Source organism: Pseudomonas sp. KD5, from assembly GCF_012932895.1.
In the GTDB taxonomy this organism is placed as follows: Bacteria; Pseudomonadota; Gammaproteobacteria; order Pseudomonadales; family Pseudomonadaceae; genus Aquipseudomonas.
This window is the reverse complement of sequence record NZ_JDWJ01000008.1, coordinates 1-230,686: the sequence shown is the minus strand read 5'-3', so window position 1 is coordinate 230,686 and position 230,686 is coordinate 1. Positions and strand designations below refer to the sequence as shown.

Annotated in this window: 202 protein-coding genes, 1 tRNA gene, 4 pseudogenes and 2 riboswitches (1 of these 209 cut by a window edge); of the genes and pseudogenes, 105 read left to right on the top strand and 102 right to left on the bottom strand. The window is 59.9% G+C overall.

What is annotated here, in order from left to right:
- The 3 genes in view from AF70_RS19130 to AF70_RS19120 are tightly spaced (at most 57 nt apart) and all read right to left on the bottom strand, a layout consistent with a single transcriptional unit that may run on beyond the window.
- Positions 1–332, bottom strand: partial view of an FAD-binding oxidoreductase gene (locus AF70_RS19130; protein ID WP_028940841.1) — the beginning only. It extends 961 nt beyond the left edge of the window; only the first 332 of its 1,293 coding nucleotides appear in the window; its start codon is at positions 330–332; its stop codon lies off the left edge, out of view.
- Positions 333–389: 57 nt separating this feature from the next.
- Entirely contained in the window at positions 390–812 is a 423-nt protein-coding gene (locus AF70_RS19125; protein WP_019578597.1) for a RidA family protein, read from the bottom strand.
- Positions 813–846: 34 nt separating this feature from the next.
- Positions 847–1,986 (bottom strand): tyramine oxidase subunit B, encoded by a 1,140-nt coding sequence (locus AF70_RS19120; protein WP_028940842.1) that lies wholly within the window; start codon positions 1,984–1,986, stop codon positions 847–849.
- Positions 1,987–2,171: 185 nt separating this feature from the next.
- Here AF70_RS19120 and AF70_RS19115 point away from each other — a divergent pair, with 185 nt between their 5' ends.
- Complete coding sequence (locus tag AF70_RS19115; RefSeq protein WP_019649022.1) at positions 2,172–2,999, top strand: helix-turn-helix domain-containing protein; 828 nt, start codon at positions 2,172–2,174, stop codon at positions 2,997–2,999.
- Positions 3,000–3,088: 89 nt separating this feature from the next.
- On the opposite strand, the gene AF70_RS19110 is transcribed toward AF70_RS19115, so the two are convergent.
- The 9 genes from AF70_RS19110 to AF70_RS19070 all read right to left on the bottom strand — a co-directional run bounded on the left by AF70_RS19110 (position 3,089) and on the right by AF70_RS19070 (position 12,552).
- A complete protein-coding gene (locus AF70_RS19110) occupies positions 3,089–4,030 on the bottom strand; it encodes a helix-turn-helix domain-containing protein (protein WP_018927862.1) in 942 nt (313 codons plus the stop codon).
- A 75-nt stretch (positions 4,031–4,105) separates the two neighbouring features.
- The gene (locus AF70_RS19105; RefSeq protein WP_028940843.1) at positions 4,106–4,885 is read right to left on the bottom strand and encodes a 2-keto-4-pentenoate hydratase; all 780 of its coding nucleotides are present in this window, start codon (positions 4,883–4,885) and stop codon (positions 4,106–4,108) included.
- Complete coding sequence (locus tag AF70_RS19100; RefSeq protein ID WP_028940844.1) at positions 4,882–6,489, bottom strand: bifunctional 3-(3-hydroxy-phenyl)propionate/3-hydroxycinnamic acid hydroxylase; 1,608 nt, start codon at positions 6,487–6,489, stop codon at positions 4,882–4,884. The genes AF70_RS19105 and AF70_RS19100 overlap by 4 nt, the downstream gene beginning before the upstream one ends.
- Positions 6,490–6,551: 62 nt before the next feature.
- Positions 6,552–7,154, bottom strand: coding sequence for an amino acid synthesis family protein (locus tag AF70_RS19095; protein ID WP_018927859.1), 603 nt, complete (start codon positions 7,152–7,154; stop codon positions 6,552–6,554).
- 10 nt (positions 7,155–7,164) lie between these two features.
- On the bottom strand, positions 7,165–7,623 hold the full coding sequence (locus tag AF70_RS19090; protein WP_018927858.1) for a VOC family protein: 459 nt from the start codon (positions 7,621–7,623) through the stop codon (positions 7,165–7,167).
- Positions 7,624–7,634: 11 nt separating this feature from the next.
- On the bottom strand, positions 7,635–8,675 hold the full coding sequence (locus AF70_RS19085; protein WP_019649026.1) for a YCF48-related protein: 1,041 nt from the start codon (positions 8,673–8,675) through the stop codon (positions 7,635–7,637).
- 12 nt (positions 8,676–8,687) lie between these two features.
- Positions 8,688–9,482, bottom strand: a complete 795-nt coding sequence (locus tag AF70_RS19080; RefSeq protein WP_019578593.1) for an SDR family NAD(P)-dependent oxidoreductase — start codon at positions 9,480–9,482, stop codon at positions 8,688–8,690.
- 26 nt (positions 9,483–9,508) lie between these two features.
- A complete protein-coding gene (locus AF70_RS19075) occupies positions 9,509–10,999 on the bottom strand; it encodes an aldehyde dehydrogenase family protein (protein ID WP_019578592.1) in 1,491 nt (496 codons plus the stop codon).
- An 11-nt stretch (positions 11,000–11,010) separates the two neighbouring features.
- Positions 11,011–12,552 carry an acetolactate synthase large subunit gene (locus AF70_RS19070; protein WP_019578591.1) on the bottom strand — a complete coding sequence of 514 codons (1,542 nt, stop codon included), beginning with the start codon at positions 12,550–12,552 and terminating at the stop codon, positions 11,011–11,013.
- Positions 12,553–12,800: 248 nt separating this feature from the next.
- Here AF70_RS19070 and AF70_RS19065 point away from each other — a divergent pair, with 248 nt between their 5' ends.
- Entirely contained in the window at positions 12,801–13,559 is a 759-nt protein-coding gene (locus AF70_RS19065) for an IclR family transcriptional regulator (protein ID WP_018927853.1), read from the top strand.
- Positions 13,560–13,608: 49 nt separating this feature from the next.
- On the opposite strand, the gene AF70_RS19060 is transcribed toward AF70_RS19065, so the two are convergent.
- From AF70_RS19060 to AF70_RS19050, 3 genes are all read right to left on the bottom strand, one after another.
- Positions 13,609–14,934 (bottom strand): hypothetical protein, encoded by a 1,326-nt coding sequence (locus AF70_RS19060; protein WP_028940845.1) that lies wholly within the window; start codon positions 14,932–14,934, stop codon positions 13,609–13,611.
- 3 nt (positions 14,935–14,937) lie between these two features.
- Entirely contained in the window at positions 14,938–16,371 is a 1,434-nt protein-coding gene (locus AF70_RS19055; protein ID WP_028940846.1) for an aldehyde dehydrogenase family protein, read from the bottom strand.
- Positions 16,372–16,460: 89 nt separating this feature from the next.
- Positions 16,461–17,909 carry an APC family permease gene (locus AF70_RS19050; RefSeq protein ID WP_018927850.1) on the bottom strand — a complete coding sequence of 483 codons (1,449 nt, stop codon included), beginning with the start codon at positions 17,907–17,909 and terminating at the stop codon, positions 16,461–16,463.
- A 265-nt stretch (positions 17,910–18,174) separates the two neighbouring features.
- Between AF70_RS19050 and AF70_RS30075 the strand changes: the two are divergent.
- The 3 genes and pseudogenes from AF70_RS30075 to AF70_RS19040 all read left to right on the top strand — a co-directional run.
- A pseudogene (locus tag AF70_RS30075) lies at positions 18,175–19,446 on the top strand (HAMP domain-containing protein); the annotation flags it as partial.
- Positions 19,447–19,548: 102 nt separating this feature from the next.
- Positions 19,549–20,304 (top strand): methyl-accepting chemotaxis protein, encoded by a 756-nt coding sequence (locus AF70_RS30070; RefSeq protein ID WP_371929207.1) that lies wholly within the window; start codon positions 19,549–19,551, stop codon positions 20,302–20,304.
- Positions 20,305–20,389: 85 nt separating this feature from the next.
- Positions 20,390–21,898: an MFS transporter gene (locus tag AF70_RS19040; protein ID WP_028940848.1), complete on the top strand. Its 1,509-nt coding sequence runs from the start codon at positions 20,390–20,392 to the stop codon at positions 21,896–21,898.
- A gap of 40 nt (positions 21,899–21,938) precedes the next feature.
- Here AF70_RS19040 and AF70_RS19035 read toward each other — a convergent pair whose 3' ends face one another.
- The 3 genes from AF70_RS19035 to AF70_RS19025 all read right to left on the bottom strand — a co-directional run bounded on the left by AF70_RS19035 (position 21,939) and on the right by AF70_RS19025 (position 25,352).
- Positions 21,939–23,387, bottom strand: coding sequence for an APC family permease (locus AF70_RS19035; RefSeq protein ID WP_028940849.1), 1,449 nt, complete (start codon positions 23,385–23,387; stop codon positions 21,939–21,941).
- Positions 23,388–23,576: 189 nt separating this feature from the next.
- Entirely contained in the window at positions 23,577–24,317 is a 741-nt protein-coding gene (locus tag AF70_RS19030; protein ID WP_018927846.1) for an IclR family transcriptional regulator, read from the bottom strand.
- Positions 24,318–24,377: 60 nt separating this feature from the next.
- Complete coding sequence (locus AF70_RS19025; RefSeq protein WP_026286553.1) at positions 24,378–25,352, bottom strand: helix-turn-helix domain-containing protein; 975 nt, start codon at positions 25,350–25,352, stop codon at positions 24,378–24,380.
- 214 nt (positions 25,353–25,566) lie between these two features.
- Here AF70_RS19025 and AF70_RS19020 point away from each other — a divergent pair, with 214 nt between their 5' ends.
- The 5 genes from AF70_RS19020 (at position 25,567) to AF70_RS19000 (ending at position 29,972) form a co-directional block, all read left to right on the top strand.
- Complete coding sequence (locus AF70_RS19020) at positions 25,567–26,943, top strand: aspartate aminotransferase family protein (protein ID WP_018927844.1); 1,377 nt, start codon at positions 25,567–25,569, stop codon at positions 26,941–26,943.
- Positions 26,944–26,976: 33 nt separating this feature from the next.
- Entirely contained in the window at positions 26,977–28,431 is a 1,455-nt protein-coding gene (locus AF70_RS19015; RefSeq protein ID WP_028940850.1) for an aldehyde dehydrogenase, read from the top strand.
- Positions 28,432–28,536: 105 nt separating this feature from the next.
- Positions 28,537–29,100, top strand: a complete 564-nt coding sequence (locus AF70_RS19010) for a cytochrome b (RefSeq protein WP_018927842.1) — start codon at positions 28,537–28,539, stop codon at positions 29,098–29,100.
- A gap of 154 nt (positions 29,101–29,254) precedes the next feature.
- Entirely contained in the window at positions 29,255–29,638 is a 384-nt protein-coding gene (gene crcB / locus AF70_RS19005) for a fluoride efflux transporter CrcB (protein ID WP_019578583.1), read from the top strand.
- A gap of 10 nt (positions 29,639–29,648) precedes the next feature.
- Positions 29,649–29,972 carry a DUF190 domain-containing protein gene (locus AF70_RS19000; protein WP_019578582.1) on the top strand — a complete coding sequence of 108 codons (324 nt, stop codon included), beginning with the start codon at positions 29,649–29,651 and terminating at the stop codon, positions 29,970–29,972.
- A gap of 121 nt (positions 29,973–30,093) precedes the next feature.
- On the opposite strand, the gene AF70_RS18995 is transcribed toward AF70_RS19000, so the two are convergent.
- On the bottom strand, positions 30,094–31,431 hold the full coding sequence (locus AF70_RS18995) for a hypothetical protein (protein ID WP_019578581.1): 1,338 nt from the start codon (positions 31,429–31,431) through the stop codon (positions 30,094–30,096).
- Positions 31,432–31,668: 237 nt separating this feature from the next.
- On the opposite strand from AF70_RS18995, the gene AF70_RS18990 reads away from it, so the two are divergent.
- The 15 genes from AF70_RS18990 (at position 31,669) to antC (ending at position 44,029) form a co-directional block, all read left to right on the top strand.
- On the top strand, positions 31,669–32,061 hold the full coding sequence (locus tag AF70_RS18990; protein ID WP_019578580.1) for a DUF6152 family protein: 393 nt from the start codon (positions 31,669–31,671) through the stop codon (positions 32,059–32,061).
- 62 nt (positions 32,062–32,123) lie between these two features.
- Positions 32,124–32,906: a hypothetical protein gene (locus tag AF70_RS18985; protein ID WP_028940851.1), complete on the top strand. Its 783-nt coding sequence runs from the start codon at positions 32,124–32,126 to the stop codon at positions 32,904–32,906.
- Between the two features lie 32 nt (positions 32,907–32,938).
- The gene (locus tag AF70_RS18980) at positions 32,939–34,447 is read left to right on the top strand and encodes an alpha/beta hydrolase domain-containing protein (protein ID WP_028940852.1); all 1,509 of its coding nucleotides are present in this window, start codon (positions 32,939–32,941) and stop codon (positions 34,445–34,447) included.
- A 20-nt stretch (positions 34,448–34,467) separates the two neighbouring features.
- The gene (locus AF70_RS18975) at positions 34,468–34,956 is read left to right on the top strand and encodes a DUF6644 family protein (protein ID WP_019578577.1); all 489 of its coding nucleotides are present in this window, start codon (positions 34,468–34,470) and stop codon (positions 34,954–34,956) included.
- Between the two features lie 32 nt (positions 34,957–34,988).
- Entirely contained in the window at positions 34,989–35,477 is a 489-nt protein-coding gene (locus tag AF70_RS18970; protein WP_028940853.1) for a DUF6644 family protein, read from the top strand.
- A gap of 38 nt (positions 35,478–35,515) precedes the next feature.
- The gene (locus AF70_RS18965; RefSeq protein WP_028940854.1) at positions 35,516–36,238 is read left to right on the top strand and encodes a DUF6162 family protein; all 723 of its coding nucleotides are present in this window, start codon (positions 35,516–35,518) and stop codon (positions 36,236–36,238) included.
- Positions 36,235–37,167, top strand: coding sequence for a metal ABC transporter solute-binding protein, Zn/Mn family (locus AF70_RS18960; protein ID WP_028940855.1), 933 nt, complete (start codon positions 36,235–36,237; stop codon positions 37,165–37,167). The genes AF70_RS18965 and AF70_RS18960 overlap by 4 nt, the downstream gene beginning before the upstream one ends.
- Entirely contained in the window at positions 37,164–37,871 is a 708-nt protein-coding gene (locus tag AF70_RS18955) for a metal ABC transporter ATP-binding protein (protein WP_018927831.1), read from the top strand. Before AF70_RS18960 ends, AF70_RS18955 begins: the two co-directional genes overlap by 4 nt.
- A complete protein-coding gene (locus AF70_RS18950; protein ID WP_018927830.1) occupies positions 37,868–38,773 on the top strand; it encodes a metal ABC transporter permease in 906 nt (301 codons plus the stop codon). The genes AF70_RS18955 and AF70_RS18950 overlap by 4 nt, the downstream gene beginning before the upstream one ends.
- A gap of 35 nt (positions 38,774–38,808) precedes the next feature.
- The gene (locus AF70_RS18945; RefSeq protein WP_028940856.1) at positions 38,809–39,765 is read left to right on the top strand and encodes a metal ABC transporter solute-binding protein, Zn/Mn family; all 957 of its coding nucleotides are present in this window, start codon (positions 38,809–38,811) and stop codon (positions 39,763–39,765) included.
- 12 nt (positions 39,766–39,777) lie between these two features.
- Complete coding sequence (locus tag AF70_RS18940; protein WP_050438317.1) at positions 39,778–40,119, top strand: hypothetical protein; 342 nt, start codon at positions 39,778–39,780, stop codon at positions 40,117–40,119.
- 8 nt (positions 40,120–40,127) lie between these two features.
- Positions 40,128–40,952: a DUF4198 domain-containing protein gene (locus AF70_RS18935; RefSeq protein WP_028940857.1), complete on the top strand. Its 825-nt coding sequence runs from the start codon at positions 40,128–40,130 to the stop codon at positions 40,950–40,952.
- Between the two features lie 151 nt (positions 40,953–41,103).
- Positions 41,104–42,489 carry an anthranilate 1,2-dioxygenase large subunit gene (antA, locus tag AF70_RS18930; protein WP_028940858.1) on the top strand — a complete coding sequence of 462 codons (1,386 nt, stop codon included), beginning with the start codon at positions 41,104–41,106 and terminating at the stop codon, positions 42,487–42,489.
- 1 nt (position 42,490) lies between these two features.
- Positions 42,491–42,979, top strand: coding sequence for an anthranilate 1,2-dioxygenase small subunit (gene antB / locus AF70_RS18925; RefSeq protein ID WP_018927825.1), 489 nt, complete (start codon positions 42,491–42,493; stop codon positions 42,977–42,979).
- Between the two features lie 18 nt (positions 42,980–42,997).
- Positions 42,998–44,029 (top strand): anthranilate 1,2-dioxygenase electron transfer component AntC, encoded by a 1,032-nt coding sequence (gene antC / locus AF70_RS18920; RefSeq protein ID WP_028940859.1) that lies wholly within the window; start codon positions 42,998–43,000, stop codon positions 44,027–44,029.
- Positions 44,030–44,100: 71 nt separating this feature from the next.
- Here antC and AF70_RS18915 read toward each other — a convergent pair whose 3' ends face one another.
- A complete protein-coding gene (locus tag AF70_RS18915; protein WP_028940860.1) occupies positions 44,101–44,313 on the bottom strand; it encodes a DUF3079 domain-containing protein in 213 nt (70 codons plus the stop codon).
- Between the two features lie 224 nt (positions 44,314–44,537).
- Between AF70_RS18915 and AF70_RS18910 the strand changes: the two genes are divergently transcribed.
- From AF70_RS18910 to AF70_RS18895, 4 genes are read left to right on the top strand one after another with little or no spacing between them, the layout of a single operon-like run.
- The gene (locus AF70_RS18910) at positions 44,538–45,062 is read left to right on the top strand and encodes an iron transporter (protein ID WP_018927822.1); all 525 of its coding nucleotides are present in this window, start codon (positions 44,538–44,540) and stop codon (positions 45,060–45,062) included.
- Positions 45,063–45,395 carry a cupredoxin domain-containing protein gene (locus AF70_RS18905; RefSeq protein ID WP_018927821.1) on the top strand — a complete coding sequence of 111 codons (333 nt, stop codon included), beginning with the start codon at positions 45,063–45,065 and terminating at the stop codon, positions 45,393–45,395.
- Positions 45,396–45,417: 22 nt separating this feature from the next.
- A complete protein-coding gene (locus tag AF70_RS18900; RefSeq protein ID WP_028940861.1) occupies positions 45,418–46,272 on the top strand; it encodes an FTR1 family protein in 855 nt (284 codons plus the stop codon).
- Complete coding sequence (locus AF70_RS18895) at positions 46,260–47,639, top strand: 4Fe-4S binding protein (protein WP_028940862.1); 1,380 nt, start codon at positions 46,260–46,262, stop codon at positions 47,637–47,639. Before AF70_RS18900 ends, AF70_RS18895 begins: the two co-directional genes overlap by 13 nt.
- A 14-nt stretch (positions 47,640–47,653) precedes the next feature.
- Here AF70_RS18895 and AF70_RS18890 read toward each other — a convergent pair whose 3' ends face one another.
- From AF70_RS18890 to AF70_RS18840, 11 genes are all read right to left on the bottom strand, one after another.
- Positions 47,654–48,349 (bottom strand): anaerobic ribonucleoside-triphosphate reductase activating protein, encoded by a 696-nt coding sequence (locus AF70_RS18890; RefSeq protein WP_178119833.1) that lies wholly within the window; start codon positions 48,347–48,349, stop codon positions 47,654–47,656.
- A complete protein-coding gene (gene nrdD, locus AF70_RS18885) occupies positions 48,346–48,513 on the bottom strand; it encodes an anaerobic ribonucleoside-triphosphate reductase (RefSeq protein ID WP_028940864.1) in 168 nt (55 codons plus the stop codon). Before nrdD ends, AF70_RS18890 begins: the two co-directional genes overlap by 4 nt.
- 32 nt (positions 48,514–48,545) lie before the next feature.
- Entirely contained in the window at positions 48,546–50,561 is a 2,016-nt protein-coding gene (locus AF70_RS18880) for a ribonucleoside triphosphate reductase (RefSeq protein WP_028940865.1), read from the bottom strand.
- A 209-nt stretch (positions 50,562–50,770) separates the two neighbouring features.
- Positions 50,771–51,763: a GTP 3',8-cyclase MoaA gene (moaA, locus tag AF70_RS18875; protein WP_028940866.1), complete on the bottom strand. Its 993-nt coding sequence runs from the start codon at positions 51,761–51,763 to the stop codon at positions 50,771–50,773.
- A gap of 25 nt (positions 51,764–51,788) precedes the next feature.
- Positions 51,789–52,745 carry a peptidylprolyl isomerase gene (locus tag AF70_RS18870; protein ID WP_028940867.1) on the bottom strand — a complete coding sequence of 319 codons (957 nt, stop codon included), beginning with the start codon at positions 52,743–52,745 and terminating at the stop codon, positions 51,789–51,791.
- Positions 52,746–52,755: 10 nt separating this feature from the next.
- Entirely contained in the window at positions 52,756–53,436 is a 681-nt protein-coding gene (narI, locus tag AF70_RS18865; protein ID WP_018927813.1) for a respiratory nitrate reductase subunit gamma, read from the bottom strand.
- Entirely contained in the window at positions 53,429–54,184 is a 756-nt protein-coding gene (gene narJ, locus AF70_RS18860; RefSeq protein ID WP_028940868.1) for a nitrate reductase molybdenum cofactor assembly chaperone, read from the bottom strand. The genes narI and narJ overlap by 8 nt, the downstream gene beginning before the upstream one ends.
- 2 nt (positions 54,185–54,186) lie before the next feature.
- Positions 54,187–55,725: a nitrate reductase subunit beta gene (narH, locus tag AF70_RS18855; protein WP_028940869.1), complete on the bottom strand. Its 1,539-nt coding sequence runs from the start codon at positions 55,723–55,725 to the stop codon at positions 54,187–54,189.
- A 1-nt stretch (position 55,726) separates the two neighbouring features.
- Complete coding sequence (locus AF70_RS18850) at positions 55,727–59,500, bottom strand: nitrate reductase subunit alpha (protein WP_028940870.1); 3,774 nt, start codon at positions 59,498–59,500, stop codon at positions 55,727–55,729.
- Between the two features lie 68 nt (positions 59,501–59,568).
- On the bottom strand, positions 59,569–60,966 hold the full coding sequence (locus tag AF70_RS18845; protein ID WP_028940871.1) for a NarK family nitrate/nitrite MFS transporter: 1,398 nt from the start codon (positions 60,964–60,966) through the stop codon (positions 59,569–59,571).
- On the bottom strand, positions 60,944–62,248 hold the full coding sequence (locus AF70_RS18840) for a nitrate/nitrite transporter (protein WP_028940872.1): 1,305 nt from the start codon (positions 62,246–62,248) through the stop codon (positions 60,944–60,946). The genes AF70_RS18845 and AF70_RS18840 overlap by 23 nt, the downstream gene beginning before the upstream one ends.
- A 303-nt stretch (positions 62,249–62,551) precedes the next feature.
- Between AF70_RS18840 and AF70_RS18835 the strand changes: the two genes are divergently transcribed.
- The 4 genes from AF70_RS18835 to AF70_RS18820 all read left to right on the top strand — a co-directional run bounded on the left by AF70_RS18835 (position 62,552) and on the right by AF70_RS18820 (position 66,232).
- A complete protein-coding gene (locus AF70_RS18835; RefSeq protein ID WP_028940873.1) occupies positions 62,552–64,354 on the top strand; it encodes a HAMP domain-containing protein in 1,803 nt (600 codons plus the stop codon).
- Complete coding sequence (narL, locus tag AF70_RS18830; protein WP_028940874.1) at positions 64,351–64,998, top strand: two-component system response regulator NarL; 648 nt, start codon at positions 64,351–64,353, stop codon at positions 64,996–64,998. The genes AF70_RS18835 and narL overlap by 4 nt, the downstream gene beginning before the upstream one ends.
- 86 nt (positions 64,999–65,084) lie before the next feature.
- Positions 65,085–65,759 (top strand): Crp/Fnr family transcriptional regulator, encoded by a 675-nt coding sequence (locus AF70_RS18825; RefSeq protein WP_019649064.1) that lies wholly within the window; start codon positions 65,085–65,087, stop codon positions 65,757–65,759.
- 74 nt (positions 65,760–65,833) lie between these two features.
- Positions 65,834–66,232, top strand: coding sequence for a putative zinc-binding protein (locus tag AF70_RS18820; RefSeq protein ID WP_028940875.1), 399 nt, complete (start codon positions 65,834–65,836; stop codon positions 66,230–66,232).
- A 324-nt stretch (positions 66,233–66,556) separates the two neighbouring features.
- On the opposite strand, the gene AF70_RS18815 is transcribed toward AF70_RS18820, so the two are convergent.
- The 7 genes from AF70_RS18815 to norR form a co-directional block, all read right to left on the bottom strand.
- Positions 66,557–67,027: an SCP2 domain-containing protein gene (locus AF70_RS18815; protein WP_028940876.1), complete on the bottom strand. Its 471-nt coding sequence runs from the start codon at positions 67,025–67,027 to the stop codon at positions 66,557–66,559.
- Positions 67,021–67,911 (bottom strand): U32 family peptidase, encoded by an 891-nt coding sequence (locus AF70_RS18810; protein ID WP_028940877.1) that lies wholly within the window; start codon positions 67,909–67,911, stop codon positions 67,021–67,023. Before AF70_RS18810 ends, AF70_RS18815 begins: the two co-directional genes overlap by 7 nt.
- A gap of 10 nt (positions 67,912–67,921) precedes the next feature.
- Entirely contained in the window at positions 67,922–68,917 is a 996-nt protein-coding gene (locus tag AF70_RS18805; protein WP_028940878.1) for a peptidase U32 family protein, read from the bottom strand.
- A 76-nt stretch (positions 68,918–68,993) separates the two neighbouring features.
- Entirely contained in the window at positions 68,994–70,229 is a 1,236-nt protein-coding gene (gene glp, locus AF70_RS18800; RefSeq protein WP_028940879.1) for a gephyrin-like molybdotransferase Glp, read from the bottom strand.
- Positions 70,226–70,780 carry a molybdenum cofactor biosynthesis protein B gene (gene moaB, locus AF70_RS18795; protein WP_028940880.1) on the bottom strand — a complete coding sequence of 185 codons (555 nt, stop codon included), beginning with the start codon at positions 70,778–70,780 and terminating at the stop codon, positions 70,226–70,228. Before moaB ends, glp begins: the two co-directional genes overlap by 4 nt.
- 268 nt (positions 70,781–71,048) lie before the next feature.
- Positions 71,049–71,696 carry a pyridoxamine 5'-phosphate oxidase gene (gene pdxH, locus AF70_RS18790; RefSeq protein WP_028940881.1) on the bottom strand — a complete coding sequence of 216 codons (648 nt, stop codon included), beginning with the start codon at positions 71,694–71,696 and terminating at the stop codon, positions 71,049–71,051.
- A gap of 99 nt (positions 71,697–71,795) precedes the next feature.
- The gene (gene norR / locus AF70_RS18785) at positions 71,796–73,325 is read right to left on the bottom strand and encodes a nitric oxide reductase transcriptional regulator NorR (protein WP_028940882.1); all 1,530 of its coding nucleotides are present in this window, start codon (positions 73,323–73,325) and stop codon (positions 71,796–71,798) included.
- A gap of 154 nt (positions 73,326–73,479) precedes the next feature.
- Between norR and ytfE the strand changes: the two genes are divergently transcribed.
- The gene (ytfE, locus tag AF70_RS18780) at positions 73,480–74,154 is read left to right on the top strand and encodes an iron-sulfur cluster repair protein YtfE (protein ID WP_028940883.1); all 675 of its coding nucleotides are present in this window, start codon (positions 73,480–73,482) and stop codon (positions 74,152–74,154) included.
- A gap of 75 nt (positions 74,155–74,229) precedes the next feature.
- On the opposite strand, the gene AF70_RS18775 is transcribed toward ytfE, so the two are convergent.
- Together AF70_RS18775 and AF70_RS18770 are read right to left on the bottom strand one after the other, a co-directional pair.
- Complete coding sequence (locus AF70_RS18775; RefSeq protein WP_028940884.1) at positions 74,230–74,667, bottom strand: membrane protein; 438 nt, start codon at positions 74,665–74,667, stop codon at positions 74,230–74,232.
- Positions 74,668–74,695: 28 nt separating this feature from the next.
- On the bottom strand, positions 74,696–75,886 hold the full coding sequence (locus AF70_RS18770; RefSeq protein WP_028940885.1) for an NnrS family protein: 1,191 nt from the start codon (positions 75,884–75,886) through the stop codon (positions 74,696–74,698).
- Between the two features lie 596 nt (positions 75,887–76,482).
- Here AF70_RS18770 and AF70_RS18765 point away from each other — a divergent pair.
- A complete protein-coding gene (locus AF70_RS18765; protein WP_018927791.1) occupies positions 76,483–77,166 on the top strand; it encodes a Crp/Fnr family transcriptional regulator in 684 nt (227 codons plus the stop codon).
- A complete protein-coding gene (locus AF70_RS29860; protein ID WP_028940886.1) occupies positions 77,163–77,357 on the top strand; it encodes a hypothetical protein in 195 nt (64 codons plus the stop codon). Before AF70_RS18765 ends, AF70_RS29860 begins: the two co-directional genes overlap by 4 nt.
- A 171-nt stretch (positions 77,358–77,528) precedes the next feature.
- Here the strand turns inward: AF70_RS29860 and AF70_RS18760 are convergent, their stop codons facing one another.
- The 6 genes from AF70_RS18760 to AF70_RS18735 all read right to left on the bottom strand — a co-directional run bounded on the left by AF70_RS18760 (position 77,529) and on the right by AF70_RS18735 (position 83,102).
- Positions 77,529–79,370, bottom strand: a complete 1,842-nt coding sequence (locus AF70_RS18760) for a nitric oxide reductase activation protein NorD (protein ID WP_028940887.1) — start codon at positions 79,368–79,370, stop codon at positions 77,529–77,531.
- Between the two features lie 78 nt (positions 79,371–79,448).
- The gene (locus tag AF70_RS18755) at positions 79,449–80,876 is read right to left on the bottom strand and encodes a cbb3-type cytochrome c oxidase subunit I (protein WP_028940888.1); all 1,428 of its coding nucleotides are present in this window, start codon (positions 80,874–80,876) and stop codon (positions 79,449–79,451) included.
- A gap of 3 nt (positions 80,877–80,879) precedes the next feature.
- Positions 80,880–81,320: a cytochrome c gene (locus tag AF70_RS18750; protein WP_018927787.1), complete on the bottom strand. Its 441-nt coding sequence runs from the start codon at positions 81,318–81,320 to the stop codon at positions 80,880–80,882.
- A 159-nt stretch (positions 81,321–81,479) separates the two neighbouring features.
- The gene (locus tag AF70_RS18745) at positions 81,480–81,737 is read right to left on the bottom strand and encodes a cytochrome C oxidase subunit IV family protein (RefSeq protein ID WP_028940889.1); all 258 of its coding nucleotides are present in this window, start codon (positions 81,735–81,737) and stop codon (positions 81,480–81,482) included.
- An 11-nt stretch (positions 81,738–81,748) separates the two neighbouring features.
- On the bottom strand, positions 81,749–82,336 hold the full coding sequence (locus tag AF70_RS18740; protein ID WP_028940890.1) for a cytochrome c oxidase subunit 3 family protein: 588 nt from the start codon (positions 82,334–82,336) through the stop codon (positions 81,749–81,751).
- Positions 82,320–83,102, bottom strand: a complete 783-nt coding sequence (locus AF70_RS18735; RefSeq protein ID WP_371929206.1) for a CbbQ/NirQ/NorQ/GpvN family protein — start codon at positions 83,100–83,102, stop codon at positions 82,320–82,322. The genes AF70_RS18740 and AF70_RS18735 overlap by 17 nt, the downstream gene beginning before the upstream one ends.
- Before the next feature lie 208 nt (positions 83,103–83,310).
- Between AF70_RS18735 and AF70_RS18730 the strand changes: the two genes are divergently transcribed.
- The 11 genes from AF70_RS18730 to AF70_RS18680 all read left to right on the top strand — a co-directional run bounded on the left by AF70_RS18730 (position 83,311) and on the right by AF70_RS18680 (position 92,530).
- Entirely contained in the window at positions 83,311–85,002 is a 1,692-nt protein-coding gene (locus AF70_RS18730) for a nitrite reductase (RefSeq protein ID WP_028940892.1), read from the top strand.
- Positions 85,003–85,026: 24 nt separating this feature from the next.
- Complete coding sequence (locus AF70_RS18725) at positions 85,027–85,341, top strand: c-type cytochrome (protein WP_019649087.1); 315 nt, start codon at positions 85,027–85,029, stop codon at positions 85,339–85,341.
- 15 nt (positions 85,342–85,356) lie between these two features.
- The gene (locus AF70_RS18720) at positions 85,357–85,683 is read left to right on the top strand and encodes a cytochrome c (protein WP_018927781.1); all 327 of its coding nucleotides are present in this window, start codon (positions 85,357–85,359) and stop codon (positions 85,681–85,683) included.
- A complete protein-coding gene (locus AF70_RS18715) occupies positions 85,680–86,858 on the top strand; it encodes a cytochrome D1 domain-containing protein (protein WP_028940893.1) in 1,179 nt (392 codons plus the stop codon). Before AF70_RS18720 ends, AF70_RS18715 begins: the two co-directional genes overlap by 4 nt.
- A 1-nt stretch (position 86,859) precedes the next feature.
- Positions 86,860–87,318, top strand: a complete 459-nt coding sequence (locus tag AF70_RS18710) for an Lrp/AsnC family transcriptional regulator (protein WP_028940894.1) — start codon at positions 86,860–86,862, stop codon at positions 87,316–87,318.
- The gene (locus tag AF70_RS18705; protein WP_028940895.1) at positions 87,315–87,830 is read left to right on the top strand and encodes an Lrp/AsnC family transcriptional regulator; all 516 of its coding nucleotides are present in this window, start codon (positions 87,315–87,317) and stop codon (positions 87,828–87,830) included. The genes AF70_RS18710 and AF70_RS18705 overlap by 4 nt, the downstream gene beginning before the upstream one ends.
- The gene (locus AF70_RS18700; RefSeq protein ID WP_019649090.1) at positions 87,823–88,266 is read left to right on the top strand and encodes an Lrp/AsnC family transcriptional regulator; all 444 of its coding nucleotides are present in this window, start codon (positions 87,823–87,825) and stop codon (positions 88,264–88,266) included. Before AF70_RS18705 ends, AF70_RS18700 begins: the two co-directional genes overlap by 8 nt.
- Entirely contained in the window at positions 88,241–88,756 is a 516-nt protein-coding gene (locus AF70_RS18695) for an Lrp/AsnC family transcriptional regulator (RefSeq protein ID WP_018927776.1), read from the top strand. The genes AF70_RS18700 and AF70_RS18695 overlap by 26 nt, the downstream gene beginning before the upstream one ends.
- Before the next feature lie 198 nt (positions 88,757–88,954).
- Positions 88,955–90,133, top strand: a complete 1,179-nt coding sequence (gene nirJ, locus AF70_RS18690; protein WP_019649091.1) for a heme d1 biosynthesis radical SAM protein NirJ — start codon at positions 88,955–88,957, stop codon at positions 90,131–90,133.
- Positions 90,134–90,203: 70 nt separating this feature from the next.
- Positions 90,204–91,040, top strand: coding sequence for a uroporphyrinogen-III C-methyltransferase (gene cobA / locus AF70_RS18685; RefSeq protein WP_028940896.1), 837 nt, complete (start codon positions 90,204–90,206; stop codon positions 91,038–91,040).
- Positions 91,037–92,530 carry a nitrite reductase gene (locus AF70_RS18680; RefSeq protein WP_028940897.1) on the top strand — a complete coding sequence of 498 codons (1,494 nt, stop codon included), beginning with the start codon at positions 91,037–91,039 and terminating at the stop codon, positions 92,528–92,530. The genes cobA and AF70_RS18680 overlap by 4 nt, the downstream gene beginning before the upstream one ends.
- 197 nt (positions 92,531–92,727) lie before the next feature.
- On the opposite strand, the gene AF70_RS18675 is transcribed toward AF70_RS18680, so the two are convergent.
- The 9 genes from AF70_RS18675 to AF70_RS18635 form a co-directional block, all read right to left on the bottom strand.
- Entirely contained in the window at positions 92,728–93,471 is a 744-nt protein-coding gene (locus AF70_RS18675) for an SDR family NAD(P)-dependent oxidoreductase (RefSeq protein WP_028940898.1), read from the bottom strand.
- A gap of 39 nt (positions 93,472–93,510) precedes the next feature.
- Entirely contained in the window at positions 93,511–94,899 is a 1,389-nt protein-coding gene (hemN, locus tag AF70_RS18670) for an oxygen-independent coproporphyrinogen III oxidase (protein WP_028940899.1), read from the bottom strand.
- Positions 94,883–96,268, bottom strand: a complete 1,386-nt coding sequence (locus AF70_RS18665; RefSeq protein WP_028940900.1) for a coproporphyrinogen III oxidase — start codon at positions 96,266–96,268, stop codon at positions 94,883–94,885. The genes hemN and AF70_RS18665 overlap by 17 nt, the downstream gene beginning before the upstream one ends.
- A 119-nt stretch (positions 96,269–96,387) precedes the next feature.
- Positions 96,388–96,831, bottom strand: a complete 444-nt coding sequence (locus tag AF70_RS18660; RefSeq protein WP_028940901.1) for a CopD family copper resistance protein — start codon at positions 96,829–96,831, stop codon at positions 96,388–96,390.
- Between the two features lie 54 nt (positions 96,832–96,885).
- Positions 96,886–97,332 (bottom strand): molybdopterin synthase catalytic subunit MoaE, encoded by a 447-nt coding sequence (moaE, locus tag AF70_RS18655; RefSeq protein ID WP_028940902.1) that lies wholly within the window; start codon positions 97,330–97,332, stop codon positions 96,886–96,888.
- Between the two features lie 4 nt (positions 97,333–97,336).
- Positions 97,337–97,582 carry a MoaD/ThiS family protein gene (locus AF70_RS18650; RefSeq protein WP_028940903.1) on the bottom strand — a complete coding sequence of 82 codons (246 nt, stop codon included), beginning with the start codon at positions 97,580–97,582 and terminating at the stop codon, positions 97,337–97,339.
- Positions 97,579–98,052, bottom strand: coding sequence for a cyclic pyranopterin monophosphate synthase MoaC (gene moaC, locus AF70_RS18645; protein ID WP_026286545.1), 474 nt, complete (start codon positions 98,050–98,052; stop codon positions 97,579–97,581). Before moaC ends, AF70_RS18650 begins: the two co-directional genes overlap by 4 nt.
- A 273-nt stretch (positions 98,053–98,325) precedes the next feature.
- Positions 98,326–101,346: an EAL domain-containing protein gene (locus tag AF70_RS18640; RefSeq protein ID WP_028940904.1), complete on the bottom strand. Its 3,021-nt coding sequence runs from the start codon at positions 101,344–101,346 to the stop codon at positions 98,326–98,328.
- The gene (locus AF70_RS18635) at positions 101,334–102,353 is read right to left on the bottom strand and encodes a substrate-binding domain-containing protein (protein ID WP_028940905.1); all 1,020 of its coding nucleotides are present in this window, start codon (positions 102,351–102,353) and stop codon (positions 101,334–101,336) included. The genes AF70_RS18640 and AF70_RS18635 overlap by 13 nt, the downstream gene beginning before the upstream one ends.
- 657 nt (positions 102,354–103,010) lie before the next feature.
- On the opposite strand from AF70_RS18635, the gene AF70_RS18630 reads away from it, so the two are divergent.
- The 9 genes and pseudogenes from AF70_RS18630 (at position 103,011) to AF70_RS18590 (ending at position 112,080) form a co-directional block, all read left to right on the top strand.
- Entirely contained in the window at positions 103,011–105,212 is a 2,202-nt protein-coding gene (locus AF70_RS18630) for a type VI secretion system Vgr family protein (RefSeq protein WP_028940906.1), read from the top strand.
- Between the two features lie 11 nt (positions 105,213–105,223).
- On the top strand, positions 105,224–105,670 hold the full coding sequence (locus tag AF70_RS18625; RefSeq protein WP_028940907.1) for a DUF6484 domain-containing protein: 447 nt from the start codon (positions 105,224–105,226) through the stop codon (positions 105,668–105,670).
- Between the two features lie 15 nt (positions 105,671–105,685).
- Complete coding sequence (locus AF70_RS18620; protein WP_028940908.1) at positions 105,686–106,798, top strand: DUF2169 domain-containing protein; 1,113 nt, start codon at positions 105,686–105,688, stop codon at positions 106,796–106,798.
- Positions 106,795–107,835, top strand: a complete 1,041-nt coding sequence (locus tag AF70_RS18615; RefSeq protein WP_155954666.1) for a hypothetical protein — start codon at positions 106,795–106,797, stop codon at positions 107,833–107,835. Before AF70_RS18620 ends, AF70_RS18615 begins: the two co-directional genes overlap by 4 nt.
- Positions 107,835–108,920, top strand: a complete 1,086-nt coding sequence (locus tag AF70_RS18610) for a PAAR-like domain-containing protein (RefSeq protein ID WP_028940910.1) — start codon at positions 107,835–107,837, stop codon at positions 108,918–108,920. Before AF70_RS18615 ends, AF70_RS18610 begins: the two co-directional genes overlap by 1 nt.
- Before the next feature lie 21 nt (positions 108,921–108,941).
- A complete protein-coding gene (locus AF70_RS18605; protein ID WP_050438318.1) occupies positions 108,942–109,820 on the top strand; it encodes a hypothetical protein in 879 nt (292 codons plus the stop codon).
- A gap of 19 nt (positions 109,821–109,839) precedes the next feature.
- Positions 109,840–111,105, top strand: a complete 1,266-nt coding sequence (locus AF70_RS18600) for a TIGR02270 family protein (RefSeq protein WP_028940911.1) — start codon at positions 109,840–109,842, stop codon at positions 111,103–111,105.
- A 61-nt stretch (positions 111,106–111,166) separates the two neighbouring features.
- Positions 111,167–111,418, top strand: a pseudogene (locus AF70_RS29855) (LysE family translocator); the annotation flags it as partial.
- A gap of 161 nt (positions 111,419–111,579) precedes the next feature.
- Positions 111,580–112,080 carry a helix-turn-helix transcriptional regulator gene (locus AF70_RS18590; protein ID WP_018927751.1) on the top strand — a complete coding sequence of 167 codons (501 nt, stop codon included), beginning with the start codon at positions 111,580–111,582 and terminating at the stop codon, positions 112,078–112,080.
- Positions 112,081–112,137: 57 nt separating this feature from the next.
- On the opposite strand, the gene AF70_RS18585 is transcribed toward AF70_RS18590, so the two are convergent.
- Positions 112,138–117,192, bottom strand: coding sequence for an ATP-binding sensor histidine kinase (locus tag AF70_RS18585; RefSeq protein ID WP_028940912.1), 5,055 nt, complete (start codon positions 117,190–117,192; stop codon positions 112,138–112,140).
- Between the two features lie 353 nt (positions 117,193–117,545).
- Here AF70_RS18585 and AF70_RS18580 point away from each other — a divergent pair, with 353 nt between their 5' ends.
- Together AF70_RS18580 and AF70_RS18575 are read left to right on the top strand one after the other, a co-directional pair.
- A complete protein-coding gene (locus tag AF70_RS18580) occupies positions 117,546–118,538 on the top strand; it encodes a response regulator (RefSeq protein WP_018927749.1) in 993 nt (330 codons plus the stop codon).
- A 41-nt stretch (positions 118,539–118,579) separates the two neighbouring features.
- Positions 118,580–118,945 carry a response regulator transcription factor gene (locus AF70_RS18575; RefSeq protein WP_019578533.1) on the top strand — a complete coding sequence of 122 codons (366 nt, stop codon included), beginning with the start codon at positions 118,580–118,582 and terminating at the stop codon, positions 118,943–118,945.
- A gap of 4 nt (positions 118,946–118,949) precedes the next feature.
- On the opposite strand, the gene AF70_RS18570 is transcribed toward AF70_RS18575, so the two are convergent.
- A complete protein-coding gene (locus tag AF70_RS18570; RefSeq protein WP_026286543.1) occupies positions 118,950–119,882 on the bottom strand; it encodes an AraC family transcriptional regulator in 933 nt (310 codons plus the stop codon).
- A 584-nt stretch (positions 119,883–120,466) separates the two neighbouring features.
- Between AF70_RS18570 and AF70_RS18565 the strand changes: the two genes are divergently transcribed.
- The 4 genes from AF70_RS18565 to AF70_RS18550 all read left to right on the top strand — a co-directional run bounded on the left by AF70_RS18565 (position 120,467) and on the right by AF70_RS18550 (position 124,400).
- Entirely contained in the window at positions 120,467–121,816 is a 1,350-nt protein-coding gene (locus AF70_RS18565; RefSeq protein WP_019649133.1) for an MFS transporter, read from the top strand.
- Between the two features lie 98 nt (positions 121,817–121,914).
- Positions 121,915–122,607: a fumarylacetoacetate hydrolase family protein gene (locus AF70_RS18560; RefSeq protein ID WP_028940913.1), complete on the top strand. Its 693-nt coding sequence runs from the start codon at positions 121,915–121,917 to the stop codon at positions 122,605–122,607.
- A 43-nt stretch (positions 122,608–122,650) separates the two neighbouring features.
- The gene (locus AF70_RS18555; protein WP_028940914.1) at positions 122,651–123,409 is read left to right on the top strand and encodes an SDR family oxidoreductase; all 759 of its coding nucleotides are present in this window, start codon (positions 122,651–122,653) and stop codon (positions 123,407–123,409) included.
- A 34-nt stretch (positions 123,410–123,443) separates the two neighbouring features.
- Entirely contained in the window at positions 123,444–124,400 is a 957-nt protein-coding gene (locus AF70_RS18550; protein ID WP_028940915.1) for a 2-hydroxyacid dehydrogenase, read from the top strand.
- A 98-nt stretch (positions 124,401–124,498) separates the two neighbouring features.
- On the opposite strand, the gene AF70_RS18545 is transcribed toward AF70_RS18550, so the two are convergent.
- On the bottom strand, positions 124,499–127,648 hold the full coding sequence (locus tag AF70_RS18545) for an efflux RND transporter permease subunit (RefSeq protein ID WP_028940916.1): 3,150 nt from the start codon (positions 127,646–127,648) through the stop codon (positions 124,499–124,501).
- The gene (locus AF70_RS18540; protein WP_028940917.1) at positions 127,645–128,754 is read right to left on the bottom strand and encodes an efflux RND transporter periplasmic adaptor subunit; all 1,110 of its coding nucleotides are present in this window, start codon (positions 128,752–128,754) and stop codon (positions 127,645–127,647) included. The genes AF70_RS18545 and AF70_RS18540 overlap by 4 nt, the downstream gene beginning before the upstream one ends.
- A gap of 219 nt (positions 128,755–128,973) precedes the next feature.
- Here AF70_RS18540 and AF70_RS18535 point away from each other — a divergent pair, with 219 nt between their 5' ends.
- Positions 128,974–130,434, top strand: coding sequence for an efflux transporter outer membrane subunit (locus AF70_RS18535; protein WP_028940918.1), 1,461 nt, complete (start codon positions 128,974–128,976; stop codon positions 130,432–130,434).
- Positions 130,435–130,572: 138 nt separating this feature from the next.
- Complete coding sequence (locus AF70_RS18530; protein WP_028940919.1) at positions 130,573–131,358, top strand: SDR family oxidoreductase; 786 nt, start codon at positions 130,573–130,575, stop codon at positions 131,356–131,358.
- Positions 131,359–131,469: 111 nt separating this feature from the next.
- Here AF70_RS18530 and AF70_RS18525 read toward each other — a convergent pair whose 3' ends face one another.
- Positions 131,470–132,741 (bottom strand): OmpP1/FadL family transporter, encoded by a 1,272-nt coding sequence (locus AF70_RS18525; RefSeq protein ID WP_028940920.1) that lies wholly within the window; start codon positions 132,739–132,741, stop codon positions 131,470–131,472.
- A gap of 198 nt (positions 132,742–132,939) precedes the next feature.
- Positions 132,940–133,566 carry a TetR/AcrR family transcriptional regulator gene (locus AF70_RS18520; protein WP_018927737.1) on the bottom strand — a complete coding sequence of 209 codons (627 nt, stop codon included), beginning with the start codon at positions 133,564–133,566 and terminating at the stop codon, positions 132,940–132,942.
- Between the two features lie 38 nt (positions 133,567–133,604).
- Here AF70_RS18520 and AF70_RS18515 point away from each other — a divergent pair, with 38 nt between their 5' ends.
- Positions 133,605–133,946: a hypothetical protein gene (locus AF70_RS18515; RefSeq protein ID WP_155954662.1), complete on the top strand. Its 342-nt coding sequence runs from the start codon at positions 133,605–133,607 to the stop codon at positions 133,944–133,946.
- Between the two features lie 6 nt (positions 133,947–133,952).
- A complete protein-coding gene (locus tag AF70_RS18510; RefSeq protein ID WP_028940921.1) occupies positions 133,953–135,128 on the top strand; it encodes a PAS domain-containing sensor histidine kinase in 1,176 nt (391 codons plus the stop codon).
- 482 nt (positions 135,129–135,610) lie between these two features.
- Here AF70_RS18510 and AF70_RS18505 read toward each other — a convergent pair whose 3' ends face one another.
- Complete coding sequence (locus AF70_RS18505; protein WP_028940922.1) at positions 135,611–136,537, bottom strand: AraC family transcriptional regulator; 927 nt, start codon at positions 136,535–136,537, stop codon at positions 135,611–135,613.
- Positions 136,538–136,702: 165 nt separating this feature from the next.
- Here AF70_RS18505 and AF70_RS18500 point away from each other — a divergent pair, with 165 nt between their 5' ends.
- The 3 genes from AF70_RS18500 to AF70_RS18490 all read left to right on the top strand — a co-directional run bounded on the left by AF70_RS18500 (position 136,703) and on the right by AF70_RS18490 (position 140,117).
- Positions 136,703–137,752, top strand: a complete 1,050-nt coding sequence (locus tag AF70_RS18500; RefSeq protein WP_028940923.1) for an NAD(P)-dependent alcohol dehydrogenase — start codon at positions 136,703–136,705, stop codon at positions 137,750–137,752.
- 44 nt (positions 137,753–137,796) lie between these two features.
- A complete protein-coding gene (locus tag AF70_RS18495) occupies positions 137,797–138,819 on the top strand; it encodes an alpha/beta hydrolase (RefSeq protein WP_028940924.1) in 1,023 nt (340 codons plus the stop codon).
- A gap of 89 nt (positions 138,820–138,908) precedes the next feature.
- Positions 138,909–140,117, top strand: coding sequence for an MFS transporter (locus tag AF70_RS18490; protein ID WP_028940925.1), 1,209 nt, complete (start codon positions 138,909–138,911; stop codon positions 140,115–140,117).
- A 72-nt stretch (positions 140,118–140,189) separates the two neighbouring features.
- Here the strand turns inward: AF70_RS18490 and AF70_RS18485 are convergent, their stop codons facing one another.
- On the bottom strand, positions 140,190–140,378 hold the full coding sequence (locus AF70_RS18485; RefSeq protein ID WP_081791079.1) for a short-chain dehydrogenase/reductase: 189 nt from the start codon (positions 140,376–140,378) through the stop codon (positions 140,190–140,192).
- 139 nt (positions 140,379–140,517) lie between these two features.
- Complete coding sequence (locus tag AF70_RS18480; protein WP_019578517.1) at positions 140,518–140,949, bottom strand: Lrp/AsnC family transcriptional regulator; 432 nt, start codon at positions 140,947–140,949, stop codon at positions 140,518–140,520.
- 200 nt (positions 140,950–141,149) lie between these two features.
- On the opposite strand from AF70_RS18480, the gene AF70_RS18475 reads away from it, so the two are divergent.
- The 4 genes from AF70_RS18475 (at position 141,150) to AF70_RS18460 (ending at position 145,915) form a co-directional block, all read left to right on the top strand.
- Positions 141,150–141,869: a YitT family protein gene (locus AF70_RS18475; RefSeq protein ID WP_028940926.1), complete on the top strand. Its 720-nt coding sequence runs from the start codon at positions 141,150–141,152 to the stop codon at positions 141,867–141,869.
- A 100-nt stretch (positions 141,870–141,969) separates the two neighbouring features.
- On the top strand, positions 141,970–143,454 hold the full coding sequence (gene amrS, locus AF70_RS18470) for an AmmeMemoRadiSam system radical SAM enzyme (protein WP_028940927.1): 1,485 nt from the start codon (positions 141,970–141,972) through the stop codon (positions 143,452–143,454).
- Positions 143,451–144,596 carry a PLP-dependent aspartate aminotransferase family protein gene (locus tag AF70_RS18465; protein ID WP_028940928.1) on the top strand — a complete coding sequence of 382 codons (1,146 nt, stop codon included), beginning with the start codon at positions 143,451–143,453 and terminating at the stop codon, positions 144,594–144,596. Before amrS ends, AF70_RS18465 begins: the two co-directional genes overlap by 4 nt.
- Positions 144,597–144,658: 62 nt before the next feature.
- A complete protein-coding gene (locus AF70_RS18460) occupies positions 144,659–145,915 on the top strand; it encodes a PLP-dependent aminotransferase family protein (RefSeq protein ID WP_028940929.1) in 1,257 nt (418 codons plus the stop codon).
- Positions 145,916–145,999: 84 nt separating this feature from the next.
- On the opposite strand, the gene AF70_RS18455 is transcribed toward AF70_RS18460, so the two are convergent.
- The 8 genes and pseudogenes from AF70_RS18455 to AF70_RS18420 form a co-directional block, all read right to left on the bottom strand.
- Complete coding sequence (locus AF70_RS18455) at positions 146,000–146,632, bottom strand: LysE family translocator (RefSeq protein ID WP_028940930.1); 633 nt, start codon at positions 146,630–146,632, stop codon at positions 146,000–146,002.
- A gap of 358 nt (positions 146,633–146,990) precedes the next feature.
- Positions 146,991–147,234 (bottom strand): annotated as a pseudogene (locus AF70_RS18450) (Arm DNA-binding domain-containing protein); the annotation flags it as partial.
- A gap of 253 nt (positions 147,235–147,487) precedes the next feature.
- Positions 147,488–147,563, bottom strand: a tRNA-Gly gene (locus tag AF70_RS18445).
- A 63-nt stretch (positions 147,564–147,626) separates the two neighbouring features.
- Positions 147,627–148,187 carry a CDP-diacylglycerol--glycerol-3-phosphate 3-phosphatidyltransferase gene (gene pgsA / locus AF70_RS18440; RefSeq protein ID WP_007933765.1) on the bottom strand — a complete coding sequence of 187 codons (561 nt, stop codon included), beginning with the start codon at positions 148,185–148,187 and terminating at the stop codon, positions 147,627–147,629.
- Positions 148,188–148,220: 33 nt separating this feature from the next.
- Positions 148,221–150,044, bottom strand: coding sequence for an excinuclease ABC subunit UvrC (gene uvrC / locus AF70_RS18435; RefSeq protein WP_007933764.1), 1,824 nt, complete (start codon positions 150,042–150,044; stop codon positions 148,221–148,223).
- 2 nt (positions 150,045–150,046) lie between these two features.
- A complete protein-coding gene (uvrY, locus tag AF70_RS18430) occupies positions 150,047–150,688 on the bottom strand; it encodes a UvrY/SirA/GacA family response regulator transcription factor (protein ID WP_008015884.1) in 642 nt (213 codons plus the stop codon).
- Positions 150,689–150,815: 127 nt separating this feature from the next.
- On the bottom strand, positions 150,816–151,259 hold the full coding sequence (locus AF70_RS18425; RefSeq protein WP_028940931.1) for a GNAT family N-acetyltransferase: 444 nt from the start codon (positions 151,257–151,259) through the stop codon (positions 150,816–150,818).
- Positions 151,260–152,018: a carbon-nitrogen hydrolase family protein gene (locus AF70_RS18420; RefSeq protein WP_028940932.1), complete on the bottom strand. Its 759-nt coding sequence runs from the start codon at positions 152,016–152,018 to the stop codon at positions 151,260–151,262. It abuts the gene before it with no gap.
- 645 nt (positions 152,019–152,663) lie between these two features.
- Between AF70_RS18420 and AF70_RS18415 the strand changes: the two genes are divergently transcribed.
- The 11 genes from AF70_RS18415 (at position 152,664) to AF70_RS18365 (ending at position 167,047) form a co-directional block, all read left to right on the top strand.
- Positions 152,664–153,752, top strand: a complete 1,089-nt coding sequence (locus AF70_RS18415) for a 3-deoxy-7-phosphoheptulonate synthase (protein WP_028940933.1) — start codon at positions 152,664–152,666, stop codon at positions 153,750–153,752.
- Positions 153,753–154,028: 276 nt separating this feature from the next.
- Positions 154,029–154,910: a triacylglycerol lipase gene (locus AF70_RS18410; protein WP_019578507.1), complete on the top strand. Its 882-nt coding sequence runs from the start codon at positions 154,029–154,031 to the stop codon at positions 154,908–154,910.
- A 95-nt stretch (positions 154,911–155,005) separates the two neighbouring features.
- Positions 155,006–155,287: a peptidylprolyl isomerase gene (locus AF70_RS18405; RefSeq protein ID WP_007933754.1), complete on the top strand. Its 282-nt coding sequence runs from the start codon at positions 155,006–155,008 to the stop codon at positions 155,285–155,287.
- A gap of 135 nt (positions 155,288–155,422) precedes the next feature.
- Positions 155,423–157,291 carry an extracellular solute-binding protein gene (locus AF70_RS18400; protein WP_028940934.1) on the top strand — a complete coding sequence of 623 codons (1,869 nt, stop codon included), beginning with the start codon at positions 155,423–155,425 and terminating at the stop codon, positions 157,289–157,291.
- Entirely contained in the window at positions 157,291–158,352 is a 1,062-nt protein-coding gene (locus AF70_RS18395) for a microcin C ABC transporter permease YejB (RefSeq protein WP_028940935.1), read from the top strand. The genes AF70_RS18400 and AF70_RS18395 overlap by 1 nt, the downstream gene beginning before the upstream one ends.
- Positions 158,352–159,374 carry an ABC transporter permease gene (locus tag AF70_RS18390; protein ID WP_028940936.1) on the top strand — a complete coding sequence of 341 codons (1,023 nt, stop codon included), beginning with the start codon at positions 158,352–158,354 and terminating at the stop codon, positions 159,372–159,374. Before AF70_RS18395 ends, AF70_RS18390 begins: the two co-directional genes overlap by 1 nt.
- 14 nt (positions 159,375–159,388) lie before the next feature.
- On the top strand, positions 159,389–160,969 hold the full coding sequence (locus AF70_RS18385; protein ID WP_028940937.1) for an ABC transporter ATP-binding protein: 1,581 nt from the start codon (positions 159,389–159,391) through the stop codon (positions 160,967–160,969).
- A 44-nt stretch (positions 160,970–161,013) separates the two neighbouring features.
- Positions 161,014–162,429 carry a sigma-54-dependent Fis family transcriptional regulator gene (locus AF70_RS18380; RefSeq protein ID WP_026331596.1) on the top strand — a complete coding sequence of 472 codons (1,416 nt, stop codon included), beginning with the start codon at positions 161,014–161,016 and terminating at the stop codon, positions 162,427–162,429.
- A 287-nt stretch (positions 162,430–162,716) separates the two neighbouring features.
- Positions 162,717–164,108 carry a GntP family permease gene (locus AF70_RS18375; protein WP_028940938.1) on the top strand — a complete coding sequence of 464 codons (1,392 nt, stop codon included), beginning with the start codon at positions 162,717–162,719 and terminating at the stop codon, positions 164,106–164,108.
- 7 nt (positions 164,109–164,115) lie between these two features.
- Positions 164,116–164,889, top strand: coding sequence for a 3-hydroxybutyrate dehydrogenase (hbdH, locus tag AF70_RS18370; RefSeq protein ID WP_028940939.1), 774 nt, complete (start codon positions 164,116–164,118; stop codon positions 164,887–164,889).
- Positions 164,890–165,091: 202 nt separating this feature from the next.
- Entirely contained in the window at positions 165,092–167,047 is a 1,956-nt protein-coding gene (locus AF70_RS18365) for an acetoacetate--CoA ligase (protein WP_019578500.1), read from the top strand.
- Between the two features lie 8 nt (positions 167,048–167,055).
- Here AF70_RS18365 and AF70_RS18360 read toward each other — a convergent pair whose 3' ends face one another.
- The gene (locus AF70_RS18360; protein ID WP_019578499.1) at positions 167,056–168,165 is read right to left on the bottom strand and encodes a PilT/PilU family type 4a pilus ATPase; all 1,110 of its coding nucleotides are present in this window, start codon (positions 168,163–168,165) and stop codon (positions 167,056–167,058) included.
- 118 nt (positions 168,166–168,283) lie between these two features.
- Between AF70_RS18360 and AF70_RS18355 the strand changes: the two genes are divergently transcribed.
- Positions 168,284–170,821: a PAS domain S-box protein gene (locus AF70_RS18355; protein WP_028940940.1), complete on the top strand. Its 2,538-nt coding sequence runs from the start codon at positions 168,284–168,286 to the stop codon at positions 170,819–170,821.
- 66 nt (positions 170,822–170,887) lie between these two features.
- Entirely contained in the window at positions 170,888–171,163 is a 276-nt protein-coding gene (locus tag AF70_RS18350) for a peptidylprolyl isomerase (RefSeq protein WP_007933743.1), read from the top strand.
- 195 nt (positions 171,164–171,358) lie between these two features.
- Here AF70_RS18350 and AF70_RS18345 read toward each other — a convergent pair whose 3' ends face one another.
- The 10 genes from AF70_RS18345 to AF70_RS18300 form a co-directional block, all read right to left on the bottom strand.
- Positions 171,359–172,294 (bottom strand): sugar kinase, encoded by a 936-nt coding sequence (locus tag AF70_RS18345; RefSeq protein WP_028940941.1) that lies wholly within the window; start codon positions 172,292–172,294, stop codon positions 171,359–171,361.
- A gap of 13 nt (positions 172,295–172,307) precedes the next feature.
- Positions 172,308–173,525 carry an amino acid deaminase gene (locus tag AF70_RS18340; RefSeq protein WP_028940942.1) on the bottom strand — a complete coding sequence of 406 codons (1,218 nt, stop codon included), beginning with the start codon at positions 173,523–173,525 and terminating at the stop codon, positions 172,308–172,310.
- A 37-nt stretch (positions 173,526–173,562) separates the two neighbouring features.
- Complete coding sequence (locus AF70_RS18335; protein WP_019578495.1) at positions 173,563–174,327, bottom strand: IclR family transcriptional regulator; 765 nt, start codon at positions 174,325–174,327, stop codon at positions 173,563–173,565.
- A 124-nt stretch (positions 174,328–174,451) separates the two neighbouring features.
- Entirely contained in the window at positions 174,452–174,841 is a 390-nt protein-coding gene (locus tag AF70_RS18330) for a RidA family protein (RefSeq protein ID WP_018927658.1), read from the bottom strand.
- 30 nt (positions 174,842–174,871) lie between these two features.
- The gene (locus AF70_RS18325; protein WP_028940943.1) at positions 174,872–175,663 is read right to left on the bottom strand and encodes an amino acid ABC transporter ATP-binding protein; all 792 of its coding nucleotides are present in this window, start codon (positions 175,661–175,663) and stop codon (positions 174,872–174,874) included.
- On the bottom strand, positions 175,660–176,322 hold the full coding sequence (locus tag AF70_RS18320) for an amino acid ABC transporter permease (protein ID WP_018927656.1): 663 nt from the start codon (positions 176,320–176,322) through the stop codon (positions 175,660–175,662). The genes AF70_RS18325 and AF70_RS18320 overlap by 4 nt, the downstream gene beginning before the upstream one ends.
- A gap of 8 nt (positions 176,323–176,330) precedes the next feature.
- Positions 176,331–176,993 (bottom strand): amino acid ABC transporter permease, encoded by a 663-nt coding sequence (locus tag AF70_RS18315; RefSeq protein ID WP_018927655.1) that lies wholly within the window; start codon positions 176,991–176,993, stop codon positions 176,331–176,333.
- A 52-nt stretch (positions 176,994–177,045) separates the two neighbouring features.
- Positions 177,046–177,894 (bottom strand): transporter substrate-binding domain-containing protein, encoded by an 849-nt coding sequence (locus tag AF70_RS18310; RefSeq protein WP_018927654.1) that lies wholly within the window; start codon positions 177,892–177,894, stop codon positions 177,046–177,048.
- Positions 177,895–178,233: 339 nt separating this feature from the next.
- Entirely contained in the window at positions 178,234–178,515 is a 282-nt protein-coding gene (locus AF70_RS18305; protein ID WP_028940944.1) for a type II toxin-antitoxin system RelE/ParE family toxin, read from the bottom strand.
- Positions 178,505–178,753 (bottom strand): type II toxin-antitoxin system Phd/YefM family antitoxin, encoded by a 249-nt coding sequence (locus AF70_RS18300; protein WP_019578490.1) that lies wholly within the window; start codon positions 178,751–178,753, stop codon positions 178,505–178,507. The genes AF70_RS18305 and AF70_RS18300 overlap by 11 nt, the downstream gene beginning before the upstream one ends.
- Before the next feature lie 196 nt (positions 178,754–178,949).
- On the opposite strand from AF70_RS18300, the gene AF70_RS18295 reads away from it, so the two are divergent.
- Positions 178,950–179,378, top strand: a complete 429-nt coding sequence (locus AF70_RS18295) for a co-chaperone YbbN (protein ID WP_028940945.1) — start codon at positions 178,950–178,952, stop codon at positions 179,376–179,378.
- A gap of 70 nt (positions 179,379–179,448) precedes the next feature.
- On the opposite strand, the gene AF70_RS18290 is transcribed toward AF70_RS18295, so the two are convergent.
- Complete coding sequence (locus AF70_RS18290; RefSeq protein WP_050438319.1) at positions 179,449–179,880, bottom strand: MerR family transcriptional regulator; 432 nt, start codon at positions 179,878–179,880, stop codon at positions 179,449–179,451.
- A 77-nt stretch (positions 179,881–179,957) separates the two neighbouring features.
- Between AF70_RS18290 and AF70_RS18285 the strand changes: the two genes are divergently transcribed.
- On the top strand, positions 179,958–181,181 hold the full coding sequence (locus AF70_RS18285) for an NADH:flavin oxidoreductase/NADH oxidase family protein (RefSeq protein ID WP_028940946.1): 1,224 nt from the start codon (positions 179,958–179,960) through the stop codon (positions 181,179–181,181).
- A 174-nt stretch (positions 181,182–181,355) separates the two neighbouring features.
- On the opposite strand, the gene AF70_RS18280 is transcribed toward AF70_RS18285, so the two are convergent.
- The 5 genes from AF70_RS18280 to cobW all read right to left on the bottom strand — a co-directional run bounded on the left by AF70_RS18280 (position 181,356) and on the right by cobW (position 189,934).
- A complete protein-coding gene (locus tag AF70_RS18280) occupies positions 181,356–183,002 on the bottom strand; it encodes a phospholipase D-like domain-containing protein (RefSeq protein ID WP_028940947.1) in 1,647 nt (548 codons plus the stop codon).
- Positions 183,003–183,078: 76 nt separating this feature from the next.
- Complete coding sequence (locus AF70_RS18275; protein WP_032831153.1) at positions 183,079–183,624, bottom strand: VWA domain-containing protein; 546 nt, start codon at positions 183,622–183,624, stop codon at positions 183,079–183,081.
- 119 nt (positions 183,625–183,743) lie between these two features.
- Complete coding sequence (locus AF70_RS18270; protein ID WP_028940949.1) at positions 183,744–184,751, bottom strand: ATP-binding protein; 1,008 nt, start codon at positions 184,749–184,751, stop codon at positions 183,744–183,746.
- A 203-nt stretch (positions 184,752–184,954) separates the two neighbouring features.
- Positions 184,955–188,863: a cobaltochelatase subunit CobN gene (cobN, locus tag AF70_RS18265; protein WP_028940950.1), complete on the bottom strand. Its 3,909-nt coding sequence runs from the start codon at positions 188,861–188,863 to the stop codon at positions 184,955–184,957.
- A gap of 3 nt (positions 188,864–188,866) precedes the next feature.
- The gene (cobW, locus tag AF70_RS18260; RefSeq protein WP_028940951.1) at positions 188,867–189,934 is read right to left on the bottom strand and encodes a cobalamin biosynthesis protein CobW; all 1,068 of its coding nucleotides are present in this window, start codon (positions 189,932–189,934) and stop codon (positions 188,867–188,869) included.
- Between the two features lie 101 nt (positions 189,935–190,035).
- Positions 190,036–190,251, bottom strand: a riboswitch (cobalamin riboswitch).
- Between the two features lie 118 nt (positions 190,252–190,369).
- A riboswitch (cobalamin riboswitch) is annotated at positions 190,370–190,598 on the top strand.
- Positions 190,599–190,719: 121 nt separating this feature from the next.
- On the opposite strand from cobW, the gene AF70_RS18255 reads away from it, so the two are divergent.
- From AF70_RS18255 to cobM, 4 genes are all read left to right on the top strand, one after another.
- A complete protein-coding gene (locus tag AF70_RS18255; RefSeq protein ID WP_018927647.1) occupies positions 190,720–190,923 on the top strand; it encodes a CbtB domain-containing protein in 204 nt (67 codons plus the stop codon).
- 11 nt (positions 190,924–190,934) lie between these two features.
- On the top strand, positions 190,935–191,639 hold the full coding sequence (locus AF70_RS18250) for a CbtA family protein (RefSeq protein ID WP_028940952.1): 705 nt from the start codon (positions 190,935–190,937) through the stop codon (positions 191,637–191,639).
- Positions 191,636–192,049 carry a cobalamin biosynthesis protein gene (locus tag AF70_RS18245; protein ID WP_018927645.1) on the top strand — a complete coding sequence of 138 codons (414 nt, stop codon included), beginning with the start codon at positions 191,636–191,638 and terminating at the stop codon, positions 192,047–192,049. Before AF70_RS18250 ends, AF70_RS18245 begins: the two co-directional genes overlap by 4 nt.
- 82 nt (positions 192,050–192,131) lie before the next feature.
- A complete protein-coding gene (gene cobM / locus AF70_RS18240) occupies positions 192,132–192,878 on the top strand; it encodes a precorrin-4 C(11)-methyltransferase (protein ID WP_007941756.1) in 747 nt (248 codons plus the stop codon).
- Positions 192,879–193,100: 222 nt separating this feature from the next.
- Here the strand turns inward: cobM and nfuA are convergent, their stop codons facing one another.
- A complete protein-coding gene (gene nfuA / locus AF70_RS18235) occupies positions 193,101–193,685 on the bottom strand; it encodes a Fe-S biogenesis protein NfuA (protein ID WP_007946504.1) in 585 nt (194 codons plus the stop codon).
- Between the two features lie 217 nt (positions 193,686–193,902).
- A complete protein-coding gene (locus tag AF70_RS18230; RefSeq protein ID WP_028940953.1) occupies positions 193,903–196,188 on the bottom strand; it encodes a fatty acid cis/trans isomerase in 2,286 nt (761 codons plus the stop codon).
- Between the two features lie 155 nt (positions 196,189–196,343).
- On the opposite strand from AF70_RS18230, the gene metH reads away from it, so the two are divergent.
- Both metH and AF70_RS18220 read left to right on the top strand, forming a co-directional pair.
- A complete protein-coding gene (gene metH / locus AF70_RS18225) occupies positions 196,344–200,054 on the top strand; it encodes a methionine synthase (RefSeq protein ID WP_028940954.1) in 3,711 nt (1,236 codons plus the stop codon).
- A 196-nt stretch (positions 200,055–200,250) separates the two neighbouring features.
- On the top strand, positions 200,251–200,481 hold the full coding sequence (locus tag AF70_RS18220) for a DUF2970 domain-containing protein (RefSeq protein ID WP_028940955.1): 231 nt from the start codon (positions 200,251–200,253) through the stop codon (positions 200,479–200,481).
- A gap of 6 nt (positions 200,482–200,487) precedes the next feature.
- Here the strand turns inward: AF70_RS18220 and AF70_RS18215 are convergent, their stop codons facing one another.
- The gene (locus tag AF70_RS18215) at positions 200,488–201,573 is read right to left on the bottom strand and encodes an ABC transporter substrate-binding protein (protein WP_028940956.1); all 1,086 of its coding nucleotides are present in this window, start codon (positions 201,571–201,573) and stop codon (positions 200,488–200,490) included.
- 521 nt (positions 201,574–202,094) lie between these two features.
- Here AF70_RS18215 and AF70_RS18210 point away from each other — a divergent pair.
- Together AF70_RS18210 and AF70_RS18205 are read left to right on the top strand one after the other, a co-directional pair.
- On the top strand, positions 202,095–203,753 hold the full coding sequence (locus tag AF70_RS18210; protein WP_028940957.1) for a nitrite/sulfite reductase: 1,659 nt from the start codon (positions 202,095–202,097) through the stop codon (positions 203,751–203,753).
- Entirely contained in the window at positions 203,737–204,231 is a 495-nt protein-coding gene (locus AF70_RS18205; RefSeq protein WP_018927639.1) for a DUF934 domain-containing protein, read from the top strand. Before AF70_RS18210 ends, AF70_RS18205 begins: the two co-directional genes overlap by 17 nt.
- Positions 204,232–204,273: 42 nt before the next feature.
- On the opposite strand, the gene AF70_RS18200 is transcribed toward AF70_RS18205, so the two are convergent.
- Together AF70_RS18200 and sohB are read right to left on the bottom strand one after the other, a co-directional pair.
- The gene (locus AF70_RS18200) at positions 204,274–208,104 is read right to left on the bottom strand and encodes a leucine-rich repeat domain-containing protein (protein WP_028940958.1); all 3,831 of its coding nucleotides are present in this window, start codon (positions 208,102–208,104) and stop codon (positions 204,274–204,276) included.
- A gap of 190 nt (positions 208,105–208,294) precedes the next feature.
- Entirely contained in the window at positions 208,295–209,317 is a 1,023-nt protein-coding gene (gene sohB, locus AF70_RS18195) for a protease SohB (RefSeq protein WP_019578475.1), read from the bottom strand.
- Between the two features lie 203 nt (positions 209,318–209,520).
- On the opposite strand from sohB, the gene AF70_RS18190 reads away from it, so the two are divergent.
- From AF70_RS18190 to AF70_RS18160, 7 genes are all read left to right on the top strand, one after another.
- Complete coding sequence (locus AF70_RS18190; RefSeq protein ID WP_028940959.1) at positions 209,521–210,231, top strand: histidine phosphatase family protein; 711 nt, start codon at positions 209,521–209,523, stop codon at positions 210,229–210,231.
- A 64-nt stretch (positions 210,232–210,295) separates the two neighbouring features.
- A complete protein-coding gene (locus tag AF70_RS18185) occupies positions 210,296–210,610 on the top strand; it encodes an SCP2 sterol-binding domain-containing protein (protein ID WP_028940960.1) in 315 nt (104 codons plus the stop codon).
- A gap of 305 nt (positions 210,611–210,915) precedes the next feature.
- Positions 210,916–212,763, top strand: a complete 1,848-nt coding sequence (locus tag AF70_RS18180; protein ID WP_028940961.1) for an amidohydrolase — start codon at positions 210,916–210,918, stop codon at positions 212,761–212,763.
- A 198-nt stretch (positions 212,764–212,961) separates the two neighbouring features.
- Complete coding sequence (locus tag AF70_RS18175) at positions 212,962–214,680, top strand: hydrogenase maturation protein (RefSeq protein WP_028940962.1); 1,719 nt, start codon at positions 212,962–212,964, stop codon at positions 214,678–214,680.
- 158 nt (positions 214,681–214,838) lie between these two features.
- Positions 214,839–215,702: a LysR family transcriptional regulator gene (locus AF70_RS18170; RefSeq protein WP_007941771.1), complete on the top strand. Its 864-nt coding sequence runs from the start codon at positions 214,839–214,841 to the stop codon at positions 215,700–215,702.
- Positions 215,703–215,816: 114 nt separating this feature from the next.
- Positions 215,817–216,962, top strand: a complete 1,146-nt coding sequence (locus AF70_RS18165; RefSeq protein WP_028940963.1) for an SRPBCC family protein — start codon at positions 215,817–215,819, stop codon at positions 216,960–216,962.
- Entirely contained in the window at positions 216,959–218,047 is a 1,089-nt protein-coding gene (locus tag AF70_RS18160; RefSeq protein WP_028940964.1) for an SMP-30/gluconolactonase/LRE family protein, read from the top strand. Before AF70_RS18165 ends, AF70_RS18160 begins: the two co-directional genes overlap by 4 nt.
- Positions 218,048–218,182: 135 nt before the next feature.
- Here the strand turns inward: AF70_RS18160 and AF70_RS18155 are convergent, their stop codons facing one another.
- The 7 genes from AF70_RS18155 to AF70_RS18125 form a co-directional block, all read right to left on the bottom strand.
- Positions 218,183–218,425, bottom strand: coding sequence for a DUF465 domain-containing protein (locus tag AF70_RS18155; RefSeq protein WP_018927630.1), 243 nt, complete (start codon positions 218,423–218,425; stop codon positions 218,183–218,185).
- Between the two features lie 175 nt (positions 218,426–218,600).
- On the bottom strand, positions 218,601–220,664 hold the full coding sequence (locus AF70_RS18150; RefSeq protein WP_028940965.1) for a PAS domain-containing sensor histidine kinase: 2,064 nt from the start codon (positions 220,662–220,664) through the stop codon (positions 218,601–218,603).
- A gap of 228 nt (positions 220,665–220,892) precedes the next feature.
- Positions 220,893–223,991, bottom strand: coding sequence for an error-prone DNA polymerase (locus tag AF70_RS18145; protein ID WP_197032271.1), 3,099 nt, complete (start codon positions 223,989–223,991; stop codon positions 220,893–220,895).
- Positions 223,967–225,382, bottom strand: a complete 1,416-nt coding sequence (locus tag AF70_RS18140; protein WP_028940967.1) for a DNA polymerase Y family protein — start codon at positions 225,380–225,382, stop codon at positions 223,967–223,969. The genes AF70_RS18145 and AF70_RS18140 overlap by 25 nt, the downstream gene beginning before the upstream one ends.
- Positions 225,383–225,389: 7 nt before the next feature.
- Positions 225,390–226,007 carry a translesion DNA synthesis-associated protein ImuA gene (imuA, locus tag AF70_RS18135; RefSeq protein ID WP_019578465.1) on the bottom strand — a complete coding sequence of 206 codons (618 nt, stop codon included), beginning with the start codon at positions 226,005–226,007 and terminating at the stop codon, positions 225,390–225,392.
- Positions 226,007–226,624 carry a transcriptional repressor LexA gene (gene lexA / locus AF70_RS18130; RefSeq protein WP_018927624.1) on the bottom strand — a complete coding sequence of 206 codons (618 nt, stop codon included), beginning with the start codon at positions 226,622–226,624 and terminating at the stop codon, positions 226,007–226,009. Before lexA ends, imuA begins: the two co-directional genes overlap by 1 nt.
- Positions 226,625–226,725: 101 nt before the next feature.
- Positions 226,726–227,649 carry a LysR family transcriptional regulator gene (locus AF70_RS18125; RefSeq protein WP_028940968.1) on the bottom strand — a complete coding sequence of 308 codons (924 nt, stop codon included), beginning with the start codon at positions 227,647–227,649 and terminating at the stop codon, positions 226,726–226,728.
- A 103-nt stretch (positions 227,650–227,752) separates the two neighbouring features.
- Between AF70_RS18125 and AF70_RS18120 the strand changes: the two genes are divergently transcribed.
- Positions 227,753–229,495 carry an amidohydrolase gene (locus AF70_RS18120; protein ID WP_028940969.1) on the top strand — a complete coding sequence of 581 codons (1,743 nt, stop codon included), beginning with the start codon at positions 227,753–227,755 and terminating at the stop codon, positions 229,493–229,495.
- A gap of 104 nt (positions 229,496–229,599) precedes the next feature.
- Complete coding sequence (locus tag AF70_RS18115) at positions 229,600–230,337, top strand: TorF family putative porin (protein WP_028940970.1); 738 nt, start codon at positions 229,600–229,602, stop codon at positions 230,335–230,337.
- 100 nt (positions 230,338–230,437) lie between these two features.
- On the opposite strand, the pseudogene AF70_RS18110 reads toward AF70_RS18115, so the two are convergent.
- A pseudogene (locus AF70_RS18110) lies at positions 230,438–230,686 on the bottom strand (Dyp-type peroxidase domain-containing protein); the annotation flags it as partial.

Sequence of the window (230,686 nt, the reverse complement as noted above, 5' to 3'; positions counted from 1 at the left end):
ATCTGCGATAGGTTGCGACCCACGAACATGATGCCCTCCTGGCGATACCCGACATCCGCCCCTACCCGCTCAGGCATCTTTGCCCACAGACGGTCAGCGGCGAGGGCCAGGGGGATATCGGCCGCGTGGCGGCTGGTCTTGCGTACCCAGCCCAGGTTGCGTGACGACTGCTCGCCGGCGATACGACCTTTTTCCAGCACCACCACCGCAATATTGCGTTCGGCCAATGTCAACGCTGCAGTCAGGCCGATAATCCCGCCGCCAATGATGACGACGGAGGTTGCGGAGGGAAACACGGTAGACGTTTTCACGGGCGCTATAGTGGGTGCCATGATCAAGACTCGGTAAACGAATGAGGTAGGCCACGCCTGCGCATGGCCGCGTGACAGTTACTGCGACAGTCGAATGACTTCAACGTGCGCCTTCGACGCGTTGCGATACGCCGTCACTTCCAGCTCCACCTTGTAGACCGTCGACCCCAAGGGCGGACAGGTGACGGTGCTGGCTGGATCAACGCCGCGAAACTTTTCGCCGATCAGGGCCATCACGGCAGGTACGTCCTTGGGGTCCTGGATGAACACCCGCGAACACACCACGTCCGCCAGGCTCGCATCGACCGCCGCCAGGGCCGCCTCGATGTTGGCGAATACCTGATGGGTCTGTTCGAGGATATCTTCCGGGATCAGCTTGGTTTGTGGGTTGCGGCCTGCGGTGTTGGACACGTAGATCCAGTTGTCCACGACCACCAGGCGCGAATAACTGGCCTGATCTTCAAACGGGGAACCGGTCTTGAGCTTGATGATGTTTGTCATGTGGAATGCCTCGTCAATATTAGTGATGGCTGGCTTAGCGCAGAACCGGGGTTTCCCACAGGTTCAAGGTGACGCCGATGCCTTTTTCGATGGCGTTGCGGTACACCACCGTGCCCCAGGCCACGTCTTCCACGGGCATTCCGCCCACCGACATGATGATGATTTCTTCATCGTTCCTACGGCCTTGCGCGGCCCCGGCGATGATCTTGCCAATGTCCTCGACGTCTTCGAGCCGCATCTTGCCTTCGGCAATCATGTCCATGAAGCGCACGCCAATCACCGGCACGCAGTGATGCGCAGGCTTGGGCAGTTCTTCAAACCAGGCTTGGTAGAGACCGGTGTTGTCCAGCACCTTGCGTACGTCGCGCTGTTCCATCCCGTCGTCAAGGGAGCAGGATGCAGGCATCGCGAGGAAGGCACCTGGCTTGACCCACTCGCGCTTCACAATTGGGTAGGTTGTGGGATCACCCACCTCACCGGAGCTACAATAAGTAACAAGGTCGGAGTCACGAACCACCGCTTCAAGGGTGTCGACCACTTCGATCGTGGTGACCTGCGGATAGGTTTCCTTGACCCAGGCGATAAAGTTATCGAGGCTCTTCTGGCCACGACCCTTGATCTTCAGTGTGTCGATATGCGGGCATACCGCGATGAATGCCGCCAGTGTGGTCTTGCCCATCACACCCGGGCCGAGTAGGCCGACGACTTTCGAGTCCTTGCGTGCCAGGTGGCGCGCGCCCACGCCGGGAATCGCACCGGTGCGGTACGCGGACAGCAGGTTGGCCGACATATGGGCCAGCGGTGCGCCGGTGTCGGGGTCGTTCAAGGTAAACATCAGAATCGAGCGCGGCAGGCCTTTTTCGCGGTTGGCGATATTGGAGCCGTACCACTTCACGCCTGCGGTGCAAAAGCTGCCGCCCAGGTAGGCAGGCATGGCCATCATGCGTCGGTCAGCCGTGGGCTTGGGCATGTTCGGGAAGGGTGAATCCTGCGGGAAGATCACCATCGCGCCATGGGAGTCATTGTTCGGACCGGCCATGCGATAGTCACCGGCATAGAGCAGGCCGAACATCTCCTCCATGGTGTTCACGCACGCCAGCATGTCAGTCACGCCCGCGCGGATCATGTCCTGCTCGGAGAGGTAGATGAAGTCGATTTTTGTATTTGTAGACATAGTTATTCTCGGGCTGAAGGTGATATCGCTGCGGTAGGCGCAGCTCCACGCTGTCGACCTCGAGTATCAGGGCGCGCTTTTCGGCGGTATTGTAAATTTCGGACATGCCCGATTGACCGGCGCGCAACAGTTGGCGTGATTAATGCGTGAAAACTTCCGTATCGCTGCTCATCGAAGGTGCAACCATGATCAAACAGTGCGCGCCGCCTCCCAGGCACCACACTGCGAACGAACAGCCCTGGTTCGTGCTCAACTCTTCACGGTATTCGGTCATGCCCTCCGAACACCCGGCGATCTCGCATTTCTATGCCTTCGATGTGGCTCAATCAGCCAACCTGCTGGCCGTGCCGGACGGTTGCGTGGATATTGTTTTCGACTGTGATGCAACACGCCCTACCGCCCGGATCTGTGGCACGCCGCTGGCTGCCCAAGCGGTCGAGTTACACCAGAACCATCACTACTTCGGCGTGCGCTTTTCACCGGGCGTCATTCCCGGATTTATCAATGTGCTGGCCGAGGAATTGACCGAACGGGAACTCGACCTGCTGGAGGTCTCGGGGTTCGCCCAGCGCATCTTCGAAAATATCGTTCAAGCACCACTGCTGGGCGATCAGATGCGGCTGTTCAACGACTACCTCGCCCCCCGCCTGATGGGGAGAACGTCAGCACTCACGGCCATGGTCATTCAGCAGGCGCTGCGCCACCGCGGTGATATTCGTATTCAGCAACTGGAAGAACTCAGCGGGTACACCAGTCGCACGCTGCACCGACAGTTCAGCCAGGACACTGGTATGTCACCCAAGACCTTTTGCCGAATCATCCGCTGCCAGGCAGCTCTGGACACCCTCAATACCCAACACGATGTATCGTTTTCGGAGCTGGCCCTCGACCTGGGCTTTTCCGATCAATCGCACTTCCTGCGCGACTTCAAGAAACTGGTCAGTACAACGCCTTGCGACTATCAACGCCAAATGACCCAGAACGCCTACACCGACCGGATCAACTACGCCTGACCCTCCCTTTCAAAATTTCATGAGCGCTTGAATATCAGCCTGGAAAAGGAAATCGGGTGGGAGGAAAGCGTCAGCCGCACATGAGGTCTTTAGCGCATTGCCCTGAGCGTTTCAGACGGTGACTCGCCGAACAATTGCCGGTAATGCGCGGCAAAGTGGCTAAGATGAAAAAAGCCCATCGCCATCGCGATCTCACTGATGTTGTGAGTGCAGGCAGAGGTTGTGATCAAGCGGCGTCGCACCGCGTTGAGGCGTAGATTGCGCAGGTATTCGACCGGACGCATTCCGGTCACTGCCTGAAAACTGTTCTGCAGGGTCCGGCGACTCACCCGCAGGTGCTCGCACAGGTCGAGAATGCTCAGTGGTGTATCACCACTGGCATCGATCAGCTCTTGGCAACGCTTCACCAGGTAAGCACTCACGGCGAAATTACCGCGACGACAACGTACCTCATCGGTGGCGTGGCTGAACAAATCGAGGAACGCGCCGAGCAGTTCTTCCTCCAGCATTTTCTCGGCGGTTGAGTTGATAGCGTCCGTCTGTTCCAAAAGGTGATGAAACAGCGGGTGGATACGCTGACGTATTCGCAACAGTAACGCGTCATCCACGCTGAGTTGGGACGTGGTCTTCAGGCGCTTGAGCTGATCGTCAGACAGTTCGAAGGCCGCCAGTTTGGCGAAGCGTACCGCGTCGATATTGAGCGCGAAGAAGTGCATGCCTTCAGGGGCGTGCAACACAAACTCCTCGCCGTCACGCAACAGTACCACGCTGTGAGTGCCCACCTGTTGCCCCTGCACCACCGGCGCGCAGCCTAACGACATGGCTGCGCACAGCCGACCTTTTGGCGCATAGCCGCGCTGTACCACGCGTTTGTCCAGCACTTCCTGGAAGATTTGGAAGCGGTCAGAGGACAACTGCCGCAGCTCACTGGTCAGGCAGCCACGGCCGAGTTGGTCATACACTTGCCGCCAGCCCTGGATGGAGCCAGCGTGTTGTTGAGGGTCATTGAAGGTTCGAACTTCAGCAAGCATGGTCGTCGTTCCTCGGTGGCCCCGTTTGTTTATCGGCCTGAAAGGGACTCAGTCATCCGTGACGGCAGCTATCGTTCACACCGGGGCGGCGTCCGCCGTGAAAACCAAAGCCAGTTCCATGCCAAGCATGTGCAGGCAGTACGTGGCGGGCTGGATATTCATTGGCGGCAACAACGCCCCGGACAGCACGACCTGCCCAGCCTCCACACGTTGACCGTCGGCCAACAGACGCCGAATCAGCCAGCACAGATTGGCCAGCGGGCTGTCCTCCCGATCGCGCGTATCACCGTTACCGCAGAGCGCGCCGTCGCACTCCAGGCGATACGCTACGTTGACGTGGTCTACAGGATCGAACGGGATGCGCGGTCCGAGACAATAAAGCCCCGCCGCCGCGTTATCGGCCAGAAAGGCGCCCACTCCGAAACTCCAGCCCTGCCAACGGCAGTCAGCGATCTCGAACGCAGGCGCCACGTCGCCGATGGCGGCCAGAATATCCTCGTCACGGTAGTCCCCCGGCGCCAGGGTACGCCCGAGTACAAACGCCAATTCGATCTCCAGCTTGGGCTGGATCAATCGCGAGAACGCCACCGCCGTACCCGGCTCGACAATCATGGTATCCATCAGGCCGCCATACACCGGCTCGTCAAGGCCAAAGCGTTTTTGCGCGGCGCTGCCGGCGAAGGCGACCTTCCACCCGCTCAGTCGCTCGCCTGCGGCTTGTTGGTGATCCAGCGCCTGGCGTTGCAGCGCATAACCCGCAAGCCGATCTATCGCCTCGGGGGCCAGTGGCGCAATGGCTTGCACCGTGCGCGTTGCCTGATGTAGCCGATTAAGTAGCGCGTTGCCGCTGTTCATGACAGTTGCTCCGCCAGTTTGCGCAGCACACCTTCAAGCCTCTCTGGTGTGGTAATGGCGGCGACAAACCGGTCCGGACGCACCACTACGATGCAGTCACGCACCCTGGAGAACCATTCACCCAGGCGATTATCCACGTCCTCCACGCTGATGGCGTCCGAGGCCGTCAACGGCTGGCCACGTCCGATGCCACTGCGCGAACGATTGACCTGAATAAAACGCGTGTCCCAGCGCGCCCAATAAGCGGTCATTTCCTCGCTGAGTTGCTCGCGCGGGTTCACCCGATAACCCAGCACCGCATAGGAATTGCCAAGCACTTCGTCCAGGCGACGACGCTGCCCCTGGGCGTCTTCGATATGCGGCTGTACAAACAGCTGGCCGACCAGGTCGTCCTCGCGCAACTCGGCCCGTTCGTGATAGACCAAGCCCTTGGTGATGGTGGCCTTGGGTTTGAATTTGAACTCCAGCAGGTGCGAGCGCAGATTGTCGACACTGTTCACCGCCTGGAACAGCCAGTCGCGCACGCCGGCCATCAGCGGGTTGGTCATTCCCAGTACCGCGCCCATGTTGTCGGCCAGGGCTACCAGCTCGGTGGCATGCCCACGGCGCTCCTGGTCGTAGCTGGCGAGGATCGAGTGCGAGGCACGGCCCTGGATGATCGCCGCCAGTTTCCAGGCCACGTTGGCCACGTCCCTCAGCCCGGAATTGAGGCCCTGCCCGGCCCAGGGTGGAGAAATATGCGCGGCATCGCCCACCAGCGCCACACGCCCTTCTACAAACCGCACCGCGACCCGGGAGTGGTGGGTATAGGCTCGGATGCGGATGATGTTCAACTGATCGACCGCGTTGCCGATATGCCCACGGATCAAGTCGCGAATGGTGCTTTCCTCACACATCCTCGCTTCATCTTCGCCCTCCAGGAGCATGAATTCCCAGCGGCGTTGCTGGTACGGCAGATAGATGCACACGAAGGGCCGCTCCGGGTCGGCATGCAGTGCGGTGTAGGGTGCATCGAGGGTGTCATTGGCCGTATCGACCACCACCCATTTGCGCGCATGTGTCAGCCCCGACAGCTCGATACCGAGCTTTTTACGCACAGTGGAGCGTCCGCCATCGGCGCCGATGACATAGTCAGCCCGCAGTTGATAAATCTCGCCTTGAGCATCGCGCACCTGCAATGTCACGCCCTGCCCGTCCTGCTCGAGTTCGAGCATTTCGTGGCCTTGGCGCAACACAACGCTGGCACGCTGTCCCAGGGTTTCGCGCAACGTGCCTTCCAGCAACTGCTGCATGAAGATATTACGCATTGGCCAGCCGTAATGGGCGGTACTCGGCTTGACCTCGGCGAAGCACACACCGCGTGCATTGTAATAGCGCAGCGGTACATCGCAGATCATGTCGCGTACAGCGAGATCGGCGATGCCGATCCCCTGCAGTACGCGCAGTGCTTCATCATCCATGCCCACCGCGCGTGGATAAGGCAGTACGCCGTCGGCAAGTTCAAGGACGACGCAGTCGATACCGTACATCCCCATATAGTGTGCGGCCGTGATCCCGTTAGGGCCGCCGCCGACAATGACAACTTGGGTCTTCTCCTGCTTCATCGCTATTCACCGCTTTCTTGTTGTGTTTTTAATCCGACGCCGCTAAAGCCATGCGCCTGAAATCAGTGCAGCCCATCAATACCTTTGACGTCTGCCGCCTGCAGACCGCCCAGCCGCGCATGCAAGCGCCCGCGCGTGGCGAAGGCCCAGATCACGATCACCTCATCCGGTGCGGGGCCGTCGCCAAACATCAAGGACATGCTGTCGTAATGGGAGCGTACATACAGTGCATCCTTGTGGGCCAACGGCACATCGATGGTTGAACCTGGGGCGCCCCGTTTGCCGGTGGACGGCACCCAGGATTTGCCCCCGCCCAGCGCCAGGCGCACCGGATCGGCAGCCGGGTTGGTCAGGAACGCATTGCCGTGTTCGTATTCGCCCTGGCTGCCCACCATGCAAGCTTTACCGTAGCTGACAATATCCCGCGAGCCGGCCAGCGCCTGAATGCGACGACCGAACTCTTCGCCCAGCAGCGGCGACGGTTCTACCAGCTCTGTCAGCGACTCGCTGTAGCGACCGGCATAGGGGTTGGCGATAACGGCGGCGACGGCATATTTGAACAGCGGCTCGCCATCGGCTAACTGGCCACTTTCGTTGGCCAGGGTTTCTTCGACAAAGCTGTACCACTTGCGGATGTGATACGAAGCAAAATTCGCGGTTTTCATCTGGGTGGCCTCAAAGCGGGTCTAGTGGATCTAGATTGAAATGTCGGCTTGGCGCGCCAGCGGCCTTGAACCGGGCCTTGCCGCGCGCATCGTCGTGTTCGGTCTCAAGGAAAAATTCCATGCGATTACCGTCAGGGTCGTTGAAATACACACCATGGCCGATTTCGTGATCGGTGATCTTCACCACCTCGACGCCCTTGCCCAGCAACATGCCGTAGAGCTGGCGCAAGGTGGTCATGTCCCCGGCGATTTCCAATCCATAGTGTTGCAACCCCAACCCGCCCTGATGGGCGCCGGGCTCTGCACGAAGCAAGGCGATGTCGTGATGTTTGGTGCCAAACGCCATCATGACCCAGCTTTCGCCCCGGGCACTTTCATGCATGCCCAGGATGTCGGCGTACCAGCGTGCCGACACATCAGGATCACTTACCGAGAGCGATAAGTGAGTACGAAGGATTTCGACTTTCATCGCGTGATACCTCAGCTTTTTTTGACCACGGATTGATGCCCTGCCTTGATCTGCGCCACTGCGGGGGTCCAGAGCACGTCAGCGATCTCACTGAATTCGCGCCACTGTTTCTGCCAGCCATCACCGCCATTCCCGGAGGTGAACAAGTGCCCGTACTTGGTTCCCGCAACGATCTGTCGCGGATTTTCCGGGTTGAAGGCAATGGCCCAGACGCAGGAATTGGGTTGTTGCGGCAGGGGCAGCACTTCCCAGCTGAGCGCAGCATCACGGGACACCAGGATCTTGCTGGTGGTACCGGGCGTGCCATCGGAAATACTCAGGTACAGGTCGCTTTGCGTGCCCAACGGCGCGTTCATGGCGCGCATGTAGTACAGGCCGAACGCTTCTCGACCGATAATGCCAGTCCAGGTCAGCCCCTCATCCAGGCTGCGGTAGACGGCGTTGACGCAGACCACCACGATGACTTTCTGACCATGATTGGGCAGTACCAGAATGTTGTGGACATCTGAGTTGTAGTCCCACAGCAGCCGATCATCGACGCGCGTCCAGCTGTCGCCACCGTCACGGGAGTGGAATAACCCACCCTCTTCAAGGCCGAACCATAGCTGGTTGCGGTCGGTCGGGTCATAGGCGAAAGCCAGCAGCCGTGGGCGGCTGACTCCGTCGCAGAACTCCGGAATCTCCACCGGCGCACGGTCCCAACTGAGACCACCGTCCAGAGTCCGCCACAGTACGGCGCGCGAAGGTGCACCGGTGCCGACGAAAATCCGTTGCGCGTCCTGCGGATCGACGGCGACTTTCCAGACCGTCTGCCCGTTGAACGGCGAATCGACCCGCTGCCAATGGCCGCCGGTGTCGCGGCTGACACACAAACCTACGTCCGTGCCGGCGTAGATCACCTCAGGCTCGTCGGGGTGCACGCTCAAGGATCGAGTGATCGCGTCGAACTCCAGATCCTGGCCCAGGCCCAGGCGATGCCAGGTCCGACCCTCGTCGGCGCTGCGGATCACCGCCTGCCCTACCGTGGCCACTAACAGGGTTCCGTTACTCATCGCTGGTGCTCCTCAGATGTAGATACCGCGGGTCAAACCGCCGTCGATGCCGATGGATTCTCCGGTCACCGCGCCAGCCTTTGGCGACGCCAGGAAACCAATCAGCCAGCCCATTTCAATCGGTGCCAGGGTGCGGCGAATCGGCGTCGCGTCGATGTAGGCCTGCTCAACCTGTTCCGAGGTCTTGCCTTGCTTGACCGCTTCGCGCTCGTACAACTCCTGGATGTGCGGGGTGTCAACCACGCCAGGGTGAATCAGGTTGACCGTGATGCCCGAAGGGCCCAACTGGTCGGAGAGGGTTTTGGTCATGTGGGCGATCGCCAGGTTGCGCATCCCCGAGAGGACTTTGCTGCTGCGCCCGGTGAGGCCGCCGATGTTGATGATGCGACCGAAACCGCCGGCCTTCATGTGCGGGGTCACTGCCTTGGCGCAACGGAAGTAGCCGATCACCTTGGTGTTGAGATCCGACAGCAACTCGTCGTCGCCGGCATGTTCGATGTCATTGCGCACCACTCCGGACGGCGCTGCGGCACCGTTGACCAGGATGTCGATGCGGCCGAAGTGTTTGTGCGCAGCTTCGACCATGTCAGACACGGCCGACATCTGATTGGTGTCGCAATACAGCGGCAGTACTTCGTTGCCGGTCTGAGCCGTGATCTCTTCGGCAGCCTGTTGGAGAAACTCCATGCGGCGTGCGCAGATCACCACCTTGCAGCCCTCTTCGGACAGAAAACGTGCGACTTCCTTGCCGATACCCATACCGCCGCCGGTGACGATGGCCACGCGGCCTTTCAATTCCAGATCCATAGCATTTCCTCTTGTGATTATTCGGTTCAGGCGAGATCGACGAAGACGCTCTTGGTCTCGGTGTAGGCATCGATCACGTTTTTACCCATTTCCCGGCCCCAGCCAGATTGCTTGTACCCGCCGAACGGCGAAGCCGCGTCGACCACGTTCCAGCAGTTGATCCACACCGAGCCCGCCTTGAGCTGCGCTGCCACGCGGTGCGCCGAGCGCAGGTCGCGGGTCCACAGGCCTGCTGCGAGGCCATAAGGCGAATCGTTGGCGCGCAGCACCAGGTCGTCGATTTCGGTCCAGCTCATGACGGTCAGCACCGGACCGAAGATCTCTTCGCGGGCGACACAGGCACGTTCGGCGCGATCAAGGAACACGCTGGGCGCAATGAAGTGGCCGCGCTCCAGGTGGGCGGGACGGCCGCCACCGCAGATCAGTTCGGCACCCTCCTCCTGACCACGTTGCAGGTAGCCTTTGACCGTGCTCAATTGGCGGCCCGACACGAGTGGGCCCATGCTGGTAGCCGGGTCCAAACCATTACCGAGCACGTGGGCGGTGGCATGCCGCTCAAGTTCTTCGAGCACCTGATCGAGCACACTGGCGTGTACGTATAAACGTGAGGCAGCCGTGCACACCTGGCCCTGGTTGTAGAAGATGCCGTCGGCGGCACCTTTGGCGGCGCGCACGATATCGGCGTCCGGCAAGATGATGTTCGGCGACTTGCCGCCCAGTTCCAGCGAGACTTTTTTCATGTTGCTGGTGGCCGCCTGAGCGATCAGCCGGCCGACGTGGGTCGAGCCGGTGAAGGCGATCTTGTCCACGTCGGGATGCTGCGCCAGCGGTCCGCCCGTTTCCGCGCCAAGACCGGTGATCAGGTTGACCACCCCCGCTGGAAACCCGGCGGCCTCGATCAACTGCACCAGTCGAATCGCGACCAGTGGAGTTTGCTCGGCAGGCTTGAGCACCGCGACACAGCCTGTCGCCAGCGCTGGGCCAAGCTTCCACACGCACATGTTCAACGGGAAGTTCCACGGTACGATCAGCGCGCACACACCCACCGGTTCACGCAAGGTGTAGTTGAGCATCGGCGCACCGCTGGCCGGCGATACAGGCAGCGTGCTGCCTTCGATCTTGGTCGGCCAGCCAGCGAAGTAGCGAATGATGGTCGCCGCACTGGCCGCTTCCCCTCGAGCGGCTGAGATGGGTTTGCCGTTCTCCAGCGTGATCAACTGCGCCAGCTCCTCGCGGTGCTGATCCAACAGGTCCGCCAGTCGAAACAGCAGCAGACCGCGCTGGGCGGGAGACTGCAGTGCCCAGGCGCCGTTGAACGCTGCGCGGGCTGCCGCAACGGCCGCATCTACGTCACGCGCGTCACCTTGGGCCACTTCCGTCAGGGTTTCTTCAGTTGCCGGGTTTTCCACGGCAAACCGCCGGCCAGCGGCGGCGTCCTGCCAACTGCCACCGATAAACAGGCGGCCAGGCTGGGACAGAAAGTGTTGCACAGCAGGTAGCACTTCAAACTGTTTCATCATCGACTCCTTCACAGCGCCATTTCGATCAGGCAAGGACCACCTTCGGCATTGGCGTTGGCCAGCGCCCGTTGCAGTTCGGCATTGGTGTGCACCGTGCAGGCCGGCACGCCGTAGCCCTTGGCCAGAGCCTTCCAGTCAATCCGCGGGCTATCGAGCACCGTCAGGCGCAGGGCTTCGGGCCCCATTTCAGTCATGCCGAAGCGGCGCAGTTCGTTCTGCAAAATGGCGTAGCGATGGTTGGCGGCAATCAGGATCACCACCGGCACCTGCTCACGGGCGATGCTCCACAGGGTTTGGATGGTGTACTGGGCACTGCCGTCGGACTGCAGGCAGAACACGCGATTGCCCCGCTCCGCCAAGGCGGCGCCGAACCCCACCGGAATGCCCTGGCCGATCGCGCCACCGGTATTGGTCAACACCCGGTGCCGAGCGGCGCCAGCGGAGGCGGTGAAAAACGGATAGCCGCAGGTGCCGCCTTCCACGGAGACAATGCTGTCGTCCGGCAGCGATGCGGCTAAAACCTGGCCGATGGACTGAGGTGTGAGCTCGGCATGGCCTGGCGGCAGTTCGATGCCCATCGGTGTCGGCACGTAGGCCGGTGCATTGAGGGCATCGGCCAGCGCCGTCAGCGCGCCGGCTACATCGTCACCGACATCGGCCAGCGTCAGCAGACGCTCACGCTCGGCGAGGCGCGACGGGATGCCTTCGTAGCCGAAATAACTGATGGGCTCCGGCACCCCGGCACACACGACCTGGTCGTACTGCTCAAGGATTTCAATGGCCACTTCCGGGAAGTACGGCAGGCGATCCAGATCCGGCAAACCACCACCACGGTAGCTGAGCCGTGGAAAGGTCTCGGCAAACAGGCGCACGCCAGGCAGTTGCGCCAGGCGCCCCGCTGCTTCCAGACCGGCGACCGACAACCCCTCATCCCCGACAATAAACACCAGGCGCTGCCCGTCACGCAGTGCCTGTGCCACCGTCTCGACCCGGTCACCGGCAAACCGGCGAATCGGCGCCCGCATCGGAGCGAACACACCGTTGTGCGTCACTGCGCTGGCTTGCAGGTCCATGGGCAGAATCAGGCTGGCGATCTGCCCTTTGGCCTGCCAGGCCGACCGCACCGCTTCCTGCAAATCTTCGCCGATACCCGACGCCGTGCGCGAGGTGCGTACCCAACCGGAGACAGTCCCGGCCAAGGCCTGGATGTCACTGGCCAGCGGCGGATCGTAGTTGACATGCCATGACGCGTGATCACCGATCACGTTGACGATAGGGGTATTGGCACGACGCGCGTTGTGCAGGTTGGCGATGCCATTGGCAAACCCGGGGCCCAGGTGCGTCAGGGTCATCGCCGGCTTGCCGGCAATCCGGCCATACCCATCCGCCGCCCCCGTGCACACCCCTTCGAACAACGACAACACCGGCTTCAGTGCTGGTGCGCTGGCCATGGCCGCCACCAATGGAATTTCGGTGGTTCCGGGGTTGGCGAAGCAGTATTCGATACCGCTTGCCGCTGCCGCATTCACTATCAGTTGCGCACCATTCATTTTCAGCCCTCTTGCTTGAGCATTTGCAGTGATGAGATTTATCACACACAAATACTCAATCAACAAGCATTAAATTAATGTTTGTCTCGCTTAGTGAGACTTATGCGATTTTATTTGCACCAGAAAGACTGCCGAGATTGCGTTTTTCTCTCACTGAGGTAGTGTTGCGCCAGCGCTTGGCGCTTCTGCGGGATGTCTGGTCTACGCCGGAACGAAGCACGCGCCCTCCCCCCGTCTTTAGGAACGAAATGAGTAGCCTGAGCAAATTACTGAGTGTCCTGGACCTGTTCGGTCCACAGACATTGAAGATCGACCCCGACACCATTGCCGAGCGCATGGGCCTGTCACGCGCGACCGTGTACCGCTACGTCAAGGATTTGTGCGACGCCGGCCTGCTGACCCGCGTGGACGCCGGCAGTTATGGCTTGGGGCCGCGAGTCATCGAACTGGACTGGATGATGCGTCAGTACGACCCTATCCTCGTTGCCGGGCGCGAGTTGATGCACGAGCTGTCCGCGCAAACCGGCCTGGCCGTGTTTGCGAGCGTCTTTTATGACGGTCGCATCATCAACACCTACATCGCCGAACCCACCGACACCTACCACTTTGCGTTCGGGCGCGGGCAACCGCTGCCGTTCTTTCGCGGCGCGCAATCCAAGGTGTTGATCGCCTTTCAGAAAGGTCGCCGTTTGCAACGCTTGTTCGACGAGCATATGGCCAACGACCCGGACTGCCCTTATGACTGGTCAAGCTTCTCCAAGGCCGCGAAAAAGATTCGCAAGGACGGTTACTGCCTCACCCATGATGAACTCAACCTGGGCTTGACCGGCATCGCCGCGCCGATCATCCAGACGGACATTGACGAAGTGGTTGGCAGCCTGTCCGCCGTCGGCAGCACGCAGAGCTTCAAGCTGCTGCGCCAGGAAACCGTGATCGAAATGGTCATGGATACCACTCGGCGCATCGCCGAAAACATGCGTAATCAGTCGAACACCACCACGCCCTAGCCTATGGACAAGCCGCCGGTCCCTTACCAGGGACGCGGCGGATATGCGGTCAGAACGGAACAGCCACCGTCAATTGGCTGTACAGGTTGGTGCCATTGCCGCCGACTTGATTGCCACCCGTGGTTGAGTCCTGATCGGGTTTGTAGAGGCCAATCAGCGGGGTAATGATCAAGTGCGGGTTGGCTGCCCATTCGGCGTAGATATCCAGCTCACGGGCATTGAGGTTCAGCGCGTTGTTTTTACGCACCGTGTCGAAATCGAAGTACAGCGCGCCCAAGGTCAGGTTTTCCAGCGGAGTGGCCTTCAGACCGACGTGCTGAATGCTGGTATTGCTGTTGAACGGCCCGGCGTAGTTGCCGGCGACTTCGCCCTGAAACCAGGTGCCGTAGCCCATGCTCAAGCCAGTGAACAGCGGATCCCATTTCTGTGAATAGCGGGTATAGCGATAGGTCACCTTGGGCGCCCAGGCGGTATCGGCGAAGGTGTAGCCCGCTTCGCCATACCAGGCTTTCTCAGGCCCGGCGTCCTTGTCCTGCCAGGCGTATTCGAACGCCAGGCTGACGTTCTTGATGCCCGCATCGCCTTCACCGCGAACGCTGTAGACGTTCATGCCTTTGCGCTGGCGTTGAACGTCGGTGGCCCATTGATCGCTCACGTCGATGCCGTGTACCCAGGTCAATCCGATCGTACCCGGTTGGGTGGTGTAATCCAGCGTGCCGGCGGCCAGTTCGGTTTCGGCCTGGACGCGGTTGTCGGATTTGAGCCACACCAGACTGCCGTGCAGGCCATCTTGCCCACCCAGGCGCAACAGCGCGGTTTGATCGAACGCATGCCGTGCAGCCAGGTAATAAGCGCCCCCACGGTTCATAGTGCCATTGGCCGGACCCTCGCCCAGGTTCAGTCCGTCATCGTTGATCAGGAACCCTCGGCCCAGCTTGACCACCTGGCGCCCGCCGGAAATATCAACCCCGTCCTTGCCTAACGCAGGGAACAGGTCGCCGGAGCGCCAGCCCAGGTAGGCGTCTTCGATCTTTGTTGTGCGCTCGGTTCCCAGGGAATTGCCGCCTGGGTCGCCGTCGCCCCAGGTGGCGGAGCTGACCAGGGCGAATGCCCCATATGCAGTGCCATTGCCCGCCAGGGACTGGTCACCACTCAAGCCGTATTTGATAAAGCCTTCGCGCCAGGTAGATCCACCGGGCGTGCCGTCGTAGTTCTTGCGACTGTTGAACTGGCCGAACACGGCGGTCATGTCTGCGTTGAGGTGACGGCCCTCATCACTGTACAACTCATAGGCCTGGGCCTGATTGATGGCGCATAGAACCAATGTGCACACAAGCCTGCCACCAAACACGGGATGACGTGACGGATTGCGCATGGCTCAAGCTCCTTGTGGTGCGCTTTTAAAGGGGCGGACAAACAGCAGTTGCTGGCCAGTGAACTCCAGCAGCCCCTCAAGGCCGAACTCGACGCCAAACCCGGACATCTTGCTGCCGCCAAACGGCGTATTCGGCTGAATCTGCGCGTGGCAATTGACCCAGGCAACGCCGCTTTCCAGGCGGCTGGCCAGTGCCTGGGCCTGCTCGACATCCGGCCCCCAGACCGATCCGCCCAGCCCCATGTCGCCGGCATTGGCGCGCCGCAGTACATCCTCGACATCCCGGTACGCGATCAAAGGCAACACGGGACCGAACTGTTCTTCGTCGACCAGGCGCTGGCCATCTGTCACGTCCGCGACCAGGGTCGGCGGATAAAAGAAACCGGGGCGATCCAGACGCGCGCCGCCGCACAGCACGCGTGCGCCTTGTGCCCGCGCGTCAGCGACCAGCGCGTCGACAAGCTCCAATTGCTCAAGGTTTTGCACCGGTCCAAAGGTGACGCCAGCTTCCAGGCCATCGCCCACCACTTGGCGCGTCGCAATCAGGGTCAGCGCATCAGCGAAGGCCTGGTACTGCGATTCATGGATATACAGACGCTTGAGGGCCGCGCAGGTCTGGCCCATGTTGAGAAACGCCGCCTGGAAAATCTCCTCGACCACCGCCTCAACCGGCGTACCGGGCAGAACGATTGCCGCGTCGTTACCACCCAGCTCCAGCGTCAGGCGCTTGAGGTTGTTGGCGGCGCCGCGCATGACGCTTTGTCCGGTGGCGGTCGAGCCGGTGAACACAATCTTCTGAATGCCGGTATGCGAAGTGATTGCGCTGCCGAAACCTTGCTCGCCCGTCAGGCAATTGATCACGCCGTGAGGCACATGGCGGGCGATGATCTCCACCAGGCGCAAGGTGCTCAGCGGGGTCAGGCTCGACGGTTTGCTGATCACACAGTTACCGGCTCGCAGCGCCGGCATGATGTGCCAGACGGCGATCATGAATGGCCAGTTCCACGGCGTGATCGACGCCACCACACCCAAAGGCTTGCGATGCAACTCGATCCGCTGGGTGGGGGTTTCCTCCACCAGCTCCACCGCAATCTCCTGCCCGGCCGCATAGCGGGTCCAGGCGACGGACCCCATGACTTCGGAAAACGCCAGTTCCAGTGGCTTGCCTTGTTCCAGCACAATCAGTCGGGCCAGTGACTCTGCCTCCCGCTCGATATCCGCCGCAACCGCCAACAGGCGCTCGCAACGGTCTGCGTGGGTGCTGTGCCGCCAGCTTTTGAACGCCGCCTGTGCAGCGTCGACCGCCTGGTCGAGTTGCGCCAGCGAGCCGGCGGGGCATTGGGCGAATGCAGCACCGGTGGCCGGGTTGATCACATCAAACTGGCCCTGTTCACCGGCGACCTGAACGCCATTGATGAGCATCTTGTAGTTGTGCATTTGAAACCTTCCTTTCACGCACTGACGAGCCATGCCGGGCAACGGCAGGCTGGAATTGTCTGGTTAGTCGAGCTGTAACGAGTGCGGCCTTAAAGCTTGTGGCTGCCCAAGGCGAGAAACCGTTGCGGGGAGATCTTTCGCAAGCGCGCGGCGAGCATGACGCCGATGATCAGGGCCGCGGGAATGATGGCGCAGAGTCCGTAGGACAATAGCTGGCTGGCCCCGGTCAACACGTCGAAATGCACCACCGCCAGCCCCAGCACGAGCACCAATGCCAGGGAGGAGAAAACAGGCAGGATGCGCCCGCGCCATATCCCGACGTTAAGCTCGGGATGACGCTGAAAGTAGACGCAGACCGCTACCGACGTCAGCGCCATCAGTAAAATGACGCAGAGGGTGGCGAGGTTGGAGAACCAGGCGAACAGTTGCAGGATCGGGTCCGCATCCAATGCAGCGAAAATCAGTACCACCACAGCAGCAATCAGGCTCTGCAACACCGAACCCATATGGGGGCTCTGATGCACGCGGTGAGTGGTGCCCAACAGACTGTGCAACAGGCCATCACGGCCGATCGCGTAAAAATAACGCGCGGCGGCGTTATGAAAGGCCAGGAGGCCGGCATAGATACTCACCATGAACAGCACCCGGATAATCTGAGTCAGCCAGGGGCCGACAAAGTGATCGGACATGCCGTAGATAAACGTCGTGGGATCCTGCAAGGCCTGCAGCATCGGCACGATCTTGTCCGCGCCCACGCCCACCACCATTGACCATACCGACAGCGCGTAGAACCCACCGATCAGCAACACCGAACTGTAGGTGGCAATCGGGATAGTACGCTGCGGGTTCTTGGCCTCTTCGCCGTAAATAGTCGTCGCCTCAAAGCCGATGAATGCCGCAAAACAAAACAGCAGGCCGATGGACGGGGTACCGCCGAGCACATGGGTGCGGTCGAACGCATCAAGGTTGATGCCGCTGTCGCCGCCGGATTTGAGGATGGCAAAATCCAGGATCAGGATCGCCAGGTACTCGGCGATTACCACCACCGACAGCACCCGCGCAGAAAGGTCGATCTTGCGATAGCCCAGAATCGCAATGCTCGCCATCGCCATCAGCGAGTAGGACCACCACGGCAACACCAGCCCAAATACACTTTCCATGGTGCCACTGACGACCCCACCGAACATGCCATACAACCCGACCTGAAGAATGTTATAGGCAAACATCGCCAACACCCCGGCCGCGCCGCCTGCCAGGCCACCCAAACCACGTGAGGTGAACGCATAAAAACCGCCGGCATTGGTCAGGTGCCGGGACATGGTGGTGTAACCCACCGAGAACGCGAGCAGCACCAGCAACGCCAGGATCAGCAATGCCGGAGTACCGGCACCGTTACCCAGCATGATGCCAATCGGGAAGCCGCCGGCGATCACACTTAAAGGGCTCGCCGCCGACACCACGAAGAAGATGATGAACCCGACGCCCAGGGCGCCACGCTTGAGCTCCGTGGAGCTGTTGATCGAGATAGGTACACTCATGTTGTTGACCTTATTGTATGAGGCAGTCGCTGTTGGGGTGGCCCGATTGAATTCCATCGGCACCAATTAGCGTTTTGTTTTAGTTGCGCGCTGAATTCGATCCTATGCCCGCCCCTGAACCGCTCGCTATCCCAAATCGGTAGCATCCGAGGCGCCGCCCCAAAACAGGTCGATGCGACACCCGCAATCCGCCAGTTCTTGCCGATTCGGGATAACCGGCTGGCCGTTCCCTCCCGCATGCTAGCGTCACCCGCTCTATACCCAGATGCCGGCACCGATAATAAAAGCGAGGGCCTGGTCCACAGCCCATCGCAGCCAAAGCCCTCTGCAGGAAGTCCCAGTCATGCGTTTAGCTCATCTCACTATCCAATGGCGGATCACACTCCTGAGCGGACTGTGCCTGCTGGCTGTCGTCGGCGCGCTGGTAGGCACCTCGGTGTACCAGAACCAACAAAGTGCAAAATTACTGAAGGAGCAGAGCAGTCACCTGCTCGGGCAAGCCGCCGTGGAGCGCTTGCAAGCCCAGGCCGCTGCCCATGGCCAACAGGTCGAACGCTTTTTCAACGAAACGGCGCTGTATAGCGAAGGGTTCGCGCAACAGGTTCTGCAACTGCGCGATCAAACGCTCAATGGACGCCTCACGGCTGGGCAATTGCGCGAAGCGCTGATCAGCGTGACCCGTCAGACACTGCTCAACCGCGAAAAAGTGCTCGGCCTGTACGTCATCCTTCTGCCTGACGCGTTGGCGGGCGCAGACGCTAATTTCGTCGGGCAACGTGCACTGGCGAGCAACGAAAAAGGTCGTTTTGCGCTGTATTGGTCACAGAGCCAGCCGGGACAATTGGTCCAGGATGTGCTCACCGAGGCGCAAATCTTCACCAACACAGCGCCCCCCGGCAGCGAACCGACAAACGTCTGGTACACCTGCCCTCAAGCTCAAAGGCGCACGTGCGTGGTGGAGCCCTACACCAGTGAGGTGGAAGGCCAGAAAGTCCTGATGAGCAGCATTTCTGTCCCTCTGATCGCCAACGGCAAGATCCTCGGCGTGGTCGGCATGGACATTGGCCTCGACACGCTGCAAAAGCTGGCTGCCGACCTCGGCCAGGACCTGTATCAAGGCAACAGCGAAGTGGCCATTGTGTCGGCCTCCGGCCAGGTGGCAGGACGCAGCGGCGAAGTCTCCGGGACCACCCTCGATATACGCCAGGCTCTGCAACCCGTGGCAGGCAATCCACTCTGGCAACTGGAGATCAAGGTTCCCCAAGCCCTGGTGCAGGCACCCGCCCGGCAAATGCAAAGCGAACTGGACGACAAAAGCCGCCAGGCCAACTGGCTCAACCTTTGCTTGGGGGTATTGGCCAGTTGCCTCGGCATGTTGCTGATCTGGCTGGCCGCCTACGGGGTGACACGCCCGCTGCTGAAGGTGGCAGGTCTGCTTGATGCCATCGTCGATGGCGATGGTGACCTTACCCAACGCCTGCCCGCCGGGCGACGCGACGAATTGGGCCAATTAGCCAATGGGTTCAACCGTTTTCTGGACAAGTTGCAGCCAATTATTCGCGACATTCAAACCGCCTCCCTGGATACCCGCAACAGCGCCAATACCTCGTCGGGGATCGCCCGGGAAGTCAGCGCAGGGATGCAACGCCAGTACCGCGAAGTGGAGCTGGCCGCGACCGCGCTGCACGAAATGAGTGCCAGTGCCCAGCAAGTGGCACGCCACTCCCACGGTGCCGCCGACGCAGCGACAGCCGCCGAAAGCGCGAGCCGATCAGGTCAAGCGGTGTTCTCCATCGCCGAAAGCAGCATCGAAAGCCTCGATCAGCGTCTGGACACCACCCTTAAGCAAGTGCATGCCCTCGCCGATAGCAGCACCCAGATTGGCCAAGTGCTGGATGTCATCAGCACCATCGCGCAGCAGACCAACTTGCTGGCGTTGAACGCGGCCATCGAAGCGGCCAGAGCGGGCGAACAGGGGCGCGGCTTTGCTGTGGTGGCCGATGAAGTCAGGCACCTGGCCAGCAACACCCAGAGCTCGGTCGAACAGGTCCGCACGGTGATAGAGATGCTGCAGCAGTTGAGCCAGGAGGTGGTGCACAGTACCCAACTGAGCCGCGAGCAAGCCGGCAACAGCGTGATCCAGGTGCAACAGACCCGCACGGCGCTGGAGAATATTTCCCAGGCCGTGGATGTGATCGAGCAGATGAATCAGCAGATCGCCAGCGCAGCCCTGGAGCAAAGCACGGTCGTGGAAGATATCAACCATCGGGTCAGTGGCATTCGCAGCATCAGCGAAACACTGACCAAACGGATGAGCGATGCCTCAACGGCCAGTGACTCACTCCATGAAATGGCCAACCATCAACAGCAGCTTGTCGGCCATTTTCGAGTGTAAAGGGGCACGGCAGGCTACCTGCCGGTGCTGACGTCTTGACTGAGTTACAGTTGCCGGCTTTCGACCATCGTTCATCGAGTCCCCCATGATTCCCCCACGTCGTTGGCTGATCCTGGCCATTATTTCCAGCGCATTGCTGCTGATCGTCATTGATATGACGGTGTTGTACACCGCCCTGCCGACACTGACCCGTGAGCTCGATGCCTCGGCCTCGCAAAAGCTCTGGATCATCAACATCTATGCATTGATCGCTGCCGGGCTGCTGTTGGGCATGGGCACACTCGGTGACCGCCTCGGGCACAAACGCCTGTTTATCGGCGGGCTGAGTGTGTTTGGCCTGTTCTCGCTGATCGCGGCCTTCTCGCCATCGGCCAGCGTATTGATCGGTGCCCGTGGCTTCCTGGCCGTCGGCGCAGCGATGATGATGCCGGCTACTTTGGCCATCGTGCGGATGACGTTCACCGACCCGCGCGAGCAGGCGATGGCATTCGGCATCTGGGCATCGGTTGCCTCAGGGGGCGCTGCGTTCGGCCCGGTAGTGGGCGGCCTGCTGCTGGAGCATTTCTGGTGGGGCTCGGTGTTTCTGATCAACGTGCCTATTGTGCTGGTGGCACTGGTCCTCGGCGCGGTGTTGATCCCGAATCACCCGGGGGATGCCAAAAAGCGATGGGACTGGCTGGGCTCGCTGCAGGTCATGATCGGGTTGATCAGCCTGGCGTATGCCGTCAAGGAACTCGGTAAACGGGCGCCCTCCTTCGACGGCATGCTGGTGGCGGTCGTGCTGGGTGCGCTATTCCTGACGCTGTTCATTCGACGCCAACGCCGTGCCGCACAGCCGATGCTCGATCTGGCGCTGTTCACCACGCCTGGCTTCAGAAATGCCGTCATTTCAGCAGTCGTGTCGGCCGCTGCGTTGATCGGCATGGAACTGGTGTTCAGCCAGCGCCTGCAACTGGTGCTCGGCATGTCGCCGCTGGAGGCGGCATTGTTCATCCTTCCCCTCCCACTGGGCTCCTTCGTCGCAGGGCCGCTTGCCGGTTACTACCTGCCGCGCCTGGGAAACCGGCGGATGCTGTGCTGGACGTTGCTGCTGTCGTCAGCCGCGATGCTGAGCTATCTCTTGCTGTACAACGCTGCGGTTTACCTGCAAGTCGCCAGCCTTGCCCTGTTGGGCTTGACGATTGGCGCTGCACTGACCGTTTCGTCCAGCACCATCATGCTCAGCGTGCCCGCCGATAAAGCCGGCATGGCCGCCTCCATCGAGGAAGTGTCCTTTGAACTGGGCGGTGCTGTGGGTGTGACGCTGGCGGGCAGTCTGTCATCGGCGATTTATGCGTATTCGGCGGGCCTGATGATTCCGTCATGGCTGACCCTGAACCCCGCGACATTCGAGAGTCTCGACGACGCGTTGGTCGTCGCCGAGACGTTGTCACCCGAAGGCCGCGCGATGCTGAGCGCATTCGCCCGTGCGGCGTTCGATGCAGGCTTCGTTGCCGTGCTGGCAGCGTCGGCAGTCCTGCTGTTGATCGCATCGCTGCTGGTCAAGTTGAGCAGACAGGCGCAGCCGCGTGAGGTCGCAGACCATCCTTGGTAAGCAAAACGCAGATTTGGTTGAACGGTTCTGCGTGGGGGCCTTAAAGCTTGTGGCTGCCCAATGCCTGGTACCGTTGCGGCGACGCCTTGCGAAGTCGAGCCGCCAGGAACACGCCACCCAGCAGGGCCGCGGGAATGATCGCGCAGAGACTGTATGACAAGGCCAGGCTGGCGCCCGTCAGTACATCGAAATGCACCACCGCGAGTACCAGGACCGCCAAGAGGGCAATGCAAGAGAAACCGGGGAAAATCCGCCCACGCCAGATCCCCACCTTGAGTTCGGGGTGACGCCGGAAAAAGAAGATTACCGCTACGGACGTGAGCGCCATCAACAAAATCACGCACAGCGTGGCCAAGTTGGACAGCCAGGCAAACAGCTGCAGGATCGGATCGGCATCCATGGCGGCGAAAATCAGTACCACCACCGCCGAGATAAGGCTCTGCAACGCCGACCCCATATGAGGACTCTGGTGCACGCGATGGGTAGTACCCAAGCGGTGCGGCAACAGGCCGTCACGCCCAATCGCGTAGAAGTAACGGGCCGCGGCGTTATGAAACGCCAGCAGGCCGGCATAGATACTGACCATGAACAGCACCCGGATAATCTGAGTCAGCCAGGGGCCGACAAAGTGGTCGGACATGCCGTAGATAAACGTCGTCGGGTCCTGCAAGGACTGCAGCATCGGCACGATTTTGTCCGCACCCACGCCCACCACCATCGACCATACCGACAGTGCGTAGAAACCACCGATCAGCAACACCGAGCAGTAGGTGGCAATCGGGATAGTACGCTGCGGGTTCTTGGCCTCTTCGCCGTAAATAGTCGTCGCCTCGAAGCCGATAAATGCCGCGAAGCAGAACAGCAAGCCGATTGACGGTGTGCCGCTGAACACATGACTGCGATCAAACGCATCAAGGTTGATGCCGCTGTCGCCGGCGGATTTGAGGATGGAAAAATCCAGGATCAGGATCGCCAGGTACTCGGCGATCACCATCACCGACAGTAGCCGCGCCGACAGGTCGATCTTGCGATAGCCCAGAATCGCAATGCTCGCCATCGCCATCAGCGAGTAAGACCACCACGGCAGCACCAGTGCGAACATGCTTTCCATGGTGCCACTGACCACCCCGCCGAACATGCCATACAACCCGACCTGAAGAATGTTATAGGCAAACATCGCCAACACCCCGGCCGCTCCGCCCGCCAGGCCACCCAAACCACGGGAGGTGAACGCATAAAAACCGCCGGCATTGGTCAGGTGCCGGGACATGGTGGTGTAACCCACCGAGAACGCGAGCAACACCAGCAACGCCAGGATCAGCAACGCCGGCGTGCCGGCGCCATTGCCCAGCATGATGCCAATCGGGAAGCCACCGGCGATGACACTTAACGGGCTCGCCGCCGACACCACGAAGAAGATGATGAAACCAACACCCAGGGCACCACGCTTCAACTCCGTCGAACTGTTGATCGGGATAGATACGCTCATGTTCTTGACCTTATTGTATGAGGCAGTCGCTGTAGGATCGGTGCAGCAAGCCGTTCACCGTCACCGATAGAGCTTGTCGCTTTTATCGCACGCTGGATTCGATCCTATGCCTCACCGTGAACGCCCCGGTATCCCAAATCGGTAACCTGTTACGCCATCACCTGAACAGCGCCATCCGCCAGCCTGACCTCACTGCGAAGCGAGACGCGCCGTCAGTTCCGACGCCGCGCCGGTCACCAGGTCGCACAGATAGCCTTGCTGAAACGCACCGAACCGCTCACTGCGCCCCACCAGGGTCATGCTCCCGAGGACGCGCTGCTTTTCGTCGAAGATCGGCGCCGCGACGCCACTGCGTCCTGGGTGCAGCTCGCTTTCGCTGATGCAGTAGCCCTGTTTGCGGATGGCGAGCAGGCTCTTGATGAACGGTTTCCACTCCAGCCCCAGATGCTGCAATTCGGATGGGTTCACGTGCGCGTCGTAAACACGTCGGATTTGGCGCGGTAGCAGATAAGCCAGTACGACCCGGGAGGTCGCGCTGTGGAAAAGATCGATCGACCGCCCCCTGCCGCTACCGACCGGTCCAGCATCGGAGCCACGATGGATCAGCACGTTGACCACGGAGTCGCCATGCCACTCGCTGACCAGCGCGTCCAGGCCGGTGTCGACGACCAGGTTGTCGACCAGGTCCCGGCTGCATGCCAACAACGGATCGTAGTTCGTCATCAGATGCTCCAGCGTGACGATTCGCGGGCCGAGCGCATAACCGCGCGGTAATCGCTTCAAAAAGCCCGCGTCGCCCAGTTCGCGCAGATAACGATAGGCGGTGGCGGACGTGTAGCCGAGCTCCCGGCAAATGATGTCCACATCGATGACCGGTTGTTCCGGGCGAAACAGGTCGAAGACCATGAGCAGGCGGCGCAGGCTATTCATCTTTCTCTACATCCTTGTGAAGCCAACGGTCACCCCACACTGCTTTCAGCGGGCGGGTGTTCAGGCATGAGCGCAACCGGTGATGGCAGCGCGGGGGGTATGGGATGGCAACTCTGCGAACAGCTCCTGGTACTCCGCCGCAAAATGGCTGAGGTGAAAGAAGCCCCATTGGGCAGCGGCATCGCCGATCGAGAGATGCGACGCGCGGGTGGACATCAAGGTCCGGCGTACACCGTTGAGCCTCACAGAGCGCAAGTAATTCAGCGGCGTCGTCTCGGCAACCGAGCGAAAGCTGTTCTGCACGGTACGCCGACTGACCTGGAGTCGCTGGCACAACTCGATCACGCTGGGCACGTCGATCATCTCCGCGGTCGCCAAACGGTGGCATTTCTCGACAATGAAGCTGCGCGTGGAGCTTGCGGAGCGTTGTTGCTTGTCGCAAGCCGGGTCGGTCATGAGTTGCAGCAACTCGCCGAGCATCGCCTGTTCCAGCGCCAGCTCCCGCTCCCGATCTCGCGTGCTGTCGAGTTCTTCGTACACCAGGGCCTGGGAGAACATTGCCAGCAATCGGCGACGAGCGTCTGCAAAGCGCGGCGTGGAAACCCTGATCACCGGCTGACGCAGCAACAGGCTGACCTCCTTCGCCGAAGCCGTTTGCGCCAACGCCTGCTCGAACAATTCACGTTCAAAGGTGATCGACAGCAGCTCCATGCCCATCGGCATATGGAACATGAACTCCTCGCCACCGTGAAGAAAGAACAGGCTGCTATCGTCCGCCTCCCGTCCCTGCATCCGAATCGAACCCGGGGTGGTGATCGGCACGGCAAAGCACATCTTGCCTCGGGGAGCCACGCCGTGCTGCACGACACGCTGGTTGATCTGCTCGAGAAAGACGTGGACACCCGCCGTCGACAACTGCATCAGCGAACTCTCAGTCGAGCCTGCCGTTAGCTGACTGTAGTCCTGATTCCACTCCTGGACGGTGGCCGCATGAACATGGACGTCTCTGAAATGGCTGATAGTCTGATTTTTCATGATGTCGAAAGCCTCTGCCAATATTCTTGTTTTTAGATCGCCTTCCTATGCGATATTCGCACATAGTGAGAATTTTGCACAATTCTTTATGAGATTTTAAATTCACTGGACAGTGCGCTCAGGGCGGTCCACTCATATGCCAATTCGGGCTACCGGCCATACACACACCACGGAGATGATCAGCACACTTAAATCGACATCCAGAGTGAACGTCATGAGTGAAGCCAAACTTGAATCCCTCCACTTCGCGGATGCCCCGCGAATTACCTCCAGCACACTTCCCGGCCCCAAAACCAGCGAGGCCCTGGCGTTGTCGGCGCGTACCGAGTCGATGGCGCGCGGCGGCGGACGCATGCCCGTGGCGATGGACCGTGCCTTCGGCGCTACCTTCAAAGACCCGGATGGCAACACCTACATCGATTTGTCCGCCGGCGTGGGCGTCAGCAGCGTAGGCCGCTGCCACCCGAAAGTTGTGCAGGCGATCCGCGAACAGTCCGAAGTGCTGATGCATGCCCTGGAGGTCAACAGCACCCGGCGCACCGAGCTGGCGGCCAAGCTCTCCGAGATCGCGCCCGACGGCTTGCGTGGCGACTGCATCACCTTCTTCACGCAAAGCGGCAGCGATGCGCTTGAAGCAGCCATCAAGTTCGCCAAACGCATCACCGGGCGGCACCAGATCATCGCCTTTCATGGAGGCTACCACGGCGTATGGAACGCCTCGGGTTCCCTGACGACAGGTACGGCATACCGCAAGGGTTACGGAGCCCAAATGGGCGGGGTGATTCACGCCCCCTACCCTTACGCCTACCGTTTCCCTTTCGACACCACTCACAAAAGCGCCGAGCAGATCGCCGGCGAATACGTGGACTACCTGTTGAACACCCCCTACACCGCCGCCGATGATGTGGCTGCCGTTATCGTAGAGCCGGTGCAGGGCGAAGGCGGCTACGTGCCTCCTTCACCAGAATTCCTGCAGCTGTTGCGCAAAGCATGCGACCGTAGCGGCACGCTGCTGATCGTCGATGAAGTGCAATCCGGCGCAGGGCGCACCGGCAAGATGTGGGCGGTCGAGCACTCGGGCGTGAAGCCGGACATGCTCACATTCGGCAAAGGCATCGGCAGCGACCTGCCAATGGCGGGCCTGATCATGCGTTCGGACCTGGCGGCCGCGATTCCTGACGGATCAATGCCCAATACCTTCGCCGCCAACTCGTTGTCCGCGGCAGTGGCGCTGACCAACATCAGCATCCTGCAGGACCCGGAGCTCGATCTGCTCAACCGTGCGCACACGCTGGGGTTGGAGGCGCAGGAACGTATCCGTGGCTTCAACAGCCCGTTCGTCGCTGAAGTCCGCGGCCGCGGCCTGATGATCGGTATCGAACTGGTTGAAGACCCAGCCACCAAGGCTCCCCTGGCGCCCGAAAAAATCGGCCAGCTCATGGGTTACCTGCTGAACCACGGCGTGCTGATGATTCCCTGTGGTCGCTACAGCAACGTGATGCGAGTCATGCCGTCGCTGACGATCTCACGCTCGCTGTTCTTCAAGGCACTGGACATCTTCGGCGACGCCCTGGCTTCCCTTGAGGCATGACCCGACCACTGCACATCACTTATGGACCGCAAAATGACTGAGCACTTGAATCACTTCATCGAAGGCGCGTCCTTCGAAGCCTCCGACGGCCGTCGCATAAACCTCGTCAACCCCGTGACAGAACAGGTGTACGGCAGTTCCGCACAGGGCACGACTGAGGACGTGGACCGCGCAGTGGGGGCCGCACACCGCCAACTTGAGGGTGGCGCCTGGAGCCAGCTCGACGGCGCCCAGCGCGGTCGACTGCTATCTAAACTCGCTGACCTGGTTGAACGCGACAGCGAATTGCTGGCCGATCTGGACGCCAACGCCATCGGTCGCTCACCCATCGAACCGCGCCGGATGGACTTGCCCAACGCAATCGCCAACCTGCGTGCCGCCGCCGGCTGGGCCAACCAGCTTGAGGGACGCACCATTCCCACCGGTGGCTACTTCGGCACCAAGACCCTTTCGTACACGGTACGCGAGCCCGTGGGCGTGGTCGGCGCCATCGTTCCCTGGAATTCGCCGTTGATGATCACCGTCTGGAAGCTCGCCGCGTTGCTGGCGGCAGGCTGCACCGTGGTCATCAAACCTTCGGAAGAGACGCCGCAGTCTGCCCTGCACCTGGCGGTGCTGGCTCAGGAAGCGGGCTTCCCTGACGGTGTGATCAACGTGGTCACCGGCTACGGCAATGAGGTGGGTCGCGCCTTGTGCGAACACCCGCTCGTTGCCAAGATCAGCTTCACCGGCAGCCCCGAGGCCGGACGCGAAATCCAGCGCACCGCCGGTGTACTGTTCAAGCGCGTGGCATTGGAGTTGGGCGGCAAGAGCCCCCAGATTGTCTTCGACGATGCCTCTTTCGACGACGCGCTGCGCGGGTGTGCGCTCGGCCTGTTCGCCAACCAGGGCCAGGTCTGTGCAGCCGGCTCGCGCATCCTGGTGCACCGCAGCATCGCAGATCGCTTCGGCGCAGCGCTGGCCGATGCCGCGCAGGCAGTCAACGTGGGCGACCCTCGCCAGCCCGGTGTACAGATGGGACCGGTGGCCAAGAAAGCACAATTCGATCGCGTTAACCGATACATCCAACTGGGTATAGACCAAGGCGCCTCGCTACTGGCCGGCGGTGTATCGACGCCAGAACGGGGCTGGTTTGTCCGGCCGACGATCTTCACCAACGCGAACAACGCCATGGCGATCGCCCAAGACGAAATCTTCGGGCCCGTCGGCACGCTGATCACGTTCGACAGCGAAGAGGAAGCTATCGCACTGGCCAATGACTCCTCCTACGGCCTGGCGGCCACGGTCTGGACGACCGACCTGGTGCGAGCGCACCGCGTAGCCGCTGCGGTGAAGGCCGGTGCCGTGGGTATCAACTGCTGGAGCCCGCTGGACGCCAACCTGCCCTGGGGCGGCGTAAAGACCAGCGGTATCGGCCGTGAAGGCGGGTTCGCCGGCGCGGTGGCCTACACCGAGGAGAAAGTCATCACCGTGCTGCTACCTTCCTGAGCACGATCCCTGTCCTGACCGAATAACCCTCCGGACCCTGTGCCGCGAGGGTTAGCGTTCAAAAGTGCATCCCTGATGCCGTTGATAATCAATGGAGAGACTGCGATGAACCCGATAGATCAACAAACAACCGATCGGTATCCGACGTCCCTGCGAATGTTGCACTGGGTGCGCGCCGCACTCATCGCGGGCCTCCTCTGGGCAGGCTGGCATATGACCGGTCTGAATGACGAAGTGGCGAGCAAGTACGAGCTCTATTACCCGTGGCACAAATCCTTTGGACTGTTGGTGTTTCTGGTTGTCCTGACTCAGATCGCCCTGCGTTTTCGGACCCCCGTGCTTCCGCAGCCGCTGGAAACGCTGGCAAGTTATGAAAGGTTCCTGTCAAGGCTTACGCAGCGTGTCATGTATGCGCTCGTCGTGATCGTGCCGTTGATGGGCTACTCAATGTCGAGCACTTACACGATGAGCGACGGGGTGTTCTTTTTTGGGGTCAACCTGCCTGAGCTCCTTCCGAAAAATGACAATTGGTTCGTCGTCTTCCAATGGCTGCACAAAGTGCTCGCCTACACCCTGCTCGGGCTGATCCTGTTGCATGTCGTAGGCGCCCTCAAACATCGGTTTTACGACCGGGACCCTCGAAACGACGTCCTGCGCCGCATGCTGTAACTTGATGAGGCGTGGGCGCAAGATGTCCACGCCTTCGTGGCTCTGACCTGAGGGGTCCCGGTACAGTCACTTGCGTACGGGGCTCTTGAAGTCTTCAGTTCTGTTGTGCTTACCTGCTATCAGTTTGGCCCAGGTCTGACGAGGTGAGCCCGCCATGCTGAAATCACTCGCTGTTATCGCCGTTGGTGCGTCACTTGGTGCCTGGTTGCGCTGGCTCCTGGGCGTGAAGCTGAACGCCCTGTTCCCCACGATTCCCCCGGGCACGGTGGTCGCGAACATGGTCGGGGGCTACATCATTGGCCTGGCTATCGCGTTTTTGGCCGCCTCACCCACCTTGAGTCCTGAGTGGCGCCTGCTGATCATCACGGGTTTCTGCGGTGGGCTTACCACCTTTTCTACGTTTTCCGCCGAAACAGTTGCCCTGATCCAGGAAGGCAGACTGCTCTGGGCGCTCGGCTCAATTTCATTGCACGTCGTAGGCTCGTTGGTGATGACCGCTGCCGGGCTTTTGTCCTATCAAATCATTGGCATGCGATGAGGAGATGAAAATGAAAGGTTTTCTGGTGATTTTCTTCACTCAACAGAACCGCCGTTATCAGGGAAAGATGCTTGGCGAATGGATCGTCGATGTGGCCAAGGAGATGGGGCTGCGTGGTGCGACTCTCTCTACGGCTATCGAGGGTTTTGGACACACCGGTCGACTGCACTCTTCGCATTTTTTTGAACTCGCGGATCAGCCTACGGAGATTCGCATGGCTATCACCGAGGACGAATCCGAAAGGTTGCTCAAGAGGCTGGAGGCTGAGGAAATCTCTGTGTTCTACATAAAGACCCCAATCGAGATGGGCTTCGTCGGCAAAAAAACCACCTAGCCTGGCCCCTCCTCGATCGTCTGTTGCCTGGCGACCTCCCATCGGGAATGCGCCACCGCGGGTGGCGCCCCCGATCAAGATACCGGCAACAAACCTTCGTCGTTACGGCGTGAGCGGCGACTCAGAACGTCATCCACACGATGAACTGGAAGTAAGTGTTCGTTGATGCGCTCCCGCTCTGCAGACCACCGTCCCCGAGCCACTTTTCGGGCTTGTAGAAGCCGACCAGAGGCGAGAGTGTGACGTTATCCGTCACCATCCAATCCAGAAAAAGGTCGACCTCACGTGCAGCGAAGTCCTGCTCATGCGTACGGGAGAGCTGGTGGTAGTTGAAGGCCATTGCGTTAAGGGTCAATTTATCGGTCGGCTTGACTGAGAGGAGCACGTCGTTGATCGCCATGTTCGAGGTCACTGAACCTGCGTAATTGGCGGCGACTTCACCCTGGTATCGCTTGCGAAAACCTCCCTGGAACAGAAAGTCGTAACCTTCGGAATAGCGCGAATATCGATAGCTCACCGTCGGTTGCCATTGGGTGTCGGCAAAGGTGTAGCCCGCTTCGAAGAACATCGCCCGCTGTGAGCCCGAGCGTTTTTCCTGACGTGCGACCTCGAACGCAAAGTCGGCATTCTCGATCCCGGCATTGCCCTGCCCACGAATGCTGTAGACGTTCATGCCCTTGCGCTCAAGCCGATCACCAAAGGCATATCGCTCGTCAACATCCAGGCCGTGCACGTACGTCGAACCGATCGAGCCGACGGGCGTCGTGTAGTCGAGGGTGGCGGCAGCCACTTCGGTCTTCGACTGCCCCGGGTTATCGGATTTGAGCCATATCAGGCTACCGTGCAGGCCCTCCAGACCACCCAGTTTCAAGACTGCCGTATTCCCGAACGCCAACCGCGGGCCAAGGTAAAAGGCGCCACCGCGATTGAACCGGCCATCCCTTACGCCCTCGATAGGGTTGAAGGCCTTCCCGGGGGCGAACCCGTCATCGGTGATCAGGAAGCCGTCCACCGTAACGAGCTGGCGGCCAAAAGAGAAATCAACGCCGTCCTTGCCCAGTGCTGGAATCAGATCACCTGACTTCCAGCCCAGGTAGGCGTCTTCCACAGCCGTTCTTCTTTCATCCCCGACGGTGAGTCCTCCCGCGTCCCCATCGCCAAATGATCCCGTACTGATCCAGCTGAGCCCACCATAGACGGAACCGGCATTGATCTTGTTTGTCGTGCCGTTGAGACCGTACTTGGCGAAGCCTTCTTGCCAGCGCATCCTGCCGGGCTCCCTCTCAGGGTCGCCAATGTAGTTTTTCTCGCTGCCGAACCAGCCAAACGCCGCCGACAGGTCGGCGTTCAGGACGGTTCCACCATCGTCTTCGTTGTAGAGCTGGTAGGCGTGTACCTGCGGCTCAAATGTACAGAGTGCGACCAGCGAAAGTAATGGGGCGTAACTGAGGGTGCGCATGACGTCTCTCCTGTTTTTATATTTATGAGGCGAGCCATGAGTGTTCCGGCTTGGGTCGCGCAAGCGGTAACCCAAATCAGCACTTTCAAGGGGCTGGCCGTCCATCCCTTCGCGCGATACCTCCCCCACTGCAAAACATCCTCAGCGCCTTCAATAGTTGCCGTTTTGGGCTACGGCCTCTGAGCGCACTCCCCCTATGCTGGGCCCATAAGAACCATAAGAACCGAGGCACCTGTCATGACCCCTTTGTCACCCTCCCCGCTGTTACGTCAGGGGCTTTGTCTTCTGACCCTCTTCGCCTGCAGTGCCCTGGCACCTGTTGCCAGTGCTCACCATTCGTTCGCGCTTTTCGACCAGACCCAGACCGTCTCGATCAAGGGTGTCGTCGAGCGCTTTGCCTGGACCAATCCCCACATCACGATTTACGTCGATACGCCCGGCCCGCCGGCCCAGCGATTCAAGATCGAAACGGGCAGTGTCAACGCGTTACAGCGCACGGGCTGGACCGCTGAGTCGATCAAGGCCGGCGAGACTGCCGAGGTGTCCTTCAAACCGTTGAAAAACGGTGAGCCAGGCGGGCTGCTCGTGGAAATCAAGAGCGGAGACGTCGTACTCACGGGCGGCGGATGAGAAGTCCCTCCCCGGCTTCCTGACGAACTCACCGACCAGACCAGCAGCGTGGAGACGTTTCAATGAAACCGACACGAACCTTGAACACGGCAATGATCTTCCTGGGTATCGCCCTCGTGACTGCCGCCGGGATGTGCAGCGCCGCAACACCTTCGAAACCTCTAAGCGACAAACACAGCGTCAGCGCACGCCCCGACATCAGCGGCACCTGGGAACGAACCCCGGACGACTGGTTCGGTGAGAACCCCGACAACCCGGTGCACCCGGGTGGGCCGATGGACCTGAAGGCGCCCTATGCCGACGAATACGTCGCGCTGAAGAAGAAGCAAGCCGCTGCGAACGAGGCCGGAACGCCGTTGGCCACAACAAGTTCCAGATGCCTGCCCGAGGGAATGCCAACGTTGATGGCGGCGCTCTTCCCGATCCAGATCATTCACGACGACAAGCAAGTGATTGTCCTCGGTGAGTATCTCCAGCAGGTCCGCCGGATTCTCTTGAACGAAGCGATGCCTGCAAAAGAGACCCTGGACCCTAAATATCAAGGCCATTCACGCGGCCATTGGGAAGGCGACACGCTCGTCGTGGAAACACAACGAGTGCGAACGGACGTGAGTTTCTACGACGTTCCGCACGGCAAAGACATGAAGATCATCGAACGCATCAGGCTGACGGCGCCGGATCACCTGGAGAACCAGGTCGTGATCGAGGACCCGCAGGTGCTCAAGACCCCGTATCGCTTCACGTTCGAGTACAAACGGTCCAACTACGCCATTCAAGAGTATGTCTGCGAGAACAATCAGATCGTGATCGATAAAGAGGGCAAGGCATCCCTCAGTCTCGAGTGAAGTCGCCATTAATCGCCATCGGAGCTGACCAAATGGAAAGACTGACAACCCTCAGCATCCTGCGGCCGACGCTGCAAAGCGCCCTGCTGTTGCTGATCCTCACGTCGAACACATTCGCCGAGGTGCCCCGCATGCCCACGGCCATCGCGGTGCCGCCCTCCGGCAAGCCACCGCTCTCGTCGGCGAAACGCCCGGGCACCGAATACAGCGACCTCGACAAGTACGGCTACATCGAGGAGGAGTTTTACCTGCAAGGCGTTGCCCCGGCCATTACCGCTTCGGGCAAAACCCTGTTGGAGGCGCCTTACACCACACGCATTCTGGTGCGCAAACCGGCTGACCCCGCGCGCTTCAATGGCACGGTCGTGATCGAGCCGTTCAGTTGGTTCGGCGAGCGCGCCGCGGGATGGATCCTGACCCGCGACTATTTGCTGCGTCGCGGCTACGCGTACGTCGGGTACACGCTGAATGTGAACAAGCCGCCAGTCGATCCCAAGTTCATCTCGGACACCCCGGCTGCCGAGGCCGAGCAGATCGCCCAGTACGGACGGATCGTGAACTTCGAGTTCATGCGCCGCTTCGACTTTGCACGCTACGCGCCGCTGGGCACCTATTACGACCCGGAACACTTCACCCGCGGTGAAGCTCCCGATCCGTTCGCTCCACAGTCCCAGGGCATCGGGGCGCAACTGGCGTTGCTGCTGAAAACCAATGCAGCGCAAAGCCCGTTGGCAGGTCTCGATGTTCAACGCATCTACGTCAATAGCTGGGCCGTAACCGCGCAAGTCTGGATGGACTACCTCGACCAGGGCCGGCACCAGCAATGGCGCATGCCCGACGCAAGGCCGCTGATCGATGCCTACATGACCGGCCGCATGGCCTACGGAGAAGTGGGCGGCGACGTCATCCGGGTGCCGCGCCATACGCCCGATGGCGTGCCGTTCGTGACCGTCTACAGCCAGTCCGAACTGATGCACGACGTGATCGAAGGCATCAACCTGCCGCCGGACACCGACAGCCCGCAGATTCGCTACTACGAAGTGACCGGCATGCCACACCTGCGGCTGGCCGACCTTGGTACGGAGCATACCGAACAGCTCGCTGCCGACATCGGCAAGGGCGACGACCCACGGTGCCGGACGCTGTACGACGAACCGGCGGAACTGATCGTCTCCGCGCTCCTGGATCGCATGGACCAATGGGTGCGCCAAGGCAAACCCATGCCGAATGCTCCGCGGGTCGCCCGCGATGGCAAGACCGCCGCGCGCGACCCTGTTACCGGCAACCTGCAAGGGGGCGTACGCCCACCGTGGATCCAGGTGCCCAGTGCGACCTACCTCACGGATCAGGAGACCGGCTGCGGACTGATCTACGACACCAAGGTGCCTTACTCCAGGGACGTCCTTGGCCAGCGTTATGGAAGCTTCAGCAACTACGAACAGAAATTCGAAGACGCCAAGGCCCTTTCGATCAAGGAAGGGTACCTACTGCCAGAAGATGCGGCGGGTCTGCGCTCGATCGCAAAGCCTCAAGACTTCTAACCCATTGGGAAGAACAGCAAATGTCATCATCACTCATCATTGCCTGGATCTATGCGTCACCTTTGAGCACAGCCATCCGGGACATTCTCTGGATCATACCCACCGTCCAGAGCATTCATATCCTCGCTATCACAGTGCTCTTCGGCTCTGCGGTCATCTCCGATCTTCGGCTGGCGGGTGTGTTCGCCACGGACGAGCCCTTGCGTGGCGTCGTTCGCCGGTACTACCCGTGGATGCGCAATGCGCTCCTCGTCCTGCTCTTCACGGGGTTGATCATGATCATCGCCGAGCCTGATCGCGTACTCGTCAACTCGACCTTCTGGCTGAAGATGGCGTTGGTCGTGAGTGCGTTCACGCTGACCTTGCTTCTGCGGCGCCCCCTTCTGCGCCCTGCCGACGATGCACAACGTGATGACAAGCCTCCTCTTGTCAAGGCGCTAGCCTGGCTGTCGATCGGCTTGTGGTGCGTCGTCATCATCTGTGGTCGCTGGATCGCCTACGCGATCTAAGCGTTTTCAACGAAAGCTCCCAGGTATTCGCCATGGACATTCAACCAACACTACAAGCCCTCCAGGACACCTCTGTCGCCACCTTCATCCGAGAGTCGGGCTCCGTCTTTCCAGCCCTTGAATCGGTACATGTGATCGGCATCGCTCTTGTGTTCGGGACCATCGCCGTCGTCGATTTGCGTCTGCTCGGCGTTGCCTCCCATCGCCGCAGCGCGCTACGGCTGATAAAAGATTTGCTGCCGTTCACCTGGGTCGCTTTCGTGGCTTGCGTGATCACCGGCCTGCTCATGTTCGCCGCCAATGCCACGACCTATGCCGAGAACACCGCATTCTTGTGCAAGATGGGCTTGTTACTGCTGGCGGGGCTCAACATGGGGGTATTCCATTTGGGCGTCTTTCGCCGCATTGCCGAATGGGACACAACGCTAACGCCTCCCAGCCAGGCGCGTGTCGCGGGGTTCAGTTCGTTGGCATTGTGGGCGGGCGTGGTGTTCCTCGGCCGCTGGATCGCGTTTCTCTGATGGCTCGTCTATCGCCGCGTCGCGCATCCGGTGCAGATATGCCCAGCGATCACGCAAACAGCTCAATCAAGGTGGTGCGCCCGGTATCCGGCCGATGGGAATCGCTGGCACTGTTGCTTGCGGCCCTGGCAGTCATCGCCAGCGTGGCAGGCTATATAACGCTGCGACCCCAGAAAGTCGGCCCACCGATAACCTTGAGCTGGCAGGTGCGTTCCTTCGATGGCCTGGGTGCGGTCGATCAGGCGATTCACAGCGCTCTGCTGCCGGCCGGTGAAGAAATCATCTGGTTCAACAACGATACCGGCGGCTGGATCACGCTGGAGCGTGCGCAGAAAATCTTGCTGCCGCCCTTCTACCGTGACGCCTTCTGGAAGACCAATGGCGAGGTGCAGTGGCAATTGATTCTGCCTGGCACTCACCTGCCGCATGCCGCTTCCGGCGACGTGCACGTCGATGCGCCTGTCACCCCGCCGGACCAGACCGCCAACAAGGTGTCGCAAGCCACCCAGGGCCAGGGCGCTACGGTCTATTACGGCTCCGGCGGCCGCGCGCCGGGCCAGAGCGCCTACCTGCTCGTCATCGGTCACGCGCATGCCGGTGTCATGTGGGCCAACCAAGCGACGATCTGGGTCCACCGCGACCCGAACGCGCCCTACCCTGGCATCGTCAAGCCCGAATCGCTAGTCGGCGATGGCTGGCGCCAGGTCATCCCTTACAACGGTGCCAGCGAAGTCGAACGCGTAAAAGGAACCCAGCCATGACCGTTTCTACGAAACACCGCGCACTGTGGCGCCGATGCATCGCGCTATTGCTGCTGATACCCGCCATCGCACTCGCCAGCCCGGCTCCCTCTTCGGGCAAGAAGCTCAAGATCGGCGTCACACTGCATCCCTACTACAGCTTCGTGGCAAATATCGTTGGAGATCGGGCGGAAGTCGTTGCGCTCATCCCGGCGGAAGCGAATCCGCACAACTACCAGCCGCAGCCCGATGACATCACCCGCGCGATGAATATCGATGTTCTGGTCGTCAACGGCATCGGACACGATGAATGGGCCTTCCAGATCATCAAGGCCGCTGGCCGCGGGGCGACCCTGCCGATCATCCAGGCCAATGCCTCGGTTGCGCTCATTCCAATCGGCGGCGGCCAGGACGGCGTCAAGGTGGTCAATCCGCATACCTTCGTATCCACCACGGCAGCGATACAACAGGTCTTCGAGATCACTCGCCGGCTGGGGGAGCTGGACCCGGACAACGCTGCGGCGTATCGACAAAACGCCCTGGAGTATGCCGCGCGTATCCGGGCGCTAAGGGCCGGCTTCATGACCCGTTTCGCCGCGCTGGATTTGTCTTCCTTCCGGTGCGCGACAACGCACGCTGGCTACGACTACATGATGCAAGAGTTCGGCCTGTTCGTAAGTGCGGTGATCGAGCCGCGTCACGGCGTCGCGCCGACTGCGCGCCAGTTGGCCAACACCATCGACGCGATCAAGAAGGCCAATGTGCGTGTGCTTTTTGCCGAGAAGAATTTCTCCCTCGACCTGGCCAAGCCTATCGAGGCAGCCACCGGCGTGAAGGTGTTCGCGCTGTCTCACATCACCGGCAATACCTACAGCCCGGACGAATTCGAGGTAGCAATGCGTGAAAACCTCGAGACCTTGGCCGAAGCCGTTGAGTTTACGCAGCGATGAACGCGATGAAAGAGGAACAAGCGATGCGCGGCCCCGCCATAGTGTTCGATGACGTCTCCCTGCAATTGGGAGGTACGCAAGTGCTCGACAAAGTGAGCTTCCGGGTAGAAGCCGGTGCGCTGCACTGCCTGGTAGGCCCGAACGGCGGCGGCAAGACTTCACTGGTGCGTGCGCTGCTGGGCCAGATGCCGCATTCAGGGACGGTCCGGTTCGAAGGCGAGGTCACGACACCCATGGGGTATGTCCCGCAATTGCCGGACTTCGACCGCAACGTGCCGATGACGGTCAACGACATCATGGCCCTTCTCGGTCAACGCAGGCCGGCCTTCCTGGGCTCAAGCCGATCTGCCAAGGCGGCCAATGCCCAAGCACTGGAGCGCACCGGCGTGGCCGGAATGGGCGCAAAACCTTTTGGCAGCCTGTCCGGTGGCCAGCGTCAGCGAGTGCTGCTGGCCCAGGCGATCAGCCCGGCGCCCTGGCTACTGATCCTTGACGAACCGACCGCCGGCATCGACGAACCGGGTGTGCGACTGGTGGAGGCGCTGGTGGCCGAGCTGAACGGCCGCGGCGTCACCATCCTCTGGATCAACCATGACCTGGAACAGGTCAGGCGCATCGCGCAATCGGTGACCGTTATCAACCGGCGGGTGCTGTTCCATGGTTCGCCCGACCAGGTCGCCTACCCTCTGGAGGCTACCCAATGAGTGCCTTGTACGAATTGATTCGCAACCAGCTCCAGGCGCTTGCCGCGAGTGGCATCCTGCCGCAACCGTTCGAGTACGAGTTCGTGATCAATGCGCTGCTCTGTGCAGTGCTCATCGGACCGCTACTGGGCGTGCTGGGCTCGATGGTGATGATCAAGCGCATGGCGTTCTTCAGTCAGGCCGTCGGTAATGCGGCGATGACCGGCGTTGCCATTGGCGTGCTGATCGGCGAGTCCTACACCTCCCCCTACTTCTCAATGTTCGGCTTTTGCCTGCTGTTCGCCCTGACGCTGAAGTACACGCAGCACCGCACCACGCTGGCCAATGACACGCTGATCGGCGTGTTCTTGTCCATCTCGCTGGCGGTCGGGGCCTCGTTGCTGCTGTTCGTGTCGGCGAAGATCAACACGCACGTAATGGAAAGCGTGCTGTTCGGTTCCATCCTGGCGGTCGACTACACCGACATGAACGTGCTGCTTGTGGTAACGGCGACGTGTGCTCTGCTCGGACTGCCGATGTACAACGGCATGCTGTTGGCCAGCCTCAATCCGAGCCTGGCACATGCTCGCGGCGTGCGCGTGCGAAGCGTCGAGTACCTGTTTGTCGTACTGGTCACCCTGGTGACGGTAGCCTGCCTGAAAATCATCGGCGCAGTACTCGTCGAAGCCCTTCTGCTCATACCGGCCGCGGCAGCACGCAACATCAGCCATTCGCTCCCGGGGCTGGTCGTGCGCGCCATCCTGATCGCGACTTTTTCCTGCGTGGTTGGCATCCTGGCACCCATGCAATTCCACATCCCCGTACCGACAGGCGGCGCAATCGTGATCGTCGCCGCCCTGGTGTTCGTCGTCACCACCGTCATCCGCGCTACCGGGGCCCGGTTCAGAGGTGCCAGCGTATGAAATGGCTTTGCATGTCACGTCGACCCTGGCTAGCGATGCTGGTACTGCTGCTGGGCAATCCGCTTTCTGCCTTCGCGGATACCGGCAGGCAGCAGGTGCTTGTCGCACTGCCGGCGGTGTATGCGCTCACCTCGACGCTCAGCGACGGCACAACCCTCAAGGTCGTCCGCCTTCCGGCAGACGCTGCCGTGCCCATGGAAAGCCAGGCCAACGCGCTGTCGCGCCTGGAGCCCGCCGTGTTCCAGCAGGCCACCGCCGTGGTTACCCTGGGTAACCTCTGGCGCGCGGATCCGCTTTACACCACGGCACGTCGCCACAATCTGCGAATCGTCGAGATCGATGCCTCGCACTCATGGGACACCGTCAAGCCCGGAGTGGCCGTGGCCCGCGTGCCATCGAACGACGTTCCCTGGGCAACCGAACGCGACGTCGATGGCGGACTGTCGCCGTACGCCTGGCTCGGCCCCGTCAACGCCATGCGCATGTCGGCGATTATCGCTACCGACCTGGCACGCCTGTCTCCCCCCGATGCGCCTCGGATAGAGCGCAACCTCGCCGCACTCGAAGGCCGATTGCGCCAGCTCAAGGCCAACTACGGTGCCCGGCTGCTGGCAGTGCCGGATCTGCGCGTGCTGTCGCTGGCCGATGAGTTCACCTACTTGTTCGGCGAGTTCGGGATTTTTGTCGACGGCTGGTTCATCCGACAGGACATCGACTGGAGCGACGCCGACTGCACCGCACTGACCCGATACCTGCGCGAGCGTGACATCCACGTGGTGGTCCACAAGTGGGCACCGGACGCCAGGATTGCCAAGGCCATCGAGGACGGCGGCGCACGGTTGTTGATACTGGACGCCGGCAACCCGGGAATGCTCGCCGACGCGGCCAACGGGTACGAAGCACTCCTGAGTTCGAACCTGGATTCCTTACTGACGGCCTTCGCGCCACCTGGCCCCAATACGAGCGGCGATCACAAATCGCCGCTCCAATGATCAACCTCGACCGTGGAGATCGAAGACTTTATGAAACCCCTAGGCTCAGCACATCGGATACTGATCGCCGGCGCCCTGGTGTTCTGCCAGGCAGCCTTCGCTCATGGCCCCGTCTTCGACTGCTACATCGAGAGCGATGATCTGGTGAAGTGCGAGGCGGGTTACACCGACGGCAGCTCCGCCGCTGGCAGAAAAGTCCATGTCCAGGACACCAGCAACAAGGTGTTGCTCGAAGGAAACGTCGGCACCGACAACACCTACGCATTCCAGCCCCCAGCCGGGAAATACTCCGTTGTGTTCATGGGCGGAGACAACCATCAAGCCACGATTCAGTCATCCGACATTTCAAGGTGAAATCGACCATGCCGATCAAACGACGACTGCTCCAGGCACTTGCCGCCGTTACATTAGGTTGCCTGACAGGCGCTGCACAGGCCCATTTCCAGATGCTCTACGTCGAGGAAACGGCGCTGCCGCGTGCGGATAAACTGGAGTTCGCGCTGGTGTTCACGCATCCCTTCTCCGGCGGCCCCACCATGACCATGGATGAACCCCGCGCCTTTAGCCACATCAGCTCGCACGGCGGGGAAAAAATCGATCTGCGCCAATACTTGCGCCCTGTCCAGTGGCAGAGTCGCGATAACCAAACGACTGCCTATCGTGCGTCGATTCCGCGGGAGTTGGTTCGCTCACTGGGTGACCATATCTTCGTACTCGAGCCCGAGCCCTACCTGGAAACCGAGGAAGACGTCTACATCCAACAGTTCACCAAGCTGATCGTGAATGTGGGCGGAGTACCCGGCAACTGGGCAGAACCACAAGGGTTGCCGGTTGAGATCCAGCCACTGAACAAGCCTTATGCAAACTGGACAGGCGGAGTGTTCCGCGCCTTGGTGCTGGCCGATGGCAAGCCCGTTCCGTTCGCCGAAATCGAAATCGAATACATCAACCATTCCGTCGATATCGAGAAAAACGCCTTCGGCCAGCAAGACTATGTAACGGCACCTCAAGCTTCATTCAAGTCCCTGAGCACCTACACGGACGCCCAGGGCGTCGTGACCATCGGCCTGCCCCGGGCCGGCTGGTGGGGTATTGCAGCGCTCGACATCGGTACAACGAAAACCCACAAGGGCAAGCCCTTGTCGCAAGACGCGGTGCTGTGGGTGCAGGCCAGGGATATGAAATGAAAAGCGCATAAAGCAACCGCGCCTGATAGCCCTCACGGAAAGCGCCCCCCCCCTCAGAAACGGATAGATATCGCCTCGAATCCGGATAGATGCACCACACAGAAAGGCTTTCAATCGGGTCGTGCCTAAAACTACAAAAAGGGTGTACCTGATGAACAGCTCTAGAAGCATTGCGCAGTGGCAAGATTACATTCAGGGTTGCCTGGATTTTCGGCCGGCCGAAGGTATTTACCGCGTCGCCCGTGACATGTTCACAGAGCCGGAACTGTTCGACCTGGAGATGGAGCTGATCTTCGAGAAGAACTGGATCTACGCCTGCCACGAGAGTGAAATCGCCAATCCCAATGATTTCCTGACGATGCGCGCAGGTCGTCAGCCGATGATCATCACCCGCGATGGAAGCAATCAGCTCCACGCGCTGATCAACGCTTGCCAGCACCGGGGCGCGACCCTGACTCGCGTCAGCAAAGGTAACCAATCTACCTTCACCTGTCCGTTCCACGCCTGGTGTTACAAAAGTGATGGCCGCCTGGTCAAGGTCAAGGCTCCGGGGGAATACCCGGAAGGTTTCGACAAAGCAACCCGCGGCCTGAAGAAGGCCCGGATCGAGAGCTACAAGGGCTTCGTCTTTATCAGCCTGGACGTCAATGGCAGCGACTCGCTGGAAGACTACCTCGGCGATGCCAAAGTGTTCTTCGACATGATGGTCGCGCAGTCTCCGACCGGCGAACTGGAAGTACTGCCCGGCAAGTCGACCTATAGCTATGACGGCAACTGGAAACTGCAGCACGAAAACGGCCTGGATGGTTATCACGTCAGCACCGTGCACTACAACTACGTCTCCACGGTGCAGCATCGCCAGCAAGTCAACTCGGCCAAGGGCGGCGGCTCCGACACGCTGGACTACAGCAAGTTGGGCGCCGGCGATGCCGAAACCGACGACGGCTGGTTCTCGTTCAAGAATGGCCACAGCCTCTTGTTCAGCGACATGCCCAACCCGACTGTACGCGCCGGGTATGCCAGCGTCATGCCGCGTCTGGTGAAGGAATACGGCCAGCAACAAGCCGAGTGGATGATGCATCGTCTACGCAATCTCAACATCTACCCAAGCCTGTTCTTCATGGATCAGATCAGCTCGCAGCTGCGTATCGTGCGCCCAGTGGCCTGGAACAAGACCGAGATCACCAGCCAGTGCATCGGCGTCAAGGGTGAGTCCGACGCAGATCGGGAAAACCGGATCCGCCAGTTCGAGGACTTCTTCAACGTTTCAGGCATGGGCACTCCCGACGACCTGGTGGAGTTTCGCGAAGCCCAACGTGGATTCCAGGCCCGCCTCGAGCGCTGGAACGAAGTATCCCGCGGCAGTGAAAAATGGGTCGAAGGCCCCACCCCGAACAGCGAGGTTCTGGGCATCAACCCGGTACTGACCGGCACCGAGTTCACGCATGAGGGGCTCTACATCAATCAGCACGGATCCTGGCAGCGCTTCCTTCTGCAAGGTCTTGCACAAAAAGCCCTGAAGTTGAAGGAGGTGTGAAATGAGCGCACTACAACATTCCGTCGAACAATTCCTCTACCGCAAAGCCGAGCTGTGTGATCAGCAGGATTGGGACGCCTACATCGCCCTATTTGATGAACAGAGCGAATTCCACCTGCCGCAATGGGAGTCGGAGCATGTGTACACCACCGATCCCAAGCGCGGCATGTCGCTGATTTACTACTCGAACCGCTCCGGCCTGGAAGACCGGGTATTTCGTCTGCGCACAGGCAAGTCGGCGGCTTCAAACCCGATGCCGCGCACCTTGCATCAAATCAGCAATGTGCGAATCAAGGAGATCGATAACGGCTTGCTTGAAGTCAAGGCCGCCTGGGTCACGCTCTACACCCGGCAAGGGCTGTCCGAGCAGTTCTACGGCCATGTGACCTACCACCTCAAAGCGGACGCAGACAGCTGGAAGATCACCCGCAAGCACATCGTGCTGCTCAACGACACGATCAACTCAGTACTTGATTTCTATCACCTGTGAACTGTGGGGCACGCTGTCATGAACCATAAAGTCGCTTTCAGCTTCGCAGATGGCAAGACCTCGTTCTTCGAGGTCAAGCCCAACGAACTGCTGCTCGACGCCGCGCTACGCAATGGCGTGAACATCCCGCTGGACTGTCGCGAAGGTGTCTGTGGCACTTGCCAGGGTCGCTGCGAATCAGGCCAATTCACCCAAGACTACGTCGATGAAGAGGCCCTTTCCGAACAGGATCTGGCGCAACGCAAAATGCTCTCTTGCCAGACCCGCGTGCAATCGGATGCGTCGTTCTATTTCGACTTCGATTCGAGCTTGTGCAACGCTGGCGCAACCCGGTTACTGCAAACGGTGATCACCGGTGTAGAACAGGTGTCGGCCACCACGGCGATCCTTCATCTGGACGCTTGCGCCCACCAGCAGCAACTGGACTTTCTGCCGGGGCAATACGCTCGACTGCATGTACCGGGCACCAGTGAGTGGCGCTCCTACTCATTCGCCAACCGCCCCAACCCCACCAACCAATTGCAGTTTCTCATCAGGCTCCTGCCTGATGGCGTGATGAGCAACTTCATCCGTGAGCATTGCCGCCCCGGTCAAGTACTCGAGCTCGAGGCCCCATTGGGGAGCTTCTATCTACGTCAGGTGACCAAGCCTCTCGTACTGGTGGCAGGAGGAACCGGCCTGTCGGCCTTCCTCGGGATGCTTGATAACATTGCAGAAAAAGGTGGCTGCGGGCACCCGATCCAACTGTTCTATGGCGTCACCCAGGACAATGACCTGTGCGAAACTCAACGCCTGGCTGATTATCGCGAACGAATCGCCGACTTCGACTATCACCTTGTGGTTTCAAAACCCTCCGTGGATTGGCAAGGTAAAACCGGGTGGATTCCTGACCACTTCGACCGTCAGTCGTTCGAAGCCAACCCATTCGACATCTATCTGTGCGGTCCTCCGCCCATGGTCGACGCGATTAAAACCTGGTTCAACGATCAGAAGATCGAGCAGTTCCAGATGTATTACGAGAAGTTTATCGATAGCAATTCCACACATTGAGCAACAGGGAAATATCCGGAGAGGCATCCAGATATTTCCCTGTTTTTTTAATCTGCGAGGATTGGCGTGCACTAGACGCCATCATCCGCTGTCTTGTCCGTGACGATGAGGGGCTCGATGCCCCAGTCTCCAGACAAATACCAATCGTCTCCGAACATCTCGGCCGGATGCATCGTACGGTCGGAGCCATTGCCGCATGCCAGGGACTTGGCCGGACAATACCGGTCGCATCCCCAACAGATCCGTTCGGGGTGCTTGGGGCTGATGGGGAAGTTCTTGGCCATTTCGATCTCCGATCATTGAGAGACGCTCTTGCAACCTACAGCCTTTGTGCAAAACCATCCTTGATGGATATCAAGAATCGACATCTAGCGACTGCTCTCCCTATCGCGATCCTGGAGCTAAGCTTCTAACGGTTTAATTGATCAAAACTTGATAACAATCATTATTGTTCGCAGCAAAGCTTCCTAGACTCGGGTTCCTACTCGTCAGTGCTCAGGAAGACATTATGCGTACCCACCTCTCACTCGCCCTGCTCTTGCTCGTACCGCTAGCTCACGCAAAGGAATACCCGATCGGGGAACCACAGCTGTGTCAGGGGCTGGAAGTCGGGGCGGTGTATCTGCAACCGATCGAGATGGCCCCGGCTGGCATGATGCGCGCTACTGTCGATTCTGATGTTCACCTGGAAGCCGACATTCGGGCCACCGCGGACAATCGACAGGGCTTTCAGGAAGGCAGTTTCGTGCCTTACCTCAATGTCTCGTTCAACTTGAGCAGAGCGGGTAACCCGGACGAAATCAAGGGCGACTTCCATGCCATGGTCGCCAATGACGGCCCGCACTATGGCGACAATGTGAAGCTGCTGGGGCCGGGCAAATATCGGCTGACGTTCACCGTGCTACCACCCACCGGTCACGGCTCCCTCGGGCGTCACACCGATAAGGAAACCGGTGTGGCGCCCTGGTTCGAACGCTGCGAACTGCACTACGAGTTCATCTACGCCGGCATCGGTAAAAAAGGCGGCTATTGAATGAAGCGCCTGCATCTTGCCTGGCTGATCGTGGCCGCAACAGTTGCGCCGTTGACGGCCCATGCCGAGTTGCCGAGCTTTGAGCTGACCCTGCGCGATGGCCACTTCTCCCCTGCCTTGCTTGAGGTCCCGGCCGGACAGCGCTTCAAGATCGTCCTGAAAAATAGCGGTCAGGGGCCGGCCGAGTTCGAGAGCACGCCGTTGCGGGTTGAAAAGGTACTGTCGCCGGGCGTGACAACCTTCGTCGTCATTCACCCGCTCAGGCCCGGCCACTATCCCTTTTTCGATGAGTTCAATCCGCAATTGCCCGAGGGCGGCATCCTCGCGAAATAACCTGTTAGCGCACGGAGCTTCCATGAATCAATCAATGTTCATCGTCTGGCGCGAAAGCGTCGAGGCGTTGCTGGTGATCGGCATTCTCCAGGCCTGGGCCAGCCAACAAGGCCAGCGTCATCGCTTGGTCAAATACCTGTGGGCGGGTGTGATGCTGGGGTTGATGCTCTCGGGCCTGCTGGCGGTGTTGATTCTGTTTGCCGGTGAGGCCATGAGCGGGTCGGCCAGTGAATGGTTCCAGGCCGCACTCGCACTGTTTGCCAGCCTGTTAATGGTGCAAATGGTCGGCTGGATGCACCGTCACGGGCGCACCCTCAACCACGATTTGCGACGGCACGCCGATAGCCACCTGGCCCGCCAAGGAGGCGCAGGTCTACTACTGCTGGCCATGCTCGCGATCAGCCGTGAAGGCAGCGAAACGGTGGTATTTCTCTATGGCGCCGGCGCCCGATTGCGGGGTCCGCAGCTCGGTTTGTTTGCCGTCGGCGGCGTGTTGGGGCTGGTGCTGTCCGCGCTGACCATTACGCTGCTGCACAGCAGTCGCCGCTTCATTTCATGGCAACGATTCTTTGCCATCAGCGAAGTCATCTTGCTCATGCTCGGCGCGGGGTTGCTGGTCAGCGGCACCGAGCGAATCGGCGGCCAACTGCTCGCCCTGGATGTGCCGGACGTGGTTTACAGCCTCGTAGGCGAATCGCTTTGGGACAGCAGCGCTTGGCTGAGCGACAGCCATGGATTGGGTGGCTTTCTGGCCAGTTTTGTCGGTTATCGCGCAACGCCCAGCGGCATGACCTTACTGGTGTGGGTCGGTTACTGGCTGGTCGTCAGCGCCTGGCTACGCCAACGGGCTGCGGAGAAAGTCCCATGCCTGACCTGAGCCGGCACAATCGATGGCTCCAGCGCCTGGGTGACGGGATGCGTCGCCATGCGTCCGTCATCCGTGCGCTGCAGTGGACTGTCGTAGTGTTTTACGCAGTGCTGTTGGTGACCCCGGCGCTGTTGCCGTTGCCGGACAGCCAGGCACGGATACTCGACAACCTGACCTTGCTCGCGCAGTTTTTATTCTGGGGAATCTGGTGGCCGTTCGTGTTGCTGTCGATGGTGTGCTTCGGTCGACTCTGGTGTGGCGTTCTGTGCCCGGAAGGTTCGCTCAGCGAATGGGCCAGTCATTACGGCAAAGGCCTGGGTGTGCCGCGTTGGTTGCGTTGGGGCGGTTGGCCCACATTGGCGTTCTGCCTGACGACCCTCTACGGCCAATTGATCAGCGTCTATGACTACGCCCAGGCCGCACTGTTGATTCTGGGTGGCTCGACCGTCGCAGCGGTCATCGTCGGGTTGTTGTTCGCCCGGGGCAAGCGGATCTGGTGCCGTTACCTGTGCCCGGTCAGCGGGGTTTTCGCCCTGCTCGCAAGGCTGGCCCCCGTGCACTTTCAGGTCGATGAGCAACGCTGGATAGAGAATGCCGCGCCACGCCTGCCGCCCCCCAACTGCGCTCCCCTGCTCGATATCCGTCGCCTGCAAGGCGCCAGTGATTGCCACGCCTGCGGACGCTGCAGCGGGCAACGCGGCGCCGTGCAGCTGATCGCCCGCTCCAGCAATCAGGAGATTCTTCACGCAACCGCTCAGGCGCTGTCCCCTTGGGATACACGCTTGCTGCTGTTCGGCGTGATCGGCTTGGCCATGGGCGCGTTTCAGTGGACGGTCAGCCCATGGTTTATCGCCCTCAAACAAACCCTGGCCCAGTGGCTGGTGGAACACAACCAGCTCTGGGCCTTACGGGACAACGCCCCCTGGTGGTTGCTGACCCATTACCCGCAACTCAACGACAGCTTCAGTTGGCTCGACGGTTTCAGCATCGTCGCGTACTTGGGTTTGAGTTCGCTCGTGCTCGGCACAGCGTTGATGCTGCTCCTGCGTCTGACGGCCCGACTGGCGCGAGATCGCGCACTGTATTGGCCTCTGGCGCTGACACTCACGCCTGTGGGTGGTGCCGGACTGTTCCTCGGGCTGTCGGCCACCACCGTCAAATTACTGCGTTATGAAGGTCTGCTGCTGGAGTGGGTACAACCCGCCAGGGCCTGCCTGCTATTGGCCGCAATGGGGTGGAGTCTGCTGCTGGGTTGGAAACGGCTGAAACACGAAGGTATTCCCCTGGCTCGGCGCGTGTCGGGTGGCGTTTGCCTGTTCCTCGCCAATGGCCTGATCGGGTTTGGCTGGTGGTTGCAGTTCTGGGGCTGGGCTTGAGTTCCCCAGCCCCGTTACCCCCGTAGCACGAAGGCTGGGAACAACTCGCGCATGGCCTCCCACAACTCTGGCGACAAGGCTTGCGCCGAAATGCTCGGCAATAGCGGATCGAACATCCGCTCGGTACGGACCAGTTGCACGGCGAAGCGTTTGACGCCGAGCGCACTCAAGCGTTTTGCCAGGATCAGCAGACGCGCCGGCTCGAACAGATGCCAATGCACGGTGGTGCGACATTCGTAGTCCACACCACTGGCCAGCAGATGCTCAAGGCTGCGCCAGTTAGCCGTTCCGCTGCCCTCGACCCGGGTGATAGCCAGGCAATCTTCGGGCAACGCCTTGACGTCGAAACCGACCCAATCCGCGCCAGTCAGCGCCTTGGCGAAGGCGACAGGTTTAATGCCTGCGCTGTGCAAGCCGATGCGAAATCCCATGTCCCGCACTTCATCCATGGCGCCGAGCAAACCGTCTTGCAAGGTCGGCTCACCACCGCTGAACACCACGGCATCGAGCAGGTCCTGACGACGTTGCAGAAACGCCAACACCCGCCGCCACTCCACTTCCTCACTGCCACGAGGCGGAATCAGCTGCGGGTTATGACAGTAACGACAACGCCAGGCGCAACCCTGGCAAAACAGCACGCAGGCGAGCTGTCCCGGATAGTCGATAGTGGTCAGGGGCACCATGCCCCCGACCCGAAGCATTCGACTCATTGGCGCCCGGCCAGGGCTGCGCCTTCAGTGAAGTGCACCCGCTCGCGGTGCTCCGACTGTTTACCTGGATTGAACGCTGACACAGGACGGTGATAGCCCATCACGCGGGTCCAGATTTCGCAGCGTTGGCGTTGAGCCTGGGGCAGAGTTTGCGATGCAGTCATGGTGAAGCTCCTTGCGGTTGAGTGGATCAAAATCAATGAACGGTGCCAGCCTTCTGTTCTTGCAACAGCAGGACCTCGTCACATTTGGGGCAAAACTCATGTTCGCCATCGAGGTAGCCATGCACCGGGCAGATGGAGAAGGTCGGGGTCACGGTCAGGTACGGCAGGCGGAAACGTCCAAGGGCCTTGCGCACCAGTTGCTTGCAGGCCTGGGTCGAGGAGATCCGCTCGGCCATGTACAGGTGCAAGACCGTGCCGCCGGTGTATTTGCATTGCAGTTCGTCTTGAAGTTCCAGGGCCTCGAAGGGGTCTTCGGTGTAGCCCACGGGCAGTTGCGAGGAGTTGGTGTAATACGGTGCCTGCGCACTGCCCGCCTGGAGAATGTCCGGATAGCGCTTGAGGTCTTCCTTGGCGAAGCGGTAGGTGGTGCCTTCTGCCGGTGTCGCTTCCAGGTTGTAGAGATGTCCGGTTTCTTCCTGGAACCGCAGCAAGGTGGCACGTACATGGTCCAGCAGATTCAGGGCAAACTGTCGGCCATGTTCGGTGTGCATGCCCTCCTCGTCGCCGGTGAAATTGCGCAGCATTTCATGCAGGCCGTTGAGACCGATGGTGGAAAAATGGTTACGCAAGGTGCCCAGGTAGCGCTTGGTGTAAGGGTACAAACCGGCATCCATGTGGTGCTGAATGACCTTGCGCTTGACCTCCAGGCTCTCCATCGCCAGCTCCATCAGCGTGTCCAGGCGTCGCAACAAGCCACTGGTGTTGCCCTTGAACACATAGCCCAGGCGTGCACAGTTGATGGTCACCACGCCGAGCGATCCGGTCTGTTCCGCCGAACCGAACAAGCCACCGCCGCGCTTGAGCAACTCACGCACATCGAGCTGCAACCGGCAGCACATCGAACGCACTTGATTGGGCTGCATGTCCGAATTGAGGAAGTTCTGGAAGTACGGCAATCCGTAACGCGCCGTCATCTCGAACAGACGGTCGGCGTTTTCACTGTCCCATGGAAAGTCATGGGTGATGTTGTAGGTCGGGATCGGAAAGGTGAACACTCGCCCTTTCGCATCGCCAGCCTGCATCACCTCGATGTACGCGCGGTTGAGCAGGTCCATTTCGACTTGCAGATCACCATAGGCAAACGGCATCTCCTCACCGTCGATGACGGGTATCTGCTCACGCAAATCCTGCGGGCAAACCCAGTCGAAGGTCAGGTTGGTGAACGGCGTCTGGGTGCCCCAGCGCGATGGCACATTGAGGTTGTAGATGAACTCCTGGATCGCCTGGCGCACCTCCTGATAACTCAGCTGGTCCTTGCGTACGTACGGCGCCAGGTAGGTGTCGAACGAGCTGAACGCCTGGGCGCCGGCCCATTCGTTTTGCAGGGTGCCGAGGAAATTCACCATTTGCCCCAGGGCACTGCTCAAGTGCTTTGGCGGACCGGCTTCGACACGCCCCGGCACACCGTTGAGCCCCTCATGCAACAGAGTGCGCAGCGACCAACCGGCACAGTAACCGGCGAGCATATCGAGGTCGTGCACATGCAAATCCGCGTCGCGGTGGGCCTGGCCGATGGCTTCGCTGTACACCTCGTCCAGCCAGTAGTTGGCGGTGACCTTGCCCGACACGTTCAACACCAGCCCGCCCAGGGAGTAGCCCTGATTGGCGTTGGCCTGGACCCGCCAGTCTTCACGGTCCAGGTATTCGTTCATCGAGGTTGCCACCTCGACCATGGTCCGGCGGTCGCGGCGCAAACGCCCGTGCTGTTCGCGATAGACGATATAGGCGCGCATGGCGAAGAAGAAACCGGCATCCATCAATACCCGTTCGACCCGATCCTGGATCTGCTCGACGTGCAGTCTTGGCAGACCTTCCAGCCGGGCCAGCACGGCCTGAAGCAACCCCTCAACCTCAACCTCGGTGTACTCCCCTGTCGCCTTGCCGGCGGCGATCAATGCCTGGCGGATCTTGTCCGCATCGAAGGCGACCAGACTGCCATCGCGTTTGTGCAAGCGGTTACATCCCACTGAGATCAGCGTGCTCTGCATTTGGCCTCCAGATACTACATATAGATGTTCAGACACAATCAAACACAACATGCAGTGAAGACTACGGACAAAGTGCTGTTCTGCAATTGATCGACATCAAGATTTGCCGGTGAAAAAAACCGCCCGAAGGCGGTGAAGGAAAAATCGGTGTGAACACTGTGGCTAGGGAGCAAGCTCCCTAGCCACAGTGTTGTGTTTTACAGACCTGCTCAACCGCCACTCATGTTCATGAACCGCACAATCTGCACCTCCCCTTCGGGGTTGAAGTCGTGGCGCAATGGCTTGCCGCGCAAGGCCTTTTGCACCGCATTGATCAGCGGCTGGTCGTCCAGCGGATAACGCCGCAGCAATCCGCGCAAATCCAGCGCGTCTTCCTGGCCAAGACAGAGCAACAGCTTCCCTTCAACGGTCATCCGCACCCGGTTGCAGGTGCCACAGAAATTGTGACTGTTGGGTGAGATGAAACCGATCCGAGTCTCGGGATGGCGTTCCAGGCGCACATAGCGCGCCGGTCCGCCGCTGTTTTCAGTGCTGTCGAGCAACCGGTGACCACTGGCGATCAGCGCCCGGACCTCATCGCTGGAACAAAACGATTCGCCCCGGGAACGCCCGACATCACCCAAGGGCATTTCCTCAATGAAACTGATGTCGATGCGTTGATCGATGGCGTACTGCACCAACGCCGGAACTTCATCGAAGTTGCGCCCTTTCATCACCACGCAGTTGAGTTTGATCCGCTCGAACCCCGCATCCCGCGCCGCTTCAATGCCACCCAGCACCTGATCGAGATCGCCGTTGCGGGTGATTGCGCGAAATTTCTGCCCGTCCAGACTATCGAGGCTGATGTTCATCCGCTTGACGCCTGCCTCCGCCAACGGCCGGGCCAGACGGCCCAGCTGCGAGCCGTTGCTGGTCATCACCAGCTCGCGCAAACCGGGCAATGCGGCGATGTTGCGGCACAGTTCGACAATGCCCGGACGAATCAGCGGCTCACCGCCGGTGAGGCGGATTTTGCGGACGCCCAACCCGACGAACAACGTTGCCAGGCGCTGCAATTCCTCCAGCGTCAGGACCTGCTGACGCGGCAGGAACGTCATGTTTTTCGCCATGCAATACACACAACGAAAATCACAACGGTCCGTCACCGACATCCGCAGATAATCGATCTGCCGTCCAAAACCATCCTGCATCACAGCGTTCATCACATCTCCCGGTTTGTCTCGATGCTCACTGCACCAGCGGTGAGTCGGCGCCCTGCAAGTGGATGCCACGAATATCCGCCGCTCCGATCAGGGTTTGCAGGTACTGCACCAGCGCTTTTTGCCAGACGCCTTGCTGCAACTGCGTGCGGATCGCCGTCGACACCACTTCATAGGGCAACGGCATGCCTTCGATCCGCTGATCGACACTGACCACATGCCAGCCGTAGCGACTTTCCAGCGGTTTGCTGGCCAGGCCCGGCGCCAGAGTGAACAGCTGACGTTCCAGTTCGGGCACGGTCTGGCCCTTGCTGATCTGCCCCAGAGAACCGCCTTGAGCCTTCGACGGGCAGGCCGAATATTTCACCGCCAGCTCGGCGAAACTGCCGGGAAAATCCGCCAGCCGCTGCAACAGGATTTCGGCCTGGACATGCGCCAGCGCACGGGCCTCGGCGTCGTCCGGTGCGCATTCGAGCAGGATGTGCCGCACCGCCAATAACGGTGCGCTGTGGAAGCGCCCGCGATTGTTTTCGTAGTAGCGCAGACTGGTTTCCTCGTCGCACTGCGGCACGTGCACCTCGCGTTCGAGCAACAAACGCGTGGCCGCTTCTTCTTCGTTCTCACCAGCGCCGATCTCCAGCGCCAGGCCGAGTTCGGCAATGCGCTGCTGCAACAATTCGCGGATCACCAGTGCCCTGGCGGCCAGATAGACCGCCTCTTCACGGCTTTCGGCCGGGTGATATTGCAGCTCCTGGGCCATTGCCTCAGGCGTGATCGACACCCCGTTGACGCTGATGATCGGCCACTCCTGTTCGCTGCTGGCGATCAACTGCACCGGGGCGTCCTCGGCCGCCGCCGGCTCGACCGGCAGTGCTTCAAACTGCGCGATGTCGACAACTTCCGGTACCGAAAGCTCTGCATTTTTAGAAGAACCGCAGCCACCGCTGCCGCCGTTACCGCCGCCACATCCACATCCACCTGACATGATGTTCTCCTCAGACTTTCTGCCGAACGATTTGATAACGACGCCCCAGGTACCAGATCGGTGCACTGACGATGTGTACGAGACGGGTGAAGGGGAACAACACGAACAGGGTCAAGCCTAGAAACACATGCAGCTTGTAGGTCAGCCCGACCGGCGCAATGGACGCCGCCGCTTCCATCGGCCGCAACAGCACGGTGTTCTGCGCCCAGTCGGCGAGCATCACCATCACCGAGCCGTCCATGTGCGCGGTGGACGCTGCAATCGTCAGCAAACCGAGCAGCAACTGCACCAGCAGCACCAGCAGAATCAAAATGTCCGAAGCGCTAGAGGCGGCACGTACCCGAGGATCGGTGAGCCGCCGATTGACCAGCATCAGCAAGCCGATCAGGCACAGCAGGCCGAAGAGCCCGCCGGAGACCATCGCCAGCAACTGCTTGTTCTCGGTGCTGATCACATGGTGATAAACCGATGCAGGCGTCAGCAGGCCGACGAAATGCCCGGCCAGTACAAACAGCACACCGATGTGGAAGAGGTTGCTCGCCACGCGCATGCCGCGCTGGTTGAGCATCTGGCTGGAGCCAGCCTTCCAGGTGTACTGCGACAGATCGAAACGGGCCCAACTGCCAATCAGGCAAATCGCCAAAGCGACATAGGGATAGATCCCGAACAACAACAGGTTCCATTTAGACATTGCCTACCTCCTTGGCTGGCACGGTGGCCAACCCTTCATGCTGAAAATCCACCCAGTGCAACGGCACGGCGCTTTCTTCCCGGGCCTTGCCCGGGGCGCCAGGCAACGAACTGCAACGGTCTTGCTGTTCGGCCTGGAGAAAGTCCACGGCCTCCTCTTCCCAGATCTTGTCGAGGGCTTCGAGGGAGTCGTCGCGCGGTTCCGCCGCCACCTGCGCCCGCAGGTCGGCCACCGCCTGATGCGGCTCGGCCCCGGCGATTTGCAGCAACGCCCGGAAGCAACTGGCATAGGCGCTTTCGCGCTCTTCCAGACGCGCCGCGAGCAAGGCCAGCAAGTGCGAAACATCCGCCAGGCCCTCGCGGGCCTCGAGGTCTTCGCGGGTGGACAGGAACTCCAGGTACAGCGGGATATAGTCCGGCAGCTCCTTGACGCCGATGGCAAAACCGGCGGCTTCGTATTGCGCCATCATGTCGACCATGGCCTGGCCACGATCGCGGGATTCGCCGTGCACATGCTCGAACAACAGCAACGACAGCGAACGCCCCCGGCCGAACAGCGCGCCGTAGTGCTCCTGCCCGTCCATCAGGTCATTGGCGCAGATCAACTCCAGCAATTCGAACAACGCACCGCGCTGTTTAGGGCTGATTTCCCGTGACTGGATGATCGTTTGCTCCAGTTCGTCGCGCCCGCCAATCAGCGTCTCGGTCGGATAGTCGAGCAGCAGCGAAATCACTTTGAGAATTTGCATGCTCATTCCTCCCACAACTGGACGGTTTTCAGGACGTCGCGGCGGTTGGCTTTCTTCGCACCGAACATGTTGGTGTCGGAGCTGCCGCTGCAACCGCTGCCGAAACTGAAGCCGCAACCGGAGCGCTCGGCAAAGGCGTCGCTCATGGCGTCTTCACGGTGGGCACTCGGTACCACAAAGCGGTCTTCATAGTTGGCAATCGCCAGGTAGCGATACATCTCTTCGACCTGGGCCACGCTCAAGCCGACGTCCTTCAACACTTGCAGGTCCTGAACGCCATCGACTTGCTCGGAGCGTTTGTAGGCGCGCATCGCCAGCAAGCGTTTAAGTGCGCGCTTGACCGGTTTTTCATCGCCCGCTGTCAGCATGTTCGCCAGGTACTTCAGTGGAATACGCAGGCTGTCGACATCCGGGATCACCCCGTTCATGCCCACGGTGCCAGCGGTAGCGGCGTTCTGGATCGGCGACAGCGGCGGCACGTACCAGACCATTGGCAAGGTGCGGTATTCCGGGTGCAGCGGCAGTGCGAGCTTCCAGTCCACGGCCATTTTGTAGACCGGCGAACGCTGGGCAGAATCAATCACCGACTGCGGTACGCCATCGGCCAGGGCCTGGCGAATCACTGCCGGGTCATTCGGATCGAGGAAGATCTCCAGTTGTTTCTCGTACAGGTCTTGCTCATTGGCGGTGCTCGCCACTTCGCTGATGCGGTCGGCGTCATACAGCAGCACACCGAGGTAACGGATACGCCCGACACAGGTTTCGGCGCAAACAGTCGGCATCCCGGCTTCGATACGCGGGTAGCAGAAGATGCACTTCTCGGACTTGCCGCTTTTCCAGTTGAAATAGATCTTCTTGTACGGGCAGCCGCTGATGCACATCCGCCAGCCACGGCATTTTTCCTGGTCGATCAGCACAATGCCGTCTTCTTCACGCTTGTAGATCGCCCCGCTCGGGCACGACGCTGCGCACGCCGGATTGAGGCAGTGCTCGCACAGGCGCGGCAAATACATCATGAAGGTGTTTTCGTATTCGCCGTAAATGTCCGCCTGGATCTTGTCGAAGTTCTTGTCCTTGCGGCGCTTGGCGAATTCGGTGCCGAGGATTTCTTCCCAGTTCGGGCCCCATTCGATTTTCTCCATGCGCTTGCCAGAGATCAGCGAACGCGGGCGCGCAGTGGGCTGATGCTCGCCCAGCGGCGCGGTATGCAGGTGCTGGTAATCGAAGTCGAACGGTTCGTAGTAATCGTCGAGGCTCGGCAGGTCCGGGTTGGCGAAAATATTCGCCAAGACCCGGAATTTACCGCCGATGCGCGGGTTGATCGTGCCGTTGGCATTGCGGATCCAGCCGCCCTTCCACTTGTCCTGGTTTTCCCATTCTTTCGGGTAACCGATGCCGGGTTTCGATTCGACGTTGTTGAACCAGGCGTATTCCATGCCTTCGCGGCTGGTCCAGACGTTCTTGCAGGTAATCGAACAAGTGTGGCAGCCGATGCATTTGTCCAGGTTCAGGACCATGCCGATTTGTGAGCGAATCTTCATCTCAGTTCTCCTCGATGTCGGTCGGCAGTGGACGCGGCAAGGCATCGCCGTCTGTGCCATCGAGCCAGTCAACTTTGGACATTTTGCGTACCACGACAAACTCGTCGCGGTTGCAACCGACGGTGCCGTAGTAGTTGAACCCGTAGGCCTGCTGTGCATAGCCGCCGATCATGTGGGTCGGCTTGAGCACTACCCGGGTAACCGAGTTGTGGTGGCCGCCACGGGTCTTGGTGGTTTCCGAACCAGGCACGTTCACGATCCGTTCCTGGGCGTGGTACATCATCACCATGCCGTCCTTGACCCGCTGGCTGACCACCGCTCGTGCGGTCAGCGCGCCGTTGGCGTTGAAGCATTCGATCCAGTCGTTGTCTTCAATGCCGGCGCGTTTCGCGTCGTTCTCCGAGAGCCAGACAATCGGGCCGCCACGGCTCAAGGTCAGCATCAGCAGGTTGTCGCTGTAAGTGCTGTGGATGCCCCATTTCTGGTGCGGAGTAATCCAGTTCAGGACGATTTCGGTCTCGCCGTTGCTGCGCTTGCCTTTCACCCCTGCAATGGTGCGGGTGTTGACCGGCGGGCGGTAACTCATCAGTTGCTCGCCGAATGCCTGCATCCACGGGTGATCCTGGTAGAACTGCTGGCGACCGGTGATGGTGCGCCATGGGATGGCTTCGTGAACGTTGGTGTAGCCGGCGTTGTAGCTGACGTGATCGTCTTCGAGACCCGACCAGGTAGGGCTGGAAATGATCTTGCGCGGCTGCGCCTGAATGTCGCGGAATCGGATCGCCTCGTGTTCCTTGGATAACGCCAGGTGGCTGTGATCGATGCCGGTAAATTCCGACAACGCAGCCCAGGCCTTGACGGCGACATGGCCGTTGGTTTCCGGCGCCAGGGACAGAATCACTTCAGCAGCATCGATCGCCGAGTCGATTTTCGGCCGGCCATGACTGATCCCGGCAGCCCCTTCGCGGTGATTGAGCGCACCGAGGAATTTCACTTCGGCGTCGGTGTTCCAGTTGATGCCCTTGCCACCGTTGCCGTGTTTTTCCAGCAATGGCCCCAGCGAGGAAAACTGCTTGTAAATGTTCGGGTAATCACGCTCCACCACATGCAGGTTCGGCGCGTTCTTGCCTGGCACCGGGGCCACGCCGGCGCTTTTCCAGTCGGTGCCGCCAAAAGGTTGAGCCAGTTCACCGACGCTGTCGTGCATCAGCGGGATGGTCACCAGGTCCTTCTCAACGCCCAGATGCCCTTCAGCCATGCTGGAAAAGGCCTTGGCGATGCCTTTGTAGATTTCCCAGTCGGAACGCGATTCCCACGCCGGGTCGATGGCGGCCGACAGCGGGTGAATGAACGGGTGCATGTCCGAGGTGTTCATGTCGTCCTTTTCGTACCAGGTCGCGGTCGGCAAGACGATGTCGGAATAGACGCAGGTCGAGGACATGCGGAAATCCAGCGTGGTGACCAGATCGAGCTTGCCGATGGCGCCCTCGTCCACCCATTCGGCTTCTTCGGGTTTGCAATCCCCGACCTGGCCGATGTCTTCGTTCATCACCCCATTCTTGGTGCCGAGCAGGTACTTGAGCATGTACTCGTGGCCCTTGCCCGAGGAGCCCAGCAGGTTGGAACGCCAGATAAACATGTTGCGCGGGAAGTTCACCGGGCTGTCCGGCTGTTCGCAGGAGAAGCGCAGCGAGCCGTCTTGCAGCGACTTGACCACGTAGTCTTTCGGGTCCATGCCGGCTGCCGCGGCATCGCGGCAAATGTGCAGCGGGTTGGTGTTGAGTTGCGGTGCGCTGGGCAACCAGCCGGCGCGTTCGGCACGGATGTTGTAGTCCAGGGCATGCTCGGGGAATTGCGACTTGTCGGCCAACGGCGAGAGCACATCGTGCATGCTCATTTTCTCGTGGCGCCATTGCGAACTGTGGGCGTAGAAGAAGCTGGTGCCGTTCATCTGCCGTGGTGGACGGTTCCAGTCCAGGCCGAACGCCAGGGGCAGCCAGCCGCATTGCGGACGCAGTTTTTCCTGACCGACATAGTGCGCCCAACCGCCACCGGTCTGGCCGACACACCCGCAGAGCATGAGCATGTTGATCAGCCCGCGGTAGTTCATGTCCATGTGGTACCAGTGGTTCATCGCCGCGCCGACGATGATCATCGAGCGCCCCTTGGTCTTGTCGGCGTTATCGGCGAACTCGCGGGCGATCTGGATCGCTTTCTCGCGGCTGACGCCGGTGATCTGCTCCTGCCAGGCCGGGGTGCCGGGTACGCTTGCGTCGTTGTAGTCCTTGGCGACGTTAGCGCCACCCAGGCCACGATCGATCGCCAGGTTGGCGGCCGACAGGTCGAACACAGTGGCGACTTTGGCCACACTGCCATCGGCCAGTACCACGTTGTGCACCGGCACGCGGCGGTATTGCACGGCATCGCCAGCGACGTGCTGGAAGTGTTCGTGGGACTCGCCGGCAAAATACGGGAACGCCACTTCGGCGACGTCATCGCCGATCAGGCTCAGCTTCAGATCGATCTCACGCCCTTCACCGCCTTCACGAGGCAAAATGTTCCACTTGCCCTTCTCACCCCAGCGATAACCGATGGAGCCCTGAGGGGAAACCAGTTCACCGCTGACGTCCAGGGCGATGGTTTTCCATTCCGGGTTGTTTTCCTGGCCGAGGTTGTCGGTAAGGTCCGAGGCGCGCAAGAAACGGTCCGGCTGGTAACCGGCGCCCGGCGCCTTGTCGACCATTTGTTTGAGCAGCACCAGCACCGGCAAATCGGTGAAGCGCTTGGCGTAGTCGGTGAAATACGCGCTCGGTTTGTCCAGGTGAAACTCTTTGAAGATCACATGATTGAACGCCTGGGCCAGCGCCGCATCGGTACCCTGCTTGGGGTTGAGCCACAGGTCGGTGAGCTTGGCGACTTCCGAGTAGTCGGGGGTGATGGCGACGGTCTTGGTGCCCTTGTAACGGACTTCGGTAAAAAAGTGCGCATCGGGGGTACGGGTCTGCGGGACGTTGGAGCCCCAGGCAATGATGTAGTTGGAGTTGTACCAGTCGGCCGATTCCGGCACGTCGGTTTGCTCGCCCCAGACCATCGGCGAGGCCGGTGGCAAGTCGCAGTACCAGTCATAGAAACTCAGGCACGCACCGCCGATCAGCGACAGATAACGCGAACCCGCGGCATAGCTGACCATCGACATGGCCGGAATCGGCGAGAAACCGACGATCCGGTCTGGGCCGTACTGCTTGATGGTGTAGACGTTGGACGCGGCAATGATCTCGTTGACTTCCTCCCAGTTGGAGCGAATGAAGCCACCCATGCCGCGCTTGCTTTTATACGAGTCGGCCTTGGCCTTGTTCTCGACAATGCTCGCCCAGGCTTCCACCGGTGCCATGGTCTGCCGCGCCTCTCGCCAAAGCTTGAGCAATGGCTTGCGGATTTTCGGGTACTTGAGGCGGTTGGCGCTGTAGATGTACCAGCTGTAACTGGCACCACGCGGGCAACCACGGGGCTCATGGTTTGGCAAATCGTTGCGGGTGCGCGGGTAATCGGTCTGCTGGGTTTCCCAGGTGATCAGGCCGTTCTTGACGTAGATTTTCCACGAACACGAGCCGGTGCAGTTCACCCCGTGGGTGGAACGCACGATCTTGTCGTACTGCCAGCGCGAACGGTAGACGTTCTCCCAGTCGCGAGACTCTTTGCGAGTCTCTCCATGACCATCGGAAAACTCGTTTTGCTTGCGATTGAAAAACCGCAGTTGATCCAGTAAATGACTCACGGTGTGTCCTCTCAGGCTTGCTGCGGGGTTCTGTGCCCCGCCCACGCAATGGTTGGATTCAGGTCGTCTCAGCAGGGTGTCGCGGCGCCTTTGCGCGCGTACCACCACCAGGTCACCACGATGCAGCTCAGGTAAAAAACGACGAACATGTAGAAGGCCATCTCAGGGCCGCCGGTCTGGGCCATCGAAGTGCCGAAGGATTTGGGAATGAAGAACGCACCGAAGGCGCCCATGGCCGAACTGAAGCCCAGGACGGCGGCCGATTCCTTGCCGGCATCCTTGAGCGCCTGTTCACGCACGGCTGGCGATTTCCCGGCCGAGGCTTTTTCGTGCTGCGTGCGGAAGATCACCGGGATCATCCGGAAGGTGGAGCCGTTGCCCACGCCAGTGGTGATGAACAGCAGCATGAACAAGCCGAGGAAGCCGTAGAAGCTGCCGCCCGCGCCGTTCTGCGGCAAGAAGTGCATCACGCCGAAGACCATCGCGATCATCGCCACGAAGTTCCACAGGGTCACTTTCGCGCCACCGAGCTTGTCCGCCAGCCAGCCGCCCAATGGCCGTACCAGCGCACCGACCAATGGGCCAAGGAAGGCGAATTTCAAGGCGATGACATCCGGAAAGGAGGTTTTGATCAGCAGCGGAAACGCGGCGGAAAAGCCGATGAACGAACCGAAGGTCGCCAGGTACAACCAGCACATCAGCCAGTTGTGTTTGCGCTTGAAGATCACCGCCTGCTCGCTGAACGAGGCCCGGGCGCTGGACAGGTCATTCATGCCGAACCAGGCCAACACCGTCACCAGGACAATGAACGGCACCCAGATGAACCCGGCGTTCTGCAGCCACAATTGACCGCCGTCCGGCAACGCTTGCGACGAGCCGCCCATGAAGCCGAACACACCGAAGGTAATCACCAGCGGCACACAGAACTGCATCACTGAGACGCCCAGGTTGCCCAGTCCGGCGTTGAGGCCAAGGGCCGTACCCTGCTGGGACTTGGGATAGAAGAAGCTGATGTTGGACATGCTCGAGGCGAAGTTGCCGCCACCAAAACCGCAGAGCAAGGCAATCACTACGAACACGCTGTATGAGGTGCTCGGGTCCTGCACGGCGAAGCCCATCCAGATCGATGGCAACAGCAGCGACGCGGTGCTCAGGGCAGTCCAGCGCCGGCCGCCGAAGATCGGCACCATAAAGGAATAGAAGACCCGCAAGGTCGCACCGGACAGCCCCGGCAACGCCGCCAGCCAGAACAGTTGGTCAGTGGTGAAGCTGAAGCCGATGGCGTTCAACCGCACAATCACCGTGCTCCAGACCATCCACACCGCAAAGGCCAACAACAGCGCAGGAATGGAAATCCACAAGTTGCGAGTGGCGGTCTGTTTGCCGCTACTTCCCCAGAACGCGGGGTCCTCGGGGCGCCAGTCATGAATGACCGGGCCTTTGTCAGGCGTTTGCAGAACGGACATGTTCTTCTCCTTGGGCAATGCTGGAAATCGGGGACGGAATCAGCAGCGGCTCTTTACCAAGCACCGGGCTTTTGCGTATTTCGCTGAAGTACATCCAGGTGAGGGAGACCCAGACCACGCCGTACATCAACATGAAGCAGGAAGAGCGCACGCCGGTGAGGTCCACCAGGGCGCCGAACAGGATCGGCAGCACAAAACCGCCCAGGCCACCCGCCAGGCCGACGATGCCGGACACCGCGCCCATGTTTTTCGGGTAGTCATTGGCGATGTACTTGAAGACCGAGGCCTTGCCGAATGCGAAGGCGATGCCCATGAGAAACAGCAGCACGGTGAACAGCGCGGGGCTCAGCCCAATGTGGAAATCCAGCGGACCATCGATGGTCTGCACTTGCAGTTGGGTCTGGGGATACGAGAGCAGGAACAGGCAGATCCAGCTGACCCACAACACCCACCAGGTCACGCTTTGCGCGCCCCAGCGATCCGACATCCAGCCACCGACGGCACGCAGTACGCCACCGGGCAGGGAAAAACAGGCTGCCAGCAGCGCCGCGCTTTGCAAGCTGAAACCGTATTCCTGCACGTAGTACTTGGTCATCCACAGGGCCAGGGCGACGTAGCCGCCAAAGACGATCGAGTAGTACTGGCAGTAGCGCCACACCGCAGGATCCTTCAGCGAGCGCAGTTGCTCACGCAAGCTGGCGCCCGTGGCACTGCGATGGCCCTTGTTTTCTGAGGTCAGGAACCAGAACAGCAGCGCAGTGATAAACAAGATCGCACTGAAGACCTTCGGCACCAGCTGCCAGCTGCCGGCGGCGATCAGCGCCGGGGCCAGGAACTTGGTCACCGCCGACCCGGCGTTACCGGCACCGAAGATGCCCATGGCGAAGCCCTGGTTCTCCTTGTCGAACCATTTGGCGACGTAGGCAATCCCCACGGAAAACGAGCCACCGGCCAGGCCGACGAACAAACCCAGTACCAGGAACTGCCAGTAGGCGGTGGCGTGACTGATCAAGTACAGCGGCGTGACGCAGGTCAGCATCAGCAGGAAAAACACGCTGCGCCCGCCAAAGCGGTCGGTCAGCAAACCCAGCGGCAAACGCACCAGCGAGCCGGTCAGCACCGGGGTCGCGGCCAGCAGGCCGAATTGGGTTTCGTTGAGGTGGAGCAGTTCCTTGATCGGCACCCCGAGCACGGCAAACATCATCCAGACCATGAAGCACACAGTGAAGGCCAGTGTGCTCATGCCCAGCACCAAGCCTTGTCGTACACGCGGTTGGTTCACAATGCTCTCCCGTCAATTAGCCATGGCGGCAGACTAGAGAGGCAAACCCCGCAAAAACTTGACCCAGGTCAACGATGCCCATGAGGGCCTAAGCCTATGCTTAGCCCGCCTACCTCCAAGGAGGTAGTGCAAAAAAACCTTAAAAACCTTTATTTATCAGCTTGTTAAGGGTTTTAACCCACGCTTTTGCCGACAAGGAACTGTCGACAACTCTTTAGAGGTAGCTCGCCCAGGAACGGCGGCAAAACCCCACGCTGGAACGTGCATGCTCTGTTTTCTTATCGTTTTCCCGGACCTGCGCCGATGATCCGCTGGTTGCGCAGCTCCCTGCCCGCTCGCGCCGGGCTGGCGGTGATTCTGATCGCCGTGCTGGCGCTCGCCAGTTCATTGAGCGCCGGGCTGATCGCCTGGTTCAGCCAGGGCGATGCCGCTGCCATCAACACCGCAGGCTCGGTGCGCATGGAGACCTATCACCTGAGCTGGAAACTCGCCGCTGGCGTCGCCGACGAAGAAATCGCCGCCATCATCGACAGCCTGCAAAACCGCTTGGACAGCCACTCGCTCAAAGCGGTACTGGAAGATGGCCCGAGCACCGCATTGCAACTCAGTTATGGGCAAATCCAGCAACACTGGAATGAGGATTTGCGTCCGGCACTGGAGCGCGGCGATGCGGCGGCCTTTCAGGCCCAGGCCCAGTCCTTCGTTGAGCAACTGAACCAGTTCGTCGATCTGTTGCAGCGCCAAAGCGAACAAAAGCAAGGCTGGCAACAGGCGATCCAGGGCCTGGCCCTGTTCACCACCATGATCGTCCTGCTGCTCGGGCTCTACGAACTGCAGTACGGCGTTGTCACCCCTTTGAAGGAATTGGTGGATGCAACCCAGCGCTTTCGTCGCGGCGACTTCAAGGTGCGGGTCAACCATCAGTCCGAGGATGAGCTGGGCCAGTTGGCCATGAGTTTCAACACCATGGCCGAGACGATCGAAGAGTCGCATCGCACCCTGGAAAGTCAGGTCCAGCAAAAAACCCTGAACCTGCAACAAGCCAATGCCGCCCTGGAGCTTCTGTATCAAAGCAGCCGAAGCCTGGCCACACGCCTGGCCAATGCCGAAGGTCTGGATGAGTTGATTCGGCGCTTCCAGCAACGCCTGCCCGGCTTGCGCCTGTCGCTGTGCCTGCAGGGACAGTTGCAGGCACCGGCCCAGCAGCTGCTCGCCCTGCATGGCGCGAACATCCGGGAAGTCTGCGCCAGTAGCGACTGCGCCACGTGCCAGCGACACCCTAAAACCAACCCGCAAATCTTCAGCATCAGCAACCAGGGCAGTGAACTGGGTGAGCTCAAGGCGCACTTTGTCGACGGGCACCCCATGCAAGCCTGGGAAACCCAACTGATCCAGGCCCTGGCCAATCTGATCGGCACCTCGCTCTCGCTCAAGCGTCAACGGGAACAGGATCATCGCCTGCTGCTGCTCGAAGAACGCACGATCATCGCCCGCGAGCTGCACGATTCACTGGCCCAGGCCCTGTCCTACATGAAGCTGCAAGTCAGCCGCATGCAAACCCTGATACGCCGGGGCGAACCGGTCCAGACCCTGGAAACCGTCACCAGCGAATTGCGCGAGGGACTGAACAATGCCTATCGCCAATTGCGCGAGTTGCTGACCACGTTTCGCTTGCAGATTCACGACGCGGGACTGGTACAGGAACTCAAGGACACGGCCGAGGAGTTTTCCCGTCGCGGAGAGTTTCAGGTGCACCTGCACGTCGACACGCTGGCCTTTCAGCTATCGGCCAGCGAACAAATCCACATTTTGCAGATCACCCGCGAGGCGCTCTCCAACTGCCTGCGCCACGCCCATGCGCAAAACGCCTGGCTGCAACTGCGCCAGGATGGCGAGACCGTCAGGTTGTCGGTCGAAGACGACGGGCGTGGGTTCAGTGGCAACGTCGACCAGCGCGAACACCACGGCCTGAACATCATGGATGAGCGGGCTCGCAGCTTGCGCGGCCAACTGCAGATATTTTCCAGGGAGCCCCAAGGCACCCGTGTCCAACTGGAATTCCACCCGGAGTTTCTCGGGCAGCAAACAGAAGGTAGCGCCACATGACCCTGTCCCCACAACACAAAATCCTGCTGGTAGACGATCACCCGATGATGCGTCACGGCATTCGCCAGATGCTCGAACTCGAAGATGATTTCCTGATCGTCGGCGAAGCCAGCCAGGGTGAAGAAGCACTCAGTCTGATTGAGCCGCTTCAACCGGACCTGGTTTTGCTCGACAACAACATGCCGCAAATGAATGGCATCGAAACCCTGCGCCGACTACGAGCCATGCACTACACCGGCAAAGTCCTGCTGTTTACGGTATCGGACGCCGAAGACGATATTCGCGATGCACTGCGCCTGGATGCCGACGGCTATCTGCTCAAGGACATGGAGCCCGAACTGTTGATTCAGTACATCCGCGATGCCCTGAACGGCGCGCTGGTGATCAGCCCGGGACTGACCCAAGTCATGGCGCAAGCGCTGCGTGCTCCTGCGCGTCAGGCCGTGGTGGAACTCACCGAGCGCGAACGCCAGGTGTTGAAGACCATCGCCAGCGGCTTCAGCAACAAGGTCATCGGGCACAAGCTGGGCATCACCGAAGGCACGGTCAAGGTTCACGTCAAGAACCTGTTGCACAAACTCGGCTTGCGTTCGCGAGTCGAGGCGGCGGTGTGGGCCATGGAACATCTGCGCAACGCCGGCTGACGGGTATTCCTCTTTGGAGGTAGGCCTGCAGAGGCATAGGTCATCGAGCCTACGCTCTCTACTATGGTCGTCAGCGGAGGTACGCCATGCTGACTCACCCTTCCATCGTTTTAACGTTGCGCCGTCATCATCTGTTCAGCCAACTGCCGGAGAAAGTCTTCGAGGAAGTCTGCAGCCTGGCCATGCTCAAACGCCTGAGTTGTCACAGTACGCTCATGCATCAAGGGGATCCGGCCAGGCGCTTTTTCCTGCTGGTCAGCGGCCAGGTCAAGTTGTACCGGCTCACCGGTGAAGGCCAGGAGAACCTGGTGGAGATCATTCAGCCCGGCCAGACTTTTGCCGAAGCCTTGCTGTTCAGCCAGGCTCGTCTGTATCCGGTGAGCGCCACCGCGCTGAAGGACAGCGTGCTGGTGAGCATCGACGGCAACCATTACCGCAATGCCCTGGAGGACCAGCCGAAAGTCTGCCTGGCCATCCTGGCGAGCATGAGCGTTCACCTGCACCTGCGTCTGCGCGACATCGATACCTTGACCATGGCCAGTGCGAGCCGTCGGGTGATCAATTTCCTGTTCCAGGAACGCCACCCGGTGACCGGCCAGATTGTCTTGCAGATGTCCAAACGCCTGGTGGCGTCGAAGCTGGGAATTCAGCCGGAAACCTTTTCGCGGATACTGCATCGCCTGGTGGAAAGCGGCCTGATTGCCATGGAACGACGCCACATCAGCATCCTCGCTGAAGAGGAACTGGCCGCTTTCCAATAGCCGGAATTGACCGTTATCAAGGCGCCCTGCCACACCTCTTGCACACTGACAGAGCCCATCCACGGAGAATGCAAATGCCCCGTTCAACCCTGCCTTTGGTTTACTCCTGCTCAGGCTGCTCCAACGTCGCCCAACTGGCCAACACCCTGGCCGTGCGCCTGGATCGCAGTGGTCTGGCTGAAATGTCCTGCATCGTTGGTGTCGGCGGGCATGTGGCAGCGCTGGTCAACAAAGCGCGCTCGGGGCGCCGGATCTTCGCGCTGGACGGCTGCCCGCTGCAATGTGTTGAAAACAGCCTCAAGCAGCATGGCCTGCATGCTGATGTGCACCTGATTCTCAGCCATTACGGGCTGCGCAAACGCTATGGCGAGGACTGCACACAGGCGCAGAGTGATGAGTTGTTTGAAGGGATCAGGCAACTGATTGCCAGTGATGCCCGGCAGCATGAAAACCGTCAGGAAAGGCGATTTTGATGGTGTACATATCCGTTTCTGCGGTAACGGCCGCTTAGGGTTCCGCCCTTACGGCGGGTCACTTTCGAAAAGCGCGAAAGTAACCAAAGCGCTTTGCCCCACCATTCGGTGCCTCGCTTAGGCTCGGCACCGAACGAAAGGGGCAAGAGCCCTTTGGTTACTTTGGGGCTTTTCCAAAGTGACTCGCTGTAAGAGCGAAACCGCCAGCCGTCGTTACCGCAGAAACGGATATGTACACCATCAAAGCCGCGATAACGGTACAACAGTCGACATCAATGTTGAATGTGCCACCGTCATCGCGCGCAAGCCCGCACGCATCTATGATCACCCAGCCGCCAAGCCCTTCCCCGCCCGCTCCAGATTGCGCCACAACCATACAGGCAGAACATCGGGATCAAGGCTGTCGATCAGGTTCTTCAGCGCCAGCCCCAGTTCGGTATCGCCCTCGATGACCAGTCGCCGGCGAAAGAACAACGTGTCCGGATCTTCCTGACGGCTGGCCAGCAATAAAAATTCGCGCCAGTTACCGCTGATGGTCACGCTCGCCGTAGCGTGCTCGGCAATCCGCAAGCCCTGACGACTGAGCGTCAGGTACCAGGACAAACCCAGGTCCGGAATCCGCAAGCACAGCCAACGTCCGCGCAGCACTTCGAACTCGCCATCGCGCAACGGCTCGGCGAGGCAGCGATTCAGTGCCTGCTGCAACGCCAGGCGCTGCACGGCAAAAGGCACCCGGCGCACCAGCGGCAGCAACCGGTCGGCACCTTTCAACAGCCACTTTTTCCGATTCAACACAGGCCGACCTCCTCGACGCGCAGCATGCCGGCCTGGCCATGCCAATAGCCATTGCAACCTTCGACGAACAGCGGCGGTGTCTCGCCCTGACGAACCCGTTGATAGGCCGCGATCACTTCGGCCATGCCCTGAGCACGAGGGCTCAAGCGCAACAGATCGGCACCGCAGGCCACCAGTCCGGCGTAATCGGCCAGCAGATTGGTCACCTCGGCCGACATCGTTTGAATACCGTTAAGGGTAAACAGTGGTTGCCCTTCCTGGCTGGTCAGCGCCAGGCCATCGGGGTAGTTGATGCAGCAAAACCGGCAGTCGTCCTTGGGCCGATTTTCTGCACGGGCAGTGAAGCAGCGGGCGGAATAGGCCAACGGCAGATGCCCATAGGCGAAGATTTCAACTTCCGGCACTGCACGACCCAATTCACGCACCTGCCCGATCACATCGCTGATCAGCGTCGCCGAACACTCCACGGGCGGCACCCAGCGAGTCATTCCGCTGTCGAGTAATTGTGCCAATGAGTGGCCGTTGTACAGATTGAGCGCCGGACCGCCCACGAACGGTAACTTGCGTTCGGCCAGGAATTGCACCGCGCCCATGTCGTTGGCTTCCACCAGCAATTGGCCGTTGTCGCACAGCCGGCGCAGGCTGGAGAGTTCGGAGGCAGCCTCGATCAGCGTCAGGCTGGAAAGCACCAACTGTGCCGGGCTGCATTCCTGTAACTCGCGCCCCAGCCCCAGCCATTGATCCAGGGAAAAGGCCCGGCGTTTGGAGCACACGGTTTCCCCCAGATAAATCACGTCCAGGGGCAAGGTCGACATGTCGGCGTAAAAGTTGCTGAGTTGCTCTTTGTCCCAATAAAACAGGACCGGTCCCAGGCTGAGCTTCATGTCGCGTCCCTCATTGCCATGATCGATGATAAGCGCCCAGGGTGGTCTGGTTGCCTTCGGACAAACCGGCCAGCACCTGACGCCATTCTTCCTTGACCCGAAAACTGCCGGGCGCGCCACGGTGAGCGTCCAGTGCCGCGCGCCAGACCCGGGTGACTTGTTCGACATACGCCGGGCTGCGTTGGCGGCCCTCGATTTTCACCGCTTCGACGCCGATGGCCGTCAATTCCGGGAGCAAGTCCAGGGTGTCGAGGCTGGTGGGCTCCTCCAGCGCATGAAAGCGTTTGCCATCGACCAGAAAACGGCCTTTGCACAAGGTCGGGTAACCGGCCGATTCGTCAGGGGTGTAGCGATCGATCAGCACCTCGCTGAGGCGCGCGCTCAAACCTTCGGCGTCCTCGCTCCAACGCACGGCTTTGGCTGGCGAACAGACACCGCACAGGTTCGGCGACTCACCGGTGATGTAGGAAGACAGGTGGCAACGCCCTTCGGCCATGATGCACAAGCTGCCGAAGCCGAATACTTCGATGGGCACCGGGCTGCTGGCGGCGACTTGACGTACCTGCGCCAACGACAACACCCGTGGCAATACCGCGCGACGAATGCCGTAGCGCTGCGCATAAAATTCCAGCGCCGCGGCATGGGTTGCCGAACCCTGAACCGACAGATGCAGGGCCAATTGCGGGTGACGCTGACTGGCATAGTCGAGCACCCCGGGGTCGGCGGCGATCAGCGCATCGACGCCGAAATCGGCGGCACGATCCACCGCCCGTTGCCAGCGCTCCCAACCCTTGGGTTGTGGGTACGTGTTGACCGCGACGTAGAGTTTGCGTTGATGCTGGCGGATGTGAGCGACGGCGGCGTCGAACTGTTTGTCGTCCATGTTCAGCCCCGCGAAATGCCGGGCGTTGGTGTCATCGCGAAAGCCGACATACACGGCATCTGCGCCTTGGCGCACCGCCGCTTTAAGCGCAGGCAGGTTCCCTGCCGGGCAGACCAGTTGCATGGGTAATCCTCATGAAATTACGCGCTGCCAGTCTAGCCAGACCGGCAGGCACGGCCTTGACGGCAATCAATTGCCATCACTGCATCAGGTCGGCGAAAGGCAGGAACAACACGTTGTCGTGCTTGAGCACTTGCTGCTCGCACTCGATCACCGCCAGCCCGTCGGCCCAGCACGCGGCGGTCAACATGGCCGAGCTTTGCTGAGGGTGCAGTTCCACACTCAACTGGCCATCGGCGCCGGGCGTCAATCTGGCCCGCAGGTATTGTCGACGCTTGTTACGCTGCAACCAGTCAAACCCGGCGGGTACAGCCAGCGGCACTGGCAGCACGTCAGTCACACCCTGAGCCCTGAGCAGGAACGGACGCACCACCACCAACGCGGTAATCAGCGCCCCCGACGGGTTTCCCGGCATACCGATCCACGGCTTACCGGCCACTTCGCCATAGGCCAATGGCTTGCCCGGCTGGATGGCCAGCCGCCAGAAATCCACACTGCCCAGCTCCTCGATGGCCTGTTTGAGGTGATCTTCCTCGCCGACCGACACGCCACCGGAGCTCAACAGCAAGTCGCATTCCGAAGACGCCAGACTCAATGCATGCCGGCTGGCCACCAGCTCATCGGCCATGACACCATAGTCATGCACCTCGACGCCCCAGCCGCGCAACAACGCAGCGAGGCAATACCGGTTGCTGTTGTAGATCTGCCCCGGTGCCAAGGAATCGCCCGGCTCACGCAGTTCATTACCGCTGCTGAGCAGGCACACCTGTAACGGTCGATAGACCTCGACCCGCGCGATCCCGGCACCGGCCAGCAACCCCAGTTCCTGTGCGCGCAGGCGTTTGCCAGCCTTGAGCAACAGATGCCCGCGGCGAACTTCCTCACCCTCCTTGCGCACGTGATCGCCAACGGATACCGGCGGGAACCAGACGCGCTCGCCCTCGACCCGGCAGCGCTCTTGCGGCACCACGGTATCGGCACCCGGTGGCAATGGCGCGCCGGTAAAGATCTGCACCGTTTGCTGCGCGAGCAAGGGCGAGCGCGCCTGATCCCCCGCCGCAATTCGCCCGCCAATCGTCAAACAGCCACCTTCCGCTGGCAGGTCACCAGCCCTGAGGGCATACCCGTCCATGGCACTGTTGTCCCAGGCCGGCAGGTTCACCGGGCAATGAATGTCCGCCGCCAGCACCCGCCCCAAGGCTTGATCCAGAGGAACCATTTGCGCCAGGGGTGGCGGTGGTGCCTGGTCCAGCAGACGGCTGATGGCCTTGTCCACGGGCATCAGGTTGCCGAGGTCGCACACCCGGCCGCTCATGAGCGTGTCTCGCAGGCGTCGATGACCCGCTGCGCTTGCGCTTTCAAATGCGGGGCGAAGTTACACGGGCCGGTGCGACTGTCCAGTTGCTCGAGCAGAATCTTGTTCCAGGCAGTCCGGCAGGCACCCGGCGAGCCAGGAACGCAGCACACCAGTACACCGTTACTCATCCCGGCCAGTGCCCGGGACTGCAGACTGGACATGCCAATCTCCTCCAGCGACACCTGGCGGAACAATTCGCCGAAGCCTTCCACATGTTTGTCCAGCAGTGGCAGCACCGCTTGCGGTGTGTTGTCACGAGCGGTGAAACCGGTGCCGCCGGTCATCAGTACCACTTGCACCTTGGGGTCGGCGATCCACCGGGAAACGGTGGCGCGGATCTGATAAATGTCGTCCTTGACCAGATCCCGATCGATCAACACATGCCCGGCGGTTTGCAGCAAATCCGTCAGGGTCTGTCCCGAGGTGTCGGTGTCAAAGGTGCGCGTATCGCTGATGGTCAGCACGGCAATGTTCAGGGGTTCGAAACTGCGTTGCGTCAGATGGGCCATGTCCAGCTTTCCCGTAGATGAGGGTATGGCCCAAAGCCTGAACCGGAATAGCGAACGAGCCTATTCCTCCAAGGAGGTACCTCGTCGGCGTCTAAGGATTAATGGGGGACTCACGCCCGTAGCAGCTGCCGAAGGCTGCGTTCGGCTGCGCAGCAGTCGTAAACCCTGCTTACACGGTTTGTCTGGAGTACCGCAGTGCCTGATTTTACGACTGCTGCGCAGCCGAACGCAGCCTGCGGCAGCTGCTACGGGGGAACTTACTCGTCGCTCAAGGCGCCAAACGACTCCGTTGCCATGCACCATCTCGCAACCGGTAATCGAGGCGGTCATGCAAGCGGTCGGCACGGCCCTGCCAGAACTCCAGACGTTCAGGGTGCAGGCAGTAGCCACCCCAATGCTCGGGACGCGAGACGGTCTGGCCAACGAAGCGCTTGATGGTCTGCGCCAGCATCGACTCCAGCGCGGCACGACTGGCCAACGGACGGCTTTGCGGTGAAGCCCAGGCGCCCAGACGACTGGCCATCGAGCGGGAATCGAAGTATGCATCCGAGAGTTGCGGGTCGAGCCTGGACACCCGGCCTTCGATGCGCACTTGACGCTCCAGCCCCGGCCAGAAAAACGTCATGGCGGCATAGGGATTGGCGGCCAGTTGCCGCCCCTTGTCGCTCTGATAATTGCCGAAAAAAGTAAAACCTTCATCGCTCAAGCCTTTGAGCAACAGCACACGGCAGTGCGGCCGCCCTTCATCATCGACCGTCGCCAGCACCATGCTATTGGCTTCGACAGGTGCGCACTCGGTGTCGCGGGCCTGTTGCAGCCATTGCCGGAACATCGCCAGTGGATCGTCCAGCGCAGCCTCATCTTGCAGGCCATTAAGGGTGTAGTTACGGCGCATTTGGGCCAGGGACAGGGGCATGACGGTGATCTCCGGAAGGTTTTGCGCAGTGTGCGAGGCACTGCGCGATACCACCTTGACCGTCATCAACACCGAGCGTCGAAGCGGCAGCGCCCTTACCTACTTCAGACGCAGGCGCCGCGCCAGCTTGTGCAAATTGCTGGGGTCGACTTCCAGCATCCGCGCGGCGCTGGCCCAGTTGTCCCCGGACAGGCTCAGGGCCTCGAGGATCTTCTTGCGCTGGTAATCATCGACGGCTTCGCCCAAGGGCTGGAACGGCAGATCAGCCGTAATGTCCCGGGATGGCTCGACCTCTGCCCCCGGTGCTGCCATCGGACTGTCGAGATCGAGAACCTCTGGCTCCAGCGTCATGATCGATGTGCGACTCGTCCCGCGACTGAGCTGCTTCAACGCGGCCCGACTGATGACGTGCTCCAGTTCGCGCACATTGCCCGGCCAGGTGTATGCCAGCAAGGCTCGCTCCGCCGCTGGCGACAATCGCAAACCTCGCAGGCCGAGCCGCGCCCGATTGAGCTCCAGAAAATGCCCGGCCAGCATCAACACATCGTGACCACGCTCGCGCAGGGCCGGAATCGGCACCGGGTACACCGAGAGCCGGTGATACAGATCGGCCCGAAACAAGCCGTCGCGGATGCTGTCCGGCAGGTGCCGGTTGGTGGCGGCGATGATGCGTACATCGACGTGCAACGGCTTGTCGGCGCCCAGACGCTGGATCTCGCCGTTTTGCAGGGTGCGCAGCAATTTCGCTTGCACACTCAATGGCAACTCCCCGACTTCATCGAGAAACAGCGTGCCACCGTTGGCGGCATCGAACCGTCCGGCGCGGTCACTGGTGGCGCCGGAAAAGGCGCCTTTGACATGCCCGAACAACTCACTCTCTGCCAGCGACTCCGGCAGGGCTGCGCAGTTAACCTGTATCAGCGGTTTGTGGTGGCGCCTTGAAAGACGATGCAAGCGCCGTGCGAACAGCTCTTTGCCGACGCCGGTCTCGCCCAGCAGCAATACCGGCAGATCGGAATCGGCCAGTACATCCAGCTCATTGAGCAACTGATGCAACACCTCACTCTGCCCAAGGATCTCGCCCTCCCCGACGGGCATGCGCAAGTCCTGGGGATCGCTGCGGGACAGGCGCAAGCTGCGGTTTTCCTGCTCCAGGCGAGTGACCCGCACGGCGGCTTCGATCTGCAAAGTGCAGCGCTTGAGCTCTTCCCGCGCCCGGTTGTCAAAGGTCCCGGCGTGCAGCGCATCGAGGGTGATCGCGCCCCAGATCCGCCCCTCGACATACAGACTCACGCCCATGCAGTCATGCACCGGCAGCGGTTCGCCGATGTGGTTGTCGAGCAAGCCATCGTAGGGGTCCGGCAGGCGGCTGTCGGGCTCGAACCAGGTCGGCTCGCGCGACGCCATGATCGCCGCCAGCCGAGGATGCTGGGCGATGACGAACCGGCGTCCCAACGCTTCATGAACCAGCCCCACCGTCGCAACGGGCCTGAGGCTGTCGTCATCCAGACGCAGCAAGCCCACGGCGCCACTGTTGAAGTATTCGCGCAGGGTCTGGACCAGTCGTTGCAACCGTACGGCATTGGGCAACTCGACGATCAGGTCGGCCGCCAGGCTTTCTCGCAGCATGGTAGTCATCACCCTCTATGGTTGTATTTACCCTGAAGCATCAGGGTGAATATCACCACAACTAAAAATTAATCCATGTTTTTCAATACGTTAAAAATGGCATGCCGGGTGCAATGAGCCTGGGGAACCGTTGAAACCCAAACAAGGAACCCTGATGAGCCAGCCCCTATTGGAACAAAGCCTCGGCCAACTGGCCTGCGACATTCCCGGTGCCACCCGGATCTTTCACACCTTCAAACTGGACTTCTGTTGCGGCGGGCATAAAAGCCTGCGTGAAGCGGCCCTTGGCAAAAACCTCGATCCGGTCCTCATTGCCGACGCCCTGCAGATTCTGCAAGACGCCGGCGAAACCCAGCACGACTGGCGCAACGAACCGTCGGAACTGCTGATCGCCCACCTTCTGACGCGCTACCACGCCCGCCACCGCGAGCAACTGCCGGAGCTGATCCGACTGGCTCGCCGCGTCGAGCAGGTCCATGGCGCGCGCAGCAGTTGCCCCAACGGCCTGGCCGATCTGCTGACAGACATGCAGCAGGAACTCGAAGGCCACATGCTCAAGGAAGAACAAGTGCTGTTCCCGATGCTGCAACAAGGCGTTGGCCCTCAGGCCGCACCGCCAATCCAGGTGCTGCGTTTCGAACACGATCAACATGGCGAGGCGCTGGAGAAGATGCTCGCCCTGACCAATCACATCATCCCGCCCGCCGATGCCTGTAACACCTGGCGTGCGCTCTACCGTGGGCTGCTGGAGTTCAAAGACGACCTGATGCAACACATCCACCTGGAAAACAACGTGCTGTTCATTAATGCCCTGAACCCCCGCCATTGATCGATTACCGGCCACCCCCAACCCGCGCCATCCAACCGGATGACGCGGGTTTTGTTTATGAGGGACGTATTGCGATCAGCCGTGCCAATAGAACATGGCCTTGGCCAGGATCACGATCAACACCATGTGCCCGAGAATGCTGCGGCGAATCCAGCTTGCGCGGGTCGCGGTCAGGCGCCCGTGGGTCAGCCAATAGGCCAGCAGCAAGTAATGACCAATGATGCTCAAGGCCAACAGGATTTTCAGGCTCAGCAACGTACCAAAACTGCTGGCCAGCGGCTGACTCAATGCGCCCCGGTACTGCCACGCCAAACCGATGCCGGCGCCATACAACAGCAACACCACACCATGCAGAACCTTACGCGAACGCAGGGCAATCGCCTGATCCGCCGTCACTTGCGCAATCTCCGTCAACGGCTGGCGGGCGCGATGCCAGATGACCACCTCGAAAAACAGCGTGCCAATGAAGGCGATTGCCGCCAGCAGGTGTGCGACCAGAAAAAACGGATACATTAGCGGCAGCCTCTGTCAGTGTGCGTCCTCATCCCGGATGACCGTCAACCCGGGCCCGCAGCAGCATCGGCCCATAGCGCCAGGCATACAGCGCAAACGCCAGCGCCCAGCACAGACCGGCCAGCCACAATGCGGCCAACGGCAAGAACAGGATCAACACCACCCGGCTCAGACACGCCAGGTTGAGCAAAATGAACGCCAGGGTCATGCCCGAGGGCGGTTCCAGGGGGCGACCGGTGTGGCCGAGGCTGACCCGCGCGATCATCGCCAGCACCAGGCCAGCCATGGCCCCTATGGTCAGGCAATGCACCGCCAGACTCGGGTTAACCGGCACACCGAAATGCCACAGCGCCATCACGAGACACGCCACCGCCAGCCAGCCATAGGCCAGATGCAGCGACCACAACAACGGCACGCGCCAGAGTGCCCGGTCATGCCAGCGCACCAGGCGCACCAGATGCCCTGCCGCCAGCACCGCGAACAGCAGGCCCACCCAGACATTGGGGGCGAGCGCAGGTCCTGCGGCATACAACAACGCCACCAGCGGCGAACCGACCAACAGCAGGCGATCCAGCCAGGGCCAGGCGGCAACGCCGTCCACCCGACCAAGGCCGCGCTGGGTGAAGAACGGAATGACCCGCCCGCCGATCAACCCCATCATCGCCGCCACCAGCCAGAGGCCGCTCAGTACGCCCTGGCGCTGCCAGCCTTCATGCCCCTCGACCAGGCCGTACAGAGACAACCCGTCAGCCAAGGCCAATAACATCAAGACCACCACAATCGGGTAGTTACGTTTCTGCCGCACTTTCCACAAGGTGAAGCCCATGAGTACCGCCACCGCCAACGGGAACGCCAGTTCCAGCACGGCGAGCAACGGCCATGGCGCATTGGCCAGCCAGGCCACCCGCGCCAACAACCACAGCAACGCCAGCGCGGCCAACGGTTTGCTGCTGAGGCCGGGACGACCGGTCCAGGTCTGCACCGCCGTCAACAGAAAGCCCGCGATAATCGCCAACCCGAACCCGAACAGCAATTCATGCCGATGCCAGCCCAGCCAACCGCCCGCCGGCTGCCAGTTGGAAATCGAACCACTGAAGGCCGCCAGCCAGAGTGGAATGACCAGCACTGCCAAAAGGCAACCGGCGAGGAAAAATGGCCGAAAGGCCAGCCGAAACAGCGGCGTGATTGCCATCGCTTTACGGCGGTCAAGCACTTGCATAAAACCACTCCTCTACCTTGTTGCTGACCTGACACCAACCCGCAGGCGCCGAGGTAAATCCAGGGGCAATCATCGGGTATTACCGATCCATTGCCGTTGTCGCAGATCAAGTGTGCAAGGGGCGTGCCTCGATACTCATTCGAACCCCGGTGGCGAGGGGGCTTGCCCCCGTTGGAGTGCGAAGCGCTCCTGAAACCAGCATCCGCGACGCGTCATATAGAACCCATCAGCCAGTTTTACGACTGCTGCGCAGCCGAACGGGGGCGAGCCCCCTCGCCACGGGGTGATCGGCTCAGGGTAGAAATGACCCTTTAATGGTTATTTACACCCCAGGCAGCATAGTCTTTTTTACCCTCACACCTGAGAACCCCACTAAACAAAGGCCTCCGGGCCTGGCCCGCGTCTTGCTCAGCATGGGCAACCTTACAGAAACCCTGGATCCCTCTCGATTACCCGGAGTCGTCATGAAAAAAGTCATCCAGCCACTGGCCTGGTTCGTGGTGTTGACCTCAATCCTGGCCGTAGCCAGCGGCGTTTCCCTGGGCCTCGTCTGACTTGATCGCCAGCCCCCTTCTCAATCTTCAGGATGAATTCTCATGGTGCTTCACCGCGTCCATCACCAGATTCTGCGCAGTCATCATCTGTTCGAGCCGTTGAACGAAGAACAGCTGGACGAATTGATGAGTACCAGCCAATTGCTGAGCATCGACAAAGGCGAGCCGTTGTTCCGTCAGGGCGAGCCGGCCGATGCGTTCTACTTCGTGATTGCCGGCGCGGTAAAAATCTACCGGCTGACACCGGATGGGCAGGAGAAAGTGTTCGAGGTCATCAGCGAGCGGCAAACCTTCGCCGAGGCGATGATGCTGATGGACACCCCAAACTATGTGGCCTCGGCCGAAGCGATCTGCCCCACCCAGCTCTATCGTTTATCCAACAGCACCTACATGCGCCTGCTGCAGAGCAATAGTCGGTTGACCTTCGCACTACTGGGCAAGCTCTGCGTTCGCTTACATCAACGGGTCAACGAAATCGAAACCCTGTCGCTGAAAAACGCCACCCACCGGGTCGTGCGTTATCTGCTGACGCAACTGGTGCGCCAGCAAACCGTTGACTGCCAATTCGAACTGCCGATGGCCAAGCAACTGATTGCCGGGCATCTGTCGATCCAGCCAGAAACCTTTTCGCGAATCATCCGCCGCTTGATCGATGAAAACATCATCACTCAGGACGGCCGTCAGATCGCCATTCTTGATCGTCTGCGCCTGGAACAGTTCGAGTGAGTGCCATGCCCGTCTGCCTGTATTGCCAACATGCCAACCTTTCACAAGAAACCGAGTGCCACCAATGCGGCATGCCCCTGCCAGCACTAGCCGAATACGCCGGGGAACGTCGGCAGCGCCGATTCATGTGGTTCTGCGTTGGCCTGACGGTCTTTTGCGTGGTGATGTTTTTCTGGTTGCCGCGCAGCTGAAGATCGCACTTATCCCTGTAGCAGCTGGCGCAGCCTGCGTTCGGCTGCGCAGCAGTCGTAAATCCTGAGCCCACGGTACGACTGAAACACCGCGTTGTATGGTTTTGCGACTGCTGCGCAGCCGAACGCAGCCTTCGGCAGCTGCTACAGGGGCGCAGGTGGTCAAGGACATCACAGTTGGGTCAGCTGGCGGTACAACTGCGGCAAGCGCAGGGGCAGTTGTTCGGGCTGGCGGATCAAGGTGTAGCCATTGGCGCCGAACATGTACGGCAGGTAATCCCCGGCCTCGCGATCGATCGTGATACAGAACGGCGTCAGCCCCTGACGCCGTGCCTCCAGCACCGCTTCGCGGGTGTCCTCGACACCGTAGCGCCCTTCATACAGATCCAGATCATTCGGTTTGCCATCCGTCAGCAGCAGCAACAGTTTGCTGCGCCGCTTGCTCGTGCCCAATAGTTGCGTGGCCTGGCGAATGGCAGCCCCCATGCGTGTGTAATACCCCGGTTTGAGACCTTGAATACGACCTCGGGTGGTGTCGTCATAACGCTGGATGAACGACTTGAGTTCCTGCATGCGCACTTGCTGACGACGCAACGAGGAAAACCCGTACAGGGCGAAATCATCACCCAGCACCGACAAGGTTTCGCCGAACAGCAGCAGGCTGTCGCGGATGACGTCGATAACACGATGCTCATCGTTCAGATGGGCGTCGGTGGACATCGACACGTCGGCCAGCAACAGGCACGCCAGGTCGCGGCGAGTCTGCCGCTGCTCCATGAACAAACCGCGTTCGGCGCACTGGCCATGCTCGCGCTCAACGTGAAAATCCAGCCAGGCCTGCATGTCCAGCTCTGCCCCCTGAGGTTGTTGGCGTAACCATTGACGATCATTGCGCAGGTGCTCGAACTGACGCCGCAAACGGTGCGCCGAGGCCTTCAGGCGTAGCGGCAGCGGCTGCGCCTCACAGTCGCGGGGCACCAGCATTTGCAGGTTGACGAAGCTGTCCTGCATCCGTTGTTTGCGATAGTCCCACTCCGGCAACTTGATGCCCTCGCCGAGGGGAATATCGTCGACATCGGCCGGTGGTAGATCCAGATGCAGCTTTAGACCGCCACCCTTGCGCAGGCGTGTGCGCGACAGCGTCAACTCATCCAGGTCGTCGGCGACTCGGGCAGCATCCGGGTCTTCGCTGTCATCCGACCAGCGATCCAGATCCACGTGCTCGGTCCAGCTGAACAGGTTCTCCAGACGCACCACCAACAGCCCGCCATCGCGGGTGCTTTCATCGATCCGCGTCGCGCGTTTACGCCCGCCTTTCTGCTCGCCGGGTGGCGTGGTCAACGACTCTTCGGATTCATCGCCCAGATCGGCAGCCTGGGGGCTGGCGAGGTGTTGCGGCGGGTACAACCACAGCGGCAGCGGCCACGCGGTCCGTTCGCTACGGGGAAAGTGCTCGACACTGCCGGGCTCGCGCAACGCCTGGCATAACGCCCGTTCCAGTGCCGCTTCGCTGCCGTTCAACGAGGCCGGATCGGGGCGCAATTGCAGATGGGCATCGACTAGTCGTTGGTAACGAACACGCAGCGCGGGATAGCGTCGCAGCAGCTGTTGCGTCCAGCGTTGATTGTCCCGGCCCCAGTGGCGCATCGGCCCGGCCTGTGCCGCCAGCAACGCGAGCCAGCGATAGAGTTCCTCATTCAGTGCCACTTCGGGAAACACCGCCAGGCTTGACGGCAGTCTTAGGTTAGTCGCGTCGCACCATGCCAGTGGCACTTGCTTGCAGGTGCCGGCGATTTGCTGCAACAGGTTGCGCCGCAGCAGCAGATCGCGGTCGCTGGCGGCTTCCACACCGACGCCATTGGCACCGCCCATGGCGCGGAACAACAGCGCCAGCGGGCGTTGCTGGCTGGCCAGTTCAACCCGTGCTTCGGGGAAATCAGGGCTGGCGCGCCGGGTGATGAAACGATGCCAGACACTGCCAACCCACTCTTCCAGTTCGACGGTAAACGCCATGATGCTTGCCCTTGCTGGAAACCAAAAAAACGGCCCGCTGTATCAGCCGGGCCGACCTTTTCTAGCTATTGCACTCGTTCATGAAGGCACAACCGCAGCCGGAGCGCGCAAGGCTGCGCGGCCACGTTGCTTGAAGCTGAACAGGTAACAGAGCAGCCCGGCGAAGAAGCCGATACCGGCACCCAGACGCGCCCAGAACAGCACTTGCAGATGTTCGACCGTGGCCATGAATGGCAATGCGATCCCATCGGCCTGCCAGCGTTGCAGGTAAACCTGTACGACACCGGCCGCGGTGAGGAACAGCGTGATCATCACCATCGACAGGGTCATTAACCAGAAGCCCCAGACTTCGAGGGTCTGTGAACGCTCGTCACCCGCTTCACCCAGCCCGCGCAGGCGTGGCATGGCGTAGCTGATCAAGGTCATCACGATCATCGCGTAAGCACCGTAGAAAGCCAGGTGACCGTGCGCTGCCGTCAATTGCGAACCGTGGGTGTAGAAGTTGACCGGCGCCAGGGTATGCAGAAAGCCCCAGACACCCGCACCGAAGAACGCCGTGACTGTGGTGCCCTTGGCCCACAGCGTGGCGGCACGGTTCGGGTGTTGCCGACGACGGTTCTTCACCATGCTGAAGGCAAAGATCACCATGGCCAGGAACGGCAGCGGTTCGAATGCGGAGAAGATCGAGCCGACCCACAGCCAGACCTCGGGCGCACCGATCCAGAAGAAGTGGTGACCGGTGCCGATGATCCCGGTAATCAGCGCCATGGCGATGATCACGTAGAGCCATTTCTCCACGACTTCCCGGTCGACACCGGTGATCTTGATCAGCACGAAGGCGAGCATCGAGCCCATGATCAGTTCCCACACGCCTTCCACCCAAAGATGCACCACCCACCACCAGTAGAACTTGTCGCGGGCCAGATTACCGGGGTTGTAGAAGGAGAACAGGAAGAACACCGCAAGGCCGATCAACCCGGTCATCATCACCTTGCTGACGGTGGTCTTGCGACCTTTGAGCAAGGTCATGCCGATGTTGTAGAGAAAGCCCAGGCACACCACCACAATGCCCATCTTGGTGATGGTCGGCTGCTCCAGGAACTCCCGGCCCATGGTCGGCAGCAGCTCGTTATGCGTCAATTTGGCCAGGCCCGCATAAGGCACCAGCAGATAGCCGAGAATCGTCAGCACACCAGCAGCGGCGAATACCCAGAACAGAATGATCGCCAGCTTCGGGCTGTGCAGTTCGCGGTCGGCCTCTTCCGGAATCAGGTAATAGGCGGCGCCCATGAAGCCGAACAGCAACCAGACGATCAGCAGATTGGTGTGCACCATCCGCGCCACGTTGAAGGGAATGATCGGGAACAGAAAGTCTCCGATCACGTATTGCACCCCCATGATCAAACCGAACAGCACCTGACCGAGAAACAGCATCAGGGCAAACACGAAGTACGGTTTGGCCACGGCTTGCGAGGCGAATTTCAGATGCGGATTAGCGATGCTCATCTCTTAGCCCTCCTTGTTTGGCGGCCAGCCATTGGTGTTGATGTTCGAGCTCCATTTGAGGAACTCGGCGATGTCATCCACCTCTTGCTCGCTCAACTTGAACTGCGGCATCGCTCGTCGGCCCGGTACGCCCAGCGGCTGCATTTTCATCCAGGCATGTAGAAAAGGTTTAAAGCCCTCCTCCCCGCCGCGCCGCTGGAATACGTTGCCCAGCTCTGGCGCAAAGTAGGCGCCCTCGCCCAGCAACGTGTGGCAGCCGACGCAGTTGTTTTGCTCCCAGACCGTCTTGCCGCGAATCACTGATTCGGTTAACTGCGCTTCGTTGCTGCGCACTGGAAAGGTCTGTTCCGTGTGATAGGTCAAGGCCAGGAATATCAGGAAGAAAAAGACGCTTCCCCCGAAGTAGATATTCCTGGCCATGCCTTTGGTGAAGGTCTCTGACATGGTCGCTTCCTCTTTGCTTGGCGTGCCCATGATAGAAAGCGAGGGGGTAAAACCTGCTTGATGGCGATCAAGAAAGGCAGATGGTTTTGGTCGGGTAATACGCTTAAGTCGTACTCGGTCCATGTAGCAGCAGGCTTCGCCAGCTGCTACATGGATTGGTTAGCCGATCGACAGCAGCGTCAGCCCCACAACGGCCGCCAACACCAGCGCCCAGCTCACCATCAACCGGCGCCACAATCGCGGCGCATGGCGCATCTCCATGAAGCCATCGGTGATCAGCCAGGCCTTGCCAACCGCCACCAGCAAAATGGCAATGGACAACAGCCACGTCGCGCCGACTTGTGACAACACAACGGTGCACACGCTTAATGTGGCCAACGCTGCCCAGCAGACGAGCAACAACCTGGAAGCCGACATCAGAACCTCCGTCAATTCAGCACGTACACCAGCGGAAACAGCACGACCCAGATCAGATCGACCATGTGCCAATACAGCACGCCCGATTCAAACCCGCTGCGGTTGGCGGCGTTGTACTGGCCTCGACGGCAGCGCTCGGCCAGCCATCCGAGAATGACCATGCCGAGCAATACATGGAGAAAATGAAAACCGGTGAGGATCCAGTAGAGGGTGAAAAACGTGTTGTGCTCCATGCCCAGCCCCGAGGCCAGCAAGTGCCGGTATTCGGTAAGTTTCAACACCACGTAGACGCTGCCGGCAAGCAACGCGGCCAGCAGAAGTACGGCGCCGTGGCGGGACCGGGAACGCCTGACTTGCTCCTGAGCCAGCGCGGCGAACAGCCCGGCGGTGAGCAGGCTCAGGGTCATCGCCAGGCCGGTAGAGGTGTTGAGCAATTGACGGCTTTCACCAAACAACTGCGGCTTGAGTGCCTGGGTCACGGCGAACGCCAGAATCAGGATGGCGAACACCGACAACTCGGCCAAAATGAAAAACCACATCGCCAGATCGCCCGGCAGGTGGCCACGCGCAACGCCGCTGGACTCAGCCGAAGTGGACATCAACCACGCCCATCAGCGCCGCAACCGTCAGCGGATCATCGCTCAGCGGCTCGGCCAGGCAAGCCATGCACGCTTCACGCGGGCTCATGCCGGAGCGGATCATTCGCGCGGTAAAAATCAACAGCCGCGTCGAGGCGACTTCCTCAAGATCATGTTGATCCAGCCTTCGCAGGGCCTGCCCCAGCCTGACCACTTGCGCCGCCAACGCGCTGTCCACCTGAGCCTCCCTGGCGACGATGCGCTCTTCATCCGCCACCGGTGGATAGCCGAAACGCATCGCCACGAAACGTTGTCGGGTGCTGGGTTTCATGCCTTTGAGCAGGTTCTGGTAGCCGGGGTTGTACGACACGACCAGCATGAATGAGGACGGCGCCTGCAACACTTCGCCGATGCGTTCCAGGAACAACTCGCGACGATCATCGGCCAGTGGGTGCAGTACGACCACAGTGTCCTGCCGCGCCTCGACCACTTCGTCCAGATAACAAATGCCGCCTTCACGCACCGCGCGGGTCAGCGGCCCGTCCTGCCACCAGGTGCCTTGGGCGCCAATCAGATGACGGCCAATCAGGTCGGCGGCACTCAGGTCGTCATGGCAAGCCACGGTGTACAGCGGCAGCTTCAGCCGATGGGCCATGTGCTGGACGAAACGGGTCTTGCCACACCCCGTCGGGCCTTTGATCAGCACCGGCATGCCGTGTCGCCAGGCCTGCTCGAACAGCGCCTCCTCATTATTGAGCGGTTGATAGAAGGGTTCGCAAGACTGGATTCGGTCCATGGGCTGTCTGTTCCAAAAGCGGATTCAAGCCACACGCTACGGGCGCCTGCGACAACCTGGCAAGTGACATGGCCGGCAAACTTGATCGCGGTCAAGCAAGCATTGGCCTGCTCGGGCATAGCCTTGCACGGCACTAAGAACCTGCGTTCTGCGCTGCCGTTCCAGCACATCGCAAAGGTCTTGCCTGAGGAGAAATGGAATGCTGATCAGCAATAGAAAAACGTTTGCTCTGACTGTCGCCACACTGTGTTCGGCGCTGGCCCTTGCGGTGACTCATGCGGCCCGGGCCGACGAGCCCGCTGCTGCTGCTGCCAGCCCGCTGATGGTCAAAACCGCCGGAGCGCCCGACATGAGTCAGGCCGAGTTCGACGCGTCCAAGGAAATCTACTTCCAGCGCTGCGCCGGCTGCCACGGCGTGCTGCGCAAAGGCGCCACGGGTAAACCACTGACGCCGGACATCACCCAGTCTCGCGGCCAACCGTATCTGGAGGCGTTGATTACCTTCGGTTCACCAGCGGGCATGCCGAACTGGGGAACATCGAATGCACTGACCAAGGATCAGATCACGGCCATGGCCAAGTTCATTCAGCACACACCGCCCACACCACCGGAATGGGGCATGGCCGAGACGCTGAAAACCTGGAAAGTGCTGGTCAAGCCCGAGGATCGTCCGAAGAAGCAACTGAGCAAACTCAATCTGCCGAACCTGTTTTCGGTGACGTTGCGCGATGACGGCAAGATTGCCCTGATCGACGGTGACAGCAAGAAAATCGTCAAGCTGATCGAGACCGGTTACGCGGTGCACATCTCGCGCATTTCTGCCTCCGGTCGCTACCTGCTGGTGATTGGTCGAGACGCCCGGATCGACATGATCGACCTGTGGCCGGTGGAGCCGACCAAGGTCGCCGAGGTCAAAGTGGGCATCGAGGCGCGCTCGGTGGAGACCTCCAAGTTCAAGGGTTACGAAGACAAATACACGGTCGCCGGCTCCTATTGGCCACCACAATTCACCATCATGGATGGCGAAACCCTGGAGCCCAAACAGATCGTCTCGACCCGCGGCATGACTGTCGACAAGCAGGAATATCACCCGGAACCCCGGGTCGCGGCGATCATCGCCTCCCACGAATGGCCGGAGTTCATCGTCAACGTCAAGGAAACCGGCAAGGTCATGCTGGTCAATTACCAGGACATCAAAAACCTCACCATCACCTACATCGATGCTGCCCCCTTCCTGCATGACGGCGGTTGGGACAGCACCCATCGCTATTTCATGACCGCCGCCAACAACTCCAACAAAGTCGCCGTGATCGACTCCAAGGATCGCAGGTTGGCCGCCCTGGTGGACGTCGGCAAAACCCCTCACCCGGGTCGTGGCGCCAACTTTGATCATCCTGTCTACGGCCCGGTCTGGGCCACCAGCCACCTGGGAGACGACGGTATCTCGCTGATCGGTACCGACCCGGCCAAACACCCGCAATACGCCTGGAAACAGGTCGCCTCGCTCAAGGGCCAGGGCGGCGGTTCGTTGTTCATCAAAACCCACCCCAACTCGCGCCACCTGTATGTCGACACCACCCTCAACCCGGACGCCAAGCTGAGCCAGTCGGTGGCGGTGTTCAACCTCGACAAACTCGACGCCGGCTACACCGTGCTGCCCATCGCCGAGTATGCCGGCATCAAGCAAGGCGCCATGCGGGTCGTGCAGCCGGAATACAACAAGGCCGGCGATGAGGTCTGGTTCTCCGTGTGGAGCGGTCAATCAGAGGAGTCGGCACTGGTGGTGATCGACGACAAAACGCTGAAGCTCAAATCGGTGATCAAGGACAAACGCCTGATTACCCCCACCGGGAAATTCAATGTCTACAACACCCAACACGACATTTATTGAGCTCCATCAATGCAAGGAACGACCATGAAAAATACTCTGCTTTCACTGTTCGCCCTGACCGCTGCGCTGAGCGTGCAGCCGGTTGTGGCCCAAGATGCGCAGGAACTGTTCAAGAGCAAACCCTGCGCCGCCTGCCATTCCATCGACACCAAGCTTGTCGGCCCGGCGCTCAAGGATGTCGCGGCCAAGAACGCTGGCGTACCCGAGGCCGTCGACACCCTGGCCAACCACATCAAGAACGGTACGCAAGGCAACTGGGGCCCGATACCAATGCCGGCCAACCCGGTGACGGATGATGAAGCGAAGACACTTGCAACTTGGGTCCTGAGTCTCAAATAGCCAACGGAGGGCGCCATGATGGTTCATCGACACGCAGTGGTTCTGGCGGCCCTCCTCCTTTTTTGCGCGACCTCGGTTGCGGCGCCGAACGCCAAGCGTCAGGCACAACTCGAGCACCTGCTGGCCCAGGATTGCGGCGCCTGCCATGGACTGCACATGACCGGCGGGCTGGGTCCCGACCTGACGCGCGCAACGCTGGCAGGCAAGTCCCGCGACAGCCTGATCGCCACCGTCACCCAAGGTCGCCCCGGCACCGCGATGCCCGGTTGGGCCCCGTTGCTCAGCCCGGACGACATCCGTTGGCTGGTCGATCTTCTTCTCCAGGGATATCCCGCACCATGATCCGTTCAACCCTGCTTTTAGCGGCGACCGGGCTGTTGTTGTCCGCCTGCGCTCAGTCACCTTTGCGTGGTACCGGCGATCTGGGCGTGGTGGTGGAGCGCGCCACCGGCAGCGTGCAAATCATCGAAAGCGCTACCCACACCGCGCTGGCCCGCCTCGAGGGCTTCGGCGATCTGTCCCATGCCTCGGTGGTGTTTTCCCGCGACCAGCGTTATGCCTATGTGTTCGGCCGCGACGGCGGGTTGAGCAAAATTGACCTGCTGACCCAACGCATCGACCATCGCGTCATCCAGGGCGGCAACAGCATCGGCGGCGCCATCAGTCAGGACGGCAAGTTGATCGCAGTCTCCAACTACGTGCCCGGCGGCGTGAAGGTGTTCGATGCCGTCACTCTGCAACAGGTGGCCGATATTCCCGCGACACCGCTCGCCGATGGCAGCAAACGCTCACGGGTGGTCGGCCTGGTCGACGCGCCCGGTCAGCGTTTTGTGTTCAGCCTGTTCGATACCGGCGAGATCTGGAGCGCGAATTTCAGTCAAGGCAACACGCCGCAGATCAGCCGCTTCACCGGCATCGGCCAGCAACCCTATGACGCGCTGATTACCCCCGATGGTCGCTATTACATGGCTGGGCTGTTCGGCGAAGACGGCATGGCGCAACTCGACCTCTGGCACCCCGAGCGCGGGGTGCAGCGAGTGCTCGGTGATTACGGACGCGGCCAGGCGAAGTTGCCCGTCTACAAGATGCCGCATCTAGAGGGTTGGGCCGTTGCCGACAACCAGGCCTTCGTACCCGCCGTCGGCCGTCATCAGGTGCTGGTGATGGATTCCCGCTCGTGGCAGCAGACCGCTGTCATCCCGGTGGCCGGCCAACCGGTGTTCGTCACGTCGCGGCCGGACGGTCGGCAACTGTGGGTCAATTTCGCCTACCCGGACAACGATCGGGTCCAGGTCATCGACACCGAAACCCGTGCCGTAGTCGCCGATCTGCGACCGGGGCCGGCGGTGCTGCACATGGAATTCACCGCGCGCGGCGACCAGTTGTGGCTGTCGTTACGCGATGGCGATCAGGTTCAGGTCTGGGATCCGTACAGCCTGAAGCAGCTGAGCACCCTTCCCGCCACCGCGCCGAGCGGCATCTTCTTTAGCAGTCGCGCGCAGAAAATGGGCTATTGAAATGAACCTCGACCTGCTCAGCCGCCAACTGATCGACCGCTTCCAGCACGGCATGCCGTTGTGCCCGGAACCTTACAAGGAGATGGCCCGGATTCTCGGTTGTCGCGAGGCCCAGGTGATGGCTTGTCTGGACGCCATGGATCAGGCCGGCGCCCTCTCACGGATCGGCCCGGTGTTCGAACACCGCCGCGCCGGGGCCAGCACCCTCGCCGCCTTCGCCGTGCCCGCCGAACGTCTGCAACAGGTCGCCGAGTGCGTCAGCCAGTATCACGAGGTCAATCACAACTACGCACGGGAGCATTTCTACAACCTGTGGTTTGTGCTGACCGGGCCTGATCGCCCCCACATCGAACGTGTTCTCGAAGCACTTGAGAACGAAACCGGCCTTGTTCCGCTGGATCTGCCGATGTTGACCGCTTACCGCATCGACCTCGGTTTTGCCTTGGGAGAAGGCCCATGAAGACGGGATTGAGCCCCGAACAGACACAAGCCTTACGAAGGCACCTGGAAGACGGATTACCGCGTGTTTCGCGCCCCTATCAAACCCTCGCGGAACGGATAAACGCCGACGAAAACCAGGTGCTCGCGCAGATGCACCAGTGGCACGAACAGGGGCTGTTTCGCCGGGTCGGCCTGGTGCTCAACCATCGCGCCCTGGGCTTTACCGCCAACGCCATGCTGGTGCTGGATGTTCCGGACGCGCTGATCGACGAAGTCGGCCAGCGCCTGGGGCGAGCGTCCGGTATCACCCTCTGCTATCAACGGCCACGGCGCCTGCCGCAGTGGCGCTACAACCTGTTCTGCATGGTTCACGGACGCCAACGCGCGCAGGTCGAGGCGCAGATCCAGGCGTTGCTGGAAGAACACTTGCTGAGTGACCTGCCCCATCAACTGCTGTTCAGCACCCATGCCTTCAAACAATGCGGCGGACGCTTTGCCGCCTCCTCAACGGGAACCAAGCCCCATGGATGATCTTGACCGTCGGTTGATCAACCGCTTGCAACTGGGCCTGCCACTGGTGCGTAACCCCTGGCAGGCGCTGGCCAGCGAACTGGACAGCAGCAGTACTGAATTGCTCCACCGCCTCCACGAACTGCTCTGTGAAGGAATACTCACGCGCTTCGGTCCGATGTTCGACATCGAACGCCTCGGTGGCGCCTTCACCCTCGCGGCGCTGGCCGTGCCGGAAGAACGGTTCGAAGAGGTCGCCGAGCAACTGCATGCCCTGCCTGAAGTGGCGCACAACTATCGACGCGAACACGCCTGGAACATGTGGTTCGTGCTCGGCTGCGCGACCGAACAAGACGTCACCGAAACCTTGCAATACATCGAAACCCTGACCGGTTTGCCGCTGCTCAACTTGCCTAAAGAGGAGACTTACCATGTCGGTCTGTACTTCCCGGTCTGAAGACACACTGGCACACCGGCTGATTGAACTGACCCAGGCCGGCCTGCCGCTGCTGGACGACCCGTGGGCCTGGCTCGCCGAACAGCTGGACCTGAGCATCGAATCCACCCTGGATCTGCTCAAGCGCTTGCAGGCCGAGGGCGCGATCCGGCGCATCGCCGCCGTCCCCAACCACTATCGCCTGGGCTATCGCTACAACGGCATGACCGTTTGGGATGTGCGCGACACCGACATGCCGCGCCTCGGCGCGCTGATCGGCGCACAGCCTTTTGTCAGCCACTGTTATCGACGCCCGCGACGAACTGCGTGGCGCTACAACCTGTTCGCCATGGTGCACGGTCGCAGCCGCGAGGAAATCGACAGTTACCGCGAACACCTGCGCTACTTGCTGGGCGACGCCTGTGTCGCCGACGAGATGCTGGTGAGCAGTCGCATCCTGAAAAAAACCGGTGTGCGTTTAATGCCGCTCAGTTCAACGCATACCTTGTAGCAGCTGGCGAAGCCTGCGTTCGGCTGCGAAGCAGTCGTGAAATCAGGCGATACGGTGTTTCAGATAAACCTTGCACACAGGTTATACGACTGCTGCGCAGCCGAACGCAGCCTCGCAAGCTCGACAGCTGCTACGGGCATCAGGCTTGCGTTTGCTTATTGCTTCGCGCTGAACACACCCTGACTCAAGGAGAGTTGCATGTTGAGGATCAGCCAATACCTGCGTGCCCTGACCGGCCAGGTGCCCGCCCCCAGAACCAGCCCACCGGGCAGCAACCGGCCGCCGGTGGTGATCTGGAACCTGCTCAGGCGCTGCAACCTGACCTGCAAACACTGCTACGCCACGTCCGCCGACAGCGTCTTTCGCGACGAACTGGATACGCCCGCCGCGCTGACGGTGATCGACGATCTGCACGATGCCGGCGTGAAGGTATTGATTCTTTCCGGCGGTGAACCCCTGCTGCGTGACGATCTGTTTGTCCTCAGCGCCTACGCCCGCGCCAAGGGTTTCTTCGTAGCGTTGTCCACCAATGGCACATTGATCGATGAGCAGAACATCGCGCAGATCCGCGCAGCGAATTTCGACTATGTCGGGATCAGCATCGATGGCCTGGAAGCCACCCATGACGCCTTCCGCCAATTGAAGGGCAGCTTCGCCAGTTCCATGCGGGCGATCCGGCTCTGTCGCGAACAGGGCATTCGCGTAGGCCTGCGCACCACCCTGACCCAGGAGAACCATGCGCAGCTGCCCCAACTGCTGGCGTTGATGCGCGAGTACGACGTGCAAAAGTTTTATCTATCACACCTCAACTACAGCGGTCGCGGCAAACGCAGCCGCCAGCTCGACGCCCGGCAGCAGATGAGCCGCGAGGCGATGACGCTGATCTTCAAACGGGCCTGGGAGGACATCCAGCACGGTCGCGACAGCGATTTTGTCAGCGGCAACAACGATGCCGACGCGGTTCTCTTGCTGCAATGGGTGGGCCTGCATCTACCCGAACATTACCGGCGCCTGGAACACATGCTCCGCGCCTGGGGCGGCAACGCCTCGGGCAGCGGCATCGCCAACATCGACAACACCGGCGAAGTGCACCCCGACACCTATTGGTGGCAGCACTCGGTGGGCAATGTCCGGCGCACGCCGTTTCGCACGCTGTGGCTGGACCGCCCGGACGCCTTGTTGCAGCAGCTGCGCGAGCATCCTCGGGCCGTCGGTGGCCGCTGTGCTCAATGCCGCTGGCTAAGCATCTGCAACGGCAATACCCGCACCCGCGCCTGGGCCGAAGGTGATCTCTGGGGCCAGGACCCCGGATGCCACCTCAGCGATGAAGAAATCGGCATACCACCATTAACGACCATCCCTTGCGTCATGCACTGAAGCACCCGCCTGGCGAGCCATCTGACAAAGGATGGGGCCGGCCCACCTGATGAAGTACCAAGGACGTCCCATGCATCCATCGATTATTTTACCGGCGGCACTTGAGTCCCCGTTCAGACCGGGCGAAGTCGCCCTGGTCGGCGCTGGCCCCGGCGATCCACGCTTGCTGACCCTGCGCGCCTGGAGCCTGTTGATGCAAGCCGACGCCGTGGTTTACGACCGCCTGATCAGCCCCGAGCTGCTGGCATTGATCCCCCTCACCTGCGCCCGGCATTACGTCGGCAAGGCCAGCGGCTGCCACAGCCTGCCACAGGATCAGATCAACGAACTACTCGCCGACCTCGCCGATCTGGGGCAGCGTGTGGTCCGGCTCAAAGGTGGCGACCCGTTCATCTTCGGCCGTGGCGCCGAGGAGCTGGAGTATCTGCTGCAACGCAACATTGACTGCCAGGTCGTCCCCGGCATTACTGCCGCCTCCGGGTGTAGCGCTTACGCCGGCATTCCGCTGACCCATCGGGATCTGGTCAACTCTTGTCGATTCATCACCGGGCACCTGCAACACGATGGTGAGTTGCAATTACCCTGGAGCAGCCTCGTCGACAGCAGCCAGACCCTGGTGTTTTACATGGGGTTATCAAATCTCGGGATTATCGCCCAGCGCTTGATCGAAGCCGGAATGCCCGCCGAGACACCGGCGGCGCTGATCAGCAATGGCACGCGTCCCGACCAGCATGTTGCACGAGGCAGGCTGCACCAATTGCCGACCCTGGCGCGGGAATGCCCACCTGGCATTCCGACGCTTGCGGTGATCGGCAAAGTGGTCGATCTGTTCGCTGCCCAACAACAGGAATTCCCGGCGCGCTTTTACCCCGCAGCGCTGCAACGCCAGCGCAAGGTGGCGATATGAGGCGCATGGTGCTTGGCCCATTGTTATGGATCGGTGCGGCTCACGCCGGTGCAGCGATTCCGCCCACCGACGCGGCCGCCAACCTCTACCAACAGCATTGCCAGAGCTGCCATGGCGCCAACCGTCTCGGCGGTACGGGACCGGCCTTGCTGCCGGAAAGCCTGAGCCGGATCAAACCCGACGAAATCCGCAGCGTGATCCAGGACGGTCGTCCCGCGAGTCAGATGAGCGGGTATGTCAACGTGTTCAACGCCACGCAGATCGACGCACTGGTGGACTACCTCCAGCAACCACCCGCCACCCCACCCACCTGGAGTAACGATGACATTCGCGGCAGTCATTCGATTCTCGCCGATATCAACAAACTGCCCGACACGCCCCAGCATCGCGCCGATCCACTGAACCTGTTTGTGGTGGTGGAAGCCGGTGATCATCACATCGACATCCTCGACGGCGACCGCTTTGAAGTGCTGGCTCGGTTCGCTTCGCACTTTGCAGTGCATGGCGGGCCGAAGTTTTCGCCGGACGGACGCTTCGTCTACGTGGCTTCTCGCGATGGCTGGATCAGCCTGTATGACTTGCATAACCTGAAACTGATCGCCGAGGTCCGCGCCGGGCTCAACACCCGCAACCTCGCGGTGAGCAAGGACGGCCGATGGGTGCTGGTGGGCAACTACCTGCCTGGTAACCTGGTGGTGCTCGATGCCCGTGATCTGTCATTGGTCAAAACCATTCCGGCGATCGGCCAGGACGGCACCGCGTCACGGGTCAGCGCGGTTTATACCGCACCGCCACGGGACAGCTTCATCGTGGCGCTCAAGGACGTGAAGGAAGTCTGGGAGCTGCCGAGCGCAGGCACGCCGGACTTCGAACCGCGCCGGATCCACGCCGGGGATGTGCTGGACGACTTTTCCTTTTCACCGGACTACAAGCAACTGCTGGCCACGTCGCGCGCGGCCAAGGGCGGCCAGGTGATCGACCTCGACAGTGGCAAGGTGGTCACCGACATTCCACTGCCGGGCATGCCGCACCTGGGGTCCGGGACCTACTGGAAACGTAACGGTGAGTGGGTGTTCGCCACGCCGAACATCAGCAAGGGCCTGATCTCGGTCATCGACTTCAAGACCTGGAAACTGCTCAAGGAAATACCGACCCTGGGGCCGGGCTTCTTCATGCGCAGCCACGTCAACTCGCGGTATGCCTGGACCGACGTGTTCTTCGGCCCCGACAACGATGCGATCCACCTGATCGACAAACAGACCCTGGAAATCGCCCACACCCTGCGCCCGATGCCCGGAAAGACCGCCGCCCACGTCGAATTCACCCGCGACGGTCGCTACCTGCTGCTGAGTATCTGGGCCACTGACGGTGCGCTGATCGTCTACGACAGCAACACCCTCGAGGAGGTCAAACGCCTGCCGATGAACAAGCCGTCGGGTAAGTACAACGTGGGCAATAAAATCGAGTTTGCCGAGGGTACGTCGCACTAGGCGTTGCGCCCCGGCTTAAGATGCGCAAACGCACACCCTGTGGCGAGGGGGCTTGCCCCCGTTGGGTCGCGAAGCGGCCCTGAAATCAGTTACTCGATTGCGTCAGATACACCGCATTTGCTGTTTTTACGACTGCTTCGCAGCCGAACGGGGGCAAGCCCCCTCGCCACAGGGATCTCGCCCACCTCCGCGCAGCATCACCCCAAGGTATAACCGTTATCGACTTTCCAGTCCTGACCATAAACACCCCGCGCGCCTTGAGACAGCTGAAAAACAATCACGTTGGCCACCGCAGACGCATCGAGGAAATGACCGGGCAGCAGACGTTTGCCGAGGGTGTCGGCAACGTCGTCGAGTTCCCCGTCGCTCAACCCCAGGTTGTCCCACATCGAGGTCGCGGTCGGCCCCGGCGAAACCAGATTGATGCGCACGTCATAACGCGCGAATTCCACCGCCAATGTGCGCGCCTGCGCCGCCAGCGCGGCCTTGCTGGCAATGCAGGCGGCCAGACCGGGAAAACTCGAGCCGGTCAGGAAGCTGCCGACAAACACCACCGAAGCCGGATTCGCCAACTCCCCGCGTAACGCCGCCAAGGTATTCAACGCCCCGGCGCCGTTGACCGCCCACTGACGCTGGAAGGCCGGCATGTCGAGGCTATCGGCCATTTCGGCGATACCCGCGTTGGGCACCAGATAATCCACCGGCCCCAGTGTCGACGCACGTTGAGCCAGCGCCTGCAGGTCATCCTGACAGGTCACGTCACCGGCACACCATTGCAAGCGCTTGCCATAGATCTGCTGCAAGGCCGGCAACTCACCGATTTTCCGTGACATCGCCAGCACCTTGACCCCGCGCGGCAACAGCGCCGCACACAGGGCCAGGCCTATCCCGGAACTGGCACCCGTGACCACCGCCAAACGATCCTGAAACTCGGTTCTCATCATTTCCTCCTGGCATCGCGGACGCCAGCACTGGGGACTTCAAACGGTACGTGAAAACCGGCCTTTTTGATCAGCGCCCAAATAGGCATCAAACGCCATCGCCGCGCTGCGCATCATCAAATGCCCGTGGGGCAACAACACCAACGCGTCTTTGTGAATCTGCAGTAATCCATCGCGAACATGCTCCTCCAGTTGCATCAGCGCATCGGCAAAGTAATCGGTAAAGCAGATGTCATGACGCGCTTCAAGCTTGCCGAAGTCGATCCGGCCGTGGCACATCAGATCGCTGATCACTTCACGGCGCAGCCGATCATCGGCGCTCAAACGGTAACCCCGATGCACAGGCAACAAGCCTTGATCAATGCGGGCGTAGTACTGCGAAAGCTCCTTGACGCTCTGGCTGTAGCTGTCGCCGACCTTACCGATGGAGGACACCCCAAGACCGATCAAATCGCAATCGGCGTGGGTGGAGTAACCCTGGAAATTGCGTTGCAACGTGCCATTAGCCCGGGCCAGCGCCAACTCATCGTCCGGCAAGGCGAAATGGTCCATGCCGATATAGATATAACCGGCCTCAGTCAGACGACGGACAGTCAGTTCAAGCAATTCCAGTTTGCGCTCCGGTGGCGGCATGTCGGCCGAACGAATCAGCCGTTGTGCGCGCACCAGCTCCGGCAGATGGGCGTAGCTGTAGGCGGCAATCCGGTCCGGACGCAGCGCGATGATTTTGCCGAGGGTGACATCGAAACTCTCCACGGTTTGCAATGGCAGGCCGTAAATCAGATCGACACTGATCGATTTGAATCGCGCCTGGCGTGCCGCAGCGACCAGCGCATAGATTTGCTCTTCACTTTGCTGCCGATTGACCGCAGCCTGCACATCGGGATCGAAGTCCTGCACGCCAAAGCTCAAACGATTGAACCCCAACTGACGCAACAACTGGATCTGTTGCGTACTGATGGTGCGAGGGTCGACCTCGATGGAAAACTCATGGTCATCGCTGTCATCCATGTCGAATGCCTGGTGCAGGCAGTCCATCAGGTCAGCCAGTTGCTCGCCGGTCAAATAGGTCGGCGTGCCACCTCCCAGGTGCAGTTGCGTGAGTTTGCGAGTGCTGTCGAACAAGGCAGCTTGCATCACGATTTCGCGCTTGAGGTACGTCAGGTACTCGACGGCGCGGTGGGTTTTCTGGGTAATGATTTTGTTGCAGGCGCAGTAGTAACAAAGGCTCTTGCAGAACGGGATGTGGATGTACACCGACAGCGATTTTGGCGTTGTCGCCTGGTTGCTGTCCGAGGCCGCACGCTGATAGTCATCGACGGCGAATGCCTGATGAAACTGCGGCGCGGTCGGGTAAGAGGTATAGCGCGGCCCCGGGAGGTCATACTTTTCGACCAGGGCGCGATTGAAATCAAATGAAGTTGTCATGATCAATCCATTCGTAATGGGGTTCATGCCCCGCACCGTCCGAATCCTTTTCAAACAGGTTGCAGACGGCATCCACGTGCGGCCGACCGGCCGGAAGAATACTGATGAAACGGTCAGACAGCTCAATCAACCCGTCACGGCTCAATTGCTCCAGCACAGGCCAGGCGGTGAAAAAGTACTGGCGAAAAATGATTCCATGACGCGTCTCGATTGCCTGGATATCCAGCTCCAGATCACACGCCAGGCGTTCCATGACCATGTGCCTGACCTGACCCCCTTCCTCACATCGCCAGCCACGACTCGTCGGCAATTGGTTCATGTCCAGTTGCTGCTGGTACCGTTCCAGTTCGTCGGTATTTTGCGCATACAAACCGTCGATCTGACTGATAGCGCCCAAACCGAACCCGATATGGTCGCAATGCCCGTGACGGGTAAACCCCTCACAATTGCGACGTAATCGGCCGCGCTCCTGAGCAATCGCCAAATCGTCATCGGGCCGGACAAACTGCCCCAGGCCAATGTAGTGATAACCGACGCCGATCAACTGTTCAAAGCAGATCCGGCGCATGGCGCCTTTATCTTCCTCGCTGCAAAACGCCCCGATTGTGTCTGCAGTCTTTGGCCGATAGCGTTGGGGTGGCCGGGCATAGTCAAACACCAGCAGCCGGTCCGGCTCCAGTTCGATGATGGTCGCCAGTTTCAGCGCAAAACTTTCTGGCGTCTGCCAGGTATGGCCATAACCCAGATCGACATTGATGGATCGATAGCCGAAGGTCCGAGCGGCATCGATAAGCGAATGGATCGGTGCCGGATTCTGGTAGCAGGCCACCGACATCGCACGGTCGGCACCGATGTCCGGAACGCCGATGCTGACATGGTTGAACCCCAGGTCACGCAGCATGCCCATGGTCGACCAATCCGTATGGTGAAGGTCCACTTCTATGCTGTAGTCACCGCACTCATGTCCAAGGAAGTTGAATCGGCCACGCAGGTGATTCATCAGCCGTCTCAGGTGGGCGATGGCGGGTGTTCCGCCCCCCAGATGGAACTGCTCGACCCGCTGCCCGGCTCCCAGATGACAACCGACGAGGTCGATCTCATGTTGCAGGCGCTGAAGATAGTGTTCGATACCACTGTGCTCGCATGAAATTTCGCGAGGGGAGCACAAGGCAGGCTTAAGGTTAGAAGGCAGTTGCACGTTCAGCGACAGCGGACGGCACTTCTGACGGCTTACGCGCAATGCACGATGCAAATCCAGAGAGCCGATGCCGCCGTGAAATTTTTCAGTGTCGACATGGCCGTTGGGGTCGAGCACGCCTTGATCGCACCGGACGTTCAGCTCTCCAGGGCTGTGAAACGAATTGAGCATAACGGGTCTCCGAGACTGGCTGCGGACCGCCAGTGTCGGAGTCTGGCGAGCAGTGCTCCTTGATTTGCATCAAGCGCGAGCAAAGTGCTTGTCGCGCAACAGACACCAGACAAGCCCAGTCACCACGTCAGGTAAAACATCCACTTGGCCAACAACACGATCACAACCATGTGGCAGAACAGGCTGCCATGGATGAAATGCAGGTATCGAGCACTCATCCGGCCACTTCTGAACAAAAACATGGCGACCAGGAAATGCAGCAGTACGCTGACGGCCGCCACGATTTTTAACATCAGCAACGTGCCAAACGATGAGGCCATTGGTGTGGCAAGGACCGGTAAATAGCGCAGCCAGACCATCCCCAACCCGGCACCGAACAACACCAGCAAGACCCATGGAATCAAGGTGCGTGCACGTCGACCGATACCCTGCTCGAGCAGCAACATGACCTTGACGGGCAGCTGTTTGCGGATACTTTCAAGGAACAGGACTTCGAAGAACACCGTGCCGATGAAAATCAGCGCGGCAAACAGATGCAACGTCAGAAACAGCGGATAGAGCATGGGATTCTCGCTCTCAATACAGCTGAACACGCTCCACTCACCGCGAGGGAAACGTCACTCCCATCGTTGCGCCGCCTCGCAATCACTGTTGCGAGCCTCGACCCAATGGGAACTCTCGGCCACCTGTTCTTTCTTCCAGAATGGCGCTCGGGTTTTCAGGTAATCCATTACAAACGCACAGGCATCAAAAGCCGCTTGACGATGACTGCTGCTGACGCCGACAAAGACAATGGGTTCTCCCGGTTGCAGCGCGCCGATTCGATGGATCAGCACCAGTCCGAGCAACGGCCAGCGCTGCCGGGCTTCGTCGGCGATCTTGCCCAGGACCTTTTCGGTCATACCGGGGTAATGCTCAAGAAACATCCCGGCGACTTTTTGTCCGACGTTGGTGTCACGTACATACCCGACAAAACTCACCACGGCACCGACATTCAGGCTCAAAGCCTGCAGGGCATTGATTTCGGTGCCGGGGTCGAAGCGCTCTGTCTGCACTCGAATCATCGAATCACCCCCCCGTTACGGTTGGGAAAAAACCCACTTCATCACCGTCTATCAACGGCTCATCGAGCCCGCACATGTCCTGATTGCGGGCACACATGAGGTTCTGTTCGGCCAGCACCTGCCAGACGCCAGAACGACGTATCAGGTGCTGACGCAACTGATCGACGGAAGTGAAATCACCTTCAATCGTTTCATCGTCAAGGCCAAGCGTTTCGCGGTACCGCGAGAAATACAAAACATTCAGCTTCATTGTTGCGGCGCCTGATACCAGCCACTTTTACCACCCTGCTTCTCCAACAGCCGCACCGATTCGATACTCATGCCCCGGTCCACGGCCTTGCACATGTCATACAGGGTCAAGGCCGCCACACTGGCGGCGGTCAGTGCCTCCATCTCGACGCCGGTCTGTCCGGACAACTTGCACCGAGAAACAATGCGTACACGTTGGTCACCTTCAAAACTCAACTCAACGTTAACACTGCTCAGAAGCAGCGGATGACAGAGCGGAATCAACTCACTCGTGCGTTTGGCCGCCTGAATGCCCGCGATCCGCGCTACCGCAAATACATCGCCTTTAGGGTGAGCACCACTGGCAATCAGTTGTCGGGTCTCGGCAAGCATATGAACCCATGCCTCAGCCACGGCTTCTCGGGACGTTACGCATTTATCCGTAACATCGACCATTCGCACGCGTCCCAGTGAGTCGAGGTGAGTCAGCATCAATTCAGTCATGAGCAATAAGCCTTGCGCTACCAACAGTCGGTTTCAGCGCAGAATACAGCGCAGGCCGACACAGGCGGTTGACGTCAATCAAGTAATGCAGACAAGGCCATTGCTCAACCGATTTCCATGGTTCGAAAGCGCAACTCCGAAGCTGCAATCAGCCCGTCTACTTGTGCTGGAGGGCGAGCTCCGATTATGACGCCCGTCACTGCCAGTTTGCGAAGTACCCAGGCGATCGGCTTCTGACACAACAGCGTTTTCACTAAGTCATTAATGCCCGGGCATTGGACTGCGTGGACGTTTTACATCGCGTTTTCGCCTTACCGCGTCAGGGCTGGTAATGCGGCTCGGTTGAGGCAATCGGGGCGTGCGCAGTAACAGACTGATTTCCTCTGCGCTGACCGCTCTGCTGAAAAAGTGGCCCTGAATTTCATCGCAGCCGTTCTCACGCAGGAAGGTTTGCTGCTCTTCGGTTTCGACACCTTCGGCTATGACCTTGAGGTTCAGTTGGTGCCCCAACGAAATCACTGCGGTAGCGATGGCTTTGTCGTTCTCGTTGTCGGGCAGATCGTGCACGAAAGACTGGTCGATCTTGAGCCTTGCGATGGGGAAGCTTTTCAATGCGGCGAGGCTGGAGTAGCCGGTGCCGAAGTCGTCGATCGACAGACTGATCCCCATTGATTGCAGTTCCTTCATTTTGCTGATGGCTTGCTGAAGGTCTTGCATGATCAGACTTTCGGTCAGCTCCAGCTCAAGGTACATCGGGTCCAGACCGGTCTCTTGCAAGGCATGCCTCACCCGGTCGATCAGGTCCCTTTCGATGAACTGGCGTGCTGAAATATTCACCGACATGGTGATCGGCGGCCAGCCCGCATCCTGCCAGTCCTTGTTCTGTCTGCACGCGGTATGAATCACCCAATCGCCTATGGGCACGATCAGCCCGGTCTCTTCGGCCTGCGGAATGAATTTGACTGGAGACACCATGCCGAGTTCGGGATGCTGCCAGCGGATCAGTGCTTCTACGCCGATAATCTGACCTGACTGCAAATCCACCTGTGGCTGGTACAGCAGCAGGAACTCGTCATGGTTGAGTGCGTTTCGTAGCCCGTCTTGCATGGCGAGCTTGCCCTGATCCTTGTTATTCATCTCGCTCGTATAGAACTGGTAACTGTTGCGACCCAGTTCCTTGGCCCGGTACATGGCGGCGTCCGCATTGCTGAGCAACGTGTCGGTATCGCTGCCGTCAGCTGGGTAGGTGGCCAACCCCATGCTGCAGGTGACGTGGAGTGTATGCCCGCTGAGCTGAATCGGCCGCAGGATGGCTTCCTGGATCTTGTGCAGGGCTGGAGTAACGCCGTCGAGGTCTGAGGGCTGGTCGAACAGGATGATCACAAACTCGTCGCCACCCAGTCGCACGACGGTGTCGGTGCGGCGCACACACTCCTGCATGCGCTGGGCGACGGTTTTCAGCAGTACGTCTCCAGCGCTGTGCCCAAGGCTGTCATTCACCAGTTTGAATTTGTCCAGATCGAGAAACACCACCGTCACCAGCCGGCTGTAGCGCTGGGCATAAAGTATTGCCTGCTTGAGACGGTCTTCGAGCAGTGTGCGATTCGGCAGCCCGGTCAGTGCGTCATGGTCGCCCATATAGCGAATACGCTTTTCGGTCAGTTGGCGTTCTATCGCAATACCGGCAAGAGGTGTCGCCATGTCGATCAGTCGCGTCTCGGTCGAGCTAGGGCTGCGGACGGTGTTGGAATACAAGGCAAACGTACCCAATACCTTTCGTTCATGGGACAGAATCGGCGTCGACCAGCAGGCGCGAAATCCATAGGGCGCAGCGGCTGATCGGTACTCCTCCCACAGCGGGTCCAGCTCGATATCCGTGACGATGACCGGTTCTCGTCGATACACCGCAGTGCCGCAAGAGCCGACGTTTGGACCGATCGCAATCCCGTCAATGAGCTGGTTATAGGCTTTCGGCAAACTGGGGGCAGCCCCGTGCAGCAGGTGTTTGCCATCCTCATCCAGCACCAGGATGGACACCATCATCCCCTCCAGTTGGGACTCGACCAGGTGAGCCAGACTATCGAGGACTTCTGCAAGCTCGGTGCTCCTGGCGATCAGCTCCAGGACATGACCTTGTCCGGCACGGATGATGGCTTCTTGCTCTAATCGGTTGTTTTGCAGGGCGAGCCGCTCAGTGGCGATACTCAATTGGACCGTTTTTTTTTCAAGCTGAAGACGGTCTCTGAGGAATTGATTCACCGCGCGAGCCATGTTGCCGATCTCGTCTTTCCCATGTTCCACCATCATCAAATGCGTTTTGTCAGTGCGTTCCTGACGCAATTGCCGGCTTATTTCATTCAGGCGCACGAGCACATGACGGCCCATGAAGACCCGGGTCACAAACCAGGCGAATATCAGGCTGGCGCCCAACATGATCAGTACCCATCGCTGGCTACGATTTGAGGCCTCGACCAGACGTTGCACGGCTTCGCGATAGTCTTCGGTGTAAGCACTGGATTGCGCACGGGCCACCGCGACCAGCACCCCGGCCTCATTCTTCAACTCCTCATTGAAGCGCTGGATGACGTTGTGCTGATTGATGAGCCTCAGGCGCTGGGAGAAGAGATCGGGCGTTTCCACATCAGCGTCGGGTAACTTGCCAGCGGCGCGTGACAGGCGCTCATATCGGATCCGCAGCCGTTGTACGGCATCACTGTCATTAGCCTGCGGCAGATCGAAAAGTAACACCGCCAGTTCCAGGCTGGCCCGGGTCTGGGTCGCGGTTAACCGGGCAGCGTGATCCTCCAGGGCTCGCTCGAAGGTGACCTCGGTCTGCAACAGGCTTTCTCGCAGTTGCGCAACGATGTTGGCGGTATTGCGGAACATCTGACTCGACTGATGCATGTCGAGTATCGCCTCGCCACTGTTCGCGGCAGTCAGCTCCTGCACCAGTTGATCAAGGGCTTCAAGCTGTTCGACAGTCGCCGAATAGCTTGAACGCAGGGCGTCGGGGGAACGGGTTGTCAGAAGCTGATCGGTCTGGCGTTCGATCAGCAAGGTCCGCTGCACCATGTCTTGCCCATTTTGCATACGGACCAGTCGTTCATCCGTCAGCTGGCGGGTGGCGCTGTTTGACGTGCGCAACGCGTAGACCGCTGTGGCACCGCCCGCCAGAATCAGCAGCGCCAGCGTCAGGAACGCCAGTGTGAACTGGGCGCGCAACGATTGCGGCAATAGCCGGCGTCCGAGCCGGGAAGTAACGTCCAATGTCATTGATTCCATTGGTGGCGATAAATGTCTCGATAACCATTGTCAGGGTCGTACTGGAATTTCTTCCCGCCGTCGAAGGCGATATTGTCGGCATTGACCAGGTGAATCGGTGCTACGAAGCCGCTCACCGGCTGCCCTGCAAACAGCCGGTTCAATTCATCCATCACTTGCCAGCCATGCAGGTTGAGCGGCTCGGCCACGGTGACGGTCTGGTAGGTTTTTGCCTGTATGCGCAAGAAAGCCGAAGCGCTGCCATCACCGGCAGACAACAGACTGATGCCGTCACTGGGTATTGCGGCGTTGGTCAATGAGGCAATCGAGTAGTCGAAATAGATATCGTTGATGGCCAGTGTGTGGGTCCAGCGCTTGCCATAGCGCTGAAGCAGCTCCTTGGTGAGCGCCGGCATCTTCTCACCACTTTCAGAGATCGCCACATCGCGCACTTCCAGCAACGTACATTCCCGACAGGCCCGAATGACGTTTTCCATGGCCTTGGCTTTCGCCATGGCGATGCTGTATTTGGAGTCGGTCAGGATGACCACGCCGGCGTGTCCGTTTGACTGTGCCACTGCCGCCATGGCCGTAAGGCGAGCCACCTCGAGCGGGTCGGTCGTGACGTTCATAGCCACCGGCGTGCCGTCAATCGGCCCGGGGCGTGCCCCGGCGTGCCAGCCAACCACCGGCACATCCCTGTTGGCGAAGAGGATCAGCGCCGCATTGTTCTCAAGGGCATCGGAGCCGCACAGAATGAGGCCGTCGGGTTTCTCTGCCAGCGCATCGGAAAAGGCCTTTGCGCGCCCGGCCGATGATCCAGCGCCATCGAATATCTTCAGCGTCCAGCCCATCGCCTTGGCTGCCTCGCGAGCGCCCTGCGCGACACCGACGATGCCTCCGTTGCGCAAATCCTCTGCGACAAGGGCGATGCTCTTGCCCCGCTGGGCTTTCGGGCCGGATTCAGGGCCGCTCCAGCGAACGGCTTCAAGGGTGGCCCTGGAAACGATTTCCTGCGCTTCAATCACCGTAACCGTGGCGCTTTCGACACCCGCCGCGGTTGGCAGATTCTGGCCGTATCCGGGCGTTGCCGTGAAAAGACAGAAAACCGTAATTGAAGCCATCCAGGGTAGCCAACGCCTGAGTAACCAGGGCCCGATCAGACAGGTTCGATCACCGCATGGAATGCCGGGTGTGGAGCCGATGGCGCGATCATAGTCTGGCATGGCGTCCCTTTTTGCCAAGAGTGCAGCGTTCACTATCCGAAAGGATAGTCGGTTCTGCTGCCATCAGGTCTTCGGTGGTTAAAAGTTCGCGAACTTTAGTTTTACAGTACCCATCCTTTACGCAACTTTGAAAGATGCTCTTCATAAGCACGACTGAACTCGCGCCTGAATAAATTGCGCGGGTACTCACTTTTTAGAATAAAGCCTATAACCAAAGATACTAAATAATGACCTCCGATTACCGATCTTGAAACGCCTCAGTGTTCACCCCACTGGTCGGAGAGTTTCTTGACAAGAATTGAACAGCGCTAACACTTCCTTGAATTGTAAGGATTAGAGATAACGCCAAAGAGGCGTTGGGCAAAAGGTTAATCCGCTGGAAACGGATTCAGTCGTACGTTGCGTTATGTATTCGAGACGGCCGACTGACGCCCAAACACGAGGCAGAGGAAGCCGTGCATGGCAATCACGCAAAACAACCGTTTGGTGCAGGTCAACTGCCCCCTCGGCGGCGATGTCCTGCTGCTGCGGAGCATGGAAGGCAACGAAGAATTGGGGCGGTTGTTCCACTATGAATTGAACCTCACCTCCGAAGACCGGGCGATCACGTTCGACCATTTGCTGGGCAAGCCGATGGGCCTGACCCTGGAGCTGCACGACGGCGGCAAACGCTACTTCCACGGCATCGCCTGCAGCTGTCGACAACTGACCGGCCATGGCCAGTTCGCCGGCTACCACGTCAGCCTGCGGCCCTGGTTCTGGCTGCTCACGCGCACCTCGGATTGCCGGATTTTCCAGAACAATACGGTGCCGGACATCATCAAGCAGGTGTTCCGCGACCTCGGTTTTTCCGATTTCGAAGACAGCCTGAGCGGCAGCTACCGCCAGTGGGAATATTGCGTGCAGTACCGCGAAACCAGCTTCGACTTCATCAGCCGATTGATGGAACAGGAAGGGATCTATTACTACTTCCGCCATGAGCAAGCGCGTCATGTACTGGTGTTGGCCGACGCCTATGGCGCCCACTCCACGGTGGCAGACTACGACTCAGTGCCGTTCTACCCGCCCGATCGGCAAATGCGCGAGCGCGATCATTTCTACGATTGGCAACTGACGCGGGAAGTCCAACCCGGTTCGCTGGAGCTCAACGATTACGACTTCCAGCGCCCCCGTGCCAACCTTGGGGTGCGCTCCAGTGTGTCGCGCAGCCATGGCAACGGCGACTACCCGCTCTACGACTACCCCGGTGAATACGCACAGAGCAACGACGGCGAGCACTATGCGCGTACCCGCATCGAAGCCATCCACAGCCAGTTCGAGCGCGTACAACTGCGCGGCCGTGCCCGCGGGCTGGGCTCCGGCCACCTGTTCACGCTGACCGGCTATGAGCGCGAAGACCAGAACCGCGAATACCTGGTGGTCAGCGCGCGCTACCACATCCACCAGGAGCCCTATGAAAGTGGCACCCAGGATCTCTCCGAGCAGTTCGTGGGCGAACTCGCTTGCATGGATGCCAGCCAGGTTTTCCACCCCCTCCCCCTGACCCCCATGCCGATTGTCCGAGGGCCACAGACCGCGGTGGTGGTCGGCCCCAATGGCGAGGAGATTTGGACCGACCAGTATGGCCGGGTCAAAGTGCACTTCTACTGGGATCGCCACGACCAATCCAACGAGAACAGCTCCTGCTGGATGCGCGTCTCCCAGGCCTGGGCCGGCAAGAACTGGGGGGCGATGCAGATCCCGCGAATCGGTCAGGAAGTGATTGTCAGTTTTCTCGAAGGCGACCCGGATCGGCCGATCATCACCGGCCGCGTCTACAACGCCGAACAGACCGTGCCCTACACGCTGCCGGCCAATGCCACCCAGAGCGGCGTGAAGAGCCGTTCAAGCAAGGGCGGCTCACCGGCCAACTTCAATGAAATCCGCATGGAAGACAAGAAAGGCGCGGAGCAACTGTTTATCCACGCCGAGAAGAACCAGGACATTGAGGTCGAGAACGACGAGACCCACTGGGTCGGCCACGACCGCAGCAAGAGCATCGACAACGACGAAACCGTGCACGTCAAACACGACCGCACCGAAACCGTCGATAACAACGAGACCATCACCATTGGCGTCAACCGTACGGAACGCGTCGGCAGCAACGAGACCATCAACATTGGCAGCAACCGCACGATCAGCGTCGGCGCCAACGAAACCGCGACCGTGACCCTGCAGCGCACCCATGCGGTAGGTATCAACGAGACGATCGCCATCGGCGCAGCGCAGGAAGTTGTCATCGGTGCCTTTCAAACGGTGAATGTCGGGGCCTACCAAAACGTCAATGTGGGCCTCTACCAGTCGACCAATGTGGGCGCCAACCGCTCGGTGGACGTGGGTGCCAATCTTTCAACCACAGTAAAGGCAAACGAATCGCGCAAGGTCGGTGCAGGACGCACGACCGATATCGACAACAACGATGCGCTGACGGTGGGCAAGGACCTTGTCATCGATGCCGGTGACTCGGTGACCATCACCACCGGCAAAGCCAGCATCGTCATGAAGAAGGACGGCACCATCAGCATCCGCGGCAAGGACATCACCATAGACGGCTCTGGCGCGATCAACATCAAGGCCAACAAGAACGTGGTGATCAAGGGACGCAAGATCCTGCAAAACTAGGAGTCACGCGTATGACGGTTCAATACCCACTACCCACCCAGGCCCGCATCGATGGCGTGGTCATCGGCGTCCTGCTCGACCTGCCGCAAGCCAGTGCGCCCCTGGTGACCTACCCCGGTTGCCCCGAGGAACAGAGCATCGCCGCCCGCAGCACCACCCTGCTCGCCCCTGCAGACATCGGCACCCAGGTGGCGCTGATGTTCGAAGATGGCGACCCTTTCCGCCCGCTAGTGATCGGCCGCCTGCTTGGCCAGACCGCGGCGCCCGCACCGGTTGCCTGCGTGCAACTGGACGACCAGCGCCTGGAATTGAGTGCCGAACGCGAGATCGTGCTGCGTTGCGGCAAGGCCAGTATCACCCTGACCCGAGCGGGCAAAGTGATTATCCAGGGCGCCTACCTGTCCAGCCGCTCCAGCGGGGTCAACCGCATCAAGGGTGGTTCGGTGCAGATCAACTAGACAGGTATTCGGCCCATGGAACTGCTCAACGCCAGCAAACTGCTTGCTGCCTATACCCAGGGCATGGAGCCCGATGGCCGCGAATCCCTGGTGGTGGTGGCCAAAGGCACTTTCAATTTACCGCTTGACGGCCACGCGGCGACCCTCGCCGACAGCCAGCAACCGCTGCTGATGGCCGATACCTTCCTCGGCGAGCCTGGTCTCAGCGCCCCGCTGCAGGAAATGGACTTCGCCCCGATCAAGCCATTCTGCGATGTGCTGGTGCGCGGCAAGGCCTATGCCCCAGGCGGGCGGCCCGTGAGGCAACTGGCTGCGGGCATTCGCGTCGGTCAGATGAGCAAAGCCTTTTCCGTCCTCGGCCCCCGGCAGTGGCAACCGGGGCTATTGGGCGTTTCTCCCGGCTTGCCGCAGCCCTTCACCGAGCAGCACATCTCTTATGCCCAGGCCTTTGGCGGCAGTCATCCGATGGCCAAAGACTCCGAAATGCGTCACTGCTACCTGGACAATCCGACCGGTTGTGGCTGGTTCCCACGCCATATGGGTAGTGCTGACATCGTTGGCATGCCGATGCCGAACACCGAGGAATTGGGCAAGGCGATCGACAGTCCCTCTGGCGACTACCGCCCGATGGCCCTCGGCCCCATCGGCCGTAGCTGGCCGCAACGCGCCCGCTTCGCCGGTACTTATGACGAGACCTGGTTGGCCGACTGCTTTCCGTTTCTGCCGGGTGATTTCGACCGCCGCTACTTTCAGGCGGCCCCTGACGATCAGCAGATCCACTATCTGCGAGGCGGCGAGGACGTGCTGCTGCTCAACCTCACACCCCAGGAGCGCGCGGGCTTTCGCATCCCCGAAATCGACGTGCCGGTGACCTTCTTCCTGAAAAAAGGCGGTCATGAGACTGTGCAGGCGGTAATCGATACCCTGCTGATCGACACCGATGCGCTCCAGGTGCAGCTGACCTGGCGTGTCGCCCGTCCGCTACGGCGCAACATGTTCGAGATCGCTCAGGTGCTGGTCGGCACGATGTCCACGGGCTGGTGGCGCGCCCGCGAACTGGGCAAGGATTACTACCCGTCGCTCTCCTCCCTGGTAAAAGACAAGCACGCACCCGAGGAGACGGACTGATGACCGCGCTTTGCATCATCGGCTCCGGCATGGTCAGTGCTGTCGGCCTCAGCGCACCCGCGAGCTGCGCGGCGATCCGCTGCGCCATCGACAATTTCCAGGAAACCCGCTTTATCGACCAAGGCGGCGAATGGCTGATTGCCGCCAGCGTGCCTTTGGAACAGCCCTGGCGCGGCCGCACCAAACTGATCAAGATGGCCGCCCGCGCCATCGCCGAGGCACTGCAAAGCACCCCCAACGTCGACCCGGAGAAAACCCCGCTGCTGCTGGGGGTGGCGGAAATCGAGCGCCCCGGCCGCCTCGATGGTCTCGATAAGGGGCTGCTGCACGCCATTGAAGCCGAACTGGGCCTGCGCTTTCATCCCGGTTCCAACGTCATTGCCCGTGGTCGGGTCAGCGCTGCCGTGGCCCTGCTGAATGCGCGCACGCTGATCTACCAGGGCGGCCATCGCCACGTGCTGATTGCCGGCGTCGACTCCTTCCTCAGCGGACCGACCCTGGCCGCTTTCGAAGCACGCGAACGCCTGCTCACCAGCCAGAACTCCAACGGATTTATCCCCGGCGAAGGTGCCGCCGCCGTGGTGCTGGCCGCCCCCGTTGCCAGCAAAGAGCCGCAATTGGCCTGCATCGGCCTGGGGTTCGGTATGGAGAAGGCCACGGTGGAGGCCGAAGACATTCCCCTTCGCGCCGACGGCCTGACTCAAGCCGTACGCGCCGCCCTGAGCGAAGTCGGCTGTGGGTTGGAGCAAATGGATTATCGGCTCACCGACATCTCCGGCGAGCAGTACTACTTCAAGGAAGCGTCCCTGGCCCTGAGCCGCACCCTGCGCGTGCGCAAGGAGTTCTTCCACCTCTGGCACCCCGCCGACTGCATCGGCGAAGTCGGCGCCGCCATCGGCCCGGCGATGCTCGCCGTGGCCCTGGCCGCCAGCCGCAAGGGCTATGGCGAAGGCCCGAATATCTTCTGCCACTTGGGCAACGACGCCGGCGAACGCGCCGCCGCGATGCTCAGTTACCAGACTGTGAGGGCTGCGTGATGGCCAACCAGGTCTTTGCCAACAATATGGAGATCTCCTGCAAGGCGGCGGATGGCAAGTCGGTGGCCTGCTTTCCGGATGTCTGCTTCACCCCGCCCCAGGCTCCGCCCACCCCGCCCGGGGTGCCGATCCCCTACCCCAATACCGGCATGGCCAAGGACACGACCAGGGGTACACGAACTGTCAGGATCACCGGCAAAGAGGTGATGCTCAAGGACAAGAGTCATTTCAAGACTAGTACGGGAGATGAAGCCGGAAACGCGCCGAAGAAAGGAGTGATTACGAGCAAGATCAAGGGGAAGGTGTACTTCATTGCGTGGTCGATGGATGTGAAGTTCGAAGGGGAAAATGTGGTCAGGCATTTAGACATGATGACTCATAACCACGCGTCCAAACCCGGAAATACGCCTCCTTGGGCTTATACCGACGCGATAGCGACGGCGCCCATTGAGCGTTGCAAGAAAGAAATTGCCAGGAAAAACAAGGCTTGTGAGGGACTGAATACCAAAGCGGCACAGTGTGATGACAAGGGCTGTACGTCCGCCAAAAAGTGTTTGCTGGTGTCTAAGAAGCAGGCGGATTCCAAGGCGCAGAACAGTCAAGTGGCCTGTTGTCCTGGCGAAACCGGCCACCACCTCGTTGAAGCCCATAGTTTTACAGTGCCGGGAACTGATCGCCAAACGCCTCTTCCTCAATTCCCCAATTACGACGAAAAAGATGCACCGTGCATTTGCGTGCAATGCCCTCAAGGCGGAAACGGACGCTATGAAGGGGATCATGGCTTCATGCATGCAGCCCAGGGCAAACTGGAACAGGCAGCCATAGAGAGAGCGTCGCCCAGTCAAAAGGATTACGCCTGGAACTACGGCCAATCCCGTTCTGCGGGCGTGCGGGCGCTTCAGCAGACCTTTCCAAAGTCGAAATGCTCAAAGAAATGTCTGGAAGCGCAGTTAGACGCCTATCACAAGAATACGTTAGGTGTCAGTGACAAAACCCCAGTGCGGACCCACACACCCAACCTTCAAGACAATCAGAAAGCGCTGGCTCACGAAATGATCCCAGAGGTCACTATCAGTGCTTGGTAGATCAATTGGAGCAGAAACGACATGACTCAAACATTGGATTGGACGCTGAGCCGAGTAGCTGTTTTCGATAAGAACCGCGTTTACGTGCTCGCCTACTCCAAACGCGAGCCCGGTACTCGAGTTTTTCGCTGGACCGGAGAATGGGACAACTATTACGTTCAAGCGATTTGCGCCGGTATATGCGCAGTTCGCGGCGCGCCTCCCGAAATTCTGACGCTATGCGCCAATGGTAGCGTGCATCGCGCCGCGCCTGACGGGCAAGCCTACGAGGATATAGTCGAAGAAAAACCCAGTAAGCACGGCCTGCTGCGCGACATACGCCCTATCGGTGGGAGTGTCTATGCCACAGGCTTCGGCCGCCAAGTCTATATTCGAAAGGACAGAGTCTGGCAGCGCTGCGATCAAGGCGTGGTCGAAGATCCTACCGCTGATAGCCTCAGTGGCTTCGAATCCATCGACGGCTTTGGTGAAGATGAAATCTATGCCACCGGCAATCGGGGCGAGATCTGGTACCGCCGGCATGGCGTCTGGCAGCAAAGCGAAAGTCCGACCAACATCATTCTGGAAAACGTTCTCTGCGCACCCGATGGAGTGGTTTACATCTCAGGCCAGTTGGGCATCGTCATACGAGGTCGTCTCGACCGCTGGGAGCTCATTGAGCATGAGCTCACCGAAGACACATTCTGGGACATGGCCTGGTTCAATGATCAACTCTGGCTTTCAACCACCACAGCACTCTACACGCTACAAGGTGACAAGCTGGAGAGGGTCGAGACAGGACTTCCCGGCGATCAGACCTTCAGATACTTAGACGCTAATGAGCAGTGTCTATGGTCATCCGGCGAACGACACCTTGCAGCTTTTGACGGAGCGAATTGGACACGCATACCCAGTCCTTAAGACGAACGTAGAGAAATACATGGAAAGTTTGTCACCGATTCTGCACCAACACACCGAAGAGGCCAGTTTTCTCGCTGCCCTGCGCGACTATGCCATGCGTGCACCACATTACGATCTGGAGCACATAGACACACTCGACAGCCGCATCGACGCCCACCTCGACGGCCTTCGAATCGCCGGCACCACCGGCCTGGAAACCCTCCTGACCCAACTCGGCCCACACGCCATCGGCGAGATGTTCGCCAGTGTGGTGCTGGCCTTCGAGGCGGGTAACGCGCAGGTGTTGTCGCGGCTCAGCGAGCACTTGCGCAGTGCCGTGGAAACGGAGCGCGGTTATCTGATGGCCTTGGGTTGGCTCGACTGGGAGTGGATATCGCCCTGGATCGACCGCATGCTCGCCTCCCCTGAACCCCTGTTCCACCGCCTCGGCCTGGCCGCCTGCGGCATGCACCGCCACGACCCTGGCCCTGCCCTGCTTACCGGACTTTCCCACGCCGACCCAAGCGTGCTGGCACGTGCCGCCCGCACTGCCGGCGAGCTGCGTCGTCGTGACCTGATGCCGACAATTCGTGCCCACCGTCTACACCCGGATCCAGCCACGCGCTTCTGGGCCAACTGGGCCACCGCACAGATGGGCGATGAGCACGCTCTGGAACCGCTGCGCCAGTTCGCCGAGCAACCGGGCGAGTTCCAGTACCGCGCACTCTGCGTATTGCTGGCCTGGCAAAAGCGTGAAGACAGCATCACCTGGATACGCCAATTGATAGAGACCCCTGAGCAGCAGCGCATCGGCATCCAGGCCATCGGGCTGCTGGGCGACCCGTTCAGCGTGCCCTGGTTGATCCAGCAGATGAGCGACCTGCCTCATGCCCGCGTCGCCGGCGAAGCCTTCAGTCTGATCACTGGCGCTGACCTGGCGCTGCTCGACCTGGAATTGCAGGACCTGCCGGATTTCGATGCCGGCCCGAACGACGATCCTGAGGACGCTAATGTCGCCATGGACCCCGATGAAAACCTGCCCTGGCCCGACCCGCAGTTGATCGCCGCCTGGTGGCGGGCCCATGGAGGCGATTTCCAGGCGGGCGTGGGCTATGTGCTGGGGCTACAGCAGAGCGAGAGCAGTTACCGGCGCGTCCTTGTCCAGGGCCAGCAACGCCAGCGTATTGCGGCCGCCTTCGGCGTTGCTCGCTGGCGACCGAACGAAGTGCTGTTCCCCACCAGCGCACCCGCCTGGCGGCAAAAGATGTTGTTGGGGGAGCCAGCGTCGCCCGTTCGGCCCCTCTGAGGTTTTGCCAAAATAGAATGCAGCCCCTAAGCCAGACAGCTTGGAAATACTTAAATGGTTGGGCCTTTTCGTGCTGGCATTCATTCCGCAGTTTGTCGACCCGCACCGCGGCTCAGTGAGTATCCAGATGCAGGTGTACGGCGTGTGATTTGCTGTACTTACGGCAGCTGGATTCGCGCTCATGGGCGCTTTCGCCACTACACTTTCCGGTTTTCTACGCCAGCGGCCACGACTTGTGAATGGTCTGACGTGGGGGCAGGAATGACGTTTGTGGCATCGGGGGGTATCGATCGCGGCGCTCAGCCAAAAATAGAGCAAGGGACTCGCCCCGCTGAGCACCCTACGCGCGCCCGCCTCGCATGGCTTTAATCACCCACGCCGATCGGTCGCGGCGTTTCATAATTCTTAAGGTTTGATTAAGGACTTTAAAGGTCGCCGGCGGACAGACTTTCCCTAACGATCAGGAGAGCCGCCATGAACCCGCAATCGGTGAATTCAGACCATCCATGTGAACTTGCGAGACCGCTGGGCGCCCTGTCCAGCTGGCAAGAGCGCCGCGCCAAGGAACTGATGCTGCGTGATATGGGCAGTTGCGTTCGCATCAGCGAGATTGCCGAACACTGCAACCTTTCGCGCAGCCATTTTTCCCGGGCGTTCAAAAAAAGTACCGGCCACTCACCCCAAGGTTGGCTGGTGAGGATGAAAATCGAAAAAGCCAAAAGCCTGCTGATCACCTCGATGCCGATCACCGACGTCGTCTATGAATGCGGTTTCGCGGACCACTCGCATTTCACCCACACCTTTAGCCGGCTGGAAGGGATGACACCCAAGGCCTGGCGGCGGGCCGTTGATCACGTGATCACAAACCGACGTCCCAACACACCAATGATTGATCGAGACATATCCGACAGGAGAATCCCCGATAGCGTGGTCGACGGCTTGCGACAACTTCGCGCGCAGGCGCTGCACGCGTGAACTGATCGAGGCCAACAGAACGAACTCCTCCCCTTTGGCCGCTCATGCGGCCTTTTTTTATCCGACGCTGGCCGCCGCGATCGGCAGATTGAAACAGATCCTGGCGCCCTGCTCGCTGTCCTGGACCACCAGCGTCCCGCCGTGCGCACCGATCACTGACCTGCAGATGGCCAGCCCCATCCCCATGCCGCTGCCTTTGGTGGTGTAGAACGCATCGAAGATTTGCTCGCGCTGTGGTGCGTCAATTCCCGGCCCATTGTCCTGGAAGCAGACTTGAACATGATCGTCCTTGACCGCTGAGCCGATGATGATGCGTCCATCTGGCAACCCGGCTCCGACGATGGCTTCCTGCGCATTGGTGATCAGGTTGAACACCACTTGCTGGATCTGCACCGCATCGACCCAAACCGGGCATTGCGCATCAAGCCGGGTTTGCAGTTGCACGTTGCGGTTCGCCAGATCGGTGGCGGTCAGGCGCACGACCTCACCAATCAACTCGTCGATCTGCACCGGTAGCCGTTGCAACGGCGCCTGTTTGGCGAGCGCGCGAAGTGCCTGGATAATATCGGCGGCGCGGGCGCTGTCTGAGCGAATATCTTCCAGCCCCTGAATCGCCTCTTCCAGATCGGGCTGATCGCGCTTAAGCCAGCGCAGGCTCGCCGAGGCGTTAGACAAGATGCCCAGCAGCGGCTGGCTGATTTCATGGGCAATCGAAGCAGACAGCTCGCCCATGACTTTAAGGTGCGAGCTACGCGCCAGTTCTGCCCGGGAACTGCGCAAGTCCGCTTCCATTTGCGCACGCAGTCGGGTGTCTTCGACCAGCTGTGCATACAGCCTGGCGGTATGCAGTGACACAGCGGCCTGAGAGGCGAGTATTTCCAGCATGGTCAGGCGCTCGGCGCTGAACAGCTTGGGGACCAGGCTGTTTTCGAGATAGACCAGACCGATCAATGTGCCTTGTCTGAGCAACGGCAGGCACAACATGGAACGCGTCTGGCGCTGTAGGAGGTCGGCGCTGTAGGCCTCGGGACAATCTGCCCGGGCATCGTCGAGCACCAGAGTGTTGCGGGTGCGCTTGCTGGCGTTGAGCACCGAGGCAGGCGCCATCTGTTCGAGCGGCTGCCCGGTGTCCAGCGCGACCCGCACGTTGCCGGCCTCGACAGAAGCGGTTGCCGCGAGTTGCAGCTCGGCGCCGCTGACAATCATCAGAACGCCATGATCGGCACCCGCCTGAATCATCAGGTGGTTCATCAGGGTTTCGACCAGTCGTTCCAGCAATACCTCTTGCGAAAGTGCGCGCGCCGCCTCGATTCCCACTTCAAGATCAAGGCGGACCTGGGTCACAGGCCGGACAGGTTCGAACGACGACTCTGTGTTCAGAAACGGGTGCAAGGCTTCCAGCTGGCGGGCCTTGCTGTTGGCCCCCCAGAGGTTGTAACAGTCGCGCGCGACGCGCAGGTGGTGATTGGCACCCGACACCAGCCCGTTAGGTAAGCAGATATCGGCTAGCTGTTCATGCGCCAGCGCCTGCTCGTGGATGAAACCGGCCGCTGCAGCAGCGATCTGGGACTGATCAAAACAGCGGATGGCAACCAGCTCCTGACCGCGTAAACGGGCGATGACCCCTTCGATCAGCAGCAATTTACTGCGAAAGGTTGCCGGGTTGAGCTCGACCCATGACAGAAACCGCAGACGTTGCCGTTCGAGTTGTTCCAGTTTTTCGGCCACCTCCCCCGGTGCCTGCGCACTGCCCAGAGCCAGGCTGTAGAACAGGTAGTAATCGGCGAGATTGATGTGTGCCGGAATGGACCAGGTCAGCGCGGCCGCCTCTTCGAAACGCCGCAATGCGTAAGGGATATCGCCGTAGTAAAACGCGGACATGCCTGAATACAGCCACGTCCAGAACAGAGTCGGCTGTGACACGCTGGTGCGGTCGATGGGGCCGAAACGGTCATGTTCAGTGCCGTCCAGTTCGGTCAGCGGCCGGTGCTGACGCCCATCGCGCAGATCGCTGGCGTACGCCTGTTGCGCCAGCAGGATGCGTTCGATGTCGATATAGTGAAACTGACGCACCCAGGCCAGGCCATGCTCCAGTTCGCTCAACACTCGTTGTAAGGGTTCGCCCATGAACAACAGATCGGAGCCGATGTGGTTGCAGGCATAACAGGACATACCCAGATCACCGCCGGCCTGACCGCACTCGAATGCTGCGAACGCCTTCTGTCGGGCGTACGCCATCGGTCGGGTCCACGGGCTGACTTGATCAAGCGCCACCAGCGTACCTGTGCGTCCGGCTTCGTAGCCGTGTTTGTCAGTGAGTTCAAGGGCCACTTCGGCGAAGGACTGCCCGTCCACATACTCGCCATAGCGCTCGGCAATCATCACGCCAAACCAGGCAAACCCATAACCGCTGCTCGGCGTGGTGCCATGCATCAACGTAAGTTCGACCATTTTCGCCAAATGCAGAAAACGAATGTCGTCGTTGACGAAGAACGAGGAAATCAATGTGCTGAGCAACTCCATGGCCACTTCGACAAGCGGGTCATCGGCCTTGGGCAAATGCACCAGATCGGCGATGCGGCGCGCGCCCACGAGTGCGCGTACCTGGGCAAACACGAGGCTCAGCTGATCGTGCGAGGGCTTGCGCTGCAGGGGAATATCCAGCAGGGTCAACCCGGTCAACGCCTCGGTTATCGCACCCTCGTAATCGGAGTGCAACGTGCGCAAGGTGGCCCGTAACCGATAGGTTTTCGCGCGGTCGAGGGCTGTGGTGGCGTGATTCAGGCAGTCGTCGAGGCGGTGTTGGGCGCTGGCCAGATCGGCCAGCAGCATGTCACATTCGGCAGCCAGCCATTGGGTGGCGAACGCCTGAGTGTAAAGGCTCGACCAACCGGTCTGCCCGAGCAGACGCTCGGCCGTGCGCAGATAGCCCACGGCCTGCTCGACAGCCGCGGTGTCCCTGGCACGTTCGGCAGCTTCGACCAACAGCTCGACGAACGCGGCACGGCGATGCGCCTCCAGTTTATCCACGTCAATACGCTGAACCTGGCTGGCGACTTCAAATACACGCTCATGGATCTGCTCACCCCACTGATCAAGCATGGCGACGGCGATACGGGCATGCTCGGCGGCGCGTCCCGCTGGCGCAGCAAGCTGACAGGCTGCCTCAAGTACACGGTCGTGGGGAAACACCAGTTGCTCACGCTCACGCAACAGAAAACCGGCATCGACCAGACTTTGCACTTCACGGTTGATCTGTTGCTGATCACACGGTAACAACCGGTGCAGCAGCGATTCATCACAGCGCCCGCCGACATATCCGGCCGTGCGCAACACTTCGCGTTCCATCGGTGCCAGCCGTTCGAATCGCTGCACCATCAAGTCCGCGACGTTATCGGCGTAACGGTAACCATCCACCTCCTCCTGGTTCCAGGTCCAGCGGCGACCGTGCACGTCGAAGCACACCAAACGTTCATCGATCAACGCGCGCAACACCTGGCTGATGAAAAGAGGGTTGCCAGCCGTCTTGTAGTGCACGACTGGTGCGAGCGACTCGATAGCCTCGGGGTCGGTGTCCAGTTCAGCGGCGATCAGTTCCGCGACTGCTGGCACCGATAGTGGACCCAGCATGACGCTTGTACAGGGTAACGATTGCCCATGCTCCAACACCTGCAGCAATCCACCTTCACGCTGGAGGGACTGCGATTCGGCCTCACGGTACGCCAGGATGAGCGCCAGATGCCGGGGCGGCCGGGCGATGAAGGCTTGCAAGAACGACAGCGTCGAATCGTCGGCCCACTGCACGTCATCTATGAATAGCACCAGGGGTCGTCCCGGCTGAGCGAAGACTTCCAAAACATCGAGTAGCGTTTGATTGGCGCGATCAAGCGCATGCCGGGCCGGCATGTTCGGCAGTTCAGGCGCGACACCGATGACCAGCTCGGCCTCGGGCGCCAGCTCCGCCAGGAGTTTACCCCGTCCCTTGAGGCGTTCGACCAGTTGCTCGCCCAGCGTCTCCAGTTCCAGAGCCGGCTTGCCCAGCAGTTGGGTCATCAGCGACTTGAGGATCTCTGCCAATGGCGCGTAGGGAATTTCCTGCTGCAGCAGATTGCTCTTGCCGCTGGCCCAGTAGCCGGGCGCCAAGGGCCGGACACCCTGGTGGATCAGCGTCGACTTGCCGGCACCCGGCGCGCCACCTACCAGCAGGACCCGGGCGATGCCATCGCTGCGCACCTGACTTATCTGCTCGATCAACTGCATGCGTTCAGCCTCGCGGCCGAACAGAACATCACCGCGGGCCGCAGAAGGCAACGCATCGAAGGCGCCCAGCCGAAACCCATCAATGCGCTCGTGTTCCAGCCACTGCTGTTGGCACCAGGCCAGATCCGCGGCCATCGACTCTGCGCGCTGATAGCGGGCACCCGGTTCCTTCGCCAAGCCTTTGAGCAGCACTTGGCAGATGCCTTCCGGCAGATCGGCAACATGGATTGCCGGTGATTGCGGTTGCACGGCGGCGTGCACGTGCAGCCATTGCGAGGGGTCGCGGGCGGTGAGCGGCAGTCGGCCGGTCAGCGCTTGATAGAGGATTACGGTCAGGGCGTAGATATCGCTGCGCGCGTCAAAACTGGCGGCATCGCGCCGTACCTGTTCGGGCGCCAGGTACGGCCATTGTTCCAGACCGGGCAATTCAGCGGTGGGCACCTCTGCGGCATGACTGTGAAAACCCAGGAGTCTGACCGAATCGGCGGTTTCCACCATCAAATGGTGGGGCAGCAGGCTGGCATGGCGCACACCCGCGTTCTGCGCGCTGGCCAGCGCGTTGGCCGCCGCCACGGCGATGGCCAACAAGCGCCCCAGCGGCAGCCCGGCGTCACCGATCAGATCCATCAGCGGCGTCCCCGATGCGGGATAGATCAACAAGGGCCCCTCGGCCGAGCGGATAAACGCGACAGGTGCAATCGCCCATGCCGGATCCAGGCGCAGATGAAAATCGCGCTCAAGCCGCTGGCACGTGCCGGGCAGCTGAATCGGCGCCCGGGCGGCAAGCCAGTGTGTGCCCGACGGTCGGTCCTGAAGCGTGAACCAGGTCAGGTCATTTTCCCGGCGCAGCATGGAGAAGGTGCAGCGTTCCAGCCAGGCTTCATCGTGGACGACCTCAAGACTGCGGGAACCGGATGATGAGAGAGGACGGCTGGACATGAACAATCACCGCTGAAGATTCGTTTCGGGCTGAGCCCTGGAGTATACGCAAGGCTCTGGCCCAACGGCTGCATGCCGGTAATCCTGTCCGTAATCGGCACCATGATGGCTGTCGTGCTGCCCCGTTGCCGATGGTTTTTGCGCACTGAAATCACGGTGTGTTATCCCTCGGGATAATTGCATTATGCGGGGCCGTCCCCTAGCGTGTACCTCTGATGAATCGATGCTCCGGCGTCACTCTCCATCCACGCAGTGCAGAGGAACGCATGATCCGACTCGGCCAAGCCACTATTTCCCTGGAGCGGCGCGAAGCCTTTCTTGATGGACGGCCGCTGCGTGTCGGGGGCCGGGCGTTCGAAATCCTCTCGGTGCTGATGCACGCCGATGGCCGGATTGTCAGCAAAGATGAATTGATCACACAGGTCTGGCCCGACACCGTCGTCGAGGAAAACAATCTGCAGGTGCAGATTTCCTCACTGCGCAAGTTGCTCGGAGAAAAAGAACTTATCCAGACGGTCCCGCGCCGAGGTTACCGATTATTGAAAAAACGTGAACCGCCCCTGCCCCTGTTCCATCCGGTGGCACCGGGCCCTTTGGCGCCAGAGGATCAGGAGACGATCGATCCTGACAGCGTGCCGGTGTTCATCGTCGACGATGAAGCGAGCGTGCGTACAGCTCTCAGCCGACTGCTGCGGGCTGAAGGCATCGCGCACCGGATATTCGCCTCGGCCGAAGAATTGCTCAACGCTGACCTCGACACCGGCCCCGCTTGCCTGTTGCTTGACGTCAGTCTGCCCGAAACGACAGGCCTGGAACTTCAATCGGCGCTCGGACAGCGCGGGCATCCGTGGCCGGTCATTTTCATGACCGGTTTCGGCACCATCTCGATGTCGGTGCAGGCCATGAAAGCAGGTGCGGTCGAATTCCTGACCAAACCATTCAACGACGACCAGTTGTTGGACACCCTGCGCGCCACCCGTCAGCGTGCAGCGACGGCGTTCGAGCAATGGCAACGCATACAAAGCGCCCGTCAAAGGGCTGCCCTGTTGACCCCCCGTGAGCGCGAAGTGCTGCCGCTGATCGTCGCAGGTCTGTCCAACAAGCACATCGCCAACCAGCTGGGCACCAGTGAAGTCACCGCCAAGGTCCATCGCAAACACATCATGGAGAAAATGCAGACACGCTCTCTGGTCAATCTGGTCAAGCTGTATGGCTTGATCAGCACGGAGCCAGCGTTTGGCATGCAGGGTTCTTCATGACTACGGAGACTGGCTGCGCCCCCGAATCATCCCGTAGCGCCATGATCATCGTCTGCATCGTGGACGACGATGCGTCCGTACGCAAAAGCCTGGCCAATCTGCTCCGGTCGGCCGGATACCGTTCTCGGGTGTTCGCCTCGGGCGAGGAGTTCCTGGCCCTCGAAAACTTCGATGACGTTGCCTGCCTGCTGTTGGATCTGAAAATGAACGGCCTGTCAGGGCTGGACGTCATGCGTGCGCTGACGCTCAAGGGCCGAAAGTTTCCAGTGATTTGCATGTCGGCGCACTGGGATGAAGCCACACTGGCCGAATCCAGCCGCTATGAGCCCATCGAATGCTTGCGTAAACCCTTCAACGGCGATGCCTTGCTAAGCGCCGTCGAGTTTGCGCTGCAACGTGAGCGATGAACAATCACGTGTTGGACGGTGATTGCGGCGTATCAGGATTGAGTTGCTGACGCCTGAATTGCCCTGGAGGCTGGCCGTGGATCTGGCGGAAGCGTCGCGAAAAATAAGCCTCGTCAGCGAAACCGCACAACCTTGCCACCTCCCCCACTGGTCGTGTCCCATTGAGCAAATAATTGCGTGCCGCGTGCATCCTGCGCTCGAGCACCAGCTCAGTGAAGGTCTTGCCGATTTCCTTGCGCAACCAGTGCGTCAGGTACGTCGGTGACAGGTAAGTAGCAGCAGCCACCTTGATCAGGTTGAGGTCGGGATCGGCAATGTTCTTGCGCAAGTATTCGGACATCCTGCTCAGCGCATCGCGTCGGCTGACTTCGGCGGCATTCTCTTCGGCCAACCGTTTGAGCGGCTCGGCATACAAGGCACAAACGCTCCCCACCAGTTGCAGCAACAACCCCTTGAGCATCTCGCGAGTGCCGAACTGACGGTTTTCATCGAGCACGCGCATCTGTTCGATCAGGGCACAGACTTTGCTGAAATCTTCATCGGACAGAATGAAATCCAGATGCTCCTGAAAGCGGAACGGCGACAACTCGGGTGCCAGCAGAATCGAGACTTCCTCCAGGTCCATCGGGTCGCACTGCAAATGCGGCAACAGGAAGGTCTGGGAAAAGTTGATCACCATGAAATTGCTGTCGGCCGGATGCGGAATCACGTGCACGCGATGCGGCAGGATGAAGGCCAGCGTGTTGCGCGGAAACGGCCGCTCGACGTTGCCGATGTGCTGCACGGTATCGCCACCGAGGTTGACCTGGATCTGGAAATACTCATGGCGATGCGGGCTGGTTTCGGCGCGCCGGCCCTTTTTGTCGCGGATGTAAAAGTCCGTCAATTCGCTGCGTTGCTGCATGACGTAAGTGGGTACTCGACTCGGTGACGACATCGCCTGAGGATCCTCGACAGGTACATGGACAGGTTGTCGTCGCGCCGCGACGCAGGCGGCGACCGCAGTGATTGTGAAGGCAGACACCGCTGGCTTCAACATGTCATAGGATGACAACGAAACACAGAGAATTAATTGTATCCGTGTGTGATGTGTCGCCTGTCCAAAAAACTACGAGCGCAAAAAAATATTTAATCTTTTAAAAACATATAGTTACGAAGTGAATAACGCATAACGAAGGAAATGAGTCGATTTGATTTCTCTTGGACACCTGCATGAATCACCTTTTACAGGAGAAAAAACGATCTAACGCCTCCGTTGATTTTGAGAGGTTGTACGACCACTGTAATAACCAATGCAGCCCGACCCTTCCAAAAACAATCAAAAGGTGCGCTCGTGATGAACCTGCTTTTTTCCCTCGCCAACCCTCCCCCGACCGAGCCAGTCCGAAGGCGTATCTGAGCGCCTGACAGTAGCTGTCCGCGCCCTCATTCAAGTAGCGATTGCCCTGCCCCGGCACTGGGGGCATCGGCTTCGGCTGCGCGCGAACATCTCGATTCTCCTAACAATAAGAAGGTCTACCCATGTCGAATTCGCAAACCTCCCCGTCCACCGCGCCGTCGGTGAGCGCCGGCGCCCGGGACGCCCTGTTGCCTCAGCGACTACCGACGCGTCGGCGCTGGTTCATGCTGTCATTGCTGCTGATTGCGACCATCATCAACTACATCGACCGCGTAAATATCTCGATTGCCGCACCGTTCATGGCCAAGGATCTGGGCCTGGACAAGATCGAAATGGGTCTGATTTTTTCCGCGTTTGCCTGGACCTACGCACTCGCTCTGGTCCCCGCCGGGTTCATCGCCGATCGCTTCGGTTCCCGGTTCACCTACGGGGTGTCGCTGATCAGTTGGTCGACGGTCACCGTGTGCCAAGGCTTTGCCACTGGGTTCGCTTCGCTGTTCGGGCTGCGACTGGCTGTCGGTGCCATGGAGGCTCCAGCATTTCCGGCCAACAGCCGTGCGGTGACGGTATGGTTCCCGGCCCGCGAACGGGGCCTGGCCAGCAGCATTTACGTGTGCGGCCAGTATCTGGGCACGGCATTGTTTACCGGCATGTTGTTATGGCTGGCCACGACCTATGACTGGCGCCATGTTTTCTACAGCACCGGGATACTCGGCATCGTGTTTGGTGTGATCTGGCTCTACGTGTACCGCGATCCGCTGAGCTGCAAGAACGTCAGCCAGGAAGAACTGAAGTACATCGAAGCCGGCGGTGGACTGGTCAAGAGCAGTCAGGAGCGCACCCGGTTCAACTGGCGGCAGATCGCCGAGCTGTTCAGCTATCGGCAGATCTGGGCGATTTGCATCGGCAAGTTCGCCAGCACCTCGGCGTTGTACTTCTTCCTGACCTGGTTCCCGACGTACCTGATCGAAGAACGCAAGCTGACCATGATCAAGGCCGGGGTCTTCGCCGTGCTGCCGTTCGTAGGTGCAACGGTCGGCATTCTGCTGGCCGGCATCGTCTCCGACTTGTTGATCCGTCGTGGTTACTCAATGTCCTTCGCTCGCAAGTTGCCATTGGTGGTCGGCTCGATGCTGGGTATGTCGATCGTGCTGGTGAATTTCACCGACTCGAACGTGATCTGCATTGCCGTGCTGACCATGGCCTTCTTCGCCCAGGGAATCGCCTCCTCGTCGTGGGCGGCGGTGTCGGAAGTCGCGCCCAAGGAATTGATCGGCCTGACTGGCGGGGTCACCAGCCTGGCCGCCAACATCGGCGGGATCGTCACCCCGATCGTGATTGGCGGCATCGTCCACGCGACAGGCTCGTTTGCCTACGCCTTCTGGTTCATTGGCGGCGTGGCGCTGATGGGCACCTTGTCCTATTCGTTGCTGCTCGGTCGCTTGTATCGCATCGAACTCAAGGCGCGCTGAGCCAAGACACCGTTTTTCTCCAACACGAGGCGGCTTTCGTCCAACTTTGCAAAAGATTGCCGCCGTACGCTGACGCTTCAAACAGGACGACAACAAAAATGACGATGACCGAGTACGTGTTTACCCCGGATCTGCCCGTGACCTTGCCGGTTGCCGGCAGCCAGCAGCGCTTTCCCGTTGGCCGAGTTTTTTGCGTCGGCCGCAACTACCCTTGGCCAGACACCCAAGGCCAGTCCCGCCAGCCGCCGGTGTTCTTCATGAAACCGGCGAGCAACGTGGTGGATGCGACGGGCGAAGTGACTTTCCCGCCATTGACCGAAGAGTTTGTCCACGAAATCGAATTGGTCGTGGCCATCGGCGAAGGCGGCGCCAATATTCCGGAGAGCCAGGCGCTGGCCTATGTCTGGGGCTATGCCGTCGGCCTTGACCTGACCCGCCGTGATGTCCAGCGTGCGGCCAAAAGCAATGGCTTGCCGTGGGAAGGTGCCAAGGTGTTTGACGGCGCCGCGCCGATGACCGCCATCGTGCCGGTGACTCGCGCCGGACACCCGGACGGCGAATTGTGGCTGAACGTCAACGGCGAAGAGCGCCAACGCGACAGCCTCGACAGCCAGATCTGGTCGGTCAGTGAAATCATCAGCCGCATCTCGCAATCGGTAGCGCTCCGGGCCGGCGACTTGATCATGACCGGCAGCCCGGCGGGCGTCGATGTGCTGCAACCGGGCGACATCATCAATGCCGGGATCGACGGCATCGGCCAACTGGAAATGCGCGTCGGTCAGCGACCTTGAACCCGACGTACGCTCTCGTGAATTGAAAAAAGGAGATAACAACATGTCCAGTCCTTTGAAAGTGGCCCTGGTCACCGGCGCCGGCAGCGGAATCGGCCGCGCCGTGGCGCTGGCTCTGATGGCAGACGGATTCACCCTGGTGTTGGCCGGTCGCCGAGCGGAGCCTTTGCAGGCCTTGGTCGAATTGGCGCTCAGCGAAGGACACGAAGCGTTGGCGGTGCCCACTGATGTGCGCGACCCGGTCAGTGTCGATGCGCTGTTTGCCACCATCACCGAGGTATACGGACGCCTCGACGTGGTGTTCAACAACGCCGGGGTCAACGCCCCTGCAGTGCCGCTCGATGAGCTGACGTTCGAGCAGTGGCGAAACGTGATCGACACCAACCTCAACGGCGTTTTCCTCTGCGCCCGTGGTGCCTTCGCACTGATGCGCCGGCAACAGCCACAGGGCGGACGCATCATCAATAACGGCTCGATCTCGGCGCATACCCCACGCCCCTTCAGCAGCGCCTACACCGCCAGCAAACATGCGGTGCTGGGGCTGACCAAATCCTTGGCCCTAGACGGGCGTGAATTCAACATCGCCTGCAGCCAGATCGACATCGGCAACGCCTTGACCGAAATGTCGGTGCGCATGACCAAAGGCGTACGCCAGGCCAACGGCACCATCGCCGTGGAGCCGATGGTGGACGTCAAACATGTGGCCGATGCCGTGCGCTACATCGCCGGCCTGCCGCTGGAGGCGAACGTCCTGAACATGACCGTCATGGCCAGTGCCATGCCGTTTGCCGGTCGCGGTTGAACCGGCCTTTTTTATTCCGCTACACGAGGTTTACATGAAGCCAGAAGTCTTGCAGCTCAGCCCGATCCTGATCCCTGAAATCAACGCGCGGCTCGATGAGCTGTTTACCGTCAGACGTTACTTCCAGCAGGCCGACAAGCAGGCTTATTTGCAGGAACACAGTGCGAACATTCGCGGGGTGATCACCGGCGGGCATACCGGAATCAGCCAGGCGCTGATGGCGCAACTACCGAAACTGGAAGTGGTGGCGGTCAACGGCGTGGGTACCGATGCGGTGGATCTGGCTTACGCCCGGGATCGCGGAATCCGCGTAACGGCAACCATCGGAGCGCTGACCGAAGACGTCGCCGACCTGGCCATCGGCTTGTTGATTGCCGTGTGCCGGGGTCTGTGCACCAGTGATCGTTATGTGCGTTCGGGCCAATGGCCCCATAGCCCGACGCCGTTGGCTCCGTTGCCGTTGGCACGTCAGGTGTCGGGCATGCGCATCGGCATCGTCGGCATGGGCCGGGTCGGCCGTGCCGTGGCGACCCGGGCCGCGGCGTTCGGCTGCCCGATCAGTTACACCGATCTGCAGCCGATGAGCGACGTGAACCACACGTTCATCGCCGATCTGAAGCAGCTGGCCAGCAACAGTGATGCACTGATTCTCGCGGCCGCTGCCGACAAGGCTGAAGCCATCATCAATGCCGAGGTGCTGCAGGCGCTGGGCAAGGACGGGTATCTGATCAACGTGGCGCGCGGCAAGCTGGTCAACGAGGTAGATCTGGTGACGGCACTGGCCGCTGGAGAGATAGCGGGTGCGGCGCTGGATGTGTTTGTCGATGAACCGAACGTGCCCGAAGCACTGTTTGCCAACGAGAACGTGGTACTGCAGCCCCATCGCGCGAGTGCGACGCTGCAGACTCGCACGCGAATGGGAGAGATGGTGGTGGCGAGCCTGGTGGACAGTTTCGCCGGGAGAATACCGCAGGGGTCTGTGACTGACTGAACGTTGGCCGCCGAGGAGACGTTGCGTCCCCTCGGCGGTTCGGTGTCAGGTAAACAGCCACGTCGACGCCCACTAAAGCAGCACGCTATGGCCTACGGCTAAAGCTCTGTGGTTTGGTGAACATCGAGAGGACGAGGTGGCGTCCTATCCACCAGGCTTGCTTGCTTATTGGCTGGTTCAGTTTTCCCCGCATGGTCGGGACGGATCTTGAACCAGATGGAGTACATCGCTGGCAGGAACACCAGCGTCATGATGGTTCCGACGAACGTGCCTCCGATCAGCGTGTAGGCCAGCGTCCCCCAGAAGACGGAGTGTGTCAGGGGAATGAATGCCAGGATCGCCGCCAGCGCTGTCAGCAGTACCGGGCGGGCACGTTGGACCGTGGCTTCGACCACCGCGTGAAACGGATCCAGCCCTTCTTGGGCGTTGTGATGGATTTGCCCAATCAGAATCAGCGTATTGCGCATCAAAATGCCTGAAAGGGCGATTAGACCTACCAGAGCGTTGATACCAAACGGCTGCTGGAAGATAAGCAGTGTCGGCACCACACCAATCAACCCCAGTGGCGAGGTGAGGAACACCATGACCATCGCCGAGATCGAACGTACCTGCAGAATAATGATCAGCAGCGTCATGGCAATCATGATCGGGAACAGCGGCAACATCGCTTTACCGGCTTTGCCCGACTCCTCGATTGCACCCGCCTGCTCGATCCGGTACCCGTCAGGCAGCTGGTCGATGACCGGCTGCAGCTCTTTCATGATCACGCTCGAGACGTCCGGTGGCTGCAGGCCTTCGGCAATGTCACCGCGCACGGTAATGGTCGGCGTGCGGTCACGACGTCGGAGGATCGGATCCTCCATACGAACATCGACCTCTCCCACCTGAGACAGCGGAATCCGCTGACCCGCCGTGCCCACCAGCGTAAAACCTTCTATCTTGGCGGGATCGAGCCGGATATCACCCGCAGCACGACCAACCACCTGCACCGAGCGAATGTCCTCACGAACTGCGGTGATCGGTACTCCGGCCAACAGGAATTGCAGTTGCTGCGCGACTGAGTTTGACGTCAACCCCACCGCCTCCAAGCGATCCTGATCCAGGGCGAAATGCAGCGTCGGCGTCAGTGGCCCCCAGTCAGTGTTGACGGTTCTCATCATCGGGCTCGACTGCATCACGTCCTGTACCTGGCCCGCGATCTCGCGCAACTTTGACGGATCAGGCCCCATCACCCGATAGGCAACAGGGAACGGAGAATACGGACCAAATACAAGCTGAGTCACCCTGACACGCGCTTCTGGGGCAAGTCCCTCAGCAGCGGCCTCGCGGAGACGGAACTTGAGGGCCTCGCGCTCCTCCTGGCTGTCCGTCAGCACCACAATCTTCGCAAACGATGGATCAGGGAGTTCCGGCGCCATCGCCAGATAGAAACGCGGCGCGCCTTGCCCGATATAGGCCGTGACGATTTTTGCCTCACCCTGCTTTTGCAGCCAGGCCTCTATCTTGGCGGTGGTGGCGCTGGTCTGCTCAATGGAGGTTCCATAAGGCATTTGCACTTCAATCAATACCTCTGGACGGTCCGAGGTAGGGAAGAACTGTTTCTTGACCAGGCTCATGCCGAGAATCGCCACGCCAAACATTGCGATAACAGTACCGGCTACCAGCCATTTGCGAGCGATGACACGCGTCAACACCTGACGGAAGCGGTTGTAATTTCGGGTGTTGTAGATGGCCGCATGACCACCCTCCACCTTCTTGATGTTCGGCAACATCTTCACACCCAGGTACGGGGTAAAAGCTACCGCAACCACCCAGGAGGCAATCAGGGCAATGCCCACGATCCAGAACATGTTGCTGGTGTACTCGCCGGCTGTCGACTGCGCGAAACCGTTGGGCATAAAGCCGATAGCCGTCACCAGCGTACCGGAAAGCATCGGCGCGGCTGTATGACTCCAGGCATACGCGGAAGCTTTGATGCGGTCGTAGCCCTCCTCCATTTTCACCACCATCATTTCGATAGCAATGATGGCGTCGTCCACCAACAGTCCGAGCGCCAGAATCAACGAGCCAAGGGTGATACGGTCAAAGTTCTTTCCAGTGGCCGCCATCACCACAAACACCACCGCCAACGTCAACGGCACAGCCGCAGCGACCACAACGCCTACACGCCAGCCCATGCTGAGAAAGCAGACAAGCATCACCACAAGCAGCGCGACGAAAAATTTGACCATGAACTCGCCGACGGCCGAACTGATATTTACAGATTGATCGGTGACCTTGGAGAGCGTCATGCCCAACGGCATGCCTTCATTGATCTTGACCGTCTCCGCGTCCAGCGCCTTGCCCAGGTCAAGACCGTTCCAACCCTCACGCATCACGATCCCCAGCAACAAGGCCTCTTCACCGTTATTACGCACGAGAAAGGTTGCCGGATCTTCATAACCACGTTCGATCGTCGCCACGTCCGAGAGCTTCAGCGTCCGCCCCTGAACCGCAATGGGTGTGTCACGAATCTTCTGCACCTTATCGAAGGCGCCATCCAGCCGGAGGAAGATTTGTGGCCCGTCGCTTTCGATCGAACCGGCAGGCGTGAGCACGTTCTGATTATTCAGCGCGGCAAAGATGTCCTGAGGTGATACGCCCAAGGTGGCCAGCCGATCATGGGAAAAGGAAACAAAGATGCGCTCGGGTTGCTCCCCAATAATGTTGACCTTCTTCACGCCCGGCACATGCAGCAGTTGTTGGCGCAACGACTCTGCATCACGTACCAACAGTCGCTGCGGTTCGCCTTTGGCTTTCAGGGCGAACAGTGCAAATGTCACGTCCGAAAACTCGTCGTTGACCATTGGCCCAATGACACCCGCCGGCAGCTTCCTGGCCTCATCGTCGAGCTTTTTACGCGCCTGATAGAACTCCTCCTGCACTTGCGAGGGCGGCGTGCTATCGCGTAGTGACACCATGGTGAAGGCGAGGCCAGGACGGGTGTAGGTTTCCGTGCGGTCGTACCATTTCAGTTCTTGCAGGCGTTTTTCAAGTGGCTCTGCTACCTGATCCTGCATCTCCTGCGCCGTGGCGCCCGGCCACGCGGTAATGACCGTCAACTGCTTGACCGTAAACGGAGGATCTTCCGCACGCCCCAGCTGGAAGAACGACAGGATGCCCGCAACGGCGATCAGGAAGATCAGAAACACCGTGATGGAGCGCTCGCGAACGGCGATCGCGGAGAGATTGAAGCGCCCCTCGCTCATGGATGACTCCCTGCGACCTTGACGCCATCCGGTTGAGCCAGCCTCACCTCCTCACCATCGCGCAGCAGATGCGCGCCTAACGCTACAATCTGCTCGCCGACCTTGAGATCGCCTGCGACTCGCGCTGCGTCGTCGCTCAAGCCCAAGATTTGAACAGGTCGCCAGGCCACCTTCGCCGGTGTACCGGCGATGACCCACACGCCAGTGCCTTGGCCTGGGTCATAAACGGCAGCGATCGGCACTTGTAGCCCCTGCCCTTGCGTGGTGCTTTCAGCGATCCGAAGCGTGACGGTCGAACCTAGTGGTGCATTGGCCAGCGCCCCCTCAAGCACATACCGCGCCTCGAAGGTGCGTGTCATTCGGTCGGCCGAGTCAGAAAGCAGCCTCAGCTTCGCTGTAACAGCACCCGTGGTATTGCCATAAAGCGTCGCCTGCGCGGTGGATCCTGCTGCGGGGCGTAGCGTCTCGGGCAGATGCACGATGGCTTCGCGCTGCCCCGCCCGCGCCAGTCGAACCACGGGCTGCCCCGGGCTGACGACTTGCCCGGGCTCGGCGAGCGTCTCCACCACTACGCCGTCGGAATCCGCAAACAGCACCGCATAACCAGAAGCATTGCGGGCTACATCAGCCTGCGCTTCAGCGGCGCTGAGCTGCGCCTTTGCGGTATCCGCTGCGGCTTTGATCTGGTCGTAAGCCGATGCGGAAATAGCGCCTGCGGCGACCAGGTCGCGATATCGCGCCTCGTCATCTGCAGTCTGCTTGGCTCGGGCCCGAGCGGCGATGACCGACTCTTGCTGTGCTCGCGCCTGCAACCCCAGGTCGATTGGGTCGAGACGCATGAGTGGCTGACCACGCTTAACGGTCTGACCGGTGTCAACCAGACGCTCAAGTATCTTGCCTGACACCCGGAAGCCCAGATCGCCCTGGACGCGGGCAGCCACGACACCCGTGAAAGAACGTGAGACGTCGGACGAACCCTGAACCGCAGAGGACCTCACCAGAGGGGCATGCGTACGTGGATCTTCAACGGTGGATGAGTCGCCACACGCCGTCAGGACGAGAGGCAACAAGCAAGCGGCAATGGGGACAGGTCGAAGCCGGCGCATAGGTTCCCTTACTTAAAAAATAGGACAGGCGCCTCATTCTCAGTCTAGTGACCATATCTGTCAATGGTCACTAATCATGAAGTACTGCCCCCCATGATCCCAGCACTAGCGTTGCCGAATACTGCTGGCCAACCTCGAGCTTAGTCCAAAGAGCGTCGATTGACAGATAGTGACCATAACGTAATATAGTCACAAACATCCTCAGTTGAAGGTACCTCAATGCCTCCCCTCCGCCCCATTGCTCTCTTGGTGAGTGCCAGCTTGATGACAGGTTGCGCGGTCGGTCCGGACTATCACCGTCCGGACGCCCCACTGTCGGACCATTACTTGGGGCAGTCTTCTGTCGAACAGAGGCCTGGGGCGACGCCGGCCAGTCTTGTCGCCTGGTGGGAAGGCTTTGGTGATCCGCTGTTAGCCGACTTCGTCTCCAAGGCACTTGAGCAGAACCTGGATCTGGCGCAGGCGTCGGCGCGAGTCACGCAGGCACGGGCCGGACTGGGCGCCGCAAATGCCGCTTTACTGCCCTCGGGGAACATCAGCGGACAGGCCGCGCGCTCCTACCAGTCAATCGAGACTCCGCTCGGCCAGGTGTTGAACTCAACACCTGGCTATGATCGGTACGGAAGTTCCTACGAGGCCAACCTCGATGCCAGCTGGGAGGTAGATGTCTTTGGCGGATTGCGCCGCGGACGCGAGGCTGCTCTGGCCGAGTACCAGGCTTCCCAGGCGGGCGTCGCTGCCACACGATTGGCCGTCGCTGCACAGACCGCCGATATCTACATCACTATCCGCGGACTGCAGACCCGGCTGGACATTGCGAACCGACAAGTCAAAACACAGCAGGAGCTACTAGAGAAAGTCCAGTTGCTCTACAGCAAGGGGCTCGCCGCCAACTATCAGGTTCGCCAGGCCGAGGGGGCGCTATCGCAGGTCCAGGCGACAGTGCCGGTCATGCAGACCGGTCTGGATGCTGCCATGAATGCGCTGGATGTCATGCTCGGCACGCCGCCAGGCACTCACCGCACACAACTGGCAAGTGCGGGGAGCATTCCTGTAGCGCCGCAGTTAAAGACGATGGGAACGCCGGCCGATTTGCTGCGCCGCAGGCCAGACCTCATTGTGGCTGAGCGCCGTCTTGCGGCTTCAAACGCACGCATCGGGGAGGCGATTGCTGAGTACTACCCGAAATTCTCCCTCAGCGCATTGCTGGGTAGTGCTACGGCTGTATCCGCAGGCAATCTTTTCACCAGCGGTGCCAGCCAGTCGGCGGGCGTATTGGGACTGCGCTGGAGACTCTTCGACTTCGGTCGCATAAACGCCCAAATCGACCAAGCCAAGGGACAAGAAGCCGAAACCTTGGCCGCTTACCGTCAGTCCGTGCTGCGCGCCACCGAGGATGTTGAGAACGCGCTCTCCTCACTGGTGAATCGGGAAGCTCAAGCAACCACCCTCACCAGGGGAGAGGCGTCTCTGACACAGGCTCGCCAATCGTCGTTCATTGCCTATGAGAAAGGCACAGCCAGCCTGATCGATGTCCTGCACGCCGACGAGACGATGCTGCAGGCTTCCGATGCTCGGGCACAAGCTCGAACGGAATCGGCACGGGCGGCAGTCGCGGCATTCAAGGCGCTCGGTGGTGGCTGGCAGCCTCCTGAAACTCAGCCTGTTGCGACACGATGATTTAACCAGGTGACGTAGCACTTGATGCACGCACCTCCCCCCTCTTTCAGCTACTACCCAATCCGAGAGTGGGTTCGCTCACCGACTGACGCGGTCAGCAGCCAATTGCTCAATAGAAACCAACCGGAGTAAAGCGAAATGAAGTCGAACGAAAATTCCTGGGTGCTCATCACCGGCGCATCAAGCGGATTTGGCGAGGAGTTTGCCCGGCAATATGCAGCGCAGGGAAAATCGCTCGTTCTGGTAGCAAGAAGGCTGAGTAAGCTCGAAGCGCTATCGGCGCAGCTGCGCGAACGCTTCGGCGTTGATGTGATCGTCGAACAAGTAGACCTGTCCTCGATCCCGGCGATCATCGGACTGCATGAGCGACTCAGCGAACGCAATATAGTGATCGATGTGCTCATCAACAATGCGGGTCATGGATTGCAGGGGCCTTTCCTGGATCAACCTCTGGATGAGTCCCTGACCATGATTGATTTGGATATCGCCAGCCTGACAGCCCTGACACGCCTTTTCGCGGCCGACATGCGAGCCCGCAAACGTGGGCACATCCTGATGGTCGCCAGCTTGCTGTCCTTCCAGGGCGTGAAGAGTTTCGCCGTTTACTCTGCCGCGAAAGCCTATGTTCTTCGCTTCTCTGATGCGCTTCATCGCGAACTGAAAAATGACGGCGTCGTCGTTACCGCACTGTGCCCAGGAATGTCGGATACCGGATTTGCAGAAAGCGCCAAGCAACGGATCACACCGGCCTTGAAAAGGGTGATGATGCAGCCTCAACCCGTCGTGCGTGCAGGAATCCGTGCACTGCAAGCCGGACGCATGAGTGTGGTGCCGGGTTTTGGCAACAAGGCCATTACTGTCTTGACTTGGGCCACGCCTCGTCGGTTTCATCAGGGCCTTATGGCGCAGGTGATGGGAGTCTGAGGGGGCGACAAAGAGGCCTTTTACCTCAGGGGAAAGGCCCGAGATGTGTTCCTAAAGGTCGGGAGGCAACGCGTGCTCCCGACAGGACATTCATCGTGTAACAGCACTCAATTAGAAGCGGTAACTCACAGACGTACCGAGCCCGTTCGCACTGTTCTTAAATTTGGCACTGTATGCACCTCTATTCGCAGAGGCGTCGTTGATCTGCACGCTCTCCTCCCATAGGTAGGAATAAGCAACATCGATCGTGACATTGTCCACCGGAGTCCAGCCAGCACCGAAGCTGATAACCTTCCGGTCACCCGTAGGAATACGTGGTCCACGGTTGGTGTTGTTGGTGGGAGACTGGTCGACCGAGAAGCCTGCGCGAAGTACCCATTGGCTGTTCAATTTGTACGCCGTGCCGATAGCGTGAGCCCACGTATCATGCCAGTTCTGTTCTTCGGTAATAGTGCCCAGCGAGCCGCTCAACAAAGGGGGTAAACCCGTGTTCTCGATGGTTAATTCTTTAAAGCGACTCCAGCGTGTCCAGGTACTCCCCAAATATAGAGTCCAGTCATTATTGAGCTGATGAGTCACCGAGAAATCCACTGACTCTGGGGTATCCACATCCAGCGAAGCGTCATAACTCCGGCCGCTGACCCCCAACACGCTAAAGATGCCGTCGGTGACCTTGGTCTTGGCGTCCAAGTGGTAACTGACCTTGGAATGGTAAGTCATGCCCAAGCGAGTTTGGTCTGTAGCCTGCACCAGGATACCGGCGTTGAAACCGAGGGCCGTGTCATCGCCCGTGCTTTTGAGTTTTCCGTCATTGCGACCTGGGCTAAGTGGATTGGGCACCATCCCGGACAGCTCACCGGTGATGCGGTTGATGGTCGGACCGAACCCGATCGAAACTTTGTCGTTAAAGGCATAGCTGATGGTGGGCTGGAACGTAAGGGTCGTGACCTCACTTTTGTTGGCGTAGTAACGCCCGGCAAAACCGCTGCCATAGTCAGTCATCAGACCGAAAGGTACATAAAACCCTACACCGAACGCCCAATGCTCATCGATGGGTTTGACGTAGTAACCCATAGGCACTGTGGTGGTTGGCACCATGTCGCCGTCTTCCTGACCTCCGAATGTACTGCGGGTTTGGCTTATGTCGGTCTTCGCGAATAGAGTCGCCGCGCCCACGCTGACCTGCTCTCTTTTCAAGCGAGACATACCCGCCGGATTACCGAAGACCGTGCTCGCATCTTCAGCGGATGAGGAGCGCCCGGCAAACCCGGACCCCATCCCACTGACGCTTTGTTCATTGAGAGCGAAACCGCTTGCAAACACATTTGAAGATGCGAGCACGACAGCGAGGCCAAATGGGCTCTTGAGCAACATTTTTTTCATTGTTTGAACTCTATGGGATCACTGAGATGAAGCAGTAGAAGTAACGGCTCACCATATTTATTCATGTGACCAATTCAGTCAACGGTCACAATGCGAATAAATGAAATGCCCTTCGACGACTGGAAGAAGGGCAAAGTGAAAAGCCGTTTTGGTGATGTGTCGCTTACACAGGCATGACGTAAAACCGTTAGCCGAAGGTCAAGGCATGAGGCTACGCAAAATGAGGTTGGCGGTGAGCGTGGGCGCCTCCTCGACATAATCGAGGTTGTACTGCAGGAGTAAAGGATTGACGAAAGGCCGCAAAGCCAGATGTATCGCTTCTACTGTTTCGTCCAGGGGAGTCTTGCGTTCAAATTCGCCGATCTCTCGCCCCTCCCGCACGATTTGCAACACGAAGCGTTTGATCTGTGCGTCATAAGCCTGCGTACTGGGCCAGCTTTCCGACGCCGCAAATGCTGCAATGTCATAGAGTTTTCGGTCGTTAAAGAACAGATTCACGCCTGTGGCGACCACAGTTTTGACCAATCGTCGAAAGCGTTCCGTCGGCGACAGGTCTTCTACATTGATCGCCTGCTCCACAGCCGCGACGATTTCTGCCAGACAATTTGCGCAGATGGCTTCACCGATCGCCTGCTTGGAATCAAAAAATTTGTAGATGTAGGCCTTGGAAAACCCAATGGCCCTAGCCAGGTCGGAAACCGTGGTTTTGCCGTAGCCGTACTGACTGAAGTGTTCGTTGGCCGCCGCAACAATCTGGTCTCGAATGTCGTGATCGGCTGGGCCACGGGGGCTGGGCGAAGCTGAAGATATTGATGGCTGATTCATGGGAACAGCTTACTCATCCTATCGAGGACTGACAACTTGTGACCGACAAGATATATAGTCACAAATCGGCCATTTTGAACGACTTTTCCGAGCGCCCACAAACTTCATCACTTGAGCCGGTCGACAGTGGCTGCCTCGAGGAGTTGTTGCAGCGCGACACACGACTGATTTATTGGAGAACATTATCTGATAGTCCTTCAGTGGTGAGTGCGGCCGCCCTTGACACCGTTAACGATCGGCTGTGGATTCAACCGGTCGATGCAACAGATTGGCTAACCCTCCGTATGTCGAGACCAAGCACTGCAAAAGGAGTAAATTTTGAGAGTCCTTGCTCAAGTGGTGTCTATAATTTTTCAGATATCGGCCCCATTGGTCAGTGAATACAAATGCCCGCAGATGACGACTCGCTGCCCGGTTCTGAAATTCTCTTCGATGAAGCTGATTGTGGCTTACTGCTTACCGCAGAAAATGGCCAGATCGCACAGGTCAACCTCACCTTCTGCCGCTGGATTGGCTACCGCAGGAGTGAGCTGGTCGGTCGTCACATCCAAGACCTGATGAGCCCTGAAGGGAGGACGTTTCACAGGACGTACTGGGCGCCCCTTATGCAAATCCAGGGCGTGATCGCTGATGTCAAATTCGATCTCGTTCACTACAACGGACATTCAATTCCGATGATGCTCAGCGCCGTCCGTTGTGAGAGTTCTGCTGGCATATTTCATGAAATGACGCTGTTCAAAGCCGAAGATCGGCAAAGATACGAGCGTGAGCTGCTCCATGCCCGAATGCTCGCAGAAAGACATTTGGCAAAACACCTCAAGGATCAACGGGTGATGGATATCACCCAAGACAAGCTGCGCATCACTTACGCCGCGGCGGAAGACCGGGCCCTGTTCGCCGAGCAGCTTATCGGGATTGTCAGTCACGACCTGCGCAACCCATTGTCGGCGATAAAAATGGCAACGGAACTGCTGGGGCGCAGAGAGATGGATGCTAAACAAGCACAAATCCTTAGCCATATCACCCACTCGGCAGATCGCGCACAGCGCCTGGTGGCCGATCTGCTGGATTTCACCTTGACGCAGGTCGGGCGAGGTATCGCAGTTCTGCCCAAACCCGTTGATCTACACGAACTGGTGGCCGACTGCCTGGATGAGTTGAGCCTGGCGTTCCCCGGGCATGAGTTGTCCCACCTGCGTTATGGGCAAGGTAACTTTACTGCCGACAGTGACCGGCTCTATCAACTCATCGGCAACCTGGTCGCCAATGCAGTCGCCTACGGTGCTGCCGATAGCGGAGTCACCGTTTCTTCGCGCATCGAAGATCCAGCGGTCATTATTACAGTCCACAACCTTGGCACACCCATACCATCTGAATTGCTCAAGGACCTGTTCGAACCGATGATCCGCGGCAGTCATGACAATGCTGAACTTAGAAGTGTCGGGCTGGGTTTGTTCATTGTTCGTGAGATCGCCAGGGCGCACCACGGCGACGTGGCTGTAACGTCTTCTCTAACGAGCGGAACAACATTCACTGCAACCTTTCCTCGCACCATAAATTAGCTTGGGTTGACCTTCGCTCAACCCCGTCGCCCTCCTTTGCTAGCCGTCGATAGCGTGGTGTGTTGCTTGCCAATCTGGTCCGCGAAGACTGGTGCCCTTCAACGACAAAACGCCCACCAGTTTACTGTTTGCCCGCAAATTGCCCAATCGCTCCGGCTGAGAAAACACTGGAGTAAGCCGAACGGGGTGGTGTCCTGCAGCCACGGTGCACTCCTTGAGCACATGCAAATTAGCCAAGGTTACTGCGAGGTGCCGTCGTCGAGACTGGTTCGGGGAACGTAACTGCGAACGAAGGTGTCATCTGTATTAGGCACCGTGGTGTCGCAATCCTGTTGGGATAGAGAGGTGGCTTTCATGAACAATATTATCTACATCGTCGGGGCAGTTGTGATTGTCCTGGTTATTCTGTCGTTTGTCGGCCTTGTATAACCTTAGCTGCCAGCTGAGAGCCGTCCTGATGGCGCCTGCCTGACAGGGTGTATTTATGTTGCTACCCCCTGCCCTCGCAACATCGCAATATCCCGCTTGGGGGGTACGCCAAACAGACGGCTGTATTCGCGGCTGAACTGCGACGGGCTTTCATAGCCGACCTGGTAGGCTGCGCTTGATACTTCCTGATGCTCGTTGAGCATCAATCGCCTCGCCTCGTTCAATCGCAACCACTTCTGGTACTGCAACGGGCTCATCGAGGTGAGCTGGCGGAAGTGGTGATGAAAGGTGGGTGTGCTCATCTGCACTCGCGCCGCAAGTTCTTCGACGCGAAGCGCCGAGGCGTAATTCAACTTCAGCCAGTCGATGGCTTTTGCGATGCGATAACCCTGGCCATCGACCGAGGTAATCTGCCGCAACCTGGCCGCCTGATCACTCTTCAAGAGACGATAGTGAATCTCGCGCTGAATCAAGGGCGCAAGCACAGGGATGGCTTCGGGCTCATCGAGTAGCGCCAGCAAGCGCTCGAACGACGCCAACATGGCAGGCGTTACTGAACCAATCCCGACACCTTTCACCACTGATCGATCACGGGTTGGCGGCAAGTCACCCTGCACTATCAGCTCAGCCAACATGCGCAGATCGAGCTTCAAAGTCAGCCCCAGGCATGGCTGCTCCGGGCTTGCCGCCAGCACCTCAGAATTGGCGGGCAAGTCCAATGAGGTGATCAGAAATCGCGACGTGTCATACGGGTAGCCCTCGCCACCTACCCACAACTGTTTCTCACCTTGGGCGACGAGGATGATGCTTGGCTCGACCATGCAGACGACGGGCGGCGACGGATGTTCGCGCCTGAAAAAGCCTAGGCCCGCAATGGGCGTTCCGTAGTCACCTGGTTTCGGGATCTGCTCGCTAATGATCCGCGCAAGCGTTTCTTGTGGCGACAGGTGTTGAGCAGCGGTGTCGTGTTTGATCGTCATGTTCGCCTTGTACCTCTTCGCTGAACTCTAACTCGCCCGCTTACGACCGTCCTGCAAAAAAACAGAGACTCATAGAATCAGGCAAGTAATCCAGCGCAATGCACTACAGGGAGTCTGGGCAGAGCCGGAAAATGTTCATCCGACAAAGCCATTGAGGACTCTCCCATGCTTGTACAAGCCTATGGTGCTCATGCGGGTGACAAGCCCCTTGAACCGTTGCAAATCATTCGCCGTACACCCGTCGCCCATGACGTTCAGATCGATATTGCCTTTTGCGGCATCTGCCATTCGGACTTGCACCAGGTGCGCGCCGAGTGGGCAGGCACGCAATTTCCCTGCGTACCGGGGCACGAAATTGTGGGCCGTGTATCGGCGGTCGGCGCGCATGTTGTGGATTTCAAAGTCGGCGATCTGGTCGGTGTCGGTTGCATCGTCGACAGCTGCAAACACTGTGAAGACTGTGCCACGGGGCTGGAAAACTATTGCGACGGCATGGTCGGTACCTACAACTTCCCGACCCCGGACGAACCCGGCTGGACGCTCGGCGGCTACTCGCAAAACATCGTGGTGCATGAACGTTATGTTCTGCGTATCCGCCATCCCGAAGAACAACTGGCCGCCGTCGCACCACTGCTGTGTGCAGGCATCACCACCTATTCCCCATTACGTCACTGGAACGCCGGGCCGGGCAAGAAAATCGGCGTGGTCGGCATTGGTGGCCTGGGCCACATGGGCATCAAGCTGGCCCACGCGATGGGCGCCCACGTTGTGGCGTTCACTACATCCGAATCCAAGCGCGAAGCGGCGAAGGAGTTGGGCGCTGACGAAGTGGTGGTATCGCGCAACGCTGAGGAGATGGCCGCGCATGCCAAGAGCTTCGACTTCATCCTCAACACCGTCGCAGCCCCCCACGATCTCGATGCCTTCCTGGTTCTACTCAAGCGCGATGGTGCGCTGACCCTGGTCGGTGCGCCCGCCTCGCCGCATCCATCGCCCAATGTGTTCAACCTGATCATGAAACGACGAACGATTGCCGGCTCGATGATCGGCGGTATCCCCGAGACGCAGGAGATGCTGGATTTCTGCGCCGAGCGCGGCATCGTCGCCGACATCGAGTTGGTCCGGGTCGATCAAATCAACGAATCCTATGAGCGGATGCTCAAGGGCGACGTCAAGTATCGCTTCGTGATCGACAACGCCACATTGGCTGGCTAAGCAAAAAGCGCCAGCGAATAACCACTCATCAAAAGGACTATCCAGTGAAAGGCATTTTGCTTGCCCTAGGGCTGCTTGTTACCTCTTTTTCTTCAACGGGAGCCGATTTGTCGAACGGAGCAGACAACTTCTACAAAAGCGAAAAAGTGACGGTAGAAAAGGTCACCTTCAAGAATCAATACGGCATGAAGGTGGTGGGCAATCTGTTCATCCTGAAGAACCTCAATCCTCAATCGAAGAATGCCGCGATCATTGTCGGTCATCCAATGGGGGCAGTGAAGGAGCAGAGTGCAAACCTCTACGCCACAAAAATGGCCGAGCAGGGATTTATCACACTGTCGCTGGACTTGTCCTTCTGGGGTGAAAGTGAGGGCACGCCTCGCCAGGCCGTTTCGCCTGATATCTACACCGAAGACTTCAGTGCCGCCGTGGACTTTCTCGGCTCTCGCCCATTGGTCGATCGTGAACGTATCGGCGTCATCGGTATTTGCGGCAGTGGCAGCTTCGCCATCAGTGCGGCCAAGATCGATCCGCGTCTAAAGGCCATCGCCACCGTCAGCATGTACGACATGGGCGCCGCCAATCGTAATGGCCTCAAGCACAGTGTAACGATCGAACAACGCCAACAAATCATTCGCGAAGCGGCGCAGCAGCGCAACGCCGAATTCTGGGGAGGCGAAGTCCGCTATACCAGCGGCTCACCACTGAAGCTGACCGGCAACGCCGTGGGTGACGAGTTCTACGATTTCTATCGCACACCGCGTGGTGAGGTCACCCCTGCCGACGCATCGGCACAGACAACCACCATGCCGACGCTGACCAGCAACGTGAAATTCATGAACTTCTATCCGTTCAACGACATCGAGACGATCTCCCCTCGCCCACTGCTGTTCATTGCTGGCGCCCGGGCACACTCACTCGAGTTCAGTGAGGATGCCTACAAACGCGCGGCAGAACCTAAAGAACTGCTCATCATTCCAGATGCCGGCCATGTGGATCTTTACGACCGGGTCAACCTCATTCCATTCGCCAAGTTGACCACGTTCTTCAAAAGCAACCTGAAGTAGCACTGAGCAGTGCCCTGGCCGGGCATCCCTTCTCACGCGCGGCCTCGTTCCCGGGGCCGCGACGCTTCGCGCATTACGGGATTCAATCAATGATCCAACCCACGCTCTCAGCCCCGCGAAAACCTGAACAATCATGGGGTGCCGTATTCGCCATGTCGCTCGCCGCCTTCGTCCTGGTGGCATCGGAGTTCATGCCCGTCAGCCTGCTGACACCGATTGCCGCAGATCTGCATATCACCGAAGGGCAAGCGGGCCAGGGCATTTCAGTCTCCGGGCTGTTTGCGCTATTCGCCAGCCTCCTGACCGCTTCGGTGGCGGCGCGGGTCGACCGCAAGCCACTGCTGTTGTCCCTGACGCTGCTGATGATCGTTTCGGGAACCGTGGTCGCGTTCGCGCCGAACTACTGGGTGTTCATGGCCGGCCGCGCGCTGATCGGCGTGGCAATTGGTGGCTTCTGGTCATTGTCGGCGGCAACTGCCATACGCTTGGTGCCCGACGACCAGATCGCTCGCGCCATGGCAGTCGTCAATGGCGGCAACGCTCTGGCGACAGTGATTGCAGCACCTCTGGGCAGTTTTCTCGGAGCCTTCATCGGATGGCGCGGTGCATTTTTGTGCGTCATCCCGGTCGCGGTAATTGCCAGTCTCTGGCTTTGGGTGAACCTTCCTGCGATGAAGTCGCAAAGCGGTTCAGGCACTGGAAATGTTTTCAGGTTGATGAAAAGCACACCGGTCACGTTAGGCATGGCGGCGGTCAGTGTCTTTTTCATGGGCCAGTTCATGCTATTTACCTACCTGCGCCCGTTCCTTGAAACGGTCACGCACGTCAGTATTTCCATGCTGTCACTGATGTTGCTCGTCCTCGGCCTGGCAGGCCTCGCGGGAACCTTCCTGATTGAAGCATTCTTGAAAAATGGCCTGCATCGCACCCTCATCGTCATCCCGATATTGATGGCGGCGATCGCGCTGGCACTCGTTTCGTTCGGCAGTTCTGTGACTACCACCACCGTCTTGTTGGGCCTCTGGGGGCTGGTTGCGACCGCGGCGCCGGTGGGATGGTGGACATGGCTGGCCAGAACATTGCCAGAGGATGCTGAAGCCGGAGGCGGCTTAATGGTGGCGATCATCCAACTGGCCATTGCATCCGGCGCAACCGTTGGCGGGCTGGTATTTGACTCGAACGGCTATCGAGCGACTTTCGAGTTGAGCGCCACGCTGCTGGGCGTGGCGGCAGTTCTTGCCTTCCTGGCGGCACGCGCTGCCTCGCGAGAACCTGTTGCATTGGAGAGCATCGCTTGAAAAAACACAAGACATGCCAAGGCGAGTCTTGTGTTCCCTGTGGGGCAATCGGTTGCAGACTGGACGGTAAAATCAGCGTGCGCTATCGATGATTTGGCCACCGTCAGGCGTCAGGCTATACCCCGTCAAAAATTGCCCATCCTTGCTGGCGAGAAACAGCACCACCGGTGCGATGTCCTCTTCGGGTGATCCATAACGGCCAAGTACGTTAGTGGGTGCAGGCACATCGGCCGCAGTACCCCAAGTGTCTGCGACCGGCATGACATTGCTCACCGTTCCTCAAAGAGCCGTGGACGTTAATTACCGATTCAGGGGTAGATGAATCGCTGCTGGCGCCGTTCCGGGCAAACAAAATGATCACCCTTGAAATAGCTGACAGCTGACTGTTCTATGCACAGGCTCAAGGGACAAGCTTTCTTCTCTCGATAGGGACAGACAAGACAATGCTTGTACGTGTCTCACCGTACGCGTTGATCTTCGCAATGATATTTTCGATATCGGCCATTGACCTGGCATAGATCCTGATCAGGTAGGAGTCGTTACCCGTGACGTGCAGGCACTCAACGACTTCGGGTATGTCGTTGAGCGTCGCTATCAATTTGGATTTCGCAGGCTTGAGGGTGGTCATGCCGACGACAGCAGATATGCCAAACCCTAGTTTGGTTGGATCTAACTGAGCGCTATATCCCTTGATGACCCCAGAGTCTTCGAGCTTTCGCAACCGATCAGTGGTGGCGGGAATAGAAAGACCTGCGTGCTTGGACAGCTCCGTGATGGAAATGCGACCAAAGTCCTGCACCTTCCCCAAGATTTTGATGTCTATACGATCCATGTAAGCTCCCACAGCAAAAAGTATAAATTTTAACGAAAAGCACCCGGTTTACATTAAAAAATAATGCACCAAAATAAAGCAGAGTGCTAGTCTATTTGCAGCCCGATAAAGCCTAACAAGAACCCGGGCAATCATTAGCTCTGAATCCTTAGCGTTACGCACTGCATAATAAAATATTCTCCTCCAAGGATGGTGCTCGTATGGAAGATGAAAAAATAAAGTGTGAAAAAAAATCCTATCCATCATTCGCGAATTATATTGGAACGCAAGTCCTAAGTTTTCGTGATTTCAAGATGGATCAGATTTTTATGTATCTGGCTGGAGTCGCACTTTTCTCGGTGGGGGCCAAGCTTTTCATAGTCAGTCAACTGGGGACTGACCCCTTAGATGTCCTGATCATCTCGATAAATAAAATACTCATGCTCGGAATGGGCGTTTGTTCGGGTATCGTTTCTCTATTCTTTCTGCTGTGGTGGATGCTCTGGAACAAGAAATACCCTCCGATAAGCCCATTTATTACAACGACACTTACAGGCCTGTTGATTGACCTCTGGTCCGTGCTGGGGCTTGGAGAGTATTTGATTGTCAGAGTGAATGAGTACACGATGTTGGCGATGGGTCTGGTGCTGTGTGCTTATTCGTCTGCACTGATTATCATGAGCGGTATTGGTATCAGGATCATGGACCTTGTGGTGCTTACCATGGTGTCCAAATGGGCGTGGTCATTCACAAAAGCCAAAATGATAATTGAAATTGGCATCTTTTCAACCGGATGGCTTCTAGGCGGGCCCTTCGGTGTGGGAACCATTGCATTCTTGTTGGTCATAGGCCCTCTTATACAGCCATTCATGAATATAAACGCCAGGCGTTTTTCGCTTAAGAATTATGGATTGACCAGCGTTTCTTCCGCCTATCAATAACTACTAGAGGATTGCTGCCACTGTGGCGGCGGGATTGTTTCGCCTCGACTATTTCAACCGATGATATTGACAGCAACTTCCGTGAGATGAGGAGTGAGAGATGGACACTACAAAAAATAAAAACTGGACCTTGGAAAGCACGCCTGCAAAGTTGGAAGAAATACTCCCGAACGGCGTTGTAAAGTGTCATCTTTCTCCCCGAAACTGTGTCATTCAGGAGGGCAAAGTAGGTTTTTGCAAGGTGCGCGGAAACAGAGGCGGCCGGTTAGTTACGTTGAATTATGGCAAAGGTGTTCACAGCACCGAAGAGACCATTGAAACCGAGGCGGTATTCCACTTTGCTCCCGGAGAGCGAATCCTTTCCCTAGGCAATATCGGCTGCATGCTTAACTGCGGCTACTGCCACAATTGGAAGACCTCTCAGGCCAAGTATGTGACAGATAAAGATGTTTACTACTATACGCCTGAGCAGGTTGTAGAAACTGCCTTGAAGCATGGTATACGCGTTATCTCCTGGACGTATAACGACCCTGTTGTCTGGCATGAATTCATCCTCGACACGGCAAAGCTGGCAAAGGAAGCGGGCTTAATCAACTTATATAAATCAGCTTTTTTTATCAGTGAAGAAGCCATTGATGAACTATTGCCAGTCATCGACATATTCTCGATTTCGCTAAAATCCATCTCCCCCGAATACTATCGAAAAGTCACAACAGGCTGGGTAGAACCCGTTCTGGCTGGCATCAAGAAAGTATACGATGCTGGTAAATATGTTGAAGTCAGCACCTTGATGGTTACCGATATCAGTGACGATGAGGATACCGCCAGGAAAATTAGCCAGTGGGTACTGGATGAACTGGGCCCGAATGTACCGCTCCACTTTGTAAGGTTTCACCCTGATTATAAAATGAGTAATAGCATCAGGACGCCCGTGGATAGACTCCTGAAGGCTCGGGACATTGCCCGGAGCATGGGGGTTGAGCATGTGTATCTGGGTAACGTAAATGATGTCGAGGGCACCAATACCAACTGCAATAATTGTAACGCTCTACTCGTTACCCGCTACGGTTTGAATGCTGAACTCATCGGATTGGATAGCAACGGTTGCTGTGCCCGGTGTGGGCACGACGCACACTTCAAGTTACTGGGCGAACACAAAGCGAACACGCCTGTTGAACTGCGAGAGACTGCATTGACCTCTTACGAGAAGCGAAAGTTCGAGTGGCATGGGGATATCGTATCGCTGCACGCCCAAGTGCTGAATACTGAAGACCTTGAACAGACCGTCTACCTGCGGCGCAACTATACCGACGGGCTCAACAGCGATTGGAAATCACTGACATTGCGGCCGTATGAAAGCTATCGATTTATTATTGCCAAGGCACGAATTGATGAATCAGGCCCTGAAGTCTGGCTTCCCAAGGGGGTGAACTCAAATCTTCATGAAGTATTCGACAGGGCTCACTTCCCAACCGAGTCGATTGAAGAGATTGGTATTTCGCAAAACGACATCACGCCGACCATTGGGTATGAAGGCAAGCAGAACATGTATGAGCAGGTTATCAAACTGGTGAGCAAATCATGAGCGTGTCTACTGAAATACTCCATATCAGGGTCGATGACCGAGAGGCCCACCCATCCGTGACGCCTATTTATCAGTGCAGCGCTTTTAGCGCTGACTCGGCGTTCTTCTACTCGAGAAAAGCCAATCCCAATGTGACTGAGCTGGAACAGGTTGTCGCTGCACTGGAAGGAAGCGAATACGCCTTGGCCTACAGCACCGGAATGAGTGCCATCTACATGGTGCTGGAGCTGCTGAAACCCGGTGGGTCGCTGGTGATCAACAAATATATCTATGGCTGTTCTTATAAGCTGTTTCAGCGATATACGGCACGTATCGGTGCGAAACTGACGATTCTGGATCTCACCACGGAAAGTGGATTGAAAGAGTTGCCGTTGAACGTGGACATGGTCATTTTCGAAACACCGACCAATCCCTTTCTGAAAGACATTGATATTCATGCGGTCAGCAAGGCGGTTAAGCAAAACAACCCACACGCTCTGGTGGTCGTTGACAACACGTGGGCCACTCCGATATTTCAAAAGCCTCTGAACTTCGGCGCGGATATTTCTCTGTACAGCGCAACGAAGTATTTCTCCGGGCATAGCGATGTCATGGGCGGCCTGGTACTCGTCAACAATGAAATGATTTATACGCGCCTCCTCGAAGGCCGCTTTTACTCAGGCTCAATATTAGCGCCTAATAGCGCATGGCTGCTTCGCAGAAGCATGCAGACATTTAACCTGCGCATGGAGAAACACAGCAACACAACCTCCAGCATGCTCAACTATCTACGGGAACTACCCTTTATTGAGCATGTTTATTATCCACGAGTCGATGGTAAACAATTGACCGGCTACGGTGGCATTGTGTTTGTTGATATTCGGCCCGATCTGGTCCCCTTTTACAAAACCTTCACCAGCGCCCTCAAATGGTTTGGAACGGGTACGGGAATGGCCTGTGTCACGTCAATGGTTGCGCAACCCTTTAGTGGAAGCCATGCCTCGATGACTGAGCAGGAAAAAGCGGATATGGGGATTGAAAAGAGTTTGGTTCGATTGTGTTTTGGTTTAGAGACCCTTGAGGATCTTAAAGAGGATCTGCTTCAGGCATTTGTAGCCATGGAAAATATGGCCAATCAAAAAAGTGCACTTAAACCTGCGTAACAGATATTAATCATGAGCAACGAGCCTTCAACGGCTCGTTGCTTTTTTATGGAGAAGCGAGATTGCCCAGCGTACTCGAAAAAACGATATTCGAAGACCCTACTCTGAACGTTATCCATCTTCTAAACTCCATTTCCAGTGAAAATCCAGAGGCAATCTCTCTGGCGTCCGGTCGACCTGACGACGAGCAATGCGACCTGTCCCTCATCGATAAAGGGTTGGCCAGCTATACACGATACGCCGTCGATACGGAACACTCACTTGCGACACTACTTTGCCAATATGGAAAAACCACCGGGATTATCAACGGCATAATAGCCGAACACTTGCAGGTGGATGAAGGCATAAAGATTTACAACCCTGAAAGTATTGTCGTGTGTATGGGGTTTCAGGAAGCTGCGACCTTGACACTGCTATCAATTTTTGAAGGAAGTGGTGTTTTATTAGTACCTGACCCTGTATTTTCCGGAATAACGGGTATTGCGAAATTATTAAGAATAAAAATTGTACCCGTTCCCGAGGACACCTTCCTCGATCCATCTGCCCTGCGCAAGGTAGCTGAAGATCTTGAGTCCAGGGGGGAAAAGGTAAAAGCGCTGTACGCGATTTCAGATTTTAGCAACCCTACTGCTAACAGCCTTTCCTATGAAGACAGAAAGGCCATGCTCTCCTTGGCCAATGAAATGAATTTTTTTATCCTGGAGGATAATGCCTACAGCTACTTCAGGTACGAGGGAGATAAAATCCCCTTGATGAAGTCGATCGACAGTAGTCGAGTATTCCTTCTTGGCTCTTTTGCAAAGTCAATTTTTCCGGGATTGCGTATGGGCTATGTAGTCGCCCCGGAGAACGCTGGGGTGATTTCCTTTAGCGCCAGATTATGTAAAGCCAAAAGCTTGATCACCGTCAATACACCTGCCCTGTGCCAAGCAATTGTCGGAGGTTTACTGATAGAGAACAATTACTCTTTAAAACAGCTTAATCAACCAAGAGTGTTGTCTTACAGGCAAAAAAGAAACTATATGATTGAATGCCTTGAACGTGAATTCCCGATCAAGGCTGGTTCTGGAAGAAGTGTCACCTGGAACCATCCAGAGGGAGGTTTTTTCATCAATGTACAGCTGCCTTTCACCTTCGAATATTTTGAAATGTGCGAGTGCGCCAGGAACTTCAAGGTTATTGTATTTCCCACTTCCTTGTTTTCGCTGACGAATCAGGCTGTCACTCAGGTCAGGTTGTCGTTTAGCAATGCGACAGAATCAGAAATCAAACAAGCGATAGGCAACCTCAGGGCGTACATTGAATCCAGAATGCAGTAAAGCATCCTCCCGTCAGACCGTAGGGGATTGATGCCAAGGCTTACTCATCAGTCAAAGAGAAATAAGCCTTGTCTCATTTCCCGCTTAAGCTGCTGTGGCGAGCATAACGCCAGTGGCTACTTGGTAGGCACCCAGGATGGTTATGGTTGACCCGGAAAAATAGTTGATCAACCTGAGCTTTGATTGGGAGATTCTGGTCTTGAATATGGAGGAGAATCCGCTCAATCCCAGCCACCAGACAGCCGAGCCTAGAAATATACCTGTCACCATAGGCAGCACTGAGTGCTGACCGCTTTGATCATTAGCCATGCCGTCGCTCATGGCAGCAAATATCGCAATAAACGACAGGATGGTCATTGGGTTCGACAGTGTCAAAAACAGTGTACTCAAGTAGGCTTTTAGCAGGTTGGCTCGTTCACCCGCCAGGGCTGTTGAGCTCGCTTTCGATCTTATTGTTTGATAACCAATGTACGCGAGGAATACCCCCCCCAAAATACACAACCATGGCTTAAAGCTAATGAGTGTCGCTATGATGACTGTGATTCCCAGCGCACCGACAAATCCATAGATCGAATCGGCTGTGGCCGCCCCTAACCCTGTCGCGAAACCTGCTCTCCATCCGAGCGCAAGGCTCCTCTGTATGCACAACAGCCCAATGGGTCCCACAGGGGCTGCAATACAAAGCCCAATGATCATCGACTTAATGAAAATCAACATAAATGCACCTCCGCAATTGATGCTTAAAGGTTAGGGGAAGTGCTTTTTTTTATGAATTAATTATTAATTCCCATCCAGGCTTTTTTGATAATTTTGTAAGAAGTATTCTTATCTTTCCTTCATTATTAAGGCGCACTCAGTGATGAGCCTTACTAAACACGATCGGGATGCCATTCGCCTTCGACGATGACGCCAGCCAGGACTGGTCGCAGGCTTTTTCGTTTCTGCGTCGCTTTTGCATTTTGTGCGACAGATCCCACTTCAGGGACTCCCCTACCGCTCCTTCGTGGTGTTAGTTTGGGAGAGTTTCTGCCTCATCGATCAGAAATTTCTTACCCACTACCTGCAAAGGAGCGGATCGAGGATCAACCCCCTTTGCGACCTGGGTACGCGCATTGTCGCGAGCAAAACGAGCGTCTAAGGCTTAGCTCCGGATACATTCCCAAGGAGATGCGAGCCGGCTTACCCAGCCAGTTGAAACGAAAATGCCAGCTCTTGGCACCCGTCGAACTGACGAACAGGTGCAAGCCGTCCATATCCTTGAAGCTGTAATTTCTTCCGAGGTTTTTTGCGTGGCGAACAGCCGTATCAGTCAAAGGCATATGTACATCTCCTCGTCTCGATCGATTGAGGAGAGATGTACGGGTTCCAGCAATGCGTCATCTATCTGAAAACCGGCACGTCCTGGGACCGGATTTCGATGTACGTTTTAATGTACAAAAAAGCGTGGCTGATGATGGTTTTCAGCAGAACCCACTGGAACGAAAAAAGAGGCAAAAGCCTCTTTTTCCAATGCTGACGACAAAATAGCGCGCAAAAAAAAACGCCACTCAATGAATGGCGTTTTTCTGTATTTGGAGCGGGAAACGAGACTCGAACTCGCGACCCCGACCTTGGCAAGGTCGTGCTCTACCAACTGAGCTATTCCCGCGTCTTGGTGAGGCGCATTCTATAGAATTCAGATGCCCCGTCAACCCCTTGATTCAAAAAAGTTTTATTTCTTTTCCACATCCGTCTTCAGATGCGGCCAGGCGGCCCGCAAGTACTGGACCATGGACCACAAGGTCAGGCCAGCGGACACCATCAGCAAGGCGTAGCCCATCAGGACCCAGAAGCTGAAGTCCGACGGATTGGCCAGCAGGATCACCAGCGCCAGCATTTGCGCGGCGGTTTTCCATTTGCCCAGGTTCGATACCGCCACATGGGCACGGGCGCCGAGTTCGGCCATCCACTCGCGCAGTGCCGATACGACGATCTCGCGACCGATGATGACGGCGGCCGGCAGTGTGAGCCACAGGTTGCCGTGTTCTTGCACCAGCAGCACCAGCGCAACGGCGACCATCAGCTTGTCCGCAACAGGATCGAGGAAAGCCCCGAACGGTGTGCTTTGTTCCAGACGTCGGGCCAGATACCCGTCCAGCCAGTCGGTCGCGGCGGCAAAGGCAAAAACCGAAGCCGACGCCAGATAGCTCCAGTGGTAAGGCAAGTAAAACAGCAAAATGAAGATCGGGATGAGCAGGACGCGTAGAACGGTAATCAGATTAGGGATATTCATCGACACAACTGGCTACGAGGTGAGTTGGGCATTCTACTCGCTGTGCAGATTTGCATAAATCAACTCTGCGAGCTTTTTACTGATCCCGGGTGCTTTGGCGATCTCTTCGATGCTGGCACGAGACAGCTCCTGCAATCCACCAAAATGTTTCAACAAATCCCGTCGACGTGTTGGTCCTACACCGGCAACCCCCTCAAGCGTCGAGGTGCGGCGGGTTTTACCACGCCGTGCACGGTGCCCGGTGATGGCAAAACGGTGAGCTTCGTCGCGGATCTGCTGGATCAAATGCAGCGCGGGGGAATCACCGCGCAAGGTGAATTCATGGGCCGCATCGTTGAGGTACAAGGTTTCGAAACCGGCCTTGCGCGTCGCCCCCTTGGCCACGCCCAGCAGAATCAGGTCGGGCACGGCCAGCTCATTGAGCACGTCACGGGCCATCGACAGCTGACCTTTACCGCCGTCGACCAGCAGAATGTCCGGCAGTTTGCCCTCTCCGTCCTTCAACTTGCTGAAGCGTCGGGTCAGGGCCTGGTGCATCGCGGCATAGTCGTCGCCTGGCGTGACGCCTTCGATGTTGTAGCGGCGGTAGTCGGACTTGATCGGGCCTTCCGGGCCGAACACCACGCACGACGCCACGGTGGCCTCGCCACTGGAATGACTGATGTCGTAGCACTCGAGACGTTGCGGCGGCTCGTCCAGGCTCAGCACTTCGGCCAGAGCATCGAAACGTGCCGCGACGTGTTGCCGGTTCGCCAGACGTGCGCCCAGCGCCTGCTCGGCATTGGTGACCGCCAATTGCTGCCAGCGCGCTCGGGTGCCCCGTACACGATGACTGATGGTCAGTTCACGACCGCGCAGCTCTTCAATGGCTGCAATCAGGGTCGGAAAGTCTTCGTGAACCACGTTGACGATCAGCTCGCTCGGCAAGTCGCGCTCGGGACTGCTGATGAAGTACTGGCCGAGAAACGCCGCCATGACTTCGGAAACGTCTTCTTCAATACCCACCTGCGGGAAGAAGTTCTTGCTCCCCAACACCCGGCCGCCGCGTACGCTGATCAAGTGCACACAGGCGCCACCCGGATTGACGAACGCTGCGATCACATCGACATCGCCCGTCCCGCCTTCCATGCTTTGCTGGTCCTGGACCCGGCGCAGCAATGAAATCTGGTCGCGCAATTCGGCGGCACGTTCGAACTCCAGATTGACCGCCGCTTCCTCCATGGCCGCGGACAACTCGTCCGCCAACGCATTGCTGCGCCCCTCAAGAAACATCACCGAGTGGCGAACATCTTCGGCATACACCTCAGGCTCCACTAGGCCGACACACGGCGCCTTGCAGCGCTTGATCTGGTATTGCAGACAAGGTCGCGTGCGGTTCTTGTAATAGCTGTCTTCACACTGACGAACAAAAAAAGCCTTTTGCAGCAGGCTCAGGCTTTCGCGGATCGCTCCCGCGCTGGGGTAAGGGCCAAAATATTTGCCCTTGGCCTTTTTCGCTCCGCGATGGATGCTCAAGCGCGGGAACTGGCCATCCGAGAGAAAGACATAAGGGTAGGATTTGTCGTCGCGCAGCAGGATGTTGTACGGCGGGCGCCATTCCTTGATCAGCGTCTGCTCGAGCAGCAAGGCCTCGGTTTCGTTGGCCGTGATGGTGGTTTCGACCTGGGCGATACGCCCTACCAGCGCGGCGGTCTTGGGAGCCAGACCGGTTTTGCGGAAGTAGCTCGCCAAACGTTTCTTGAGATTCTTGGCTTTGCCGACATAAAGCAGACGGGCATCGCTGTCGAACATGCGATAGACACCCGGCCGCCCACTGACCGTCGACAGAAAAGCACTTGGATCGAAGGTTTCAGTCATTTTCAGAGGCTGGCATCAACCATGCCGTGACGAACCGCCAACAGCGTCAACTCGACATCGCTGCTGATCGAAAGCTTTTCGAAAATACGGTAACGGTAGGTATTCACTGTTTTTGGCGACAGGCACAGTTTGTCGGAGATGATCTGCACCTTCTGACAGCCGACAATCATCAACGCAATCTGGATTTCCCGCTCAGACAAGGCGTCGAACGGCGAATCGTTGGTTGGCTGGAACGACTTGATTGCCAGTTGCTGGGCAATTTGCGGGCTGATATAGCGTTGCCCGGCAAACACCAGGCGAATGGCCTGGACCATTTCCGGCAGTCCGGCGCCCTTGGTCAGGTAGCCCGCGGCACCTGCCTGTAACAGGCGGGTTGGAAACGGATCTTCTTCGCACACGGTGACCGCGACGACTTTGATGTCGGGATGACTGCGCAATAATTTGCGCGTGGCTTCAAGACCGCCGATCCCGGGCATCTTGACGTCCATCAGCACCACATCGGGTTTCAACTCACGCGCTTTGAGCAGGGATTCCTCTCCCGACTCGGCCTGACCGACTACTTGCAGGCCATCGATGTCAGCCAGCATTCGTGTAATGCCTGTACGAACGAGATCATGGTCATCGACTACTAGCACCCTAATCAAGCAGACACCTCGCGATTTGGTCTTATTGGGTTGCCGGACACCTTAGCAAAAAGCGACTGGCAGACCTAGCGGAAAGCAGCATATAAAAAGTGTCAATTCTTCTGGCGAGGCTTGCTGGCAGTGTGTTTCAGCGGTGCAGTCCATTGATATCACGCTGCATTCTCAAGAAACACTGGTCCTTGCCGACCACCTTCAGTCCTTTTCTCTCGTAAAGAATTTTTGCCGGATTATTTTCAAATACGGTCAGACGCAATGCCGGGCGCCGTTCCTTGCAGGCCATGGCGAATACCTGATCGATCACCCAGGAGCCGGCGCCCTGCCCCCGGTACGCTTCAAGTAAATGCAATTCGCGGATATACAAGGCGCTGGCGTCACGGCTCAGGCTGACATACCCCATCAGTGTGTCATCACGCACAATCAGCCAGTTTTCGCGTCCCTCCCAAGCAACATCGAAAGCCTCGTCCTGCCACAACAGCTCATGTTGAATGTAGTAGCGCAGCATATTTCGACAAGTCAGGTCACGTGCGAAGTCCAGGTCACGAGACGTTGCCGGGCGCAATTCAAACCCCATTCAAGCCTCCGCGACCGCCACGATTTGCCCCTTCCAGCCGTCAGCATTGCGACGAGCAACCACCATGAGATTCCCCGTCCCCGGTGCCGCCGCAACCAACGAGCCGTCCAACGCCCAGATTGCACTACGCCCTGCCGACTCCCAGCCACCCGTTGCGCCACCATGGTTGGCCATCAGTACCGCCATCGAGTGGGTGCGGGCATAACCTTGCAACAGTGCGGTATCTGGAGCGTAGCCGCTTTCTGTGATCAACACGCCCGCGGCATAAAGATCAGCGCCCTGCCGTGCCGCGGCGGCTGCATGACTGGCGTGAGAAAAATCGGCGCATACCGCCAACGCGACGGTGTCGGTGCCGATCTTCAACGTCGAACCGCCTGTTCCCGGGGCAAATGCCACCTCCTCCCCTGGGTGCAAATGCTGCTTGCTGTAGATATCGAGCGAACCATCGGCCCCCAATACCAGGGCACCGATCAACACCGGCGAATCGTCCGACAGACGAATCGGCATCCCGACGACACTGGTCACACCGACCTCCCGCGCGAAATCGCGCAGAGGTTGCAGCACTCTGGCACCTGGCGCGATGGCCAGCTCCGCTGCCAGACCACGCTCGTATCCGGTCAGCGACAGTTCTGGAAACACCAGCAATTGCACGCCCTGCTCCGCGGCAACCTGCATGAAGCGCAGGTGTCGGGTAATATTGGCGGCAAGATCGCCAGCGACGGAGATCGATTGAGCGGCGGCGATGGTCAGTGTCGTCATGGTTCGTCCTTGTGACGTTGATGGTTTGGGCGCCGGTTACACGCCGCCCGTTGCGTAAAGTGTGTCACAACTCCCGACGTACCCAACCGATAGAAACGCCCTGTGATGCTCGATAGCATTTTCTGATTGAATCCGCGTACCGGCCTCTAGTAAGCTCGGCTCATTCATCGGAGACAGACCATGTTCAACGCCCTCTCACAGCTTCGTACCGCCAGCGCCCCGCGCTCGGTTGCGGCTGCCCGGGTGAATGACGTTTGTGCTTCGGTCAGCTTTTATTTTGGGTATTGGTTTAGCCACTGGCGCGCCTGATACCCACACGGCGCCCACTTTAAACGGGTCGCCACCAGAGAATTCTCAACCCCCGGTCGGCCTCCCGACCGGGGGTTTTGTTTTTTCAGCCCTGAACATTTTTTGCGTTACACCAGACAACTTGAGGATTTACGACATGAATTACGCCACTTATTACCGTTACGACACTTTTACCGCCTGGCGATTTACCAGCTTCCGCTCGGGACAGCCTGCCGCCTCCGATCGGTCACCCACAGGTGGCAAGCACACACACGCAGCCAATCCGGCCAATTGTCGAACACCCCACTAGGGCCGAGCGCGCGGGACGAACCCGCCGCCAGCCCAGGAAGCCCGAATATGAACTCGTCCGTCTCTGCTCTGCCGCTGTCCACCTTGAGCCCTGCCAATGAAGCGCTGACCTTGCGTCTGCCCAGCTCATTGCAACTCAAACAGCAACTGCCACTCAGCAATGCGCTGACCCAACAAGTCTCCGCCCACCGCCAGGCTGTCCGCGCGATCCTCAACGGTGAAGACTCCCGTCTGCTGGTGATCGTCGGTCCCTGCTCGATTCACGACCCACGTTCCGCCCTCGAATACGCCGCCAACCTGGCCCGTCTGTCTGCACAAGTCAGCGACGAGATGCTGTTGGTGATGCGCGCCTACGTCGAAAAACCCCGTACCACGGTCGGCTGGAAAGGCCTGGCCTACGACCCGCACCTGGATGGCAGCGATGACATGGCGGGCGGTTTGACCCTGTCCCGCGAATTGATGCGCGAAATGCTCCAACTGGGTCTGCCCGTTGCCACCGAGCTGCTGCAACCGATGGCCGCCGGTTACTTTGACGACCTGCTGAGCTGGGTCGCGATCGGCGCCCGTACCACCGAATCGCAGATCCATCGGGAAATGGCCAGTGGCCTGAGCATGCCGGTAGGGTTCAAGAACGGCACCGATGGTGGTGTGGCTGTCGCCAGCGACGCCATGCGCTCGGCCGCTCATCCGCACCGCCATTTCGGTGTCGACAGCCAGGGCCATCCTGCGATTATCCAGACGCCGGGCAACCCCGACACTCACCTGGTATTGCGCGGCGGCCATCGCGGACCGAACTACGACCGCGACAGCATCGCCAAAGTGCACAGCGACTTGACTAGACTCAAGATTCCGGCGCGGATCATGGTCGACTGCAGCCACGCCAACAGCGCAAAAGATCCGTTGCGTCAGCCCGCCGTGTTCAACGACGTGCTTGAACAGCGCTTGCAAGGTGATCGCTCGCTGGTCGGCATGATGATTGAGAGTCATCTGTTCGAAGGCTGCCAACCGTTGAGCCCGTCGTTGCGGTACGGGGTGTCGGTAACGGATGGCTGCCTTGGCTGGACCGGGACGGAACAATTGTTGTTGCAGGGCGCCGAGCGACTTCGTGCACAACGAAGCACTCAACAGCCAAAGTAAGCTGTGGCGCCGAGATCCGCGATGCAGGGCTATCGGGTCGGTTTACACGGAAAAATGACCTACCAGAGGTAGGTCATTGAAAGAAATATCTCGGCCATCGTTAAAAAGATGTCCGGATATTCCGACCAAGACCTCACGCTCATTCGAGTTTTCGTACCATTTCTATTCCGTTTTCATCAGGTTACAGCGGCTTTTTCATACATCGCCGAGCGGTGGGTGTGCTTTAGAGTGCCCCCTTGAGCACACACCTGACCTACTGCGAAAAAGGAAATGTACATGCTACGGAATGCAACCACTGACTATCCGATCCTGCTGGTCCACGGGCTCTTCGGCTTCGATCGCATCGGCAAACTCGAACTGTTCCATGACGTCAAACAGGCCCTCAGAAGCGCCGGTGCAAGGGTTTTCATCCCGCACCTGTCGGCTACCCACAGCAATGAAACCCGTGGCGAACAACTGCTGGTACAGATCGACCGGGTTCTGCAAGGAACCGGCGCAAGCAAAGTCAACCTGATCGGTCACAGCCAAGGCGCACTGGCTGCACGATATGCGGGGGCGCTGGCGCCACAGGTGGTCGCTTCGGTGACATCGGTCAGCGGGCCGAACCACGGCTCGGAACTGGCCGACTTCCTGCGCAAGGCGCTGACGCCCGGGCGCCTGCCGGAACAAGTCGCCGGAGCGGTGGCCACCCTGTTCGCCGACTTCCTGTCGTTGCTCAGCGGCAACCGGCACCTGCCGCAGAGCGCGATCGCCGCACTCAACGCGCTGACCACCGAAGGCGTCGGTGCCTTCAACGACAAGTACCCTCAAGGGTTACCGAAGACCTGGGGCGGCAAGGGTCGCGAACTGGTGAACGGCGTACGCTACTACTCCTGGAGCGGCACCCTGCAGGGAAACATCCTCGACGAGGGGCTCTACGCGCTCAACCCGCTGCACGGGTTCCTGCGGGCGTTCTCCCACTACTTCACCACCGAAGCCGAACAGAATGACGGCATGGTTGGCCGGTTCAGCTCCCATCTGGGTAAAGTGATCCGTTCCGACTATCCGCTGGATCATCTGGACAGCCTCAGCCAGACCACCGGTCAAGTCCGCAAGGGCATCGACCCGATCGACCTGTATGTACAGCATGCCGAACGCTTGAAAAATGCCGGCCTTTAGACAATGCCTTAATCTGGACGGTATTTTGAGAAGAAATAGCCCACTGAATCCGGTAGGCTCCGCACTTTACTGAACATTGAATGGAGTATTTTCCCATGGCCAAAGCCACCGCCCGCCACATCCTGGTTTCCAGCGAAGCCAAGTGCAACGAACTCAAGGCCCAGATCGAAGCCGGCGCCGATTTCGCCGAAGTCGCCAAAGCCAACTCCAGCTGCCCATCGAGCCGCCAGGGCGGTGACCTGGGTTCGTTCGGTCCAGGCCAGATGGTCAAGGAATTCGACACCGTGGTTTTCAGCGCGCCAATCAACGTGGTGCAAGGCCCGGTCAAGACCCAGTTCGGCTACCACCTGCTGGAAGTGACCAGCCGTCAGGACTGATCAACCCCTGAGTTTTCTCCACAACGGCCCGCCTTTTGGTGGGCCGTTGTGTTTTCGTTACGTGATACGGCTGGCGAGGGACGCGCCGCTAGCGTACAAATTGTGCTTATCGATCACCCGGCTCTAAGGCTGACAATGCGACTGGCTTTCCCCTCCTTACTGTTCACTGCCGTGGCCCTGCTGTTGGGCGCCGCCGGCGTGAACGCTGAACCGCAACAGGCGTTGACCGTGTACGGTGAACCGGCGAAGTATCCCGCCGGTTTCAGTCATTTCGACTACACCAACCCGCAAGCGCCCAAGGGCGGCACGATGCGTCGCTCGGCGCTGGAAATCGGTCATTTCGACCACGTCCTGCCGTACATCGACAAAGGGATTGGCGTCACACAAGTCGATGGCTTGATCTACTCGCCCCTGGCCGTGCGCTCACTGGACGAACCCTACACCGTGTACGGCCTGGTGGCGCAGCAGATGGAGCGTTCCGACGATGGACTGTCCCTGCGTTTCTACCTGAACCCGAAGGCCCGTTTCGCCGATGGCAAGCCGATCACCGCCGAAGACGTGCGCTACACCTTCGACCTGCTGATGACCCAGGGCAGCCTGCGCTATCGCACGCAATTCGCCGACGTCAAAGGCGTCGAAGTGGAATCGCCGCGAACCATTCGGTTCGACTTCAAGAGCAACGAGAACCGCACCCTGCCCCTCGACATCGCCACTTTGCCGGTGCTTCCCGAACACTGGTGGAAAACCCGCGACTTCGCCAACGGTGGCGGTTACGAGCCGCCGCTGGGCAGCGGTCCGTACCGCGTGAGCAAGGTCGACTCCGGGCGCAGCATCACCTTCGAGCGTAACGCCGACTGGTGGGCCAGGGATTTACCGGTCAGCCGCGGCCTCTACAACTTCGATCATTTCAGCATCGAGTACTTCGGCGACACCGATGTCGCCCGTCAGGTCCTGCGTGGCGGCGCCTACGACTACAACCGCGAATTCTCCGCCACCGCCTACTCCATCGGCTACGAGAGCCCGGCCTTGCGCGACGGTCGTCTGCAAAAAGCCCACCTGGCAACGCAGGCACCACAACCGTCCCAAGGCTTTGTGTTCAACCTGCAAAACCCGATATTCCAGGACCGCCGCGTGCGCCAGGCGCTGGCCATGCTTTGGGACTTCGAGTGGAGCAACCGGCAGATGATGCGCGACCTGTACATCCGCCAGCAGAGCTTCTTTTCCAACACCGACCTCGCCGCCCGACAACTGCCCGACGCGGGTGAGCGGGCGATTCTCGAACCGCTTCGCGGGCAGATCCCTGACGAAGTCTTCACTCAGGTCTTCGAAGCACCGAAAACCGATGGCAGCGGCGTGATTCGCGACAAACAGTTGCAAGCCCTGGACCTACTCGAACAGGCCGGCTGGAAACCCGATGGCGATCAACTGGTCAACGCCGAAGGCCAACCGCTGGCCTTCACCTTTCTGATCAGCCAGAACGGCATGGACCGATTGCTGCTGCCTTACAAGCGCACCCTGAAACAAATCGGCATCGACCTGAACATTCGTCGCATCGACGCCTCCCAGTACGTCAACCGCCTGATGTCCCGGGACTACGACATGATCGTCACCGGCTACCCGGTCACCAACTCGCCGGGTAACGAGCTGTACAACTACTTTGGCTCGGCGGCGGCCAGCGATCCGGGCTCCAACAACTACATGGTGCTGAAGAACCCGGCGGTCGATACGTTGATCAACGGCCTGGTCCGCGCTACCACCCAAACCGACATGCTGCGCTACGCCCATGCCCTGGACCGTGTCCTGCAATGGAACTTCTATTGGATTCCCAACTATTACCCGCCCGGCAGTTCGACCGTGTGGTGGAACCGCTTCGGCATTCCCTCTGTACAAGCAAGCAATGACGAAGCCATCGAGAGTTGGTGGGAAGTCAGCTCCACACCCCTGACCAACGAACAGATGACCGCCGAACTCATCAAGCGCGGCAAATCCGGAGGGTCGCACTGATGTGGGCTTACGTACTGCGGCGCTTGCTGCTGATCATCCCGACTTTAGTGATCATTCTTCTGGTCAACTTCGCCATCGTCCAGGCCGCACCCGGTGGCCCGGTGGAACAGGCCATCGCGCACTTGCAAGGCATCGGTGGCGCGAGTGTCGGCGGCGGTTCCAGTGAGACCATGCACGGCAGCTCTCGGGCCAGCCGCGGGCTCGATCCGCAGCTGATCAAGGAGATCGAAAAGCAATACGGCTTCGACAAGCCGGCGCCGGAACGCTTGTGGCTGATGCTCAAGAGCTACGCCCACCTCGACTTCGGCAAGAGCTTTTTTCGCGGTGCCACGGTCACCGACCTGATCCTGGATAAAATGCCGGTGACCATTTCCCTCGGGCTCTGGGCGACGTTGATCACTTATCTGGTGTCGATTCCGCTGGGCATCCGCAAGGCCGTGCACCACGGCAGCCATTTCGATATCTGGAGCAGCACCGCGATCATCATCGGTTACGCGATGCCGGCGTTCCTGTTCGCGATGTTCCTGATCGTGGTCTTCGCCGGCGGCACCTCGTTGAACTGGTTTCCGGTGCGCGGCCTGGTCTCGGACAACTTCGAGTCGCTGTCGACGGTGGGCAAGATCGCCGATTACTTCTGGCACCTGGTACTGCCAGTAACGGCGTTGGTGGTCGGCGGCTTCGCGACCCTGACCATCCTCACCAAAAATTCCTTCCTCAATGAAATCACCCGCCAGTACGTGGTCACCGCCCGAGCCAAGGGCTTGAGCGAACGCCAGGTGCTTTACGGCCATGTGTTTCGCAACGCCATGCTGCTGGTGGTCTCGGGAATTCCCCAGGCCTTTATCAGCGTTTTCTTCGCCGGCTCGCTGCTGATCGAAGTGATTTTCTCCCTCGATGGCCTGGGTCGCATGAGTTACGAAGCGGCGGTATCGCGGGACTATCCGGTGGTATTCGGTTCGCTGTTCATCTTCACCTTGTTCGGCCTGCTGATGAAAATCATCGGTGACCTGTGCTACACCCTGGTCGATCCGCGTATCGACTTCGCCGCGAGGAACGCCTGATGCTCAAACTCTCGCCGCTGGGCCGTCGCCGTTTTGAACGCTTCAAGAAAAACCGCCGGGGCTGGTGGTCGTTGTGGTTGTTTGTCGGTTTGTTCCTGCTGACTCTGGGCGGCGAACTGATCGCCAATGACCAACCGCTGGTGGTCAGTTATCAGGGCTCGCTGTACTTCCCGGCGTTCAAACACCACACCGAGCAAGAATTCGGCGGCCAGTTGCCGTTTCAGGCCGATTTCCGCAGCGATTACGTGCAGAAGCTGATTCACAAGGGCGACGGCTGGATGCTGTTTGCGCCGATCCCGTTCAGCGACGACACTCCCAATTACGATCTCAATCAACCGGCGCCAAGTCCGCCGTCGAAGGTCAACTGGCTGGGCACCGACGATCAGGCCCGGGACGTGCTGGCGCGAGTGATTTTCGGGGCACGGGTGTCGATCCTGTTTGCGCTGATGCTGACGTTTATCAGCGCCCTGATCGGTATCGCCGCCGGTGCATTGCAGGGCTATTACGGCGGCTGGGTCGACCTGCTTGGTCAGCGCTTGCAGGAAGTCTGGTCGGGGCTGCCGGTGCTGTACCTGCTGATCATTCTGTCGGGCTTCGTCGAGCCGAATTTCTGGTGGCTGTTGGGGATCATGGCGCTGTTTTCCTGGCTGGCCCTGGTGGACGTAGTGCGCGCCGAGTTCCTGCGCGGGCGTAACCTGGAATACGTCAAAGCCGCCCGTGCGTTGGGCCTGACCGACCGCAAGGTGATCGTGCGACACATTCTGCCCAACGCAATGAACGCCACCCTGAGTTATCTGCCGTTCATCCTGACCGGGGCAATTTCCACCCTCACGGCGCTGGATTTCCTCGGTTTCGGCATGCCGGCCGGCAGTGCGTCACTGGGCGAATTGATTGGCCAAGGCAAGCAGAACCTACAAGCGCCGTGGCTGGGGCTGACGGCGTTTTTCACCCTGGCGCTGATTCTTTCTTTGCTGGTGTTCATTGGCGAGGCGTTGCGTGATGCCTTTGACCCTCGTTCTTGAAGCGGACTGGTGAAATGACTGACAACCTGATCGAAATCCGTGACCTCAATGTAGCCTTCAGTGGCCAGACCGTGGTGCGCAACCTGTGCCTGGACATCCACCCCGGCGAATGCCTGGCGCTGGTCGGCGAGTCCGGATCCGGCAAGTCGGTGACCGCCCACTCGATTCTGCAACTGCTGCCCGAAAACGGTACGCAAACCACCGGCAGCATTCGCTATCGCGGCCAGGAATTGATCGGCGCCGACGCTAACGTCTTGCGCGAACTGCGCGGTAACCGGATCGCGATAATCTTCCAGGAGCCGATGACCTCCCTCAATCCGCTGCACAGCATCGAGAAGCAGATCGGCGAAACCCTGCTGCTGCACAAAGGGCTGGGTGGCAAAGCGGCGCAAGCGCGGATTCTAGAATTACTGCAACTGGTGGGCATCCAGAAGCCCGAAGAGCGGCTCAAGGCCTACCCTCATCAACTGTCCGGCGGCCAGCGACAACGGGTGATGATCGCCATGGCCCTGGCCTGCGAACCGGAATTGCTGATCGCCGACGAACCGACCACCGCGCTGGATGTGACGGTGCAGCGCAAGATCCTGCGGCTGCTCAAATCCCTGCAACAGCAGCTTGGCATGTCGCTGCTACTGATCAGCCACGACCTCAATCTGGTGCGCAGCATGGCCCAGCGGGTGTGCGTGATGCACGCCGGGGAAATCGTCGAGCAGGCACCTTGCGAAACGCTGTTCACCGAGCCGAAACACCCTTACAGCTGCGTGCTGCTGAACGCCGAGCCGGAAGGTGAAGCCCTGCCCCGGGACGAGCGTGAAAACGTGCTGGAAGTGGAGAATCTGCAAGTGCAGTTCACCCTCGGTGGCGGGCTGTTCCAGCGTAAGACGTACCTGCGAGCGGTGGACGGCATCAGCCTGAACGTTCAGCGCGGCAAGACCCTGGGCATCGTCGGTGAGTCCGGTTCAGGCAAGTCCACGCTCGGTCAGGCGATCCTGCGCTTGCTTGATTCCGAAGGCAGCATTCGCTTTCAGGGGCAGGCGCTGGATGGCCTGACGCAAAAGCAACTGCGGCCATGGCGCAAGAAGATGCAGGTGGTATTCCAGGATCCTTTCGGCAGCCTCAGCCCGCGAATGTCCGTGGCGCAGATCATCAGTGAAGGCCTTGAGGTCCATAGCCAGTCCACCCCTGCCCAATGCGAGGCCCAGGTCATCCGGGTGCTGGAAGAAGTCGGCCTCGATCCGCAAAGCCGTCATCGCTACCCGCACGAATTTTCCGGCGGGCAGCGCCAACGCATTGCCATTGCCCGCGCGCTAGTGCTGAAGCCGGCGTTGATCCTGCTCGACGAACCGACCTCGGCGCTCGATCGCACAGTGCAAAAACAAGTGGTCGCCCTGCTCCGCCAGCTTCAGGAGAAATATGGCCTGACCTACCTGTTCATCAGCCACGACCTGGCGGTGGTGCGTGCCCTGGCCCACGACATGATCGTGATCAAGGACGGCAAAGTGGTGGAAAGCGGCGCCAGCCATGATGTGTTTGAATCGCCGCAGCATCCGTATACCAAGGAGCTGTTGGCGGCGGCGCATCCGGGGTTGGCATAATCCCTGCGATCTTTTGATCTTGATTTCCAAAAATGGACACCCCGATGAACACCACCGAAAGCCTCAAGGACTACCAGCGCGTTCGCACCCTGGCGATCCGCTCGCTGTTCGAGATCATCGAGCAATCGAGCGAAGGCACGGTGATTGTCGACCGCGATGCGAACATCGTCTGGATGAACGAGCGCTATGCCCGGCGATTCGGCCTGGAGTCGGCCGCAGGTGCCATCGGCAGGGCCTGTGAAAGCGTGATCCCCGGCAGCCTGTTGCGTGAGGTGGTGCGCACCGGACGGCCGATCCTGCTGGACATGCAAGACACCCCCAAGGAACCGCTGGTGGTGATGCGCCTGCCGATTCACGACGATGCCGGCGCGGTGATCGGCGCCATCGGTTTTGCCCTGTTCGACGAATTGCGCAGCCTGTCGCCAATGCTCAAGCGCTACCTGAGCATGCAGGAAGAACTGGCGTCCACCCGCTCGCTGCTGCGAGCACGGCAGACCAAGTACAACTTCGCGCACTTCATCGGCACCAGCGCCGCCAGCCTCGAAGTCAAACGCCGCGCCCGACGCAGCGCCAGTGCAGAGTCGCCGGTGTTGTTGCTCGGTGAAACCGGCACCGGCAAGGAACTGCTGGCCCAGGCGATCCACGGCGCATCGCCCCGGGCGCATAAAGCCTTCGTCAGCATCAACAGCGCAGCGATTCCCGAGTCGCTGCTGGAAGCCGAGTTCTTCGGCACCGCGCCCGGCGCGTTCACCGGCGCCGATCGCAAGGGCCGCGCCGGCAAGTTGCAAATCGCCCAGGGCGGCACGCTGTTTCTCGACGAAATCGGCGACATGCCGCTGCCGCTGCAAAGCAAGTTGCTGCGGGTGTTGCAGGAGAAGGAATTCGAACCGGTAGGTTCCAACGAAGTGATTCAGAGTGATGTGCGAGTGATCGCCGCCACCTCCACCGACCTGGTAGCAGCGATCAAACGCGGCGAGTTTCGCGCCGATCTGTATTACCGCCTCAATGTGCTGCCGATCCAGGTCCCGCCCCTGCGTGATCGCCTCGACGACCTGCCGGCCCTCAGTGAAGCGATCCTTGAGGAACTGCGCAGTCAGCATGAATTGAACCGCGAAGCCCTGGAATTGTTGGGGCAACACGCCTGGCCGGGGAACATTCGTGAACTGCGCAACGTGCTGGAGCGGGCGGCGTTGCTCAGTGATGACTTGATGCTGAACGCAGCGGATATCCGCGCGGCGATTGGCAGCTTTACCCCGGTGGAGCGTGCGGCGTCTCTGCCCCTTGAGCCGATTGCCCATGAAACCTTCAGTGAGGCTCGTGAACGGTTTGATCGGCAGTTGATTGAATCGACCCTCGCGCAATGCGGTGGGAAGGTGATCGAAGCGGCGGCGCGGTTGGGGCTGGGACGGTCGACGTTGTACAAGAAGATGGCGGCGCTGGGGATTGCTGAGTCTCCATAAAGAGACATTGATCTCCATGGGTAGACAGCGCCTCTTCGCGGGCAAGCCTCGCTCCTACAGGTCGTGCAATTTCGTAGATAACCACACTCCCGCAGGAGCGAGGCTTGCCCGCGAAAGCGTCAGCACAATCGCCAAAAGTCTCAATACAGAGACAAAAATCACCAAAATCACTTCACAAACAAATAATCTCCTTATATTTCAATAGCTTAGATATCTGGCACGAAACCCGCTATAGCCCTCCCACCAAGCTTCACCCTACAAAAATAACAATCCTGGAGAGACACACCATGAGTGTGATCATTGCCTTGGCAGCCCTCGCGCTGCTGATGGTGGCTGCTTACCGTGGCTACAGCGTTATCCTCTTTGCCCCGATCGCCGCCCTCGGCGCCGTCCTGTTCACCGACCCTTCCGCCGTCGCCCCCGTCTTCACCGGGGTGTTCATGGAAAAAATGGTCGGCTTCGTCAAACTGTATTTCCCGGTATTCCTGCTCGGCGCGGTGTTCGGCAAGCTGATTGAGTTGTCGGGTTTCTCCCGCTCCATCGTCGCAGCAGCGATTCGCTTGCTCGGCACTCGCCAGGCGATGCTGGTGATTGTGCTGGTCTGCGCCTTGCTCACCTACGGCGGTGTGTCGTTGTTTGTGGTGGTGTTTGCGGTGTACCCGTTTGCCGCCGAGATGTTCCGCCAGAGCAATATTCCCAAACGCCTGATCCCGGCGACCATCGCCCTCGGCGCGTTCTCGTTCACCATGGACGCCCTGCCTGGCACGCCGCAGATCCAGAACATCATCCCCAGCACCTTCTTCAACACCACCGCCTGGGCGGCGCCGTGGCTGGGTGTGATCGGCACGATTTTCGTGTTCTGTGCCGGCATGCTGTTTCTGCAGCGCCAGCGTAACAAGGCCCAGCGCACGGGTGAGGGTTACGGTTCAGAGCTGCGCAACGAACCGGAAACCGCACCGGACATCCAACTGCCTAATCCGTGGATCGCGCTGTCGCCGCTGTTGCTGGTGGGCCTGATGAACCTGCTGTTCACCCGCTGGATTCCAGAATGGTATGGCAAGACCCACAGCCTTTCGCTGCCGGGCATGGCCGCTCCGGTGACCACCGACATCGCCAAGCTGACGGCGATCTGGGCGGTCCAGGCTGCCTTGCTGGTGGGCATCATCATGGTGCTGGTGTTCGGCTTTAAGGCGATTCGTGGCAAGTTGGCCGAAGGCAGTAAAAGTGCGGTCAGCGGCGCGCTGCTGGCGGCGATGAACACGGCATCGGAATACGGTTTCGGGGCGGTGATCGCCTCGTTGCCAGGCTTTCTGGTGCTGGCCGACTGGCTCAAGAGCATTCCCAACCCGTTGGTCAATGAAGCGATCACCGTGACCTTGCTGGCCGGCATCACCGGCTCGGCGTCAGGCGGGATGAGCATCGCTTTGGCAGCGATGTCCGAGAGTTTCATCAGCGCTGCCCACGCCGCCAATATTCCCCTGGAAGTGCTGCACCGGGTCGCCGCGATGGCCAGTGGCGGCATGGACACCCTGCCGCACAACGGCGCGGTGATTACCTTGCTGGCGGTCACCGGCTTGACCCACCGCGAGGCCTACAAAGACATTTTCTGTATTACGCTGATCAAGACACTCGCTGTTTTTGTGGTGATCGGTACTTTCTACGCCACTGGCATTGTGTGAGGTATTCATGACGACTCTTTCGGGCAAGACCGCACTGGTCACCGGTTCCACCAGCGGCATCGGTCTGGGGATCGCCCTGAGCCTGGCCAAGGCTGGCGCCAACCTGATCCTCAACGGTTTCGGCGATGCGTCCAAAGTGATTGCCGAAGTAGAACAATTCGGCGGCAAGGTCGGCCATCACCCCGCCGACGTCAGCGACCCCGCACAGATCGCCGACATGATCGACTACGCCGAGCGTGAGTTCGGCGGTGTGGATATCCTGGTCAACAACGCGGGCATCCAGCACGTGGCGGCGGTGGAAGATTTTCCGGTGGAGCGCTGGGATTCGATCATTGCGATCAACCTGTCGTCGGTGTTTCACAGCACTCGTTTGAGCTTGCCGGGGATGCGCGCCAAGGGCTGGGGACGGATCGTCAACATCGCTTCGGTGCACGGCCAGGTCGGTTCGGTGGGCAAGGCGGCATACGTCGCGGCCAAGCATGGCGTGATCGGCCTGACCAAAGTGGTCGGTCTGGAAACCGCCACCACCAACGTTACCTGCAACGCCATTTGCCCAGGCTGGGTGCTGACGCCGCTGGTGCAGAAGCAGATTGATGATCGCGCCGCGACCGGGATCGACCCGCAGCAGGCGCAACACGACTTGCTGGCCGAGAAACAGCCCTCCCTGGAATTCGTGACGCCGCCGCAGCTGGGTGAGTTGGTGCTGTTTTTATGCAGCGAAGCCGGTAGCCAGGTGCGTGGCGCAGCGTGGAATATAGATGGTGGGTGGTTGGCGCAGTAGCCTGCCGCCATACCCTGTGGCGAGGGGGCTTGCCCCCGTTGGGGCGCGAAGCGGCCCCCAGATAGACGCCGCACCCTCGCTGATGCACAGTGAGTCGAGCGGGCGACTGCTTCGCAGCCGAACGGGGGCAAGCCCCCTCGCCACAAAAGCGCTCTTGCCACAAAAGCCTGTGTGTTATGCATAAATAAGAAGAGGCCAAGCCATGTCCGACATCCTCTGGCAACCCGGCACCGAGCGCATCGGCAAGTCCCGCATGGAGGCCTTCCGGCGTTTCGTCAATCAGCGACACGCCCTTGGGATCGCCGACTACCCTGCCCTGCACCAATGGAGCATCGACCAGCGGGAAGCCTTCTGGCAGGCCATCGTCGATTTCTTTGACATCCGTTTTCACGATCAGCCAGACGCGGTGCTGATCGAGGGCGCGCAAATGCCCAGCGCCCAGTGGTTCCCCGGCGCTACCTTGAACTTCGCCGAACACCTGCTGCGCCGTCGTGACGATGCCGTGGCAGTCGTCGCCATCGGCGAAAACGGTCAACGGGAACAGCTGACCTGGGCCGAACTGGCAAGCCACGTCGCCGGTTTTCAAAATAGCCTGAAAGCCGCCGGTGTCGGCCTCGGCGACCGCGTGGCGGCGTGCATGCCGAACACCTGGCAAACCCTGGTGGCCATGCTCGCCACCACCAGCCTGGGCGCGATCTGGTCCTGTTCTTCACCGGATTTCGGCACCCACGGGGTGATCGATCGCTTCGGCCAGATCGAACCGAAAGTGCTGATCACCTGCGCCGGCTACCGCTACGCCGGTAAAGAGATCGACCAGACCACCAAGGTCAATGAAATCCTCGGACAGTTGCCGTCCTTGCAGCAATTGATTGTTGTGCCTTATGCGCGTCCTCAAGCGCGCATCGAGGATTTCCGCTGCCAGGCCAACGTGACGCTGTGGGACGATTTTTACGACCCGGGCGGCGAGCCGCAATTCGTTCCCGTGCCTTTCGCCCATCCGCTGTACATCCTCTACTCCAGCGGCACCACCGGCGTACCGAAGTGCATTGTGCACGGCACCGGCGGCGTGCTGCTGCAACACGTCAAGGAACATGGCCTGCACACCGACCTCGGTGCCGGTGACCGTTTGTTCTACTACACCACCTGCGGCTGGATGATGTGGAATTGGCTGGTCTCGGCGTTGGCCGTCGGCAGCGCCGTGGTGCTGTATGACGGCTCGCCGTTTCATCCAGGGCCGGAGCGCTTGATCGACCTGATCGACGACGAACGCCTCAACGTCTTCGGCACCAGTCCGAAATTCCTCACTGCGCTGGAAAGCAATGGCTTGAAGCCGTGCGACAGTCATGACCTGAGCAGCCTGAGAACCATCCTGTCCACCGGCTCGGCGCTGTCGCCGCAAAGCTTCGATTACGTCTACCGCGCGTTCAAGTCCGACCTGTGCCTGTCTTCGATGTCCGGTGGTACCGATATCGTTTCGTGCTTTGTGATTGGCAACCCGGTCCTGCCGGTGCGCCGTGGTGAGATGCAATGCAAGAGCCTGGGCATGGCGGTCGAAGTGTGGAACGACGATGGCAAGCCCGTGATCGGTGAAAAAGGCGAACTGGTGTGCACCCGGCATTTCCCGGCCATGCCCATCGGCTTGTGGAACGACCCGCAACAGGAAAAGCTGCGCGCTTCGTATTTCAGCCTGTTCCCCGGCGTCTGGGCCCAGGGCGATTACGCCGAACAACTGCCCCATGGCGGCATGCTGATCCACGGCCGCTCCGACGCGGTGCTCAACCCCGGCGGCGTACGCATCGGCACGGCGGAAATCTACCGTCAGGTGGAGAAAGTCCCGCAGGTGCTGGACAGCGTGGCCATCGGTCAGCAATGGCAGGATGACGTGCGAGTGGTGTTGTTCGTGCGCTTGCGCGAAGGCGTCGAACTGGACGAAGCGCTGCAACAACAGATCCGCCAGGTCATCCGCGCCAACACCACGCCACGGCATGTGCCAGCGAAGATTGTCGCGGTGACGGACATTCCGCGGACCATCAGCGGCAAGGTGGTCGAGTTGGCGGTGCGCAACGTGGTGCATGGCCAGAAGGTGAAGAACACCGATGCACTGGCCAACCCCGAAGCCCTGGAGCAATTTCGAAACCGCCCCGAACTGAATGACTGACGCCGGCGCTAGTCCACCAAACCCCATTCACCCGGCGGTGCATGGGGGGTGGGCGCGGCCTCGGCGTGCATTTTCAGGCGCAAGCGCAAGTTGTTCACCGAATCAGCATGCTTCAACGCCTCTGCCTCATCGATTGCGCCCTCGGCAAACAGCGCGAACAGCGCCCCGTCAAACGTCTGCATCCCCACCTCTGAAGACTTCTCCATGATTCCCTTGAGTTCGCCAAACTCATTGCGCCGGATCAGGTCGCCGATGGTCGGCGTTCCCAGCATCACCTCCACCGCCGCCCGACGCTGCCCATCGCGGGTACGCACCAGGCGTTGGGAAACAAACGCCTTGAGGTTGTTGCCCAGGTCGTTGAGCAACTGCCCCCGGCGCTCTTCGGGAAAGAAATTGATCACCCGATCCAGCGCCTGATTGGCGTTGTGCGCATGCAACGTGGAAATTACCAGATGACCGGTATCGGCAAACGCCAGCGCGTGCTCCATAGTCTCGCGGTCACGGATTTCGCCGATCAACACCACGTCCGGCGCCTGGCGCAACGTGTTTTTCAGCGCGGCGTGGAAACTGCGGGTATCGACGCCGACCTCGCGCTGATTGACGATCGACTTCTTGTGCCGATGGATAAACTCGACCGGGTCTTCGATAGTGATGATATGGCCACTGCTGTGGCGGTTGCGGTAATCGATCAGCGCTGCCAGCGAGGTCGACTTGCCCGAGCCGGTCGAACCGACGAACAGCATCAGCCCTTGTTTGAGCATCACGGTTTCAAGCAGCACCGCTGGCAAGTTGAGGTCTTCGAAGCGTGGAATGTCGAGTTTGATGTTGCGCGCCACGATGGAAACATCATTGCGCTGCTTGAAGATATTGAGCCGGAAACGCCCGACCCCGGGCAGGGAAAGTGCCAGGTTCATTTCCAGGTCCCGATCGAACTCCAGGCGCTGTTCGGCGTCCATGATGGACGCGGCAATGGCCGCCACTTCTCCCGGCTTGAACGGTTGATCGGTCAGGGCTTTGAGCACACCGTCAAATTTCGCGCTGGGTGGCGCGCCCGTGGACAGGTAAAGATCGGAGCCATGGCGGCTGGCCAGAATCTGCAGCAGTGCATCGATTTCCATGGCAAAAAGCACCCACGAAGCATTCAATAAAAAAATGACCCCATGCGGGTCATCCAGCGTCTACCGCCTTGCAAGGATAGTAGACGCCGCCACACTGACTCATGCGCAGGACATGTAGATGAACGCACCACCGACCGCCAGCGATGCCCAGGCCTTGATTGCCCGACTGGACTGGACAAACAACCCGCTGGGCGCCGCCGAAAACTGGCCGCAGAGCCTGCGCACCGCGGTGGACATCGTGATCCACTCGCCAATGCCGATGCTGCTGCTGTGGGGCCCGCAGCTCACCCAGATCTACAACGACGGCTTCGCCTTCCTCGCCGGCAGCAAACACCCTCACGCTTTCGGACAACCGGCGCACCAGATCTGGCCGGAACTCAAAGACTTTACCGACCCGATTTACAGCGCCGTCCTACAGGGCCAGGTGCGGACCTACAGCGAACAGCGCTTCACCTTGCAACGCGACGGTCGGGATTCTGACTTCTGGCTGGATTTGACCTACAGCCCCATTCGCAATGAAAGCGCCGAGGTTGCCGGGATATTGGTCACGGCCATCGAAACCAACGAACGCCGCCGCATCGCCCTCGAACTGGAACAACGCTCCGCCGCCAGCCTCAAGGCCCAGCAAGACACCGAGCAGCGCCTGCAACTGGCACTGGCCGCCACCGATGCCGTCGGCACCTGGGACTGGGACATTGGCGAAGACCGTTTCATCGCCGATGCACACTTCGCGCAATTGCATGGCGTCGATCCGGCCATGGCCAGCCAGTTGCCGATCAGCGAATACCTCCACGGCGTGCACCCGGAAGACCGCGCCATGATCGCCCGCAGCATCAAGCACTGCATCACCCATGGCAGCGAGTACGCCGAGGAATATCGCTTGCTGCAAGCCGACGGCCAGTTGCGCTGGGTGTTTGCCCGGGGTCGTTGCTACAAGGACCACCATGGCCGGCCGATCCGTTTTCTCGGCGCCGCGCTGGACCTGACCGAACGCAAACACATCGAACAGGCCTTGCGCCAAAGCCAGACCGAGCTGCAACTGATCATCAACGCGATGCCGATCCTGATCAGTTATGTGGACCGCGAAGAGCGCTTTCGCCTGAACAATGCCGCCTATCTGGAATGGTATGGCCTGACGCCCCAGGAGCTTTACGGCCGCACCATTCGTGAAGTGCTCGGCGATGAAGCCTATGCCCTGCGCGCCGAATACATCGCCGAGGCGCTGAAAGGCAAGACCTGTTGTTTCAGCATCAGCGCCGATCACCGCGATGGCAGCACCCGCCAGGCCCTGATGAACTACCTGCCACGCCACGGCGCAGACGGCGCGGTGAATGGTTTCTACATCTTCGTGATCGACGAGACCGAGCGCAAACAGACCGAAGAGGCGCTGCGCAACCTCAACGAAACCCTGGAAGAACGCGTGAGCGCTCGCACCCAACAACTGGCCGAAGCCAACCAGCGACTGCAGAACGAGATGTTCGAGCGTGAGCGCGCCGAAGACGCCTTGCGGCATGCGCAGAAAATGGAAGCGGTCGGCCAGCTCACCGGCGGCATCGCCCATGACTTCAACAACATGCTCACCGGGATCATCGGCAGCCTCGATTTGATGCAGCGCTACATCGCCGATGGGCGCGCGGCCGAGATCGGTCGCTTCACCGAAGCGGCAGTGTCCTCGGCCCATCGCGCCGCCGCCCTGACCCATCGGTTGCTGGCATTCTCAAGGCGTCAGTCACTGGATCGCAGGCCACTGGACGCCAACCAGCTGGTGCATTCCCTGGAAGACTTGCTCAGCCGGACCAAGGGCGATCACATCGAGCTCAAACTGAAGCTGGCCGATGAGGTCTGGCCGGTCAGTACCGATGTCAGCCAACTGGAAAACGCCTTGCTCAACCTCGTGATCAATGCCCGGGATGCGATGCCCGATGGCGGCGAGCTGTTGATCGAAACCGCCAATGTTCACCTCGACGGCAGCGACGTCACCCCGCTGGAGCCGGTCAGGGCCGGGGATTACCTGATGATTGCCGTCAGCGACAACGGTGCCGGCATGACCCCATCGGTACTGGCCAAGGCCTTCGATCCGTTCTTCACCACCAAACCCATCGGCCAGGGCACCGGCCTTGGGTTGTCGATGATCTATGGTTTCGCCCAGCAATCGGGCGGGCACGTCAGCCTGCACAGCCGGCCGGGCCAGGGCACCAACGTTCGCCTGTATTTGCCACGGTTGCACGTCGCCCTGCCGGAACACGCTCAGCTGCCCGTCGCAGGTGAAGCACCGCCAGCGGTTGCCGGTGAAACCGTGGTGTTGGTGGAAGACGATCCGGCGGTGCGCATGCTGGTGCTCGACCTGCTCAAAGAGTTGGGTTATCACGCCCATGAAGCCGAAGATGCGCAGAGCGCCCTGCCCTTGCTGGAGTCCGACCTGCGGGTCGATCTGCTGGTAACCGATGTCGGGCTGCCGGGCATGAATGGTCGGCAATTGGCGGAAATCGCTCGTCAGCACCGCCCGGAGCTCAAAGTGCTGTTCATTACCGGTTATGCCGAGAAAGCCGCCGAACGCCAGGGCTTCCTGGAGGAAGGCATGGACATGGTGGCCAAACCCTTTTCCATGGACCTGTTGGCCAACAAGATTCGCACGATGATCGGCCAAGCCGGCTGAGTTAAGGCATAATCGCGCGCCCCACGCTGGCACCAACATAGCCACCACCGTTGCAAGGTACGCCCAATGAAAGCTCAAGCCCGCCATATTCTGGTGAAAACCTCGGAAGAAGCCGAGCAGCTCAAACAACGCATCGCCAAGGGCGAAGCCTTCGATGTGCTGGCCAAGAAATACTCCACCTGCCCGTCCGGCAAACGCGGCGGCGATCTTGGCGAAGTACGGCCCGGGCAGATGGTCGGGGCGATCGATGCGGTGATCTTCAAAAAACCGCTGCGGGTGGTGCATGGGCCGATCAAGAGCAAGTTCGGGTATCACCTGGTGCAGGTGTTTTACCGGGACTGATCGGTTGGCTCGATATACAGGGTGAGGCTTGCCTGTGGCGAGGGGGCTTGCCCCCGTTCGGCTGCGAAGCAGTCGTAGATCCTGCGCACTCGGTGTGTCAGGTCGATCAAGGTCACAGGTTTTGGGGCCGCTTCGCGGCCCAACGGGGGCAAGCCCCCTCGCCACAAAAACCACAGCCACCACAGGCATTGCATTTCAATCTTTGGGAATCAACGCCCCCGGCACTTGAATCACCCGGCTCGCCAACCGATGCCCCGCTTCAGCAGCCTCGACCGGACTCCCGCCCTTGAGGCGGCAAGCCAGATAGGCCGCGCTGAACGAATCCCCCGCCGCCGTGGTGTCCACCACCCGTTCGACCACTTGCGCCGGCACTTCGAACGACTCGCCGTCACAGCGAATCAGACACGCCTCGGCACCGCGTTTGAGCACCACTTCGGGCGTGCCCATCTGCTCATAAGCGGCAAACACCGCCGCGCAATCGGAAAAGTGGAACAGCGCCTGCTCGTCATCAACCGTCAGCAACGCCAAGTCGACATAGGGCAACACTTCGCGATAAGCCGCTCGTGCGTCCTCGACCGAAGCCCACAGGCGTGGTCGATAATTGTTGTCGAACACGATCCGCGCATCCCGCTGCCGGGCTTCGATCAGGGTCTCCAGCAGTTTCTCCCGACCCTGCTCACCGAGCACCGCCAGGGTGATGCCGCTGAAATACAGCACGTCGTAATCCGGCAGTGCTGCCAGGATCGGCGCGGCCGCCGGGGTGGTAAAGCAATCGCGCACGGCCGCTTCATTGCGCCAGTAGAGAAAACGCCGCTCGCCGGCCGCGTCGGTCTGGATGCAATACAGACCGGGCAAGCGACCGGGCAACCGCTGAACCATATCTAGCCCGATATGTTCGCTGGCCCAACTCTGGCACATCGCATCGCTGAAACTGTCGTCACCCAGGGCAGTGACGTAATCCACCGTGCCGCCATCGCCCAGTTCACGGGCCAGATAGACCGCGGTGTTCAGGGTATCGCCGCCGAAGCTCTGTTGCAGAGAGCCGTCGGCGCGCTGCTGCAGTTCGATCATGCACTCGCCGATCAGGGCGATGCGCGGGATGTTGGGGCCTAGAGGGCTGATGTTGTTCATGTTGTGGGGGCTCTTAGAAGCAGGTTTCCATGGTTTCGATGACATTCAGCTGCTCATCCACCAGACACCCGATACGCCACTTGTCGAACGTCAAACACGGGTGCGAAGTCCCGAACGAAATGATATCGCCCACCCGCAACTCAACCCCCGGCGCCACGGTCATGAACGCGTGCTGGTCCATCACCGCCGTCACCTTGCAGGCACTCACATCATCGCCGGTCGCCGGCACCACGCCGGCCTTGTAACGCAGCAACGGCACCGGCAAACCGGCGTCGTAGGCCACGTCGCGCTTGCCCAGGGCGATCACCGCAAAACCCGGTTCGGGCAACGACTGCACATGCGCCCAGACTTCCAGCGCCGGGCGCAAACCTTCGTGCAGGTCGCTGCGACGGTCGAGCACGCAGCATTGCGCTTCTTTGTAGATGCCATGGTCGTGGGCCACGTAACTGCCAGGGCGCAGCACGCTGAGGAAACGCCCGCCGGCATTCTGCGCTTCGAACGACTCGGCGATCAGGTCGTACCAGGCCGAGCCCGACGCGGTGATGATCGGTTTGGCAATCGCGAACGCGCCGCTGTCCTGCAACTGCACCGCCAATCGCACCAGGGAGGCTGCGAACTCGCGGATGCCGCTCACCGCATGATCACCGTGAATCACCCCTTCGTAGCCCTCGATGCCGGTCAGCGCCAACGCCGGTTGAGCGTTGATAGCCTTGGCCAGTGCCAGCACTTCGGCTTCGGTGCGGCAACCGCAACGACCGCCGACCACGCCGTACTCGATCATCACGTTCAGGCGCACGCCGCGCGAGGCGAAAAACGCGCCGAGGTCGGCGACGTTATCCGGGTGATCGACCATGCAATAAAAATCGAAAGTCGGGTCTGCCAGCAGGTCGGCGATCAGCGCCATGTTCGGCTTGCCGACCAGTTGATTGGCCATCAGCACCCGGCGCACGCCATGGGCGTAGGCCGCACGGGTTTGCGTGGCACTGGCCAGGGTGATGCCCCAGGCACCGGCGTCCAGTTGGCGACGAAACAGCGCCGGGGTCATGCTGGTTTTACCGTGAGGTGCCAGTTCCGCGCCGCTGTGGCTGACGAAGTCCTGCATCCAGCGAATGTTGTGTTCCAGCGCGTCGCGGTGCAGCACCAGGGCCGGCAGACTGACGTCCCGCACCAGGTTGGCGCCGGTTTGCGCATAGCCCTTTTCCATGGCGGCGGTATTGATGGCAGTAGACATGGTCGATCTCCTCACACACGGCCGCAGGCAGCCGCTGTTATTCGTTGATACGCCGGGCGAGGCTGTTGGCGCTGTCGATCAGCACCCGGCGATAGTCGTTGTAATTGTTCTTCGCATCGGCCCGTGGGGCGACGATGCACAGGGTCGCGATGGCCACGCCGTTCGGGTCTTTGACCGGGGCGGCGAAGCAATGGGTAAAGGTGTCGGCGACGCTGTCGAAGGAAAAGAATCCGTCAATGGCGGCCTGGCGGATCTCCCGGAGAAACTGCTCCAGCGGCAGGCGTTCGCCGTCGGGCAGGATGAAATCGTCGGGGTCGATCAAATCGACGATCTGCTGATCGCTCAGGTGCGCCAGCAGCAGGCGCCCGGAAGCGGTCCAGGGGATCGGCGCGTTTTCGCCGATGTCCGAGGAAATGCGGAAATGCCGCTCACCCTCTTTCATCAATGCCACGGTGTATTTGCGTCCGTTGAGCAGGCACATCTGCGCGGTTTCGCGGGTCTGGCTGACGATTTCCTGCAAGGCGTAATCGGCCTCGCGGGACAGGTCGAAATGACGCAGATGCGCCTGCCCGAGGAAGTACAGCTGACGACCGAGGTAAACGTGACCTTCCTTGCCCACGGGTTCGAGGATGCGCCGCTCCAATAAGGACGCAACCAGTTCGTAGACCGTGGATTTCGGGCTGCCGATGCCGCTGGCGATTTCGTTCGGGCGCAGGGGCTGGCCGATTTCCTTGAGGAAATCGAGGATGTCGAACGCCCGGTCCAGACCGCGAGCCCGGCGCTTGATGGTGTCTTCGGTCATTTCAGTGGTCCCATTCAAAGTGCCGGGAGTTTACCCAGAAGGCCGCCTTCGCGGGCAAGCCTCGCTCCTACAGGATTTCGCCGTTTGTAGGAGCGAGGCTTGCCCGCGAAGAATCCACCGCGATTCAGGCCTTCTTCTTGTAGGCGATGCAATCAATCTCGACCTTGCAATCGACCATCATGTTCGCCTGCACGCAGGCCCGGGCCGGGGCGTGTTCGCTTTTGAAGTACTCGGAAAACACCTTGTTGAAACTCCAGAAGTCCCGCGGGTCTTCCAGCCACACGCCCGTGCGCACCACGTCTTCGAGCCCGTAACCGGCCTCTTCCAGAATCGCGATCAGGTTTTTCATGGTCTGGTGAGTCTGCTCGACAATCCCGCCCACGATGATTTCACCGTCCACCGCCGGCACTTGGCCGGACACGTGCAGCCAGCCATCGGCTTCGACGGCACGGGCAAAAGGACGGGGTTGGCCGCCACCGGCGGTGCTGCCGGTGCCGTAACGAGTAATGCTCATGGGTGTTTCTCCTGATTAAAAAGTGAAGGCTTAAAAGCGGGTGCTCTTGAGAAATTCCGCCAATCGCGGTGACTGCGGGCGTTCGAACAATTCCTTGGGCGGCCCCTGCTCTTCGATCCGCCCCTGATTCATGAACACGATCTTGTCCGAGACCTCGAAGGCAAAACGCATTTCGTGGGTCACCAGCAACATGGTCATGCCGTCCTCGGCCAGGCCCTTGATCACGTTCAGCACTTCGCCCACCAGTTCCGGATCGAGGGCCGAGGTGACTTCATCGAACAGCATCAAACTCGGGTTCATCGCAATCGCCCGGGCAATCGCCACGCGCTGTTGCTGACCACCGGACAACTGACCGGGGTAATGATTGCGGCGCTCCAGCAGGCCGACCCGCTCCAGCCATTTTTCCGCCAGCGCTACCGCCTCGTCCTTGTGCAACTTTTTCACCTTGAGCAAACCGAGGGTGACGTTCTGCAACGCGGTGAGGTGCGGGAACAGATTGAATTGCTGGAAAGCCATGCCGGTCATGGCGCGATGGCGGGCGATGACTTTTTCCGGGTGGCGCACGCGCTTGCCGTTCACCTCGTCATAGCCAATGGATTCACCGTCGAGCAGAATCTGCCCGCCCTGGAACTCTTCGAGCATGTTCACGCAGCGCAGCAGCGTGGTCTTGCCCGAGCCGCTGGAGCCGATCAACGTGACCACATTGCCGCGCTGCATGGTCAGGTCGACGCCCTTGAGCACTTCGAGCTGGCCGTATTGTTTGTGCAGGCCGCGGATGTCCAGCAGCGCCTGGTTCTGGGTCGAAACTTGTGCTTGTGTCATGGCAAGGCCACCCGCTTTTCAATGTGCCGGCCGAGTAATTCGATGGCGTAGTTGATGACGAAAAACAGCAATCCGGCGAACAGGTAGAACTCGAGGGTCATGAAGGTCCGGGCGATGATCTGTTGAGTGCTGAGCAGCAGCTCGGCGACGCCGATCACCGACAACAAGGTCGACGCCTTGACGATCTCGGTGGACGAGTTGACCCACGTCGGCAAAATCTGCCGCAATGCCTGGGGCAGCAACACATAACCCAGCGCCTGGTAAAACGTCAGGCCGATGGCCTTGCTCGCTTCCATCTGACCGCTGGGCAGCGCTTGCAACGCACCGCGCACGATCTCGGCGACATGGGAACCGCAAAACAGCGTCAGGCCCAAAGTACCTGCCCCGAAGGCGCTGATCTGCCAGCCCAGTGCCGGCGCCATGTAGAAGCAGGCCAGCACCAACACGAACACCGGTGTGCCGCGAATGATGTCGACGTAAAACCGAAACGGCGCGCGCATCCAGAACGTGCCGTAGGTGAGTACCAGGCCGGCGACGATGCCGACCAGCGTGCCCAGCAAAATCGCCAGGCCCGAGCACTGCACACTGGTCAGGAAGCCCTGCCACAGGACATCCCGGGCCACCCATAACTCATGCAACCAACTGGGGGATTCGTACATGGGGCCTCCTATCGGCGAATCGCCAGACGCTGTTCGAGGTAACGCAGCATCATGGCAATGAGGTAACAGGCCGCAACATAGAGCGCTGTGGTCACCAGCCAGGTTTCAATCACCCGGTAGCTCTCGACATTGATCTTGCGCGCGTAATAGGTCAGCTCCGGCACGGCAATCGCCGCCGCCAGCGAGGTGTCCTTGAACAGCGAAATGAAGTTGTTCGACAGCGCCGGCAGCACATTGCGCAGCATCACCGGCACAGTGATGTACGCCTTGACCTGCCACTCGCCCAAGCCGATCGCCAACCCGGCTTCACGCAGCCCCTTGGGAATGCTCAACAGCCCCCCACGAAACACTTCGGTCAGGTACGCCCCGGCATACAGCGACAGGGTGATGATGAACGAGGGGATCTTGTCCAGACGAATCCCCAGGCTCGGCAACGCGAAGTAGATCAACAGAATCAACACCAGAATCGGCGTATTACGGATCACCGTCACATACACCGACGCCAGCCCCCGCAATGCGCGGTGCTTCGACAGCAAAGCAAACGCCATCAGCAAGCCGATCACGCAGCCGATGGCGATCGACACCAGCGCCAGCTCAAGGCCCAGGCCGAGCCCCGCCAGCAAGGTGTCGAAGTCGCGCCACACGGCGGCAAAATTCAACTGATAGTTCATGGTCAGCAGTACCTTGAGCGGGGCGCGTTATCGTCACCCCGCTCTCACGGGATCATTTGAATTCGACTGGAAAACCGATGGCTGGGGTTGGCAGGTCGACACCGAACCATTGTTTGAAGGAGGCCGCGTAAGTCGGGAATTCAACGCCGGTCATGCCTTCATGCAGCACGGTGTTGACGAAGTTCAGCCAGTCCTGATCGCCGCGTTTCACCGCACAGGCGTAGGTCTGCGGGCTCCAGGCGTAGGTCGGGCTGCGATAACGGCCAGGGTTCTGCACCATCAGGTATTTCACCGACGACTGATCGGTGGCCGCCGCGTCGGCCCGGCCGGAGTTCACTGCCTGATACATCAGATCCACGCTGTCGTACTGATCGACCTTGGCCTTGGGCAGCGCCTGATGCACCAGTTCTTCGGCGTACACGTTCTGCAGCACCGCCACGGTCACGCCGTCGGCGGCAGCCCTGAGGTCTTCGATTTCCTTGTACTTGCTGTTGGCCGGCAGCAACAGGCCAACACCTTCGCGGTAGTACGGCAGCGTGAACGCGACCTGTTGGGCCCGGCTGGCGGTCACGGTGATGAACTGGCAACTCATATCGACCTTGTCGGTCAGCAGGTTCGGAATCCGCGCATCGGACGACTGCACGACGAACTCGACCTTGCTCGGGTCGTTGAACAACCCCTTGGCCACCATCCGCGCGATATCGATATCAAAACCCTGCAACTTGCCGTCCGCTCCCTGGAAGTGCCACGGCGCGTTGGTACTGCCCGTGCCCACGATCAATTTCCCACGGGCCAGCACGCTGTCGAGCTTGCTGTCTGCCGCTTGAGCGACACCCACGGCAGCGGCCGAAGCCGCGAGAACGAAAACACACGCTTTAAACAAGGAAAGTCGGCGATGCATGGCAAGCACTCCAGGGCTGTGTTTATTCCGCTATACCGGAACTTGGTATGTAACAACGGAATAGACAGCAGAAAGTGTGCCACAGGTTGTGGGCGGAATCTCGGGGGATTTGAAAAGTGATTTGAATCAAGTGGATGCGAAGTGGATGCGCTAGAACGCCAAACAGACGTTACAAAATGCACAAGTGCTGAACGCTACTTATAGCTACAGGGTGCGGGTAATTGGGTCACATTTCAGGGCGCACTCAACTCGGGGTGCACTCAAATCGCGATCGAGGCAAGTCATGCGCCTACAGGCGCTTGAGGTACCTGTAAGAACAGGTCTGTAACTGCATACTTCCTAACGCTTAACAGCCTCCTCATAAACTTGCCCGCGCTCCCGTTTACCAACCGCTATCACCGTCACCACCAGAATCTCATCCACAACCCGATAAACCAGTCGGTATCCGGCACTACGAAGTTTGATCTTGTAAGCATTGCCCAGTCCACTCAGCCGATCCGCTGGAACGTGCGGATTAGCCAACCGCTCCTGAAGCTTCTTCTTGAACTGCTCCCTCAACGTTGACCCAAGCCTCTGCCACTCCTTCCAGGCCTTTTCAGAAAACTCCAGCTCATAGGTCATCGATAGAAACCTTGATCGTAGGATCGTTTTCTCGTTCGCGGCAAAGGGCTACCAGCTCCATCTCTTCAAGCCGGTCCATCATCGCTTCGTATTCTTTGGCCGGGACGCAGTAGAAAGCGGGTTCATTACGGTTGAGGATTGCGACAGACAAACCACCACCGGCAGCAACGGTCCCCATGGGGTTTTTCTTAAGTTCGGAAATGCTCGCTACGACCTGAGAAAGCACGATGTGTGTCATTACGCTACTCCTTGAAGTGCTTTTAATGGCGCTAAAAATAGCACTCTGAACCAAGTCTGGCATCTATCCTTTACTCATAGAAATTGGAATAGGACCACTGGCACCGAACCCCACCTGTAATTTCTGACAGTAGACCCACCCCCTCGCCTCCTTTAACGTCAACAGGCCTTCGATAGTCTTTGAAAAGGAGATTTCAATGAGTTCGATGACCACCCAGCCACTGGATCCGGCCTACCGCAAAGCACTCAACACCTGGCGCACAGTGATCATGTATTTCGGCAACCAACACTGTCCCGCCTGCGAATGGGCCGAGCCGGTTTTCCGTGAAATTGCCGAGAAGTACAAAGATCACGCGTGCATCTATGTGCTGGATACGAGCAAATCCCCTCGGCATCCAAAAGTCACCGGCACACCCACTGTGCTGACTTACAAGAGCGGGAAGCTGCTGCAGAAGCTCAAGGGGATTGGAACCGCGGAAACCCTGGAAGAACATTTCAGAAAGTACATCGGCAAACTGAGGCCCAAACAGGTTGCCCGCAAACCCCGCCACGACTTGCGGTGGCTGAAGAAAACCCTCAGGACTTTATGCACTGCACCTCGGGCACGGGGGCTGTTGAGCCGGTAAGACGCAGTCCCCCTGTAGGAGCGAGGCTTGCCCGCGAAGGAATGCACCGCTTTTTTTCAGGTACACCGCGTCATCGTTCTTCGCGGGCAAGCCTCGCTCCTACATTGAGCGATGCCAGCACCCGCTCGGCATTCGCACCGCACCCCATGCCCTCGGGCCGCGCCTGGATGCTCTCAATCACCTCCAGTAACCGCGCCTTGCTCTGGGCCAGGTGCAGTTGCATCTCCTCGATCTGCTCGACCTTGCGCTCAAGACCCGCCACCAGTTCGTCGTGCTTGAACTCACCCGTCGCGGCATCCGGCAACAGCAACTTCAGCTCTTCCAGGCTGAAACCGGCCTGTTGGGCGCACTGGATGATTTTCAGGGTTTGCAGTACTTGCGGCGGATAACGCCGATAGCCGTTGGTCTGACGTTCGACCTGACGAATCAACCCCTGGGCCTCGTAAAACCGAATGCGCGAAGCGTTCAACCCGCTCAGTTGCGCCAATTCACCAATCTTCATCACGGCCTCATTTGCACGCTTGACATTAAAGTTAACTTTAAGCTTAGCCTCCGCTCATCACTGATGAGGAGTCAAGTATGTCGCCCTTCCAAGCGTTGAATTTGCCCAACGGCCAGACCATCGGCAACCGCATCGCCAAAGCCGCGATGGAAGAGAACCTCGCCGATACCGGGCAGGCACCTTCCGGCGAGTTGTTTCGGTTGTATCAAGCCTGGGCTGACGGTGAGGCCGGGCTGTTGCTGACCGGCAATGTGATGATCGACCGCCGTGCCATGACCGGCCCCGGTGGCGTGGTGCTGGAAGACGAGCGACACCTGGACCGCTTTCGTCAGTGGGCAACCATCGGCCGGGCCAGTGGTGCGCAGTTCTGGATGCAACTCAATCATCCCGGGCGCCAGACCATGGCCAACCTCGGCCAGCAGGCCTTGGCCCCCTCGGCGGTAGCGCTGGACCTGGGCGGGTTTTCGAAGATGTTTGCCGAGCCCAAGCCCATGGGCGAGAACGACATTGCAGAAGTCATTCAACGCTTCGCCACCAGTGCCGCCCTGGCGGAAAAGGCCGGTTTCACCGGGGTGCAGATTCATGCCGCGCACGGGTATCTGCTCAGCCAGTTTCTATCGCCGTTGACCAATCGCCGCACCGACCGCTGGGGTGGTTCTCTGGAAAACCGTGCGCGTTTGCTGCTGGAGGTGCTCGGCGCTGTTCGCAAGTCGGTGTTGCCGCAGTTTTGCGTAGCGGTGAAGCTCAATTCCGCGGACTTCCAGCGCGGCGGTTTCGACGCCGATGACGCCCGGCAAGTGATCCAGTGGCTCAACGAGCAACAGATTGATTTGCTCGAGCTCTCAGGCGGCAGCTACGAAGCACCAGCCATGCAGGGCGAGGCTCGCGACGGTCGGACTTTGGCGCGAGAAGCGTACTTTCTGGAGATGGCCAGCGAATTGGCCGGTGTGGCGCACATGCCGGTGATGGTGACCGGGGGAATTCGTCGGCTGGCAATCGTCGAACAGGTGCTCGACAGTGGCATCGCCATGGCCGGTATCGGCACGGCACTGGCTATTGAACCGCAGCTGGTCAAACGCTGGCGCGAAGGCCAGAACAGCCACCCACAGCTGCCACCGATTCGCTGGAAACGCAAAGCCCTGGCGTCGCTGGCGAACATGGCCGTGGTGAAGTTTCAGCTCCATCGATTGAGTCGCGGACGCACACCCAGGCCGCAGGTTTCGGCGGTATGGGCATTGATCCTCGATCGGTTGTACATCGCCCGGCGTACCCGCCAGTACCGCCAGGCAATGGGCAAATAACCGACCCGTAGCAGCTGCCGAGCAGCGCGAGGCTGCGTTCGGCTGCGTAGCAGTCGTGAGTCCGGCTGACGCGGTCTGCCTGATGCACCGCAGTTTCAGGTTTTACGACTGCTGCGCAGCCGAACGCAGCCTCGCAGGCTCGGCAGCTGCTACAAAGGGNGCCCGCCGGTGTGTTTATCGTCCGGAAAAACGCAGCCGCGACAACATCCGCAGGTCACCTTCGCGGTAATAGTCATCGGTCCAGCTGTCATCCGCCGCCAACGGCCGGACCTGCTTGAGTTGCAGTTTCTTTGCAAAGTAGCGGAACCGGTAATGCTCGTAGAAGCGCAGCAGTTCCAACCCGTAGCGATCGGCCAGGTCGGTGTTGCCACGGATGATCAGATAGTTCTCATCGTTGCCATTGCTGGCTGCATCACTGAGGTTGTGGCTGCCGCTGATGATGGTCGGTGAATCGCTGGTGAAGTCGACGACGATGGCTTTGGTGTGCACCAGCAGGTTGCCCTTCTGGCCTTTCATGTTTTCCTTGAGCCAGCCTTCCAGGCCGGTGTTGAGCAGCGCGGTGGCAGCGAATTCGGCGGTGCGGTCGGCGTGGAAACCGGTGATGCTGCTGACCGTGTTTTGCAGGCCGTAACGCAAGATGTCGTCGTGAGGCTGGCCGAGCAGCGCGTTGAGTATTTTGTCCGGCAAGGTGAATGCGGTGACAAACAGCAGGTCTTTTTTGGCGGCGTTGATGATCTTGATGAACTCACTCAAGTCGCCCTCGCCCGAGCGCGGTGAAAAGCCGGCGAACAGCGGCTGGTCAGGCTGCATTGGATTATGTTCCGTGAGCCAGTCCCGCGTGGCGCCGACGTCCGTCGGTGTGGCCCAGACCTGCTCGAAGGTTTGCAGGTAAGTGGCGCCGATCCGAGCGTCGTCCAGCACATGCACGACATTGGCCTGACGGTAGACTCCGTTGGCAGTGAAGTTGGTACTGCCGCAGAGTACCGCTTCGGGCTGATGCTGCCCCGCCGCATCGAGCCGGCTCAGGACCATGAACTTATCGTGAAAGATATTGTGGGTGACTCGCCCGCGCTTATTCGCCGCCGGGATTTTTTCCAGGCTGGCTTCGTTCAACGCCGTGGTGTCTTCGCCGGGTTGGGCGTGGTACAGGACCCGAACCTTTACACCGCGCTCGAAGGCGGCGTTCACCGCATCGACGATCGCCTGCAACTGGTATTCATAGATCGCGATGTCCAGCGCCCACTGGCCATCCACGGCACGTTCGATAAACCCCAGCAAGCGTGCGAGCAGACCATTTTCCAGCCATTGGCGCGGCGCGTCGGGCCATTCTTCGATGGGCAGTTTCTTGTTGACGCTGAGCAGCGCATCGAGGTCGGCGAATTTGCGCTGGAACGCCTGGCTGGCAGCCACCGCCCGATTGAAAATCACGTTCTGGCCCTTGGGCAGGCCATTGTCCGTGGTGACCGTCACTTCCAGGCTTTCACCCAACTGTGGCGCATCGGCAGTGCCATAGGCCAGGTGAACCCGATAATGGATCGTCACACCCGGATTGACCGCATAATCGGCCCAGCGAAACTTCTGCAAAGGCGCGGCATCGCTGGGGGTGGCGTGAAACTGGGGGAAGGTATGGGTCTTGCCGGGAAAGGTCAGGCTGTTGAATAGAAACAGCCAGGGTTTGTCGCCTTGCTGTTTTTCGATAGCAAACCCCAGCAGGCCTTTGCGGCGGGGCTCGGCCAGGTCGATGGCCAGCAGCACACCGTTGGTGCCAGCGTAGGCTTTGACGCGGAAATCGTCCTGATCGTTGCGGGCTAGAACGCGCATGGGTCACTCCTGTGATGGGTTTGCTTACAGAGCATAGGGCAGCGATGCGATGGGGCCAGCACTGTCAGCACAAAACTCAACCTGAAATCAGCTCATCGATATGTCGATAATCAACCTGTAACTGCGCTGCCAACACCTTTGCCCGCCCGAGCCGAATCGGCCCGCGCTCGATGTCGATCAGCAACCCCGGACAATCCAGCTCCGGCAATGTCGACCATTCCTTCAGCCGTCCATCCGTCACCAGCAACAACCGCTGCTGCTCTGCCGGAAAGCGCTTTTGCCGTGCCGCCAGCCAGCGCCCCGCCTCACCCAACGCCGCCAGCATCGGCGTCCCGCCGCCGGCACCGAGCCCCTCGAGCCAATCACGCAAGCCCGCAGAGGCTTTCAATCCCTGCACCTGCCACTTCGGCAAGTGACCGCTGGCGGTCAGCAAAGCCAGACGTGCGCGCTGTCGATAGGCATCGTCGAACAGTTGCGCCAGCAAGCCCTTGGCATCGCTCAACGCCTGATGGCGCCGGGTCGAGGCCGAGGCATCGACGATCACCAGCCACAGTTCATGCGGGGTGCGGGTCCGCAGATGGAACAATAGGTCATCGCGTTGACGCGGTCGGCCATTGAGCAAGGTGCCGGGCCAGTTGACCGATCCGCTACGGGCGGCGTGACGCTTGCCCTGTTTACCGTGATCCAGCCGGCCTGCGCGGGGTCTGGCATTCGCCCCCGCGTCTGATCGAGGGCGAATGCCTAGGGCTTTTTTGGCCAGCTCGGCACTTCACGTCGAGCACCGATCGGCAGCGCCTGGGCGGGCATTTCGCCCCACTGGCCCTGACCTTCGTTCGGGTTGGGGGTTTGCGCAGGGGATTGCTGTGGCGCTTGGGAATGTTGCGGCGCAGAGGTCGAATGTTCCCGACGACGATGACGCAAGGCAAATTCGGCAACCGCGTCGATATCTTCTTCGGCAATGGCGTTCGCACCGCGCCACGCCGCATGTGCCCGCGCCGCGCGCAGCCAGACCAGATCGGCTCGCAAGCCGTCGACGCCGGCAGCAAAGCAGCGCTCAGTGATCTGCGCCAGTGCGGCATCGTCGAGCGGGATACTCGTCAGGGCCGCACGCGCCTTCTGGCAACGCTCGCGCAGGGCGTGTTGCTGACTTCCCCACTCGGCGCAGAACCCTTGCGGATCGCTGTCGAAATCCAGTCGACGACGGATGATCTGGCCGCGCTCGGCGGGTGCGGTATGGCCACTGAGGGCGACGTTCAGGCCAAAGCGGTCGAGCAGTTGCGGGCGCAGTTCGCCCTCTTCCGGGTTCATGGTGCCGATCAGCACAAACTTCGCCGAATGCCGATGGGAAATCCCGTCGCGCTCGATCAGGTTGGTGCCGCTGGCGGCCACGTCGAGCAGCAGGTCCACGAGGTGATCGGGCAGCAAGTTCACCTCATCGACGTAGAGCACGCCGCCGTCGGCCTTGGCCAATACACCCGGAGAAAACTGTGCGCGCCCTTCGCTCAAGGCCGCGTCGAGATCGAGGGTGCCGACCAGCCGTTCTTCAGTGGCGCCCAGGGGCAAGGTGACGAATTGACCACTGGCCAGCAGGTCCGCCAGGCCTCGGGCCAGGGTCGACTTGGCCATGCCGCGCGGGCCTTCGATCAGCACGCCACCAATTTTCGGGTCGATGGCGGTCAGGTACAGGGCGAGCTTCAAGTCATCGGCGCCGACCACGGCGGAGAGCGGGAAATGGGGGGTGTCGGTCATGTCGGGTCTCGCTTGTGGTCAGAGATTACATTGTGGCGAGGGGGCTTGTCGGAACGCCGCATCGCCCCGTTCGGCTGCGAAGCAGTCGTAAAACCGGACAACTCGGTGTAAACAGAGGTAAAAGCGGGGGCCGCTTCGCGACCCAACGGGGGCAAGCCCCCTCGCCACAGCCCCCTTCGCCACAAATTTCCTTTGCTCACCGGCTAACTGTCTTCTTCTATATCCAGCAACAAATTCTCCAGCGCCTCGCGGTATTCACCCGGTTCCTGCCACATCCCCCGTTGCTGCGCTTCGAGCAGGCGCTCGGTCATGTCGCGCAAGGCGTGGGGATTGTGTTCGCGAACAAACTCCCGGGTCGCCGGATCAAGCAAATAGGCGTCCGCCAGCAACGCATACTGGTGATCGTCGATCAGCTGCGTGGTGGCGTCGAACGCAAACAGGTTATCGACCGTCGCCGCCAGTTCGAACGCGCCTTTATAGCCATGACGCTTGATCCCGTCGATCCATTTCGGATTGGCCGCCCGGGAACGGATCACCCGGTTCAGCTCTTCCTTCAATGTACGGATCTTTGGCAAGTCCGGCTGACTGTGGTCGCCGTGATAACTCGCCGCCGCTGCACCGCTGAGGCTTTCGACGGCCGCCAGCATGCCGCCCTGGAACTGGTAATAGTCGTTGGAATCGAGCAAGTCGTGCTCGCGGTTGTCCTGGTTTTGCAGCACGGCCTGCACCTGGCTCAGACGCTGGACAAACTGCTCGCGGGCGGCGGTGCCTTCATCGGAGCCGCCGTAAGCGTAGCCGCCCCAGTTCAGGTAAACCTCGGCCAGGTCTTCGCGGCTTTGCCACAAACGACCGTCGATGGCGCCTTGCACGCCGGCACCGTAAGCACCCGGTTTGGCCCCGAAGATCCGCCAGCCGGCCTGTCGCCTGGCCGCCTCTTCATCCAGACCGGACTTCAGCAGCGCTTCGCGCTCGGCACGAACCTTGGCCGCCAACGGATTGAGATCGTCCGGTTCATCCAGCGCGGCGACCGCTTGCACGGCGGCGTCGAACAGCCGGATCAGGTTGGCAAAGGCATCACGGAAGAATCCGGAGACGCGCAAGGTCACATCCACCCGCGGCCGGTCCAGCAGGCTCAACGGCAGAATCTCAAAGTCATCGACCCGCTGGCTGCCCGTCGCCCACACCGGCCGCACGCCCATCAAGGCCATGGCCTGGGCAATGTCGTCGCCGCCGGTGCGCATGGTCGCGGTGCCCCAGACCGACAGGCCGAGCTGACGCAAATGATCGCCGTGATCCTGCAAGTGCCGCTCAAGAATCAGGTTCGCGGATTGAAAGCCGATGCGCCACGCCGTGGTGGTCGGCAGGTTGCGCACGTCCACCGAATAGAAATTGCGCCCGGTGGGCAACACGTCCAGCCGTCCACGACTGGGCGCACCACTCGGCCCGGCCGGGACGAATCGACCGCTGAGGGCGTCCAGCAGGCCGCGCATTTCCGCCGGGCCGCAGGCGTCCAGGCGTGGCGCAACCACCTCGCACAAACTGTCGATGATCGCGCTCACGTCGGACCAATCTGCCTCCTGTGGGAGCGGGTCTAGGTGGTGAGGGGCCTTGTGGCGAGGGGGCTTGCCCCCGTTGGACTGCGCAGCAGTCCCGTTTTTTGGGGCCGCTTCGCGACCCAACGGGGGCAAGCCCCCTCGCCACAAAGGCTCGCTCCCACACGGGCCAGGCTCGGCATTCAACGTCCGCGAGATTAGTTGCGCAGCGAACAGTTCCAGACGCTCACGGGTGTCTCCCGCTGTGCGCCACAACTCATCGCTGACCGCCTGCAAGGCATCCGGCCGAGGACCGTTCCAGGGCTCGGCCAACACGCAATCCAGTGGATCGAAGCCCAACTCGAACGCTTTGGCCAGCGCCCGCAACAAACTGGATTGCGCGCCACGACCGTCGCCGCGGGGAATGCGCAGCAAGGCCAATAAAGTGTCGATGCGCAATCGCCCGGTCGGCGACTCGCCAAACACGTGCAGGCCATCGCGGATCTGCGATTCCTTCAAGTCACACAGGTAAGTGTCCAGGCGCGGCAACCAGATCGCCGCGTCGGCATCGCTGTCGAGCTTCTCGTCCAGTTGCAGTTCGCGATCAATGTGCGTGTCGCGCACCAGTTGCAGAATGTCGCGTTGCAGTTCCCGGGCACGGCGCGGATCGAGCAACTGCGCTTCGTAATATTCGTCGGCGAGCAATTCGAGATTACGCAGCGGGCCGTAGGTTTCGGCGCGGGTCAGCGGCGGCATCAGGTGATCGATGATCACCGCCTGCGTACGACGCTTGGCCTGGGCGCCTTCGCCCGGGTCATTGACGATGAACGGATAGATGTTCGGCAGCGGCCCGAGCAACGCGTCCGGCCAGCAGTTTTCCGACAACCCGACGCCCTTGCCCGGCAGCCATTCGAGGTTGCCGTGCTTGCCGACGTGGATCACGCCGTGGGCCCCGTAGGTGTTGCGCAACCAGAAGTAAAACGCCAGATAACCGTGGGGCGGCACCAGGTCCGGGTCGTGATAGACCGCGCTCGGGTCAACCTGATAACCCCGCGCTGGTTGAATGCCGACGAAGGTCAGGCCGAAGCGCAACCCGGCAATCATCATTCGCCCGCCACGGAACATCGGATCGTTTTCAGGCGAGCCCCAACGTTGCAACACCGCCTCGCGGTTGGCTTCGGGCAGCGCGTTGAACATCAAAAAGTAATCGTCCAGCGCCAGGCTTTGCTGACACGGGCGTTGATCGACAGTGTCCAGGTCATTGCTGACGCCACCGAGCAGTTGCTGGATCAGCGCGGTGCCGCTGTCCGGCAACTCGGCCGGCAACGGATAACCTTCTTGATGCAGCGCACGCAGGATATTCAGCGCCGCGGCGGGTGTGTCGAGACCGACGCCATTGCCGATGCGTCCATCGCGAGTCGGGTAGTTGGCGAGGATCAGGGCAATGCGTTTTTCACCGTTGGGCACTCGCGCCAGATCGATCCAGCGCCGTGCCAGTTCGGCGACAAAATCCATCCGTTCCGGTTGTGGTCGATAGCAAACCACATCGGACTGACTGCGCTCGCTGCGCCACGCCAGATCCTTGAAGCTGATCGGCCGACTGATGATTCGCCCGTCCAGCTCCGGCAGCGCGATGTGCATCGCCAAGTCACGGGGACCGAGGCCTTGCTCGCTGGTACGCCAACCGGGCTCGTTGTCCTGGGCGCAGATTGCCTGAATCACCGGGATGTTGCGACGAAACGGCCGCAGGTGCGGCGCTTCAGGGCTGGACTGGGCGAAACCGGTGGTGTTCAGAATCACCCCCGCCTCGACTTCATCCAGCCAGTCCTCGACCACCGTCAGGCAGCCGGGCTCTTTCAGACTGGCCAGCGCAATCGGCAACGGGTTGAGCCCCGCCGCCTGCAAACGCTGGCAGAAAACATCGATGAAACCGGTGTTCGCCGCCTGCAAGTGCGAGCGGTAAAACAGCACCGCCGCCACCGGCTGATCGGCCTGCCAGTCGGCTTGCCAATCCTGAAGGTGCGCGGGGCTTTTTTGCGGGTGGTAGATCGCGGTGCGTGGCAGGGTTTGCGGCTCGGACCATGGATAGTCGCGACCCAGCCAGCGACTGGCGAGGCAGCGAAACAGGTCGAGCGCATTGGCCATGCCGCCCTGACGCAGGAAGTGCCAGAGCCGGTCGCGGTCTTCGGGAGTTACGGTGCTCAGGTCGCTGAGTTCCGGGTCCGGACGATCGTCGCCCGGCACCAGAATCAACTGCACACCGCGCGGGGACAATTCCACCAGACGCTCGATGCCGTAACGCCAATAGGCGATACCGCCATGCAGCGAGATCAGAATCACCTTGGCGTGGCGCAGCACTTCGTCGACATAAAGATCGACCGAGGCGTGATTCTGCACCTGCATCGGGTTGGCCAGGCGCAGGCTCGGGTAATCGTCGGGCAGCTGCTGCGCCGCCTCGGCGAGCAACGCCAGACTGGAATCGCCGCTGCACAGGATCACCAGCTCGGCGGGGGTTTGTCCAAGGTCGGCAATGTTGTCATCCGACACGAAACCGCCGGGCTGGGTCCTGAGCAGGTGCATGGGTTAAACGCTGAGCGCAGCGCGCAATTGCGCTTCGAGTTGAACGGCGTCCAGCGCCTGACCGATCAACACCAGACGGGTGGTGCGCGCTTCCTCGGCGCCCCACTGACGGTCAAAGTGCTTGTCGAAACGCGTGCCCACGCCCTGAATCAGCAGGCGCATCGGCTTGTTCGGCACCGCCGCGAAACCCTTGACCCGCAGAATGCCGTGCTGCACCACCAGTTGCGTCAGCGCGTCCATCAGCAGGCTTTCGTCGGCTTGTGGCAGCTCGATCGAGATGGAGTCGAACGCGTCATGGTCGTGATCGTGGTCGTCTTCATCTTCGTGGTGGTGATCGTGATGGCTGTGGCGGCTGTCGATGTGTTCTTCGGAACCGGCACCAAGGCCGATCAGCACGTCCAGTGGCAAGCGACCGCTGCTGGCTTCGATGACTTTCACCGCCGGTGGCAGCTCTTCGGCGACTTCCAGGCGCACTCGGGCCAGGTCTGCGGCGCTGATCAGGTCGGCTTTGTTGAGGATTACCAGGTCGGCGCTGGCCAGTTGGTCGGCGAACAGTTCGTGCAGTGGCGATTCGTGGTCCAGGTTCGGGTCGAGTTTGCGCTGGGCATCCACTTGATCCGGGAATGCAGCGAAAGTGCCGGCAGCGACGGCCGGGCTGTCGACCACGGTGATCACCGCGTCAACGGTGCAGGCACTGCGGATTTCCGGCCACTGGAAGGCTTGAACCAAAGGCTTTGGCAGGGCCAGGCCCGAGGTTTCGATGAGGATGTGGTCGAGGTCGCCGCGGCGCGCAACGAGTTCGCGCATCACCGGGAAGAATTCTTCCTGGACGGTGCAGCACAGGCAGCCGTTGGCCAGTTCGTAGACGCGGCCGCTGGCCTCTTCTTCGGTGCAGCCGATTGAGCACTGCTTGAGGATCTCGCCATCGATGCCCAGTTCGCCGAACTCGTTGACGATCACCGCGATGCGACGGCCCTGGGCGTTGTCGAGCATGTGCCGCAACAAGGTGGTTTTGCCCGAGCCGAGGAAGCCGGTGACGATGGTGACGGGGAGTTTGGCCAGTGTTTTCATCGGATGCCCTTTGGCAAGGTGGCGGGCATACGGGACGACAACCGGCAACGCGGGGGCGCGTGCCTGAAGAGTTCGCCACCGGATCACCCCGCCCGGTTGAAAGTGAGAATCTGTGTCGAGGCAGGTCTCCTGGCTGACGGTGTGCCCGGCGGGTCAGCCTGGCATTCGCTGCGCCTTCCCGCGAGCCCGTTGCACAGGGTTTGCAGTGGCGTGGCAGCGAACATCACCGTTCACAGTTGCGGGGGCAGCCGCGGCATCGACCGCGTTCCCTTCTTAGCTTCGACAGACGCCGAAGAACCTCGAAAGCGCAAGGCTACGCATCGTGTGGGGGCGGGTCAATCACTGCGCACGCCACCCGCACTTACAAAGAGCCAATCATTTTGGTATTCAAGTGAGAACCCCTGCCAATTGACTCCCCGCCCTCGCCCATGCTCTCCTACACGCCTTGTTACGGGTGCCCTTCACAGGGTGAAACGGGAAACCGGTGAATCATGTGCTTTACTCTAAAGCCATGTCAGTCCGGTGCTGCCCCCGCAACGGTAAGCGAGTGAAGCGTCAGATCCACTGTGCCGGCCATACGGCATGGGAAGGTGATGTTTGCAGGTTCAGGCACAAGCCCAGCCCCTCGCGAGCCCGGAGACCGGCCCGCAACACAAAGTGACTTTTACGTTCACTGAATGACAAACCCGCGGTGGGCGGGCGCTGTTCGAAATCTCTGCGAGCCCTTGGCGTGCGGAGGTTTTCATGCGCTCTATTCACCCGCTGACAGACCAGAGGGAAGCGCCATGACGATCATCAGCAGCACCGCCAGCAACACCGACAAGAGCATCGCCAGCACCACCACGACCCTGACTCAACGCCTGACCGCCGCCGTGTGTGCGTCGATCCTTGGCGCCAGCCTTGTGTATTTCGCCGGTTTCTCGCACATCGAAGCGGTGCACAACGCCGCGCACGATACCCGTCACAGCTCCGCCTTTCCGTGCCATTGAGACCTGCTGAGATGATCAAGCGTATTGCGCAAACCGCAGGTTTCTCCGGGCTGCTGGCCGCCCTGCTATTGACCCTGCTGCAAAGCTTCTGGGTCTCCCCGCTGATTTTGCAGGCCGAGACCTACGAAAAATCCGAGCCGGCCGCTGTTGAAATCCACGAGCACGCGGCGGGCGCAGTCGCTCATACCCACGATGCCGAAGCCTGGGAACCGGAAGACGGCTGGCAGCGCGTGCTGTCCACTACCGGCGGCAACCTGGTGGTAGCCGTCGGTTTCGCCCTGATGCTCGCCGGCCTTTACACCCTGCGCGCACCGACCAAAACCTCTCAGGGCCTGCTCTGGGGCCTGGCCGGTTATGCGACGTTCGTGCTGGCTCCGACTCTCGGCCTGCCGCCTGAACTGCCGGGCACTGCCGCGGCTGATCTGGCGCAACGGCAAATCTGGTGGATCGGCACTGCCGCGTCCACGGCCGTCGGCATCGCGTTGATCGTGTTCAGCCGTCACTGGCTGATGAAAGCTCTCGGCGTGGCGATCCTGGCCGTGCCGCATGTGATTGGCGCACCACAACCGGAAGTCCATTCAATGCTGGCGCCGGAAGCCCTGGAAGCGCAATTCAAAATCGCTTCGCAGCTGACCAACGTGGCGTTCTGGCTGGCCCTGGGCCTGATCAGCGCCTGGTTGTTCCGCCGCAAAAGCGATGGCCATTACAGCGCATGACTGACGTCAGCTCTGCGCCGACCCTGGTGGTCGGCCTGGGCTGCCAGCGCGGCTGCCCCGTCAGCACGCTGCGGGCGCTGCTCGATCAGGCGTTACAGGCCCATCAAATCGGGCTCAGTGAGATCAAGGCCTTGGCCAGCATTGACCTGAAGCGCGAAGAGCCTGGCCTGATCGAACTGGCCGAACAGCTGGCATTGCCGCTGATGTACTTCAGCAGCGAACAATTGGCGACCTATCAAGCACAACTGAGTCACCACTCGGACATCGCGTTTGAACGCACCGGTTGCTACGGCGTGGCGGAAAGCGCTGCGTTGGCCCTGGCCGAACAATTGGCCCAGGCACCGGCAAAGTTGCTGATTCCGCGACAAAAATACGCCCAGGCCACCCTGGCATTGGCCAGCGCCGCGTAAAATCCCCGATAATCCCCGCCTTCGATCATGAGCATTCTTCATCTGAAGCATGCCCAGCACCTATTTCTGACAGGAAACGACGATGACCGTCTACTTCATTGGCGCCGGCCCCGGCGACCCGGAACTGATCACCGTCAAAGGCCAGCGGCTGATTCGTAGCTGCCCGGTCATCATCTATGCCGGCTCCCTGGTCCCCGCCGCTGTGCTGGAAGGCCACCGGGCCGAACAGGTGGTCAACAGCGCTGAACTGCACCTGGAGCAGATCGTCGAGCTGATCAAGACCGCCCACGCCAACGGCCAGGACGTGGCCCGGGTGCATTCCGGCGACCCGAGCCTGTACGGCGCGATCGGCGAGCAGATTCGCTACTTGCGTGAACTCGACATCCCTTTCGAAATCATTCCCGGCGTCACCGCCACCGCCGCCTGCGCGGCCCTGTTGGGTGCCGAACTGACCCTGCCGGACGTGTCACAGAGCGTGATTCTGACCCGCTATGCCGACAAAACCGCGATGCCCGCTGGTGAAGAACTGGGCAGTCTGGCGCAGCACGGGGCGACCATGGCGATCCACCTGGGGGTCAATCATCTAGAGAAGATCCTTGCCGAATTGCTACCGCACTACGGCGCCGACTGCCCGATCGCGGTGATCCACCGGGCGACCTGGCCTGATCAGGATTGGGTGGTGGGAACGCTTGAAGACATTGCGCAGAAGGTACAAGCCAAGGGCTTTCGCCGAACGGCGCTGATTCTGGTGGGTCGAGTGCTGGGCAGCGATCACTTCAGTGAATCGTCGCTGTATCGCGCGGGGCATGCGCATTTGTACAGACCTTAAGCCAAACACACCCTGTGGCGAGGGGGCTTGTCGGAACGCCGCATCGCCCCGTTCGGCTGCGAAGCAATCGTAAGACCAGACAACTCGGTGTTTCCGAATAATGCAGGGGGCCGCTTCGCGACCCAACGGGGGCAAGCCCCCTCGCCACAGCCACAGGTTACCGACCCCCCATAAAAAAACGGCACTCACGGGTGCCGTTTTTTCGTTTCTGCAGCGAACGCCTTAGTAGTAGGCGTTTTCTTTCTGCGTGTGGTCAGTCACGTCACGTACACCCTTGAGCTCGGGAATGCGCTCGAGCAAGGTGCGCTCGATGCCTTCCTTCAGAGTGACGTCTGCCTGGCCGCAGCCCTGGCAACCGCCGCCGAACTTCAGCACGGCGATGCCGTCTTCGACCACATCGATCAGGCTGACCTGACCGCCGTGGCTGGCCAGCCCCGGGTTGATCTCGGTTTGCAGGTAGTAGTTGATGCGCTCGTTGACCGGGCTGTCGGCGTTGACCATCGGGACTTTGGCGTTTGGCGCCTTGATGGTCAGTTGGCCGCCCATGCGGTCGGTGGCGTAGTCGACTACCGCATCGTCCAGAAACGCTTCGCTGAACGAGTCGATATAGGCGGTGAAGCTTTTGAGCCCCAGCGCTGTATCTTCAGGTTTTTCTTCGCCCGGCTTGCAGTAGGCAATGCAGGTTTCGGCGTACTGGGTGCCAGGCTGGGTGATAAAGACGCGGATGCCGATACCTGGGGTGTTCTGCTTGGAGAGCAGATCGGCCAGATAATCATGGGCGGCGTCGGTAATGGTAATAGCGGTCATGGAAACTCCTCGCAGGCTTGGACGCAGTTTACGCCAATCGACGCGCCGCACAAAGTCCTAGTATTTTTGTCGGGAACTGTGGCGAGGGGGCTTGCCCCCGTTGGGTTGCGCAGCAGCCCCAAAATCTCTGACATACCGAAGATCTTGTGAGTGCTGCGCACTCAAGCGGGGGCAAGCCCCCTCGCCACAGTCGCTCCCACACCGGGTTGCAGGCATTTCAGAGATTCTCGTAGCGATTCATGTCCAGCACGCCCTCTTCCACCGGGTCGGTGTCGTGGATGTACCGGCTCAGATCATGGAAATACTGCCAGAACTGCGGATGACTGCGGCGTATGCCCCAGCGTTCGACGATTTTCTCGAAGCTGGCGGCGTCTTTGGCGTTTTCCATCTCGTCGACAAACGCCGGCACTTGCCCGGCCGGAATGTTGAACATGAAGTTCGGGTAGCTGCTCAGAACACCCGGATAGATCGTCAACGTGTCGAGCCCTGGTTGATAACGCAGCGACTCCCCGAGCAGGAACGCCACGTTGCTGTGGGCGCGGTTGCGCAACAGGCTGTAGACCTCGCGCTTGCCGCTTGGGGCCTCGATGCGCAACATCGTGGCTTCCGGCAACTGATCGATGACTTTCAAACCGGCGGCCGGGCGCGACGTCAGACGACTCAGGGCCTGTTCGGCGTTCTGCAACGCCGGATCAATATTCGGCCGCGAGCAGTAAGCGCCGTCGCAGCGGTTGATCGGATCGGGCCTGGCATTGAGCTCGCCGTAACGGGTCAGCAACTGCTGGACGAAGTCACGTTTCGGGTCCTTTTCGTCCAGATTCAGCGCCGTCGGCTTGTCGTTGTCGATGTCCTCGTAATCCAGCCACATCTTGAACTTGCCGCTGTTCTGGTACCAATCGTCGAGATAGCCGTCCCGTGAGTTGGCAGGCATCAGGCGCAGGAAGTTCTGCTCGGCGCCGTTGCGGATCAGGTCGAAGTACAGCCGGGTCTGGGCCTGATGGGACACGTTGCCGAACACATCGAAGTTGACCGCCAACTGGTAATACGTGCGTTCCAGCAACGGGTAATCGAACAGCCAAATCGTCTGCGGCACATCGCCGATCAGGCCCTTGGTCACCGAGGCGCTGTCGAAATGCCGAAAGATACTCAGCAGTGCGTTGTCATTGCCGGCCCACAGGGTCGACCAGCTCGGCGCCGGCAAGTCGGCATAGCTGTCCCGGCGCAGGGCTTCGTATTCGTTGCGTTTGTTGCGGTAGTCGTGCCACAGGCTCAGGACACTGCCGACGTCATCGTTCTGCCCCGGCATCGCCAGCAACGGCGTAGCCTGGCCGCGATATTTCGGATCGGTGATGTAAAGGTCATGTTCCGGGGCCTGGAACAGTGCCCAGAAGTTGTCGCGAATCACGTCGGTGGCGATCTGACCACGGCAGACCGGACCGCGAATAAAGGTGCGCACGAAGTATTCGGCGTTATCGAGCATGAACTGGTAACGCGCCTGGGCCGGGATCGCTTCGAACGTGGCAAACGGATTGGCCCGCCGCTCCGGCCCGTAGCCCGGTAACGCGTGGACCTGCCAGTTACCGTTGTAAAACAGGCTCTTGATCCGCGCCATCTTGGCCGCGCTCAGCGGGTAGGTGATGTGGGTTTTGTGCACGATCACGCCTTGCACCGGCCACAGACGGTAATAGACCTGAGTGCCTGGATCGTCATTCGGACGGCGCGTATTGATCAAGTCGATGGGCTGGCCCGTCGGCGTGCGCGAACGTACCCACTGAAAGAAATGCCCCGGCTCGCCGTCCTTGAAATAGATATGGGCCAAGAACCAGTGCTCGAACAACCAGCGCCCGACCAGGCTCTCCCGGGCGCCCGGCGCATTCAGCAGGTTTTCCCACTGCACCACTTCCAAGGCTTCCCTGGCGCTGGGCACCAAGCCCTGCTGATCGATCGGCGCGCCGGAGGCCAGCCAGCGCTGCAGCGTCTGGTATTGCTGATCGGTAAGACCGGTGACCGCTAGCGGCATGCCCTCCTTCGGATGAGAGCTGGCGTAACCCTCGAACTCCGCCGGCATGGCGCACAGCGTTTCCCGGTTCAGGCCCAGGACGATCTCTTCCGGCAATTTGGCGTTGGGTTGTAACGGCATTCTATGGCCTAGTTCAAGCATGCGCGCCATCAGCGCCGCCTGACTGCCTTGGGCGTCGAGCACCGAATAGAAGCCCTTTTGCTGCCAGGCACGCTTGCCGAAGGCGTCATAAAACAACCGGGTCGGCGCGGCTGCCTTGCTACGTTCGCCGTCATAGACTGGCGCCTTCGTCGCACCTCGGGACGCCCCTTCGCCACTGCCCAGATTGAGCTGACAGGCGGAGTCGTAGCAGGCATGGCAGGCCACGCACTTTTCGGTGAAGATCGGTTGAATGTCGCGAACGTAGGAAATATCCGGACCTTGCGCAGCGGCGCCCCCGCTTAAAAACAGCATCAATAGGCTGGTGACGACGCGATACGACATATCCCTGGTCCTGATCATGAGAAAACGCCGCGATTCTACCGGTCTGGCTTGCGCACCAACATGAACGATATTCATGCAAAACCGGCACATGCTCCAAAAGCACACAGGTTTGTTATTATCCCGGCCCTTCGTCATGGCCTTACCGAGTAGTCCAAATGTCCGATCGCAGCGTTCGCCTTCAAGCTCTCAAGCACGCCCTCAAAGAGCGCATCCTGATTCTCGACGGCGGCATGGGGACAATGATCCAGAGCTACAAGCTCGAGGAACAGGATTACCGTGGCAAACGCTTCGCTGACTGGCCGAGCGATGTCAAAGGCAACAATGACCTGCTGGTGCTGACCCGCCCAGACGTGATTGGTGGCATCGAGAAAGCCTACCTGGATGCCGGCGCCGACATTCTGGAAACCAACACCTTCAACGCCACCCGGATTTCCATGGCCGATTACGGCATGGAAGAACTGGCCTACGAACTGAACGTAGAAGGCGCACGCCTGGCCCGCAAGATTGCCGATGCGAAAACCCTCGAGAACCCGGACAAGCCGCGTTTCGTCGCCGGTGTGCTCGGTCCTACAAGTCGTACCTGCTCGCTGTCGCCCGACGTGAACAACCCCGGCTACCGCAACGTGACCTTCGATGAACTGGTGGAGAACTACACCGAGGCCACCAAAGGCCTGATCGAAGGCGGCGCCGACCTGATCCTGATCGAAACCATTTTCGACACCCTCAACGCCAAAGCGGCGATCTTCGCCGTGCAAGGGGTTTACGAAGAGCTGGGCGTCGAGCTGCCGATCATGATTTCCGGCACCATCACCGACGCCTCCGGCCGCACCCTCTCCGGCCAGACCACCGAAGCGTTCTGGAACTCCGTGGCCCACGCCAAGCCGATTTCCGTCGGCCTGAACTGCGCCCTCGGCGCCCGTGAGTTGCGCCCGTACCTGGAAGAGCTGTCGAACAAAGCCAACACCCACGTGTCGGCGCACCCGAACGCCGGCCTGCCGAACGAATTCGGCGAGTACGACGAACTACCCGCGGAAACCGCCAAGGTCATCGAAGAGTTCGCCCAAAGTGGCTTCCTCAACATCGTCGGCGGCTGCTGCGGCACCACGCCGGGCCACATCGAAGCCATCGCCAAAGCGGTCGCCGGTTACGCCCCGCGTGAAATTCCGGACATCCCCAAGGCCTGCCGCCTGTCGGGCCTGGAACCGTTCACCATCGATCGCAGTTCGCTGTTCGTCAACGTCGGCGAGCGGACCAACATCACCGGTTCCGCCAAGTTCGCCCGCCTGATCCGTGAAGACAACTACACCGAGGCCCTGGAAGTCGCCCTGCAGCAGGTCGAAGCCGGCGCCCAAGTGATCGACATCAACATGGATGAAGGGATGCTCGATTCGAAGAAGGCCATGGTGACCTTCCTCAATCTGATTGCCGGCGAACCGGACATCTCCCGCGTACCGATCATGATCGACTCCTCCAAGTGGGAAGTGATCGAAGCCGGCCTCAAGTGCATCCAGGGCAAGGGCATCGTCAACTCCATCAGCATGAAGGAAGGTGTCGAGCAGTTCATTCATCACGCCAAACTGTGCAAACGCTACGGCGCCGCGGTGGTGGTGATGGCCTTCGATGAAGCCGGCCAGGCCGACACCGAAGCGCGCAAGAAAGAAATCTGCAAACGCTCCTACGACATTCTGGTCAACGAAGTCGGCTTCCCGCCGGAAGACATCATCTTCGACCCGAACATCTTCGCCGTGGCCACCGGTATCGAAGAACACAACAACTACGCTGTGGACTTCATCAACGCCTGTGCCTACATCCGCGACGAACTGCCCTACGCCCTGAGCTCCGGCGGTGTGTCCAACGTGTCGTTCTCGTTCCGTGGCAACAACCCGGTGCGCGAGGCGATTCACTCGGTGTTCCTGCTGTATGCAATCCGCAACGGCCTGACCATGGGCATCGTCAACGCCGGCCAACTGGAGATCTACGACCAGATCCCGGTGGAGCTGCGCGACGCCGTTGAAGACGTGATCCTCAACCGTACTCCGGAAGGCACCGACGCCCTCCTCGCCATCGCCGACAAGTACAAGGGCGACGGCAGCGTCAAGGAAGCCGAGACTGAAGAGTGGCGCAACTGGGACGTCAACAAGCGTCTGGAGCATGCCTTGGTCAAGGGCATCACCACGCACATTGTTGAGGATACTGAAGAATCGCGGTTGTCGTTCGCGCGCCCGATCGAAGTCATCGAAGGCCCGTTGATGGCCGGCATGAACATCGTCGGCGACCTGTTCGGCGCCGGCAAAATGTTCCTGCCGCAAGTGGTGAAATCCGCCCGCGTGATGAAGCAGGCTGTGGCCCACTTGATCCCGTTCATCGAACTGGAAAAAGGCGACAAGCCGGAGGCCAAGGGCAAGATCCTCATGGCCACCGTCAAGGGTGACGTGCACGACATCGGCAAGAACATCGTCGGCGTGGTGCTGGGCTGTAACGGCTACGACATCGTCGACCTCGGCGTGATGGTGCCGGCGGAGAAGATCCTGCAAGTCGCCAAAGACGAGAAATGCGACATCATCGGCCTGTCCGGCCTGATCACGCCTTCGCTGGACGAAATGGTTCACGTGGCCCGCGAGATGCAGCGTCAGGACTTCCACCTGCCGCTGATGATCGGTGGCGCGACCACCTCCAAGGCGCACACGGCGGTGAAGATCGAGCCCAAGTACAGCAACGACGCGGTGATCTACGTCACCGATGCCTCCCGCGCCGTGGGCGTGGCGACGCAGTTGCTGTCCAAGGAGCTGAAAGCCGGTTTCGTCGAGAAGACCCGCCTGGAATACATCGACGTTCGCGAGCGCACCGCCAACCGCAGCGCCCGCACCGAGCGCCTGAGCTACCCGGCGGCCATCGCCAAGAAACCGCAGTTCGACTGGGCCAACTATGAGCCGGTCAAACCGACGTTCACCGGCGCCAAGGTGCTGGACAACATCGACCTGAAGGTTTTGGCCGAATACATCGACTGGACACCGTTCTTCATCTCCTGGGACCTGGCCGGCAAGTTCCCGCGCATCCTGCAGGATGAAGTGGTCGGTGAAGCCGCCACCGCGCTGTACGCCGATGCCCAGGAAATGCTTGCCAAGTTGATCGACGAGAAGCTGATCAGCGCCCGTGCGGTGTTCGGTTTCTGGCCGGCCAACCAGGTGCGCGACGATGACATTGAAGTCTATGGCGATGACGGCAAGCCATTGGCCAAGCTGCATCACTTGCGCCAGCAGATCATCAAGACCGACGGTAAGCCGAACTTCTCCCTGGCCGACTTCGTTGCGCCGAAGGACAGCGGCGTGACCGACTACGTGGGTGGTTTCATCACCACCGCCGGGATCGGCGCCGAAGAAGTGGCCAAGGCCTATCAGGAAGCGGGCGACGACTACAACTCGATCATGGTCAAGGCGTTGGCCGACCGTCTGGCCGAGGCGTGCGCCGAGTGGCTGCACCAGCAAGTGCGTAAAGACTACTGGGGCTACGCCAAGGACGAGACGCTGGACAACGAGGCGCTGATCAAAGAGCAATACACCGGCATCCGCCCTGCTCCGGGCTACCCGGCGTGCCCGGATCACACCGAGAAAGCCACGCTGTTCAAGCTGCTGGATCCGGAAGCGGAAGAGCTCAAGGCCGGCCGCAGCGGCGTATTCCTCACCGAGCACTACGCGATGTTCCCGGCGGCGGCGGTCAGCGGCTGGTACTTCGCTCACCCGCAGGCGCAGTATTTCGCCGTGGGCAAGATCGACAAGGATCAGGTGCAGAGCTACACCTCGCGCAAAGGCCAGGAGTTGAGCGTGACCGAGCGCTGGCTGGCGCCTAACCTGGGTTACGACAACTAACCCTGCCTTGTTGGCCACAATTCTGTGGCCAACAAAGACTCCTTGTGGGAGCGGGCTTGCTCGCGAAAGCGGACTGACAGTCAACGTTGATATCGACTGTCATGATCTCTTCGCGAGCAAGCCCGCTCCCACATTTGATTTGTGCATACTGTAGATTGTCTATGCTTGCCTCATACACATTCGTGACGGGGGATTTATGGACGATCCAGTCGACAATAATAACCACAACAAACCGCCGACCTTCTGGCAGATGCTGCACAGCGTCATGGCGGCGGCGTTCGGGGTGCAGAGCGGGAAAAACCGGGCGCGGGATTTCACCCACGGCAAGCCCAGTCATTTCGTGATTCTGGGGATTCTGTTCACGGTGGTGTTCGCCCTGATCCTGTTCGGCATCGTCAAACTGGTGCTACATCTGGCCGGGATCTGAGCCGACTCAGTGCATCAGGGTTTGCAGGCTGAACGGGTAGCGATACGACGTCGGTCTCCCTTTGGCCGAGAGCTTTTGAAAATCCACGCCATAATCCTGGGTAGCACTCATCGCCAACAGTCGCCGGGCTTGCGCGTGGTCGATCAGCTGCAATAACGGAATCTGCCGGTCGCGCCCGCCGTACTGGCTGACATCCACCCCCTGATCGTAGTCATGCAACTGCACAAGAGCCCAGCCGCCCAGAGTGAAGTGCCCGCCCAACAACACGCTTAGCCGCCCTTCCAACAGCGCCTGCAACGCGGCCGCTGAATTGTTGATGGCACTGAACAGCACATCCTTGCCCGGCTGGCCTCCCGTTTCGGCGTATGCCTTCATGGCACCGAAAGCCATTTCATCGTTGGCCGACCAGACCAGCGATGTTTGCGGGTAACGCTTGAACAATAACCTGGCCTGTTCATAGGCACGCTCGCGGGTCCAGCCGCCATACACCAACTGGCGTAAACGCACTTCAGGGTGTTCGGCCAATGCCCGCATCATGCCCTGCTCACGCTGTTGCGCGGCCGGCGTGATTTTCAGGCCGGAAAAGGCCACCAGCTCGATGACCTCACCGGGTGCGACCGGGCCATGCAGGCGAATCAGTTCCTTGAGCATCAGGTAGCCGCCCTCCTCATTGTTGGGCACCAGGCTACCCAACCAGTCGGGATACTTGCCCGGCTGTGCGCCGAGCAGGCGCATCTGGTCGGCGGTCAGGCCGTTGTTGACCAAAAACAGCTTCACGCCGCTGCCTTGAGCCAAGCGCAAGATTTCGGGGGCGACATACAGTTCGTTGGAGAACACCAGATAGTCCGGCCGACTCGGCCCTTGCAGCGCTTCGCGGGCCTGTTTGAGTGTGGTCTCGGCGTTTCGCTCGGCATACTGGATTTGCAAATCCATGCCCAGGTTCTTGGCCGCGGCCTGCATGAACTGCGAGTAACTGACCCAGAATGTCTCTTGAGAGGTCCCAGGATTGAGAAACAATACGGACGCCGCCTGGGCACACGGTCCCAGGACCGCGCCAAGCGCCAGCACTACACCACAGAAGAACTTCAACATTGATCGTCCGAGCCCCCGAAAATCCGCAGCGCATTATAGCCAGCGAAGTCCCTGGAAACGGCGCTTATTCCGGCTTTAGTCCGACAATCGTCGGCGCCGGGCCCGGACGGGGTCGTTTATTGATGGCTGACCCAGAATACCGCCGTACCCACGACCAGGATGATCAGGAACAGAATCGCCCAGGCATCGACCGTGCTATCGCTTTTCCTTGCTTTGGTTGGGTTGCTCATTGCATCGCCTCTTGTCGGTTTTATCGGTGATTGCATAAAGACTCGAGCACAGTTAAGACGATGATTGCCCGCACGACAAATGAGGGTTTTATCTCAACGACTTTCATTAGTCGTTTTGGTTCTTTGCATATACTCAAACATCACTTTTGCGCATAACTGCAAACTGGTATCTTGCGTCGGCTCCGTTGGGAGTGCGCGGCCGTGCGCGCAGAATTGCCGAGGCAGAATCGGATGAAAGCTTGCGAAAACGCAGCTGTATCCGACCGGCCCAAGCCTGAGAACAGGACTTATATGTACGTATACGACGAGTACGATCAGCGGATCATCGAGGACCGCGTCAAGCAGTTCCGTGATCAGACCCGACGCTATCTGGCAGGCGAGCTGAGCGAAGAAGAATTCCGCCCCCTGCGCCTGCAAAATGGCCTTTATATCCAGCGCTTTGCCCCGATGCTGCGGGTGGCGGTGCCTTACGGCCAACTCACTTCGCGCCAGACGCGAATGATGGCCAAGATTGCCCGCGACTATGACAAGGGCTACGCCCACATCAGTACCCGGCAGAACGTGCAGTTCAACTGGCCGGCTGTGGAAGACATCCCGGACATCCTGGCTGAGCTGGCGACCGTGCAGATGCACGCGATCCAGACCAGCGGCAACTGCCTGCGCAACGTCACCACCGATCAGTTCGCCGGTGTCGCCGCCGACGAGCTGATCGACCCGCGGCCATGGTGCGAAATCGTCCGTCAGTGGACCACGTTCCACCCGGAATTCGCTTACCTGCCGCGTAAATTCAAAATTGCCATCAACGGTTCGACGTCCGACCGTGCGGCCATCGAAGTCCATGACATCGGCCTCGAGCCGGTGCACAACGCCGCGGGCGAACTGGGCTTCCGTGTACTGGTCGGTGGCGGCCTGGGCCGTACTCCGGTGGTGGGCGCGTTCATCAACGAATTCCTGCCGTGGCAGGACCTGTTGAGCTACCTCGACGCCATTCTGCGGGTCTACAACCGCTACGGCCGTCGCGACAACAAGTACAAGGCGCGGATCAAGATTCTGGTCAAGGCCCTGACGCCTGAAGTGTTCGCGCAGAAAGTCGATGCGGAAATGGAACACCTTCGCGGTGGCCAGACCACGCTGACCGAGGCCGAAGTGCATCGCGTGGCCAAGCACTTTGTCGATCCGGACTACAAGGCTCTGGAAAACCAGACAGCCGAACTGGCCGAGCTCGACAAACAGCACCCGGGCTTCGCCCGCTGGCGCATCCGCAACACCCTGGCGCACAAGAAGCCGGGTTACGTCGCCGTGACGCTGTCCCTGAAGCCGACCGGCGTTGCACCGGGCGACATCACCGACAAACAGCTCGATGCCGTTGCCGACCTCGCCGACCGTTACAGCTTCGGTCAACTGCGCACCTCCCACGAGCAGAACATCATTCTGGCCGATGTCGAGCAGAGCCAGTTGTTCGCCATGTGGGGCGAGTTGCGCGAGCAAGGTTTCGCCACGCCGAACATCGGCTTGCTAACCGACATCATCTGCTGCCCTGGCGGCGACTTCTGCTCCTTGGCCAACGCCAAGTCGATCCCGATCGCCGAATCGATCCAGCGCCGTTTCGACGACCTGGACTACCTGTTCGACATCGGCGAGCTGGACCTGAACATCTCCGGCTGCATGAACGCCTGTGGTCACCACCACGTGGGCCACATCGGTATTCTCGGAGTGGACAAGAAAGGCGAAGAGTTCTATCAGGTGTCCCTGGGTGGCAGCGCCAGCCGCGATGCGAGCCTGGGCAAGATCCTCGGCCCATCCTTCGCCCAGGAAGCCATGCCTGATGTGATCGAGAAGCTGATCGACGTGTACATCGAACAACGTACCGAAGACGAGCGCTTCATCGACACTTATCAGCGTATCGGCATCGACCTCTTCAAGGAGCGCGTCTATGCAGCGAATAATTAAGAACAACGAAGTCGTCGACGAAACCTGGCACCTGTTGCCGAAAGATTTCAACATCGACGAGATCAGCAACTGCGACGACCTGATCGTCCCGTTGCACATGTGGCGCGAACACAGCCGCATGCTCATGGCCCGCGATGGCGGCCTGGGTGTGTGGCTGGATGCCGACGAAGAAGCCGAAGAAATCGGTGACGACGTGGCGAACTTCCAGGTCATCGCCCTGAACTTCCCGGCCTTCACCGATGGTCGCAACTACTCCAACGCCCGTCTGCTGCGTGACCGCTATGGTTTCAAAGGCGAACTGCGGGCAATTGGCGATGTGCTGCGCGACCAGCTGTTCTACATGCACCGCTGCGGTTTCGATGCGTTTGCCATTCGCGCCGATAAAGACCCCTACGAAGCCCTTGAAGGCCTCAAGGACTTCTCGGTGACCTATCAGGCCGCAACAGACGAACCGCTGCCGCTGTTCCGTCGCCGTTGATCGTCACACCTTGAACCCCTTGCGGGGTTCAAGGTTTTTCCCTTACTGCGTGCCTATCGGAAACGGTCGTCCCATGGCCTCCCAGTTCCGATAAAACCGGGCACGGTCCTCAAGTGCCGTGAACAGCGCAAACGGGTTTTCAGGATCGACCTCGGCCGATTCAATATCCTGAACCAGTCTTTCCCAAAGCGCTTGCGAAGCATCGGCTTCACCGAGCAGTCGCCACACCCTCGCCTGAAGCGACAGATAATCGACCCGGAAGTCCGCCGTCAGGCTCAGTCCATCCATTATCCTCAGGAACCGGGCGCCAAGGGGCCTGGCTGCCAGCCTCTGCCAGATCAATCGTCGCGTCGCTTGCAACTCCCCATCGCCTTCGCGCAACCACTCGATGACATTCCCGTAATTAACCCCGGGATCGCTTAACCACAGGTTGATACCCGTTCGCCGCCGATGATCGACAATGCGCAACAAGGTGTCCTCATCCGTCAATGGATTGCCCTGCAGCAGCACACGGTCCCTCGAGATAGCCTGGTTCAGCACTGCTGGCGGCACTCGGGTTATCTGGTTATTACGCAGGTCCAACGACGTCAGATAGGGCTGCTCCATGACTCCGACTGGGCAACCAATGATCCCGGTGTTGCTCAGGTTCAGCCAGCGCAAGTCGTTCATTCCGAGCACCAACGGCGGGACGCCCAGCGGGTTGTTGCTCAGGTCCAGCGTCTGCAAGTGTGTCAACCCGGTCAATTGAGAGGCGGCGCGCTCATTGAACGTCAGATTCGTCGACCTCAGATTCAGCGAAGAGAGACGCGCCATCTGGTTGATCGAAGGAGGCAATGCGCGCTCCGCAAGGCCGCCATGGTTGAAGTGACTCAGGTCGACATTTTCCAGGTTCAGCACTTCAAGATTTGGAAAACACTCGAGAAATCCGTTCAGACTTTCCTCTTCAGTCAGGTGAAAGCCGCGCATCGACAACTCGAGAACATTGTTGAGCCGGACATTCAACGTGGGTAACCGGTGATAATTCTCGAAGTCGAGATCCAGCCTGACGCCGCGTATCTGATCAGCAGGCAGTAACAGATCCTGCGGCGCCCTGCGTTGTTGCCAGATGGAGGCCAGCTCCTCGGCCAACTCATTTCGAATCGCTCGCTCCTGTTGTATTTCGGCCTGCACCAACTGAACGTTATAGGCCTCGATTTGTGCAGCGCTCAATCCCGCTGCTTCGGGATTATTCGGGGCCAGGAAATCGATAGCCATGCCATGAATGTCATCCGCCACCTGATCTACCCAGGCGGTCAGGTCGATGTCGAGTTGCTGCAGCTGTTGCTTCAACCACTCAATGTGCGCCTGTGCGTTTACACCTTCGCGTTGAAGAACCGCATCAGCCAGGGCATCGGTGAAGTCTGGATAGACCGCTTTGAGTTGCAGCCTCATCATCTGGTGCGTCAGCGCCTCGGCCTGGGGCGTTCCCGGAAAACCGCCGCCACTGAGCCCATGGGCATCGAACGGCAACCCACCGTCCATTCTTTGCAGCCCGAGTATCACCTGTGATCGGGGCAACGCCTGGTCGCTGACGGCGAGTCGCAGTTCGTCGACTGAACCAGGCGACGTCAGGAGCAGCGCTGAACGGTCGTCGTCCGTCAACACACCGAGAAGTGCCGTATAAAAGTCTGTTGGCGAGGCCTGATGCAGATAGTGCTGTCCGATTCTGACCAAGCGCCGGACATCCGTGGCATCCTGCGCGCCGATGCGGTCCAGCACTCGCCCCGCGATGGACTGATCAAGGACATCGATCCGCAGGTTCCGCGGCCAGCCCGGCAGGTTTTGCAGCGAGTGCAAGGCCAGGATGTCCGAGTCCGGGCTCGCCACCGAACGCAGATAAAGACCTTCATTAGCGCGATTGAGCCGCACATGCTGCTGGTATTGCCGCGCCTTGCTGTCCAGACGCGTGAACACTTGCCTGACCTCGGTCACATCGGGGGCTTGCTGGATATCCACGCCATAGCGGTCGAGCATTTGCTCGATGGCACCTTTGGGCAGCGTCGGGTATTGCTGCTGAAACAGCCGCACCCATTCATGGTCCGACTGTTGAAGTGCGGCGTAACGCCTGTTGAATTGCTCAGGCGTGCCGGCCGCCCCCAGATCCTGATCGATCTTGAAGCGACTGATCGTATCCGCCAGTAAAGGCGTCGGTGGACGCCCCGTCTGCATCAGTCGCAGCATGTCATCGTCAATCACACTGACCTTGCCGATCTGTGCCAGGACGTCATCGCTGAAAGACGCCACAGTCGGGCCGATTCCGCGGATCAGCTCCACGCGGGAGGACAGCATGGAAACCGGTGGCTCGGGCGTCGGGGCAACGACGATTTGCGAAGACGGACGTACTGACTCGACGGCCGCTTCATCCTTCAGCGCCGCCTGTGCGCCGATCGGCAGCGCATTAAGCAAACCGAACACGGTGCGCGACACGCCCTCCGACCGTTCACGCGGTGTTTTACCGTTTACCGCCTGATCAAGACCGTAACCGGCGTCAATAAGCCCGGCCAGCGCCAATATGCCTTCGCCTCCCGGGACGAACAACGCCAATGGCCCGAACCGGTTGATCCATTGCACCACCGGTTCGACAACCGCACTTAAATTGTCACGATTGACCTGTGCATCGGTACGAATGCTTTCGATACTGGCGTGGGCGGCCTGCTTCATCGTCAGCACCAATTGCGCAAACGGATCGGTCGCCGATGGCGGATTGTCGTAGCCAATGTAATCGGCGGGGTCCCAGTAGCCGTCGTTATTGAAAAAACCGGCGTTGTTGGTCAGCCGATGCATCGCGGGATACTGCGCCATGCCGTCCAATGCCGTCAGCACACCCGCCTGAAACGTACCGTCCTCGCGATCATCTTCGGCAAAATGGGCGGCCAATGCCTGCTTTGTCTCGCTGAGCTTGCCCTGCGCGACGACCCATTGGTGCAGTTGAGTGGCATCGGTGAATTCGTGCAGCGGGGAAGAGTTGCCAGGGATGTACAGCAGCATTCGGGTACTGGCAGTGTCACGGAACACCCAGGTATCTGTTGCGGTGTAACGGTATAGCTTCAAACGGCCGGCCCTGACGGACAAAGGGGTACGCGTCGCCGCTTGCAGTTGTTCGATGGTCAGCGCTTCCCATGCCTGACCGGGCGGCAAGCCAGCCGTCTCCATCGCGAGCTCAAGTCCTTTTTGCGACAGGCAGCGCTCCTTGAACTGCAACCAGGCCGTCATCACAAACGCTGCTTTGACCGATGTCCTCAAGGCGTACGGACTGGACGCAGTGAGCACCTCGTCAGAGGGCCAGACCTTTTCAAGATAGGTCTCGTACACATGCTTGAAGTCCAGCTCCCAGACCCATTTCTTGAAATCAGCCGGCCTCAGCTTCAGTTGTGAGGCGGGACCGTAAGTCTGCGGCGCCGTTTGCCGATAGATGCCTTCATAGGTGTCGTGATTGCCGCTGCCGTAATCAGCGAACTCGTCGACATGCTCGACAATCCGCACCGTCGGGCCGACGTCCGGCGGTGTGTACAGACCAAAGGCGGTTTCCGCAAAACGCCCGTCCCCAACCGTCTGGTAATTTGAAAGCAGCGCTTGCAACAGCGACCGCGAGTTCGCCACCTGGCCCTGCTGGAAACCGTTCTCTTCAGGGTGGCCCTTGTAGTGGTAATCGAGGGTGACCATCAAGGTCGTCTGCGGGTCGATGTCCTGCCCCCATTTTTTCTTGATCAGGTGTGCGCCCAACTGGCCGGGGGTTTGGGGGAGAGCGATGTCCAGTGCAGCTTTCAGTTCGTCGCGCATGCGCAACGATGGGGCTGGATGAGGTGCGGCAACGTGGTGAAGGAGCTCATTCATGGTGCAATCCATTGCAGTCAATTCAGGCCTGTCACCCTACCCCACCTGACTCCACACGAAAGCGCGACCGATCGACAATGGCATTAGGAAAATTCGTTATTTCTTGAGGGTGAGTGGACACCTTCCGAAGGTCAAAAAAAAACCGTGGGCAATCCACGGTTTTTTTTACTGACGGTGATGCCTGGTACGGTTACCAGAAGCGTTGCTGGGTCAACCGGCTCCACCAGCTCAGCAATACGCGATCGATCGAACCGCTGGCCGCCATGCCGATGCGCTCCTGCAGGGTTTTACGTTCGGCGTAATGCAAATGATAGAGCTCGGACTGTTTAGCGCGTTCAGCGAGGTATTCGTCGCTGGTCTTGAGCTCGTCCACCAGTTGCTTGTCGAGTGCCGAAACACCGAGCCAGATTTCCCCGGTGGCCACTTCATCGATAGCCAGTTGCGGGCGATAGCGGGAAACGAAGTTTTTGAACAGCTGATGGGTGATGTCCAGCTCTTCCTGGAATTTCTCCCGGCCCTTCTCGGTGTTTTCGCCAAACACTGTCAGGGTGCGCTTGTACTCACCGGCCGTGAGCACTTCGAAGTCGATGTCATGCTTTTTCAGCAGGCGATTGACGTTGGGCAACTGCGCCACCACGCCGATCGAGCCGAGAATCGCGAACGGTGCGCTGATAATTTTCTCGCCGATGCACGCCATCATGTAGCCGCCGCTGGCCGCGACCTTGTCGATGCACACGGTCAACGGCACGCCGGCCTCGCGAATGCGCGCCAGTTGCGAAGATGCCAGGCCGTAGCTGTGAACCATGCCGCCGCCGCTTTCCAGGCGCAGCACCACTTCATCCTTTGGCGTGGCGAGGGTCAGCAGCGCGGTGATTTCGTGGCGCAGGCTTTCAGTGGCCGACGCCTTGATGTCGCCGTCGAAATCCAGCACGAACACCCGCGGCTTGGCCTCAGGTTTCTTCTTTTGCTTTTTCTCGGTTTTAGCCTGGGATTTGCGCAAGGCCTTGAGCTGATCCTTGTCGAGCAAGGTTTGCTCCAGGCGTTCGCGCAGCCCTTTGTAGAAATCATTGAGTTTGCTGACTTGCAACTGGCCGTGCGACTTGCGCCGACCTTTGCTGCGCAACGCCGCAAAACTGGCCAGGACCACCAGAATGGCGATCACCAGGGTCACGGTTTTAGCCAGGAAACTGGCGTACTCGGACAAAAACTCCACAGAGACTCCTTCAACACGATGCGCGGCATGAACACGCGCGGGATACCTCCAGCATACCCATGAGCCGGCCCGGCGACCAGTCGTGAAACCTCTGGCAACAGGCCTGTAACGGGCATTTCAAACAAGCGTATGTTTTTTCATTGACAGCTCACCGTCATCCCCATAACCTCGCCAAACCTTCAACGTACCGGGATGACGCGGACGTGGGCAGCATCTATTTGATTCGACATGGCCAGGCCTCCTTTGGTGCAGACGACTATGACGTTCTGTCGCCGACCGGTATTCGCCAGGCAGAAGTCCTTGGCCAGCATCTGGCCGAACTCGGTGTCAGCTTCGATCGCTGCCTGTCGGGCGACCTGCGCCGTCAGCAACATACGGCCACCAGCGCGCTGGAACAGTACGCTGCCGTGGGCTTGCCGGTGCCGCCCCTGGAAATCGATTCGGCCTTCAACGAGTTCGACGCCGACGCGGTGATCCGCGCCCTCCTGCCAGCCATGCTGGAGGACGAGCCCGAGGCGCTGGACATCCTGCGCAACGCCACGCAAAACCGTGCCGAGTTCCAGCGTATCTTCGCCTTGATCATCGAGCGCTGGCTCGCCGGCATCTATGACACACCGGGTCTGGAAAGCTGGCTGGGCTTCGTAGAACGCGTGCAGGCCGGTCTGCAGCGACTGCTCGAAAACGCCGACAACACCCAGAAAATCGCCGTATTCACCTCCGGCGGCACCATCACTGCCCTGCTCCATCTTATTACGCAAATGCCTGCCCGGCAGGCCTTTGAGCTGAACTGGCAAATCGTCAACACCTCGCTCAACCTGCTCAAGTTTCGTGATCGCGAGGTGGCTTTGGCTTCCTTCAACAGTCATACGCACCTGCAACTGTTGAAGGCCCCGGAACTCATCACGTTTCGTTGATTCCGGACTATTGTGACCCTGGCTGTAATCACCCAGCTCTTATTACCCAAGAAAGGATCGAACCATGACCTCCGTAGCTGATGTCGTACAAGCAATGAAAGCCAAGTTCAACCCAGCCGCTGCTGCCGGTCTGAACCTGATCTTCGGTTTCCGCATCGACGACACCAAGAACTTCTCCCTGATCGTCAAAGACGGCACCTGCGAACTGCAAGAAGGTGAAAACCCGGACGCCCAAGTGACCCTGGTGATGGACAGCGAAACCCTGGAAGGCATCGTCGACGGTTCGACCGACGGCATGCAAGCGTTCATGGGCGGCAAGCTGCGCGCTGAAGGCGACATGATGCTGGCCATGAAACTGTCCGAGCTGTTCCCAGGCTAATACGACGGCTCCCGCTCTCGGGAGCCTCTCTGGCTGCATGCGAATCCCGCCCCTCGTGGCGGGATTCGTCGTTTTTCACCCTCGGAAAACGGCTATCTGTGGATATGCCGTCTATATTCCTTCTGGCCGCATGCGTCAGACATCGGCTGTTTGCCCTCGCTTCTTTTATAAAGAACTGTGTGGAGAGCACTGCCATGAGCCCACCTGACGAGCACAATGACTTCAGTCGCCGCCGTGTACTGCAAGGTCTTTCGGCAGGCGCCATCGGTGCCTGGATCAGTCCGCTAACCGCAGGGAGTAAAACCATGCCCGACACCCCCGCCGACCTGATTCTGTACAACGGACGCCTGCACACCGTCGACCGCAAGAAACCCCAGGCCAGCGCCGTCGCGATCAAGGACGGGCGCTTTGTGGTGGTCGGCAGCGATGCCCAGGCCATGGCCCTGCAAGGCCCCGGCACACAAATCGTTGACCTGCATGGCCGCACAGTGATTCCCGGCCTCAACGACTCCCACTTGCACCTGATTCGTGGCGGCCTCAATTACAACCTTGAACTGCGCTGGGAAGGCGTGCCGTCCCTGGCTGATGCCCTGCGTATGCTCAAGGATCAGGCCGACCGCACCCCTACCCCGCAATGGGTGCGGGTGGTCGGTGGCTGGAATGAATTCCAGTTTGCCGAAAAACGCATGCCGACCCTTGAAGATCTGAACAAAGCCGCGCCGGACACTCCAGTGTTCGTCCTGCACCTCTACGACCGCGCCCTGCTCAACCGTGCCGCACTGAAAGTGGTCGGCTACACCCGCGACACGCCGAACCCGCCGGGCGGCGAGATCCAGCGCGATGCCAATGGCGACCCCACCGGCATGCTGATCGCCCGCCCGAACGCAATGATCCTCTACTCGACCCTGGCCAAGGGGCCGAAGCTGCCACTGGAATATCAGGTCAACTCGACCCGCCAGTTCATGCGCGAACTCAATCGACTGGGTCTCACCAGCGCCATCGATGCCGGCGGCGGTTATCAGAATTACCCGGACGACTATCAAGTCATCCAGCAATTGGCCAGAGACAAACAGCTCACGGTGCGCATTGCCTACAACCTGTTCACCCAGAAACCCAAGGAAGAACTGACCGACTTCAAGAACTGGACCAGCACCTCCCATTACGGCCAGGGCGATGACTTCCTGCGGCACAACGGCGCCGGCGAGATGCTGGTGTTCTCGGCAGCGGATTTCGAAGACTTCCTCGAACCACGCCCCGACCTGCCGCAAACCATGGAGCAGGAACTGGAACCGGTGGTGCGCCATCTGGTGGAACAGCGCTGGCCCTTCCGCCTGCACGCCACCTACAACGAATCCATCAGCCGCATGCTCGACGTGTTCGAGAAGGTCAACCGGGATATTCCGTTCAACGGTTTGCCGTGGTTCTTCGATCACGCCGAAACCATCACCCCCCGGAACATCGAACGGGTCAAGGCCCTGGGCGGTGGTATCGCCATCCAGGACCGCATGGCGTTCCAGGGTGAATACTTCGTCGACCGTTACGGCGCCAAGGCGGCCGAAGCCACGCCACCGATCGCGCGCATGCTCGCCGAGGGCGTTCCAGTGGGCGCCGGCACCGATGCCACGCGCGTCTCCAGCTACAACCCCTGGACATCGCTGTACTGGCTGGTCAGCGGCCGTACCGTCGGCGGATTAGCCCTGTCTCCACAAGGCTTGAGCCGCGATACGGCGCTGGAACTCTTCACCCACGGCAGCGCCTGGTTTTCCTCCGAACAAGGCAAGAAAGGCCAGATCAAGGTCGGGCAACTGGCGGACCTGATTGCGCTGTCGGCGGACTACTTTCACATCGAAGACGAAGCCATAAAGTGGATCGAGTCGGTGCTGACCATTGTCGACGGCAAGATCGTCCACGGTAGCGTCGAGTTCGAAAAACTGGGGCCACCGCCAATCCCGGTGGTGCCTGAGTGGTCGCCGGTGGTGAATGTACCGGGGCACTGGAAACCCCTGGCGCCAATGACCGCGCAAGTGCATCAGTGTGTGGGCGCTTGCGCGGTGCATGCCCACAGCCATGAACGGGCGCGGTTGTCGTCGGCGCCGGTCAGTGACTTTCAAGGGTTCTGGGGGGCGTTTGGCTGTTCGTGTTTTGCGTTTTGAAAAGAGAAAAGATCGTCCGAAGGCTCGGGCCGCGTTCGGACGATCTTTTGATTTTTAGCCTCTGCAACACTCGCTGACACAAGCTTGATCTCGATCAGTTGCCCTCCCCCCCACACTCTCTACTATCGCTCTTCCATCGAAGGCCAAGGACGGCTCATCGGGAGCCTGCGGCCGATCATTCTCAAGGAAGAGTCAATCATGCGGTCATTGAAAATCATTCTGCTGGCATCGGCGTTCAACGGCCTGACCCAGCGGGCCTGGCTGGATTTGCGTCAGGCCGGTCACTCGCCCAGCGTGGTGCTGTTCACCGATGAAGACGCAGTGTGCGAGCAGATCGAACACTCCGGCGCCGACCTGGTGATCTGCCCGTTTCTCAAGGATCGGGTACCGCAGCAACTGTGGAGCAACCTCAAGCGCCCTGTGGTGATCATTCATCCGGGCATCGTCGGCGACCGTGGCGCCAGTGCGCTGGACTGGGCGATCACCCGTGAGCTCAGCCGCTGGGGCGTGACCGCGCTGCAAGCGGTGGAGGAAATGGACGCCGGGCCGGTCTGGGCCACTTGTGAATTCAACCTGCCCCAGGGTCTGCGCAAATCCGAGTTGTACAACGGGCGCGTCAGCGACGCGGCAATCACCTGCATCCGCGAAGTCGTGGAAAAGTTTATCGATGGTTTCGAGCCAGTGCCTTTAGACTACAGCCAACGCCATGTGATTGGCCGCTTGCAGCCGAACATGAAGCAAGCTGACCGGATCTTCAGCTGGCACGACAACGCGCACTTCATCAAACGCAGCATCGACGCCGCCGACGGTCAGCCCGGCGTATTGGCCAGCCTGGCCGGCGGTCAGTATTACCTGTATGACGCTCATCTGGATTCGCGCAGCGGCACGCCGGGAGAGATTCTCGCGGTGCATGACGATGCGGTGCTGGTCGCGACCGGTGATCACAGCCTGTGGATCGGTTCGCTGCGACGCAAACCCCGGCCCGGCGAAGAAACCTTCAAGCGTCCGGCCCGGCATGTACTCGCTGAACAGCTTGCGCACGTCCCGACCCTTGATTGGTCGATCGCCTCTCAGCCGTTTAACAACGAAAGCTATCAACCGATCCGCTATCGCGAGTCGGGGCATGTCGGCGAGCTGACCTTCGAGTTTTACAACGGCGCCATGAGCACCGAACAGTGCCAACGACTGGTGGAGGCCCTGCGCTGGGCCAAGTCCCGGGACACCCAAGTGCTGCTGATCAAGGGTGGACGCGGCAGTTTCTCCAACGGCGTGCACCTCAACGTGATCCAGGCCGCAGCAGTTCCGGGGCTGGAAGCCTGGGCCAATATTCAGGCGATCGACGACGTCTGCCAGGAACTGCTCAGCGCCCGGCAACTGGTGGTCAGCGGCCTGACCGGCAATGCCGGGGCCGGTGGCGTGATGCTGGCGCTGGCTGCCGATATTGTTTTCGCCCGCTCCGACATCGTGCTCAACCCCCATTACAAAACCATGGGCCTGTACGGCTCCGAATACTGGACCTACAGCCTGCCCCGCGCCGTCGGCCCGGCGATGGCGGAAAAACTCACCGAAGACTGCCTGCCGATCAGCGCCCTCCAGGCCTTGCAGTTAGGCATGGTCCAGGAAATCGGTCCGCGCTGCCCGGACGAGTTTGGCCTATGGCTGTTGCAGCGCGCCAATGGAGCGTTGAGTGATCCGGCGTACCAGGCGGTGCGTGAGCGTAAAAATCGGTTCGATACTCAATTGATGCAGCACTGCCGCAATGCCGAGCTGGAAGAAATGCACCAGGACATGGTGCAAAACCGTAAACAGTTCGCCGAGAAGTGCCGTAATTTTGTGCTTAAGCGCAAGGCGTGTGGCACGCCGCAGCGGTTGGTAGCCGATTGGGCGGCGGTGAGGGCGGTTGAGTTGGCGGAGTGATTGTTTGGCACGAGGTGATCAGACCGGACAGTGAACTCTGTGGCGAGGGAGCTTGGGGCCGCTTCGCGCCCCAGTGGGAGCAAGCTCCCTCGCCACAGACGGTATCGGAAGACCATGGCTGCTCTTACAATGCCCGCACCTCCCACATCGGCCTGCCCATGGACATCGACCTCGCCCGCACCTTTCTGGAAATTGTCCGCCACGGCAGCCTGGCCGCGGCGGCTGAAAAGCTGCACGTCACCCAGACCGCGATCACTGCCCGGGTGCAGAAGCTCGAAAGTCAGCTGGGCAGCACGCTGTTTGTGCGCAATCGCGCCGGCGCGCGCCTGACGCCGAACGGCGAGGCTTTTGTGGTTTACGCCAATCAACTGGTGCAGACCTGGGAAGCCGCACGCCGGGACTTGCCGCTGCCCGAGGGCTACCGCGACGTGCTGCACATCGGTGGCGAGGTCAGCCTGTGCAACCCGTTGATGCTCAGTTGGGCCGGGGAACTGCGCGAGAAGATTCCCAGCCACGCCCTGCGCATGGAAATCCGCGACGGCGAAAACCTGCTGCGCCAACTGGAGTTGGGGGTGCTGGATGCGGCGCTGGTCTATCAGCCCGAGTACTGGCCACGCCTGCAAGTTGAGCAGGTGCTGGAAGAAAAACTGATCCTGGTACGCTTGGCCGGAAAACCCGATCCTTACGTCTATATCGACTGGGGCCCGGATTTCCGTCGCCAGCACGATGCGGCGCTGCCGGAAAAAGCCAAGGCAGCCCTGAGCTTCAACCTCGGCCCGCTGGCCTTGCAATACATCCTGGAAAACGGCGGCAGCGGCTATTTCCGCACCCGGGTGGTCCAGAGTTACCTGGAAAACGGCTTGCTGGAACAAGTGCCCAAAGCTCCGGAGTTCAGTTACCCGACCTATCTGGTTTACTCCCGGGACCGCGACTCGGCGACTCTGCAACGGGCGTTCGACTTGCTGCGGGAAGTGATCAAGACGGACGACGACTGGTCCCAGCGCTGGAACCCGCTGACCTGACACCATACGGGCGTCTCGCACCGGAGCATGGCGCTTGTGTCCTCAAGGTTCGGCCTGCCTGTGCGGCGGGATCGGCTAATCTGCTGGTTATAACAATAACCACAGGTGAACCCAGTGAGGCAGACCACCGAAGCGTTCCGCGCGCGCTACCGTGCCGATATTCATCCGCTCTACAACCCTTGGTTGCACGGCGCTTTTGTGTTGCTGTTCGGGTTGCTGGCCATCGGTGGGTTCTGGAGCACGGTGCATCAGGTGCAACCGCTGGAATGGCTGGCGGTGCCGCTGACCCTGTTGTTTTTGAACTTCGGCGTGTACGTCGTGCATCGGCATCTGGGGCACCACAAAAAGAGCCTGGCGCGGATGTTCTACGCCCGTCACGCCGGTGACCATCACAGCTTTTTCACCCCCGGCCACATGACCTACGACAGCGCCCGGGACTGGCGGGTGATTCTGTTTCCAGCCTGGCTGATCGTGTTGCACACCCTCGTCATCACGGGGCCTGCCTGGTGGTTGCTGGCTCAGTTCAATAGCAACGTCGCGGGGCTGTTTGGCGGCTGCATGGTGCTCGGTTACCTGACCTACGAGGTGTTCCATGCCTGCGAGCATCTACCGCCCGGCAACCCGGTGACGCGTTTGCCGTGGATCCGCCAGATGCGCCGTCTGCATGAGCTACATCACCGTCGTGAGCTGATGCAGGAACGCAATTTCAATATCGTGTTGCCCCTGATGGACTACCTGTTCGGCACCCTCTACTGGGAACCGGAGCAAGCGCCCCCGCACCTGACGAGAACGTCCATGACCCGTATGCAGCATGTGATCGACATCGCTGGAAACCCAGTGGCTGTGCTCGCCTACGCCAGCACCGTGACCCATTGGCCGCAGTGGCATCCGTCCTCCCTCAAGGTCGACGGCCAGAGCGGCCCGCTGTATGCCGGGGAGCGATTCGAGGAAGACATTCGGGCCGGCGGGCGTGAGGGGCATTTGAGCTGGGAAGTCGACGAATACCTGCCCGGACGCCGCTGGAGGGCTCGGGCCCGAGGCAGTCATGGTCTGTCGTTGATGGTGACTTACGAGTGTGAGGTTGAGGGCGATGACACACGGTTTGTCCGCACTCTGGAATACAGCTTCAGCGGCCTGGCAATGCGCATTGCCAATCGTCTGGTGCTCAAGCGGCGCATCGAGCGCGAATCGGCGGAGTCGATGCTGGCGTTACGCGAGATGGCGCAAAAACATCTGGCCCTGACAGGAGTCAGCGCATGAAAAGACCCCTCAAGTTTCGGCATTGGTTGCTGCTGCTGATCATCGTGATCAGCGCCTTGCTGTTTTTATTGCCGACCAAGGTTCAACCGGTAGCCTGGACACCGCCAACGGCGCCCTCCCTCGTCGATGGCATCTACGCCGACAATCAGCGACTCAAAGGCGTGAAACGGGTCGGTGCTGCTGACATCGACGGCCCTGAGGCGTTGCTACTGGAGAAAGACGTCCTTATCACCGGCCTGCATGACGGCCGGTTGATTCGCACCAGCCTCGACGGCAAAACCACCCAGGTGCTGGCCGATACCGGCGGCAGACCGCTGGGCCTGGCGCGGCACCCCAATGGTTTGTTGGTGATCGCCGACGGGGTCAAAGGTTTGCTGTCGCTCGACGCTCAGGGCCGGTTGATTCCATTGACCACCACGGCCAACAACCTGCCCTTCGGATTTACCAATGACGTGGCCATCGACAAGCCCGGGCATTACGCCTACTTCAGCGACTCCTCCAGCCGTTGGGGCTACGGCAAGGACGGAGAGGCGATCATCGAGCACGGTGGCGACGGCCGTTTGCTGCGTTATAACTTCCAGACCGGCAATACGGCGGTCCTGCTGGACAAACTGGAGTTCGCCAACGGCGTGACTCTGGGGCCTGACGACGCGTTTGTGCTGGTCAATGAAACTGGCGCCTATCGCATCAGCCGCTATTGGCTGACCGGGCCGAAAGCCGGCACCCACGATCTGTTCATCGACAATTTGCCGGGGCTGCCGGACAACCTGGCATTCAATGGCCGCGACCGTTTCTGGGTGGCGCTGTATGCACCGCGCAATGCACTGCTCGACACCACGGCGCCCTACCCTCTGGTACGCAAAATGATCGTGCGGGCGATGACTATCCTGCCCAAGCCCCTGGAGAAACGCGCCTTCGTCCTGGGACTGGACCTCGACGGCAAAGTGATTGCCAATCTGCAAGACGCCAGCAGCGGCAACTACTCACCCATCACCACCGTGCGCGAATATGGGGACTGGTTGTATCTGGGGTCGCTGAAAGCGCGGCACATGGCGCGGTTGCCGTTGAGTGCAGCATTGAAATAGAGGGTGTAGCCAAAAGATCGCCCGAAGGTTCGGACCGCGTTCGGACGATCTTTTGATTTTGAATCAACACAGATCTCGTATTGATCCCCGTTCCAATTGTTCAGTCACCGGTCGTCGGTGATTCTGCACAGCGTCTCAGGACGGCGTCTTAAGTCGCTCAGCGATCTTGTCCTTGACCTGCACACGCTTCTCCTTGAGCTTCTTCAGTACCTCATCGCTGGGCGCATCCGATTGTGCGGACTCGGCCTTCACCACCTCTGCGTCCGCCTGGGTGTACTTGTTGAGCAGTGAATCCAGTAACGGATCCTTGGTGCGTTTTTGCTGGATCTCTTCCTTTGTGCAGCGCAAGTCCTGGTAAAGGTCATGGGTCACCGGCATGGAACACCTCCGTTTGTTAATCGGTGGCAAACGTGATCGATGGCGTTCGCCAATTATCAGAATGGCCTCGCTTACCCGGTTCTGTCGACCGTCTATCAGACCAGCGGTGTCCGTTCGTCGTCCTGTCGCAAACGCGATATCCCCTTGCCCGAGCGCCTGGAAAGCCCCCCTTGAATCAACCACCGAGTACCGTACGAACCATTCGCGTCAGCGCCTCGGGACCATAAGGTTTGCTCAGCAGATAAGTGTCGGAGCTGAGTTGGTGATCGCGCGTAATGATGTCGCGGGTGTGTCCGGAGGTAAACAACACCGCCACCGGAGGGTTTTGCACCTTGGCCCAGGCGGCCAGGTCCGAGCTTTTGATCAAGCCGGGCATGACCACGTCGGTGAAGATCAGGTCCACTGTCGCGCCGTCGAGCAACATCTGCATCGCCAGGTCACCGTTGGCCGCGGTCAGGACCTGATAGCCCTCTTCGCACAACAAGTCCACGGCCGAACTGCGCACCGCTTCGTTGTCCTCGACCACCAGAATGGTTTCATGCCCGCCCCGGTGCTGCGGAGCATGGCGCATTGTTTCGTCAGGCAACGGGCGCAAGCTGCGAGGGAAATACAGCTGCACCCGAGTGCCCCGTCCGACGACGCTGGAAATCTCGATATGCCCGCCGCTCTGTTTGACGAACCCGAACACCATACTCAAACCCAGGCCGGTGCCTTGACCATCAGCCTTGGTGGTGAAAAACGGCTCGAAGGCCTGTGCAAGCACTTGCGGCGGCATGCCGACGCCCGAGTCCGCCACCGTCAGGCAGACATAATCGCCAGCGACGATGCCCTTGCCGGCGCAAAACTTGCGGTCGAGGACGATGTTCTCGGCGCTCAGGGCAATGGTCCCCTCGCCGTTCATGGCATCTCGGGCGTTAATCGCAAGGTTGAGAATGGCGTTTTCCAGTTGATTGCAGTCCACGTAGAGGCGCCATGGATCGTCAGGTGCGGACACCTTGATCTGGATCGTCTCTCCCAGCGCTCGCTGCAATAATTCCCCGAGGTCTTCGAAGATCTGCCGTGGGTCGCATACGGCCGGTGACAACGGCTGACGACGGGCAAAGGCGAGCAATTGCGAAGACAATTTGGCCCCGCGCTCGACCGCGGCAATCGAGGCGCCGACCCGGCGCTGCACGTTGGCGTTGTCCGGCTCGTGACGCGCCAGCAAGTGCAGGTTGCCGGCGATCACCTGTAACAGGTTGTTGAAGTCATGGGCCACCCCGCCGGTGAGACCGCCAATGGCTTCGAGCTTCTGTGATTGACGCAGTTGCTCTTCGGCCGCCAGCCGCGCCTCGACTTCTTCAGCGACTCGTTGCTCCAGGTTGCGGGTAAACTTGAGCAAGGACTCTTCGGCAATCTTGCGTTCGTGGATGTCGATCAACACCCCGGGAAAGCGCAACGCTTCACCTTGCGCATTGAACTCGCAACACCCGCTGGCGAGCACCCACAGGTAACTGCCATCGGGACGCAGAACCCGGTATTCGACGTTATAGGGCACGCCGGTTTCCACCGACTGACTCATCCGCTCCCGGACCCAGCTGCGATCATCGGGATGAATCTGCATTTGGGCGATGGCCGGTGGCAGGTTGGCCAGGTCCTGGCCTGGCGGATAGGAAAACGTGCGGGCGAATCGCTCGTCGCCCGACAGCACATCAGCCTTGATGTCCCAGACAAACGAGCCGAGCAAAGCCCCGGCATTGAGGGCCAGGCGAACCCTTTCATTGTCGGCACGGTAGGCGTTTTCGGCTTCCTGGCGTCGGCGTTCGGAAATCACATGGTCAGTGGTTTCAACTACCATCGCCATGACCCCGGCGGGACACCCGTCATCATCGGCGACCGGGCTGTAGTAAAGGTCCATCCAGACGTCTTCGGGAACGCCGTCGCGCAGCAATACCAGGGCTTTGTTGTGATAGGACAAGGTGCCGCCCGCAAGGCAGGTGTCCACCACATGCCGATTGAATTCGGCGACCTCCGGCCAGCCCAACTCCACCGGGGAGCCCAGCAGGTAAGGATGGCGGCCACCGGCAAATCTTGAGTAGGCGTCGTTATAGATCATGTAACCGGGGCGGCCCCACAGCATCACCATCGGCAGCGGTGAAGCGAGCAGTAACTGCACCGCGCTGCACAGACTCCCGGGCCAGGTGTCGATGCGCCCGAGTTCGGTCAGGCTCCAGTCGAACGCGCGAATGCGTTCGGCCATTTCGCCGCTCCAACCGGTACAACCGTGGCTATTGTCTAGAAACTGCATCGACTGGCCTATGCCTTGTGAATGACATGTTTTCAGGCAGTGCAACAGCATGAGGAGACGGTGCCTGCCCGTTTGTTTCGAGCACTGCCGACGCCAATGGTTTCATTGAGGTATAGCTGATTCTCGACCGGCCCCTGCGGCAAGCTGCTCCTGCACAGGTGACATATCCACCACCAAGGCTCAGTGGAAATCCCGACTGCGCACATGAATACCGTCGAGCAATGAACTCAGGTCGCTCAAGCGTCCGGCAATCAGGTGCCGCACCTCGCCCACCTTTTCCCAGCGCCCGTCGACCTTGAGCAATTGCGAGCCGACCAATACCTGCCGTTGCCGTTCGGCCAGATCGCGCCAGACCACCACGTTGACGTTGCCGAATTCGTCTTCAAGGGTCACGAAGGTCACACCGCTGGCGGTTCCCGGACGCTGCCGACCGGTGACCAGCCCGGCGACGCTGACCGGACGCCCATGCTCGACCATCAGCAATTCCCTGGAGCTGCGACAGCGCCGGGCCTTGAGCTCCCCCCGCAACAACGCCAGCGGATGCGGGCCGAGGGTGGTGCCGACACTGGCGTAATCGGCTTGCAGGTCCTCGCCCACGGTGGGTTTGGGCAGATCCACCGCCGGCTCTTCCTGACTCGGCAGACCGGCAAACAAACCGAGCTGCTTCTGCACCCCCGCCACCTCCCAGCGCGCCCGATGCCGGTCACCGGCCAGCCCGCGCAGCGCACCGGCATCGGCCAGTTGCTCCTGGGCGCGAGCATCGAGTCGTGCCCGCTCGCCGAGGTCGGCGATGTCGGCAAACGCCCCTTTCGACCTTGCCGTCTCGATACGCCGGGCATCGTCTTCGCGAAAGCCCTTGATCATCCGCAGCCCCATGCGAATGGCTGGCTGCGCGCCGGTGATCGGTTCCAGGCTGCAATCCCAGTCACTGGCCCGCACGTCCACCGGGCGAATCTGCAAATGATGGCGGCGGGCGTCCTGGAGAATCTGGTCCGGGCTGTAGAACCCCATCGGCCAGCTGTTGATCAGCGCACAGGCAAAAGCCGCCGGCTCGTGGCATTTCAACCAGCAACTGGCGTAGGTCAGCAAGGCGAAACTGGCGGCGTGGGATTCGGGAAAACCGTAATCGCCGAAGCCTTTGATCTGCTCGAAGATCTGCGCGGCGAACTCCGCCGTGTAGCCGTTTTTCTTCATACCGTCCGCCAAACGTTCCTTGTGCGGTTCCAGTCCGCCATGGCGTTTCCAGGCCGCCATGGAGCGACGTAACTGATCGGCCTCGCCGGGGCTGTAGTCGGCGGCGACAATCGCGATCTGCATCACCTGTTCCTGGAACAGCGGCACGCCCAGCGTACGCTTGAGCACCGCTTCAAGTTCTTTCGACGGGTATTTCACCTCTTCTTCGCCCTTACGCCGCCGCAGGTAGGGATGCACCATCCCGCCCTGAATCGGCCCCGGACGAACGATCGCCACCTCGATCACCAGATCGTAGAAGTTCTTGGGCTTGAGCCTGGGCAACATCGACATCTGTGCCCGGGACTCGATCTGGAACACCCCGATGGTGTCCGCATGGCCAATCATCTCGTAGGTTTGCGGGTCTTCGGCCGGCACCGTCGCCAGGCTCAGGTCGCGGCCTCGGTGCCGACGCAGCAGATCGAAACAACGGCGAATCGCGCTGAGCATGCCCAGCGCCAGAATATCGACCTTGAGCAGCCCGACCGCATCCAGATCGTCCTTATCCCACTGGATGATGGTGCGCTCGGCCATGGCGGCGTTTTCCACCGGCACCAGGCTGTCCAGAGGCTGCTCGGAAATCACGAAACCGCCAGGGTGCTGGGACAGGTGCCGGGGGAAACCGATCAACTGTTGGGTCAGGCTCAGCACTCGGCGCAACACCGGGCTATCGGGATCGAAACCACCCTCACGCAGACGCTCGACGGGCGGCGCCTGATTACTCCAGTGGCCGCAACAGTCGGCCAGGGCGTTGACCTGATCCGGCGGCAAACCCAACGCCTTGGCCACATCGCGGATTGCGCCGGCACCGTGGTAAGTGCTGACCACCGCCGTCAGCGCCGCACGGGCCCGGCCATAACGCTGAAACACATACTGCAGGACTTCTTCGCGCCGCTCGTGCTCGAAATCCACGTCGATGTCCGGCGGTTCGTTGCGCTCCCTGGAGAGAAAGCGCTCGAACAGCAGCGTGCTGCGATCCGGGTCGATCTCCGTGATCCCCAGCACGAAGCACACCGCCGAGTTGGCGGCAGAACCGCGGCCCTGGCAAAGGATGTGTTGCTGGCGGGCGAAATTCACAATGTCGTGAACCGTCAGGAAATAACTCTCGTACCCCAGCTCGGCAATCAGCTCCAGTTCCTTGTCGATCTGCGCCAACACCTCGGCCTTGGGGCTTTTTTCCCAGCGCCAGCGAATCCCCTTTTCTGCCAGCACCCGCAGCCAGGACGTGGCCGTGTGCCCCTCGGGCACCAGTTCCCGGGGATATTGATAACGCAACTGACCGAGGTCGAAAGTACAGCGCCGGGCGATGTTCAGCGTCTCGTCGAGCAGCGCCTGCGGGTAGAGATCGCGCAAGTCGTCGAGGCTGCGCAAATGCCGTTCGCCATTGGGGTGCAGACGCAACCCGGCCTCGGCCACGGGAACGTGATGGCGGATTGCGGTCATGGTGTCCTGCAAGGCGCGCCGGCCGCGGGCGTGCATATGCACATCGCCGCTGGCCACCGCCGGGATCCGCAGTTCCCGCGCCAGGGTCAGCAGTGCCGCCAGTCGCCGGGTGTCGTCCTGCCCGCGATGTAACTGAACGCTCAGCCACAGGCGCTCGGCGAAGCTCTGCTTCAGCCAATGGCCCTGCGCAAAATCATCGACGGCGTCCGGCGCCCACAACGCCAACAGCCCCGGCAACGGCTCGCTGAAATCCTCCCGCAGCACCTGATACTGGCCTTTCTGTGTGCGGCGTCTGGCGCGGGTAATCAGTCGGCACAGGGCTTGATAACCCTCGAGGTTTTCCACCAGCAGCACCAGTTTCGGGCCATTTTCGATACGTATTTCGCTGCCGATGATCAGCGGCAACTCCACGGTCTTGGCCGCCTGCCAGGCACGAACGATACCCGCCAGGGTGCATTCGTCGGTGATCGCCAGCGCCTGATAGCCCTGCTTTTTCGCCCGTTGAAAAAGCTCAAGCGCACTGGAGGCACCGCGCTGGAAACTGAAGTTGGACAGGCAGTGCAGCTCGGCATAGTCGACGCTCATGCGAACCAGCCTTGCAGCCACAACGGACCGTCTTCGCCCACCGCCCGATAGGCCCAGCCCTGCTGACCGGAACGGGTTTCGATCAGGTAGTAATCGCGGCGCACGTCGTCGCCGTCCCACCAGCCGGACTCGATGCGCTCCGGCCCCATGAGGATGCGCGTCGAGCTTTCGTGTACCGCCTGCGGTTCAGTCAGCAACCAGCCCGGGCGTTGCATGGCAGGCAGCCCCTCGCAGGCCTGGCTGTCGACAGTGGTCTGCCACGCGCATTCCGGCCGGTGATCGGCCTGGAAGCGCAAACCCTGCACCGCGTCATCCCCCAGCCGTGCGCGCAAGCGTTCACGCAGTTGCTCCCAGGGCAAGGACTGCTGCGGACGGTCGTCGAACAGCTCCTGACGCTGGGGCACGAAGGCCGGCAGATCTTCGGCGCGCAGACGAAAACCGCGCACCGGCGCCTCGACCTGAACCTGCTCCAGCCGCCCCCGGGCCAGTTCGAACAGCATCGCCGGATCGCGCTCGGCGCTGAGCAGGCCGACCTTGATCACGGTGTCCGGCAAGCCGGCGTGTTCCAGGTGCAAGTCGAAACGTTGCACGCCGCTGTCCCGGCCGCAGAGGAACGCCGACAGATCGCCGGTCAATCGTCTTAAAGGAAACAACAATGCCTGATGGGATTGCACATCGAAGTTGAGCTCGATGCGCACATCGAAACGGTCCGGCGGCAGGTAAAACGCCAGCGCCAGCCGCCGCTCACCGAACAGGCTGTCCAGATGCTTGAGCACCTGGGCCTCGAAACGCCGGGCCAGGCTATGCCGCGGTAGCGCCTGCACCTGACTCAAGGTGCGCAGCCCCATGCGCGATAACGCTGTAGCAACGCTGGGCTCCAGGGCAATGCGATCGACGGGCAGTTGCCCGAGGTGATGCTGCAAGGCTTGATTGTCCGGCACCACCAGACCGTCATAAACGTTGGCCAGCACCCGCGCCGCCACCGGGTTGGGCGCGGCGACAATCCGGTGACGAAACCCCAGCTCAGCGAGCTCGGCGCGCAGCCGCGCCTCGAACTGCGGCCAAGGGCCGAACAAGCCCAGGCTGGATTCGATTTCAAACACCACGGCACGCGGGTAATGCACGCTGACCTGGGAGCTGAACCGATAGGCCCAGGCGGCCAGGAACTGCTGCCAATGTTCGATTTCGGCGGCATCGTATTCGGCGGTGACGAACCCTTTGCTCAGCGCCTGGGCGGCGGTCATCGACTGACCGGGTCGCAAACCCAGCGCCCGCGCCGCACCGTTGACCGCCTGCAGCACCCGCCGCTGGGCCGGGCCGGTCAGCAGCGCCAACGGCTCATCGGGGTCGGGGCGCTGACGCAGTACCGCGTCCAGCGCCAATTGCGGGAAGACAATGCACACCCAGCGCATGGCAACCTCAATGCCCCACGGCAAAGGCAATCGGCGCCGAACGGGCCAGCCCGCCCCGGCACTTGAGCACCCGCAACTGAGCAGGCTTGGCGTCGATGGCGATGCGCAGGGCCGCTGGCGACGGGTTGATGGCTTCACTGAGCGAGCGATAGGCGAACGCCAGGGTCTGCCCGGTTTCGGCCGCCACCTGCAAACGTCGCAACGCCCGGTCATCGGCCTTGTGCGGCCAGCACAACACCGCCCCGCAACTGCCCGAACGCAGGCATTGTTCCGCCGCCCACAGCGCATCGCGCTCGCTGGCCTGGATGATCGACAACTGGCGCAGATCGACCCCGGCGTTCTGCCAGGCCTGGGGATACGGCACGTAAGGCGGCGCCACCAGCACGATGCGCTCGCCCGCCGCCGACAGCCGTGCCAGCGTCGGCCACACCAGTTGCAACTCACCCACGCCCTGCCCGGCCAGGAGGATTTCGCTCAGCGCCGCTTCCGGCCAGCCACCGCTCGGCAACGCCGCATCCAGCGCCGCATGCCCCGTGGGTTGCGGGCTGACGGCCGGTGGCGCAGGTCGGCCCTTCCAGACCTGGCCGCCATTGAACAGCGTATCCAGCGCAACGACGGCGCCCATCACCCTTGCCTCACCAGACCACAGAACACGCCTTCGATGGCCAGCTCCTGATCGGCTCGAACAATGATCGGCTGGTAAGCCGGATTGCGCGGCAACAGGCGAACGGCATCGCCGACCCGCTCGAAACGCTTGATGGTGACTTCGCCGTCGAGCCGCGCCACCACGATCTGGCCGTTGAGCGCTTCAGGATTGCGCCGCACGCCCACCAGATCGCCGTCGAGAATGCCGTCCTCGATCATCGAATCACCCTGGACCCGCAGCATGTAATCCGGCACCCGCGAGAAGATCGACGGATCGAGCAGCAAGCGGCTGTGGACCTCGGCATCGGCACCGATCGGCGCACCGGCCGCCACGCGGCCCAGTACCGGAACGTCCAGCAGCTCGGGCCGCGGCGGCTGGTTCAACAAGCGGATGCCGCGCGCCTGATGCGGATTGACCTCGATGAAACCCGCCTCGGTCAGCGCCAGCACGTGCTTGCGCGCCACGCTACGGGAGGCGAAACCGAAGGCCTCGCTGATTTCAGCGAGGCTCGGGGGCTGACCGTGTTCGGCGATGCGATCGCGGATGAAGGTCAGGATGGCGGTACGGCGGGGAGTTAAAGTCGTCATGGAGTACATTTGTACTCTTTCGGCTTTTTCCTGGCAAGGACTTGTAGGAGCTGTCGAGTGAAACGAGGCTGCGATCTTTTGATCTTGTCCTTAAAGATCGCAGCCTCGTTTCACTCGACAGCTCCTACAGGAGAGGCCAGAAACCCTGCGATGTAATCGATAAAAGCCACGACTTTGGCGGTCGCTCGCCGATGGCTCGGGTACACCGCCAGAATGTGCGGGCCAAAGCTGTCGGGATCGATGTCGTAGTCCGCCATCACCCGCACCAGTCGACCGTCGGCCAGATACGGCGCAGCGCTCCATAGCGGCGTGTGCAACAACCCGCGTCCGGCCAGCGCATTGGCCAGCAGCAAGTCGTAATTGTCGCTGCGCAGCCGTGGCGCCTGGGGTTGCGGCAGGCTCAAGCGCTGCCCATCGCGCTCGGCCCACCAGAATTCGCGGCTGAGCAAGGGATGGCGATACAGCAACCATTCGTGCTCATCGAGGGTTTGCGGGGTGACCGGCAACGCCTTGCGCGCCAGATAGGCCGGACTGCCACACAACGCCAGACGATTGCTGCCAACGACGCGGGCGATCAGCCCCGGCAGGTCGTCATGGCCTTCGCGCAGGGCCAGGTCGTAGCCGCTTTCCAGCAGATTGACGAACTCATCGCACAGGTCCACTTGCAGATTGATCTGCGGATACTGCTCCAGAAAACCGCCACACACCTGATCGAGAAAGGCTTGCCCATAGGCCAGTGGCGCGGTGATTTTCAGATTGCCGCGCAGGCCATGCTGCAACTGCTCGATTTCCTCGCCGGCCTCGTCCAACCGCTGCAACACTTGACGCGCGGTTTCCAGGTAGAGCCGCCCCACTTCCGTCAGCAGAATCCGCCGGGTGCTGCGCTCGAACAGCCGGGCACCGAGCTCGGCCTCCAGGTGATTGACCGCTTTGGTCAGGGCCGACGGGGTCTTGCCCAGTTGCTCGGCCGCGCGGCTGAAACTGCCCAGTTGCGCCGTGACCACGAACATTTTCAACGCACCCAGCTTGTCCATTCTTTTTCCATTCCGGCAAAAACGTTTTTCGTGAGTGAGGCGTTCTGTTGAGCATAAGCAGCCACTAATCTGGCCATCAGACGCAATAACAAGGAAACATTCAATGAAAAGATTCCTCCCGAATCTATTGATGGCCGCTGTGGCTTTTGCCTCGATGGAAGCCATGGCAGCGACTGATCTGGTGCTGCTCAACGGCAAGATATTCACCGCCGACCGCAACCAGCCCAAGGTGCAGGCCTTGGCGGTGCAGGACGGCAAAGTGCTGAAAGTCGGCAGCAACGCGCAGATCAAAACCTTGATCGAACCGGGAACGAAAGTGATCGACCTCGGCGGCAAGACGTTGATGCCCGGCCTGATCGACAGCCATTCCCACGCGATTTTCGGCGGTCTGGAAATGGCCTCGGCCAACATGGAAGATGAGGTGGTCGACCTCGATGAGCTGGAAAAACGCCTGCGCGGTTGGCGTGATGACGGCAAGGCGAAACACGGTGATGTGCTGAGCGTGGCCGGCATGAGTTCGGCGTATTGGGCCCAGGCCGAGGCCCTCGGCAAGAAATTCAACAGCGGCGAATGGGCCAAGGTGCCCGTGGTATTCACCGGCAGCGACCACCACACCGCCTGGGCCAACAACGTCATGCTCGAACGCGCGGGCATCGACGCCGCCCTGCTGCAAAACCTGCCGGCCGCCGAACTCGACACCATTGGCAAGCTTGCCGACGATCGCCCCAACGGTTTCCTGGTGGACGCCGGTTGGGATCGGGTTGCGTTAAAAATGCCCGCGCCCAGTGCCGCCGACATGCTGCGCGCCGCGCAAACCGCCGTACGCTACAACAACAGCCTGGGCATTACGGCCTGGATGGACCCCGCTGCCAACGCCGCCCCCGGCGAGCCGGTGTTTGCCCTTATACCCACGGAGAAAACCGTCGGCGTACTGCCGGTGTACAAAGCGCTGTCGCAAAGCGGTGGCATGACCGCCCACGTCGCGGCCCTGCTGGTGGCCAATCCGAAAAGCATACCGGCCGATCTCGACACGCTGGACAAGGTCCGCCAGCAATTCCAGGGCATCCCCAACCTGACCCTACCCGGTATCAAGATCTTTGCCGACGGAGTGATCGAATACCCGGCCCAGAGCGCGGCGATGATCGATCCTTACACCAACTCGCAAAAACAGGGCGAGTTGCTGATCGATCCGAAGCACTTCGGCGAACTGGTCAGTGCCATCGATCAACGCGGCTGGCGGGTGCACATCCACGCCATCGGCGACCGCGCGGTACGCGAATCCCTGAACGGCATCGCCCAGGCGCGCAAGGATCGCCAGAGCGGCGTGACTCACTCGATCACCCATTTGCAAATGGTCAACCCGAAAGAGTTTGCGCGGTTCAAACCGCTCAACGTCATCGCCTCCATGCAGTTGCTCTGGGCCTCCGCCGACGATTACACCCTGGACATGATCAAGCCTTACGTCAGCGCCCTCGCCTTCCGCTATCAGTACCCGGCGCACTCGCTGCTCAAACAGGGCGCGACGATCGCCGGAGCCAGCGACTGGCCGGTGTCTTCGCCCAATCCGTGGAACGCCATGGCCCAGGCGATCACCCGAAACGGTCCGTTGGGTGTCTTGAACGCCGACGAACGCATCGACCGGGAAACGATGTTCTACGCCTACACCCTCAACGCCGCCCGCACTATCGGTCTAGAGAAGCAAATCGGCTCGCTGAGCCCCGGCAAGCAAGCCGATTTCATCGTGCTGGACCGCGACGTGTTCAGCGTCGATGAGAAAGCCCTGCACGACACCCAAGTGCTGCAAACCTGGTTCGCCGGTCGCGAAGTCTACGCCCCGACACTCTGAGAAAAATCGCCTGTACACGCTGCCCAACTCCGCGTTCATCGCTGGGGTCTGGAGCAGCGTTGTCTCAAATCTGCCCATAACAATCACAACAAAGGCACTGCACCATGAAAGCATTCACCCTCGTCGCCCTCGCATCCTTCAGCCTGTTGCCCCTGGGCAGCCAGGCCCTGCCCTTGAATGACGACTTCGCCGTGCTGGTCGACCTGACCCTGGCCAGCGACTATCGCACTCGCGGTATTTCGCAAACCCAGAACGACCCCGCCGCACAAGCCGGTGTGACCCTGGCCCACAGCAGCGGCCTGTACCTGGGCGCCTGGAGTTCGAACGTCGATTTCGGCGGTGGCCTGAAAACCCGCCAGGAAGTCGACTACTACGGTGGTTGGCTGTGGCAGGCGACCGACGCCATCAGCCTGGATGTCGGCTATCTCAAATACGCGTATCCAAAAGAGAGCCAGTTCAATCAGAGCGAGGTCTACGGGATTCTCGACGTCTATGGCGTGAAACTCGCGGCCTATTACTCCGCCGATGCACCAGGCATCGACAGCAAACAGAGCACGTTGTACCACTACGTTGGCTACGAAACCGAATTGCCCTATGGGCTGGGGCTGAAACTGCGCTACGGCGAAATGGACTTCAAAGACCCGCGCCTGTATTCGGCCTCGGGGCATGGCGAGGAGGCTTACCACGAGTGGGAGGCGAAGCTGACCCACGAAGTGGCCGGGGTGTTGCTTGGGTTGAGTTACATCGACACCGATTTGTCGAAAAGCCAATGCATCAGCAACTGGGGGTTCGACGATGTGTGCAGCGCAACCCTGGTGGCGAGTGTCAGCAAATCCTTTTGATGGTTTTTTGTAGGAGCGAGGCTTGCCCGCGAAAGCGTTTTACCTGACACACCGCCTTCGCGGGCAAGCCTCGCTCCTACAGGTGTACGCGATCCGCTATTTAGCCGACACGCAATGCGCGCAGGTCGAGGCGACCGTCCTTGAGCGGCGGGCACCAGTAGTAGCCGCCAGTGATCGGTCGGCTGATGCGGTACAAACCGTCGGTGATGCCGTCTTCCAGACCGCTCATGCGCCGCAGTTGGGCTTCGAATGCATCGAGGGAAAAACCGAATGCCAGGAACATCAGGCCGGCGCGATCGCCTTCGATCCACGGCATCGAGCGACGGACCACGAAGGCTTCAGGTGCGAA

Coding starts and splice junctions, on each gene's coding strand:
- AF70_RS18965 (WP_028940854.1), top strand. CDS start 35,516: ATGCCCAGCGATCACGCAAACAGCTCAATCAAGGTGGTGCGCCCGGTA.
- AF70_RS18345 (WP_028940941.1), bottom strand. CDS start 172,294: ATGAACAACATCAGCCCTCTAGGCCCCAACATCCCGCGCATCGCCCTG.
- AF70_RS18985 (WP_028940851.1), top strand. CDS start 32,124: ATGAAACCGACACGAACCTTGAACACGGCAATGATCTTCCTGGGTATC.
- cobA (WP_028940896.1), top strand. CDS start 90,204: ATGCATCCATCGATTATTTTACCGGCGGCACTTGAGTCCCCGTTCAGA.
- AF70_RS19065 (WP_018927853.1), top strand. CDS start 12,801: ATGAGTAGCCTGAGCAAATTACTGAGTGTCCTGGACCTGTTCGGTCCA.
- AF70_RS19075 (WP_019578592.1), bottom strand. CDS start 10,999: ATGAAACAGTTTGAAGTGCTACCTGCTGTGCAACACTTTCTGTCCCAG.
- AF70_RS18760 (WP_028940887.1), bottom strand. CDS start 79,370: ATGGCGTTTACCGTCGAACTGGAAGAGTGGGTTGGCAGTGTCTGGCAT.
- AF70_RS19115 (WP_019649022.1), top strand. CDS start 2,172: ATGATCAAACAGTGCGCGCCGCCTCCCAGGCACCACACTGCGAACGAA.
- AF70_RS18290 (WP_050438319.1), bottom strand. CDS start 179,880: ATGAAGATTGGTGAATTGGCGCAACTGAGCGGGTTGAACGCTTCGCGC.
- AF70_RS18305 (WP_028940944.1), bottom strand. CDS start 178,515: ATGACCTATGAGCTGGAGTTTTCTGAAAAGGCCTGGAAGGAGTGGCAG.
- ytfE (WP_028940883.1), top strand. CDS start 73,480: ATGAGCCAGCCCCTATTGGAACAAAGCCTCGGCCAACTGGCCTGCGAC.
- AF70_RS18625 (WP_028940907.1), top strand. CDS start 105,224: ATGACGGTTCAATACCCACTACCCACCCAGGCCCGCATCGATGGCGTG.
- AF70_RS18490 (WP_028940925.1), top strand. CDS start 138,909: ATGATCCAACCCACGCTCTCAGCCCCGCGAAAACCTGAACAATCATGG.
- AF70_RS18900 (WP_028940861.1), top strand. CDS start 45,418: ATGAATCAATCAATGTTCATCGTCTGGCGCGAAAGCGTCGAGGCGTTG.
- metH (WP_028940954.1), top strand. CDS start 196,344: ATGTCCGATCGCAGCGTTCGCCTTCAAGCTCTCAAGCACGCCCTCAAA.
- AF70_RS18915 (WP_028940860.1), bottom strand. CDS start 44,313: ATGGCCAAGAACTTCCCCATCAGCCCCAAGCACCCCGAACGGATCTGT.
- AF70_RS18585 (WP_028940912.1), bottom strand. CDS start 117,192: ATGCTGCGCCGGGAAAATGACCTGACCTGGTTCACGCTTCAGGACCGA.
- AF70_RS18700 (WP_019649090.1), top strand. CDS start 87,823: ATGGATGATCTTGACCGTCGGTTGATCAACCGCTTGCAACTGGGCCTG.
- nrdD (WP_028940864.1), bottom strand. CDS start 48,513: ATGACTGCATCGCAAACTCTGCCCCAGGCTCAACGCCAACGCTGCGAA.
- AF70_RS18475 (WP_028940926.1), top strand. CDS start 141,150: ATGGAAGATGAAAAAATAAAGTGTGAAAAAAAATCCTATCCATCATTC.
- AF70_RS18695 (WP_018927776.1), top strand. CDS start 88,241: ATGTCGGTCTGTACTTCCCGGTCTGAAGACACACTGGCACACCGGCTG.
- AF70_RS18115 (WP_028940970.1), top strand. CDS start 229,600: ATGAAAGCATTCACCCTCGTCGCCCTCGCATCCTTCAGCCTGTTGCCC.
- AF70_RS18380 (WP_026331596.1), top strand. CDS start 161,014: ATGAACACCACCGAAAGCCTCAAGGACTACCAGCGCGTTCGCACCCTG.
- AF70_RS18255 (WP_018927647.1), top strand. CDS start 190,720: ATGACGATCATCAGCAGCACCGCCAGCAACACCGACAAGAGCATCGCC.
- AF70_RS18545 (WP_028940916.1), bottom strand. CDS start 127,648: ATGAGCGAGGGGCGCTTCAATCTCTCCGCGATCGCCGTTCGCGAGCGC.
- AF70_RS18320 (WP_018927656.1), bottom strand. CDS start 176,322: ATGTACGAATCCCCCAGTTGGTTGCATGAGTTATGGGTGGCCCGGGAT.
- AF70_RS18570 (WP_026286543.1), bottom strand. CDS start 119,882: ATGTCGTCACCGAGTCGAGTACCCACTTACGTCATGCAGCAACGCAGC.
- AF70_RS19010 (WP_018927842.1), top strand. CDS start 28,537: ATGAACCCGATAGATCAACAAACAACCGATCGGTATCCGACGTCCCTG.
- moaC (WP_026286545.1), bottom strand. CDS start 98,052: ATGCTGACTCACCTCGACTCACTGGGACGCGTGCGAATGGTCGATGTT.
- AF70_RS18295 (WP_028940945.1), top strand. CDS start 178,950: ATGAGTTCGATGACCACCCAGCCACTGGATCCGGCCTACCGCAAAGCA.
- AF70_RS18745 (WP_028940889.1), bottom strand. CDS start 81,737: ATGTCGGCTTCCAGGTTGTTGCTCGTCTGCTGGGCAGCGTTGGCCACA.
- AF70_RS18520 (WP_018927737.1), bottom strand. CDS start 133,566: ATGAATCAGCCATCAATATCTTCAGCTTCGCCCAGCCCCCGTGGCCCA.
- AF70_RS18565 (WP_019649133.1), top strand. CDS start 120,467: ATGTCGAATTCGCAAACCTCCCCGTCCACCGCGCCGTCGGTGAGCGCC.
- AF70_RS18825 (WP_019649064.1), top strand. CDS start 65,085: ATGCTGACTCACCCTTCCATCGTTTTAACGTTGCGCCGTCATCATCTG.
- AF70_RS18910 (WP_018927822.1), top strand. CDS start 44,538: ATGCGTACCCACCTCTCACTCGCCCTGCTCTTGCTCGTACCGCTAGCT.
- AF70_RS18530 (WP_028940919.1), top strand. CDS start 130,573: ATGAAGTCGAACGAAAATTCCTGGGTGCTCATCACCGGCGCATCAAGC.
- AF70_RS19085 (WP_019649026.1), bottom strand. CDS start 8,675: ATGAGTAACGGAACCCTGTTAGTGGCCACGGTAGGGCAGGCGGTGATC.
- AF70_RS18355 (WP_028940940.1), top strand. CDS start 168,284: ATGAACGCACCACCGACCGCCAGCGATGCCCAGGCCTTGATTGCCCGA.
- imuA (WP_019578465.1), bottom strand. CDS start 226,007: ATGGGCGCCGTCGTTGCGCTGGATACGCTGTTCAATGGCGGCCAGGTC.
- AF70_RS18650 (WP_028940903.1), bottom strand. CDS start 97,582: ATGAAGCTGAATGTTTTGTATTTCTCGCGGTACCGCGAAACGCTTGGC.
- AF70_RS18375 (WP_028940938.1), top strand. CDS start 162,717: ATGAGTGTGATCATTGCCTTGGCAGCCCTCGCGCTGCTGATGGTGGCT.
- cobM (WP_007941756.1), top strand. CDS start 192,132: ATGACCGTCTACTTCATTGGCGCCGGCCCCGGCGACCCGGAACTGATC.
- AF70_RS18740 (WP_028940890.1), bottom strand. CDS start 82,336: ATGTCCACTTCGGCTGAGTCCAGCGGCGTTGCGCGTGGCCACCTGCCG.
- AF70_RS18200 (WP_028940958.1), bottom strand. CDS start 208,104: ATGAATGAGCTCCTTCACCACGTTGCCGCACCTCATCCAGCCCCATCG.
- AF70_RS18805 (WP_028940878.1), bottom strand. CDS start 68,917: ATGCAACTGGTCTGCCCGGCAGGGAACCTGCCTGCGCTTAAAGCGGCG.
- AF70_RS19060 (WP_028940845.1), bottom strand. CDS start 14,934: ATGCGCAATCCGTCACGTCATCCCGTGTTTGGTGGCAGGCTTGTGTGC.
- AF70_RS18775 (WP_028940884.1), bottom strand. CDS start 74,667: ATGTATCCGTTTTTTCTGGTCGCACACCTGCTGGCGGCAATCGCCTTC.
- antB (WP_018927825.1), top strand. CDS start 42,491: ATGAGCGCACTACAACATTCCGTCGAACAATTCCTCTACCGCAAAGCC.
- AF70_RS18960 (WP_028940855.1), top strand. CDS start 36,235: ATGACCGTTTCTACGAAACACCGCGCACTGTGGCGCCGATGCATCGCG.
- AF70_RS18715 (WP_028940893.1), top strand. CDS start 85,680: ATGATCCGTTCAACCCTGCTTTTAGCGGCGACCGGGCTGTTGTTGTCC.
- AF70_RS18465 (WP_028940928.1), top strand. CDS start 143,451: ATGAGCGTGTCTACTGAAATACTCCATATCAGGGTCGATGACCGAGAG.
- AF70_RS18555 (WP_028940914.1), top strand. CDS start 122,651: ATGTCCAGTCCTTTGAAAGTGGCCCTGGTCACCGGCGCCGGCAGCGGA.
- AF70_RS18330 (WP_018927658.1), bottom strand. CDS start 174,841: ATGAGCATTACTCGTTACGGCACCGGCAGCACCGCCGGTGGCGGCCAA.
- AF70_RS18395 (WP_028940935.1), top strand. CDS start 157,291: ATGTGGGCTTACGTACTGCGGCGCTTGCTGCTGATCATCCCGACTTTA.
- AF70_RS18270 (WP_028940949.1), bottom strand. CDS start 184,751: ATGACCGACACCCCCCATTTCCCGCTCTCCGCCGTGGTCGGCGCCGAT.
- AF70_RS18980 (WP_028940852.1), top strand. CDS start 32,939: ATGGAAAGACTGACAACCCTCAGCATCCTGCGGCCGACGCTGCAAAGC.
- antC (WP_028940859.1), top strand. CDS start 42,998: ATGAACCATAAAGTCGCTTTCAGCTTCGCAGATGGCAAGACCTCGTTC.
- AF70_RS19100 (WP_028940844.1), bottom strand. CDS start 6,489: ATGAAGCAGGAGAAGACCCAAGTTGTCATTGTCGGCGGCGGCCCTAAC.
- narL (WP_028940874.1), top strand. CDS start 64,351: ATGACCCTGTCCCCACAACACAAAATCCTGCTGGTAGACGATCACCCG.
- hemN (WP_028940899.1), bottom strand. CDS start 94,899: ATGACAACTTCATTTGATTTCAATCGCGCCCTGGTCGAAAAGTATGAC.
- AF70_RS18155 (WP_018927630.1), bottom strand. CDS start 218,425: ATGCCGGTGACCCATGACCTTTACCAGGACTTGCGCTGCACAAAGGAA.
- hbdH (WP_028940939.1), top strand. CDS start 164,116: ATGACGACTCTTTCGGGCAAGACCGCACTGGTCACCGGTTCCACCAGC.
- nfuA (WP_007946504.1), bottom strand. CDS start 193,685: ATGACCGCTATTACCATTACCGACGCCGCCCATGATTATCTGGCCGAT.
- AF70_RS18420 (WP_028940932.1), bottom strand. CDS start 152,018: ATGACGACACTGACCATCGCCGCCGCTCAATCGATCTCCGTCGCTGGC.
- uvrC (WP_007933764.1), bottom strand. CDS start 150,044: ATGACTGAAACCTTCGATCCAAGTGCTTTTCTGTCGACGGTCAGTGGG.
- AF70_RS19025 (WP_026286553.1), bottom strand. CDS start 25,352: ATGAAAAATCAGACTATCAGCCATTTCAGAGACGTCCATGTTCATGCG.
- moaE (WP_028940902.1), bottom strand. CDS start 97,332: ATGATTCGAGTGCAGACAGAGCGCTTCGACCCCGGCACCGAAATCAAT.
- AF70_RS18310 (WP_018927654.1), bottom strand. CDS start 177,894: ATGCATCGCCGACTTTCCTTGTTTAAAGCGTGTGTTTTCGTTCTCGCG.
- narJ (WP_028940868.1), bottom strand. CDS start 54,184: ATGCAAATTCTCAAAGTGATTTCGCTGCTGCTCGACTATCCGACCGAG.
- AF70_RS19105 (WP_028940843.1), bottom strand. CDS start 4,885: ATGAACAGCGGCAACGCGCTACTTAATCGGCTACATCAGGCAACGCGC.
- AF70_RS18285 (WP_028940946.1), top strand. CDS start 179,958: ATGTCGCCCTTCCAAGCGTTGAATTTGCCCAACGGCCAGACCATCGGC.
- AF70_RS18880 (WP_028940865.1), bottom strand. CDS start 50,561: ATGCAGAGCACGCTGATCTCAGTGGGATGTAACCGCTTGCACAAACGC.
- AF70_RS18315 (WP_018927655.1), bottom strand. CDS start 176,993: ATGAACTATCAGTTGAATTTTGCCGCCGTGTGGCGCGACTTCGACACC.
- AF70_RS18770 (WP_028940885.1), bottom strand. CDS start 75,886: ATGCAAGTGCTTGACCGCCGTAAAGCGATGGCAATCACGCCGCTGTTT.
- AF70_RS18620 (WP_028940908.1), top strand. CDS start 105,686: ATGGAACTGCTCAACGCCAGCAAACTGCTTGCTGCCTATACCCAGGGC.
- AF70_RS18325 (WP_028940943.1), bottom strand. CDS start 175,663: ATGACACAAGCACAAGTTTCGACCCAGAACCAGGCGCTGCTGGACATC.
- AF70_RS18340 (WP_028940942.1), bottom strand. CDS start 173,525: ATGTCTACTGCCATCAATACCGCCGCCATGGAAAAGGGCTATGCGCAA.
- AF70_RS18170 (WP_007941771.1), top strand. CDS start 214,839: ATGGACATCGACCTCGCCCGCACCTTTCTGGAAATTGTCCGCCACGGC.
- AF70_RS18405 (WP_007933754.1), top strand. CDS start 155,006: ATGGCCAAAGCCACCGCCCGCCACATCCTGGTTTCCAGCGAAGCCAAG.
- AF70_RS18500 (WP_028940923.1), top strand. CDS start 136,703: ATGCTTGTACAAGCCTATGGTGCTCATGCGGGTGACAAGCCCCTTGAA.
- AF70_RS18580 (WP_018927749.1), top strand. CDS start 117,546: ATGATCCGACTCGGCCAAGCCACTATTTCCCTGGAGCGGCGCGAAGCC.
- AF70_RS19040 (WP_028940848.1), top strand. CDS start 20,390: ATGATTCCCCCACGTCGTTGGCTGATCCTGGCCATTATTTCCAGCGCA.
- AF70_RS19020 (WP_018927844.1), top strand. CDS start 25,567: ATGAGTGAAGCCAAACTTGAATCCCTCCACTTCGCGGATGCCCCGCGA.
- AF70_RS18600 (WP_028940911.1), top strand. CDS start 109,840: ATGGAAAGTTTGTCACCGATTCTGCACCAACACACCGAAGAGGCCAGT.
- AF70_RS19095 (WP_018927859.1), bottom strand. CDS start 7,154: ATGAAAACCGCGAATTTTGCTTCGTATCACATCCGCAAGTGGTACAGC.
- AF70_RS19015 (WP_028940850.1), top strand. CDS start 26,977: ATGACTGAGCACTTGAATCACTTCATCGAAGGCGCGTCCTTCGAAGCC.
- AF70_RS18350 (WP_007933743.1), top strand. CDS start 170,888: ATGAAAGCTCAAGCCCGCCATATTCTGGTGAAAACCTCGGAAGAAGCC.
- AF70_RS18750 (WP_018927787.1), bottom strand. CDS start 81,320: ATGTCAGAGACCTTCACCAAAGGCATGGCCAGGAATATCTACTTCGGG.
- AF70_RS19035 (WP_028940849.1), bottom strand. CDS start 23,387: ATGAGCGTATCTATCCCGATCAACAGTTCGACGGAGTTGAAGCGTGGT.
- AF70_RS19120 (WP_028940842.1), bottom strand. CDS start 1,986: ATGTCTACAAATACAAAAATCGACTTCATCTACCTCTCCGAGCAGGAC.
- AF70_RS18480 (WP_019578517.1), bottom strand. CDS start 140,949: ATGGATCGTATAGACATCAAAATCTTGGGGAAGGTGCAGGACTTTGGT.
- AF70_RS18680 (WP_028940897.1), top strand. CDS start 91,037: ATGAGGCGCATGGTGCTTGGCCCATTGTTATGGATCGGTGCGGCTCAC.
- AF70_RS18665 (WP_028940900.1), bottom strand. CDS start 96,268: ATGCTCAATTCGTTTCACAGCCCTGGAGAGCTGAACGTCCGGTGCGAT.
- pdxH (WP_028940881.1), bottom strand. CDS start 71,696: ATGCCCCTGTCCCTGGCCCAAATGCGCCGTAACTACACCCTTAATGGC.
- AF70_RS18675 (WP_028940898.1), bottom strand. CDS start 93,471: ATGAGAACCGAGTTTCAGGATCGTTTGGCGGTGGTCACGGGTGCCAGT.
- moaB (WP_028940880.1), bottom strand. CDS start 70,780: ATGGCCCATCTGACGCAACGCAGTTTCGAACCCCTGAACATTGCCGTG.
- AF70_RS18245 (WP_018927645.1), top strand. CDS start 191,636: ATGACTGACGTCAGCTCTGCGCCGACCCTGGTGGTCGGCCTGGGCTGC.
- AF70_RS18575 (WP_019578533.1), top strand. CDS start 118,580: ATGATCATCGTCTGCATCGTGGACGACGATGCGTCCGTACGCAAAAGC.
- AF70_RS18995 (WP_019578581.1), bottom strand. CDS start 31,431: ATGCGCACCCTCAGTTACGCCCCATTACTTTCGCTGGTCGCACTCTGT.
- AF70_RS18610 (WP_028940910.1), top strand. CDS start 107,835: ATGGCCAACCAGGTCTTTGCCAACAATATGGAGATCTCCTGCAAGGCG.
- AF70_RS18400 (WP_028940934.1), top strand. CDS start 155,423: ATGCGACTGGCTTTCCCCTCCTTACTGTTCACTGCCGTGGCCCTGCTG.
- AF70_RS18720 (WP_018927781.1), top strand. CDS start 85,357: ATGATGGTTCATCGACACGCAGTGGTTCTGGCGGCCCTCCTCCTTTTT.
- cobW (WP_028940951.1), bottom strand. CDS start 189,934: ATGAAAACACTGGCCAAACTCCCCGTCACCATCGTCACCGGCTTCCTC.
- AF70_RS18415 (WP_028940933.1), top strand. CDS start 152,664: ATGAACTCGTCCGTCTCTGCTCTGCCGCTGTCCACCTTGAGCCCTGCC.
- AF70_RS18150 (WP_028940965.1), bottom strand. CDS start 220,664: ATGGCCGAACGCATTCGCGCGTTCGACTGGAGCCTGACCGAACTCGGG.
- AF70_RS18540 (WP_028940917.1), bottom strand. CDS start 128,754: ATGCGCCGGCTTCGACCTGTCCCCATTGCCGCTTGCTTGTTGCCTCTC.
- AF70_RS18835 (WP_028940873.1), top strand. CDS start 62,552: ATGATCCGCTGGTTGCGCAGCTCCCTGCCCGCTCGCGCCGGGCTGGCG.
- AF70_RS19125 (WP_019578597.1), bottom strand. CDS start 812: ATGACAAACATCATCAAGCTCAAGACCGGTTCCCCGTTTGAAGATCAG.
- AF70_RS18755 (WP_028940888.1), bottom strand. CDS start 80,876: ATGAGCATCGCTAATCCGCATCTGAAATTCGCCTCGCAAGCCGTGGCC.
- norR (WP_028940882.1), bottom strand. CDS start 73,325: ATGCTGCGAGAAAGCCTGGCGGCCGACCTGATCGTCGAGTTGCCCAAT.
- AF70_RS18950 (WP_018927830.1), top strand. CDS start 37,868: ATGAGTGCCTTGTACGAATTGATTCGCAACCAGCTCCAGGCGCTTGCC.
- AF70_RS18710 (WP_028940894.1), top strand. CDS start 86,860: ATGAACCTCGACCTGCTCAGCCGCCAACTGATCGACCGCTTCCAGCAC.
- AF70_RS18945 (WP_028940856.1), top strand. CDS start 38,809: ATGCTGGTACTGCTGCTGGGCAATCCGCTTTCTGCCTTCGCGGATACC.
- AF70_RS19090 (WP_018927858.1), bottom strand. CDS start 7,623: ATGAAAGTCGAAATCCTTCGTACTCACTTATCGCTCTCGGTAAGTGAT.
- AF70_RS18175 (WP_028940962.1), top strand. CDS start 212,962: ATGCGGTCATTGAAAATCATTCTGCTGGCATCGGCGTTCAACGGCCTG.
- AF70_RS18525 (WP_028940920.1), bottom strand. CDS start 132,741: ATGAAAAAAATGTTGCTCAAGAGCCCATTTGGCCTCGCTGTCGTGCTC.
- AF70_RS18510 (WP_028940921.1), top strand. CDS start 133,953: ATGCCCGCAGATGACGACTCGCTGCCCGGTTCTGAAATTCTCTTCGAT.
- nirJ (WP_019649091.1), top strand. CDS start 88,955: ATGTTGAGGATCAGCCAATACCTGCGTGCCCTGACCGGCCAGGTGCCC.
- AF70_RS19050 (WP_018927850.1), bottom strand. CDS start 17,909: ATGAGTGTACCTATCTCGATCAACAGCTCCACGGAGCTCAAGCGTGGC.
- AF70_RS18550 (WP_028940915.1), top strand. CDS start 123,444: ATGAAGCCAGAAGTCTTGCAGCTCAGCCCGATCCTGATCCCTGAAATC.
- AF70_RS18160 (WP_028940964.1), top strand. CDS start 216,959: ATGAAAAGACCCCTCAAGTTTCGGCATTGGTTGCTGCTGCTGATCATC.
- AF70_RS18845 (WP_028940871.1), bottom strand. CDS start 60,966: ATGTCCGTTCTGCAAACGCCTGACAAAGGCCCGGTCATTCATGACTGG.
- AF70_RS18300 (WP_019578490.1), bottom strand. CDS start 178,753: ATGACACACATCGTGCTTTCTCAGGTCGTAGCGAGCATTTCCGAACTT.
- AF70_RS19055 (WP_028940846.1), bottom strand. CDS start 16,371: ATGCACAACTACAAGATGCTCATCAATGGCGTTCAGGTCGCCGGTGAA.
- AF70_RS18365 (WP_019578500.1), top strand. CDS start 165,092: ATGTCCGACATCCTCTGGCAACCCGGCACCGAGCGCATCGGCAAGTCC.
- moaA (WP_028940866.1), bottom strand. CDS start 51,763: ATGAACGCTGTGATGCAGGATGGTTTTGGACGGCAGATCGATTATCTG.
- AF70_RS18890 (WP_178119833.1), bottom strand. CDS start 48,349: ATGAGTCGAATGCTTCGGGTCGGGGGCATGGTGCCCCTGACCACTATC.
- AF70_RS18820 (WP_028940875.1), top strand. CDS start 65,834: ATGCCCCGTTCAACCCTGCCTTTGGTTTACTCCTGCTCAGGCTGCTCC.
- AF70_RS18335 (WP_019578495.1), bottom strand. CDS start 174,327: ATGACCGAAGACACCATCAAGCGCCGGGCTCGCGGTCTGGACCGGGCG.
- AF70_RS18730 (WP_028940892.1), top strand. CDS start 83,311: ATGCTGATCAGCAATAGAAAAACGTTTGCTCTGACTGTCGCCACACTG.
- AF70_RS18640 (WP_028940904.1), bottom strand. CDS start 101,346: ATGGAATCAATGACATTGGACGTTACTTCCCGGCTCGGACGCCGGCTA.
- AF70_RS18895 (WP_028940862.1), top strand. CDS start 46,260: ATGCCTGACCTGAGCCGGCACAATCGATGGCTCCAGCGCCTGGGTGAC.
- AF70_RS18705 (WP_028940895.1), top strand. CDS start 87,315: ATGAAGACGGGATTGAGCCCCGAACAGACACAAGCCTTACGAAGGCAC.
- AF70_RS30070 (WP_371929207.1), top strand. CDS start 19,549: ATGCAACGCCAGTACCGCGAAGTGGAGCTGGCCGCGACCGCGCTGCAC.
- AF70_RS18205 (WP_018927639.1), top strand. CDS start 203,737: ATGCAGCGAATAATTAAGAACAACGAAGTCGTCGACGAAACCTGGCAC.
- AF70_RS18630 (WP_028940906.1), top strand. CDS start 103,011: ATGGCAATCACGCAAAACAACCGTTTGGTGCAGGTCAACTGCCCCCTC.
- AF70_RS18120 (WP_028940969.1), top strand. CDS start 227,753: ATGAAAAGATTCCTCCCGAATCTATTGATGGCCGCTGTGGCTTTTGCC.
- narI (WP_018927813.1), bottom strand. CDS start 53,436: ATGTCTAAATGGAACCTGTTGTTGTTCGGGATCTATCCCTATGTCGCT.
- AF70_RS19070 (WP_019578591.1), bottom strand. CDS start 12,552: ATGAATGGTGCGCAACTGATAGTGAATGCGGCAGCGGCAAGCGGTATC.
- AF70_RS18970 (WP_028940853.1), top strand. CDS start 34,989: ATGGACATTCAACCAACACTACAAGCCCTCCAGGACACCTCTGTCGCC.
- AF70_RS18590 (WP_018927751.1), top strand. CDS start 111,580: ATGAACCCGCAATCGGTGAATTCAGACCATCCATGTGAACTTGCGAGA.
- AF70_RS18935 (WP_028940857.1), top strand. CDS start 40,128: ATGCCGATCAAACGACGACTGCTCCAGGCACTTGCCGCCGTTACATTA.
- crcB (WP_019578583.1), top strand. CDS start 29,255: ATGCTGAAATCACTCGCTGTTATCGCCGTTGGTGCGTCACTTGGTGCC.
- AF70_RS19030 (WP_018927846.1), bottom strand. CDS start 24,317: ATGAATAGCCTGCGCCGCCTGCTCATGGTCTTCGACCTGTTTCGCCCG.
- AF70_RS18230 (WP_028940953.1), bottom strand. CDS start 196,188: ATGTCGTATCGCGTCGTCACCAGCCTATTGATGCTGTTTTTAAGCGGG.
- AF70_RS18955 (WP_018927831.1), top strand. CDS start 37,164: ATGAACGCGATGAAAGAGGAACAAGCGATGCGCGGCCCCGCCATAGTG.
- AF70_RS18385 (WP_028940937.1), top strand. CDS start 159,389: ATGACTGACAACCTGATCGAAATCCGTGACCTCAATGTAGCCTTCAGT.
- AF70_RS18185 (WP_028940960.1), top strand. CDS start 210,296: ATGACCTCCGTAGCTGATGTCGTACAAGCAATGAAAGCCAAGTTCAAC.
- AF70_RS18250 (WP_028940952.1), top strand. CDS start 190,935: ATGATCAAGCGTATTGCGCAAACCGCAGGTTTCTCCGGGCTGCTGGCC.
- AF70_RS18410 (WP_019578507.1), top strand. CDS start 154,029: ATGCTACGGAATGCAACCACTGACTATCCGATCCTGCTGGTCCACGGG.
- narH (WP_028940869.1), bottom strand. CDS start 55,725: ATGAAGATTCGCTCACAAATCGGCATGGTCCTGAACCTGGACAAATGC.
- AF70_RS18485 (WP_081791079.1), bottom strand. CDS start 140,378: ATGCCGGTCGCAGACACTTGGGGTACTGCGGCCGATGTGCCTGCACCC.
- AF70_RS18425 (WP_028940931.1), bottom strand. CDS start 151,259: ATGGGGTTTGAATTGCGCCCGGCAACGTCTCGTGACCTGGACTTCGCA.
- AF70_RS18390 (WP_028940936.1), top strand. CDS start 158,352: ATGCTCAAACTCTCGCCGCTGGGCCGTCGCCGTTTTGAACGCTTCAAG.
- AF70_RS18975 (WP_019578577.1), top strand. CDS start 34,468: ATGTCATCATCACTCATCATTGCCTGGATCTATGCGTCACCTTTGAGC.
- AF70_RS19080 (WP_019578593.1), bottom strand. CDS start 9,482: ATGGATCTGGAATTGAAAGGCCGCGTGGCCATCGTCACCGGCGGCGGT.
- AF70_RS19000 (WP_019578582.1), top strand. CDS start 29,649: ATGAAAGGTTTTCTGGTGATTTTCTTCACTCAACAGAACCGCCGTTAT.
- AF70_RS18180 (WP_028940961.1), top strand. CDS start 210,916: ATGCCCGACACCCCCGCCGACCTGATTCTGTACAACGGACGCCTGCAC.
- AF70_RS18605 (WP_050438318.1), top strand. CDS start 108,942: ATGACTCAAACATTGGATTGGACGCTGAGCCGAGTAGCTGTTTTCGAT.
- AF70_RS18140 (WP_028940967.1), bottom strand. CDS start 225,382: ATGCGCTGGGTGTGCATTGTCTTCCCGCAATTGGCGCTGGACGCGGTA.
- AF70_RS18725 (WP_019649087.1), top strand. CDS start 85,027: ATGAAAAATACTCTGCTTTCACTGTTCGCCCTGACCGCTGCGCTGAGC.
- AF70_RS18215 (WP_028940956.1), bottom strand. CDS start 201,573: ATGTTGAAGTTCTTCTGTGGTGTAGTGCTGGCGCTTGGCGCGGTCCTG.
- lexA (WP_018927624.1), bottom strand. CDS start 226,624: ATGTACTCCATGACGACTTTAACTCCCCGCCGTACCGCCATCCTGACC.
- AF70_RS18535 (WP_028940918.1), top strand. CDS start 128,974: ATGCCTCCCCTCCGCCCCATTGCTCTCTTGGTGAGTGCCAGCTTGATG.
- AF70_RS18870 (WP_028940867.1), bottom strand. CDS start 52,745: ATGTCAGGTGGATGTGGATGTGGCGGCGGTAACGGCGGCAGCGGTGGC.
- antA (WP_028940858.1), top strand. CDS start 41,104: ATGAACAGCTCTAGAAGCATTGCGCAGTGGCAAGATTACATTCAGGGT.
- AF70_RS18505 (WP_028940922.1), bottom strand. CDS start 136,537: ATGACGATCAAACACGACACCGCTGCTCAACACCTGTCGCCACAAGAA.
- cobN (WP_028940950.1), bottom strand. CDS start 188,863: ATGCACCTGCTCAGGACCCAGCCCGGCGGTTTCGTGTCGGATGACAAC.
- AF70_RS18905 (WP_018927821.1), top strand. CDS start 45,063: ATGAAGCGCCTGCATCTTGCCTGGCTGATCGTGGCCGCAACAGTTGCG.
- AF70_RS19110 (WP_018927862.1), bottom strand. CDS start 4,030: ATGCTTGCTGAAGTTCGAACCTTCAATGACCCTCAACAACACGCTGGC.
- AF70_RS18560 (WP_028940913.1), top strand. CDS start 121,915: ATGACGATGACCGAGTACGTGTTTACCCCGGATCTGCCCGTGACCTTG.
- AF70_RS18220 (WP_028940955.1), top strand. CDS start 200,251: ATGGACGATCCAGTCGACAATAATAACCACAACAAACCGCCGACCTTC.
- glp (WP_028940879.1), bottom strand. CDS start 70,229: ATGAGCGGCCGGGTGTGCGACCTCGGCAACCTGATGCCCGTGGACAAG.
- AF70_RS18210 (WP_028940957.1), top strand. CDS start 202,095: ATGTACGTATACGACGAGTACGATCAGCGGATCATCGAGGACCGCGTC.
- amrS (WP_028940927.1), top strand. CDS start 141,970: ATGGACACTACAAAAAATAAAAACTGGACCTTGGAAAGCACGCCTGCA.
- pgsA (WP_007933765.1), bottom strand. CDS start 148,187: ATGAATATCCCTAATCTGATTACCGTTCTACGCGTCCTGCTCATCCCG.
- AF70_RS18660 (WP_028940901.1), bottom strand. CDS start 96,831: ATGCTCTATCCGCTGTTTCTGACGTTGCATCTGTTTGCCGCGCTGATT.
- AF70_RS18360 (WP_019578499.1), bottom strand. CDS start 168,165: ATGGAAATCGATGCACTGCTGCAGATTCTGGCCAGCCGCCATGGCTCC.
- AF70_RS18280 (WP_028940947.1), bottom strand. CDS start 183,002: ATGCGCGTTCTAGCCCGCAACGATCAGGACGATTTCCGCGTCAAAGCC.
- AF70_RS18990 (WP_019578580.1), top strand. CDS start 31,669: ATGACCCCTTTGTCACCCTCCCCGCTGTTACGTCAGGGGCTTTGTCTT.
- AF70_RS18810 (WP_028940877.1), bottom strand. CDS start 67,911: ATGAAGCTCAGCCTGGGACCGGTCCTGTTTTATTGGGACAAAGAGCAA.
- AF70_RS18765 (WP_018927791.1), top strand. CDS start 76,483: ATGGTGCTTCACCGCGTCCATCACCAGATTCTGCGCAGTCATCATCTG.
- AF70_RS18125 (WP_028940968.1), bottom strand. CDS start 227,649: ATGGACAAGCTGGGTGCGTTGAAAATGTTCGTGGTCACGGCGCAACTG.
- AF70_RS18455 (WP_028940930.1), bottom strand. CDS start 146,632: ATGTTGATTTTCATTAAGTCGATGATCATTGGGCTTTGTATTGCAGCC.